The 198,452-nt window shown below is 38.5% G+C and carries 183 protein-coding genes, 1 tRNA gene, 1 pseudogene and 1 riboswitch (1 of these 186 only partly in view); of the genes and pseudogenes, 20 read left to right on the top strand and 165 right to left on the bottom strand.

Translation table 11 applies throughout. The annotated features are described in order from the left end of the window. Positions 1 to 259: 259 nt before the first annotated feature. From AC3E7H_RS01215 to AC3E7H_RS01205, 3 genes are read right to left on the bottom strand one after another with little or no spacing between them, the layout of a single operon-like run. On the bottom strand, positions 260 to 532 hold the full coding sequence (locus tag AC3E7H_RS01215; protein ID WP_049548413.1) for a PspC domain-containing protein: 273 nt from the start codon (positions 530 to 532) through the stop codon (positions 260 to 262). A 60-nt stretch (positions 533 to 592) separates the two neighbouring features. Next, positions 593 to 1,042, bottom strand: a complete 450-nt coding sequence (locus AC3E7H_RS01210) for a SprT family protein (protein WP_049548412.1) — start codon at positions 1,040 to 1,042, stop codon at positions 593 to 595. After that, positions 1,029 to 3,158, bottom strand: a complete 2,130-nt coding sequence (locus AC3E7H_RS01205) for a Tex family protein (protein ID WP_075228576.1) — start codon at positions 3,156 to 3,158, stop codon at positions 1,029 to 1,031. Before AC3E7H_RS01205 ends, AC3E7H_RS01210 begins: the two co-directional genes overlap by 14 nt. Before the next feature lie 155 nt (positions 3,159 to 3,313). Between AC3E7H_RS01205 and AC3E7H_RS01200 the strand changes: the two genes are divergently transcribed. The 3 genes from AC3E7H_RS01200 to AC3E7H_RS01190 are packed head-to-tail and all read left to right on the top strand — an operon-like array spanning position 3,314 to position 5,163. Beyond that, complete coding sequence (locus tag AC3E7H_RS01200) at positions 3,314 to 3,445, top strand: SPJ_0845 family protein (protein ID WP_000268695.1); 132 nt, start codon at positions 3,314 to 3,316, stop codon at positions 3,443 to 3,445. Beyond that, on the top strand, positions 3,446 to 4,351 hold the full coding sequence (locus AC3E7H_RS01195; protein WP_075228575.1) for a permease: 906 nt from the start codon (positions 3,446 to 3,448) through the stop codon (positions 4,349 to 4,351). Then, the gene (locus AC3E7H_RS01190; protein WP_075228574.1) at positions 4,348 to 5,163 is read left to right on the top strand and encodes a TIGR03943 family putative permease subunit; all 816 of its coding nucleotides are present in this window, start codon (positions 4,348 to 4,350) and stop codon (positions 5,161 to 5,163) included. The genes AC3E7H_RS01195 and AC3E7H_RS01190 overlap by 4 nt, the downstream gene beginning before the upstream one ends. A 31-nt stretch (positions 5,164 to 5,194) precedes the next feature. On the opposite strand, the gene aguB is transcribed toward AC3E7H_RS01190, so the two are convergent. The 7 genes from aguB to AC3E7H_RS01155 all read right to left on the bottom strand — a co-directional run bounded on the left by aguB (position 5,195) and on the right by AC3E7H_RS01155 (position 13,476). After that, positions 5,195 to 6,070 carry an N-carbamoylputrescine amidase gene (gene aguB / locus AC3E7H_RS01185; protein WP_001246771.1) on the bottom strand — a complete coding sequence of 292 codons (876 nt, stop codon included), beginning with the start codon at positions 6,068 to 6,070 and terminating at the stop codon, positions 5,195 to 5,197. A gap of 9 nt (positions 6,071 to 6,079) precedes the next feature. Then, positions 6,080 to 7,165 carry an agmatine deiminase gene (gene aguA / locus AC3E7H_RS01180; protein ID WP_000969477.1) on the bottom strand — a complete coding sequence of 362 codons (1,086 nt, stop codon included), beginning with the start codon at positions 7,163 to 7,165 and terminating at the stop codon, positions 6,080 to 6,082. Continuing rightward, positions 7,162 to 8,289: a carboxynorspermidine decarboxylase gene (gene nspC / locus AC3E7H_RS01175; protein WP_000764393.1), complete on the bottom strand. Its 1,128-nt coding sequence runs from the start codon at positions 8,287 to 8,289 to the stop codon at positions 7,162 to 7,164. The genes aguA and nspC overlap by 4 nt, the downstream gene beginning before the upstream one ends. Beyond that, complete coding sequence (locus AC3E7H_RS01170; protein WP_000088788.1) at positions 8,289 to 9,548, bottom strand: saccharopine dehydrogenase family protein; 1,260 nt, start codon at positions 9,546 to 9,548, stop codon at positions 8,289 to 8,291. Before AC3E7H_RS01170 ends, nspC begins: the two co-directional genes overlap by 1 nt. After that, positions 9,545 to 10,405: a polyamine aminopropyltransferase gene (gene speE / locus AC3E7H_RS01165; RefSeq protein WP_000366716.1), complete on the bottom strand. Its 861-nt coding sequence runs from the start codon at positions 10,403 to 10,405 to the stop codon at positions 9,545 to 9,547. Before speE ends, AC3E7H_RS01170 begins: the two co-directional genes overlap by 4 nt. Next, positions 10,406 to 11,860, bottom strand: coding sequence for an aminotransferase class I/II-fold pyridoxal phosphate-dependent enzyme (locus tag AC3E7H_RS01160; RefSeq protein WP_075228572.1), 1,455 nt, complete (start codon positions 11,858 to 11,860; stop codon positions 10,406 to 10,408). A 599-nt stretch (positions 11,861 to 12,459) separates the two neighbouring features. After that, positions 12,460 to 13,476 (bottom strand): hypothetical protein, encoded by a 1,017-nt coding sequence (locus tag AC3E7H_RS01155; protein ID WP_490675964.1) that lies wholly within the window; start codon positions 13,474 to 13,476, stop codon positions 12,460 to 12,462. A gap of 247 nt (positions 13,477 to 13,723) precedes the next feature. Between AC3E7H_RS01155 and AC3E7H_RS01150 the strand changes: the two genes are divergently transcribed. Next, positions 13,724 to 14,743, top strand: a complete 1,020-nt coding sequence (locus tag AC3E7H_RS01150; RefSeq protein ID WP_000495162.1) for a hypothetical protein — start codon at positions 13,724 to 13,726, stop codon at positions 14,741 to 14,743. Between the two features lie 30 nt (positions 14,744 to 14,773). On the opposite strand, the gene AC3E7H_RS01145 is transcribed toward AC3E7H_RS01150, so the two are convergent. The 10 genes from AC3E7H_RS01145 to AC3E7H_RS01100 form a co-directional block, all read right to left on the bottom strand. Continuing rightward, complete coding sequence (locus tag AC3E7H_RS01145; protein WP_000963200.1) at positions 14,774 to 15,580, bottom strand: hypothetical protein; 807 nt, start codon at positions 15,578 to 15,580, stop codon at positions 14,774 to 14,776. 48 nt (positions 15,581 to 15,628) lie between these two features. Then, positions 15,629 to 15,940, bottom strand: coding sequence for a hypothetical protein (locus AC3E7H_RS01140; RefSeq protein WP_000422664.1), 312 nt, complete (start codon positions 15,938 to 15,940; stop codon positions 15,629 to 15,631). 4 nt (positions 15,941 to 15,944) lie between these two features. Next, on the bottom strand, positions 15,945 to 16,127 hold the full coding sequence (locus AC3E7H_RS01135) for a hypothetical protein (protein WP_000454373.1): 183 nt from the start codon (positions 16,125 to 16,127) through the stop codon (positions 15,945 to 15,947). A 14-nt stretch (positions 16,128 to 16,141) separates the two neighbouring features. After that, a complete protein-coding gene (locus AC3E7H_RS01130; protein WP_000868693.1) occupies positions 16,142 to 17,026 on the bottom strand; it encodes a DUF4300 family protein in 885 nt (294 codons plus the stop codon). A gap of 176 nt (positions 17,027 to 17,202) precedes the next feature. After that, positions 17,203 to 17,724, bottom strand: coding sequence for an RDD family protein (locus tag AC3E7H_RS01125; protein ID WP_000161461.1), 522 nt, complete (start codon positions 17,722 to 17,724; stop codon positions 17,203 to 17,205). 41 nt (positions 17,725 to 17,765) lie between these two features. Beyond that, the gene (locus AC3E7H_RS01120; protein WP_001033741.1) at positions 17,766 to 18,647 is read right to left on the bottom strand and encodes a diacylglycerol/lipid kinase family protein; all 882 of its coding nucleotides are present in this window, start codon (positions 18,645 to 18,647) and stop codon (positions 17,766 to 17,768) included. A gap of 45 nt (positions 18,648 to 18,692) precedes the next feature. After that, the gene (locus tag AC3E7H_RS01115) at positions 18,693 to 19,079 is read right to left on the bottom strand and encodes a hypothetical protein (protein WP_000814174.1); all 387 of its coding nucleotides are present in this window, start codon (positions 19,077 to 19,079) and stop codon (positions 18,693 to 18,695) included. Positions 19,080 to 19,344: 265 nt separating this feature from the next. Further along, positions 19,345 to 19,581, bottom strand: coding sequence for a hypothetical protein (locus tag AC3E7H_RS01110; RefSeq protein ID WP_000402376.1), 237 nt, complete (start codon positions 19,579 to 19,581; stop codon positions 19,345 to 19,347). A 59-nt stretch (positions 19,582 to 19,640) separates the two neighbouring features. Further along, positions 19,641 to 20,474 (bottom strand): ADP-ribosylglycohydrolase family protein, encoded by an 834-nt coding sequence (locus AC3E7H_RS01105; protein WP_000900065.1) that lies wholly within the window; start codon positions 20,472 to 20,474, stop codon positions 19,641 to 19,643. Positions 20,475 to 20,495: 21 nt separating this feature from the next. Then, positions 20,496 to 21,281 carry an alpha/beta fold hydrolase gene (locus tag AC3E7H_RS01100; RefSeq protein ID WP_000668472.1) on the bottom strand — a complete coding sequence of 262 codons (786 nt, stop codon included), beginning with the start codon at positions 21,279 to 21,281 and terminating at the stop codon, positions 20,496 to 20,498. A gap of 289 nt (positions 21,282 to 21,570) precedes the next feature. Between AC3E7H_RS01100 and AC3E7H_RS01095 the strand changes: the two genes are divergently transcribed. After that, a complete protein-coding gene (locus AC3E7H_RS01095) occupies positions 21,571 to 22,458 on the top strand; it encodes a helix-turn-helix domain-containing protein (protein ID WP_000141631.1) in 888 nt (295 codons plus the stop codon). Positions 22,459 to 22,462: 4 nt separating this feature from the next. Next, positions 22,463 to 23,254, top strand: coding sequence for a CPBP family intramembrane glutamic endopeptidase (locus AC3E7H_RS01090; RefSeq protein ID WP_001102348.1), 792 nt, complete (start codon positions 22,463 to 22,465; stop codon positions 23,252 to 23,254). 410 nt (positions 23,255 to 23,664) lie between these two features. Here AC3E7H_RS01090 and AC3E7H_RS01085 read toward each other — a convergent pair whose 3' ends face one another. From AC3E7H_RS01085 to AC3E7H_RS01030, 12 genes are all read right to left on the bottom strand, one after another. Beyond that, positions 23,665 to 24,414 (bottom strand): CPBP family intramembrane glutamic endopeptidase, encoded by a 750-nt coding sequence (locus tag AC3E7H_RS01085; protein ID WP_075228571.1) that lies wholly within the window; start codon positions 24,412 to 24,414, stop codon positions 23,665 to 23,667. A gap of 145 nt (positions 24,415 to 24,559) precedes the next feature. Then, a complete protein-coding gene (rlmD, locus tag AC3E7H_RS01080) occupies positions 24,560 to 25,915 on the bottom strand; it encodes a 23S rRNA (uracil(1939)-C(5))-methyltransferase RlmD (RefSeq protein ID WP_000914602.1) in 1,356 nt (451 codons plus the stop codon). Between the two features lie 74 nt (positions 25,916 to 25,989). Beyond that, complete coding sequence (locus AC3E7H_RS01075; RefSeq protein ID WP_001227374.1) at positions 25,990 to 26,964, bottom strand: DUF1002 domain-containing protein; 975 nt, start codon at positions 26,962 to 26,964, stop codon at positions 25,990 to 25,992. Positions 26,965 to 27,046: 82 nt separating this feature from the next. Then, positions 27,047 to 27,649, bottom strand: coding sequence for a lysozyme family protein (locus tag AC3E7H_RS01070; RefSeq protein ID WP_025171262.1), 603 nt, complete (start codon positions 27,647 to 27,649; stop codon positions 27,047 to 27,049). Continuing rightward, positions 27,649 to 28,623, bottom strand: coding sequence for a nucleoid-associated protein (locus AC3E7H_RS01065; protein WP_000356097.1), 975 nt, complete (start codon positions 28,621 to 28,623; stop codon positions 27,649 to 27,651). Before AC3E7H_RS01065 ends, AC3E7H_RS01070 begins: the two co-directional genes overlap by 1 nt. 7 nt (positions 28,624 to 28,630) lie before the next feature. Further along, the gene (gene glyA, locus AC3E7H_RS01060) at positions 28,631 to 29,887 is read right to left on the bottom strand and encodes a serine hydroxymethyltransferase (protein ID WP_000575478.1); all 1,257 of its coding nucleotides are present in this window, start codon (positions 29,885 to 29,887) and stop codon (positions 28,631 to 28,633) included. Then, complete coding sequence (locus AC3E7H_RS01055; RefSeq protein ID WP_000942925.1) at positions 29,884 to 30,330, bottom strand: GNAT family N-acetyltransferase; 447 nt, start codon at positions 30,328 to 30,330, stop codon at positions 29,884 to 29,886. Before AC3E7H_RS01055 ends, glyA begins: the two co-directional genes overlap by 4 nt. 1 nt (position 30,331) lies before the next feature. Then, positions 30,332 to 30,934 carry an L-threonylcarbamoyladenylate synthase gene (locus AC3E7H_RS01050; RefSeq protein ID WP_000970241.1) on the bottom strand — a complete coding sequence of 201 codons (603 nt, stop codon included), beginning with the start codon at positions 30,932 to 30,934 and terminating at the stop codon, positions 30,332 to 30,334. Further along, on the bottom strand, positions 30,918 to 31,760 hold the full coding sequence (gene prmC, locus AC3E7H_RS01045; RefSeq protein ID WP_000761853.1) for a peptide chain release factor N(5)-glutamine methyltransferase: 843 nt from the start codon (positions 31,758 to 31,760) through the stop codon (positions 30,918 to 30,920). Before prmC ends, AC3E7H_RS01050 begins: the two co-directional genes overlap by 17 nt. Further along, positions 31,760 to 32,839 carry a peptide chain release factor 1 gene (prfA, locus tag AC3E7H_RS01040; RefSeq protein ID WP_001028809.1) on the bottom strand — a complete coding sequence of 360 codons (1,080 nt, stop codon included), beginning with the start codon at positions 32,837 to 32,839 and terminating at the stop codon, positions 31,760 to 31,762. The genes prmC and prfA overlap by 1 nt, the downstream gene beginning before the upstream one ends. 9 nt (positions 32,840 to 32,848) lie before the next feature. Continuing rightward, complete coding sequence (locus AC3E7H_RS01035; RefSeq protein ID WP_000151344.1) at positions 32,849 to 33,328, bottom strand: GNAT family N-acetyltransferase; 480 nt, start codon at positions 33,326 to 33,328, stop codon at positions 32,849 to 32,851. Continuing rightward, positions 33,318 to 33,917: a thymidine kinase gene (locus AC3E7H_RS01030; RefSeq protein WP_000068114.1), complete on the bottom strand. Its 600-nt coding sequence runs from the start codon at positions 33,915 to 33,917 to the stop codon at positions 33,318 to 33,320. Before AC3E7H_RS01030 ends, AC3E7H_RS01035 begins: the two co-directional genes overlap by 11 nt. A 123-nt stretch (positions 33,918 to 34,040) precedes the next feature. Here AC3E7H_RS01030 and AC3E7H_RS01025 point away from each other — a divergent pair, with 123 nt between their 5' ends. After that, the gene (locus AC3E7H_RS01025) at positions 34,041 to 34,223 is read left to right on the top strand and encodes a 4-oxalocrotonate tautomerase (protein WP_001117401.1); all 183 of its coding nucleotides are present in this window, start codon (positions 34,041 to 34,043) and stop codon (positions 34,221 to 34,223) included. Between the two features lie 114 nt (positions 34,224 to 34,337). Then, positions 34,338 to 35,711 carry a tRNA uridine-5-carboxymethylaminomethyl(34) synthesis GTPase MnmE gene (gene mnmE / locus AC3E7H_RS01020; RefSeq protein ID WP_075228570.1) on the top strand — a complete coding sequence of 458 codons (1,374 nt, stop codon included), beginning with the start codon at positions 34,338 to 34,340 and terminating at the stop codon, positions 35,709 to 35,711. A gap of 394 nt (positions 35,712 to 36,105) precedes the next feature. Here mnmE and hemH read toward each other — a convergent pair whose 3' ends face one another. Continuing rightward, positions 36,106 to 37,200 (bottom strand): ferrochelatase, encoded by a 1,095-nt coding sequence (hemH, locus tag AC3E7H_RS01015; protein ID WP_490675963.1) that lies wholly within the window; start codon positions 37,198 to 37,200, stop codon positions 36,106 to 36,108. A gap of 154 nt (positions 37,201 to 37,354) precedes the next feature. Between hemH and pepT the strand changes: the two genes are divergently transcribed. Beyond that, positions 37,355 to 38,578 (top strand): peptidase T, encoded by a 1,224-nt coding sequence (gene pepT / locus AC3E7H_RS01010; RefSeq protein WP_490675962.1) that lies wholly within the window; start codon positions 37,355 to 37,357, stop codon positions 38,576 to 38,578. A 77-nt stretch (positions 38,579 to 38,655) separates the two neighbouring features. Here the strand turns inward: pepT and AC3E7H_RS01005 are convergent, their stop codons facing one another. From AC3E7H_RS01005 to eno, 26 genes are all read right to left on the bottom strand, one after another. Continuing rightward, positions 38,656 to 41,955 carry a pneumococcal-type histidine triad protein gene (locus tag AC3E7H_RS01005; RefSeq protein WP_490675961.1) on the bottom strand — a complete coding sequence of 1,100 codons (3,300 nt, stop codon included), beginning with the start codon at positions 41,953 to 41,955 and terminating at the stop codon, positions 38,656 to 38,658. Positions 41,956 to 41,962: 7 nt separating this feature from the next. After that, complete coding sequence (locus AC3E7H_RS01000; protein WP_490675960.1) at positions 41,963 to 42,892, bottom strand: metal ABC transporter substrate-binding protein; 930 nt, start codon at positions 42,890 to 42,892, stop codon at positions 41,963 to 41,965. Positions 42,893 to 43,178: 286 nt separating this feature from the next. Further along, the gene (locus AC3E7H_RS00995; protein WP_490675966.1) at positions 43,179 to 45,698 is read right to left on the bottom strand and encodes a pneumococcal-type histidine triad protein; all 2,520 of its coding nucleotides are present in this window, start codon (positions 45,696 to 45,698) and stop codon (positions 43,179 to 43,181) included. 315 nt (positions 45,699 to 46,013) lie between these two features. Beyond that, positions 46,014 to 46,268, bottom strand: coding sequence for a DUF3884 family protein (locus AC3E7H_RS00990; protein ID WP_490675959.1), 255 nt, complete (start codon positions 46,266 to 46,268; stop codon positions 46,014 to 46,016). 42 nt (positions 46,269 to 46,310) lie between these two features. Beyond that, positions 46,311 to 47,717: a 6-phospho-beta-galactosidase gene (gene lacG / locus AC3E7H_RS00985; protein ID WP_414315949.1), complete on the bottom strand. Its 1,407-nt coding sequence runs from the start codon at positions 47,715 to 47,717 to the stop codon at positions 46,311 to 46,313. Between the two features lie 213 nt (positions 47,718 to 47,930). Next, entirely contained in the window at positions 47,931 to 49,622 is a 1,692-nt protein-coding gene (locus AC3E7H_RS00980) for a lactose-specific PTS transporter subunit EIIC (protein WP_490675958.1), read from the bottom strand. Then, complete coding sequence (locus AC3E7H_RS00975) at positions 49,622 to 49,939, bottom strand: PTS lactose/cellobiose transporter subunit IIA (RefSeq protein WP_045763395.1); 318 nt, start codon at positions 49,937 to 49,939, stop codon at positions 49,622 to 49,624. The genes AC3E7H_RS00980 and AC3E7H_RS00975 overlap by 1 nt, the downstream gene beginning before the upstream one ends. A 34-nt stretch (positions 49,940 to 49,973) precedes the next feature. Beyond that, positions 49,974 to 50,810 (bottom strand): PRD domain-containing protein, encoded by an 837-nt coding sequence (locus AC3E7H_RS00970; RefSeq protein ID WP_490675957.1) that lies wholly within the window; start codon positions 50,808 to 50,810, stop codon positions 49,974 to 49,976. Positions 50,811 to 51,041: 231 nt separating this feature from the next. Next, positions 51,042 to 52,022: a tagatose-bisphosphate aldolase gene (gene lacD, locus AC3E7H_RS00965; RefSeq protein WP_490675956.1), complete on the bottom strand. Its 981-nt coding sequence runs from the start codon at positions 52,020 to 52,022 to the stop codon at positions 51,042 to 51,044. A gap of 1 nt (position 52,023) precedes the next feature. Then, the gene (locus AC3E7H_RS00960) at positions 52,024 to 52,953 is read right to left on the bottom strand and encodes a tagatose-6-phosphate kinase (RefSeq protein ID WP_490675955.1); all 930 of its coding nucleotides are present in this window, start codon (positions 52,951 to 52,953) and stop codon (positions 52,024 to 52,026) included. Between the two features lie 10 nt (positions 52,954 to 52,963). After that, a complete protein-coding gene (gene lacB / locus AC3E7H_RS00955) occupies positions 52,964 to 53,479 on the bottom strand; it encodes a galactose-6-phosphate isomerase subunit LacB (protein ID WP_001216925.1) in 516 nt (171 codons plus the stop codon). A gap of 30 nt (positions 53,480 to 53,509) precedes the next feature. Continuing rightward, positions 53,510 to 53,935, bottom strand: coding sequence for a galactose-6-phosphate isomerase subunit LacA (lacA, locus tag AC3E7H_RS00950; RefSeq protein ID WP_000029280.1), 426 nt, complete (start codon positions 53,933 to 53,935; stop codon positions 53,510 to 53,512). 257 nt (positions 53,936 to 54,192) lie between these two features. Continuing rightward, the gene (locus AC3E7H_RS00945) at positions 54,193 to 55,086 is read right to left on the bottom strand and encodes an aldose 1-epimerase family protein (protein ID WP_490675954.1); all 894 of its coding nucleotides are present in this window, start codon (positions 55,084 to 55,086) and stop codon (positions 54,193 to 54,195) included. 103 nt (positions 55,087 to 55,189) lie between these two features. Next, on the bottom strand, positions 55,190 to 56,665 hold the full coding sequence (locus AC3E7H_RS00940) for a PTS galactitol transporter subunit IIC (protein ID WP_045763399.1): 1,476 nt from the start codon (positions 56,663 to 56,665) through the stop codon (positions 55,190 to 55,192). Between the two features lie 44 nt (positions 56,666 to 56,709). Then, positions 56,710 to 57,015, bottom strand: coding sequence for a PTS sugar transporter subunit IIB (locus tag AC3E7H_RS00935; protein ID WP_000590576.1), 306 nt, complete (start codon positions 57,013 to 57,015; stop codon positions 56,710 to 56,712). Between the two features lie 39 nt (positions 57,016 to 57,054). Then, positions 57,055 to 57,531, bottom strand: coding sequence for a PTS sugar transporter subunit IIA (locus AC3E7H_RS00930; RefSeq protein ID WP_049529554.1), 477 nt, complete (start codon positions 57,529 to 57,531; stop codon positions 57,055 to 57,057). 198 nt (positions 57,532 to 57,729) lie between these two features. Next, positions 57,730 to 58,338, bottom strand: a complete 609-nt coding sequence (locus AC3E7H_RS00925; RefSeq protein WP_490675953.1) for a hypothetical protein — start codon at positions 58,336 to 58,338, stop codon at positions 57,730 to 57,732. A 125-nt stretch (positions 58,339 to 58,463) separates the two neighbouring features. Then, entirely contained in the window at positions 58,464 to 60,287 is a 1,824-nt protein-coding gene (gene lepA / locus AC3E7H_RS00920; protein WP_049510208.1) for a translation elongation factor 4, read from the bottom strand. Between the two features lie 78 nt (positions 60,288 to 60,365). Further along, positions 60,366 to 61,094, bottom strand: a complete 729-nt coding sequence (locus tag AC3E7H_RS00915; RefSeq protein WP_490675952.1) for a metallophosphoesterase family protein — start codon at positions 61,092 to 61,094, stop codon at positions 60,366 to 60,368. Continuing rightward, complete coding sequence (gene recN, locus AC3E7H_RS00910; RefSeq protein WP_490675951.1) at positions 61,095 to 62,762, bottom strand: DNA repair protein RecN; 1,668 nt, start codon at positions 62,760 to 62,762, stop codon at positions 61,095 to 61,097. 6 nt (positions 62,763 to 62,768) lie between these two features. Then, the gene (locus tag AC3E7H_RS00905) at positions 62,769 to 63,200 is read right to left on the bottom strand and encodes an arginine repressor (RefSeq protein ID WP_001034387.1); all 432 of its coding nucleotides are present in this window, start codon (positions 63,198 to 63,200) and stop codon (positions 62,769 to 62,771) included. After that, positions 63,193 to 64,008, bottom strand: coding sequence for a TlyA family RNA methyltransferase (locus AC3E7H_RS00900; protein WP_001041049.1), 816 nt, complete (start codon positions 64,006 to 64,008; stop codon positions 63,193 to 63,195). The genes AC3E7H_RS00905 and AC3E7H_RS00900 overlap by 8 nt, the downstream gene beginning before the upstream one ends. Beyond that, a complete protein-coding gene (locus AC3E7H_RS00895; RefSeq protein ID WP_001041145.1) occupies positions 64,001 to 64,876 on the bottom strand; it encodes a polyprenyl synthetase family protein in 876 nt (291 codons plus the stop codon). The genes AC3E7H_RS00900 and AC3E7H_RS00895 overlap by 8 nt, the downstream gene beginning before the upstream one ends. Further along, the gene (locus tag AC3E7H_RS00890) at positions 64,873 to 65,085 is read right to left on the bottom strand and encodes an exodeoxyribonuclease VII small subunit (protein ID WP_000043228.1); all 213 of its coding nucleotides are present in this window, start codon (positions 65,083 to 65,085) and stop codon (positions 64,873 to 64,875) included. The genes AC3E7H_RS00895 and AC3E7H_RS00890 overlap by 4 nt, the downstream gene beginning before the upstream one ends. Beyond that, positions 65,063 to 66,403, bottom strand: a complete 1,341-nt coding sequence (gene xseA, locus AC3E7H_RS00885) for an exodeoxyribonuclease VII large subunit (protein WP_000417499.1) — start codon at positions 66,401 to 66,403, stop codon at positions 65,063 to 65,065. The genes AC3E7H_RS00890 and xseA overlap by 23 nt, the downstream gene beginning before the upstream one ends. 250 nt (positions 66,404 to 66,653) lie before the next feature. Then, positions 66,654 to 67,958, bottom strand: a complete 1,305-nt coding sequence (gene eno / locus AC3E7H_RS00880; protein ID WP_000022825.1) for a surface-displayed alpha-enolase — start codon at positions 67,956 to 67,958, stop codon at positions 66,654 to 66,656. Positions 67,959 to 68,122: 164 nt separating this feature from the next. Between eno and AC3E7H_RS00875 the strand changes: the two genes are divergently transcribed. Further along, on the top strand, positions 68,123 to 68,569 hold the full coding sequence (locus tag AC3E7H_RS00875; RefSeq protein WP_075228558.1) for a DUF1694 domain-containing protein: 447 nt from the start codon (positions 68,123 to 68,125) through the stop codon (positions 68,567 to 68,569). Here the strand turns inward: AC3E7H_RS00875 and AC3E7H_RS00870 are convergent. The 30 genes from AC3E7H_RS00870 to gyrA form a co-directional block, all read right to left on the bottom strand. Further along, positions 68,566 to 69,681, bottom strand: a complete 1,116-nt coding sequence (locus tag AC3E7H_RS00870; protein WP_075228557.1) for a glycerate kinase — start codon at positions 69,679 to 69,681, stop codon at positions 68,566 to 68,568. The genes AC3E7H_RS00875 and AC3E7H_RS00870 overlap by 4 nt on opposite strands. 16 nt (positions 69,682 to 69,697) lie before the next feature. Then, the gene (gene serB / locus AC3E7H_RS00865; protein WP_075228556.1) at positions 69,698 to 70,339 is read right to left on the bottom strand and encodes a phosphoserine phosphatase SerB; all 642 of its coding nucleotides are present in this window, start codon (positions 70,337 to 70,339) and stop codon (positions 69,698 to 69,700) included. A gap of 62 nt (positions 70,340 to 70,401) precedes the next feature. Further along, the gene (gene glgA / locus AC3E7H_RS00860; protein WP_075228555.1) at positions 70,402 to 71,835 is read right to left on the bottom strand and encodes a glycogen synthase GlgA; all 1,434 of its coding nucleotides are present in this window, start codon (positions 71,833 to 71,835) and stop codon (positions 70,402 to 70,404) included. Beyond that, entirely contained in the window at positions 71,832 to 72,971 is a 1,140-nt protein-coding gene (gene glgD / locus AC3E7H_RS00855) for a glucose-1-phosphate adenylyltransferase subunit GlgD (protein WP_490675950.1), read from the bottom strand. The genes glgA and glgD overlap by 4 nt, the downstream gene beginning before the upstream one ends. Next, on the bottom strand, positions 72,961 to 74,103 hold the full coding sequence (locus AC3E7H_RS00850; RefSeq protein WP_006151163.1) for a glucose-1-phosphate adenylyltransferase: 1,143 nt from the start codon (positions 74,101 to 74,103) through the stop codon (positions 72,961 to 72,963). The genes glgD and AC3E7H_RS00850 overlap by 11 nt, the downstream gene beginning before the upstream one ends. A gap of 1 nt (position 74,104) precedes the next feature. Next, on the bottom strand, positions 74,105 to 76,021 hold the full coding sequence (gene glgB, locus AC3E7H_RS00845) for a 1,4-alpha-glucan branching protein GlgB (RefSeq protein WP_049526669.1): 1,917 nt from the start codon (positions 76,019 to 76,021) through the stop codon (positions 74,105 to 74,107). A gap of 374 nt (positions 76,022 to 76,395) precedes the next feature. Then, on the bottom strand, positions 76,396 to 77,436 hold the full coding sequence (locus AC3E7H_RS00840; RefSeq protein ID WP_049509042.1) for a DMP19 family protein: 1,041 nt from the start codon (positions 77,434 to 77,436) through the stop codon (positions 76,396 to 76,398). 232 nt (positions 77,437 to 77,668) lie between these two features. Further along, positions 77,669 to 79,951, bottom strand: a complete 2,283-nt coding sequence (gene pulA, locus AC3E7H_RS00835) for a type I pullulanase (RefSeq protein WP_490675949.1) — start codon at positions 79,949 to 79,951, stop codon at positions 77,669 to 77,671. A 32-nt stretch (positions 79,952 to 79,983) separates the two neighbouring features. Further along, positions 79,984 to 80,934, bottom strand: coding sequence for a diacylglycerol kinase family lipid kinase (locus tag AC3E7H_RS00830; protein ID WP_490675948.1), 951 nt, complete (start codon positions 80,932 to 80,934; stop codon positions 79,984 to 79,986). Between the two features lie 3 nt (positions 80,935 to 80,937). Further along, on the bottom strand, positions 80,938 to 82,896 hold the full coding sequence (gene ligA / locus AC3E7H_RS00825) for an NAD-dependent DNA ligase LigA (protein WP_490675947.1): 1,959 nt from the start codon (positions 82,894 to 82,896) through the stop codon (positions 80,938 to 80,940). A gap of 93 nt (positions 82,897 to 82,989) precedes the next feature. Then, complete coding sequence (locus AC3E7H_RS00820; RefSeq protein WP_485763820.1) at positions 82,990 to 84,249, bottom strand: nucleobase:cation symporter-2 family protein; 1,260 nt, start codon at positions 84,247 to 84,249, stop codon at positions 82,990 to 82,992. Beyond that, on the bottom strand, positions 84,249 to 84,830 hold the full coding sequence (locus tag AC3E7H_RS00815; RefSeq protein ID WP_248034374.1) for a xanthine phosphoribosyltransferase: 582 nt from the start codon (positions 84,828 to 84,830) through the stop codon (positions 84,249 to 84,251). The genes AC3E7H_RS00820 and AC3E7H_RS00815 overlap by 1 nt, the downstream gene beginning before the upstream one ends. A 76-nt stretch (positions 84,831 to 84,906) precedes the next feature. Beyond that, positions 84,907 to 85,003, bottom strand: a riboswitch (purine riboswitch). After that, entirely contained in the window at positions 84,996 to 85,979 is a 984-nt protein-coding gene (guaC, locus tag AC3E7H_RS00810) for a GMP reductase (protein ID WP_490675946.1), read from the bottom strand. (Overlaps the previous riboswitch by 8 nt.) A 170-nt stretch (positions 85,980 to 86,149) precedes the next feature. Continuing rightward, positions 86,150 to 87,466 carry an McrC family protein gene (locus tag AC3E7H_RS00805; protein WP_490675965.1) on the bottom strand — a complete coding sequence of 439 codons (1,317 nt, stop codon included), beginning with the start codon at positions 87,464 to 87,466 and terminating at the stop codon, positions 86,150 to 86,152. Next, positions 87,453 to 89,459, bottom strand: a complete 2,007-nt coding sequence (locus AC3E7H_RS00800; RefSeq protein ID WP_414257648.1) for an McrB family protein — start codon at positions 89,457 to 89,459, stop codon at positions 87,453 to 87,455. The genes AC3E7H_RS00805 and AC3E7H_RS00800 overlap by 14 nt, the downstream gene beginning before the upstream one ends. A gap of 196 nt (positions 89,460 to 89,655) precedes the next feature. Next, positions 89,656 to 90,435 carry an L-threonylcarbamoyladenylate synthase gene (locus AC3E7H_RS00795; RefSeq protein WP_490675945.1) on the bottom strand — a complete coding sequence of 260 codons (780 nt, stop codon included), beginning with the start codon at positions 90,433 to 90,435 and terminating at the stop codon, positions 89,656 to 89,658. Between the two features lie 27 nt (positions 90,436 to 90,462). Beyond that, positions 90,463 to 91,056, bottom strand: coding sequence for a 3-isopropylmalate dehydratase small subunit (gene leuD / locus AC3E7H_RS00790; protein ID WP_490675944.1), 594 nt, complete (start codon positions 91,054 to 91,056; stop codon positions 90,463 to 90,465). Positions 91,057 to 91,065: 9 nt separating this feature from the next. Beyond that, complete coding sequence (leuC, locus tag AC3E7H_RS00785) at positions 91,066 to 92,448, bottom strand: 3-isopropylmalate dehydratase large subunit (RefSeq protein ID WP_070461073.1); 1,383 nt, start codon at positions 92,446 to 92,448, stop codon at positions 91,066 to 91,068. Between the two features lie 3 nt (positions 92,449 to 92,451). After that, the gene (locus AC3E7H_RS00780; RefSeq protein ID WP_414257651.1) at positions 92,452 to 92,721 is read right to left on the bottom strand and encodes a DUF1294 domain-containing protein; all 270 of its coding nucleotides are present in this window, start codon (positions 92,719 to 92,721) and stop codon (positions 92,452 to 92,454) included. Beyond that, positions 92,718 to 93,755: a 3-isopropylmalate dehydrogenase gene (gene leuB, locus AC3E7H_RS00775; protein WP_414257652.1), complete on the bottom strand. Its 1,038-nt coding sequence runs from the start codon at positions 93,753 to 93,755 to the stop codon at positions 92,718 to 92,720. Before leuB ends, AC3E7H_RS00780 begins: the two co-directional genes overlap by 4 nt. Before the next feature lie 11 nt (positions 93,756 to 93,766). Next, a complete protein-coding gene (locus AC3E7H_RS00770; RefSeq protein WP_490675943.1) occupies positions 93,767 to 95,329 on the bottom strand; it encodes a 2-isopropylmalate synthase in 1,563 nt (520 codons plus the stop codon). 313 nt (positions 95,330 to 95,642) lie between these two features. Beyond that, a complete protein-coding gene (locus tag AC3E7H_RS00765) occupies positions 95,643 to 96,299 on the bottom strand; it encodes an MmcQ/YjbR family DNA-binding protein (RefSeq protein WP_490675942.1) in 657 nt (218 codons plus the stop codon). A 43-nt stretch (positions 96,300 to 96,342) separates the two neighbouring features. After that, positions 96,343 to 96,975, bottom strand: a complete 633-nt coding sequence (locus AC3E7H_RS00760; protein WP_490675941.1) for a copper homeostasis protein CutC — start codon at positions 96,973 to 96,975, stop codon at positions 96,343 to 96,345. Between the two features lie 93 nt (positions 96,976 to 97,068). Beyond that, the gene (locus AC3E7H_RS00755; protein WP_075231616.1) at positions 97,069 to 97,428 is read right to left on the bottom strand and encodes a YbaN family protein; all 360 of its coding nucleotides are present in this window, start codon (positions 97,426 to 97,428) and stop codon (positions 97,069 to 97,071) included. A gap of 212 nt (positions 97,429 to 97,640) precedes the next feature. Further along, positions 97,641 to 99,728: a type I DNA topoisomerase gene (gene topA / locus AC3E7H_RS00750; RefSeq protein ID WP_490675940.1), complete on the bottom strand. Its 2,088-nt coding sequence runs from the start codon at positions 99,726 to 99,728 to the stop codon at positions 97,641 to 97,643. A 118-nt stretch (positions 99,729 to 99,846) separates the two neighbouring features. Beyond that, the gene (gene dprA, locus AC3E7H_RS00745) at positions 99,847 to 100,704 is read right to left on the bottom strand and encodes a DNA-processing protein DprA (protein WP_152904343.1); all 858 of its coding nucleotides are present in this window, start codon (positions 100,702 to 100,704) and stop codon (positions 99,847 to 99,849) included. 112 nt (positions 100,705 to 100,816) lie between these two features. Then, the gene (gene dapA, locus AC3E7H_RS00740) at positions 100,817 to 101,752 is read right to left on the bottom strand and encodes a 4-hydroxy-tetrahydrodipicolinate synthase (protein WP_000121596.1); all 936 of its coding nucleotides are present in this window, start codon (positions 101,750 to 101,752) and stop codon (positions 100,817 to 100,819) included. A 50-nt stretch (positions 101,753 to 101,802) separates the two neighbouring features. Further along, a complete protein-coding gene (locus AC3E7H_RS00735) occupies positions 101,803 to 102,879 on the bottom strand; it encodes an aspartate-semialdehyde dehydrogenase (protein WP_490675939.1) in 1,077 nt (358 codons plus the stop codon). A gap of 287 nt (positions 102,880 to 103,166) precedes the next feature. Next, on the bottom strand, positions 103,167 to 103,916 hold the full coding sequence (locus AC3E7H_RS00730; RefSeq protein WP_490675938.1) for a class A sortase: 750 nt from the start codon (positions 103,914 to 103,916) through the stop codon (positions 103,167 to 103,169). Then, positions 103,916 to 106,384 carry a DNA gyrase subunit A gene (gene gyrA / locus AC3E7H_RS00725; RefSeq protein WP_490675937.1) on the bottom strand — a complete coding sequence of 823 codons (2,469 nt, stop codon included), beginning with the start codon at positions 106,382 to 106,384 and terminating at the stop codon, positions 103,916 to 103,918. Before gyrA ends, AC3E7H_RS00730 begins: the two co-directional genes overlap by 1 nt. 193 nt (positions 106,385 to 106,577) lie before the next feature. Here gyrA and AC3E7H_RS00720 point away from each other — a divergent pair, with 193 nt between their 5' ends. Further along, entirely contained in the window at positions 106,578 to 107,564 is a 987-nt protein-coding gene (locus AC3E7H_RS00720) for an L-lactate dehydrogenase (protein WP_490675936.1), read from the top strand. A 50-nt stretch (positions 107,565 to 107,614) separates the two neighbouring features. On the opposite strand, the gene sdbB is transcribed toward AC3E7H_RS00720, so the two are convergent. From sdbB to AC3E7H_RS00670, 10 genes are all read right to left on the bottom strand, one after another. Continuing rightward, positions 107,615 to 108,175, bottom strand: coding sequence for a thiol-disulfide oxidoreductase-associated lipoprotein SdbB (gene sdbB, locus AC3E7H_RS00715; protein ID WP_490675935.1), 561 nt, complete (start codon positions 108,173 to 108,175; stop codon positions 107,615 to 107,617). A 12-nt stretch (positions 108,176 to 108,187) separates the two neighbouring features. After that, a complete protein-coding gene (gene ccdA2 / locus AC3E7H_RS00710) occupies positions 108,188 to 108,895 on the bottom strand; it encodes a thiol-disulfide oxidoreductase-associated membrane protein CcdA2 (RefSeq protein ID WP_490675934.1) in 708 nt (235 codons plus the stop codon). Positions 108,896 to 109,022: 127 nt separating this feature from the next. Then, positions 109,023 to 109,883, bottom strand: coding sequence for a methionyl aminopeptidase (locus tag AC3E7H_RS00705; protein WP_490675933.1), 861 nt, complete (start codon positions 109,881 to 109,883; stop codon positions 109,023 to 109,025). A 14-nt stretch (positions 109,884 to 109,897) separates the two neighbouring features. Next, positions 109,898 to 111,175: a CBS-HotDog domain-containing transcription factor SpxR gene (gene spxR, locus AC3E7H_RS00700; RefSeq protein ID WP_000033785.1), complete on the bottom strand. Its 1,278-nt coding sequence runs from the start codon at positions 111,173 to 111,175 to the stop codon at positions 109,898 to 109,900. Next, positions 111,168 to 111,719, bottom strand: coding sequence for a GNAT family N-acetyltransferase (locus tag AC3E7H_RS00695; RefSeq protein WP_153224967.1), 552 nt, complete (start codon positions 111,717 to 111,719; stop codon positions 111,168 to 111,170). Before AC3E7H_RS00695 ends, spxR begins: the two co-directional genes overlap by 8 nt. Positions 111,720 to 111,735: 16 nt before the next feature. Continuing rightward, positions 111,736 to 112,995: a UDP-N-acetylglucosamine 1-carboxyvinyltransferase gene (murA, locus tag AC3E7H_RS00690; RefSeq protein ID WP_490675932.1), complete on the bottom strand. Its 1,260-nt coding sequence runs from the start codon at positions 112,993 to 112,995 to the stop codon at positions 111,736 to 111,738. A gap of 578 nt (positions 112,996 to 113,573) precedes the next feature. Continuing rightward, on the bottom strand, positions 113,574 to 113,867 hold the full coding sequence (gene rpmA, locus AC3E7H_RS00685) for a 50S ribosomal protein L27 (RefSeq protein WP_000916509.1): 294 nt from the start codon (positions 113,865 to 113,867) through the stop codon (positions 113,574 to 113,576). Positions 113,868 to 113,883: 16 nt separating this feature from the next. Next, a complete protein-coding gene (locus AC3E7H_RS00680; protein ID WP_000613695.1) occupies positions 113,884 to 114,228 on the bottom strand; it encodes a ribosomal-processing cysteine protease Prp in 345 nt (114 codons plus the stop codon). Between the two features lie 15 nt (positions 114,229 to 114,243). After that, positions 114,244 to 114,558, bottom strand: coding sequence for a 50S ribosomal protein L21 (gene rplU / locus AC3E7H_RS00675; RefSeq protein WP_000109137.1), 315 nt, complete (start codon positions 114,556 to 114,558; stop codon positions 114,244 to 114,246). A 279-nt stretch (positions 114,559 to 114,837) separates the two neighbouring features. Then, complete coding sequence (locus tag AC3E7H_RS00670) at positions 114,838 to 115,524, bottom strand: YoaK family protein (protein WP_001238391.1); 687 nt, start codon at positions 115,522 to 115,524, stop codon at positions 114,838 to 114,840. Between the two features lie 145 nt (positions 115,525 to 115,669). Here AC3E7H_RS00670 and AC3E7H_RS00665 point away from each other — a divergent pair, with 145 nt between their 5' ends. Further along, positions 115,670 to 116,647, top strand: a complete 978-nt coding sequence (locus tag AC3E7H_RS00665; protein ID WP_000915856.1) for a Gfo/Idh/MocA family protein — start codon at positions 115,670 to 115,672, stop codon at positions 116,645 to 116,647. Further along, positions 116,644 to 117,726, top strand: a complete 1,083-nt coding sequence (locus AC3E7H_RS00660; protein WP_248034865.1) for a DEAD/DEAH box helicase — start codon at positions 116,644 to 116,646, stop codon at positions 117,724 to 117,726. Before AC3E7H_RS00665 ends, AC3E7H_RS00660 begins: the two co-directional genes overlap by 4 nt. A 115-nt stretch (positions 117,727 to 117,841) precedes the next feature. Here AC3E7H_RS00660 and AC3E7H_RS00655 read toward each other — a convergent pair whose 3' ends face one another. Then, positions 117,842 to 118,219 (bottom strand): YwiB family protein, encoded by a 378-nt coding sequence (locus AC3E7H_RS00655; RefSeq protein WP_373114269.1) that lies wholly within the window; start codon positions 118,217 to 118,219, stop codon positions 117,842 to 117,844. 71 nt (positions 118,220 to 118,290) lie between these two features. On the opposite strand from AC3E7H_RS00655, the gene AC3E7H_RS00650 reads away from it, so the two are divergent. Then, a complete protein-coding gene (locus AC3E7H_RS00650) occupies positions 118,291 to 119,595 on the top strand; it encodes an HD domain-containing protein (protein WP_490675931.1) in 1,305 nt (434 codons plus the stop codon). Positions 119,596 to 119,607: 12 nt separating this feature from the next. Beyond that, on the top strand, positions 119,608 to 120,414 hold the full coding sequence (yidA, locus tag AC3E7H_RS00645) for a sugar-phosphatase (RefSeq protein ID WP_075228546.1): 807 nt from the start codon (positions 119,608 to 119,610) through the stop codon (positions 120,412 to 120,414). A 59-nt stretch (positions 120,415 to 120,473) separates the two neighbouring features. On the opposite strand, the gene AC3E7H_RS00640 is transcribed toward yidA, so the two are convergent. The 31 genes from AC3E7H_RS00640 to AC3E7H_RS00490 all read right to left on the bottom strand — a co-directional run bounded on the left by AC3E7H_RS00640 (position 120,474) and on the right by AC3E7H_RS00490 (position 156,335). Beyond that, positions 120,474 to 120,545 (bottom strand) — tRNA-Arg (locus tag AC3E7H_RS00640). A 42-nt stretch (positions 120,546 to 120,587) separates the two neighbouring features. Next, entirely contained in the window at positions 120,588 to 120,935 is a 348-nt protein-coding gene (gene rplS / locus AC3E7H_RS00635) for a 50S ribosomal protein L19 (protein ID WP_001068670.1), read from the bottom strand. Positions 120,936 to 121,315: 380 nt separating this feature from the next. After that, positions 121,316 to 122,683, bottom strand: coding sequence for an ISLre2 family transposase (locus AC3E7H_RS00630; protein ID WP_490675930.1), 1,368 nt, complete (start codon positions 122,681 to 122,683; stop codon positions 121,316 to 121,318). A gap of 144 nt (positions 122,684 to 122,827) precedes the next feature. Further along, complete coding sequence (locus AC3E7H_RS00625; RefSeq protein WP_061418962.1) at positions 122,828 to 123,055, bottom strand: hypothetical protein; 228 nt, start codon at positions 123,053 to 123,055, stop codon at positions 122,828 to 122,830. A 52-nt stretch (positions 123,056 to 123,107) separates the two neighbouring features. Further along, positions 123,108 to 123,914: a ParA family protein gene (locus AC3E7H_RS00620; protein ID WP_033680408.1), complete on the bottom strand. Its 807-nt coding sequence runs from the start codon at positions 123,912 to 123,914 to the stop codon at positions 123,108 to 123,110. 90 nt (positions 123,915 to 124,004) lie between these two features. After that, positions 124,005 to 125,681, bottom strand: a complete 1,677-nt coding sequence (locus tag AC3E7H_RS00615; RefSeq protein ID WP_490675929.1) for a helical hairpin domain-containing protein — start codon at positions 125,679 to 125,681, stop codon at positions 124,005 to 124,007. Next, positions 125,672 to 126,013, bottom strand: a complete 342-nt coding sequence (locus AC3E7H_RS00610; RefSeq protein WP_490675928.1) for a plasmid mobilization protein — start codon at positions 126,011 to 126,013, stop codon at positions 125,672 to 125,674. Before AC3E7H_RS00610 ends, AC3E7H_RS00615 begins: the two co-directional genes overlap by 10 nt. 246 nt (positions 126,014 to 126,259) lie before the next feature. Beyond that, complete coding sequence (locus tag AC3E7H_RS00605; RefSeq protein ID WP_061418971.1) at positions 126,260 to 126,568, bottom strand: hypothetical protein; 309 nt, start codon at positions 126,566 to 126,568, stop codon at positions 126,260 to 126,262. Positions 126,569 to 126,616: 48 nt separating this feature from the next. Continuing rightward, positions 126,617 to 131,221 carry a PBECR4 domain-containing protein gene (locus AC3E7H_RS00600; protein WP_490675927.1) on the bottom strand — a complete coding sequence of 1,535 codons (4,605 nt, stop codon included), beginning with the start codon at positions 131,219 to 131,221 and terminating at the stop codon, positions 126,617 to 126,619. 11 nt (positions 131,222 to 131,232) lie between these two features. Continuing rightward, positions 131,233 to 132,582, bottom strand: a complete 1,350-nt coding sequence (locus AC3E7H_RS00595) for a hypothetical protein (RefSeq protein WP_490675926.1) — start codon at positions 132,580 to 132,582, stop codon at positions 131,233 to 131,235. Positions 132,583 to 132,594: 12 nt separating this feature from the next. Next, on the bottom strand, positions 132,595 to 134,430 hold the full coding sequence (locus AC3E7H_RS00590) for a VirD4-like conjugal transfer protein, CD1115 family (RefSeq protein ID WP_490675925.1): 1,836 nt from the start codon (positions 134,428 to 134,430) through the stop codon (positions 132,595 to 132,597). After that, positions 134,427 to 134,975, bottom strand: coding sequence for a DUF3801 domain-containing protein (locus AC3E7H_RS00585; RefSeq protein ID WP_049509430.1), 549 nt, complete (start codon positions 134,973 to 134,975; stop codon positions 134,427 to 134,429). The genes AC3E7H_RS00590 and AC3E7H_RS00585 overlap by 4 nt, the downstream gene beginning before the upstream one ends. A gap of 1 nt (position 134,976) precedes the next feature. Next, a complete protein-coding gene (locus AC3E7H_RS00580) occupies positions 134,977 to 135,885 on the bottom strand; it encodes a hypothetical protein (protein ID WP_490675924.1) in 909 nt (302 codons plus the stop codon). Beyond that, positions 135,878 to 136,117, bottom strand: coding sequence for a hypothetical protein (locus AC3E7H_RS00575; protein WP_490675923.1), 240 nt, complete (start codon positions 136,115 to 136,117; stop codon positions 135,878 to 135,880). The genes AC3E7H_RS00580 and AC3E7H_RS00575 overlap by 8 nt, the downstream gene beginning before the upstream one ends. Before the next feature lie 10 nt (positions 136,118 to 136,127). Beyond that, the gene (locus AC3E7H_RS00570) at positions 136,128 to 136,808 is read right to left on the bottom strand and encodes a hypothetical protein (protein WP_490675922.1); all 681 of its coding nucleotides are present in this window, start codon (positions 136,806 to 136,808) and stop codon (positions 136,128 to 136,130) included. 12 nt (positions 136,809 to 136,820) lie between these two features. Beyond that, a complete protein-coding gene (locus AC3E7H_RS00565; protein WP_490675921.1) occupies positions 136,821 to 139,547 on the bottom strand; it encodes a phage tail tip lysozyme in 2,727 nt (908 codons plus the stop codon). 10 nt (positions 139,548 to 139,557) lie between these two features. Beyond that, a complete protein-coding gene (locus tag AC3E7H_RS00560; RefSeq protein ID WP_490675920.1) occupies positions 139,558 to 141,921 on the bottom strand; it encodes a VirB4-like conjugal transfer ATPase, CD1110 family in 2,364 nt (787 codons plus the stop codon). After that, on the bottom strand, positions 141,863 to 142,237 hold the full coding sequence (locus AC3E7H_RS00555) for a hypothetical protein (RefSeq protein WP_490675919.1): 375 nt from the start codon (positions 142,235 to 142,237) through the stop codon (positions 141,863 to 141,865). The genes AC3E7H_RS00560 and AC3E7H_RS00555 overlap by 59 nt, the downstream gene beginning before the upstream one ends. A 56-nt stretch (positions 142,238 to 142,293) precedes the next feature. Continuing rightward, positions 142,294 to 143,043, bottom strand: coding sequence for a TrbL/VirB6 family protein (locus tag AC3E7H_RS00550; protein ID WP_490675918.1), 750 nt, complete (start codon positions 143,041 to 143,043; stop codon positions 142,294 to 142,296). Between the two features lie 9 nt (positions 143,044 to 143,052). Continuing rightward, positions 143,053 to 143,280, bottom strand: coding sequence for a hypothetical protein (locus AC3E7H_RS00545; RefSeq protein WP_049503652.1), 228 nt, complete (start codon positions 143,278 to 143,280; stop codon positions 143,053 to 143,055). 82 nt (positions 143,281 to 143,362) lie between these two features. After that, on the bottom strand, positions 143,363 to 143,782 hold the full coding sequence (locus tag AC3E7H_RS00540) for a hypothetical protein (RefSeq protein WP_490675917.1): 420 nt from the start codon (positions 143,780 to 143,782) through the stop codon (positions 143,363 to 143,365). Between the two features lie 71 nt (positions 143,783 to 143,853). Continuing rightward, positions 143,854 to 147,861, bottom strand: coding sequence for an SspB-related isopeptide-forming adhesin (locus AC3E7H_RS00535; protein WP_490675916.1), 4,008 nt, complete (start codon positions 147,859 to 147,861; stop codon positions 143,854 to 143,856). 16 nt (positions 147,862 to 147,877) lie between these two features. Beyond that, positions 147,878 to 150,076 carry a MucBP domain-containing protein gene (locus AC3E7H_RS00530; RefSeq protein WP_490675915.1) on the bottom strand — a complete coding sequence of 733 codons (2,199 nt, stop codon included), beginning with the start codon at positions 150,074 to 150,076 and terminating at the stop codon, positions 147,878 to 147,880. Between the two features lie 135 nt (positions 150,077 to 150,211). Then, on the bottom strand, positions 150,212 to 152,797 hold the full coding sequence (locus AC3E7H_RS00525; RefSeq protein ID WP_490675914.1) for an SEC10/PgrA surface exclusion domain-containing protein: 2,586 nt from the start codon (positions 152,795 to 152,797) through the stop codon (positions 150,212 to 150,214). 253 nt (positions 152,798 to 153,050) lie between these two features. After that, on the bottom strand, positions 153,051 to 153,368 hold the full coding sequence (locus tag AC3E7H_RS00520) for a hypothetical protein (protein ID WP_049509453.1): 318 nt from the start codon (positions 153,366 to 153,368) through the stop codon (positions 153,051 to 153,053). A gap of 321 nt (positions 153,369 to 153,689) precedes the next feature. Further along, positions 153,690 to 154,556 carry a replication initiator protein A gene (locus tag AC3E7H_RS00515; protein WP_490675913.1) on the bottom strand — a complete coding sequence of 289 codons (867 nt, stop codon included), beginning with the start codon at positions 154,554 to 154,556 and terminating at the stop codon, positions 153,690 to 153,692. Positions 154,557 to 154,559: 3 nt separating this feature from the next. Beyond that, positions 154,560 to 154,727, bottom strand: coding sequence for a hypothetical protein (locus AC3E7H_RS00510; RefSeq protein ID WP_049509457.1), 168 nt, complete (start codon positions 154,725 to 154,727; stop codon positions 154,560 to 154,562). Positions 154,728 to 154,796: 69 nt separating this feature from the next. Next, on the bottom strand, positions 154,797 to 155,144 hold the full coding sequence (gene crcB, locus AC3E7H_RS00505) for a fluoride efflux transporter CrcB (RefSeq protein ID WP_490675912.1): 348 nt from the start codon (positions 155,142 to 155,144) through the stop codon (positions 154,797 to 154,799). Next, complete coding sequence (crcB, locus tag AC3E7H_RS00500) at positions 155,138 to 155,512, bottom strand: fluoride efflux transporter CrcB (protein WP_000712088.1); 375 nt, start codon at positions 155,510 to 155,512, stop codon at positions 155,138 to 155,140. The genes crcB (AC3E7H_RS00505) and crcB (AC3E7H_RS00500) overlap by 7 nt, the downstream gene beginning before the upstream one ends. Next, positions 155,509 to 155,775: a chorismate mutase gene (locus tag AC3E7H_RS00495; protein WP_000362432.1), complete on the bottom strand. Its 267-nt coding sequence runs from the start codon at positions 155,773 to 155,775 to the stop codon at positions 155,509 to 155,511. The genes crcB (AC3E7H_RS00500) and AC3E7H_RS00495 overlap by 4 nt, the downstream gene beginning before the upstream one ends. Positions 155,776 to 155,891: 116 nt before the next feature. Further along, positions 155,892 to 156,335: a flavodoxin gene (locus AC3E7H_RS00490; RefSeq protein WP_001162134.1), complete on the bottom strand. Its 444-nt coding sequence runs from the start codon at positions 156,333 to 156,335 to the stop codon at positions 155,892 to 155,894. Positions 156,336 to 156,438: 103 nt separating this feature from the next. Here AC3E7H_RS00490 and AC3E7H_RS00485 point away from each other — a divergent pair, with 103 nt between their 5' ends. Together AC3E7H_RS00485 and AC3E7H_RS00480 are read left to right on the top strand one after the other, a co-directional pair. Next, complete coding sequence (locus AC3E7H_RS00485) at positions 156,439 to 157,374, top strand: DHH family phosphoesterase (protein ID WP_000401747.1); 936 nt, start codon at positions 156,439 to 156,441, stop codon at positions 157,372 to 157,374. A 96-nt stretch (positions 157,375 to 157,470) separates the two neighbouring features. Then, positions 157,471 to 157,713, top strand: coding sequence for a type B 50S ribosomal protein L31 (locus AC3E7H_RS00480; protein ID WP_000710764.1), 243 nt, complete (start codon positions 157,471 to 157,473; stop codon positions 157,711 to 157,713). Positions 157,714 to 157,758: 45 nt separating this feature from the next. On the opposite strand, the gene AC3E7H_RS00475 is transcribed toward AC3E7H_RS00480, so the two are convergent. From AC3E7H_RS00475 to AC3E7H_RS00455, 5 genes are all read right to left on the bottom strand, one after another. Next, a complete protein-coding gene (locus tag AC3E7H_RS00475) occupies positions 157,759 to 158,079 on the bottom strand; it encodes a heavy metal-binding domain-containing protein (RefSeq protein WP_075228704.1) in 321 nt (106 codons plus the stop codon). A 342-nt stretch (positions 158,080 to 158,421) separates the two neighbouring features. After that, positions 158,422 to 158,697 carry an HU family DNA-binding protein gene (locus AC3E7H_RS00470; RefSeq protein ID WP_001284633.1) on the bottom strand — a complete coding sequence of 92 codons (276 nt, stop codon included), beginning with the start codon at positions 158,695 to 158,697 and terminating at the stop codon, positions 158,422 to 158,424. A gap of 106 nt (positions 158,698 to 158,803) precedes the next feature. After that, on the bottom strand, positions 158,804 to 159,640 hold the full coding sequence (locus AC3E7H_RS00465) for a DegV family protein (RefSeq protein ID WP_000195454.1): 837 nt from the start codon (positions 159,638 to 159,640) through the stop codon (positions 158,804 to 158,806). A 170-nt stretch (positions 159,641 to 159,810) separates the two neighbouring features. Further along, positions 159,811 to 161,043 (bottom strand): tetratricopeptide repeat protein, encoded by a 1,233-nt coding sequence (locus tag AC3E7H_RS00460; RefSeq protein WP_000071915.1) that lies wholly within the window; start codon positions 161,041 to 161,043, stop codon positions 159,811 to 159,813. Beyond that, a complete protein-coding gene (locus AC3E7H_RS00455) occupies positions 161,033 to 162,196 on the bottom strand; it encodes an AI-2E family transporter (protein WP_000435438.1) in 1,164 nt (387 codons plus the stop codon). The genes AC3E7H_RS00460 and AC3E7H_RS00455 overlap by 11 nt, the downstream gene beginning before the upstream one ends. Positions 162,197 to 162,404: 208 nt before the next feature. On the opposite strand from AC3E7H_RS00455, the gene AC3E7H_RS00450 reads away from it, so the two are divergent. Continuing rightward, positions 162,405 to 163,412, top strand: a complete 1,008-nt coding sequence (locus tag AC3E7H_RS00450) for a lactonase family protein (RefSeq protein ID WP_075228703.1) — start codon at positions 162,405 to 162,407, stop codon at positions 163,410 to 163,412. Between the two features lie 189 nt (positions 163,413 to 163,601). On the opposite strand, the gene AC3E7H_RS00445 is transcribed toward AC3E7H_RS00450, so the two are convergent. The 13 genes from AC3E7H_RS00445 to AC3E7H_RS00385 form a co-directional block, all read right to left on the bottom strand. Next, entirely contained in the window at positions 163,602 to 164,021 is a 420-nt protein-coding gene (locus AC3E7H_RS00445; protein ID WP_049503620.1) for a F0F1 ATP synthase subunit epsilon, read from the bottom strand. A gap of 10 nt (positions 164,022 to 164,031) precedes the next feature. After that, on the bottom strand, positions 164,032 to 165,438 hold the full coding sequence (gene atpD / locus AC3E7H_RS00440; protein ID WP_000094353.1) for a F0F1 ATP synthase subunit beta: 1,407 nt from the start codon (positions 165,436 to 165,438) through the stop codon (positions 164,032 to 164,034). An 81-nt stretch (positions 165,439 to 165,519) separates the two neighbouring features. Then, the gene (locus AC3E7H_RS00435) at positions 165,520 to 166,398 is read right to left on the bottom strand and encodes a F0F1 ATP synthase subunit gamma (protein WP_075228702.1); all 879 of its coding nucleotides are present in this window, start codon (positions 166,396 to 166,398) and stop codon (positions 165,520 to 165,522) included. Between the two features lie 15 nt (positions 166,399 to 166,413). Next, complete coding sequence (atpA, locus tag AC3E7H_RS00430; protein WP_490675911.1) at positions 166,414 to 167,919, bottom strand: F0F1 ATP synthase subunit alpha; 1,506 nt, start codon at positions 167,917 to 167,919, stop codon at positions 166,414 to 166,416. 14 nt (positions 167,920 to 167,933) lie between these two features. Continuing rightward, complete coding sequence (locus tag AC3E7H_RS00425; RefSeq protein WP_490675910.1) at positions 167,934 to 168,470, bottom strand: F0F1 ATP synthase subunit delta; 537 nt, start codon at positions 168,468 to 168,470, stop codon at positions 167,934 to 167,936. Continuing rightward, a complete protein-coding gene (gene atpF, locus AC3E7H_RS00420; protein WP_070461027.1) occupies positions 168,470 to 168,964 on the bottom strand; it encodes a F0F1 ATP synthase subunit B in 495 nt (164 codons plus the stop codon). The genes AC3E7H_RS00425 and atpF overlap by 1 nt, the downstream gene beginning before the upstream one ends. A gap of 18 nt (positions 168,965 to 168,982) precedes the next feature. Then, a complete protein-coding gene (gene atpB, locus AC3E7H_RS00415) occupies positions 168,983 to 169,699 on the bottom strand; it encodes a F0F1 ATP synthase subunit A (protein WP_075228701.1) in 717 nt (238 codons plus the stop codon). 32 nt (positions 169,700 to 169,731) lie between these two features. Then, entirely contained in the window at positions 169,732 to 169,932 is a 201-nt protein-coding gene (locus AC3E7H_RS00410; protein ID WP_001054551.1) for a F0F1 ATP synthase subunit C, read from the bottom strand. Between the two features lie 229 nt (positions 169,933 to 170,161). Continuing rightward, the gene (locus AC3E7H_RS00405; protein ID WP_083280576.1) at positions 170,162 to 170,473 is read right to left on the bottom strand and encodes a CHY zinc finger protein; all 312 of its coding nucleotides are present in this window, start codon (positions 170,471 to 170,473) and stop codon (positions 170,162 to 170,164) included. A gap of 13 nt (positions 170,474 to 170,486) precedes the next feature. After that, entirely contained in the window at positions 170,487 to 171,773 is a 1,287-nt protein-coding gene (locus AC3E7H_RS00400; protein ID WP_075227679.1) for a peptidase U32 family protein, read from the bottom strand. A 125-nt stretch (positions 171,774 to 171,898) separates the two neighbouring features. Further along, positions 171,899 to 174,118 carry a ComEC/Rec2 family competence protein gene (locus tag AC3E7H_RS00395; RefSeq protein ID WP_414269151.1) on the bottom strand — a complete coding sequence of 740 codons (2,220 nt, stop codon included), beginning with the start codon at positions 174,116 to 174,118 and terminating at the stop codon, positions 171,899 to 171,901. Beyond that, on the bottom strand, positions 174,102 to 174,743 hold the full coding sequence (locus tag AC3E7H_RS00390; protein ID WP_075228698.1) for a helix-hairpin-helix domain-containing protein: 642 nt from the start codon (positions 174,741 to 174,743) through the stop codon (positions 174,102 to 174,104). The genes AC3E7H_RS00395 and AC3E7H_RS00390 overlap by 17 nt, the downstream gene beginning before the upstream one ends. Before the next feature lie 65 nt (positions 174,744 to 174,808). Continuing rightward, entirely contained in the window at positions 174,809 to 175,378 is a 570-nt protein-coding gene (locus AC3E7H_RS00385; protein ID WP_049528167.1) for a GNAT family N-acetyltransferase, read from the bottom strand. 168 nt (positions 175,379 to 175,546) lie between these two features. Here AC3E7H_RS00385 and ald point away from each other — a divergent pair, with 168 nt between their 5' ends. Continuing rightward, complete coding sequence (ald, locus tag AC3E7H_RS00380) at positions 175,547 to 176,659, top strand: alanine dehydrogenase (protein ID WP_049528166.1); 1,113 nt, start codon at positions 175,547 to 175,549, stop codon at positions 176,657 to 176,659. Between the two features lie 349 nt (positions 176,660 to 177,008). On the opposite strand, the gene AC3E7H_RS00375 is transcribed toward ald, so the two are convergent. Further along, positions 177,009 to 183,587: a S8 family serine peptidase gene (locus AC3E7H_RS00375; RefSeq protein WP_490675909.1), complete on the bottom strand. Its 6,579-nt coding sequence runs from the start codon at positions 183,585 to 183,587 to the stop codon at positions 177,009 to 177,011. 272 nt (positions 183,588 to 183,859) lie between these two features. Here AC3E7H_RS00375 and AC3E7H_RS00370 point away from each other — a divergent pair. Further along, positions 183,860 to 184,846, top strand: a pseudogene (locus AC3E7H_RS00370) (transposase). Here AC3E7H_RS00370 and AC3E7H_RS00365 read toward each other — a convergent pair. From AC3E7H_RS00365 to AC3E7H_RS00295, 15 genes are all read right to left on the bottom strand, one after another. Further along, the gene (locus AC3E7H_RS00365) at positions 184,812 to 185,798 is read right to left on the bottom strand and encodes a PhoH family protein (protein ID WP_049509524.1); all 987 of its coding nucleotides are present in this window, start codon (positions 185,796 to 185,798) and stop codon (positions 184,812 to 184,814) included. The pseudogene AC3E7H_RS00370 and the gene AC3E7H_RS00365 sit on opposite strands and share 35 nt — an antisense overlap. A gap of 154 nt (positions 185,799 to 185,952) precedes the next feature. Then, complete coding sequence (locus AC3E7H_RS00360) at positions 185,953 to 186,168, bottom strand: YozE family protein (RefSeq protein WP_001232087.1); 216 nt, start codon at positions 186,166 to 186,168, stop codon at positions 185,953 to 185,955. An 8-nt stretch (positions 186,169 to 186,176) separates the two neighbouring features. Further along, on the bottom strand, positions 186,177 to 187,031 hold the full coding sequence (cvfB, locus tag AC3E7H_RS00355) for an RNA-binding virulence regulatory protein CvfB (protein WP_075228693.1): 855 nt from the start codon (positions 187,029 to 187,031) through the stop codon (positions 186,177 to 186,179). A gap of 60 nt (positions 187,032 to 187,091) precedes the next feature. Beyond that, positions 187,092 to 187,649 carry a ribosome recycling factor gene (frr, locus tag AC3E7H_RS00350; protein WP_001262232.1) on the bottom strand — a complete coding sequence of 186 codons (558 nt, stop codon included), beginning with the start codon at positions 187,647 to 187,649 and terminating at the stop codon, positions 187,092 to 187,094. Between the two features lie 9 nt (positions 187,650 to 187,658). Beyond that, positions 187,659 to 188,393 carry a UMP kinase gene (gene pyrH / locus AC3E7H_RS00345; RefSeq protein WP_000433488.1) on the bottom strand — a complete coding sequence of 245 codons (735 nt, stop codon included), beginning with the start codon at positions 188,391 to 188,393 and terminating at the stop codon, positions 187,659 to 187,661. A gap of 86 nt (positions 188,394 to 188,479) precedes the next feature. Then, positions 188,480 to 189,814, bottom strand: a complete 1,335-nt coding sequence (trmFO, locus tag AC3E7H_RS00340; protein WP_075228692.1) for a methylenetetrahydrofolate--tRNA-(uracil(54)-C(5))-methyltransferase (FADH(2)-oxidizing) TrmFO — start codon at positions 189,812 to 189,814, stop codon at positions 188,480 to 188,482. A gap of 284 nt (positions 189,815 to 190,098) precedes the next feature. Next, positions 190,099 to 190,977: a 16S rRNA (cytidine(1402)-2'-O)-methyltransferase gene (rsmI, locus tag AC3E7H_RS00335; RefSeq protein WP_075228691.1), complete on the bottom strand. Its 879-nt coding sequence runs from the start codon at positions 190,975 to 190,977 to the stop codon at positions 190,099 to 190,101. A gap of 2 nt (positions 190,978 to 190,979) precedes the next feature. Next, positions 190,980 to 191,297: a DNA replication initiation control protein YabA gene (yabA, locus tag AC3E7H_RS00330; RefSeq protein ID WP_001034369.1), complete on the bottom strand. Its 318-nt coding sequence runs from the start codon at positions 191,295 to 191,297 to the stop codon at positions 190,980 to 190,982. A gap of 29 nt (positions 191,298 to 191,326) precedes the next feature. Then, positions 191,327 to 192,217 (bottom strand): DNA polymerase III subunit delta', encoded by an 891-nt coding sequence (locus AC3E7H_RS00325; RefSeq protein ID WP_075228690.1) that lies wholly within the window; start codon positions 192,215 to 192,217, stop codon positions 191,327 to 191,329. Then, positions 192,214 to 192,852, bottom strand: a complete 639-nt coding sequence (gene tmk / locus AC3E7H_RS00320) for a dTMP kinase (RefSeq protein ID WP_075228689.1) — start codon at positions 192,850 to 192,852, stop codon at positions 192,214 to 192,216. The genes AC3E7H_RS00325 and tmk overlap by 4 nt, the downstream gene beginning before the upstream one ends. 118 nt (positions 192,853 to 192,970) lie before the next feature. Continuing rightward, complete coding sequence (proC, locus tag AC3E7H_RS00315; protein ID WP_490675908.1) at positions 192,971 to 193,768, bottom strand: pyrroline-5-carboxylate reductase; 798 nt, start codon at positions 193,766 to 193,768, stop codon at positions 192,971 to 192,973. 3 nt (positions 193,769 to 193,771) lie between these two features. Further along, the gene (locus AC3E7H_RS00310; RefSeq protein WP_075228687.1) at positions 193,772 to 195,034 is read right to left on the bottom strand and encodes a glutamate-5-semialdehyde dehydrogenase; all 1,263 of its coding nucleotides are present in this window, start codon (positions 195,032 to 195,034) and stop codon (positions 193,772 to 193,774) included. An 8-nt stretch (positions 195,035 to 195,042) separates the two neighbouring features. Then, on the bottom strand, positions 195,043 to 196,152 hold the full coding sequence (proB, locus tag AC3E7H_RS00305; protein WP_075228686.1) for a glutamate 5-kinase: 1,110 nt from the start codon (positions 196,150 to 196,152) through the stop codon (positions 195,043 to 195,045). A 156-nt stretch (positions 196,153 to 196,308) separates the two neighbouring features. Next, positions 196,309 to 197,505 carry an elongation factor Tu gene (tuf, locus tag AC3E7H_RS00300; protein ID WP_001040718.1) on the bottom strand — a complete coding sequence of 399 codons (1,197 nt, stop codon included), beginning with the start codon at positions 197,503 to 197,505 and terminating at the stop codon, positions 196,309 to 196,311. A 413-nt stretch (positions 197,506 to 197,918) separates the two neighbouring features. Then, positions 197,919 to 198,452, bottom strand: the 3' portion of a protein-coding gene (locus AC3E7H_RS00295; protein WP_075228685.1) for an AI-2E family transporter. 576 nt of this gene lie beyond the right edge of the window; the window shows 534 of its 1,110 coding nt (coding positions 577-1,110); its start codon lies off the right edge, out of view — the gene reads right to left on this strand; it ends in the stop codon at positions 197,919 to 197,921.

Below are 198,452 nucleotides of genomic sequence, written 5' to 3'. Positions count from 1 at the left end.
TGGACTCGGCTTACTTGTTTGTTTCTTTTGTAAAATTGTTTTCATAGTATTGCTACTTTATCTTTCTGATATAAGTGTACTCTAAAAAAAGAGTTGGTTCCATAACATAACCTTACAAAAGAGGTCTGTAATCTTACATTTTTGTAAGATTGGATTATTTTTTTGATATGAACTACTATTAGTTTACCACAAATTTTTAAGCAAAAGAAAAACCCTTGATACTACAAGGGTTTAATACTTCAAATGAATGGTAATATGGTTACCAAAACCAACCTTCATTATCATCGATTGGTTCAGCCTCTTTAATCTTACGTGGTCCTGTTCCGTACATTTCTGCTTCGATATCTTCCTTTGTTGGCAAGATAGAGGCTAAGATGATGTAGATGATGATTCCAAGTCCAAAGTTTGCGATTGTAAAGATAGCAAAAATGAAGCGCACAAGGGTGACATCAAGATCCCATTTATCAGATAGTCCAGCAAGTACTCCTGATATCATACGATTTCGTCTCATTTTATAAAATTTTCTATTCATGATTTGTACCTCTTTCGGTATTCTTGTAATAAGTATAACATGAAATAAAAACTGCTTGCATCAGTCCTTAGGCGGATTTTGTAGGATAAGTTTGCCACGACAAAGACCACAACGATAACGTTTAGTATCAATTCGTCGCTTTCGTTGATAGGTTTGGTGACAAGTCTGACAAGTATAGACTAGAGCTGGTGTTTGATTAACACTTGATAAGGGAGGAACAAAGCGGAGCCCGTCCACTTCTTTTAACAGTTTCTTAAAGGCTACATCTTTATGTTTATACCCCTTGCCCTCATAGTATAGATGATAATGACAGAGTTCGTGACGGACAATTTTCCGAAAAACCTCTAAACCAAGTTCTTGATAGACTTTTGGATTAAAATCCAAATGCCCATCCTTTGGAAAGAATCGCCCACCTGTCGACCGTAGGCGAGTATTCCATTGAGCTTGGTGTTTGAAAGGTTTCCCAAAGTCTTCTAAAGAAACTTGTTTAACGTAATTAGTTAGATTCATCTGGTGCAAGGAGCGACAGATTTACTTTTTCTCGTTGGACATCAATCTTCTTCACCCAAACGGTTACCAAATCACCAACTGAAACGACTTGACTCGGATGCTTGATGAATCTCTTGCTCATGTGAGAGATATGAATCAGGCCATCCTCGTGAATACCAATGTCAACAAAGGCACCGAAGTCAACGACGTTACGAACAACGCCCTCAAGCTTCTGGCCAACTTTTAAGTCCATGATATCCAAAACATCCTGACGTAGGACTGGAGCATCAAAAGAATCACGGAAATCACGTCCTGGTTTGAGAAGGTCAGCGATAATGTCTTTAAGTGTTTCTTGACCGAGTTCTAGCTCTTGAGCCATTTCCTTGATTGAAACGGATTTTAGCTTGGCTTGCGCTTCTTCATTTAGGTCTTTAATATCTAAGCGTTTGAAGAGTTCCTTGACCGCTGCATAGTTTTCTGGGTGAACACCAGTATTGTCAAGGATGTTGCTGCTTTCAGGAATACGAAGGAAACCTGCAGCCTGCTCAAAAGCTTTTGCCCCTAGGCGAGGAACTTTCTTGATTTGGGCGCGTGAAGTGATTTTTCCTTCTTCTTCACGGTACTTAACGATATTTTCAGAGATGGTTTTGTTTAGTCCTGCAACATGTGAAAGCAAGGCTGGACTAGCTGTATTGATATTGACACCGACTTGGTTAACAACTGTATCCACCACGAAATCAAGACTTTCAGACAGTTTCTTCTGACTAACGTCATGCTGATATTGACCGACACCGATGGATTTAGGATCGATTTTAACCAATTCAGCAAGAGGATCTTGCAAACGGCGAGCAATTGAGATAGCAGAACGTTTTTCAACGGTTAGTTCTGGAAACTCCTGGCGGGCAAGTTCACTAGCTGAGTAGACAGACGCACCACTCTCATTGACAATGACATAGCTGACTTCTGGAAAATCCTTCAGTACTTCAGCAACAAAAGCTTCACTTTCACGACTGGCAGTACCATTCCCGATAGCGATGATTTCAACACCGTATTGGCCAATCAAATCTGCCAAATCACGCTTAGCTTCTTCAATCTGACGAGCTGAAGCTGGTTTGACTGGATAAATGACTTGTGTTGTCAGCATCTTACCAGTCGCATCAACGACCGCAAGCTTGGCACCTGTACGAAAGGCAGGGTCAAATCCAAGAACCACGCGCCCTTTTAGCGGTGCTACCAGAAGAAGATTACGGAGGTTTTCTGAGAAGAGTTGAATAGCTCCTTCTTCTGCCTTTTCTGTCAATTCAGTACGAATACGGCGCTCGATAGCTGGTAAGACTTTTTTCTTAACAGACTGCTGAACAACTTCGTCAATATAAGCATTCTTAACCTTAAAACGAGCAGCAAAGAAGGCTTGAATACGATCAGTCGCATGCTCAAAACCAATTTTCAAGACGCCTAACTTCTCACCACGATTAAGGGCAAGAGTACGATATCCCTGCATGTTAGCAACCGTCTCTGAGAAATCATAATAAATCTGAAAGACTTGCTTTTCATCCAAACTTTCGTCCTTGACTTGTGAAGTAATCTTAGAATGTCTAAGGACCTCTTGATAAGTCATCGAACGCAAATTGACATCCTCAGAGAGAGCTTCAACCAAAATATCAACTGCACCTGCTAAAGCATCTTGTGGAGTCTCGAATCCTTCACAGACAAATGCTTCTGCTTCTTTTTCTAGGTCAGAAACATTTTGTAAGATTAAGCGAGCAAGAGGGAAAAGCCCTGCCTCACGCGCAATTGTCGCCTTGGTGCGGCGTTTTTCTTTATAAGGAAGATAAAGTTCTTCAACATCTGCTAGTTTTTCAGCAGCTAAGATGGCTTCTTCCAATTCCTTGGTCAGCTTGCCTTGCTCTTTGATTTTTGCTAAAACTGCTTCTTTTCGATCATTTAGAGCAGTTAGACTTTTATCAAGGTCGATAATAGCTTTAATAGCCACCTCATCCAAACTACCAGTCATGTCTTTCCGATAACGAGCGATAAAGGGAATGGTTGCTCCTTCTGCTGTCAAAGACAAGACCGTATCAATTTGCTTTAAGCTTACACCCAAATCTTGGGAAATTTTTTCATATTTTTTATCCATGAAACTATTATACCATAAGGAAGAAAGCTTGTTTTCATTAATTTGTTGCTTTATTTCAACTTTATAAAGATAAAAAGGAAGTTGATTATAAAATATAACTATTTCCCAGAAATAATAGTATAATAGAGGTAACACAAAGAATCGAGGTATGCCTTATGGCTGTTAAATTTACAAAAACTGATGACTTAGATAAAATGTTCGAAGAGTTTGCCAAACTTCCTGATTTGAAACAAGTAACATTTCCAGACGACAAAGAGAAGAAAGATAAGGCAGAAAAGAAAAAATAGATGACACTCTTTCAAAGTCTACCTTCTAGTGTGTTACAAGCTGGCGCTATTTTTCTATCAATCATCATTGAAGCCCTACCCTTCGTCTTAATTGGTAGCATCATCTCTGGTGCTATTGAAGTCTACGTCACTCCTGAGAAGGTTTATACATTTCTCCCTAAAAATCGTTTGGGGAGAATCTTTTTTGGTACCTTCATTGGTTTTCTCTTTCCCTCTTGTGAGTGTGGGATTGTCCCTATCATCAATCGTTTCTTGGAGAAGAAGGTTCCAAGCTATACAGCTGTTCCCTTTCTAGTAACAGCTCCAATCATTAATCCCATCGTACTCTTTTCGACCTATTCAGCTTTTGGCAATTCCATTCAAATGGTTCTTCTAAGAGCTTTAGGGGCAATACTCATTGCTACGATATTGGGTATTTTCCTCGGATTTTTCTGGGAAGAATCGATTCAAAAAGAAAATAGATTGGCTTGTCATGAGCATGATTTTTCTCACTTGAGTAAAGGTCAAAAAATTCTTCAGGTCTTTATCCAAGCTATCGATGAATTCTTTGATATGGGACGTTATTTGGTTTTCGGTTGTCTGTTTGCTAGCATAGTTCAGGTTTATGTACCAACTAGGATCCTGACTTCTATCAGCGCAACACCACTACTTGCGATTGTTCTTCTGATGGTCTTATCTTTCCTACTATCCCTCTGTAGTGAAGCGGATGCCTTTATTGGATCTTCTCTTCTCTCAAGTTTTGGCTTTGCTCCAGTGCTTGCCTTTCTGGTTATAGGTCCCATGCTTGATGTCAAGAACTTACTCATGATGAAGAACTATCTCAAAACTCGCTTTATTTGGCATTTCATGACAATTGTAACTCTTGTTGTTCTTGTCTATTCTTATCTAGTCGGGGTGATGCTATGATACGATTTCTTATTCTGATGAGTTATTTTTTCTTAACCCTTTATCTAAAGCTATCAGGTAAACTCAATCAGTATCTAAACCTCCACTACTCTTATCTGGCTTATATCACCATGGTTTTGTCATTGTTACTAGCCATCGTTCAAGCCTATATTTGCTTCAAGCGTTTGAAAGAACATAGCCACTTACATAGTATTTCAGCCAAGCTTGCTAGTTTTGTCCTCTTAAGTTTGCCTTTGTTAGTTGGATTCACTTTTTCAACAGTTACTCTGGATTCACAAACAGTATCGGCAAAAGGATATTATTTCCCTTTGTCTGAAGGAACTGACAAGGCAATCCAAGCAAGTGAAGGAACGAGCAGTCAGTATCTCAAACCGGATACCAGTCGCTTTTATTCACAAACAGCTCATGAAAATATTATTCGGAAGAGTGCTGATAAGTACTTAGCTCAATCAAGTATTGTTATCAAGGATGAAAATTACTTAGAAATCATGGAAGCTATCTATGATTATCCAAATGAATTTGAAGGTAAAGAGATCGAGTTTATTGGGTTTGTCTACAACGATCCCAGTCACAGCGATAGTCAATTTGTCTTTCGCTTTGGTATCATGCACTGTATCGCTGATTCAGGAGTTTTTGGCCTATTGACCACTGGAAATACCAATCATTATGACAATAACACATGGGTGAGAGTCAAAGGAAAGATTAGCAATCGCTACCACAAGGAACTTAACCAAGTCCTTCCAACAATCGAAGTCCAGTCTTTCATAAAAGTGGACAAACCAGAGAATCCTTATGTTTACAAAGAATTTTAAAAAAGTAGCCTGAGTGGGCTACTTTTTGTTATCATCTCACAATATCTTTATACATATCTGGTCTTCTATCTCTATACAGACCCCAGTTCAGACGCTCTTTTGCACCTTTGTCAAGGTCATAAGTTGCTAACAGAACAGCGTCTCCTTGTCGTTCGGCTTGAGTTAGAATAGCTCCTGTTTCGTCGGTCATAAAGGATGAACCGTAGAAATTAAGGCTAGAACTTTGCCCTCCATTTTCCTCGCAAGGAGTGACTTCTTCCAAACCATAACGATTGGCTGCGATAACTGGAACGATATTAGCTGCAGCATGCCCTTGCATGGTACGTTGCCAATGTCCACAACTATCTGTATCCAAAATTGGCTCCGAACCAATGGCTGTTGGGTAAAAGAGTAATTCTGCACCATTTATGGCAAGGCAACGGGCTGTTTCAGGGAACCACTGATCCCAACAAATCCCAATACCAATTTTCGCATAGCGAGTATCCCAAACTTTGAAGCCTGTGTTTCCAGGAGTAAAGAAGAACTTTTCTTGATAATAGTGGTCATCTGGTATGTGTGTTTTTCGATAAACGCCTAATACTTCCCCATCAGCATCAATGACAGCAATAGAATTGTATAAGACATTACCATCTTTTTCATAGAAACTGATCGGTAAAACGACCTTTAGTTCCTTGGCAATTACTTTAAAATGCTGGATAGCCGTATTTTCTGACACCGACTGGGCATACTGGTAGTAGTCATACTGACGTTCCTGACAGAAATAGGGACGTTCAAACAACTCGGGCAAGAGAATAATTTGTGCGCCTTGTTCTGCAGCCCGACGTACTAAACGCTCTGCTGTTTGGATATTGGTTTCCACATCCTTAGCGCATTGCATCTGAATGGCTGCAACCGTTACATTTCTCATCTTTTTCTCCTATTCTGGAATTTGTTGGGTAATACAGTGGATATTCCCACCCCCTAAAAGAATATCTCTAGCTAGGATTCCTACGACTTCACGGTCTGGGAAGCACTGACTGAGAATATCTAAGGCCACTTGGTCGTTTTCGTCCTGAAATTGTGGCACCAAGACAGACTTATTGGCAATATAGAAGTTCACATAGGATGCTGCTAAACGTTCTCCTACATAACGCTCTTCTTCACCTTCTTCATATGAATAGCCCGGCAAATCTTCTTCCGTCACTACTTGATGGATAGCTGGAATCGGAAGTTTATGAATAGTGAAACTCCGGCCTTTTGCATCTGTTTCCTTCTCTAAAAGGGCAAGGTCAGCTGCTGACATGTGATACTGGGGATCACCCTGATCATCTGTCCAAGCTAAAACAATCTCCGCTGGACCAATAAAGGCTGCTACATTGTCGACGTGTTCGTTGGTTTCATCCTGATAAATACCATAAGGAAGCCAGATGACTTTTTCAGCACCAAGACTCTCTAGTAAGGTATTTTCAATCTCTTCTTTTGTCATATGAGGATTGCGACCCGGACTGAGAAGGCAACTTTCAGTCACAAGAATCGTTCCTTGACCGTCACTGTGAATAGCTCCGCCTTCCAGTACAAAAGGTTTGGCATCGTAAACAGGTATCTCTAAAACTTCTGCAAAGCGACTAGCGACTTGGTCATCTGCTTCATAGTCTTGGTAGAGACCATCCACAGCACCACCCCAGGCATTGAAAGACCAATCTACCGCCAACTTTTCCTTTTTATCGTTGACGAGAATAGTCGGACCCGTATCACGCGCCCAGGCATCATTGGTAGGAATATCTAGATAAACAACACTATCGCCTAGGTAGGATTGGGCTTCAGATAGATAGTCCTGCTCCACCAAAAGGTAGACTGTTTCCCCTTGGTCAATGGTTTTGATAATCTGGCTAAAAGCTTTTTTAGCAGCCTTGCCTTGAAAAGGCCAAGATCCTGGTCGTGTTGGCCATATCATGAGAGTACCATGATGGGGTTCATACTCTGCTGGCATACGATAGCCTAATTTTTTTGGACTGTCCATCATGATAATCTCTCCTTAAAGTCTTGATAGCCGAAGGCTTTGACTAAACAGCATTCACCCTCTTTATCCATCACATACAAACTTGGAAGCCCAATCCCGTTAAAGGTATTATTTTTGACAAAGGAGTAGATTGCCATATCTTCAAAGTAAAGTCTATCTCCGATCTCAACTGGATTTTCAAAACTATAGTCTCCAATGATATCTCCTGTTAGACAAGTATTGGAAGAAAGTCTATAAGTATAGGATTTTTCTTGCGCTTCAAAACCGTCTCTCAATGGGGGGCGATAAGGCATCTCTAGAACATCTGGCATATGGCAGCTTGCTGAAGCATCTAACACTAAGGTCTCAATCCCATTTTCAACGATGTCTAATACCTCAGTAGCTAAATAACCAGCATTAAGTGCAATGGCTTCTCCTGGTTCGATATAGACTTCAAGATTGTAAGTATTTCGGATACGCTTGATTTCGGAAATCAGCAAGTCCACATCATAGTCATCTCTTGTAATGTGATGTCCACCGCCCATATTGAGCCATTTGACCTCATGCAAATAAGGCCCAAACTGCTCTTCTACTGCTTTCAAGGTTGTCTCTAAATCATCTGCCCCCTGCTCACAAAGAGTATGAAAATGAAGCCCGTCAACCAAGTCCAGCAAATCACTAGGTATCTTGTCTGAAGTCACTCCAAAACGAGATCCTGGTGCACAAGGGTCATAGAGCGCGTGATCTCCCTGAGTAGAACACTGAGGATTGAGGCGTAGACCAACACCGATACCAGCTTCACGACAAGTTTCACCATATTTTCGTAGTTGTCTCTCTGAGTTAAAGACAATATGATTAGATATTTGAAGCAACTCTTCCATATCAGATTCCTTGAAAGCAGGCGCAAATACATGGACTTCCCCCGGAAATTCTTCCCTAGCTAACTTCGCTTCATAAAGTCCACTAGCTGTCGTACCTGACAGATACTGGCTAATCAAGGGATAGGTTTTATAGAGGGAATAAGCCTTTTGAGCTAGCAACACCTTACAACCGGCTTTTTCCTGAATCTCTTGCAGAATGCGGCAATTCTCTTCTAATTTTCCTAAGTCAATGATATAAGAAGGTGTTGGTACTTGTTCTAACTTCATCAGTCCACCATTTGTGGATTTTCAACCACAACCCATGGCAAGCCGTATTTATTTAAATCTTCCATGAATGGGTCTGGATCCAACTCTTCAAGGTTATAAACTCCAGGCTGTTTCCATGTACCATCCATCACTAATTTTGTCCCAATCATGGCTGGAACACCTGTTGTATAAGAAATGGCTTGTGATCCAACTTCTGCGTAGCATTCCTGATGGTCGCAAACATTGTAGATGTAGATAGTCTTTTCAACACCATCTTTAACACCTGTAAAGATACAGCCGATATTAGTTTTACCAACAGTGCGTGGGCCAAGGCTTGCAGGATCTGGAAGCAAGGCTTTCAAGAATTGGATAGGTACGATTTCTTGTCCGTTAAAGTTAATAGCATCTGTACGAAGGAGCCCAACGTTTTCCAAGCATTTCATGTGGGTTAGATAAGATTGACCAAAAGTCATGAAGAAACGAATACGTTTAACTCCTGGGATATTTTTAGCCAGTGATTCAATTTCTTCATGGTGAAGAAGATACATGTCTTTTTGACCAACCTGAGGGAAATCATATTCACGTTTGATAGACATTGCTTCAACTTCTACCCATTTTCCATCTTCCCAGTAAGAACCTGGTGCAGAAACCTCACGGAGGTTGATTTCTGGATTAAAGTTGGTCGCAAATGGATAACCGTGGTCACCACCATTACAGTCTAAAATGTCGATATAGTGGATTTCATCAAAGTAGTGTTTCAAAGCATACGCTGAAAAGACGCTGGTTACCCCTGGGTCAAAACCAGATCCAAGTAGAGCTGTCAAGCCTGCTTCTTTGAATTTTTCTTGGTAAGCCCATTGCCATGAGTAATCAAAATAAGCAGTAAATCCAAGCTCCTTACAACGTTTCTCATAAATCGCACGCCATTCAGGGTCTTCTGTATCCTCTGCCTCATAGTTGGCTGTGTCGATATAGTGAACTCCCGTTGCCAAGCAAGCATCCATAATTGTCAAATCTTGGTACGGTAGAGCTACGTTCAAAACGGCTTCTGGCTTGTAGCTTTCAATCAATGCAATGACTTCTTCGACATTATCAGCATCAAGAGCAGCTGTTTCAATTTTAGTACTTGTTTTGCCCTCTAATTTAGCTTTCAAGTCATCACATTTTGACTTTGTACGGCTAGCAATCATAATTTCTGTAAAAGTTTCGCTGTCTTGGCAAATCTTTGAAATAGCAACTTGGGCAACGCCCCCACATCCGATAACTAATAAACGACTCATTTTTTTCTTTCCTCTTCTTCTAAAATGTCTTCAACGTATTTTGGCAACATAAAGGCACCAACGTGTAAGTTTGCAGTATAGTATTCTGTGAATAGCTGGCGCTTTTTCCAGCCTTCCTTATCAAAATCTTTGACAGGGTGATATTTTTTCGATGCAAATCCAAATAACCAATAGCCAGCCGGACTGGTAGGGATATGTGCCTGATAAACTCGGCTGATTGGAAAGGCTTGATTGACCTTACGATGCATGCTTCGACAAGCCGACTCATCTTCGTCAAAGAAAGGACTACCATGCTGGTAGATCATAATACCGTCTTCTTTCAAGGCTCTGTAACTATTGCCGTAAAATTCCTTTGTAAAAAGACCTTCTGTATGTCCAAATGGATCAGTCGCATCATTGATGATAATGTCGTAATCATCTTCGCAGTTTCGTAAAAAGCGAAGCCCATTTTGGTAGTAAATGGTAACGCGAGGATCATCTAGCCCTGCAGCAAAGTCTGGAAAATACTCTCGACAGACCTCAACCAACATCTCATCCGGTTCCACGATATCGATTTGTTCCAATTCTGGATAGAGGGTTAATACCTGGGCAACACCACCGTCGCCACCCCCAATAACCAAGACTTTCTTAGGATTAGGATGGACAGCCATTGGAACATGAACTGTCATTTCATTGTAGACAAAGTCATCTGCATCTGAAAACAAGACATGCCCATTTAAAATCAATATCTTCCCAAAAGCAGGCGTGTCTAAAACTTCGATATCCTGCCATTCACTTTTACCAGCGTAGAGTTGTTTGGCTGTTCTCAGAGACAATTTCACATCTGGAGTATGAACTTCAGAAAACCATAAATCCATTTAGTTCTCCTTTCTCTCAATAACATTGATGTGATTGACCTCTGGATCTTCCGTTCCTTGGAGGGAACAACCACGTTCTTTGGCAAATTGGATATAATCAACAATTTCTCGTGTAATCCGTTCACCTGGCGCTAGGATTGGAATACCTGGAGGATAGCACATGACGAATTCACCACAGACCTGGCCAACAGACTCGTCCAGGGTTAAACTTCTTCTCTCTGAGTAGAAGGCTTCCTGAGGAGAAAGCACTAACTCAGGCTGGATATATTCTCCAGCAATCAAGTCTTTCCCATCTCTCGAGTAGAGTCTCTTGATATCAGCTAGAGCACCGACCAAGCGTTCAATGTCTTGGATACGGTCACCAATCGAAATGTAGGCCAAGATATTCCCAATATCGCCAAACTCAATCTGAATGTCATATTCATCCCGTAAGAGATCATAAACTTCAATCCCTGTTAGACCAATACCTTGTGTGTAAACTGACAGCTTGGTTACATCAAAATCACAAACTGAGACACCATCTACTAGTTCTTTTGAGTAGGCGTAGTAGCCACCGATGGCATTGATTTCTCGTCTAGCATATTCGGACAACTCAATGACCTTTTCAAAGGACTCTTTACCACGAAGGGCTAAGTTTCGACGTGAAACATCAAGACTCGACATCAGCAAGTAAGATGCTGATGTTGACTGTGACAGATTAATAATCTGACGTACGTACTCAGGATTCATCTGATCGCCAACTAAAAGAAGGGAACTTTGAGTCAAGCTACCACCGGACTTATGCATGGATACAGCTGACATATCTGCTCCTGCATCCATAGCGGATAGAGGAAGTTTATCTGTAAAGTGCAGATGAGCACCGTGCGCCTCGTCAACTAAGACTTTCATTCCTGCAGCGTGAGCCATCTCTGTTAGACCCTTAAGGTCTGAACAAATTCCATAGTAAGTTGGATTGTTGATTAGGATAGCCTTGGCATCTGGATGTTCCTGAATAGCTTGTGCTACACGGTCATTTTCAAGTCCCAGTGCGATACCGATTTTTGGATCCACACTCATCTCGATATAAATGGGAATGGCGCCACATAAAACGAGTGCATTAATAGCTGACTTATGAACGTTTCGGGGAAGGATGATTTTATCTCCTGCTTTACAGGTGGAGAGAATCATGGTCTGCACGGATGAAGTTGTTCCCCCAATCATTAAAAAGGTATGAGCCGCACCAAAAGCTTCTGCTGCTAGCTCTTCAGCTTCTCGAATAATCGAAATGGGATGCCCCAGATTGTCCAAGGGCTTCATAGAGTTAACATCTATACCTACACATTTTTCCCCTAAAAGTTCCACTAATTCTGGGTTACCACGGCCACGCTTATGACCAGGTACGTCAAATGGTACAATTCTTTTCTTTCGTAACTTGACCAACCCCTCATAGATGGGAGCTTGGTTTTGATTTAACATTATAAAGACATACTCCTTTATCATATTTTTTACACCTTAACCATGTAAGGCTCTAAAGGATACTTATGAAAAAAGAGCAGGTTGGCACCTGCTCTACAATCTACTGACGTGTTTATGTTTGTTTCTTTTGAGTATGTCTGTTCCTGATGTTTCCTAACTCTCTAGTAGCAAATATTACGTACTTTATTGATCGTTTCACAAGATGACGTGTGCTTTCACCACACTAACAAATCTATACGAATTAGGACAAGTGTCCTAACATCAACTTATAAAAGTAGGCTTTTAACCCTATCAATAATGTGGCTTTTCAACCACGCTTCGGCATTCAACCCTGCCTGTCCGTAGGCATTTTTTACTCGGGTTTATATTTGCTAGAAAACATCATCTCATTTTCTAAGCTTCATTACTATATCATGTTTTCAGATACTTGTAAAGTATTTTTAGAAACTTTTTTTAATAAATTCATTTTTTTGTTCGTGAAATTGCTTTAACTTAAAAATGGAAATCGTTTTAAATTTAAATCAAAAAACAAAAAAAGAAACTAAATAGATTAGTTTCTTTAATGAATCATAAGCATAATCAACTATTCAAAATCCTATCTAGTCATCTCGTGCTACTTGAACAGCTAGTTCAAAATCAATCATCAAATAATTTTCATCTAGACGGATGAGACTATAATACTCATTCCAAAATAGAGAGTCACTGTTGCTGGACCACTTTAATCCATACCACAATTGAGTAACATCACTTGTATGTGATGGGGGAATTGACCATAGATGCTTTTTAAAAGTTTCTTGAACAAGAGAAACATCCAGTCGAGTAGTCAAGTCAAGTTCATCTAACTTGAAAGTGATAGAATGTTTCTTTGCTTCTTCAATACTTTCCTTGTTAAATCGAACCTGAATAACCTTGGAATCTTCTAAAGCCTCATTCTGGTCCTCAGCACCGTAAAAGGAAATACTGCCCAGTACTATGCCATCTTTTGCCAGGAGATAGGGAGCGTAAGGAACAGCATTGCTATCAAGTCTGAAGCCTTTTTCGATAGTAACTGATTTATCTCCTGAATACTTTTGGAAATTACCATCTGTCAGGAGGTATTCGTAGTCGCTACCACCATCACCTTGTCTTGCATAGATATCAAATCCAGCTTCCATCAGATCACTTGCTTTTGTTTCTGCTAAAGCGATTTTACTTTCATTAATTTGCAAAATCGGTGCTTGAGGTGGCAAACCAATCGTGAGATTAAACATGACTCCTACCAGAAAGACCATAAAGGTTATAAGGAGGGCAAGCATAGACTTCCCAGTTCGTTTTCTTGCATTGAAAAGAGCCATTAGTGCAGGTAAGAGAATCATTTTGGCTAAAATAGAATTCCCAACACCACCTCTATTTAAGGTTTGAAAAGCAAAAATCCCCGCGATGGCAATCAGGGACAGGTAGACCAAAATCTCACCTAGACCCAGCTTTTCAGTTCGAGTTTGTTGGTTTACAGGCGTTTCGTATAATGACTGCCCATTCTCTTTCCTCTTTTTTAGAAAGAGATAAAACCCCAGACCAAGTAGCAGATTAAAGATTGCAAAAACTATTAAAGTATCTATTATCGCCGTTCTAGCCATGGCTCTCTACTCCTTTATGTTCTCTCTCAAATCTTATCTTTCTCTTTAGTACCCAATTCCCAATCAATAAAACCAGCAAGAAGAAGGGGCCGCCTTCTATGACCACAATCGGTAAAGCATGAATGTCAATGATTCCCATCTTTTTATCTTTAAGGATTTTGCTGATATTTTTAGCTCTATTTCTATAGAAAATGCTATAATGGAGCTAAGAAATTGTTTTATTGAATGTTAATAGGGGGAAGTAGTCATGTTCACTAGTATTATTTTAAGTTTTTATGCTCTTTTCTTTCTATCCTTGTCCTTTAGCATCTATCTCTATATTAGACTTGTAGTTGCGGTTAAAAAAGGCAAAGACATTCCCAAATGGATTTATAAACTTGGCCAAGCTGTTCAAGGAAGAATTCACGTCGACTATGAAGAAATCACTGATGCTAATGCCCTTAAAGAGATTCATTGGTTCTTGCTGATCTATTTAATCGTAAATCTACTCGTATTGGCTGGTTTCTACTATCATGGTAATAGCTTTCCTCAAGCCATTTATGAATGTTTGAAAAAACAATTTTTTATCGTACTTGTTAGTATGGTTTTAAAAAGTATTGGTAAATTTGTTGTACTGGCAATAAGCAAAAACTTTCATAACAGTCATGTCTATGCATCAACCAACGCTTTTGTCGGGACAGCTTTTTTAACGAGTTATGTTTTTATGTTTTGCATCATGATGAGTGGCCTTCCAGCTCAACCTGTTCCAGTAACCATTCAAGATACCACTGTCATTATCGGGGAGACCAAGGCTTCCGAACTTTTGGACCAAGGCTTTAACTTTGAAGATAAAAGTCCAGAGACTTCCATCACAAATCCCAAGAACGACCACTTCTACTACGGTCAGCTTCTTGAAGTCAAGCGGGATAATCAGTCCTATGGCTTTATGAGCCTTACTCCCACTGGTAAAGATACTGATCAACTCAAAAACTGCGTCGTCACCTATTACAGAACACCTAAGGATAACAATCAACTAGAAAATATTTCCATCAATCATGTCAAGCTAGCAAACCTCAAACTCCAAGATTTTCAAACACGAAAATTAATCGATATCTTTGAAGTCAATCCAGCTGATTATAATGTATCTGACACCGATGCCAACTTCATTCTGACCATTCAAACAGCAGATTACGACCTCTGGAAAAGGTATCGGATTGAAGCTAAGTTTAATTCAGATGGTTCCCTAGATAGCTATGGTGTTAGAGCCCAGCACAGCATGTGGGAATGATTGACCATTTCCCCCTTTATCACATAAGCATTAAACTGGAAAAATATCTTCGACAAGTTTATAGGTTTCGATGAATCTAAGGCCAGAGGAACCTTTATCTCTAGTGATTTCTTCATAAATATCTTCTAAATTTTGGGCAGGTGCTAGCATCCAAAGACTAAAAGGTCTAAGTTTCACCTGTCCAATTTTTTCAATATTTTCTAATAATTGCCCTAAATCTTTGTGATTGAACCAGCAATCTGTAACTAGAGCAAACTTTGTATTGTCCATCTTACAGGAGATTTGACTGGTCAAAAAATCATCGATGGAGGGCTTTTTTGTTTGTAAGAGGCGCGTGCAAGCTAGATGATACTCAAGCTTTCTAGGACTCTGCTCAACCATAGATACAAAGACAAGACCATACTCATCTTGGAACTTAACAGCAAGGATATCCCCTTCTTCAAAATAAGGTTTGCGTTTAGTTTTGGCTTTAGGGACCTTTAGAGGCCTAGGATTTTTAGTTTGCAGCTGGAGAGCAAGTTTTTCCAAGACCTTTTGCCTTTGCTTCAAAGCCTTTGGTTCTATTTCCAACCAAAATGGATCAGCCCCTTTTTTTATAAGCTCTAAGGTTTTATCTCTGATGTCGTCTGTCAGGTGACCAATCTTCCACAGTGAGTAGGCAAGAGCTGTCCAATAAATTTCTGTAAAAAAGTCTGTTTGACAGTAATCTTTTTCCGCATCGAGAATATCCTTGATGATATTCGCTACATGTTCACCGTCTCTATAGCGACCGACTACTTCATTGTAAATGTCATAACCTTGATCACTGTCAATGATTTTAACGCCATCAATAGCCATTCTCAACTCCTAATGTTCAATCGACATCTTATTTCTAAATCTCAAAACTTATTTAATCTTATGCTTGTTCATTTTTTCTTGGAAAATATCTGTAAGAATTTGTTGCAATTCTTGAGCTTCCTTTTCAGGAAGTTGGCCTTCTTGTTCAGCTACAGCATACAATTCTGGATACTCAAGTGAAATTCTCTTGACTGTACGTGTAATGGCATGTTTTCTAACAAAAAATGGAATTCGTTTAATCATATCTTCAGGAATTAAGGCGATAATCTTATCGGCAGTTTCCTTATCGTTAAGCTTAGAGAATGTTAGTCCCTTTTTAATCATTTCTTGTTCTTTTTCTGTAAAATCTTGTAATTCCATATGTCTACTCCTCATCTTCTGTCACTTCCCAAACCTCTGCTTGGTAAGGATCACCATCTTCATCGTATCGATTGATATACCCAATAAATCGTTCATTTCTTCTTGGTCTCTGCTGGTTTCCCTTGATAACCCAAACAGCCCATACTCCGATTAAGACAAAAATTATGAATGCCAGTACTACTTCCATTTCATTACCATCCTTTAGAATTGAACCCACTTATCATTATCCATAATAAAGGGTTTCGCTAAACCTTCACCTGTATAGTTTTCGTATTTTGTATCTAGATATTTGTAACAATCTTCCTTGGTCGCAAATTTGATGGCTTGATAAGGCTCCTCAAAGGTTAATTTTTCAACAAAGAGATAGCCATCCTCGCTTGGCACAAGGATCCCGACATGGCCAATAAAGAGGGATTGCCCATCCAAGTCATCATGGACGACTACGGACAGCATTCTTGCATTTTCATTAAACTTGAATTGAGAAAGGAATTTTTCCATCTTTGCAGCATGAACTTTGACATCAGTCGTTGCTTCGGTCTTGACTCTTGAGAATAAAATATCAAAAGCATCCTTGTCTTCTGCATCAAAGACCTTACCTTTGTCAATGGCATCATTATCGACAAACAAGAGAGAATCATCTTTCTCTAATTTAGGAATTTCGATAGAATTTTTTAATAAACAATAACTGTTAATACGACAGTTAGTACCGACAAAATCACCCTTTTTAGGCGTCCAAAGATTGCTTATCTTTTCAACATCATAGTCTGTTTTGGTAAATGTAGAAAAATCTCCAGTCAAGCCTACTGAACCGACAGTTGCGTTGTAATCATTTACAAGGTTGAAAAATGCATCGACACTATCTTTATCCAAATGTGCAGCCAAGGCTTTTCGAACTTCTTCTTCGCTTTCCTTGTTATTAAGATTGCTATAGGTTCCTTTGTAGCTTTCTTTACCTGAGCTAGCCACCTTAGTAGTTGAACTATTCTGTTTTTCCGTAGATTGGTTTTGGTTTGTAACACAGGCAGCTAAAGTAAAGATAGCTAAAACACAGCAGCTCATTAATCTGATTTTTTTAGATACTTTCATAAAATGTTTCCTTTTTAACTAAGATTTTTCAGGTCGATAAGCTTCTCTTATATTATAGTTCAAATTTATTTTAAGTCCAAGCATTTTGCTAAGTAAAGTAGATTTTAAATCATTAAAAAGGAAGCTGGCACATGGCACGCTCCCTAATAAGTGAAATATCTATGAAAAATTTAATTTTAGTCACCTTTTAGCTGTACCTGTGTATGAGCTAGCAGGTCACCTAGATGTCGTTTGTCTTTCCTGAAAACCATCATTGCAAGTAGGGCAACTGCGAGGAGAGTAGCTAGAAACGAGAGAATAATAGATAAGGAATCAAACTCACTATAGAAACCATGTATCGTGCCCATATGACCTATTTGCCAAGGAAAAAATTTAATGGTGTTTCTAAGCAAGCTAGCTTGCACTGTTTTTTTCTTGTAAACCAATTGAAGTCCTGCTTTCGCCTTCCCGAAACTCCCATTTTTTGTATAATCAAAGAATGTAAAAAGTAGAATGATTGGCAAAACAGAGGTAAAAAATACAAGACACTGCGACTGAATTTCTGTAAACTCTGGAATACCATTAAAAAAAATAGTGTAAAAAAGCATAGAACCTAAAAACAGAAGTGCTAAATAAGCTAGAATGAAAAGATAATCAAATAGTAATTCAATCATTCTTTTTTTTAACGAAATAGAATTAATTGCTAAAATCTTCGTCATCATCGCCTCCTTTATTATCCACTATTCTTGTCAAAAGTTTATTATTCTTTCGGTTGAGAATAGACCTCGATATGCTGACCTAGGACCTTAATTTCCACTGGTAGGTCATCCGATTTGTCACCATCAACATCCGTTTCTAATGCAATATCTGAAGAAATTTTTATATGACGAGCTTTTATATACTCGATATTCTCATTTACGACAACATCACCTTTTAATAAATCAGGGATAACTGACAATTTAGTAAGGATTGAGGCATCTTTTAGAATCAAAATATTGGCATAGCCATCCTTATTTTCGTTAAAGATTTTTTTGTCAGCGAAATAATTGGTAAGGAGAACCAAGACATGGCTGGCTGGGCCAATATAATTTCCATTTTCTGTCTCAACTCTAATGTTAAATGTTTGATCAGTAACGACAGAGTTCATGGTGTTAATAGCATAGGCTAGCATACCAAACTTTGTTTTATCTTCTATCCCAACGTTATGAATGGCTTCTGGTATTGAACCAATGCTAAAGATATAACCAAAATAATTACCGTTTGATTTGCCAATGTCAATCTTATTCGTAGAACTAAAATCAAGCTCGTCAATGGCACCATCAATATCTTGATTGATTTCTAATAGTTTCGTGATGAGGTTTCCAGTTCCTCCTGGGATAATCGCAAGTTTAGGAATGTAGTCTTTTTCAGCAATACCGGAGATGGCTTCATTGACAGTCCCATCCCCACCAAAAACAAGGACAGCATCATACTTCTCCCTAGAAGCTTCTTCTGAAAAGTTTGTCGCATCAAGAGCTTTCTCAGTGAATCTGGTCTCAACATGCTCAAAATAATCTAAGGCTTTATTCTCGAGTTTGACTTTATAATCCAAGGCTTTTTCGCCACCAGATGTTGGATTAATAATCACCATTATTTTATTCATATATCAATCTCCTGTCATTAGATTTCCGTACTTTAACTAGCCTTGTCAAGTTTCTTCCAGATAAATTTTGACCGCTTGGTATTCCTGTTCTTTAGCATAGGCAAACACCTCTGAAGCTCTAATGTAATCAAAGATATTTTCCTCTAAATCTTCATCCCAAATCGATTCATGAAATATTTCATTCTCTTGACATGCTTCATAGAAAATATCGAGGTGAACTTGATAAAACTCTTCATCTTCATTTGGAGCTTGCCTTACTAAGGATAGTTGAAACAAGGGCTTATCAGATATAGCTGTAAATGTCCCTGTTTCAAATAAAATCATCTCATCCTCAATAGGAACACTACACAAGTCTTCAAAGATGGCTACCATATCCTCTAAGGGCATCTTATCGGTAATTTTTTCTCTTAAAAATTTAAGTGATTGTTTCATGTTTTTTCCTCTTTCTAGATGAATTTTCGTTCTTGGAAAAATCCTATTAAAAAATAGAATCCCTACACCCTATATTATACTACATAAATAGAAAAAAAGACTGAACCAGATGGCTTTCAACCTAGTTTCAGTCTAAGTCTTTTTGATAATCGGAATAGCCTTTGTAAGGACGTCTATCCCAACATGAATTTACTTTCCTTAAATTTGATAGATTAGGTCTAAGTTTAATTAAAAACAAGCTTTTTCAATTTGCAGCTCACCTTCTTTAGAAATTTTCCTGAGTAACTTCTTCAAAATAGTCATCCAGATGATGATAAATATGCATATCTTCTTCTGAACCGTCTTGCAAAACTGCAAATACCTTCACTTTCTCATCATTGACAAATACGAAATTATGTTCACCAAAATAAGCCTGATAACCCTTGTCGACTAAAGTCCAAAGTTCATCTTTTTTAAAACTGAAAATATCTTTTTTTACTAGATAGGTTTTCCCGATTTCCATTTTTTCTCCTTTTAAATCTATCAAAAAATCCCATAGGGAAATCCTTTCTCTATGCACTATTAGTTTACTGAAATGTACTCTTCCCAGCGACTGAGGACCTCTTTTAAGGGCTCATCTAAATAGGTATAGGCCTTTTCCTTAATCCAATCAGGTATACCATAAGCAGCTTCAGCTATACTTCCTGTTATCGCAGCGAGAGTATCACTATCTCCACCGAGAGAAATTGCATTTCTGATAGCATCTTCGAAGTCTGTACTTTCAAGAAAGGCAATGATAGCTTGAGGCACCGTATTCTGGCAAGTTTCATTAAAACGATAAGTAGGACGAATTTCATCTAACGTTTTAGAAAGGTCATATCCATACTCTTTCTCAATATGTTCCTTAACGCGTCTTTTAATATCCGCAGGGTTATCGCTACCATCACCACCGAAGAAATAACGGCACATATAGATTGCATCCGCTGTGGCCATAGCTCCTTTAATTCCTTCTGGATGGTTATGCGTCACCTCTGCAGAAAGTCGTGCGAGAGATCTTCTGGACGGCCAGGCTCCCGTTCGTGCACAGAAACTACAATCCATGGCCCAGGCACATGGAGAAACACGCATTGCTGAGCCATTGCCAAAGCTATTATAAGGTTCTCGATCGTCGCCATCAACCCAATTACCAAATCTTGCACCGTAACCTGCATCGGGATACATTCTGCCGTACTTCTTCATGGCATCGATGAAGTCATCCTTCTGTCCGCCATTTATTATCGCTTCCGCCACAGCACAAGTCATCACCGTATCATCTGTGAAAAAACAATCGTCCCTAAACAAGGGAAAATCCTTCGTTTTAATATTGTTCCATTCATAAATAGAACCTACAATGTCTCCTACTATTGCTCCTAGCATAAGATTCCTCCTTACAGCATATCAGATTTCCAATGGATCACTCTTTAAAAACGGCTCAACCAAATCAATCCATTCTTGAGGTAGGTAAGCTGATAGATAACCATGATTATACCCCTTTGCTTCATACAAAATTGTATTTGGATGTAGCTGCTGAAATAATTTCGCCGAAGCTTTCACACAGTTCAATTCTTTTTCACCATAAATATAAAGAACCTGAGTCTTGCTAGCAGAAATCGTCTCCTTCAGCTTGTAACGTCCCATATAGGTTTTGTAAATGCTCACCAATGTTTTGATAGGTGTCCTTGGCAAATCCTCCAAATAATAAGCTTTTATTTCCTCTGGATAAGCCAGTTTAGGATAAATTTTGTTCATCATTCTTAATTGAAGTTTGCAAGAGAATTTACCGAACAACAGTTTACCAAATAGAGGCACTAGAAAGATGCTGATTTTAGCCAACCTTGGTTGAGGAATACAGAGGCTTCCATCTATGATGGCTTTCTCAGCTATATCTCTGTCTATCGACAAAAGCTCCATAGCAATTTGACCACCAAGTGAAACACCACCGATTGCAAACAATTTCCCACCACAGTTTGCTTTGATATAGTCTAGAATCTCCAAAGCAGAATCTTCAGTAGAAACATAATCAAGTTGATATTCTTCGCCGTGGCCATTCAAGGTGGGTAGAATGACACGATACTCCTCCGACAAGATCCGTGCTTGACGAAGATAATTCCACCAAGAACTGCCACCGCCATGTATCAGCAAGATAGAAGGCAAACTCTTATCACCAAATTCATGGAATTTCATATTTAAACTCCTTACTGTAGGACTTCTAGTAATACTTAGTTGAGTAATAAAACGTTCTCAACGTGTAATTAACGTACTTACTTCATTATATAACAAACAATGATAAAATAACTAGAATAACACTAAAAATCAACATCAAAACAACAAATGCAACGTAAAGTAGCAAAAATAATGAGAATGCAACGTCTAATTGCTTGTGCCTTGATAATCGTTTATACTATACTAAATTCAGTCATATGCAAATATATGACAATTTACATTATAAAATATATAGAGGAGGTCATATAACATGACATTTGCTGAAAAATTAAAAACAATACGGAAACAAATAGGAATGTCTCAGGAACTTTTAGCAGAAAAAATTGGTGTTTCAAGACAAGCCGTAACAAAATGGGAAACAGGTGCTGGAATTCCAGATATAGAAAATATTATAGCAATTGCCAACCTATTTAACATTTCTATCGACGAACTATTCTGCAATGAAAAAAATACTTCCAAAACTAGCGAATATCTTTTCGAAAGTATCACAGAGTACGATATCGATAAAACTAAGAGCTATGATATGAAATTTGGAGGTGCAGAAAAATTTATTCTTTCCGGATATAACGGCGAAAAAATTCGAGTTTGTCTGGTTTCTAACCTTCTTTCTACACTTCAAAATGATTTCAAAGTAAAAATCGATGATAGTAGAAAAAGAATTGACGTAGACGTAAAACGTTATAATGGTGTAACTGAAGCAACAGCTAAAAAAACTGTTAGTATTTTTGTGCAAATCCCAACTTCCTATATTAGCCACATTGAATGTGCGGTTAATGCAGAATCTATAGAGATTCATTCTCTACAATGCGATAATATCGAGCTTGACATTAAGACGCCTCGTATTACTCTGGAAGACATTTCAGGTAAAGTGAAAATCAACTGTAATCTTGATATGGAAGTGTTTTGTAATTATCTAAACGGTGATCTTTCCATTAATCAAATATCAGCCACATCACGAATTTGTATCCCAGAAAATAGTATATTTACCGCTGTTTCGAAAGGTATTGGAACACACATTTATTTTGAAAAAGATGGACAAAACACTGAACGCTTTGATTCATCAGATTCTGATAATTTAATTGAACTAAATGGTATCAATAGTGAACTTGTTGTCTATACAGTTAAAGAAAGAGGGTAACTAAATGAATGTAAATTATTTAAAAAGATACATCCTCAGTTCTTATATCCTTGTTTGGGCCCTCATTATTTTTGTAGCAGCCCCCGCAAGTCTATTGTTTAAAGTCCCACCTGTTGTTATGTGGATAGTACGAAATATCGTCGCATGGTCTCCTTCATACCTCCTTTTATTTGGATGGAAATATTTCCGGACTGATGAAAAAATAACTACTTTTCTTAAGCGGTGTTTCTCTGCTAAAGTTTCGCTACTCCCACTCCTATCTTCATTTGGTATTACATTTGGGCTCAGTATATTATCACTCTTCATTTACTCACTTATGACCCAAAAAACAATGTTCTCCTACATCAATCTAGGAACAGTATCATTGCCACTAAGTATATTCTTATCATTTACATCAGGTCCGACTGGTGAAGAATTAGGTTGGCGTGGTTATATGAGAGAAGAATTTAATAAAAAGTATCATTTTTTAAAATCCTCTATTTACCAAGGCCTAGTCTGGTGTTTCTGGCATACACTTCTGTGGGTTGTAGATTCAAAATTCACGGATTGGCGTGCGATTCCATATATTATTGCTAACATAGTTGTAATTACATCCATTACGATTTTAATGAATATTATTTTGGAGAAATATAACAATTTGATTTATACTATTTTCATGCATTTTGGCTTTAATATTGTTTATGTATTTTTGGATGCTGATATCGGATTTTTTATCATTTTGACCTTGCTATACCTACTCATCACTCCGATTGCAATGCATATACGAAATAGATCTAATTTTAAATACTATCACTAACTATAGTTAAGCTGTTTCTATTTTGAGTACAAAGACAATATCGTTTTACAAACCAGTAATTTGATATACCTCAACACAGCGAATTCCAAGTCACAAAATAAGAGCAGCTAACCAATTGGTTAACTGCTTTAAAAATAGAAAAATAACTTCTAATATGATATCAGTATTAATTTTATTCCTTTGCCATGAGAACCACTAATCTAATCCAATCTAAAAGAACACATAATTCATTCTCATAACTAAAATTTAATGAAAACTCATCGACCTCAAATTCATTTTCCTGACTCAATTCCATAACAAAAAGGACACCAATCTTTATCCATAACCACGTAAGTCCAATTACAATGATTTTGAATTAATACTGTGGAACGGAAAGTCGATCACTTCTTCCAAAAGAAACAACATCCATTCTAAGATTTAAAATCCTTTTCCTTACTAATTCTATTACCCGCTAATATTGTATAAATTAAATAAGTAATAAAAATGATAATAAAAATAAGATTAATTTTTAACACAAAATAGAGATTTAACAAATTTGCGAACGCATGAAATAATATACAGTAACCCACTGATTGGGTTTGACGGTAAAGAAGCCCTAAAACAAAACTTAGAAATAATGTATATATAAAAAATAAAATAAAAGGAAATCCTTGATGACTTTCTCCAACTATAAACCATAAAGGCAGATGCCAAATTCCCCAGATTGAACCTACAATCAAATTAGATTGCCAATAAGTATATTTTTTATCAAGTAATGGTTGTAATATACCTCTCCATCCTAATTCTTCATGTCCGCCACCAAAAAAAATTAATTGTATAAAGAATAATGGCATCAGATAAATTGATACTCCATTTAATTCTAAAGAAGATACAGAAAATAGTATCAAAATTGCTAACAGGTGAATAATGAAATAAATATTACTATTTTTTCTTTTATTAAATACAAAATGTTTAAATTTTATATTATTACTTTTCAAATAAAAGCCACTTGCAATAGCTGGACCAAGTGCACCTACTATATGTAACATTCTCCCTATAAATGTTTCTAATCCAAAAATATGAGATTGAGTAAAGATGGCAAGAAGCCCCCAAGCTATATAAGAAATTCCAAATGTAAAACAAAGATAATTTTTAAAATTCCTTTTATCAATTTCTGTCATTTCATCTCCATATCTTGATTATTTTAAATGTAATATTTGTTACTGCTTATTAGTTGGTCTTGATTATAACTACCTATATTCTATCATAAAAACACAAAAAGCGTTACATTCAAGGCTTTTCAGTATCCCTTTTGTTAGAAGGTTTTTACGCTTTTTCAAGTAATCCAACACACTCAACATGATGCGTCTGCGGGAAAAGATCAACCGGCTGGACTTTCTTCAATTCATAGCCTAGCTCTTGATAGAGTTTGATATCTCGAGCCATGGTTGCTACATTACAAGAGATATAAGCGATGCGATCAGCTTCTGTTTGGGCGCTGGCTTTGATAAAGCTTTCGGTCAACCCCTTGCGTGGTGGGTCGACTAGGATAGCAGTTGGTTGGATGCCTTCCTTGAGCCAATTCTTCATGGCATTTTCAGCTGTATCGCAGACATAGTGGGCATTGGTGATATTGTTTAAGGCAGCATTCTTCTGGCTATTCTCTACTGCTTCTGAGATAACCTCTACGCCATAAACTTCCTTGACATGTTTAGCGACAGATAGTCCAATGGTCCCAATTCCTGAGTAGGCATCAATGACCACATCCTCTGCTCTTAACTCCGCAAAGTCAATGGCTGTTTGATAAAGCTTCTCTGCCATTTCGGTATTGACCTGGTAAAAGGCTGGTCCAGAGATTTGGAAATCATTGCCCAACATTTGGTCGGTAATGTAGTCTTGACCATAAAGTGTACGCCATTCTTTCCCGAAAATCGCATTGGTGTTTTGGTCATTGATATTCTGCATGACTGACACAATTTCTGGAAATTGCTTGATCAGTTGTTCAATCACCTGTTCAACTCTGAAAACTTTAGGACGAGTTGTCACCAAAATAACCATGATTTGTCCTGAATGATATCCACGACGCACAACAAGGTTACGAATCAAGCCTGACTGTTCCTTCTCATCATAAGGCTTTAAGTCATATCGACGGAGCAAATCTCGCAAAGCCACAATAACTTGATCAATGACTGGATCCTGAATGTAAAAATCTTCCAATGGCATAAGGTCATGAGAATTCTTACGGAAGAAACCAGTTTCTAGAACACCATTAACACGACGAACAGGGACTTGAGCCTTGTTACGGTACTTGACCGGATGTTCCATACCAAGAGTATCAGCAACCTCTACATCCCTGATTCCTGCAATTTTATAGAGGCTGTCTTTTACTTGCTTGTTTTTGAACTTGAGTTGCTCTGGATAAGCTAGATGACCTAGGTCGGCAATACCTGAACGTAAGTATGCCAAATCTAAGTCTAGGTTGCGATGTGGTGATTGCGTAAGGTATTCCTCGACTTTACCAAAGCCAATCTTCTTGTTGACTTTAAGGACACGCATAAGGATCTTCTCAGTCGGTAGAGCATTCTCTACAAAAAAGACCAAGCCATCTACCTTGGCAACACCTGCTCCTTCATGTGTCAAATCGACAATCTCTACTTCTACAATATCATTTTTCTTTAACATATGTTTCACTTTCTATCAGCCAACAAAAAAAGACGGCAACTGTTCTGTTACCATCTATTATACCATGAATTAGCCTAAGCACCAAAACTCTTGAAAAAGTTTACAATTGCTTGCCAAATAGCACTGAGGATATTCCCACCGTCTTGAATAGCTTTATTAGCATCAAAGTTAAGGTCGATATTGCTAAAACTATCTCCTGCTTGCGCAACGATACTTTGTTTCAGATCCTTTAGAGTCTTTGTAAAGTCTTCGTTATTCAAAATATCGCTCTTAGAAAGATTAAAGGCAAAGTTGATGATGACATTGATCTGGTTTCCTGTTATAACCTGATCCAGCTTATAATTTTTCAATGTATCTTCAACAATCTTACGAACATCATCTTCAGTAAGCTCACCCTTAGACTCTTTGGCTTTAGCGATAGCAGATTTGATATCGGCAAGGGCTACATTGAGTTTATTGGCATCATAGCCTGATTTGTCCTTGTTTTCATCGTTGATGTCTGACAAAGCTTTTAGTTCTTCCTGAGCTAGGTCTTTATTTTCTTGAGGAAGTTGAACACCATTAGCTTCTAATGAGTAGTAGATACCAGCTAGGGCACTTTCACCTGTTACAGGGATTGGTGCAGCTACGGTGATGCGCGCGTGCTCAACACCCAAGGTAACGGCCGCATTACGGTACATGTCTTGGGTCACTTTAGTGATATTTTCAGGGGTTTCAATCTTCACTTCAAGTGGAGATTTTTCACCTAATTTTTGAATTTTTGCAGACGAATAGAGCTGGAGACTAGAGTCATTGGCGACGTTCATAATCTTTGAGTAGACATCTGGCGTCATAGTCTTCAGTTCTTTGGTATCTGTAGAGGCGTTATAGCCGAGTTTTTTTAATGTTTGATTTTTTTGATCTTCTGTTAACGAAGAACCCAAGACGTACTCAGGTTGAACATAAGTTTCATCAATTACTTTTTGAACATCAGTGGCTGCTTGAGCGCTTTGCAAAGTTGCAACTGCTAAAAGAACTGCAGCACTAGTCAGAAAGAATTTCTTTCGCATGAGACGTTCCTCCTTTTCCTATCTAGGATAGTAAATTAGCCTTAAAGAAAGCTTATAAAAGCACCTAGAATTTTCTAAGTGCTTAAAATAGATTAAAAAATTTAATAATGTAGAGATTTAGTTGAACCTGTCTAGAGTAATAATAGTTCCCTCCATCCACATAGAGTTCTCCCCCTTGAAAGATGGAAATTGGATTGACATATCGATAGGTTTTTCCAGTTGTATTTCCTAGTGTCGGTGCAACGGTATCTCTCGAATATTGCTTGGCTAGGGCAAGGGTATTTTCTTTCCCATTTTGGGCGATAAAATCAATATAAGCAGGCCCAAAGTTATAGGCCTGTACAGCAGTCCAAACATCTACACCCTTTTCTTGAGCTAAATATAGATTCTCTGTCAAGGTTTGAATTCCCTGACGAATACTACTCCTATTGTCAGAAATCGTATTTGTAGTTCCGCTAGCAGACTCGCTTGACTGCATCACGTCGCTTTCTTTACCTTTGGTTTCAGTATAAATCATGGCCAGGACTAGTTCTTCATTTGCTGGCGTATCTTGCTCACTTAAAACCTCTCGTACCAAGGATTGATAGGTCATGACCTGCTTTACATCCCGATACATATGAAAAAGTTTATAACCAGTAAATAAGATAAGAACAAGCACCAAGACCCTTCTTATAATTTTAAACATTATTTGCTTTGTATATCCTCGATGTTTTTGATTAAGATAGAGTAGGTACCATTATCATTTTGGATAAATTCGACCGACTCAGCATCTTGGTAAATATTATTGGGTACGATTAACTCAATCCCATTTGACAGAGAAAGCTTTTGGTTTTCAAATTTCTTTAATTGGCGACTTGCATCGATTTCATCAAACTGAACTGGCTCTGGCACTGCTTCCTTGACTTGGTCAATAAAGCTAAGACGTGCAGTAAGATTGTTGTCAAAAAGGTCATTTGCCAATTTTTCAGGAGACAACTCATTGCTTTCTTCAAGGTTGTTAAAAATAGCAGACTTGACCTTAGATTGAAATTGAAAATCATCTGTATTAAATGTTTCAGCAATTCTCTGAGCTGTTTTTTCCAGTTCCTTGATTGACTTCTTAGGTGAAATTTTGGGCTGAGCCTGTATCAGATTCTCAGAAAAATAGTTCAAAAAAGTCCCGTTATACTTGATTCGTTTCTCAATCAGGTGATATTTTCGGCTTTGAAGATTGACCACCAAGGCCTCGTCAGCCCCTGTACCAAATCCAGGCAGGTTATTCTGAGTCAGCTTGATTGGATTATCAACTTCTCCTCCAAGGTGAGTCAAGGTCTCACGCAGGGCAATGCGTAGGAAGGCAAAATGCTCTACTCCTTCTTTGGAAAATTGCACAAAAATCAAGTCATTGGTCTTGAGATTTTCAGAAATGCTGAATTCCTCTTTCCAGAGATTAGCCAGCGTCACCGATGTCTCCAACAAATCATCTGTAATATGATTGAAGAAGGGATTTTCTGCTTCGAAAATGCCAGTCTTAGCTTCATCCGAATACACACGTTCGATTTTCTTGCGTAGGTATTCCTCGATTTTTGGAGTGATATTGAGAAATTTATCCGCTAGAAACAACTCTGTGTCATCCGGGCTGAACTGATGGATAATAGCTTTCTTAATATAAATGTCCATAAAAATTTTAGTCCTCGTATAATGGGAAGGCATCTGTCAAGACTTTGACTTCGCTTCTTACTTCATCTAAAATAGCTTCATTTTCTGCATTTTTAAGGGCTTTAATGATCAGCTCAGCCACTTTACGACTTTCTTCTTCACCAAAACCACGTGCAGTTGTTGCTGCTGCTCCGATACGAATACCACTTGTCTTAAATGGTGACAAAGTTTCGTAAGGGATTGAGTTTTTATTTAGGGTAATATTGACCTCATCTAGCAAGTTTTGAGCAACTTTTCCGTTTTCTACAACCTTAGTCACGTCAACAAGGAAGAGGTGATTTTCAGTACCGCCAGAGATAATACGGAAATCAGGGTCTTGCAAGAAGACTTCTGCCATAGCCTTGCTGTTCTTAATAACATTTGCTGCATATTCCTTGAAGGCTGGGTCCAATACCTCTTTGAAGGCAACAGCCTTAGCAGCAACAACATGCTCTAAAGGACCACCTTGGATACCCGGGAAAATAGCTGAATTAATTTTCTTAGCCAGCTCTTCGTCGTTAGTCAAAATCAAACCACCACGCGGACCACGAAGGGTTTTGTGGGTCGTTGTTGTAGTGATATGGGCGTATGGTACTGGACTTGGATGAAGACCAGCAGCAACCAAACCAGCAATGTGAGCCATGTCGACCATGAGCTTAGCACCGACAGCATCTGCAATTTCACGGAATTTAGAGAAGTCAATAATGTGAGAATAGGCTGAAGCACCAGCAACAATTAGTTTTGGTTTTACTTCTTGAGCTTGTTTCAAGATGGCATCGAAGTCCAAGAGTTCTGTTTCAGGATCAACGCTGTATGAAACAAAGTTGTAGGTTTGACCTGAGAAGCTAACAGGAGCTCCGTGAGTCAAGTGCCCACCCGCAGCTAAATCCATACCCATAACAGTATCACCTGGTTCGATCAAGGCCATGTATGCTGCACAGTTAGCTTGACTTCCTGAGTGAGGTTGGACATTGGCAAATTTAGCACCAAAGATTTCTTTCGCACGTTCAATAGCAAGAGTTTCGATAACATCTACTACATCTGTACCACCGTAATAACGACGTCCTGGATAACCTTCGGCGTATTTATTAGTCAAGATAGACCCTTGAGCAGCCATAACAGCCTTAGAGACTACGTTCTCTGAAGCGATTAATTCAATATTATTTTGTTGGCGTTCCTCTTCTTTGGCAATGGCATTCCAAAGATCCGCGTCATAGGCTTTAAAATCATCTTTGTCAAAAATCATAGGTCTTCTCCTTTTATTAATTTAATGAACCGTTTCTGCATTTTATCGCAGGTATAACCAAATCTTTCATAAAATGCATGCGCACCTGTACGATGGTCTGCAGAGTTTAAACGTATAAACTTATAGCCACGTTTTTCTGCTTCCTGTTCTAATCCTTCAAGCAACGTTTTACCGATTCCTTTACCTTGTGTTTGAGGTAAAACAGCTAAAGCTAGGATATTAAAACCTGGTTTTGAATAAAGGGATTCATAAACCTCAGCATGCACATAACCAAGTAAGTTATGGCTGATTGAATCCTCAAAACCTAGTAGGAAGTGATGGGAGTCTTGTGACAACTTAGCTAGTTGACTAGCCGTTTCCTCTGGACTAAAAGCATAACCTAGTGCTTCTTTGTTAATGACACAAATTGTTTCGACATCTGTCGCTTTCAAATCACGTAGCATATCATACCTCCTCAAAAGGAATTACTGGTATCTTGGCAAGGATATCTTCTCGAGTAATCGCTCCTTGACGTAGAATTTTCACCTTATCACCAGAAAGGTCTAAAATAGTTGAATCCTGACCTGTTAAAAATGCATCGTCTTCAAGTCCCAGAACCTCTTGTCCGAAGTCTTTTAAAATTTCTTTAAAGCTAACACCACTTGTATGTCCTGAAATATTTGCAGACGGGCCAATTAAGGGACCAAACTCACGAATCAATTCTAGAGTAACAGGATGACTGGGCATGCGAAATCCAACAGTCGTTAAGTCTGAATTGACCCAGCAAGGAACCTTGTCATTAGCTTCTAGGATAATGGTCAATGGACCAGGAAGAAAACTTTCAACAAGTTGTTGTAAACAAGGTGGATGGTTCTTGGAAAAGTTCAAGATATCGTCTAAACTAGCAACATTGAGATTGAGAGCCTTATCTCTAGGGCGACGTTTGAGCTGATAAACATGGTCAACAGCCTTCTCATCCAAAGCTTTCGCAAAAAGGCCATAAACTGTCTCAGTTGGCAAAACTACAGCTCCACCTTTTTCCAACTCTTGCTTAATTTTCTCCATCATCAATGACAACCATCCTATCTTGGCCAAATTGGTCTTTCAGAGTACGAACTCGTTTCTCAGGAAGATTTTCCATAAAGAGAGCGGGTACACTTTGACCTTGTTTGTAGCCAATTTCAAGATAAATCTTACCACCATCATTTAGATAATCCTTGGAGTCTTCCGCAATTCTACGGTAGATAGCTAGGCCATCCTCATCGGCAAAAAGTGCCAAATGTGGTTCTGAATGCAGAACATTCAAACCAACTTCTACCTCATCTGCTCGAGAAATGTATGGTGGATTGGATACAATTATATCATATTTTGAAGAAATTTCGGAGAAACAGTCAGATTTGATAAAAGAGAGATTTAGATTTAGATTTTGAGCGTTAGCATTCTCTGTTGCAAGTTCTAGGGAATCCTGTGAAATATCCGCAGCTGCGACCGACCAATCTGGTCTATTTTTCGCTAAAGCAAGGGCGATGGCTCCGCTTCCTGTTCCGATATCTAGTACCTTGAGATTTTCCTTAGGATTTTCAGCAAGAACGAGCTCCACCAACTCTTCTGTCTCTGGTCGAGGAATCAAAACTCGCTCATCGACTTTTAACTGCATCCCAAAAAATTCAGCATGACCGATAATGTATTGGGCAGGTATGTGATTTGTCAGTTTTTTGTAAATATCCTCTACAATTTTGTAATCTTCATCAGTGACTTCTTGCTGAAGAGCAAAGACGAAGTCTGTAAAAGATAGATTTTTTAGGCTACGATAGACAAAGGAGAGGCTTTCTGCTTCCTCTCCTTGTACTATCAACTTTTCCTCAAAATCTTTAAAAATTTGAGCTAATTTCATTATTTGTTTAGTTCTTCCAATTTTTGTGTTTGGTCGTAAAGGACCAAGGCATCCACTACTTCGTCTAATTTACCAGCAAGAATTGTATCAAGCTTTTGCAAAGTCAAGCCGATACGATGGTCCGTCACACGGTTTTGTGGGAAGTTGTAAGTACGGATACGCTCTGAACGGTCACCAGTACCGATAGTAGACTTACGCTCTGCGTCTTGTTCGTCTTGAGCAATCTGTGCAAAGTGGTCCGCAACACGCGCACGAATAATCTTCATAGCCTTCTCACGGTTTTTCTGCTGTGTACGTTCTTCCTGCATTTCAACCTTGATGTTGGTCGGTAAGTGGACGATACGAACGGCAGTCGCGACCTTGTTTACGTTCTGTCCACCAGCACCAGAAGCGTGGTAGATATCCACACGAAGGTCTTTAGGATCAATGTCATATTCTACTTCTTCAACCTCAGGCATGACGAGAACTGTTGCTGTAGAGGTATGTACACGACCTTGGCTCTCAGTCACAGGGACACGTTGCACACGGTGGGCACCTGATTCGTACTTGAGTTTAGAGTAAACTGACAGACCTGATACCATAGCAACCACTTCTTTAAAGCCGCCGACACCGTTCATAGATGCTTCCATGACTTCAAAGCGCCAACCTTGGGCTTCAGCATACTTTTGGTACATTGTTAGAAGGTCACCAGCAAAAAGTGCCGCTTCATCACCACCAGCTGCTCCACGAATTTCAAGGATGATATTCTTGTCATCGTTTGGATCTTTTGGAAGAAGCAAGATTTTCAGTTTTTCTTCATACTCTTCTTTTTCAGCCTTAGCATCCTTGAGTTCTTGCTTCGCCATTTCTTCCAAGTCCGCATCTCCGCCTGATTCCTTTATCATCTCTTCGGCATCAATAATGTTTTGAAGGACCTGTTTGTATTCACGGTAAGCTGTTACCGTATCACGAGTAGAAGCTTCCTCTTTTGAAAGCTCCATGAAACGCTTGGTATCAGAGACCACATCTGGGTCACTAAGCAATTCTCCCAACTCTTCATAACGGTCTTCTACAGCTTGTAGTTGATCATAGATATTCATTCTTTCTCCTTATTTCTCAATTGTTAAATCACAGATTGCTACTACTTCGTTCTCAAATATTTCCCCAGTTTCTTTAAATCCATAACTGAGGTAACAAGATCTTGCATGTTCATTTTCTGGTTCATAAGACAACCAAAGTTTATTGCCTAAACCTGCTGGCGCTGTCCGAACATAGTCCAGCACTTTATCCATAATTGGTTTAAAATATCCTTGATTTTGAAAATTCTTATCAATCATAAAACGAAATAGTAAATAATTTCCACTACTAATTCCGATCTTTTTATCATAAGCTATCATCACAAAACCTATAATTGCATCATTATCATAAATTGCCAATGGAGCTACAAAATCTCCATTTTTAGTATAGACATATGCTTCAGCTAAACTAATTGCGTTGGTTGCAATGAATTGTTTTTGATATTCCTTGACATCCAAATTCAAAACATCAAAATAATTTCCCATTGTAACATCTCTTAGTTCAATTGTCATAGTTTTGCTCCTTATTAGATGATATCATTGGAGCAAAATAATGCTTACGGCAAACTGAGATATAGGTTTCATTTCCACCAATCTGGATTTGTTCACCATCATAGACTGGCAGTCCGTCCTGCGTACGCAAGACCATAGTCGCTTTTTTCTTACAATACTGACAGATGGTCTTGATTTCATCAATCTTATCTGCTAAGAGCAAGAGGTGTTTAGAACCTTCAAACAGCTCATTGCGAAAGTCATTTTTTAAACCAAATGCCATAACAGGGATGTCTAGCTCATCGACAACACGGGCCAAGTCGTAAACATGGTGACGTTTTAAAAACTGGGCTTCATCGACAAGTACACAGTAAGGTTTTTCAGGTAAATCTCGGATAAATCCAAAGATATCTGTTGTTTCGTCAATAGCAATTGCTGGTCTTTTCATTCCAATGCGACTTGAAACATAGCCAACACCGTCACGTGTATCCAGAGCTGAAGTCATAATCACAACTCCTTTTCCTTGCTCCTCATAGTTATAGGCTACCTTGAGAATCTCGATGGTTTTTCCAGAGTTCATGGTCCCATAACGATAATACAACTGTGCCATGCTTCTATTTCACGTCCATTTCTAAATTTTTGCTACATTCTAGTATACCATAATTTCTCAAAGCTTTAAATGGCAAAATGTGGTAAAATAGAAGAAATCAAATAACTAGTGGAGGACGCAATTATGCCATTTGTACGCATTGATTTATTTGAAGGACGCACGCTAGAGCAAAAGAAAGCCCTAGCTAAGGAAGTTACAGAAGCTGTTGTTCGTAACACAGGAGCACCTCAGTCAGCTGTTCACGTTATTATTAACGATATGCCTGAAGGAACTTATTTCCCACAAGGTGAAATGCGCACTAAATAAAGCTTAAGCAATCTGCTTAGGCTTTTCTTTATAAGTGGCATTCGTTGAATAAATAGCTAGATTTTGTTACAATTTTAAGTGATATTTGTATATAAATTGTAAAAAGGAAATGAAATGATTACACGTGAATTTGATACCATCGCAGCAATCTCGACACCGCTTGGTGAAGGGGCTATTGGGATTGTTCGTTTAAGCGGTACGGATAGTTTTACTATCGCCCAGAAAATCTTTAAAGGTAAGGACTTGACTAAGGTTGCAAGCCATACGCTAAACTACGGCCACATCGTTGACCCACAGACAGGCAAGATTATGGATGAGGTTATGGTTGGAGCTATGAAGTCTCCAAAGACCTTTACTCGTGAGGATATTATCGAGATTAACACTCACGGTGGAATTGCAGTAACTAATGAAATCCTGCAACTTGCTATCCGTGAAGGTGCTCGGTTGGCAGAGCCAGGTGAGTTTACTAAACGTGCTTTCCTCAACGGTCGTGTCGACTTGACTCAGGCTGAAGCTGTCATGGATATTATTCGCGCCAAGACAGACAAAGCCATGAATATTGCGGTCAAGCAACTAGACGGATCCTTGTCTGATCTTATTAACAATACTCGCCAGGAAATCCTCAATACACTAGCACAAGTTGAGGTTAATATCGACTATCCTGAATACGACGATGTGGAAGAAGCCACTACTGCTGTTGTCCGTGAAAAAACTATGGAGTTTGAACAACTCTTAACCAATCTCTTAAAAACGGCACGTCGTGGGAAGATTCTCCGTGAAGGAATTTCAACGGCTATCATTGGTCGTCCCAACGTTGGAAAATCTAGCCTACTCAACAACCTCCTACGTGAAGACAAGGCTATTGTAACTGATATTGCAGGAACTACTCGAGATGTCATCGAAGAATACGTCAACATCAACGGTGTTCCACTGAAGTTGATTGATACTGCAGGTATCCGTGAAACAGATGATATCGTGGAACAAATCGGTGTCGAGCGCTCCAAAAAAGCTCTCAAGGAAGCTGACTTGGTACTGCTTGTCTTAAACGCCAGCGAACCTCTAACTGCCCAAGACCGACAACTTCTTGAAATCAGCCAAGATACCAACCGTATCATCCTACTTAACAAAACTGACCTCCCAGAAGCTATTGAAACTACTGAGATTCCAGAAGATGTCATCCGTATTTCGGTCCTCAAAAACCAAAACATTGATAAGATTGAAGAACGGATTAACAACCTCTTCTTTGAAAATGCAGGCTTGGTCGAACAAGATGCTACCTATCTATCCAACGCCCGTCATATTTCATTAATCGAAAAGGCTGTTGAAAGCTTACAAGCTGTAAACGAAGGCCTCGAACTAGGAATGCCTGTTGATTTGCTTCAAGTTGATTTGACACGTACTTGGGAAATCCTCGGAGAAATCACTGGTGATGCTGCTCCAGATGAACTCATTACACAGTTATTCAGCCAATTTTGTCTGGGTAAATAACATCAAAACTAGGTCAAAAAAATGCTAGTCACCTAAAAAGAGGTTGGGACAAAAAGATCCCGACCTCACTTTTTATTATCAATCATAATTTGACGCGGTAGCTGATTGAACTTTTTGTTCGTCTTTTAGACTCCAAAAAGCTCCTAATCATCCTCGCGAGGCTGGGACTACGAAATCAAGACTTTGTCTATCGATTTCTGTCCCACCGCCTTTTCTTTCACCTTCTAAGTTATAACCTACCTTAGCAGAAATCTGAAACAAACCTTATACTCAATGAAAATCAAAGAGCAAACTAGGAAACTAGCCGCAGGCTGTACTTGAGTACGGCAAGGCGACGTTGACGCAGTTTGAATTTGATTTTCGAAGAGTATTACCAGTTCTTTTCTATTTTCACTTAGTCTTTAGGTAATTTGCCAGCTTTTTCAAGCATTTTTTTGATTAAATAAGGCATCTTGACATTTTCACGACCTTTTTTCTCAATTAATTTTTTAACAAATTCTGGCATTTGTAAGTCTTGTGATTCATCTAAAATATTCTTAGTTTCATCCGAAGGGACTAATTCATCAAAGGTTTCTTCTTCTGGGAGGAATTCTCTAAATTCTTTATGTTCGTTAGCTCGGACAATATTGACCAAGGCATCAATCAAACGAGAATCTGTATTTGGCATTGGTGGACGATGGTAGTTCACCTCCAATTCCTGACACAAGTCTTGACATTCCACATCGTTGTCAAACAAGACTTCAATATGCTCACTGATAAAACTAATAGGCACAAAAATATAATGCTCTGGATGTTCTTCCTGTTCTCTAAGATATTCCAGAACATCTGGTTTAATCCAAGGAATACCAATATCACTTTCACTCTGCCAAGTGTTGGTATATTGCTCTGTTTTCAAACCTAATTTCTCAGCAATTAACTTGCTATTTTCGAAAATCTGGTCGATATAGGGATCACCAAAATCCAAGGCAAAAATGGGCACACTGTGGGCAGAAAAGATGACTTTAAAGCTATCCTGTTTCACCTTTTCTTTTAAAATCTTAGCAATTTCATCTGTCCAATAATTTAATAGTGCTTCTTCTTGATACCAGTCCTTAATAACTAAAAACTGAATTTGTTTGCTTTCCAGAAACTTTTCGTACCCCATGACAGAGTAAAAGGAATAGTGTGGCTCCAAAATCAAGCAAATACACTTTTCAATTCCATCTGCTTCCATTTGCCGAATCACATCTGGAATAAAAGGGGTTGAAAATTTATTTGCAAAATACACACTATATTCATTTCCTAACCTAGCTTCTACTAAGGCAACTTCTTCACGGGTAATTTTTTGAAGTGGAGTTCCTCCAATTCGAACATAATTATTATAAAGGGTTTGAATCTCGTGGTCTTGAGGTCGAACTCCTCGACGAATGTTGGTAAAAAAGTCGGCTACTCCTTCAAAGGTAATCTCTTCTGGTGAGCCAAATGTCATCATTAAAATTGCTTTTTTCATCTCTGCATCCTTGTGATATTTTTATCTTTTTTATTGTATCACTAAAGAAGCCATAAGTAAACGCTAACATAAGGATTTTATCTCCCTTCTGACTTTTGTTTTTCTCTTCTTTCTATGATACAATGGTTTTAAAAGAAGGAAAAAAGGAGTTTTTATGAAATACCAAACATTGTTGGACCGCTTTTTGACTTATGTCAAAGTCAATACACGTTCTGACGAATATTCAACCACTACACCAAGTACCCAAAGTCAAGTAGACTTTGCGACCAATGTCCTCATCCCAGAGATGAAACGTGTTGGTTTGCAAAATGTCTACTATCTACCAAACGGTTTTGCTATCGGTACTCTTCCAGCTAACGATCCTAGTTTGACTCGTAAGATTGGTTTTATCTCCCACATGGATACAGCTGATTTTAATGCTGAAGGTGTTAACCCGCAAGTTATTGAAAATTATGATGGTGGCGTTATTGAGCTTGGGAACTCTGGTTTCAAGCTCGATCCAGCGGATTTCAAGAGCTTAGAGAAATATCCTGGCCAAACCTTAATTACTACAGATGGAACTACCCTTCTCGGGGCTGATGATAAATCTGGTATTGCTGAAATCATGACAGCTATCGAATACTTGACTGCTCATCCTGAAATTAAGCACTGCGAAATTCGTGTCGGCTTTGGACCAGATGAAGAAATCGGTGTCGGTGCCAATAAATTTGATGCAGAGGATTTCAATGTTGACTTTGCTTATACAGTTGACGGTGGACCTCTTGGTGAACTTCAATACGAAACCTTCTCTGCTGCAGGTGCTGAACTTCACTTCCAAGGCCGTAATGTCCACCCAGGAACAGCTAAAGGACAAATGGTTAACGCCCTTCAATTAGCAATTGACTTCCACAACCAACTACCAGCAGGTGACCGACCTGAGTTGACTGAGGGTTACCAAGGATTCTACCATCTCATGGATGTAACAGGAACTGTTGAGGAAGCGCGTGCTAGCTACATCATTCGTGACTTTGAAAAAGAAACCTTTGAAGCGCGTAAAGCTGCTATGCAAGCTATTGCTGATAAGATGAACCAAGAACTTGGTAGTGATCGTGTTACTTTAACTTTGACAGACCAGTACTACAACATGAAAGAAGTCATTGAAAAGGATATGACACCAGTAACCATTGCCAAAGCAGTTATGGAAGACCTTGGTATCACACCAATTATCGAACCGATTCGTGGAGGAACAGACGGTTCTAAAATTTCCTTTATGGGAATTCCAACGCCAAATATCTTCGCTGGTGGCGAGAATATGCACGGACGTTTTGAATACGTTAGTCTACAAACAATGGAACGTGCAGTCGACACCATTATTGGGATTGTAGCTTATAAAGACTAAAGAAATCGGGAAAAAATTCCCGACCTCTTTTTTTATCAGCAGTCTACTTTTGACACGGTAGCTGACTGAACTTTTTGTTATTCTGCTACTTTTTCTCTTGTTTCTGGAGATGTAGTTGCAGCGGTTAAGGTTGACTCAGCTTGTTTATCATTTGTTTCTTTATTGGCTGTTTCGGTGTTAGCTTCAGCTGGCTTGACTTTGGATTGAAAATCTTGGTTTAATGAGACAATTTCTTGAGCAAGTGCTAGAAGAGCTTGCTTGTCTTTGCTAGCTGCTGCTAGTTTATCAAACAGAGCATCGACTTTTTCAAAGTCAGCATCTGAACCATGATTCATCTCTAGATAGCTATGGAGGGCAATAATTCCGTTATAAAGCTGTTGATAAAGAGCCAAAAGTTGTGGATCTTGAGCCTCTTCCTGGCTTTCTTTCTGAATAGTTAATGAAATACGTTTCAGAAGATCTTGTACTTGCGTGTTTAATTCATCTAGGTCAGCATCCTCTTTGTCAAAGGCAGCTTTCAGATTCTTCACTTCATCAACAAGTGAAGCTTTAACACCTTCTTCTTTCACTTGGCTTACCAATTCTACAGCTTTTGTTAAAAGTCCTGCTACCTGACCTTTTAAGACATGGTTACTTTGGTCCTCAGGTTGAATATCATCAAACAATCCTTTCAAGAACTCATAAACTGCAGTTTTAGCACTATGGCCATCAACTTTTTCTCTATCTAAGATTGTTTCAGAAGGCTTACTTGCAACTGGCTCGTTTTTAAGAGCTTCTTCAACTTCTAGTTTTGTTTGATAGATTTCTGGGAAAAGTTTGTTCAAGTCAGTCGCCTTAAGGAAGGATTGTGACTGATAAAGAGTCCAAGTTAAGTTAGCAACTTTATTTCTAAGAGTGTCATTTAAACGACCATCTGACAGATGTTGATAGAAATACTTAATGTATTCGACTGTCGTAACACCAGTACGATCATTAAAATCTTGCAGAGCTTGTAGTTTAGCTTCAACTGCATCTAAACCAGCCTCATCTTGAGCCAATTTATTTTCTTGGAGTTGAGCCAAGAGATCCTTTTTAGGAAGTCCATAAGCATCCGTATCCAAGGTATTAATCTTATCTACTAAAGCTTGATATTTTTTGTCTAATGGACTGATTTCTGTTGGTTTTACACTAGAGTCAACGTGGATATACTGCTTGTCAAACAAATCCAAAGCTGTCAAATATCCTGCAGTTGAGTTGGTTGAGAGCTTCTTCATATTTTCAGAGAATTGTCCCAAGGCAAGCTCAATTTGTCTTTGTAAAATTGGTTTATCCTTGTAAACTTCGCGACTTTCTGCTAGAAGTTGATCAACCTTGTTTTGAACAGTCGTTTCATCAAATGCACCTGGTTGGTAGTTGGATTGCAAGGCAGGAATCTTATGTTTCAAAGCCACTTCATAACCTTTAGTCTGCACTTTAATGTAGTGATTATGATCTCCGTGAGGAATAACGAAGCTACCATTTTCCACCTGCAAACTATATGGAGAGACACCATCACGAAGTGCAGTTGTATAGAGTTCGTTTAGGAAATCAAGTTCTGCATCACCTGTTTGAAGCGGAATACGAACGTGTTCCTTACGAACTGCGTAAGGGTGAATGTGAGTTGGATCATAAGCCTGGTCTGGATTACCAAATACAAAGAATCCATTTGAAATTCGGATTGCTTCAAGCGGAACACCATAGGTTTTAGAGATATACTCCATTTTTTCTTCATCACTAGCATCTCTTGAAAATGCTTCTACATCTTTTGCCAGTGGTTTGACAGGTTCTGCCTGATGATGTTCCTTCAAGTGCTCTTGAGCAGCCTTAATCTGCTCTGCTGATAAATCCTTTTTAAAGAAATAATGATTGTGGTCTCCATGAGAAACGACAAAACCTTCCTCATCTTCACTTATCACTCGGTCAGCATCGAATCCGTGATCGTGGTCTTCACCATGGTGGTGATCATGCCCGTCTTCATCATGGTGCTCATCTGATGGATTAGGTTTAACTTCGGTTTTACCTTTCAAGTGTTCCTGAGCTTCTTTAATCTGTTGAGCCGTCAAATCTTTCTTGTAAAAATAATGATTGTGGTCCCCATGAGAAACGATAAAACCTTGCTCATCTTCACTTATAACACGATTAGTATCGAATCCGTGATCGTGGGGATTGTCATGATTGTGGTCATGGTCATGGCCTTGTCCTTCGCCTTCCTGACCATGATGACCCGGCTCTTCTTGGTCGTGTCCATGGTGGTCATGATCATGATTCTCTCCATCTTCATGGTCATGGTTGTGCTCATGATCTTCACTAGGTTTACTTGGAGTTTCTAAAGGATTTGATGGTGTTACTAGACCTGAAAGTGGTATCAAGCGTGCAATCTTTTGCTCCAAAGCAGATAAACTACTATAAGGGATGAAATGGTAATGATTTCCATGAGGGATAGCAACTCCATTAGGCGTACGACTGGTAATTTTAGCTGGGTCAAATACCAAACCATCAGATTCTTTATAGCGTTGACTAACTGGTAAAGCGTAAAGCTGTTCTAGAAGTTTTTGAAGATTATTTTCTTCTTGTACTGAATTGCTTGTAGCTGGTTTCTCTACTTGATGACTTGATTCAACACTTGGAATCGGTTTGTAGTCTGTTAGACTTTGTTGACTTCCTCTTCCAGCAAGGTAAGCTTGAGCGGCAGCCAATTCACTTGAAGATAGAGCACTCTTAGGAACGTAATGATAATGGCCACCATGAGGAACGATATAAGCGTCACCTGTGTCTTCAATAATATCTGCAGCATTAAAAACGTAACCGTCATCAGTTGTATATCGGCCTTGAGCTCGTGCAGCAAGGACTTCCTTAGTTTCATTTCCTCTATCTGATGTGCCTTCCCGTTTCTGACGCTCAATTTGGTCTTTGCTACGAACATTATCTGCATGGCTAGCATCTTTTAGATAGACATAGTATCTCCCATCAACTTTGATGATATAGCCACCTTTAATCTCATTGACAATATCTTCATCCTTCAGCTGATAGTTTGGATCTTTCATGACCAGTTCTTCACTAAAGATAGCATCATAAGGAACCTTACCATTATAGTAATGGAAATGGTCGCCGTGGGAAGTCACATAACCTTGATCAGTGATTTTGGTAACAATCTGTTCAGCTTCTATGCCTTCCTTCTTGCTAACTTGGTCTGGTGTAAGAGTTTCATTCTTTTTAGCTTCAGACTCTTTACCATCAACGTAGGATACACGGTTGTCATCTTTTTTCTCAGGTGCTTGATGTTGATTTAAAGCATAAGCACAAACACTTAAGGCAAGGACCACTGCAGATCCCGCTAGATATTTTTTATTAATCTTCATAATCTCCTCATTTCAATTCTTCAGCTAAGATAGCCATATTTTCTTCTAGGTTTTCTAAGTAGGACTTGTCATTTTGTGGGTCTGCCTCTAAAGGATTTAGGGTTTTAAGACTCACACCTGTTGATTTGACGAGTGTATCCGCTACCTTAGATGATGCATTGCTCTCTGTAAAGATGGTTTTGACCTTATAAGTCTTTACAAATTCTTGAATTTCGGTTAACTGTCTTGGGCTAGGTTCTTGTTCAGGAGAGATACCTGCAATACCAAGTTGATTAAGTCTAAATCGTTTAGCTAAATATGAAAAGGCTGTATGCTGTGTTACAAAAGTTTTCTGAGTCGCTTTTTCAAATTTTGGCTGGAATTTCTTAGTTAATTCTTGAGCTTTTTTGATAAAGGCTTGCGCATTTTTCTGGTAAGTTTCTTTATGCTCACTATCAACCTCTGAAAGTTTGTCAGCGATAATTTGCGCTTCTTCGCCAGCTTTTTCAGGATCTAACCAAGTATGAGGATCATACAAGGTTTTCTCATCAATCCCATCTCCTGCCTGCATATCTTCTAAGCCAGGCACGCGCTCCAAGGTCATACCTTCTGATGCTTCTAAGACCTTTACCTTGGATTTTTGCAGGCTTGGATCCAAACTTCCCGCCCATGACTCTAGTGTATGAGAATGATAGACAAAAACATCGGCATCGTATATTGCTGCGATATCATTTGCCGAAGGTTCAAAGGAGTGAATTCCGCTACTTGACTGAATCATTCGAACATCATTCAAGTCACCAGATACTTCCTTGACCATGGCATAGATAGGATAAAAACTGGTCACAATTTTCATCCCTTTAGTTTCATCACTCTTGTCTTGACTGGTCTTTTGTCCACATGCTCCTAAGGTAAGAGCAAATAAGGCAATCATGAGCCATAGGATACTTCTTTTTTTCATAACAACTCCTTAACTAGTATTTAACCATTTAATTAACTAGTAAACATTTTACTCCTAAAAATTTAAAATGTCAATATTTTTTCTACATTTTCATGAAAAAAGTGAGAACTAAATTTCATTATCAGTTCTCACTGGTTATTTTTAACATTTGACTTTTAATCGTTTTAGAACTCCTTGATTCATTTTTTTAGACAGCTAATTTCAGCTTTTTAACAAAGAAAAGGACATTATTCAATTAAAAATCGAACAATATCCTTTCGACTAGATTATAATTAATAAAAATATTTTAAAGTTTTATTTGTTTTAGTGTCTTAATGTCATACATCACTAATTCACCATTTTTATTGTAAAACTGAACACCTTCTGGCTGAAAAATTAGAAACTTAGGATCGATTTGTGCAATTTTTGCTAACTTTTCTATATGTTCATTTAAAGTTACTTTATCCAATCCGTAGTCTGGTAAATCATCGTCACTTTCTTCTTTGGAGTTTTCTTTATCTTCAACCTTATTTTCTGAAGTAATTTCGTTGGTTGTACCAGTCTCATTTACACCTATATTATTCTTCGGTTGCTCCTCAGTTTTATCTACAGCAGTATTATTCTTATCACTATTTTCAGTATTGTTTGAATCAGGTTTTAATTCTTTATTAGGATGTGTAGACGTTTCAGTTTTGGATTCTTTTTCTTTTATTCTTTTTGCTATTAAGTCTTGTGCTTCTTTCCATTCTACTTCTGACAAGTCGGATTTAGTGATACTTCTCAATGAACCACCTCCCGCTCTTGGAATACTAAATGATTTGTCTTCCCATACAAAAGTTTCTTTTGCCAATACATCTTTCGGATCAAAAATATAGCCATCTGGAGTTGCAAATCGACCTTCTGCAAGAGCTTTCTGAACTTCTTCAGCAGAATGGATAATTTGCCAATTCTGCATTCCAGCGCGTTTTCCAAGAGGAGTCACATTAGCAATAACAGATCCAGCATCCTCATGACCCGGCTTAGACCAAACTTCAGGACGCACATCAGGATGTTGCATTACATATTTAATAGTCGCAATTTGATCAGGCTCTAACCATGAGTAAGGCACAACGTGAATATGATCAATGTGTGGAATAATGAATGAACTTCCAGTATCATAGGTAGTATTAGCTGCATGCATCGGCAAACTTGAGACATCTACAGCTAATCTTGGTTTAATCCCTGTGTCTACTATATCATAACGATAATGATCTCGATCCTTAAGCATTAGTTCTTGTTCAGAAAAAGCAATTTGAGTAAGATCAAGTTCGTCTCGAGAATAGAAATATTCTTTTCCGTTTTCTTTAAGAACATAACCAACTTTACCATTTTTGATAACTTTACTAGTCACTTTTTTTGAATCAAATTTTGGTTTTTCTTCATTATTCATTTTCTCTGAAGGAATAACACTATCATTAGCTTGACCTTTTTCCTTCATCCACTTGCTAACTTCATCTAATTCAAATTGTTCTAACTCTCCAAATCCCACATAATGGAAATGATTTCCATGTCTCGCTATAATGCCTGATTTATCAACTGAATAGATAGAATCTTTACTGAATACATATCCATCACTAGTATCGTATGGTTTGCCATCCAGACCTTTTCCATAAGCTTTAATTGAATTTCCTAAAAATTTATGTTCAACTTTACTGTTTGTTGACTTTTGGGTATTTACTGGCTTATTGTTTCCATTATTTTGTCCTTTTACCGAAATCATTCTTGCAATCTTCTGCTCTAAATCAGACATTTGAGAATAAGGGATAAAATGATAGTGATCCCCATGAGGTACCGCTACCCCATTCGCAGTTTTTCTTGTAATTTGCGCTGGATCAAAGACAAGCCCATCTGATTCCACATGTCGTTGGCTGAGTGGCAAGACATAAAGTTGTTTCAAAAGACTAGATACGTCTTCACTTGGACTTGCTTGATAACTATTATCCACTTGTGGGCTAACACTTGGGGTCCATCTTCTAGTATTTGCCTCAACATTGCTTTGATTCGTTTGTCTATATGTACTACTATTCGATGCCTCTGATGAGCTGCTAGAAGAATTTGTTGACGGTCGATACCCAACTGAGCTTGTTTGGCCACCTTTACCAGATAAGAAAGCCTGAGCAGCAGCGAGTTCACTAGCCGATAAGTCACTCTTTGGAATATAGTGGAAATGATTGCCATGGGGAACGATATATGCATCACCCGTATCCTCGATAATATCACTTGCATTAAAAACATAGCCATCATCCGTCGTATAACGCCCCTGTGCCCTTGCTAGAGCAACTTCATTACTAACCTTTGTTCCACCATCATGCCCATGTTCTTGCTTCTGACGATTGATCTCATCCTTACTACGAATATTTTCTGCATGGGATGCATCTTTGAGGTATACATAATAGCGACCATCAACCTTAATGACATAACCACCCTTGACTTCGTTGACAATGTCTGAATCCTTCAACTGATAATTCGGATCTTTCATCAGAAGTTCTTCACTAATGATAGCATCATAAGGAACCTTGCCATTAAAGTAATGATAATGGTCTCCATGTGAAGTTACGTAGCCTTGATCGGTAATTTTAACAACAATTTGTTCAGCATTAATCCCCTCTCGCTGACTAACCTCATCTGGTGTCAGATTTTCAGTCTTAGCACTAGCCTGATTTCCTTCTATATAAGACACACGATTAGACTCTTTGCTAGTCTGTACCGCTTGGTAACGCCCCAATTCATAACTTGAAAGGCTTAAAGCCAAAAGAGCTACGGAACCAAGTACATATTTTTTATTGATTTTCATCTTAATACACTTTCTATTTCATTTATTCGTTAAAGAAGAACTATACTTTTCCTAAAGAATATCCTTAACCGGTTAAATATCGATTTAGAAAAATTACTCACTTTTAAAACTCCTCCTTCTGTTTTCTATTTATCAAACAAGATTTGAGCGATTAAACTATTTTCTTTTTATACTTAACCAGTTATTTAACTAGTTAAGATTTTACTCCTATAACATAAATCTGTCAAGAATTTTTTTGACTTTCAGGTAAAATCTAGATAAAAAAGAGGAATATCCCCTAGTATGAGATAGATTCCTCTTTATAATATTTTAGTGTTGAAATGGCATAAAATCCGAAACAAAGGAAATGTTATCCTTATCTTCTGCGTTGACAAAATTTAAGAATAGCTTTTGAAATTCTTCAAATTCATAGTCTGAATGACAAATCCACTCCTTACCTGTCGAGACATACCATTTTCCAAGACTTGCAAGTTGCTCCTTGGTCAAGGATGGTACATGAGAGCAATGTTCAAAGTTAATAATATAAACTTTTTCATAGATTGATTTGAAAAAATCTTTGAGCATAAACTTTCCTCGCTTAAATTCTATACCTAATAACTAGTTGTACTATTCAATCACTTGGGTCTCAGCTAGTTTTTTGTACCAATGTGCAGATTTCTTAGGATAACGTTCTTGTGTATCAAAATCAACATAGAAAAGTCCGTAACGTTTTTCATAACCATTAGACCATGAGAAGACGTCCATCAATGACCATATGAAGTATCCTTTGACGTTTGCACCTTCTGCAATCGCATCAGACAATACTTCCAAGTGTTGTTTCACATAATCAATACGGCCGTCATCGTAAACTGTGTTATCAACGAATTCATCCTTGTATCCAAGTCCGTTTTCAGTGATGTAGATCTTCTTGTAGTTTGGATAATCTTTCTTAACACGCATGATTTGATCATACAAACCTTGAGGGTAGATGATCCAGTCCCAGTCAGTACGAGGTACATAGTCAGGAGCTACACGACGTCCAACACCCTTGATTTGGTATTTAGAGCTTCCTTTTTCTCCTTTACCATTGTGGATGATCTCAGTTTCACCATCAAAGGCTTCCATCCAGTCACTCATGTAATAGTTAATTCCAAGGAAGTCGTTCAAATCTTTAGCTGCTTCAAGTGCTGCAAAGTCTTCGTCACGAAGATCCAACTCACCACCATTTACTGATAAGATGTGGTTTACACCTTCCATTGTTGCATCTGAATAGTGTCCAAGGTATGTAGCATCCAAGATAAATTTGTTGTGGATGATATCTTCCAACTCAGCAGCACGAACGTCTGCAGGATTTTTAGGATCCAATGGATACTTAGTTGGAAGGGCGTGAACAACCCCGATTTCACCTTTGTAACCTTTGTCTTTGTACAATTTCACAGCACGTGCATGAGAAACCATCATATTGTGGTGGGATTGGAAGACTTTGGCAAGGTCATATTGAATACCTGGTGGGAATTTACCGACCAAGTATTGACCATCACCGATTGGACCAATTTCATTAAAGGTTGTCCAGTAGTTTACTTCTGGGAATTCTTCAAAACAGAATGCAGCATAATCTACAAAGTGTTCGATGTTTTCACGATTTAAGAAGTCTCCATTTGAGTGAAGAGCTTCAGGTGTATCAAAGTGATGAAGAGTAACGAACGGTTCTACATGGCGTTTATGACATTCTGCAAATAAGTTATGATAGAATTCTACCCCTTTTGGATTTACTTCACCATAACCAGTTGGGAAAATACGTGACCAAGCAATAGAAATACGAATACCATTTACACCATATTCCTCAGCTAATTTTAAGTCTACTGGATATTTATGATAGAAGTCACTCGCTGGTTCAGCTGTGTACCAATAGTTATCTGCTAGGTATTTGTCCCAGGCAACAGGACCTTTACCATCTGTATGCGTAGCTCCTTCTGCTTGATAAGCTGCTGTTGCGCCACCAAAAATAAAATCTTTAGGAAGTGTTTTTGTCATTTTTTCACCTATTTCTTGATTGGATAAAATGAAAAGTGAGGGGAGAGGAGTTAGTGAGCCATCCATCTCCATCTCACTTCTTGTAGCAAGTCACCGAATTGTGACATAAGGAGGTAAAAACGATATTTTTTTACCGACGAATTAACAAGGCGATTAGGAAATTCGCCATAGCGATTTCCGTAATGATAGGAGACTGTTTTACAGTCCCTATCATTAATCGAATTGCGCTTGAACAAATGCAAGAGCACCTTTACCATCACGAGTCAACTTGATGTATTGAGCTCCTTCAGTCTTAGCCAATTTGATGCAAAGTTTATCTGTTTCAGCCTTCATGTCCTCATAGTTTGAAGCTACTTGAGGAGCAAGGATAACAAGGTCAAATTCTGGCAACATTTCACGGTGAGCACCATAGCCACCAGCTGCAGCTTTAACTGGCACCTTGTACTCAGCTGCTGCTTTATTCAAGGCGTTGGCAAGAAGACCACTTGTTCCACCACCTGCACAGAGAACGAGTACGTTGGTTTCTTCTGTAATTGTATTTTGTGCTGATTCTACTCCAGCTTTTTCAAGGATAGCATCAGCTTTAGCAGTATTAAAGTTTGCTGCTACTTTTTCTTTTAATTCATCGTTGGCTTTACCAGAACGTTCTTCTTCAAGAATTTGTTCGTCATAAACCTTGAGGAATGGATAGTAGATAACAATATCTACTACGATTAATAATGCTGCAAGAGCGAATGATAAGAACTGGAAGTTTGTACCAAGAACAATACCAAGAGGTCCTGGTGTAGTCCATGGAAGGTTGGCAGTAAATGAGTTCATGCCAAGCGTTTCGATAAAGAATTTGAAGATCCATACGTTTGCAATAGGTGCGAAGATAAATGGAATAAAGAAGATTGGATTCAAAACAAGTGGTGCACCAAACAAGATTGGTTCATTTACACCGAAGAAGGTTGGAACTACTGAAGCACGTCCAATGGCACGGTTACGCTTAGACTTACACAACCACATAAACATGAATGGAACTACAAGAGTTGCTCCTGTACCACCCATAGTGACGATAAACATTTGTGTACCAGAAGTAAGAATCTTGTCAGCGTGCATACCTTGTTGAAGAAGGTTCAAGTTGACTTCGGCATTTGCATAGGTAATAGCTGCGATAGCAGGCTCAACGATAGATGGACCATGGATACCAACAAACCAGAAGAAGGCAAAGGCACCAAAGATAATGGTAATACCTAGATAACCATCAGCAGCAGAGAATAATGGTGCAAAGAATTTACCAATTGATTCTGCAACGCTTGCACCAACAAATTGACGAGCGAGCAAGTCAAGAGCATAAAGAGAAACAACTGAAAGCGTAAACGGAATAACGTCTTTAAAGACTTGTGAGATATTCGGTGGAACTTCGTCAGGCATGCGAATAGTAACGTTGTTCTTCACACAAACCTTATAGATAGCTACAGTTACAAAAGCTGCCAGGAAGGCTGAAAGCAACCCTTTTGTTCCAAGGAATCCTGTCGCAAAACCACCCTCGATTGGGTCAGCTGCCAACATCAGCAAACCGACAATAGCTGCTAGGAGCGTTGACATATAGTTGATTTGGTTGGTTTTCTCCATACTACGATTGACGGAGTCTGTTAAAGATTTAGCAGTGGTACCAGCTACCAAGACTGCTAGAATCCCCATAGAGTAGCTGTAAGGTTTCATCAAAAGTGCTACTACTTCATCAGACCATTTAAAGCCCCAAGAGTTTGGTACAAAAGCAATCAAGATAAAAATACTTGAGAATAGAATAACAGGCATTCCAGCGATAAATCCATCACGAATAGCACGAAGATAGATATTTCGAGATAGTTTTTCAAAGAAAGGCTTCCCTTTCTCGATATAGGCAATTAACTTATTCATTATTTAGCTCCTCTTTTATAAAGTTCAATTAAATGATGCATCAAATCTTTTAGCAAGATTGTAGTCATCAGATGATCTTGGCCATGCATCATGGTCACGCTATAAGCCAAATCGTCACCAGCAGCTTCCTTGGTTAAAAGACTCGTTTGCGCGTGGTGAGCTTCTGCAATACAAGAACCAGCTTCCTCTACTAGGCTATCTGCTTTTGCAAAATCACCAGCTTCAGCAGCTTTCAGAGCTTCTAAGAGTTTTGAACGAGCATCGCCAGCATAGGCAACAATCTCAAAACCTAACAATGTTACTTCTTCTCTATTCATGATAGAATTCTCCTTATATAATTTTTAGTAAATGTTATGACAATAAACGTTGAATGTGTAGAACAAGATAAACTCGTTCACTCTTGTAGAGGTCAAGACCAGTTTCCTGTGCAATGACTTCATAAATTTTGCTACCAATCTCGAATGCTTCTGGATAGGTATTCTTTATATGTTCTTCCATATCGAGCAAGGATTGATTATCATCGCGACTACGATCCAGATAATCCAAGAAATAATTGAGATGAATCATAAAGCGATCGTAGAAATTATTATTTTCAGGTGTTCGCTGGATTTTATAACTCTTCAAAACGCTTTCAACTCTCTTTAAAATTTCCTTTCTCTTATCAATCGACTCAACAACTTCGACTTCATTTTCACCTTCTGCATTGATGAAGTGATAAGCGATACGAATGATCTCGTCTTCAGGAAAATTTTCTGTCAGTTTTTGACGATAAATTTCAAAAGCTTCTTGTGCAATTTGAAAAGCGATAGGATACTTGGCAGAAATATCAGGCAAGTTACTATCCTTATAGCGTCCTTGACCAATAGCCTGATAAGAACAATAGATATGGTCTGTCAGAGTGACGTATAGATACTCTTGGACAGGATATTGATATTTTTTAGAAAGATTATCAATTATCTCATAAGTGACTGTAATAAAATCAAGCGGTACATCCTTGAGAAGAGCCATAAAATTTTCTCGCGACTCTTCCGTTTTCATTCGGAAAACTTTTTCAACCTGATTCTCAGAAATCAAATCTCCCTTCTTCTTACCGAACGAAATACCCTTACCAATTACGATCAACTCCTCTCCCTTACTATTACGCACGAGAGAAACATTGTTATTCATTGGATTTAATATCCGATACATGGCAACCTCCTTGCCCTATTATTTAAGTTTTGTGAGCATAAAAAATGACCACAAATGAACTCAGAAAACATACATCTGAGTCATCTGTGATCATGCCTAATATTACTTAGTAACACTCACTTTGTATTAACTTGTGACTTTAGTATATCACAAGAATGATTTTTTGTAAACCTTTACATACAACTTTTTTTAAAATTTTATGCTAGGTTTTAGGACATAAAGGGGGGAAGTTTACACACGTTCAGTCCATGAAGTAGCTGTTGTTTGAAGAACCTTATTAAGTTCATCGATGTTTTCAAAACCAGTTGTACGAAGCCATTCGCGAGCTGCCGCTTCACCATCTTTGATGTAAGCTTCAACTGATCCAGCCCATGTTGCACGTCCACAAAGAACTCCGTTGAAGTTTGCGCCTGATTCGTGGGCAAATACAAGAGTTTCTTGGAAGAGCTTAGCGGATACACCTGCACTCAAGTAGATGTAAGGAAGATTAGTAGCTTCGTCTTGGGCTTTGAAGAATGCTGCTGCTTCTTCACGTGTATGAACAACTTCACCTTCAGCAAAGCCTTCAACGTACTTAACGTTAACTGGAACTTCTACTTTCAAGACATCGATGTTAAAGCGTGGATCTGAGAATACTTTCATCGCACCAATAACCTTGTGTGGTTTCACTTTAGCGTATTCAGCAGAACCTGCGTCAGCAATCTTTTCATCGTAGGCAAGGATTTCAAGGAAGAATGGAATGTCTTCAGCCACACACTCAGAACCGATACGTTCAATGTAGGCTTGTTTTTGTTGGTTGAGTTCGTCAGAGCTATCTACGTCATAGTAAAGCAAGAACTTAACAGCATCTGCACCTTGTTCCTTGATACGTTTTGCAGACCAAACATCCAAGCAGTCTGGCAAACGTTTTGTACTTGTTGTGTCGTATCCAGTTTTCTCATAAGCAAGGAGAAGACCAGCTTTTTCATCAAGAGCTTTTGTAGCTGGAAGTCCATACTCAGGGTCAAGAAGCATAGATGAAGCGTATTTCGTCAATTCATCCGCTACCAAGACTTTAAGTTCTTCCATTTGAGCTACTGTTGGCTCTTCTGTTTGGTATTGAGCCATGAGGCGTTTCAAAGCACCACGTTGGTCAAAAGCAAGAGCTGAGATGATACCATTTTCATCAGAGAGTTTTTCCAAACATGCACGTTTATTTTCTGTTAAAACCATTTTATACCTCTTTCACTACTAGTTGGTCATATAGACCTTGATAGTTAGCCATATTGACATGACCGGTCATTTTTTCTTGAGCATTTAGCATACCAAGGACATTCGCCTTAGTCAGTAATTCTTGATCAGATTCTTTATGGAACAATCCTGATGCAATACCTGCAACGGTTGAATCACCTGACCCAACTGGGTTTACAACTTGGATTTTTGGAATATCTACTTTATAGAAAGTATCCCCGTGTTTTGCAAAAGCACCATTAGCACCTAAGGAAACGATAATCCACTCGATTCCATCAAATAGTGGTTCTTGAAGGACTTCTTTTAATTCATCCAAGTCTTTAGAAATTTCTCTTCCTAAAAGTTGAGATAATTCTTCATTATTTGGTTTGATGACTGTTGGTTTATGTGGAGACTCAAGAACTGCCTGAAGTGCAGCGCCTGAACAGTCCAATACAACAGGTTTCCCAGCATGATTCGCAAGTTCAACTAAACTAGCATAATAGTCAACAGGAAGTCCTGCCGGTAGACTACCTGAAATGGCTACTACCTCTACAGTCTCTAAAAGTTCCTTGAAATGAGCCAAGAAATCTTGACCTTCTTTTTCTTGAACTTCAGGACCTTTTTCTAGGATTTCTGTTTGGTTTTCTCCATGTAGAATTGCGATACAGTTACGAGTTTCCCCTTGGATAGAAAAGAAACGTTTCGAAACTTGATCATCAATATTTTCTACTAAAAAATCACCAAGTTTACCACCAACAAGTCCTGTTGCGACTACAGAATCACCAAATTCTGATAGAACTCGTGTAACATTGAGACCTTTACCACCCGCTGTTTTCGTAACATCAACAACACGGTTGACAGTGTCAATTTTCAATTCATCCAAAGGATAGGAAATATCAATGGATGGGTTCATTGTGACTGTTAAAATCATGAGTCACCTCTTAGTCGTGGTATTCACCGCGATCCCATTTTTCAAGGAACTCTGTAAAGAAGTTGGCATCTGTTTGATGATCGTTATGAGTTTCAACGTGTTGGATTTTAGCGATCAATTTTTTATTTTCTTCAGATGGTTTGTATTCAGCGTTGATGAAAGCTTCAATGATATCGCACATAAGCAATTCACCAGTGATTTTACCACCAAATCCGATAACGTTGGCATTCAATTGTTCTTTAGCGTAAAGAGCTGTTGTCATATCACGAACCAAAGCAGAACGAACACCTGGAACTTTGTTAACAGCGTTATTGATACCTACACCAGTACCACAGATACATACACCAAGATCAGCTTGGCCACTAACTACTGCTTCACCAACTTTTTTACCAAAGATTGGGTAGTGAGTACGAGCGTGGTCATAAGTACCAAAGTCGATGACTTCATGTCCTTTTGATTTCAAAAATTCTGAAACCGCCATTTTTTCATTAGTTACGATGTGGTCACATCCAATTGCAATTCTCATTTTTATCTTACCTTTCTTTCGTTATAAAAATTAGCACATTTTGTTCAACATGTCGACCCTGATTTGGTGACGACCGCCGTCATACTTACCATTTACAAAGCCTTTAGCGATGTTCTTAGCCAATTCGTCACCAACAAGTTGAGCACCCATAGTAATCATACGTGAGTTGTTGTGACCACGAGTCATATAAGCTGAACGTTCGTCAGAGACTTCTGCAGCAACCATTCCCTTGATTTTAGTAGCAACCATAAATGGACCTGCACCATAAGCATCAATGACAATACCAAGGTTTTGTTCTTCTTTTTTAACTTCTTCAGCAACTGCAAGAGTTACATCAACGAAGTCTTGACCTTCAGCTGTAACATCCACAACGTGGAAGTTTTCTTTTTCCAAGAAATCTTTAACGACTTCTTTCAATCTCAAACCTGCAGCATCTGCACCAATAACAATAGACATATTGTATACTCCTTTTTTATATAGACCAGTAAAAATATTTTGGTTATGGAAAGAAAATGACCATCACCAAGTAGTTACTAGTAGTTTTTGTTGACTATTTTAGTTTAAGAATGATTTATCTAATCACTCTTTGTAACTTCTCCTTTGAGAAATTGGAAGAATAACTTGTTAAAACAAACACAAATTGTTCTTTCTAAACATAATATACTACTATTGTTTAAAAAAGTCAACAGTTTGTGTTTGTTTTTGTTTATTTTTTAGAAAATTTCTATATCGAAACCAATTTGATCACTTTGACCTGGATTTAAAATTCGAACATTCTTCTTATCCTCTAGATGATCGCCCTCTTCAAGTGAAGTTGACAAACCAGACCAAGGTTCCAGAGCAAGGAAGGGACCTTTATTAAGCGTTGACCAAACGATTAAGTTTGGAAACTCTTTAAAGTCTAGTTTTAATCCCTTATCATGCCTACGTGATCGTAAGGAAACAGAGCGAGAGGCTAACTCATCTAACGTCACAGCATCATAGCTAAAGAAATCATAGTTTAAATCCAATTCTTTTTGATCTTTTAACCAGCTACTTCTATCTTGAAAATCCAACATCCCTGTTTCTGGGAATGGTTTTGGAACTGTACAAGTTTCTGGCTTTTCAAATTCAAGATAGTAGTCTTCATAAGCTTCATCATCAAATAAAGGACAGTTAAAGCCTGGATGTCCACCAATAAAGTAAGGCATTTTCTTATCTGTTTCCTTATTGGTAACTTGATACTGTGTACAAATAGTCTTTCCAGTAACAGTATAAGTTATTTCTAGACGAAAATGATAGGGATAATTCTCATACATTTCTTGGTCATCTTCGATAGCAAAGGTGACAGAGTTCTCTGTTTGTTCTACTAATTCAAATTCTTTTTTTCGAACCAAACCATGACGTGGAATTTTACCTGCTACTTGACTACCATCTTCATGCTCATACAAGACAGTATCATTTCTAACGGATCCACAGATTGGAAATAAAACAGGTGCTTGTCCACTCCAGTAAGTTGAATCTCCCTGCCACAAATACTCAATTCCATCTTTATCTTTTATTGAAGAAAGTGCACCACCAAAAGTTTGAAACTGTACACTTAGCTGTTCTGTTTTTAATTCAATCATTAGAATTACCTCCATTTATTTAAGACCTAAAAAAACTAGGCTGTCGACTCCAGATTTGGAAACTGACAACCTAGTTTTTACAATTTACATTTTTAGGAGCGAATTATTTTGCATTTGCTGCGTATTCTTCATTACGTTTGATCATTTGTTTTCTGTACCATGCAAAGATACCAACGTAGAATACTAGGAATACTAATGCGCCAAGGATTGCTTTGATATCACCAGTTGTAGCGTTACCAATTGCCCAACCAAATAGTTTTTCGATTGGTCCTTCAAGAGTTGAGTGAGTAATCAATTGAGTTTGGCTTACACCTTCTGGGAAGGCACCTACACCTTTAGCAAGTTCTGTTGCAAATGGTGCGATAAGTGTACCTGAAAGAAGGAAGAGTGGCAACAAGAGTGTTCCGAAGATAATCATACGGAGCAATTTACCACGAGTAACTACCAAGAGAGCTGGAGTTACACCCATTGCGATGATACCAGCAAGTGGCAAGATACCATTTCCGACGTTTGAAAGAAGCACTGCTTCAACCAACATGATTGGTGCAAGTACGTTGGCACAAGCCCAGATTTCAGCACGACCAGCGATAAATGGCCAGTCAAGACCAATGTTGAATTTACGTCCTTGAAGACGTTTAGTAGCAACGTTTGTAATACCTTGTGAAAGTGGTTCTACGGCTGCGATAAACCATGAACCGATCAATGAGAAGAGCTCCAAGCAGACACCGGCAGTCAAACCAAGTGACAACCAACCTTTAATAACAAGTTCCCATTTATCAGCACCTTCAACACCAGGAACTGGATGTGGAGTTCCCATCAAACCGATAACGATACCAAGGATGAAACCGATGAAGAATTTAGATCCCCAGAAACCGATTCGTTTATTCAATTTAGCAGCGTCAAAGTCGTATTTATCAAGACCTGGGAAGAGTTTATCAAAAATCTTATCCAAAACCATGATAACTGGGTTCATCATGTAGTTCATGTGAGTTGAAGTCATTGGTGATGAACTTGGTGCGTTAAGAAGGTCATCAAATGTTGGTTTCATCAAGTCAGAGTTGATGATTTTAAGAACCCCAACAAGAACAACTGCTGCAGTCGCGATGAAGAGTGAAACTCCTTGGCTAACTCCATTGTTGTCAGCGTACCATTTGATCAAAAGACCTGTGATAGACAAGTGCCAGATATCAAAGATATCGACGTCAAGTGTATCAGTTTTCTTCATTGCAAGCATTACAATGTTGACGATCAACATCACAAGCAAGAAGTAAAGTGTCCAAGCTGAACCCCAAGTGATTGTAGCAAGTGGTGCCCAACCAACGTCGGTAATATTCAATTGAATACCAGTGTTTTCAACGAATTTTGCAAGAGACGCTGAGAAAGCACCATTTAACATACCGATGATAGCACCGATACCAGTAAGAGCGATGGCAAGTTTGATACCACCTTCAAGCGCTTTGGAGAATTTCACTCCAAAAAGTAGAGCCAATAATGTCAAAATGATCAGCATGATGATCGGTCCACCCATTTCCAAGATAGGTTTGAACAGCTTATTGGCTAGTTCGATAATGATATCCATAATTTTCCTCCCTTTATTTTTATGGAATATTTACAAATTAATAATTAACTTAGACCATGTTCTTTGATAGCTGCTTCAATATTGTCATAAACTGGAGCGCTCATAGCTGGAATACGGAACAAGATTGGTCCTGCTTCAACGACTGGAATACCTGGTTCAAAACCTAAATCAGTAGCAGCGATTGGTGTGAAGATATCATAACCTTTAATCAAGTCTTCATTGACATCTTTTACCATAACAGCATCACATTGAACATCGTACCCACGGTTAGAAAGTTCTTCTTCAAGAGCACTTTTAATTTGGTGGCTTGAGTTAACACCTGCACCACAAGCAGCAAGAATTTTAATCATTTGGATTTCCTCCGTTTTTATATAAAAATTATTAACAAATTAAGCAGTCGCTTCTGAGATATATTGGAACAAGGCTTCAGGTTCCGTAATCTTAGACAGCGCTTCAAGATGACCATTGCCTGTAAAGAAGTCCATCAACTGTGCAAGAATATTTGTTTGACTTGAACTTGAATTGTTGATGATAAAGAACAATAATGAAACTTCTACTTCCTTATCAGGAGCAATCATATTGTGGAATGTTACTGGTTTTTCCAGACGAACCACGACAACATTTTCAGTTAGATTATGAATTATATCAGTATGAGGGATAGCTACATTTGGCAAATCCTTCCCTAAAAACTCCATATCCAAACCAGTTGGGAACGATTTTTCACGTTCAATCAAGGCCGATCGATAGGTCTCTGTAACAACTTTCTTTTCTTCCAGTAGGGTTGCAACTTGATCGAAAAGTTGCTCTTGATTATCTGCTTCTAAGCAAAAGACTAAGTCTTTGTCAAAGAAATGATCTAATCCCATGACCTTCTCCCTTCATATTTAACTTTTATGGTACAAGTATAACACTATATGAAACCGTTGTCAATGTTTTTTGTTGTATTTTGTTTGATATTTATTTTTTTTGTTTACGTTTTAAACATTTGCTAATTTCAAACATATTTTTTATAAATTTCTTGATAAGTAAAACAAAAAACAGGAATGACTCCTGTTTTTACGATTTTAACTCTTTTTATTGGTCCAACTGTCTTCCACCATTGGAAGGAGATTTTTTAATACCTCTGGAACACCTTCAAGAGAAACATATCTAAACTTACCATCATCGGATTTAAATACCCAGATAATTAAATATTTACCATTCTTAGCAATACAGTTTACTACGTAGGCCTCATAGCCACCGATAGTTGATTTTGACCCCCATACCTTGGAGAAATCTTGACTTTTCTGTTTGGATTCATAAATGCTAGTTGAAATTTGAACAGTTTCTAGCGATGCATATTCGCTTTCACTAATACCAAACTGTTCTGGTTTAAAAGTATTGAGAGTTACAATGTTGACATCTGTTCCATCACAGTACTGAATGTCATCTCCACCTTCAATTTCTTTGAAATGAACCCATGATTTAGGAATTTTCACATATCCATAATCATCAGATCCAACTATTTGCGTTTCTTCCGTCTGTTTTTGCGATGAACTAGACTCTTGACTTGAAACTTCTTGAACACTAGAAGAGGCTTCTGTCTTTACTTCATTTGTCTTTTCTGAATGACTGCAAGCAATTAGACTAAGACTGCAAAGTAAAAGTGTAGATAAAGTTATTATTTTTTTCATGATAACTCTCCTTTCCCTTCTATTTTAAAGCAAGAAGAGAAAAGTGTCAAAAAATTACTGTATTTTGAAAATTTACAAAATACAGTAATTGATTTCTTATACTAGATGCCATTCTCACCTAGCAACTATTCTTCATCCATGCTCAAGACACTGAGGAAAGCTTCCTGAGGCACTTCTACAGAACCGATGGCTTTCATACGTTTCTTACCAGCTTTTTGTTTTTCGAGAAGTTTACGTTTACGTGAAACGTCACCACCATAACACTTGGCAAGAACGTTCTTACGAAGGGCTTTAATATCTGTACGCGCGACAATCTTGTGCCCGATAGCTGCCTGGATTGGAACTTCAAACTGTTGACGAGGAATGATTTTCTTAAGCTTATCAACAATGAGTTTCCCACGTTCGTAGGCAAAGTCTTTGTGAACGATAAAGCTGAGAGCATCCACCTTATCACCATTAAGAAGGATATCCATTTTAACCAACTTAGATGGACGATACTCTGACAATTCATAGTCAAAGCTTGCATAACCTCGCGTTGAAGATTTGAGCTTATCAAAGAAGTCAAAGACAATCTCAGCTAGTGGGATTTGATAGATAACATTGACACGATTGTCATCAATATAATCCATGGTCACAAAGTCACCACGTTTGCGCTGAGCTAGCTCCATAACTGCTCCAACGAATTCCTGCGGTACCATGATTTGCGCCTTGACATAAGGTTCTTCAATGGTCGCAATCTTTGTAGGATCTGGGAACTCAGATGGGTTAGACACATCCATAGACTCCCCATCAGTCTGATTAACCTTGTAGATAACAGACGGTGCAGTCATAATAAGGTCGATGTTGAACTCACGTTCCAAACGTTCCTGAATAACATCCATATGAAGAAGTCCAAGGAAACCACAACGGAAACCGAATCCAAGAGCTTGCGATGTTTCGGGTTCAAACTGAAGACTAGCATCGTTCAACTGCAATTTTTCAAGGGCTTCACGAAGGTCATTGTATTTGTTAGACTCGATTGGATAGAGACCTGCGAAAACCATCGGATTCATCTGCTTGTATCCTGAAAGTGGTTCAGTCGCTGGATTTGTCGCCAAGGTTACTGTATCACCGACACGTGTGTCCTGAACAGTCTTGATAGATGCTGCGATATAACCAACATCACCCGTTGCTAGGAAATCACGTCCAACTGCTTTGGGTGTGAAAATTCCGACCTCAGTCACATCAAAAGTTTTGCCATTACTCATGAGCTGAATCTTATCACCAGGTTTGACTACCCCATCCATGACACGCACTTGGAGGATAACCCCACGGTAAGCATCATAAACTGAGTCGAAAATCAAGGCTTTCAATGGTGCTGACACGTCACCAGTTGGTGCTGGTACTTTTTCGACAATTTGCTCGAGAATTTCTTCGATACCGATGCCCGCTTTGGCTGAAGCCAGTACTGCTTCGCTAGCGTCTAGACCAATGACATCTTCAATTTCTGTACGCACGCGCTCTGGATCTGCTGCTGGTAGGTCAATTTTATTGATAACTGGAAGGATTTCCAAATCATTATCCAAAGCAAGATAGACGTTTGCCAGGGTTTGAGCCTCAATCCCTTGGGCGGCATCAACTACTAAGATAGCACCCTCACAAGCAGCTAGAGAACGTGATACCTCATAAGTGAAATCCACGTGTCCTGGTGTGTCAATCAAGTGAAAGATATAAGTCTCACCATCTTTAGCCGTATAATTAAGCTCGATAGCATTAAGCTTGATCGTAATTCCACGCTCACGCTCTAAATCCATACTATCAAGAAGTTGGGCCTGCATTTCGCGACTAGAAACTGTCTCTGTCTTTTCCAAAATACGGTCTGCTAGTGTTGACTTCCCATGGTCAATATGGGCGATAATAGAGAAGTTACGAATCTTCTCCTGTCGTTTTTTCAATTCTTCTAAGTTCATCATTCTCTTCCTTTCAGGGTATCTATTAATTATAAATTGTTTTTAACATTTTGACAAGACCATACCCTGTTAGGAGTACTAATCTTCAGCAACAAAGCCATCATTTTCAATGAAGTAATGTTCTGTCATACCTTGGTCGGTAAAGACAATCCCATGAAGAACACCGCCGTAGACAGCCCCTCCATCCATTCCAATCTTACCGTCTTCTGTTATCCAGAGTTCAGATGTGCCAGGTTTTTGATCCAACAAACCATAAACAGGAGTATGTCCAAAGACAATGGTTTTTCCAGTGTGATTAGGTGCTTCGTGAAATGGTTTTCTGAGCCAAACTTTCTTGTAATCTGTCGTTTCATGCCAATCATCCAAAGTCAAATCAATACCAGCATGTACAAAGATATACTTATCTGTTTCAATGACAAAAGGCATTTGACGGATAAACTCCACTAAGTCTGCTGCTTCTGTCTCAACTCGTTTAGCATCTGCTACTCCATCTACTGGTGCATCTAGTGGACGGCCTAAAATGGAATTAATGGTTGTATCCCCACCATTACGACGATAGTGGTCATAGCTTTCTTCAGGATTATCCAACCAAGTTAAAAACATATACTCGTGGTTCCCAGATAAGCAGATAGCTTCCTTGTTATCAACCAAATCCTTGACCATTTCAAGAACACGGCGGCTATCTTCTCCTCTATCAATCAAATCTCCAAGAAAGAGTAATTGAGTCTTGCCATCCCATGTTTTAAGTAAGTCTTCTAACATTCCAGCTTTTCCGTGGACATCACCAATTACATAATAGTCTGTCATTTATTTCTCCTTACTTTGTAATAATTCTCTCGCTTGATTCAATGCTGCTTCTGTCACATTCTCCCCAGCCAACATCTTAGCGACTTCTTCAATCCTTTCTTCAACTGTTAACAAGCGAACAGTTGATACCGTTGAATGTTCATTGCTAATCTTTTCAATAAAGAACTGATAATCTGCGATAGCAATAACTTGAGGAAGGTGAGATATGGCCAACACTTGTCCATTTTGTCCAATTTTGTGAATTTTTTGCGCGATGGCTTGAGCTACACGACCTGAAACTCCCGTATCCACCTCATCAAAGACGATACTGGTCTTGCCTTCCTTACGAGAAAAAGCGGACTTGATAGCTAACATGAGACGAGATAACTCTCCACCAGAAGCTACTTTTACTAAAGGTTTAAAATCTTCTCCAGGATTGGTTGAAATGTAAAATTCAACACTCTCATTACCTTCACGACTGAATTTTCCTTGACTAAAACGAACTTGAAATTGTGCTTTCTCCATGTAAAGGTCTTGCAATTCTTGCTTGATTTCAGCTTCTAAGTCCTGCGCTATTTTATGGCGAGCTTGAGCAACTTGACCTGCTAGGTCCACAAGATTTTTTTCAAGTTTCTTGAGTTCAATTTCCATATCTTCAGAAGATAGATTATTTCCTGTTAGAAGATTGTATTCGTCTGTAATCTTGACAAAGTATTCTAGGATATCATCTACACTACCACCATACTTACGGGTAATGGTGTGAATCAAATCTAGTCGGCTTTCAACCTGCATCAGACGATTACCATCAAAATCTAAATCATCAAGGATGGATTCCAAGCGCTTGGTGATATCTTCTAAAACATAATAAGACTCAGAAAGTGTTCCTGAAATCTCACGATACTCTGGATCAAACTCTTCAAGACTTTCCATATCATTCATAGCCGAACGAACATTTGCCAGACTAGAAAACTCTTCATTATCCAACATACTGTAAGCATTAGTCAAAGTATCAGCGATATGTTTATGGTTCAGTAGTCTGTCTCTTTCTTGATTGAGGGTAACATCTTCACCAGCTTTCAAATTAGCTGCTTCAATCTCAGCCATCTGAAATTCCAACATTTCAATTCGAGCCTTGTGTTCCTGCTGATTTTTTTTGATGTCAAGCACTTGCTTGCGCATACGGCGGTAATTATCGAAGCTCGTCTGATAGGCTTCTTTTAATTCAAAGAAAGAGGCATCCCCAAACTCATCCAACATCTGGATATGTCGATGTGGGCGCATTAACTCCTCTTGGTCATGTTGACCATGGATATCAACTAGCTGTTGACCAATCGTCCTTAATACTGAAAGATTAACCATCTGTCCATTGACACGACTGATGCTCCGACCGTTTTGTAAAATTTCGCGACGAATAATGATTTCATCACTCAATTCTAATCCTTGTTCATCAAAAATTTCTTCTAGCGCGCGGTTACTTTCAATTGAAAAAAGACCTTCAATTTCCGCTTTTGGAGCCCCATGACGAATAACTTCTGTTGTAGCTCGAGCTCCTAACATCATATTCATAGCGTCAATAATGATTGATTTACCCGCACCTGTTTCACCGGTTAAAACTGTCATCCCTTGTTCAAAGTTCAAAGAAATTGATTCGATGATAGCAAAATTTTTAATCGAAATTTCCAGTAACATATAATCCTACCAATTTTTAACTTGCTCAAAAATATCCTTGGCTGTTTCTTCACTTCTCAATACCATCAAGATGGAATCATCATCAGCAATACAGCTAAAAATTTGGTCAGAAAAAACAGTCATCAACTGACTCTTGACGAAAATAGTATTTCCTGGAATGACTTGCAAATTAATCATATATCCCATGCGTTCAGCATGAATAATATTATTTTCTGCCAACTGCAAGCTTCTAACGATTGATTTTGGTAATTCATAAATGTAAGTATTGTCTTTCAATGGAATTTTTACAATACCTAATTCTTTAATATCTCGGGAGACTGTTGCTTGAGTAGCAGAGATACCCGCTTCTCTCAAGTGTTCAACGATTTCTTCCTGTGTGCCGATTTGATAATCTGTAACAAATTTTCTAATCTTCTCAAGTCTCTCTTTTTTATTCATCTTTAAATTCCCTATGTGCTTTCTCCACTATTTTTTCTATTTCAGAAGTAACCTGATTGATTGCGTGATTTTCTTTTCGCAAATAGGCTAAAAACTCGATATTCCCATGACCACCTTGAATAGGAGAATAATCCAATCCTAAGACTGAAAATCCTTCATCAACTGCCATTTTAGTAACTGATTCTAAAACATTTTGGTGAACTTTGGCATCTCTGATAATTCCATTTTTACCAATCTGTTCTCGACCAGCCTCAAATTGAGGCTTAACTAGAGCAACAACCTGACCTTGATCAGCTAAAACACGGTGCAAAGCCGGCAAAATAAGGCCTAAGGAAATAAAACTGACATCGATACTTGCGAAACTTGGTTCCTGTTCAAAATCAGTTTTTTCCGCATAACGGAAATTAAACTGCTCCATACTGACAACACGAGGGTCTTGGCGTAATTTCCATGCCAGTTGGTTAGTACCAACATCAACTGCAAAAACTTGTTTAGCACCATTTTGCAACATGACGTCAGTAAAACCACCTGTTGAAGCTCCGATATCAATGGTCGTTTGTCCCTCAACTGATAGACCAAAAATATCTAGCGCCTTCTCAAGTTTCAAGCCACCACGACTGACATACTTAAGTTTCTCACCCTTGAGTTTCAACTCTGTATCATCAGGAATTTTTTCTCCTGGTTTATCAAATCGTTCGCCATTTAAAACAGCGACTACCAAACCTGCCATAACACCTCGTTTGGCTTGTTCTCTCGTTTCAAATAAACCTTGTTTGTAAGCTAGTACATCTACTCTTTCCTTAGCCATTGATTCTCAAACTTTCTACTATTTTCACAATTGGCTCCTTATCAAAACTCACAACTTGACTAATCTCTTCTAGTTTCGCAGTAGCTTGATCCAAAGTTTGATTGCAAAACGCTATCGCCTGATCTAATCCTAACAAGGCAGGATAGGTTGACTTTTCGGCCTGCAAGTCTTTCTGGGGTGTTTTTCCAATTTCCTCAAAGCTAGCGGTAACATCAAGCACATCATCTCTCACTTGGAAAGCAAGCCCAATCAACTCGCCAACTGTTTTAAGCTGTTTCTGAAGATTTTCATCCAATCCAGCAATGATTCCAGCCGCTTGGAAAGGAAAGGCTAAAAGTTTACCTGTCTTATTAGCATGGATAGTCTGAAGTTCCTCTAAATTCAAGTGTTTTCCTTCGCCTTCCATATCTAACACTTGACCAGCTACCATTCCCATACTTCCAGAAGCAAGGGATAAATTAGCTATTAAATCAACCTTGGTTTGACTAGGCAAATCAGTTTGAGCAATTAAAGCATAGGGATCCAAAAAAAGCGCATCCCCTGCTAAAATGGCTAGAGCTTCACCATACACCTTATGGTTGGTCAAACGCCCCCGACGAAAATCATCATTATCCATAGCAGGAAGATCATCATGGATCAAACTTCCTGTATGAATCATTTCTAGTGCCGCTGCAACTTGAGCATGTTCCTGAGTGATAGGCACTTGCAAGGAGTCCAAAACTTCTAAAAGCAAATAAGGACGAATCCTTTTACCACCAGCATGGACGGAATAGAGAACCGCTTCTCTTAAACTGGACGCAAATTGTTGGTTGCCATAAAAGTCTTCAAGAGCTGACTCGACCAAAGCTAGTTTTTCCTGCTTGTTCATACCAGTTCACTTTCTGTTCCATCTTCTTGCATCACCTTGACCAAGGTCTTTTCAGCCTTATCAAGTGTTGCCTGCAATTCTTTTGACAAGAGCATTCCCTTTTGAAAAGCCGAAATAGCATCTTCTAGAGCAATTTCCCCATTTTCCAAACTTTGAACAATCGTTTCAAGTTCTGCTAGATTTTCCTCAAATTTCTTTTGTTTTGACATCTCTTACCTCTAATTCTACTTGACCGTCCCGCATCAACAGTGATACTTGGTCATTTTCTTTCAAAACTTTCGCAGAAGCGACTACGACTTCTCCTTTTTTGACAATTGCATAACCTCTGGCTACAATTCGACTAGTATCTAGCATAAGGAGAGCTTCTGATAGGCGTTTTACTTCTGCTACTTTTGCATCATAGGTCACAGCCATCTGGCTACGCAGAAGTTTCTTTAATTGCTGGATATGATCCTGATAACGCTGGATTTTAATAATTGGTGATAATTGTTCCAAACGGTGGACTTGTTCTTGCACCTTTTGTTGATTACGAACCAATTCAGCATTCAATCCTTGCTTCAGTCGCAGCTGTAACTGATCCAAGCGTTGTAGATAACCGTCATATAAACGCTCTGGTTGTCTGAAGATGACCGATTGACTGAGGATTCTCAATGCTTCTTGTTTCTTTGACAAACTATGCTTAACCGCTGTAGTCATGCGTTTTTCTTGATTCTGAAGATAGGTCAAAAGATCTAACTTAGTTACTGGTGTCGCAAGTTCAGCCGCTGCTGTCGGTGTTGCTGCTCTCTTGTCAGCAACAAAATCAGCCAAGGTGACATCTGTTTCATGACCTACACTCGAAATAATCGGTAAACGAGATTCAAAAATTGCTCGAACTACAATTTCTTCGTTAAAGGCCCAAAGATCTTCAATGGAACCTCCCCCACGACCAATAATCAGAACATCTAAATCCTCACGTTCATTGGCTCGAGTTATATTACGAGCAATCTCCTTTGCAGCACCCTCACCTTGAACTTTAGTAGGATATAAGACAATTTCCACACCAGGGAAGCGTCTGCTTACAGTTGTAATGATATCCTGGATAACAGCTCCACTACGGCTGGTCACCACACCTATTTTTTTTGAAAATTGTGGTAAAGATTGTTTAAATCGCTCTTGAAACAAACCTTCTTCTGCCAGTTTCTTCTTAAGTTGTTCAAATTGGATAGCTAAGGCACCGACACCATCTGGTTCAGCTTTTTCAATGATAATCGAATAACTTCCACTTGGCTCATAGACTTGGACACGACCAACCACATTGATCTTCATCCCTTCTTCCAAGTCAAATCCCAAACGTTGGTAGACCCCCGACCAAATTGTCGCCTGAATAACCGCTCGGTCATCTTTAAGAGAAAAATACTGATGGGTTGGACGCTTACGGAAGTTAGAGACTTGACCAGTTAAATATACCCGTTCCAAGTAGGGGTCTTTATCGAATTTCATTTTTAAATACTTGGTCAAAGTTGTAACCGATAAATACTTTTCCATCTCTACCTCCTTCTTTTCTCTAGTTTTTCCTAGGTATTATTATACCAAAAATATGCTTAAAAATCTTTAATTTCCACCTAGAATAGTGAAAATACAGGGAATTTATGTGCGAAATTATTTCTTAATATTTTTGCCCCTCGAACAGAAAAAAAACCCTTCGGATAAAATCCGAGGGGCTTAAAACGTTGTTAAATCAACGACCGAACTTTTGAGTTTCAAGGTTCGGGATAAAATAGTTCACTGAACTATTTTATTTCTTAAGGTTGTAGAATGATTTCAATCCACGGTATTCAGCTACTTCACCAAGTTGATCTTCGATACGAAGCAATTGGTTGTATTTAGCGATACGGTCTGTACGTGAAAGTGAACCAGTCTTGATTTGTCCTGCGTTAGTTGCAACTGCGATATCAGCGATTGTTGAATCTTCAGTTTCACCTGAACGGTGTGATACAACGGCAGTGTAACCAGCTTCTTTAGCCATTTCGATAGCGTCGAATGTTTCAGTAAGAGTACCGATTTGGTTAACTTTGATAAGGATTGAGTTAGCAGCGCCTTCAGCGATACCTCTTTCAAGGTAAGCAGTGTTTGTTACGAAGAAGTCGTCACCAACCAATTGAACTTTACCACCAAGACGTTCAGTAAGAGCTTTCCATCCATCCCAGTCGTTTTCGTCCATACCATCTTCGATAGTGATGATTGGGTATTTGTTTACCAATTCTTCAAGGTAGTCGATTTGTTCTGCAGAAGTACGAACAGCAGCTCCTTCACCTTCGAATTTAGTGTAGTCGTAAACTTTACGTTCTTTATCGTAGAATTCTGATGATGCACAGTCAAATCCGATAAATACGTCTTTACCTGGAACATAACCAGCAGCTTCGATAGCAGCAAGGATAGTTTCAACACCGTCTTCAGTTCCTTCGAAACGAGGAGCGAATCCACCTTCGTCACCTACGGCTGTTTCAAGACCACGAGATTTAAGGATTTTCTTAAGAGCGTGGAAGATTTCAGCACCCCAACGAAGAGCTTCTTTGAATGTTGGTGCACCAGCAGGTACGATCATGAATTCTTGGAAAGCGATTGGAGCATCTGAGTGAGAACCACCGTTGATGATGTTCATCATTGGAGTTGGAAGAACTTTAGTGTTAAATCCACCAAGGTAGCTGTAAAGTGGGATTTCAAGGTAGTCAGCAGCAGCACGAGCTACAGCGATAGACACACCAAGGATTGCGTTAGCACCCAATTTACCTTTGTTAGGAGTACCGTCAAGTGCGATCATAGCACGGTCGATAGCTTGTTGGTCACGTACATCGTAGCCGATGATTGCTTCAGCGATGATGTTGTTTACGTTGTCAACAGCTTTTTGTGTACCAAGACCACCGTAACGAGATTTGTCACCATCACGAAGTTCAACTGCTTCGTGTTCACCAGTAGAAGCTCCTGATGGAACCATACCACGTCCGAAAGCACCTGATTCAGTGTAAACTTCTACTTCAAGTGTTGGGTTACCGCGTGAGTCTAGGACTTCGCGAGCGTAAACATCAGTAATAATTGACATTTTTTACTCTCCTTATTGAGTTAAATTTTTTACACCTCTATGATACCTTAAAAAGACACCTTTTTCAAGGAAAAACGTTATCTTTGTGCAAATTTTCCTTAAGTTTATAAAGTAATCGCTTTCTTTTATCTGTTTTCTCCTTTATTTTATGATATACTATTTTTATGACTGATGTATCTAAACAAATCCTAGAAAAGGCCAATGGTGGTCTTAAACTAAATCCTGATGAACAAAGACGTTTTCTCGGAACATTTGAGGAACGTGTCCTTGGCTACGCGGACCTTGAAACAGCTGATGATGATAAATTTAAAAATGGATTTTTAACAATTATAGAAACCTTTAAAAAAGAAACTCAACCTCTATTTGTCAAAATTTCTCCTCAGGTAGAGTTTGATAAACAAGTTTTTTATCTAAAACAATCCAAAGATGCTGACTGCCAAGCGACCATCGTTTCTGAAGATCATAACTCTTCTCCTTTTGGCCTAGTTATCCATAGCGATGCCCCTGTTCAAACAAGTGAAAAAGACCTCAGAAGTGCCTTTTCAGACTTATGGCAGGAAAAAGAGATGAAAAAAGCTCCTACTTCTCTTTGGAAAAAGTGGTTTGGTTAATTTTTCTTCAAAGCTAAAATTTGACCAATGTTTGCAGCTGTATCTTCTAAATAGATAGCGGCATTTTTTAGACTGTCTTCCAGTGGTTCACTTTTTTCTAATATAGAAAAAGCAGCGATGACATTCTCAAATGGTAAAGGAGGTAAATCCTCAGCTAAACTACCACAAATAGCAATAACTGGAACACCATTTGGTGTTCTTTTTGCTACCCCGATTGGCGCCTTGCCTGAAAAACTTTGAGCATCCAATCTACCTTCACCAACGATAACTAGATCTGCATCTACAACCTGTTCATCAAAGTTTATTAAATCTAAACAGGTTTGAATACCAGATACAATCTCTGCTCCTGCAAAGGCACACAAACCAGCTGCAATACCACCACCTGCTCCAGCACCATCCAATTTTAACATTTCAGGTGCAACTTTGCGGTAAAAGTTTTCAATAGCAATATCAACATCTTGGAATTTAGCTGGTTCCAACCCTTTTTGCTTCCCAAATGTATAGGTGGCACCGCGAATTCCACAGAGTGGATTGGTAACATCTGCTAAGATTTTGATATGCACATCTGCAGGGATGGTAACGACACTTTTGTCCAAAATCTTACTAATTTCAAATAAGGACTGGCCACAAGCCTCAAGTTCGATCCCGTTTTCATCATAAAACTGATACCCGAGTCCTGAGACAATTCCAATACCACCATCGTTACTGGATGTCCCACCAACTCCTATATAGATCTCTTTCATTCCTTGTTCGATTAAATATAGGATCAGTTGACCAATCCCCTTTGTTTGAATCTTCAGTGGATTTCGTTTTTCAATAGGAATTTTAGCAAGCCCAACTAAATCAGCCACCTCGAAAAGAGCAAGTTCTCCTTTTTGAACATAAGTCATTTGAACCTCATCTCCAAAGGGACCTGTCACTAAAGCAGTTTTTTCTACAAGACCAAGTGAATTTTTAATGGCATCCACTGTTCCTTCCCCTCCATCGCCAACAGGTAAGAGCAAACATTTCGATTCAGGTAGAGCCTTTTTAAGGCCTCGTTTAATAGCTTTAGTTACTTCACTCGCAGGGAGACTCTCCTTAAAAGAGTCAGGCGCGATAACAATTTTCATACACTCATCTTTCTAATCAAAGGAAATCTATCAGATTCAATACTTTTGTTAAATCTCTTTCTTCAATTTGAAGGGGAATTTCCTCTTTCACGATTTCTTTGGCACAGAAGCCAATGCCGATTCCAGCTCTCTTCAACATTGCTAAATCATTAGCTCCATCTCCAATAGCAATGGTCCTTTCGATAGGTACTTTTAATTCATAAGCCCATCTTACTAGAGTTTCTTTTTTAACATCTCTGCTTATAATTGGACCAACAAGATTTCCAGTTAAATGACCATCTCTGATTTCCAGTTGATTAGCAGCAAATAATGAAATCCCTAAATCTTTTGCTCCTCTTTCAACAACAGGTGTAAATCCACCTGAAACTAAACCCACTTCTATCTGATTTTTTTGCAGAGTGTTAATAAATTGCGCAGCATTTTTACTAAGGTGTAGTTCATGATAAATCTTATCAAAAGTATCTATAGAAAGTCCTTTTAGAAGGGAAACACGTTTTCTCAGGCTTTCTTCAAAATCTAGTTCTCCCCTCATAGCTTGGGCCGTCAGCAGAGCTACTTCTTCTTCACATTCTGCTTCTTTCCCCAACAAATCAATAACTTCCTCTTCTATCAGTGTCCCATCAACATCCAGTACACAGAGTCCTTTAATTTTTTTCATATAATTGTCTTACTTTCAGAATCTCAAAAAATCGTATGAAGGTATCATACGATTTTAACTATTTAGTTTGCTAAGCTATGATACAAATCAAGATATGACTTGCAGGCTGTATCCCAAGAGAAATCACATTCCATAGCTTGAACTTGCATGTTCTTCCAAACATCAGGATGGTTGTGATAAACATCCAGAGCTGTTTGCAAAGCCCAGTTGAGCCAGTATGGAGTTAGGTTATTAAAGCTAAAGCCTGTACCTGTTCCATCAATTGGATTAAAGGCTTGAACAGTATCTCTAAGACCACCTACCTCATTTACCAAAGGAAGGGTCCCATATCTCATGGCCATCATTTGTGAAAGTCCACACGGTTCAAAGCGACTTGGCATGAGGAAAATATCACATGCTGCATAAATTTCTTGAGCTAATTTTACATCAAAAGTAATATTTGCAGAAAGTTTTTCTGGGAATACTTGACTAAACCAAGAGAAGGCTTGCTCAAATCCTGGATCTCCAGTTCCCAAGAGAACGATTTGAATATCCTCTTGAAGCATACGATGCAGGCTTTCAACCACCACATCAAAGCCCTTCTGACGAGTCAAACGTGACACGATACCAATCATTGGCACATCAGGACGTACTGGAAGACCAACTCTTTCTTGAAGTTTCGCTTTATTTTGTGCTTTTCCTGACAAATCAGTTTTATTAAAATGATACTCAAGTAAAGCATCCGTCTCTGGGTTGTATAGATCAGTATCAATTCCGTTTACAATACCAGAAACCTTACCAGATTCCATACGAAGAATCTGATCAATACCGCAACCAAACTCCGTAGTCATGATCTCATAAGCATAGCTAGGTGACACGGTTGATACACGGTCTGCATAGAGAATACCAGCCTTCATCCAGTTAAGACAATCATTCCAACGAACTGTTCCATCAGCGTAGCGCTCAAATCCAACCCTGAACAAGTCCCAAAGCATACTTTCAGAGAATTGACCCTGAAATTCCAAGTTATGAATGGTCAAAACAGTCTTGATTCCTTGGTAGGCTTGAATCCATCTGTACTTTTCCTTCAACAAGAAAGGAATCATTGCTGTATGGTAGTCATGAGCGTGGAGGACATCAGGGATAAATCCGATACGCTCCATAGCTTCAAGCGCAGCAAGTTGGAAGAAGGCAAAACGTTCACCATCATCGAAATCTCCATAAACATGTCCACGGAAGAAATAATAATGATTGTCGATGAAGTAGAAAGTAACACCGTTTAAAACAGTTTTCTTAATTCCACAAAATTGTCTGCGCCAACCAACATAGACTTCAAATTGAAGGACATCTTCAATCTGATCACCAAACTTGGCTTCAACCATGTCATAGTAGGGTAAGATAACAGCAACTTCATGCCCAGCTTTTACTAATGATTTTGGAAGTGCTCCGATAACGTCTCCCAATCCACCTGTTTTTGAAAAGGGAGCTCCCTCTGCTGCTACAAATAAAATTTTCATGAAAGGACATCCTCTGTTACTTTTTCGCCTTTTTTGATGATAACAGGTTTTTCTGCTGTACCTCGAACGACAACTCCCTCAGCTATTTCAGCACCCTTATCAACAATTGCATACTCAACTTGTGCACCTTTTCCAACGACAACGCGAGGGAAGATAAGAGATTCTTTAACCAAGCTGTCTTTATTGATACGAACATTACGCGAAATAACAGATTTATCCACTTCACCCTCAATGATACTACCAGAAGCAAATTGAGATGTGTTTACTTTAGAACCAGGTGCATAGTAGGTAGGTTCTTCGTTTTTAACTTTAGTATGAATCTTTTGATTTGGCGAGAACAAAGAGTAGAATTTATGCTGATCAAGCATATCTAAATTAGCTTGGTAATATGTTTCTACTGAATGAATATTGGCTAGGTATCCTGTGTATTCATATGCAAAAGCACCTTCTTTGGCTGCCAAATCGCGAAGAACATACCGTAATTTTTCTGGATATTCTTTTTGGGCTTCTTCTTCCAAACGCTTAATCAACCATTGAGTATCTACAACGAAGATATCTGTTGACATGTTGTAAAAATCTTGGTTTGATTTTTTATCAAAGAGTTTGTGTGAAAGTACGTGGTCAGTTTCATCAATATCAAGGATTGCATTTACTTCTGAAATGACCTTCTTAGGCAATTTCTTATAAACAACTGTAATTGGTGATTTTGTTGTATTATGCAAATGGAAAACCTGAGCAAGATCAATATTTACCAAAACATCACAGTTCAAGGAAACAGTTTGGTTAGATCCAGAACGTTTTAAATAAGTCAAGAGTTGTTGATAATACTCTTTACCGACTGTGCTACTTTCTACACGTGTATTGTAAATACCTAAATAGTAGTGACTAAGTAGTGTATTCAAGCCCCACTCACGACCTGAACGAATGTGGTCGAAAACTGAGCTGATATTATCTTGTTGGAAGATTCCAAAGACACTACGAACACCAGCATTTGCTAAACTTGAGAGTGGGAAGTCAATCAAACGATACTTTCCTCCAAATGGTAAAGTTGCCACTGGACGGTTACTTGTCAAGGTTGACATATCATGGAAACCAACGGTATTTCCTAAAATCGCTGAATATTTATCAATCTTCATCTGTTGCTACCCCCACTACTTCATTATATCCGACTACTTGTACTTCTTCTGTACCATCAATTTCTACACCATCGGCAATGACTGCTCCTTCACCGATGATTGCACGTGTAATTTTAGCTCCTCTACCGATAACTGCTCCACTCATGATGACAGAATCAACAACTTCTGCTCCCTTACGAACTTGAGCAGCTGTAGAAAGGATAGAGTGTTTTACTGTACCATTTACGTAACAGCCATCCACTACAAGAGAGTCTTCTACATGAGCATGTTCTCCAATAAAGTTTGGTGGAGCGATAAGGTTACGAGAATAAATTTTCCATTGACGGTTACGACTATCTAGAGCATTCTCTGGAGAGATGTATTCCATATTTGCTTCCCAAAGAGATTCGATAGTACCAACGTCCTTCCAGTATCCATTGAATTCATAAGCATAGACACTTTCACCAGTTTCAAGATAGTTTGGAATAACATTTTTACCGAAGTCTGACATGTCTAGGTTGGCCTTCTCAGCTGCAACTAGCATATTGCGAAGTCGTTTCCAGTCAAAGATATAAATCCCCATTGATGCCTTAGTTGATTTTGGTTCAGCTGGTTTTTCTTCAAACTCAACAATACGATTATTAGCATCTGTATTCATGATACCAAAACGGCTAGCTTCTTTAAGTGGCACATCTAAGACAGCAACTGTCAAGCTGGCATTGTTATCCTTGTGTGATTGGAGCATATCATCATAGTCCATCTTGTAGATATGGTCACCTGAAAGGATCAAAACATACTCAGGATTGATGCTGTCGATATAGTCGATATTTTGGTAAATGGCATGACTTGTACCTTCAAACCAACGGTTTCCTTCACTTGCAGAGTAGGGTTGAAGAATAGAAACACCTGTGTCAATACCGTCTAGACCCCAACTAGAACCATTACCAATGTGGCTGTTGAGAGCTAGTGGTTGATACTGTGTAATAACCCCAACATTATGGATACCAGAGTTGGCACAGTTAGAAAGAGCAAAGTCAATGATACGGTAGCGCCCACCAAATTGCACGGCAGGTTTAGCAATGCTTTGAGTGAGTTTACCGAGACGAGTTCCTTGCCCACCAGCAAGGATTAAAGCTAGCATTTCATTCTTCATTTTATACTCCTTTTTGAGTTTTATTAGCGACTTTTTTAGTAGGTTTGATGCGACGTTTGATTTTCCAAATACTTGCTCCCATAGCTGGCAATGTAAATGTCAAAGTCTGCTCATAATCCTTCCACAATCCTTCTTGAGTTTGAACTGTTTGGTTATGCTCTTTCCACACACCACCCCATTGTTCTAACTCTGTATTCCAAATTTCTTCATAAATGCCTGCAACTGGAAGACCAATTGTAAAATCAGGACGTTCAACTGGTGCCATATTGAAGACACAGACTAGCATCTCGCCTTTCTTGCCCTTACGGATAAATGAAAGAACACTCTGATCTCTATTATCCGCATCAATGATTTCAATACCATCGTAACTTGTATCAATTTCCCAAAGACAACGGTGGTCTTTATAAAGTTGATTCAACTGTGATGTAAAGTATTTCATCTTGGCATTCATCGGATCTTCTAGGTTAGACCACTCCAATTGCTCTTCTGATTTCCACTCTAAGAATTGACCAAATTCGCTACCCATGAAGAGTAATTTCTTACCAGGGTGACAAATTTGATAGGTGTATAAGTTTCTCAAACCAGCGAACTGATTGTAACGATCACCCCACATCTTATGCATCATACTCTTCTTACCGTGGACAACCTCATCATGTGAGAATGGTAGGAGATAATTTTCATTAAAGACATACATGAAGCTGAAAGTCACAAGATTAAAGTCATACTTACGGTAAATTGGATCTTCTTCGTAGAAACGTAGGATATCATTCATCCAACCCATGTTCCACTTGTAGTCAAATCCAAGTCCACCCATTTCCTTCATGCCAGTAATCTTGGTACCTGAAGAAGACTCCTCTGCAATCATCATAACATCCGGATGAGCTAGTTTAATAACGTCGTTCAAACGTTGTAGGAAATAATAGCCTTCATAGTTGAGATTGCCACCGTCTTTATTTGGTGTCCATGGAGCATTGTCATAATCTAGATAGAGAATATTACTTACAGCATCTACACGAATACCATCTAGGTGATAGAAATCAATCCAGAACTTAATACTAGAAATCAAGAAGGATTGCACTTCGTTTTTCCCTAAGTCAAAGTTGAGTGCTCCCCAACCGTAGTTGTTAGCCTTATTATGATCTTGGTATTCAAAAGTTGGTGTACCGTCGTAGTATGCCAAAGCGTCGTCATTTATTGTAAAGTGTCCAGGTACCCAGTCCACAATTACTCCGATATTGTTGATATGACATTCCTCAACGAAGTCTTGAAACTCTTCAGGACGACCATAGGCATGCTCTAAAGCGAAGTAACCCATGAGCTGATAACCCCAACTCAAACCGAGAGGGTGAGCCATCAAAGGCATAAACTCGATATGAGTATAGTTCATCTCAACGAGATAAGGAATGAGCTCTTCTTTGAGTTGAGCAAAGCTATAAGGTGTTCCATCAGGATTTCTCTTCCAAGATCCTGCATGCGCCTCATAAATGTTGACCGGTCTCTCAAAAAATCCCCAACGTTTTCTACGAGCTAACCAGAGCCCGTCCTTCCATTTTTTTTCAGGAATTTCTGTTAAAACTGCTCCTGTTCCCGGACGTGCTTCATAACGTACTGCCAAGGGATCAATCTTCATAAGCTGATGACCATTAGCACGAGTAATATGATATTTATAAATATGTCCTTCTTGAGCTAAAGTTGTAAAAACTTCCCAAACTCCAGATTCATTACGAACCATGGGGATTTGATTTTCAACCCAGTTAGTAAAATCACCAACTAGATGGACAGCTTGCGCATTTGGCGCCCAGACACGGAATGTATAGCCATACTCACCGTCTCTTTCTTCACGATGCGCTCCTAAATAGTGTTGAAGATGGAAATTTTCGCCACTAGTAAAAGTTCTTAAAGCCTCAAATTTATCCATTGAATCCCCCTTCTAATTGAAAGCGTTTTCTTATTTTTATTATACTACCTTTTAAGAGAAGTTTCAAGTAAATTACTATATTTTTAAAAATTATTTTGAAAATCTGAAAATAATTCTCTGATGCGTCCTGGGAAAATCATTTTAATTTTCCAATTTATCTTCGCCTCTTTTCATTTTCTTACATTTTTATATAATAGTAACAAAATATTCGGATTTAAGCAATTTTTAGCCTTATATTTTTGAAAAATACATTGAAAATCCGTAAATATTGAGTTTATAACATTCAATTTAGATTGCAACTATTCAGAAACAAGGGATTTCTCCCAAAAAATAGAGCAGATCTTCCAATCTGCTCTTTCTTTATTTACTATTCTTTACGATTTATCTGCACTTCCATGAAAAATGAATTTCTCTGGATATTTTTTGATAAAACTTAGCTCATTCTCATTTCCATCATAATCATAGACAAAATTATCTGCTTCATCCAATTTCTCATAAAAATCATCGCCATACTCTTCTTCCATCTGTGCTAGCAGCTCCGATCTTTCTTCTCTAACAAAGGAGATAGTTCCACCAAAGTATGCAAGGAGATTTTTGAAATTAGCAGCATGCTCCTTCATTCCAAATAGTTCGAAGCCCTTTAAAGTATCTTTCCAGACAATCCCTGTCGAATTATCGAAAAATTGATAGTGACCTCCATTGTTTACTTCGATAAAATACCAGATAATTGCCAGAAGGTATCTTTGTTCTAAAGTAAAGATTTTTGCAGAATCGAGATAGTCTTTATAGGTGTTATAGATGTTAACAGTTTCGTATACTGGTTCAATAATATCCCAAGAGTCTTCTGCATTTTGAACATCTTCTATCTTAATATTCTTGTATAATTTCTTATTCTGTGCAGTTTTCATTTCTTGATTAGTTTCATTAGCATCTTCAAAATAGTATTTCTGAAGCAGGGGATATTCTGTTGGCTTGCCTTCAAAAACTTCCTTTAGAGAACCTACTTTAACCAACTCAATACACCATTCAATGACTGGATTTGTTGAGGAATCAGCATTTTTGATAGCATTTTCTAATAAATCTAGAGCCTGATTAGCTTCAGTTTCAAAGTCCTTGTTCGGATCACTAGATAAACGCCAATGGGTAAAACTATTTCGATAATACCAAATAGCATCCCTATCTTCTTCAGAGACCATCTCTAAAACTCTTTTGGCTTCTTCGAATTGACTCCAATTATTATAGACTTTGGCTAGTTCACTAAGGACTAGTCCACTTAAATTTTCTAAGCCAAGCTCTAAAAGAATTTCTATTACTTTCTCGAATTGGAAGTTATGCTTAATGTCTTTAAGACACTGAACTTTCTCCGATTCATTTAATGTGATAAATGTTTCCAGCGTAATTGTATTGATATCCATAGGTATCTCCCACTAAAACTAATGAACTTTTATAATTTTAATTCAATTTGTAATGAAACTTCTGCTTTTTCTATCGTCTCCAAGATAAACTTTCTAGAAGTATAGGCCGAGATAAAAAATCCCGACCTCACATTTTAGTAGAAATGAGTCTTTGAAATACTTTTGTTCATTTATTGGACTCTGCAAAATAGTTTTGCCCTACACTTCATTGTGTCAATCTTCAATCTAAGACTTACGATAAAACATTCATAACTGCCACACTGACATCGTCAATGGCATTTTCTTGGTTAGAACGGCTATTAGTTACCAACATTTCTAGGTTTCCTGCATTTTCATAGTAATATGAAGCCCCTTTAGCATTGAATACAACCAAGAAGTGCTCTTCGCCACCATGAATCTCATAAACAATCCAACCACTATTTTCAATGGCTGTATGAACAAATACATGACGGTAGACTTCTTCATAAGTAGGGTATGAAAAGGCACTGTTTTGTGTTTTAAGTCGGATAATCTGACGAACAAACTCGATGCTATCTTGACGCTCATTGATCAAATCCCAATTGACTTGGTTGACGCTATCAGGAGCATTGTAACTATTCATTGCTCGCTCACGATCTGCGTGAGTCACCTCGCCATTTTCTCCTGTAGCTACAAGCTTGGTACGGCCAAACTCTTGACCCAACTCCATGAAGGCCATCCCTTGCATGAGAAGATTCATGGCTGTCGCTGTTTCTACTTTCTTCATGATGCGACTTTCACTCTCCGTTGGATGAAGGGTTTTAAGCAAATCATGCAAATTGTAGTTATCATGGGCTTCTACATAGTTAAGAACCTGATTGGGGCTGAGATAAGAACCCAGTTCTCGGCTTCCAAGGATAGCCTTTGCGACGATTGGCTCAGTACCTGCACCACTGACAAAACCAGATTTGATAGAACCATAGACTTCACAACCTTTAACCGCATCACGTTGATTATCATTAAAGAATCCAATGTTTGGCAATTGATAGGCATTATCTTTCTTAGCCTTATCATAAGGAGCAAGACCAGTTCCCATATCCCATCCTTCTCCATAAAGGATGATTTTAGGATCGACTTCATCCATAGCCCAACGAATCATCTGCATAGTTTTGATGTCATGAATTCCCATCAAGTCAAAGCGGAAACCGTCAATATTGAATTCTTTTACCCAGTAGAGAAGAGAATCAATCATATATTTACGGAACATTTCATGCTCACTGGCAGTTTCGTTACCGACTCCTGTTCCATTTTGATAGGTTCCGTCATGGTTCATTCGATAATAATAATCGGGAACCGTTGTTTGGAATGGCGCATCCACCGTTGAGAAGGTATGATTGTAAACAACATCCATAATAACACCGATACCAGCGTCGTGATAAGCTTGGACCATGGCTTTCAAATCACGAATAGCTTGACCTGGATCATTTGGATTTGTAGACATGCTAGTTTCTGGAGCATTGTAGTTTTGTGGATCATATCCCCAGTTATAAGTTACATTTCCATCAGCGTCGTATTCTTTATGACGGTCAGCAATTGGTTGCAGCTGAACATAGTTGACACCAAGTTCTTTAATGTAATCAAATGCAGTCGACTGACCATACTGGTTAACTGTTCCAGTTTGCGCTGCACCTAAGAAGGTTCCTCTTAATTCTGACGCAACACCAGATGTTTCAGACTTAGTCAAATCACGGATGTGCATTTCATAAATGACTGCTTGGCAAGGATTTTCCAAACGCCAAGTTGCTTCTGTACCATGCTTGACCTCAAAGCCTTCAACCTGTCGATCTTGATTTGAGACAATGGCTGAACGTTTTCCATCAGGACTTGTCGCTATTGTATATGGATCACGAGTTAATGACTGGTGATGAGGAAAGTCAATTTGGTAGTGGTAAGCACGACCTGCTAAGTTTTCTGGAACTGTTAAACTCCAAACACCAATGGTATTATACTTGTGGCTATAGGAATAACTATTTCCTCGCTCCATTTCAAAGATTTTAAGGATAGGAGCGTCATTGCTCACTGATTCATAGACAACTACTTGGACAGATGTAGCTGTTGGTGCCCATAAGCTAAAACTTGTTTCATTTTCAGAAACTTGACATCCCAACTCTCCTTGATAACCCCAGTGGTGGTCGAAACTGGCACTATTGATTGCCTTGTCAAAGGCAAAAGGATTTTGGTCCTTATAGTGTGGACTGGCAATGGCAGGATTTTCAGAATAATAAACTGTATCGTCTCCATCCAAAATCCAAACCTCTGTCAAAAGTGGATAGTAATTGAAACGAATAGGATATTCTTTGCTGACACCATCTTTTTCAACGCTAAAAGTCATGGTCTCAAGCGCTACTTCACTCGATTGAGTCAGTGAAAATTTAGCTCCAAAATATTCTTCTTCTTTGATAAGCTCTACTGAATCTACTGTTTTTTTACTGAAACTGCAAACCTCGTAGGCTTCATCCTTGCGATGATAATGAATAAGTACAGGATAATTGTACATAGTTCTCCCTAATTTCTAAATTAAATTTGATTTTATATGTTACTAATAATTTCTTGATCAAGTGCCTCAGGATTCACAAAAAACTCAATGTGATTATGACATACTTCCAAATCTACTGGTGTGTCACCACCGTATTCTCCATCAAGATTAAGCATAAACGGCTCCCCCTGATCCAAAGTTTCAATTCGGAGTTTACTAGTTTTCAGATATTCAACATTGACATCTGAAACGTGTTGGCCTCCGTTCATAGCCCGAACTAGCAGACTCAACATATCTAGGATTTTATCCGTCTTTACTAGAATAAGCGTGAAATTGCCATCATCCAGCTTGGTATCAGGTGCGAATTGCTCAAATCCACCGATAGAATTGGTCAAGGCAACAAAGACAAGAGAAACTTCTCCTGTAAAAATGCCCCAATCATGGTAAATACGAACAGGACGGGCTTTGGATTTTGGGAACATCTCGATGCCTTTAGCAACGTAGGCCAGATAACCCAGACGCGTCTTCAGTTCACTCGGAACACTAAAGGTTAACTCTGTAAGAGCTCCTGCCGCAGCAATATTGATGAAATACTTATCGCCAAAGGCACGACCAATATCAATTTGCTTGGTTTCATTTTTAGCAATGATCTTCGCTGCAGCAACTGGATCCCCCATAGGGATTTTCAATGCTCTTGCATAGTCATTGGTAGTCCCAGTAGGAATGATGGCTATCTTTGGACGATGTTCCAGAGGTGCAATTCCATTAACCACTTCATTGATGGTGCCATCGCCACCAGCTACTAAAACCAAATCAAAGCCAGCTTTTGCAGCTCTTTCTGCTTCTTTCTGGGCTGACAGGTGTTCAGGTTTGGTTTGGAAAGCACTGGTTTCATAGCCTATGCTCTCTAACACTTCTAGGACTTCTGCGATATTTTGCTTGATCATTTCCTGGCCTGATGTCGGATTATAAATGAGACGTGCGCGTTTTTTTTCTTCTTTCATAGCTTACAAACTCTCAAGCCAAGCTTCATCACGAATCTCTATTCCCAGTTCTTGTGCTTTTTGGAGCTTGCTTCCTGCATCTGCTCCTGCTACAACAAGGTCTGTTTTTTTCGACACACTACCAGTAACCTTGACTCCTAGACTTTCTAATTTATTTTTAGCTTCTGAGCGATTAAGACGCTCTAGCTTTCCTGTCAATACGACAGTTAGACCAGACAAGGCTGCATTTGCTGCAACTGTCTGTCCTTTGTAGTCTAGATTAACACCTGATTCTTTCAATTCCCTTAAAAGGATTTCAGAACCCTCTGTAGCAAAATAGGTCTGTAAGCTTTGGGCAATGACACTTCCCAAACTTTCGATACTTGCAATTTCTTCAGGATTGGCTTGTGCTAGCGATTCGATTGAGTGGAAGTTTTGTAAAAGCAACTGACTTGCCTTACTTCCTACATGACGAATCCCCAAACCAAACAAGAGTTTTTCAGCAGAATTTTCTTTGGATGCTTGAATAGCCTGATAGAGCTTTTGCGCTGATTTTTCCTTGATACCATCTAATAAAAGGAAATCTTCCACAGTCAAACGATAAATATCTGCAACATCCTTAACCAAATCGGCAGCAAATAATTTCTCCACGATTGATGGGCCAAGGCCAGAGATATTCATAGCATCACGGGATGCGAAGTGCGTCAAGCCTTCCTTGATTTGAGCAGGGCATCGCGGATTGATACAACGAAGGGCCACCTCATCTTCAAAATGCAAAAGCTTACTGTCACAACTTGGACAGTTTGTTGGAATATCTAGTCTTTCCTCTGACACTCGCTTGAATTCTACCACTCGTAGAACAGCAGGAATGATATCCCCTGCCTTATACACAATCACCGTGTCATCCTTACGGATATCCTTTTCAGCGATATAGTCAACATTATGAAGAGTTGCACGACTTACAGTTGTACCTGCAAGTTGCACTGGAGTAAGATTAGCAGTCGGAGTCACAACTCCTGTACGCCCTACTGTCCAGTCAACAGAAAGAAGTTTCGCTTCTTTTTCTTCTGCTGGGAATTTATAAGCGACTGCCCACTTAGGTGCTTTGACTGTAAATCCTAGTTGCTCCTGACCAGCTAGATCATTGACCTTAATCACAACTCCATCGATATCATAAGGCAACTGATCTCTTTCTTGACCAATTTCTTGAATAAACGTCCAAACCTCATCCATACTATGAGCTAATAGACGTCTTTGATTAACCACAAAGCCTAATTGTTCTAAATGTTTCAAAACCTTCTCTTGACTATCCCGAGTTGAAGGACTAGCTTCCTGATAAAGGAAGGTTGCAAGATTACGTTTGGCTACTACTGCTGTATCTAACTGACGAAGTGTTCCTGCAGCCGCATTTCTTGGATTGGCAAATTCTGGCTCCCCATTCTCTTGACGAGATTGATTGACCTGGTCAAAAGAAGCTCTCGGCATATAACATTCACCACGCACTGTTATATCTAATTTTTCTGGTAATGATAAAGGAATGTCTTTCACTCGTTTAAGATTTTCAGTGATGTTTTCACCGATGGAGCCATCACCTCGAGTTGCCCCAGCAACAAAAATTCCCTGCTCATAAGTCAAGGAAATCGATAAACCATCAATCTTCAACTCACAAATATAAGTGACATCATCCAATTCTTTACGAACACGCGCATCAAAGGCATCCAGTTCTTCACGTGAAAAAGCATCCTGCAAACTATAGAGAGGATACTGATGACTATATTTCTCAAACCCATCAAGAATCTTTCCACCAACACGATGTGTCGGACTTTCTGGCAAGACTTGGTCAGGGTGAGCTTTTTCTAACTCTACCAATTCACGATAAAGACGGTCATACTCACTATCAGATACAGATGGATTATCACTTGTATAATACTCTGTCGCATAGCGATTAAGCAGTTCAACGAGCTCTTTCATTCTTTCATTCATAGAACCATTTTACCATAAAAAGGACTCTATAAACAATACTCAAGCTCTAAAAAAGAAAATGAGAAGGATATTTCTATCGCTTCTCATTAATTTTTATTTTTTACGATTCAAAATAGCATTCAAGACGATGGCTACTGTACTTGCAATGACAATACCATTTGAGAAGAACATTTGTAATTCAGTCGGTAGAGTATTGAAGAGATTGCTTCCGTTTAATCCCACCCCAGCAGAGATAGAAACTGCTGCAATGAGGAAGTTGTGTTCATTGTGTTCGAAGTCTACACGCGCCAAGATTTGCATCCCTTGGAGAGACACGAAACCGAACATGACGAGCATAGCTCCACCTAGAACAGGACTAGGAATAATCTGTGCCAAGGCACCGAACTTAGGCAAGAGACCGAGCAAGATAAGGAAACCAGCTGCGTAATAGATTGGCAAACGAGTACGAATACCTGAAAGTTTCACCAAGCCTACGTTTTGTGAAAATCCTGTATAAGGGAAGGTATTGAAAAGTCCACCAAGTAAGACAGCAAGACCTTCAGCGCGATAACCATTACGAAGACGAGTGCTATCGATTGGATCTTTAGTAATATCAGAAAGGGCAAGATACACACCAGTTGATTCTACCATAGATACAGTAGCGATGATACACATCATTACAATAGAAGAAATCTCAAATTGTGGAGCACCGAAGTAGAATGGAGTTGGGATATGAACGAGTGGAGCTTCTGCTACTGGAGAGAAGTCAACCAAGCCCATAGTTGCAGCGATAATCGTACCTGCAATCAAACCGATCAAAATGGAAATAGATTTGATAAATCCTTTTGTAAGAATATTAACCAAAAGAATAATGAGAACAGTAATCATTGCCAAAGCTAAACTTTGTCCAGTAGGTTTTTCAACGTTATTTCCCATATTTCCGATGGCAACTGGAATCAAGGTCAATCCGATAGTTGTGATAACAGACCCAGTTACGATAGCAGGGAAAAGATTGGCAACCTTAGAAAAGATACCTGAAATCAAGATGACATAAATCCCTGATGCAATCAAAGCTCCGAACATAGCACCGCTACCATGACTCTGACCAATCATGATAAGAGGAGCAACAGACTGGAAGGCAACACCAAGTACGATTGGTAATCCAACACCGAAGTGTTTATTGAGTTGCAATTGTAAGAGAGTTGCAACCCCACACATAAAGATATCTGTTGAAATAAGGTAGGTCAACTGTTGAGCTGAATACCCTAAAGCACTTGCAATCATGATTGGTACCAGGATTGAACCTGAGTACATGGCTAGCAAGTGTTGCAAACCAAGAATGGCTGCCTGTGAGTGGTTTTCCTGTTGTTTCATTAGATGTCTGCCTCCTTGAAGATAACTTTTCCATTTTCAAAACGCTCTAATCGCGCGAGTGATACTACTTGATGACCTGATTTTTCTAGCAGTTCACGACCATCTTGGAAAGATTTTTCAATCACAATTCCGATAGCTTCAACTGTAGCACCAGCCTGTTCAATAATCTGAATCAAACCTTTAGCTGCTTGACCATTAGCCAAGAAATCATCAATAATCAATACTTTATCTTGAGGAGATAAGAACTTACCTGCAATAGATACGGTACTAGTTACTTGTTTAGTGAAAGAATAAACTTCAGCAGTTAAAATTCCTTCATTCATAGTGATATTTTTTGCCTTTTTAGCAAAAATCATGGGAACATCTAACTGTTCAGCCACATAAAGGGCTGGGGCGATTCCAGATGCCTCAATGGTTACGACTTTGGTAATACCAGCATTTTTAAAATGCTCCGCAAAAGTACGACCAATCTCGCGCATCAAGGAATAATCAACTTGGTGGGTTAAGAAGGAATCCACCTTAAGAATATTCTCACCAAGAACGTTTCCATCCTTTAAAATTCGTTCTTCTAATAATTTCACAATAACCTCCGAAATAAAAAGAGACTTACCAAGTAAGCCTCTAGGAAATAAAGAAATAGATTTAACACCTATCCTTATATCTCTGTAGCTTACTCATTGTTAGGTATTTACGGTACCTTGTAGAAACGCCACGCCAATTCGCGGCATAAATAAGTAATCATATTTTTAGTGAGCATCACCATTCCAGATAGAGTTCTTCACAATGACATAGTCAACGTGACGAAGATCAGCAACCTTACGACCTCCAGCATAAGAAATCGAACTTTGCAAATCCTGTTCCATCTCAGTTAAGGTATCCTGTAAATGCCCTTTGGCAGGAAGAAGGATTTTTTTACCTTCGACATTCTTATAGGCACCTTTTTGGTATTCTGAAGCCGAACCATAGTATTCTTTGAATTGTTCACCATCAACTTCAACTGTTTTACCAGGACTTTCGATATGCCCTGCAAATAAAGAACCAATCATAACCATACTTGCACCAAAGCGGATTGATTTGGCGATATCACCATGTGTACGGATACCACCATCGGCAATAATCGGTTTACGCGCAGCTTTAGCACACCAGCGAAGGGCCGCTAACTGCCAACCGCCAGTACCAAAACCAGTTTTGACCTTAGTAATACAAACCTTACCTGGACCGATTCCGACCTTAGTAGCATCTGCACCAGCATTTTCAAGTTCACGCACGGCTTCTGGAGTTCCAACGTTTCCAGCGATGACAAAAGTCTCTGGCAATTCTTTCTTAATGTGCTGAATCATTGAAATAACGCTATCAGCATGACCATGAGCAATATCAATGGTAATGTACTCTGGAGCATCTTCCTTTAATTGACTAACAAAGTCATACTCGTAGTCTTTAACACCTACTGAGATTGAAGCAATCAAGCCCTGATCGTGCATACGTTTGACAAAAGGAATACGTCCTTCTTCATCAAAACGATGCATAATATAGAAATATCCACCCTTAGCAAGTTGTTCAGCAACATTTTCATCCAAGATTGTCTGCATATTGGAAGGAACAACTGGTAATTTAAAGGTATGCTTCCCTAAAGTTACCTGCGTGTCAGCCTCTGCACGACTTTTAAGAACGCACTTATTTGGGATTAACTGAATATCTTCATAGTCAAAGATCGGAAATTCGTTTAACATATTTCTCTCATTTCTCTTGTTTAGACTTTCCTAAAGTTAGGAATAGCCTCGTCTTTTCCAGACAATTACTCTAACAAGTTTACAATAATGTCCGTTTTTTGTCAATTATTATGTCCAAAAATAAATAACGTTCGTGTTTTGTATTTTTAACCAAGGAGATAACTAGACATTTACCCTGAATTTGTCTTACCTTTTAAATTTCTACCTAGATTTTCGATAAAAACTTTTTCAAAGGACTCCATTTTCCTAATGAAATCTTGATAGCTTTCAACTTGTTCAGGGACTTGGATAGACCATTTCTTCAACAAGGCTCCATAACCTGCTAGGTTACCTATCTCATTATCAACTACCTTTTCCTTGCTAGGAAAAACAAGCCCAGCCTGTTCAGCTTCTAAAATATAAGAATAGGAAATCAACTGGAACAAGTCCTCACGATTGATTCCCTTTTCAGTCAATTCCAGTTTTTTATATTTAGCATCTAAAACTGTTCTTAGTTCTCTATTATAAAAATCTGGAAATACCTTTCGTTTCCCACCAGAAAATACAGAGATACCACCTTTCTTTTCTTTATTGCGTGGATGTATGAAATCTTTTGGCAACAAGGTATGAACATATTCTTCCCAAAGCCAAGCAACATCAAAGAGAATGCCATGAATTTTTTGCTCTTGATATCCAAAACCGTGCTTTTCTCTGTTTAATATCATCAGACACAGCTCTTGCAACTTTCTGTATTCTCGAAAGTAGGCATGACGAAGGGGTTTGGTTTTATTTATTCTTATAAATTTAGCACGATCGGCTAATTTATAAGAAGGGGTTACACGCGTAACTTCAGCTATAGTTTCACGACTATTATCGAGCATAGCTCTGAAACTTTTTTGAGTCTTTATAAACTCAATCGTATGCCGAATCAGCTGTATGAGTGGATTATCATAGGTAAACTCTCTTGTTGTATAGGCAACATTTCCTATGAAAGGAAGATTTTTCTTGAGATGATTTCCTACATCAATCACCCCCTTAACATGACTGTCGTTATGAGAAAATCTCTGGTATTCCTTGTAAAGACCTTTTCGGAGAGCGACTTGCAAATACTTGGGAAAGAGATACATCAAAAGTTGATAGAGTCTATCTTCACGCGATAAAGCAACATCTAAACTAGTGAGATTGATATGAAGAACCTTTTGCAAAAGATAATGTAAAAAATAGTCATCACTTTCGTTTGAAAAGCGAGAAGAAATGGTTAATCTCTCCTGGCCGTAGCCAAGAAATCCAATGATATTTCCTGTCTTTATTTCCTGATTGACAGTTTCTAAGATTTTTTGATCCTTATCCAAATCTGGAGAATATTGTAGGTCATTTGGAAAAATAAAGATATTATCTTCTTGAGAAAGATTATTTAGTGTTCTATCTAAGAGAAGTTGGCTTATTTTGGGATATTCTGCAACAAAGTCTTCTTTAATAATCTTATGCTGATTATCAGTGATCCGCATTTTCATTTCCATCGCCTTCATTGTTGTCAGTAACTACCTGATTTTTTTGCTCATTGCTTGTCTTGTCAAAGGCCTTTTTCAAATTTTCTAGAATTTCAACTTCCTCGTAAGAACCGCGCAAGTAATCTTCTAAGAGTGGTTTCAGATAATCAGACCAGAGTAATTCATAGTTAAAATCTACATCCTTCAGTTTAAGGAAATAACTTGGACCGATATGATAATGACTATTTAACTCCTGAACTTTTTCAATTTCAGCATTCAAGTTTCTTAGACGAATTTTAGCTTCTTGAGCTTTATTACCAAGCACCTCATCAAGCATACCAAGTTGACTTTCAGCAGTAACTTCAACAAAACGAAAACGACGACGCATAGCAAAATCAAAGGTATCCACTGAGCGATCAATATCATTCATGGTTCCGATGATGTAGACATTTTCTGGGATATAAAATTTATCATCCGTCTTGTGTAAGTTAGCATACTGAGTAGAAATACTTCCCTTTTCGCCACGATAGCCAGGGTCGATAGAGAAAAAGAGTTCGCCAAAAATCTTAGAAATCTCCCCACGATTGATCTCATCGATGATGAAGACAAAATTCTTGTCTGTTTCAACCTCTTCTGGAGAAATATAGTCTTTCAAACCAAATCTTTTCTTTAAAGTTTCAAGGACTTTTTTTCCTTGGTTATGATAATAGGGCTGTTTCAGATAGTTTTCATCTTTATATAGTTCATAAACATAAGATTTTGTTAAGACAGTTCCTTGAGCTTTAGTTTCATAATTGATATTAAAATTATTTCGACTATTTACTGTTAGATAGGAAAATTCTGTCAAATATTCTTTTTCATCTCTGTTATTTACATACTCAAGATAAAGATCCCAAGCTTCATCAAAATTATCTTGACCTCCAATCTTCTTAGAATCTATAGCATTCTGACAAAACTTCTTAAAAATACCTTCTTTTAATTTAAAAAATATACTGCCATCCTCATTTGAATCCGGTCTTAAACCCTCAACAAAATCCGTATAATCATAAGATGGATGAAACTGTACAAAGCCGATTTGATCTTCGTTGCCATCCGTTAATTCTTTAGCAATTTCTTTAGCAAGATAAGTTTTTCCTGTGCCAGGAGCACCGCGGAGAATGAGGTTTTTGGATTGTAATAAGATATTCTTATACTCGTTGATATTTTCTGACATGTTTATCTCTTCCTTTTCTGATTCTCTATAAAAACTAGTGAAATTATCATAAAACTCTTTTAAAATATCGTTAGGTTCAGCAGTTGATTCCAACTCTAAGTCCTTGACAAAGTATTTATAATCTAAATCTTCATCTCGATTATTACTATACCATTTTACTATTTTAAATTCTGTGAGTTTAAATCTCTGAAAACCACACCTTATATTTATCCATGAGTTATCCATGTCACTCAGCCGATATCCAAAGTAAGGTGATTTAATATATCCATTACCACTCTTTGGACCAAAATGACCTGTGTTAAGCATTTCAACTTTGTACGGAATACCCTCAATAGTCAGAGCAGGGTAAATATATTCAGCTCCATCTAATTTTTGAGAACGTTTAATTTCTATATCTTTTGAATTATAGATATTTGCTTGATTCACAAATTTAGACAAAAATTCTTTGAAGACTTTATAACACTCTGATTTAATTCCACTTTTTACAAATTCATAAGATTTGTTTATAAAAGGTAAAATCTCATTTAATGAATTTTCATTCTCAATAAAATACTCAGCATCAAGTGTCCAACCGAATGAATCAGGCTTCTTATTAAACAACAAAATATCTGAATCATGAAGACTCTTAGAGAGAACGGCAATCTTTATTCCTTTATTTTGAAAATTAATCTCTATAAAATTTTGTAACTTCCCTTTCCTATTTTTAACCTGAAAAGAAATATAACTTTTTGTTTGATTTTCAATTGCATCTGGGAATTCTTTTTTTATTCTATCAATAAAAGTTGATTCAGATATCATAATGCTTTACCTCGCTTATTAAATAATTATTAAAGGCTCTAAATATTATTTGTTAGTGTAAATATTTTTAATAACTATCTTAACACACATTTCATATATAGAATATCATATCCTATAAAAAATGAAAAGAATTTCTAAAGAAAAAGCCCAGCGTTAGGAGCTTCAATGTCTCTTAACACTAGACTTCTTTTCTATATTAATAATATTCACCCTGACGGTAGTCCCATGAGTTAAAGGTGTCTGATAGATGCATCATGATTTTATCAATGTCAAGTCCTTTACGGATCACAACTGGTGCTGGTGAAATTGAGCATGCTCCTCCTTGTTCTGGGATAAGCTTGCCGTCTTTATCTACCATGGAGACCATCACACCTTGCTCGTAGCGAGTTTCAATCGTTTTGTCAGGTTGGATTGATGCCACGTAGTCGTCTGCCTCGATAACAAGGTCCACTGCTCCTTCGATACGTTCTCCGATTCCTTCAACCTTACCACGATTTCCTTTTCCAGAAGGATTTGCAGATGAAGCGTAGACCATTTTTCCTTCTTCCCAGAGTTTAGCAGCCAATTGTTCACCAGCTTTACCAAACTTGATAACGAAACAGCTCGTTCCACGCACGTCGGTCATGAGTTCTTCACGGCCATCACCGTATGCTTTCAATTTCTCAAAGGCTTCTGGTTTCCATGGAAGGATACAACCGAGGAGAATATCTTCGTCCCAATGTTTTTGATAGAAGGCTTCAATTTCAGGATTTAGCTGTGCTAAAGCGCGAAGCTCATCCATACTACCACAGAGGACTACGCCTGGTTTGTTACGATTACGTTCTTTGGCTTCAAACTTACGCTCAAGTCCAGCCTTATCGCTAGTCATGATGATGTAACCAACCTTAGTAGGACAAACGATACATCCGCCTTCACCTTTTAAAATGTCATAACCTTCTTGTGAAAGTGTTCCGTTCCATTGAATGTGTTTTGTCATAGTTCTATTTCCTTTTCTATTTTTCTTCTAATCCTGCCAGTAGGCTGGTCGTTGTTTTTCATAAGCAGCAATCAAATCTTCATACTGCAAGGTAATACCGATATCATCCAAACCACTTAAGAGTTTGTGTTTCCGTTCACTATCGATTTCAAAAGTGAATTCTCCAATTGGTGAGATGATTTTTTGTTGTTCCAAGTCAACCGTCACTTGGTCAGTTGGTTGGAGCTGGGCGAGTTTTTCTCTAACTTCCCTAGGTTGAACAATGGGTAACATGCCATTATTGAGTTCATTATTGTAATGAATATCTCCAAAAGATCCTGCAATTACGACCTTAAAACCATAGTCTGCTAGCGCCCAAGCTGCGTGTTCCCTAGAGGAACCAGCCCCAAAGTTATCTCCTGTGATGAGAATACTCGCCCTGCGATATTCTGGTCGGTTAAAGACAAAGTCTGGATCCTCAGTGTACTTATCGTCCAGATAACGCCAAGCATACATGAGATATTTACCAAAACCTTTCTTGTCAATCAATTTCAGAAACTGCTTGGGTAGAATTTGGTCGGTATCAATATTATCATTCATAAGAGGAACAGTCGTTCCTGTATAAACAGTAAATTTTTCCATATCCTCTCCTTACTGGGCTTCTGGCATTTGTCGAACATCTACGAAGCGCCCTGCAATAGCTGCTGCTGCTGCCATGGCTGGACTACAGAGATGGGTCTTAGCGCCAAATCCTTGTCGATCTTCAAAGTTGCGGTTACTGGTTGAGGCACAGTGAACACCATCTGGTACTTTGTCAGGATTCATTCCTAGGCACATGGAGCAACCTGGGTCTCTCCACTCAAAACCAGCATCTTGGAAAACCTTATCCAAGCCCAACTTTTCAGCAGCTCGCTTGACTGGTCGAGAACCAGGTACCACAATAGCTGTTAAGTTAGGGGCAATCTTCTTCCCTTCGACAAATCGAGCAGCCAGTTGCAAGTCACTGAGCCGAGCATTGGTACATGAACCTATAAAGATATAGCCTAATTCAATATCTGCTGGCTTTTGACCAGGCTCCAAATCCATGTAATTGTAGGCTCGTTCATCATTCATATCCTTAATTTCTGGGAAACTACTGTCAAAACCAACCCCCATAGCAGGATTGGTTCCCCAGGTTACCATGGGAGCCAAGTCTGAGACATCCATCCGGATAACCTTATCATAAACGGCATCGTCGTCGCTAACAAGCCTTTTCCAATCAGCTACTGCTGCATCAAAATCTTTGGGTACACACTCTCGTCCCTTTAAATAGTCAAAAGTGGTCTGATCTGGATTCATAATTCCCATCTTAGAGCCAAACTCAATGGACATATTGCAGATGGTCATTCGCTCTTCCATGCTCAGTGCATCAATAGCCTGACCTCGATACTCCACCACGTAGCCAACACCACAAGCAACACCGTACTTGGCAATCAAGGCTAAGATAAAATCCTTGGAATAGACTCCTTTTTTAGGGACACCAGTAAATTCTACCAACATTTTCTTGGGCTTAACTTGCCAAATGGTTTGAGTAGCAAAGACATGTTCGACCTCACTGGTTCCAATACCGAAGGCAATCGCTCCAAAAGCTCCGTGAGTTGCAGTATGGCTATCACCACAGACGATAAATTTTCCTGGTTGTGTTCTTCCTGTTTCTGGACCAACCATGTGAACGATACCTTGTTTTTCTGAACCGTGGGCAGCATGTTCAATTCCGAATTCCTCAACATTTTCTGCCAACTTATCAATTTGAGCCTTGGATATTACATCTCGAATATCATAAATATTAACCGTCGGGACATTATGGTCAAAGGTACCAAATGTTAAATCCGGTCGTCTCAATCTACGTCCTGCATCTCGCAATCCTTGAAAAGCTTGAGGACTGGTCACCTCGTGAATATAGTGCTGATCTACATACATGAGTTGAGGCTGTCCTTCTTCTCCTGTAATCACATGGAGGTCCCATAATTTATCAAAAATCGATTTTCCTGCCATCCATTACCTCCAAATAAAATATAAGGCTACTAGCGTGGTCACCATTCCTAGAAACCAAACTATTTTAAAATACCATTTTCTAGTCTTGTGATGAAAAACGATTCCTGCCAACCAAGCACCAAAGCCACCACATAAGAATGCAAATGATAATAAATATTTTTCAGGTATTCGCCAAGCATCTCTTCTTGCCTTAAATTTGTCAATGCCATATATCAAGAAAATGATGAGATTCCAAATCAGGAGGGTAAAAGTAATTCCTTCGTTTAGTTTCATAGTCTTGCGATAATGGCTTCCGTCATTTCCTTGGTCGAAGCCTGTCCTCCTATATCTCTCGTTAAAATTCCGGCACCTAAAGTTGCTTCAACTGCATCTTCGATACGTTTAGCATCCTCATATCGCCCAAAACTATCTCGCAACATCATAGCAACTGATAAAATCATAGAAATAGGGTTGGCGATTCCTAGGCCTGCTATATCAGGCGCCGAACCATGAATAGGTTCATAGAGACTCGGTCCATTCTCAGAGTGACTGGCTGATGGCATAACCCCGAGTGTACCTGATAGAACACTTGATTCATCAGATAAGATATCTCCGAAAAGATTCTCTGTCACAATAACATCAAATTTGGATGGATCTGTAATCATGAGCATGGCAGCCGAGTCGACCAGCTGGTGCTCCAGGGTTACATCGGGGAAATCTTTCGCGACTTCTTCAGCCACTTTCCGCCAGAGTTTTGATGTTGCCAAAACATTTTGCTTATCAATACTGGTAAGGATTTTTCTCCGACTTCTTGCGATTTCAAAGGCTTTACGAACAATCCGCTCTACCTCCTCATAGCTATAATCGTTGATATCACGCGCTTTTCGCTCCTCAAGTATATGATCCCCAAAGTAAATCCCGCCTGTCAGCTCACGCACCACAACAAAGTCCACACCAGCTATTCGTTCGGGTTTGAGAGGTGACAAATGCTTGAGACTCTCAAAGATTTTAACTGGACGAATATTGGCATAGAGATTAAGTTCCTTGCGGAGAGCCAAAAGCCCTTGTTCAGGTCGAACTGGAGCCCCATCATACTGGGGACTGCCGATAGCTGCTAGCAAAATGGCATCTGCTTCTCTAGCAGCCTTTAAAGTTTCAGCTGGCAATGGATGTCCTACTGCATCAATACCTGCACCTCCAAAAGGTCGTCTGTCTATTTCATAATCAAAGGCTGTTTTTTTAGCTATAGCTTCCAGAACTTCTAAACCGGCCTCCATGATTTCTGGACCGATTCCGTCCCCTGCTAGAGCTACTATTTTCTTTGTCATAGCATTCTCCTTTACACACTAGGCATGTCACGATAGGAAACACTGCGTCCCATCTCACCAGCATTCTCCTTTTGAACAAAGGTATTAGCATTGATGTAGGCAATAGCCGAAGCCTTCAACACATCGAAATCAAGACCTGCTGCGTTAAAGATTGTCTCTGTATCTCTGTTTTCAACAGTGACCAAAACCCGAGCTTGAGCATCGATTCCATCTGTCACTGCGTCAATAGTGTAGGACACCAAGCGAACAGATTGGTTGAAGAACTTGTCGATAGCATTAAAGATAGCCTCAACTGATCCTTGCCCTGTCGCATTAAATTCGACCTTCTCACCCTCCATATTAGCTAGGCTAACGAGCGCTTCAATGTCATTATCAGCATGAGTTTGCAGTTGTAAATCATCAAAGTGGAAGCCTTCTGGATTTTCAACCATAGTTCCAGCTACCAAAGCTCTAATATCTGCATCTGTGATTTCTTGTTTCTTGTCGGCCAGTGCCTTGAACTTAGCGAAGAGTGGTTTGATGTCCTCTTCAGTAAAATCTAGGGCCAATTCTCTTAGTTTCTCAACAAAGGCATGGCGACCGGACAATTTTCCAAGTGGAAGGCTATTACTCTTAACACCGACCAATTCAGGGGTGATAATCTCATAAGTGAGAGGATTTTTAAGAACTCCATCTTGGTGAATACCAGATTCGTGAGAGAAGGCATTGCCTCCAACGACGGCTTTGTTTTTAGGAACTGGGATACCTGAGAAGCGAGAAACCATTTCTGACGTATTGATGGTTTCGTTTAGGACGATACTTGTCTCTGCTTGATAATAATCTTGGCGAATATTGAGGGCTACTGCTATTTCTTCTAAAGCAGCATTCCCAGCTCGTTCTCCAATACCGTTAATGGTTCCTTCAACTCGTCCTGCCCCATTTTTAACAGCAGCAAGGCTATTTGCAACTGCCATTCCAAGGTCATCGTGACAGTGAGGCGAATAGATAATCTGACGGTCTGTTTGTACATTGTCAATCAGATACTTGAAGATATTCCCATATTCCTCTGGTGTGGTAAAACCAACCGTGTCAGGAATATTGATATAGGTTGCCCCTGCATCTACCGCTGTTTGAACGACTTGTAGGAGAAAGTCCAGCTCAGTTCTAGTCGCGTCTTCAGGAGAGAATTCTACCACTTCAAATTTACAACGTGCATAGGAAACATGCTCTTTAATAGCTTCCAAAATTTCCTCTTTGCTTTTATTCAACTTAAATTCACGATGGATAGGACTAGTAGCGATAAAAACATGGATTTGTGGATACTTAGCATCCTTAAGTGCTTCATAACAAGCGTCAATATCTGATTTAACAGAGCGAGCTAAACCAGTCACCGCTGTTTTCTTCAAGACTTTTGCAATTTCCTGAACTGCAGTAAATGAGTCAGGACTAGCTGCTGGAAAACCAGCTTCAATTGCCGAAATTCCCCATTTCTCTAGCTGTTTTGCTATAGCAACCTTTTCCTTTATTGAAAAATTGACACCTGGTGTCTGCTCACCATCTCGAAGGCTAGTATCTAGAAATTCAACTGTTCTCATAAGATTTCCCCTTTTCTAAATTTGGTTTAAAAAAACATCTCGCTCGGAGTTCCAAGCGAGATGTTGATTTACTCCCGCTTGGTAAGCCAAACAGGACTAATGCTTCTGCACTAGCCCGAGTACCTCAACAACAAAGCAAATTGATTAAACTTAGCTGTTTTCATGTTTGACTTTCTCCTTCGTTTGATATCTTGTTTAGTATTTTAGCATAGGAAAAAACACATGTCAAGAAAAAATCCAATATTTTCTGAAAATTTCTTCAGTAAAGAATATTTTGCTAATTGAAAGTATTTGAAAAATCAAGTAAATATAATTACTTTTTCAAGGTCAAGTTCCAGCTTTTTTCGATCAATTCTAGCATCTCTTCATCTGATAAACTATCATCCAGTGGCACACTAATCCAGTAGCGCTTGTTCATATGAAAGGCTGGATAAATCCCTTTTTTTACCAACAAATCAGATACTTGATCATGTTTGAGATTGATTGCTTCCACTAATCCTTCTCTGCCCTTTTCAAGCTTATCCCAAGAAATCTTCATAAGAACCGCATACCACTTTTGATTACCCTCATGGCGCAAAACAGCTGTATCAGGGGATTTCTCCCATAGATATTCTAATTGATTTTCATACTTTTCTTGAACACGAGTCATGATTCTCTTGGTCTGAGGATAGATAAAATCCTGCACATCAAAACAAGACTTTCGGATTTCATAAAGAACTTCTAAGCAGGCTTCACGGACACTTCCTACAAATGTCCCTCTCATACTGGTCATATGAACTTGTGGATAGAGATCACCAGTTTCTTGGTCATAAACTTGAAAACCTAAGACTCCATCCTCAACTGTAACCATCATGAGAAAGTCTCCCTGCAAGATAGTCGAACTATGGGTCCATACGCCTTGATTTTCTACAAATCCATACTCTTTGGCCTTTTTACTATTAAACTGATAAGCTTTAAAAATTTCAAACATAAGCGAAAACTGCTACCAAAAGCTAGCAGTTCCTTTCTATTTTTTAAAAGACAACCTTAGTTCCATGTAATTGTGTCACACCCAGTTGGTCGATAAAGGTTTGACGGTTGTCCATGTCAATCCCTCCACCAGGTAAAATTTCAATTTTTCCTGCAGCGTGTTCTAGGATTCTGTGATAGTTCGCAAAACGTTTCTCCAGAGAATCGCCAGATACACCAGCACGAGTCAGAATGCGTGCCACTCCAGCTTGGCTGAGCCAATCAATAGCTTCCAACTGATCCTGTTCGCTCAATTCATCAAAGGCCATATGGAAAACAATTTCCATACCTTTAGATGCAGCAATCAATTTTTCAAGATTGGCCTTGTCCAACTTCTTATCAGCAGTCAATGCACCAAAGACAACGCCTTGGCTACCTGCTTGAGCAGTCAGAGCAATATCCTCAAGCATGATAGCAACTTCTAAATCATTGTAGACAAAATCACCACCACGCGGGCGAATCATAGTCATAATGGTCGTATCGTAGTCGGCCCCCAGTTCCACAGCTGCCTTTGTCACTCCGTAGCTTGGAGTTGTTCCACCAACTGCTAGATTATCACAGAGCTCGATGCGGCGAGCTCCTGCCTGCATAGCTTTTTCAAGCAAGGTTACATTTTCAGCACAAAATTCGTAAATCATTTGATTCTCCTTGAAGATTAGTTTAAATTTATTATATCATATTATTTTGAATATGTTTTTATTTTTATCAAGGGAAATCGTTACTTATTAAAGCTATTCTTTATCAGGAATCACCTTAAAAAGATAGTAGGTAATAAAGATGGTTAAACATCCCAAACCGATTTTGACTGGTAAAAGAGGCGCAAAATAAATGGAAATTCCCATCAAGATATAAATTGATACAATAATCTTTTTCTTACGTTCACGCGCAATAGACTTGGTCTCACGAAAGTCCGCTACGTAAGTCTGATAAAGTTTGGTATGATAAAGCCAGTCTTCAAAACGCTTGGAACTTTTTGAAAAACAAGCAATAGACAACAGAAGAAAAGGTGTCGTAGGCAACAAGGGCAAGACAACTCCAACAATAGCCAGAGCTAATGACAGAAATCCAATAATCAGATAGATAATACGCATAACTTCTCCTAGTTAATACTCTTTGAAAATCAAATTCAAACCACGTCAGCGTCGCCTTACCGTACTCAAGTACAGCCTGCGGCTAGCTTCCTAGTTTGCTCTTTGATTTTCGTTGAGTATAAAATAATCTTCTTCTAGTTTCGCATACAATGATGAATTTTGTCAAGCTTTTACTAAAAAGAGCCTGAAATTTACTTTCAGGACTCATTTTTTTATTTGATTTTTTCTTCTTCGTAATCACCATTGCTACAAACGATTTGCTTACCGCCACCACGGACTTTTTTCTCCATGAGGAAGTTTCCACATTTTGGACAATCTCGCCCTACAGGCTTGTCCCAAGAAGTGAATTCACACTCTGGATAGCGATTGCAACCATAGAAGATACGATTACGCTTAGTTTTTCGTTCAATAATTTGTCCTTGATGACAGCTTGGACACTCAACACCAATCTCTTTCACGATAGCCTGTGTATGACGGCAATCTGGGAAATTGCTACAAGCGTAGAACTTACCAAAACGACCAAGTTTAATGACCATTGGACTGCCACACACTTCACAATCAAATCCAGCTGGTTCATCCTTGATCTGGATTTTTTCCATTTCCTCTTCGGCTTTGGCAACCTCTTTAGAGAAGGGTTTGTAAAATTCATCAATGACTCGTTGCCATTGTTCTTTACCGACTTCGACATCATCTAGTTTACCTTCCATTTCAGCTGTAAAGGTTACATTGACGATATCTGGGAAGTATTCAACAATCAGTTTGTTGACAATTTCTCCCAACTCTGTCGGTTCAAAACGCTTGGCTGCCAAACGCACATAATAGCGCTTTTGAATAGTTTCAATAGTGGGTGCATAAGTTGATGGACGTCCAACACCATTTTCTTCCAAGGTCTTAATCAGTGTTGCTTCCGAATATCGAGCTGGTGGTTGAGTGAAGTGCTGCTCAGGTTTACTATTGACCTGTTTGACCACATCACCAACTGCCATGTCTGGCAACATCTTATTCTTATCTGAGTCATTGTAAATGGCCAAGTAACCATCAAACTTAACTTGACTACCATTTGCTGCAAATTGAACTCCATTTTGAGAGAGCTTAACAGCCATGGTATCAAAGATGGCACCAGTCATCTGACTCGCTACAAAACGGTTCCAGATAAGGGTATAGAGTTTTAGTTGGTCTTTGTCTAAGTATTTAGCAATTTTTTCTGGCGTGTTAAAGACACTTGATGGGCGAATAGCCTCATGGGCATCTTGAGCACCAGTAGCATTTTTGATTTTGCTACCATGCTTAGAATACTTACTACCAAAACGTTCATTGATGTAGCTTGCAGCTTCATTTTGTGCAACTGGACTGATACGAGTCGAGTCTGTACGCATATAGGTGATCAAACCTTGGACACCCGTACCAATATTAATCCCTTCATAGAGTTGCTGGGCAACCATCATGGTCTTTCGAGTACGGAAATTGATCTTGTTAGCTGCATCCATCTGCATAGTTGAGGTAGTATAAGGTAGTGGAGCGTTACGCTTGCGTTCTTTTTTATCTACCTGATCAACTGTAAAGTCTTTGCTAGATAGGTGAGACAAGACTTCTTTGACCTCTTCATTACTAGTCAATTTCATCTTCTTGCCATTCATTCCATAGAAGGATGCTTGGAATTGCTTAGTCCCCTTTTTGAAGACTCCATCAATAGTCCAATATTCTTCTGGTTGAAAAGCATTGATCTCATTTTCACGGTCAATGATTAACTTGAGCGCAACAGACTGAACACGGCCAGCTGATAAGCCCTTCTTGACCTTTTTCCATAAAATTGGTGAAATAGAATAACCTACCAAGCGGTCCAAGACACGACGGGCTTGTTGGGCATCCACCAAATCCATATCAATTTTACGAGGTTCTTTAAAAGCATTTTTTACTGCATCTTTTGTAATCTCGTTGAAAACAACACGGTTAGCATCATTTTCATCTAGATTCAGAATATGAGCCAAATGCCAAGAAATTGCTTCTCCTTCACGGTCCGGGTCACTTGCGAGAAAGACTTTACTAGCTTTTTTAGCTTCTTTTTTCAAGTCATTGATCAGAGGACCTTTCCCACGAATATTGATATATTGGGGTTCATAATTATTTTCTACATCGACTGACATACTGGATTTTTTCAAATCACGAATATGACCAACACTGGCTAAAACCTTATAATTTCTACCCAGGTATTTCTCAATCGTTTTCGCCTTTGCAGGCGACTCCACGATTACTAGATTTTTTTTAACTGTTGATTTTTTTTTCTTTGTTGCCGTAGCCACAGTATCACACCTTTTCAAAGTAATAAACTTTATAAAGTGTAAACCATTTTTAAAAACCTGTCAAGACTTAACTCTTATATATAGAGGAAAAGTTTAACCGATAAAACCTTGCTAGTTCTTAAAATTCAAATTCTGCTAGCACATCCTGACCACTCGAAACAAGTTTTGCGCCTTCTTGAACCAAGTGATGACAACCATCTGAACGACCGTCTAAAATGCTACCTGGAATAGCAAAAACATCTCTTCCTTCTTCCATAGCTCGCTCACAGGTAATCAAACTACCAGATCTCATCTTTGCCTCAGCAACGATAACACCCATACATAGGCCAGCAATAATCCGATTTCGTGCTGGAAAGTGATATTTTAAGGGTTCTTCACCAGGTCCATATTCACTCAGTAGCAAATGATATTCACCGATGTAGTCCTGCAGTCGTTTATTAGATCGAGGATAATAGACATCCAAGCCAGTCCCTATAACTGCAATTGTTTTTCCACCACCTTGAAGAATAGACATATGCGCTGCCGTATCAATTCCTCTAGCAAGCCCACTCACAATCACCAGCTCATTCTCCAGTTCTTCAATAACCTTACGGACTGATTTTGTCCCTGTTTGACTACAAGAGCGACTGCCTACAACTGCAATCTTAGGCAACTTTAAAAGATTTAAATCTCCCTTATAAAATAATAATACTGGAGCATCATAGATTTCACTGAGAGCAAAGGGATAGACATCGTCTAGGATGGAAAATGAGGGAAATTTTTCAAAGTCACTTCTTAATCTCTCCATACTTTCAAAGGTGAGTTTATGGTAACGTTCCATAAAAACCACTGGATTTCTACACTCTGAAGCTTCTGCGATGGTCTCTAAAGTCAATTCCTGATCATAGATTTCTCCATATTGAAGTACCTTTAGAACTTGTTGATTACTTAGACCTGCTTGTTTCAACTTATAAATCTCAAAATTATCAATCTTAATTTTCATGATAGACTCCTTATTTTTCTCTCTATCTATTTATTCGTAAAAAAAGAAAAAAACTTCCCAACAAATTGACTTGTTTAGAAAGTTTCTATTATTAATTATGAAAATTTTAGTAATCAGGACGAAGAACTCCGGTGACAGTTGCCTTGGTTGCTTCGTAATCCCCATCAATAACAACCTTGATAATGCGTTTAGCATCCTCTTCAGGCGCAGGAACCAAAGGTAGACGAGTTGGCCCTGCTTCGAATCCCATATAGTTGAGTACTGCCTTAACAGGTGCCGGACTCGGGTAAGAGAATAGAGCATTAACTTTAGGAATAAATTTACGTTGAATAGCTGCCGCTTTCTTCATATCACTTTCTTCGATTGCAGTGAACATTTCATGCATCTCATCCCCATTTGTGTGGGAAGCAACAGATATAACTCCGTCTGCACCAAGGTTCATAGCATGGAAGGCATCTCCATCCTCACCAGTGTATACCAAGAATTCTTCTGGCTTATGCTCAATCAAGTAAGCCATATTGGCAAGGCTGGTACATTCCTTAACACCAATGATATTTGGATGTTCCGCCAAACGAAGTAAGGTATCTGGAGTCATTTCTACAACTACACGACCTGGAATGTTATAAATAATAATTGGCAAATCAGAAGCATCTGCAATAGCTTTAAAGTGTTGATACATACCTTCTTGGGATGGTTTGTTATAGTAAGGAACAATCGCAAGACCAGCCGCAAAACCGCCAAACTCTGCTACCTCTTTGACAAACTCAATAGAGTCACGTGTATCATTAGTACCAACACCAGCGATTAAAGGAACTCGTCCGTTGACAACCTTTTGAACAGCCGCAAACAACTGCAACTCCTCATCGTGAGTTAGAGTCGGACTCTCAGCAGTAGTTCCTGCTAGGAGAATTCCGTCTGTATGATGTGCTAATAAATGTTCAATCAATTTTGGAATGGCATCGAAATTGATTGACCCATCTTCATGAAAAGGAGTAATAAAGGCCGTGATAATTTTACAATCTTTTAAATCTTGATAAGACATACAAAACACCTCTCTATTTTAAAGAAGGAGTTCAAATGAACTCCTACACATTATTTCAATTCAAATTTTAATTCAGCTGTTGGGCGTACTAGACCACGTTCGTGAAGTGTTTCTGCGATTTGAACTGAGTTCCAAGCTGCACCTTTAAGAAGATTATCAGATACTACCCACATATGAATACCTTTTTCTGCATCCAAGTCTTTACGGATACGTCCAACGAATGTATCACGTGAACCAACAGCATTTACTGCTTGAGGGTAGATTTGGTGAGCAACATCATCTTCAAGAACTGCACCTGGGAAGGCAGCAATAGCTGCTTTCACTTCTTCGATTGGTGCTACTTCTTTTGTTTCAATATAGACTGACTCAGAGTGAGCTGACAAAACTGGAATACGTACACATGTTGCTGATACGGCAATGCTATCGTCTTCCATGATTTTCTTGGTTTCATTGGTCATCTTCATTTCTTCGTAAGTGTAGTCATTATCAGTGAAGACATCAATTTGTGGAAGAGCATTGAAGGCGATTGGATAGTGTTTCTTATCTCCACCTGAAGGCAAGATTTCCGCATGCACATCACGTGGATTAACACCGTCATTCAAGACTTCACGAAGCTCACGTTGGGTTTCAAGAATTGCTCCCATACCAGCACCTGAAACTGCTTGATAAGTTGATACAATGATACGTTCTAAGCCCCATTTTTGACGAACTGGCTCAAGAGCCACCATCATTTGAATTGTTGAACAGTTAGGACAAGAGATGATTCCGTTGTGAGCATCAAGGGCATGGGCATTCACTTCAGGAACAACCAATGGTACATCTGGATTTTGACGGAAGTAAGAAGTGTTATCTACGACGACTGCTCCTGCTTTTACAGCATAAGGTGCGTATTTTGCAGAAGTTGATCCACCAGCTGAGAAGAGAGCTATATCAACCCCTTCAAAAGCATCTTCTGTTGTTTCTTCGATGGTCACATCTTGACCTTTGAATTGCAAAACCTTTCCTGCAGAACGTGCAGACGCAAGGTAACGAATCTTATCGATAGGAAGAGTTGATTCTTCCAACATTTTGATCATTTGAGCACCAACGGCACCTGTAGCGCCGACAACAGCAACTGTGTATCCCATAACAAACCTCTTTCGGAATTTTCTAAAAATTTCTATAATAGAAACATTATACTACTTTTTACCAAAATTGAAAAGTCTTTTTCCTATCTATTTTCTGAAATTGACAAGAAAAGGCGGTTGGACAGAAATCGATAGACAAAGTCTCGATTTCGTAGTCCCAGCCCCGCGAGGATGATTAGGAGTTTTTTTGAGTCTAAAAGACGAACAAAAAGTTCAATCAGCTACCGCGTCAAAGTTTGATTGCTAATAAAAAATGAGGTCGGGCTCTTTTGTCCCAACCTCTTCTACTATTCATAAAATTGTTTATAGGGTTTATTAAAGGCTTCTAAGATATCTGATGGAGTTTCTGCATAAGATTTTATCTCTGTCAAATTCCCTTTAACGATAATTCTCTCAACTGCATTAGCATCTTCACAGGTTACCAAGGTAATCTCTTTAATCCCATCACGTTCGTCAATTACATCTACGCGATCAGGAGTTACAATTTTAACTTCTTCAATCTCGTATGTATAGACTTTCTCTTTATCAGTGAGATAAATTTTCATCCCTTTCTCAGCGCGAGCAAGAGGAGAGAATAATTTCTTATCTGCATTTTCACCTGCAAAGATACGGTGACTTGCTAGAGAATAATTTCCTTCCCCCATTACCTGATTGGCTTTCATTGTCCCAGCACCATAAAAGAGGTTAACATTATCGAGTCCCTTAAATATTGGTAGGTTCATTTCAAGCTCTGGAATGGCAATCCCTCCGATTACTGGAAGTTGCTGAGAATTCCACTGAGCTGATAGGACTGCCTCCGAGGAAAGTGATTTTACAGAATCAAAATCGAAATTTCCTTCTGTTTCTTTGTTCTCTTCAATCTCTTCCTTAGTTACTTGACTGACCTGATACTTATTAGTGTTCCAAATCATGAACATATCACGAATATTGGCATTGAAGATTAAAGCGATAGATAACAAGATCAGGAATCCTGCCAGTATGTTAATCAGTAGATTCTTACGTTTATTTTTTTTACTTTTATTCTTTTTTTGAGACATTATGCTTCACTTTCTGTTTCCTGTTCTGCCCCAACTTCTTCTTTTTCTGCTGCTGCAACACTTGTAAAAGTCACAATCTTAGCATCTTGATCTAGACGCATCACTTTTACTCCCATAGTTGAACGCCCCGTTTGTGAAATATTAGCTACATTTGTTCGAATCATGACACCTGTGTCAGTGATAATCATCAAGTCTTCGTCACCGTTTACTGTTAAGAGGCCAGCCAGAGGACCATTTTTTTCAGTAACATTGGCTGTTTTCATTCCCTTACCGGCACGACCTTTTGTTGGGTATTCAGTCGCAACTGTGCGCTTACCGTATCCTTTTTCAGTTATGATAAGGACTTCATCTTGGTCAGTGATCACTCTCGCTCCTACTACTGCATCACCTTCACGAAGGTTTACCCCTTTAACACCAGTGGCGATACGACTCATACTACGAACTGAAGACTGATTGAAACGAACTGCATAACCTAATTTGGTTCCGATGATGATATCCGTGTCTTTTTCAGTTAGTAAGACATTAATCAACTCATCCTCATCTTTCAGATTCAAGGCTTTGAGACCATTTTGACGAATGTTTGCGAATTCTTTAACGCTGGTTCTTTTAACAATACCAGCACGAGTTGTAAAGAATAGGTAAGCATCATCACTACGTTCTGATTCAACATTGATAATAGTTTGAATGCTTTCACCTTCGTCTAGTTTCAAAAGATTGACGACTGGCAAGCCCTTAGCAGTGCGACCATACTCTGGAATTTCATACCCCTTAAGACGATAAACCCGTCCTGTATTAGTAAAGAATAGCAAATAATCGTGAGTGCTGGTTGAAACCAATTCACGTACAAAGTCATCGTCCTTAACTCCAGTTCCTTGAACGCCACGTCCACCACGTTTTTGAGCTGTAAATTCGTCTTGGTCCAAACGTTTGATATAACCTTTATTTGATAGAGTGATGAGAACATCAGACTCTTCAATCAAGTCTTCATCTTCAAGCGTCAAGACTTCACCAACCATCAACTCAGTACGACGTGGATCGCCAAACTTACGTTTGACCTCATCCAATTCGTCCTTGATGATTTGCGCTACACGTTCTGGTTTTGCAAGAATGTCTGCCAAGTCAGCAATCAAAGCAATAAGCTCATCATATTCCGACTGAATCTTGTCACGTTCCAAACCGGTCAAACGACGAAGACGCATATCGAGAATTGCTTGACTTTGACGTTCAGATAACTTAAACTTGCACATCAATTCAGTTTGGGCTTCTGCATCCGTTTCACTAGCACGAATGATACGAATGACTTCGTCAATGTGGTCCAGAGCAATTAACAAACCTTCTAAGATGTGTGCACGCGCTTCAGCTTTCTCTTTGTCAAATTGAGTACGACGAGTCACCACTTCTTTTTGGTGCTCAATATAAGCATCCAAGATTTGACGAAGAGAGAGAATCTTTGGTACACCATTCTGGATAGCCAGCATGTTAAATCCAAAGCTAGTTTGCATTTGAGTCATTTTGAACAAGTTGTTCAAGATAACATTGGCAGAGGCATCACGCTTCACTTCGATAACAAAGCGAACACCTTCACGATTAGATTCATCACGAACAGCTGTAATTCCTTCAATACGTTTCTCTTGAACCAGACGCACGATATGTTCATGCACTTTGGTTTTGTTGACCATATATGGGAATTCAGTAACAACGATACGTTCGCGACCTGTTTTAGTTTCTTCAATTTCCGTACGAGAACGAAGAACAATAGATCCCTTACCAGTCTCATACGCCTTATGAATACCTGATTTACCCATAACTAGGGCACCAGTTGGGAAGTCTGGACCAGGTAAAACTTCCATCAAATCTTTGGTTGTAACTTCAGGATTATCCATGACGAGTTTAACAGCATCAATGGTTTCACCCAAATTATGAGGTGGAATATTGGTCGCCATACCAACTGCAATACCAGTGGCACCATTGACCAAAAGATTAGGGAAACGAGCTGGTAAAACAACAGGTTCGCGCTCGTTGGCATCATAGTTATCAACAAAATCAACGGTATTTTTATTGATATCGCGAAGCATTTCAAGAGCAATCTTGCTCATACGTGCTTCGGTATAACGTTGCGCGGCAGCACCATCACCGTCCATAGAACCAAAGTTACCGTGCCCATCTACAAGCATGTAGCGGTAGCTCCACCATTGAGCCATACGAACCATAGCTTCATAGATAGATAAATCCCCGTGTGGGTGGTATTTACCCATTACGTCCCCTGTAATACGGGCAGATTTCTTATGAGGTTTATCAGGCGTAACTCCTAATTCGTTCATTCCGTACAAAATACGACGATGAACAGGTTTCAACCCATCACGAACATCAGGAAGAGCACGCGATACGATTACACTCATGGCATAGTCGATAAAGCTAGTCTTCATCTCCTTAGTCAGATTGACATTCACTAAATTTTTATCTTGCATTAACAAATGCCTCATTTCACTATTAGTAACTAGATATATTATACCATAGTTTGTCTCTTATTTCAGTGTTACAATACGACTAAAACGTTTACATAGTCAAGTGGATGTTATATCCGTGACAAAGCTATTTAAAAGTGATAGAATTGAATTAAACAGGGGAAGCCCTTAAAAAATGAAGGAGATGTTTAGACAAATGACATTAACTAAACAACACAAAAAAGTTATCCTTGTCGGTGACGGTGCCGTAGGATCATCATACGCTTTTGCTCTTGTTAACCAAGGAATTGCACAAGAACTTGGTATCATTGAAATTCCTCAATTGTTTGAAAAAGCTGTTGGTGATGCTGAAGACCTTAGCCACGCGCTTGCTTTTACTTCACCTAAGAAAATTTATGCAGCTAAGTATGAAGACTGTGCGGACGCTGACCTTGTAGTTATCACTGCTGGTGCTCCACAAAAACCAGGTGAAACTCGTCTTGACCTTGTTGGTAAAAACCTTGCTATCAACAAATCAATCGTTGAACAAGTTGTTGCGTCTGGTTTCGACGGTATCTTCCTTGTTGCTGCTAACCCAGTTGACGTTTTGACTTACTCAACTTGGAAATTCTCAGGATTCCCTAAAGAACGTGTTATCGGTTCAGGTACTTCACTTGACTCAGCTCGTTTCCGTCAAGCACTTGCTGAAACTATTGGTGTTGATGCTCGTTCAGTTCACGCCTACATCATGGGTGAGCACGGTGACTCAGAATTTGCCGTTTGGTCACACGCTAACGTTGCCGGTGTTAAATTGGAACAATGGTTGCAAGCTAACCGTGACTTGAATGAAGCAGACCTTGTTGAACTCTTCATCTCAGTTCGTGACGCTGCTTACTCAATCATCAACAAAAAAGGTGCAACATACTACGGTATCGCAGTAGCCCTTGCTCGTATCACAAAAGCTATCCTTGATGATGAAAATGCAGTTCTTCCACTTTCAGTATTCCAAGAAGGTCAATACGGAGTTGAAAACGTCTTTATCGGTCAACCAGCTATCGTTGGTGCACACGGTATCGTTCGTCCAGTAAACATCCCATTGAACGATGCTGAAACTCAAAAAATGCAAGCTTCAGCAAAAGAATTGCAAGCTATTATTGATGAATCTTGGAAAAACCCTGAATTCCAAGCAGCTTCAAAAAACTAATTTAAGTTAGAAAAAATGTCTAGACAGTTTGTCTAGACATTTTTATAACTCTAATTCATTTGAGCAAAAGCTGCTTCAGCATCTGCGTTACTAATTGCCCCTAATTGAATCTTAGCAATTTTACCCTGTGAATCAATTAAATACTCTGTAGGGATACTACGAATTTGATAGGCTTGAAAAACAGATCCTTTTGTATCATATAAAACGGGAATGTCTTTATAGCCTTGGTCCTCAAACCACTTTGGAAATTGATCTACAGTTTTTTCACCTTGAAGGCCTGGTGCAATAACAGATAATATTTCGAAATCACGATCTTCTTTTGCAGCAAGCTCCATCAATTCTGGCATACTCTTCTTGCATGGTCCGCACCAAGATGCCCAAAATTTAAGATAAACTTTTTTACCTTTATAATCAGATAATTTGACTTCTTTTCCATCCATCGATTGGAGGGTGAAATCTGGTGCTTCTGCTCCAATTGCTACTTGCTTCACAGGAGCTTGTTGTGTCTGATTTGATTGATTTTGTGGACTTGATTTTTTCTCTTCCTTGCCACAAGCAATCAGAAGAAAGAGAGACAAGAAACTAAGTCCAAAATAGATAATTTTTTTCATAGATAACTCCTTTTATCCTAATATTCCAGATAAGACATTTAACTGTCCCAACATTAATAAAATTCCCATGAGAATGATCAATAAACCACCAATTTTCTTCAATAAAAGTATGTGAGATTTGATTTTACTAAAATAGGGCATAATAAGACCTGATGCTAAGGCCAATACTAAAAATGGAAGCGCCATTCCGAGAGTATAGATAAGGGTTAATAAGGCCCCCTGAAGAGCTCCATTTCCTCCCGAGGCAGCCAGTGCTAAAACAGAACTTAAAACTGGACCAATACATGGAGTCCAACCAAAGCTGAAGCTGATACCCAGTAAAAAGACCGACAGATATTTACTAGACTGTTTTTGATTAAATGTTACTGTTTTTTGTACCTCTAATTTTTGTAGATGAAGAATTTCCATCTGATGCAATCCCAGTATAATAATCATGATTCCCATGACATAACGGAACCAGTCAGCATAAAGTAAATTCCCAAGGAATCCTGCTCCAAATCCAAGAATAAAGAAAATGAGAGAGATACCCGCAATAAAACAGAGGGTACGAATCAATCCTGACCAGGCAACATCTTTACCCAAAAAACGAAATGTCTTTGACTCCTCTTGATCATCTAGCAGAACACCTGCGTAGACTGGTAACAAGGGAAAGATACAGGGAGAAAAGAATGACAAGACCCCAGCTATAAAGACAGAAATAAAAAATAAAATACTTTCCAATTAAGAACCTTCTTTCATATAGTCATCTTTTATTTTACTATAAAAGAAAACGTTTGTAAGATATCTGCTACGTAAATTTATTTTCAACTTGAGAGAATCAAAAAAAGGAGCTCAGCTCCTTTTTTGATTAATAAGTTCCCTCTTCACCTTGACTTGTCAAAATTACAGGCCCATCTTTTGTAATAACAAACTGATGCTCGTACTGACATGATAGACCACCGTCGATAGTTTTATGTGCCCAGCCTGTTTTCATATCTGTATCGATTTCCCAATCACCTGTATTGATCATAGGCTCAATGGTTAAGACCATGCCTTCACGAAGGCGGAGACCACGACCTGTGATACCATAGTTAGGCACCATTGGTTCTTCATGCATAGTTGGACCAACTCCGTGTCCTACAAGATCACGAACAACTCCGTAACCACGACTTTCAGCATATTCCTGAATAGCAGCTCCAATATCTCCAATACGATTTCCTACAACAGCCTGCTCAATTCCCTTATACATAGCTTCTTTGGTAACATCCATCAAGTTTTTAATTTCTTCTGATGGTTTTCCAACAGCGTAAGCCCAACAAGAATCTGCCAAGCCGCCCGTAAAGTTTTGAGTATATTTTTTCATCTGCTCAACGTTATTAAAGTTGAGTTTAGAAACATTGAGGTCAGACTTAGCGATTGGCCCACCAAGAACCATATCTACCTTCAGCAAATCGCCTTCCTTCAAAATATAGTGGCGTGGAAAAGCATGGGCTACTTCGTCATTAAGCGAACAACAAGTTGCGTATGGATAATCCATCATTGCCCCATCAACACCAATTTGAAGAGGGAGGAAATTTTCTTCTTTACAACGACGACGCACATATTCTTCTACTTCCCACATATCTACACCTGGTTTGATGATGTCACGCAAACCGATGTGAATACTGGCAAGAAAATCGCCAGCCTTATCCATTGCTTCGATTTCTCTAGCTGATTTTAATGTAATCATGTTTTCTCCTAGTTTTAATTAATTTTTACAGTAACATTTGCTTTTGATACGATTTGATGATTGATATAAATATCATAGTCGATAATGGCTGACCTTCTCGTATGGTGAATAATTCTAGCCTGAATCCGCAAGATATCATCGATCTGAACAGCCTGTAAAAAGTAAATCAGCATCTGTTCAATGATGAGATTACGTCCGCTATTCACGACCAGATCCTGCGTCATATGGGTCAAAATTTCTGAAAGAACTCCATTTGCAAGGACTCCATTTTTTTCCAACATAAATGGTTCAACCGTAATGACAACTTCATCATGGTGGTAAGATAACTTCTGACCAACCTGTTCTGAAAATGTTGGTAATGCTGAAACTTGAGAGCGACTCATCTTTTCCATGACATCCCGTCTAGTAATAACACCAAGTAAAGTTTGATTACTTCTCACAACAGGCACCATTTCAAAGTCTTCAGCAATCATTCTCTGGCTAACATTAGCGATATTCGTCGCTAAACCAGTCATGTAGACTGTCCTTGTCATGACCTTATCTATCGTTGTACCAGGTGATTTATCTCCAGCATCACGCATAGTAACTACACCAACAACGACCTGATGCTGATTGATGACAGGGAAACGGCTCGTTCTATTCTTACGAACCAAGTCTAGATAATCTTTGACAGTATCCGTTTCCTGTAGAAATCCATATTCATGACTGGTACGATAGATTTTTTCAACCGTTAAAATATCTGTCTTAATCTGAACGTTGGACAAAGCTCTGTTGATCATAGTCGCAATTGTAAATGTATCATGCTTACTGCGCAATACTGGAATATTTTTTTTATTAGCATGGTTTAAAACATCTTCATGAACTTCAAATCCACCTGTTACCAAGACAGCATTTTCATTTTCAAGTGCTAATAACTGAATACGTGTTCGATCTCCTACGATAAGTAAGCCGCCATCATGAAGATAAGAAAGAATATTCTTTTCAGTCATCGCCCCAATGGAGAATTTACTAAATTCTCTATCCAATCCAGCTTGACCAGCTAAAACTTCTGAGCCTGTAACTTCTGCAATTTCTGCGAACGTTAATTTCTCAATAGCTACTTTTTTTGACTTTACACGTACTGTTCCACTTCGAGGACGTGTTTCAACAAGTCCCCTATTTTCAGCTTCTTTGATAGCCCGATATGCCGTACCATCACTTACTCCTAGTCGATTTGAAATACTACGAACACTGACACGCTTCCCAACTGGTAATTCTTCCAAGTAGGCTAATATTTCTTGGTGTTTACTCATTTAGATTTCCTTTTGTATAACGGAATTCTAGATAATCCCGCATCTTTCGGGTATAACGATCGCTACCTTTAAAATGACGATAAAGAACAAAATTTGATTTTTCTGCTACTTTCTGACTAGCAACATTTTCTAGATGTGTCACAATCGAAAGTTGCTTCAAGGCAAACTCGTTCATGGATAAATCTCGTAATTTGGTAACTGCTTCAGTCATATACCCCTGAGACCAATAGTCTTTCTTTAAAAAATAGCCAATTTCTGCTTCTTTCTTAATTTCATCAAGTTTTTCAAACTTGATAGCTCCAATCATCCGTTGCTCTTTTTTATCACAAATAGCCCAAATCCCCAAAGGTGATTTCATAAAATAATTGGCAAGAGCATACTGACTTTCTTCAATACTTGCTTGTGCAGGAAAGATAAATTGGAGATTTTCAGGATCTGATGCAAGTTGATGAAAATCATCTACATCTGTAAAAAAGAAGGGACGGAAATATAAACGTTCCGTCTCATAGAAAGAAAATTTTGCTAATTTAGTCCAGATATTCATTGCAATCCTCAAAGTGCTAATCTTCGATTAGCTCAATATCTGCTCCAAGATTACGCAATTTTTCGATAATATTCGAGTAGCCTCGAAGGATGAATTCTACATTGGTAATCTCTGTTTTTCCTTCAGCCATCAAGCCAGCAATAACCAAGGCAGCTCCAGCACGTAGGTCTGTCGCCTTAACTTTTGCACCCTGCAAAGGATTTCCACCCTTATAAAGGATGTGGTCGTTTGTTGTTGAAATATCTGCATTCATTTTGGCTAATTCAAAAACATGATTGACACGTTTTTCATAGATTGTATCAATCAATGTGCCACGACCTTCTGCTTTTAATAGCAAAGGAGTAATAGGCTGTTGAAGATCTGTTGCGAAACCTGGATAAGGAGCTGTTTTGATATTAACAGCCTTTAGATTTGTTTGCTCTTCGACGAAAATACTGTCTTCAGAAATAGTCATGTGAACACCCATTTCTTCAAGTTTAGCAATAAATCCTTCTAAATGCTCATAAAGTACATTATTAATTCGAATCCCATGACCTACTGCAGCTGCCATTGAAATATATGTACCTGCTTCAATACGGTCTGGGATGACTTGGTGACGTGTTCCGTGCAAGCTATCCACACCATCGATTGTAATCATATCCGTACCTGCTCCACGAATGTGAGCTCCCATATTGTTTAATAATGTAGCCACATCAATGATTTCAGGTTCGCGAGCAGCATTTTCAATAACTGTTCGACCTTTAGCTTTTACTGCTGCTAGCATCGTATTGATTGTTGCACCAACACTAACAGTATCCATATAGATATGTGCACCATGTAGACTTGATCCTTGGGTTGAGAGATTCATATTATCTCCCTCGTAGGTTGTCTTAGCTCCCATAGCTTCAAATGCTTTTAAATGCAAATCAATCGGACGTGGTCCTAGGTCACACCCTCCAGGCAAACCTACAGTTGCTTCACCAAAACGTCCTAAAAGACTACCATAGAAATAATAAGACGCACGCAAGCTATTAATTTTACCATAAGGCATTGGTTTATTTTGAACACCACGAGGATCAATCTCAAGAACATCGTCATAACGCTTGACACTAGCTCCCATGATTTCCATAATCTCAATAAGACTAGCTACATCAGAGATGTCTGGAACACAATCCAAAATCACAATATCATCTGATAAAATAATGGCAGGAATCAAGGCAACGACACTATTTTTAGCACCACTGATTGTAATTTCACCTTTCAATGGTCTCCCGCCGTTAATGACAATTTTTTTCATTTTATACTCTTTCACTATTTATTAAGAAGGTCTCACCCTATATTATACCATATTTCTTACTAATAGCCAATCCTATAAAAAATTAAGCCCAGAACTATCATGATATTAAAGACGATAACTGTGGTTATATCAGTTAGAATTATCATACTTATCAAATATAGTTAAAAATCTTCCTCACCTGTATTTTTAAAGCTTGCAACAAAATTTTTACTGTACATTTTTAGTTAGTGATTTGTTAAAGAAAGACTTGCTTTATAAGTATATGCGTTAGTATATACACTTTTATAAAATAAGAAATTAATACTCTTCGAAAATCAAATTCAAACCGCGTCAACGTCGCCTTGCCGTACTCAAGTACAGCCTGCGGCTAGTTTCCTAGTTTGCTCTTTGATTTTCATTGAGTATAAACCGATGATATTGTACAAAAATTTTACATAAAAATCATTCTGGATACCAAAATGGGTACCAAAACAAAAAAATAGGCTCTCCGAAAACTCGGAAAGCCTTATTTAATGCTACTTCTAGCTTCCTCGCCTTTTCATTTCAAGGCTCGGGATAAAAAGGTTCACTGGACCTTTTTATTTTGCGATTGGGTAAACAGAAACTTGTTTTTTATCGCGACCTTTACGTTCAAAGCGTACTACGCCTTCAACTTTAGCGAACAAAGTATCGTCTCCACCACGTCCAACGTTTACACCTGGATAGATGTGTGTACCACGTTGACGGTAAAGGATTGATCCACCTGTTACAGTTTGTCCGTCAGCTGCTTTAGCTCCAAGACGTTTTGCTTGTGAATCGCGTCCGTTTGATGTAGAACCTCCACCTTTTTTGTGGGCGAAAAGTTGCAAGTTATTAAGAGTCATTTTTAACATAATGTTTTCCTCCGTGTTAGTTTTCTGTGATAACTCTGGTTTGGACGAACTCAGAAGAGTCCTCCGATAAGGTTGCCATACCTAAGAAAAATGATTCAAAAAATAACTGCGTCATTTCTCTCTGGTGTGAAGGAAGGTCTCTAGGAATTTCAACCATCAGATAGCCACCTTCATCTTCGTTTAATTCTAAGATTGGTTCATAGCCTGCAAATTTCTCAATCGAATTGATAAAGTTAATGGCAAGCGTAGAAACCGATGCACACACGACATCAAAGCCGTATTCGCCACTCTCGGCGTGTCCAGTAATTTCCGCACTCCTCAGCTCGCCATCTTCGGCTCTCTCAAAGACTGCTTGTATCATGTGTTCTCCTTAAAATTAAGCGTTGATTGCGTTGATGACAACTTTTGTATATGGTTGACGGTGACCTTGTTTACGGTGGCTACCTTTTTTAGGTTTGTACTTGTAAGTAACAACTTTCTTTTGTTTTCCTTGTTTTTCAACAGTTCCAACTACAGTAGCTCCAGCAACAAGTGGAGTTCCGACAACAGTGTTTTCACCACCAACAAGAACAACTTCGTTAAAAGTAACTTCTTGACCAGCTTCAACGTTCAATTTTTCAACGTAGATTGCTTGACCAACTTCAACTTTAACTTGTTTTCCGCCAGTTTTGATAATTGCGTATGTGCTCATTATGCACCTCCTATGATTTTTTAGGGTTTCCCCGTATTTTTGTGAAGACTCGCCTAGCATCGTGGGACGAACCACTTAAAAGAAGAGCTCTAAGTATAACAAAGAATAAACTAGGAATTGAGCCGAAGACATAACTTATGTTAGACAAGGCCATAATGACGAAGTTTAAATTTGTTATACGACGAGCAACGATGTTCGTGCGGTTGCACAGGACTGTGCATAGTCAACTCTTCAAGTATAGCATGATTCCTAGTTTTTGACAAGTATTTATTATCGAATTTAAACTTTTTCTCTTATTTTTTTCCTCCAAGATGCAAAAAGCATACTTAGATAAAAAATACTCATCATGATTGGAATCCCTAAAATTGTTTTTTCTTCATAAAAAATACTCAGATAAGCTGATATAACAACCCCAATAACAAAACTCGACAGCAAGCTAACAAAGATGAGTCCTTCTCTTAAAAAAGGTGTATGTTTTGTGCGAACATATTCGCCAAATGCTAACATGGTTCGTTTGATATTTCCGGTCATAAAAGCATTATTGTATGCAATGCCTGAAACTTCTCCGAAAGCTGTTGTTACAAGTCCCATACAAAATGCTAACGGTGGTACTATATATATATTATCAACCGTCAAGGGAACAAATCCTATTATTAAAGATAAAATTGCTAGTGGAATAAGGGATAGAATTGGTTTTCTTACAATCCTCAACTTTTCTTTATAGACTGTCAAAAGGAAGACACCCACCATGAAGGAAATCAAGGTCATTACCTTGGCACTGGCATCTGAAACATTATCTTGAATGAGACCAACGGAAAGGAAAACGACATTCCCTGTTTGACCTGCAACTAGAGTATTCCCACGTATGATAAAGGTATAGGCATCTACATAACCCGCACAAAAAGTCAAAAAAAGCGCCAATCTTTTTGAATGACGAGAAATTTTTCTCATAGGTAATAATCTCATACTACACTCCTATTTTTTCTGAATCTATTGTACCATTTTTTGAGGAAAATTCGAAGTGTCAAATAAAAGAATTGTCTCCCTTTGGCTAGTTTAGTCTATCTGTGATATAATGAAAGCAGTCATTACTTGTAGAAAAGGAGATTTCATGCTTAAACTCGGTATTATCGGTACTGGTGCAATCAGTCACCACTTTATAGAAGCTGCTCATACTAGTCAGGAATTCCAGTTAGTGGCTGTTTATTCAAGAAAGCTCACTACTGCTCAGCAATTTGCTAGTTCCTATACAGATGTTAGTCTATTTGATAATTTAGAGGATTTCTTCCAGTCTGATTTTGATATTGTCTATATCGCAAGTCCCAATTCTCTGCATTATACTCAAGCCAAGCTTGCTCTAGCATCAGCTAAACATGTTATCCTTGAAAAACCAGCGGTGACTCAACCACAAGAATGGCAGGATTTAGTTGAAATAGCTCAAGAAAATCAATGTTTTATCTTTGAAGCAGCAAGAAACTATCATGAGGAAGCCTTCACCGTTATTAAAAACTTCTTAGCAGACAAGCAAGTTTTAGGTGCAGACCTCAACTATGCCAAGTATTCTTCTAAGATGCCAGCCCTTCTTTCCGGAAACACTCCGAATGTATTTTCAGACCGTTTTGCTGGTGGGGCTCTCATGGACTTAGGAATTTATCCGATCTATGCTGCGGTTCGCTTGTTTGGAAAGGCACTTGATGCGACCTATCAAGCTCAGCAACTTGACAACACCGTTGATTTAAATGGAGATGGTATCTTATCTTATCCTGAATATCAAGTTCATATCAAGGCTGGTAAAAATATTACTTCTAATCTGCCTTGTGAAATATATACAACAGATGGAACCTTGACGCTCAACACTATTGAACATGTCCGCTCAGCTATTTTCACAGATCATCAAGGTAATGAAACACATCTACCTATTCAGCAGGCACCTCATACCATGACTGAGGAGATCGCTGCTTTTGCTAACATGATCAAGCAGCCAAACCCAGAAATTTACCAAGCTTGGTTAGAGGATGCATCACACGTCCATAACCTAATTTACACCATGCGCCAGACTGCTGGCATTAGATTTGAGGCAGAAAAATGAAAACCAAACTACCTACAGAATGGCTAGAGCTAACCGAACAACTCGGCTTTCAAGAATTCACACCCATTCAAACTCAGATTTTTGATCCGATTTTAGATGGTCAAACCCTTCTTGGAGTTAGTCCAACTGGTACAGGTAAGACTTTAGCTTATCTCCTACCAAGTCTTCTTCGTCTCCAAAAGAAAAAAGCACAACAACTATTGATTTTAGCACCAAATACTGAACTGGCTGGTCAGATTTTTGAGGTAACTAAAACCTGGGGTGAAGCAATTGGCTTAACTGCTCAGCTATTTCTATCCGGTTCGAGCCAGAAACGCCAAATTGAACGACTTAAAAAAGGACCAGAAATTCTGATTGGAACTCCTGGCCGTATCTTTGAACTGATTAAATTAAAGAAGATCAAGATGATGAACGTGGAAACAATCATTCTTGATGAATTCGACCAGTTGCTAGATGATTCTCAAATCCACTTTGTAGAAAAGATTACCCACTACGCACCTCGTGACCACCAACTCATCTACATGAGTGCCACTACCAAGTTTGACCAAGATAAGATTGCGCCTAACACGCGCACCATCGACCTCTCTGATCAAAAATTGGACAACATTCAACACTTCTACATGCAAGTAGACCAACGTCATCGAGTAGATATGCTTAGAAAACTGGCACATGTCGAAGACTTCCGTGGACTTGTCTTCTTTAATAGCTTGTCAGATCTTGGAAGTGCCGAGGAAAAATTGCAGTATCGTGATGTTTTAGCTGTTTCACTAGCTAGCGATGTCAACGTCAAATTTAGAAAAGTTATCTTAGAAAAATTCAAAGATAATCAGCTAACACTACTTCTTGCGACAGACCTTCTAGCTCGTGGTATCGACATTGATAGCCTGGAATGTGTGCTCAACTTTGACGTCCCTAGAGATATTGAAACCTATACTCACCGTGCTGGACGTACAGGTCGTATGGGTAAAGAGGGATATGTTATTACCCTCGTTACTCATCCAGAAGATCTTAAAAAACTTAAGAAATTTGCAAGTGTACGTGAAATTGTCTTGAAAAATCAAGAACTATATATCAAATAGAGGCTGGGATAAAAATCCCAACCTCATTTTTTATTAGTAAAAATATTTTGCCTGCTAGCTGATTTGGAACTAGGAAATCGAGACTTTGTCTATCGATTTCTCCTCCACCGACTTTCTATTCCCAGGTAATTTCTAAGCGATAGTCCGCAAATGGATTTCCTTCTTTGTTTTGTAGTTGATAGGCTAGTTCAATCATTTGCTGATCAACTTGATAATGGCTTGTTTGGATGATAAACTCCTGTATCCCCATTGGTGTAGGAATATAGGCTAAACTATCAGCTTCCTTCAGAAAACGCATGATGGTCTTAGGGTTGGAAAATCGAGACATCACCAACTCTGTATCATTAAACTTGAGTACCACTTTTTCCTTCTCTTCATTGTAAAAAAGGAGATAGGAAAAATCACCTTTCTCACGTAACTCAACGTCATAAAGTTGGTCAATCACTTCCAATTGTTCATCAAATTGGATGGTATTTCTCATTCGAATCTTCACTTCAAGTCCTCTTTCTTCACTCTTATCCTACTATTTTACCAAAAACTGTAGCTTTTTGCTATAATGGTTTTATGAATGAAAAAGTATTTCGTGACCCTGTTCACAATTATATCCATGTTGATAATCAGATTATCTATGACTTAATCAATACCAAAGAATTTCAACGGCTTCGTCGTATCAAGCAGCTCGGAACATCCAGTTATACCTTTCATGGTGGAGAACATAGTCGTTTCTCTCACTGTCTGGGTGTTTACGAGATTGCACGACGCATCACCGAGATTTTTGAGGAAAAGTATCCTAAAGAATGGGATCCTTCGGAGTCCCTCCTAACCATGACTGCAGCCCTCCTTCATGACCTAGGACATGGTGCCTATTCGCATACTTTTGAAAATCTCTTTGATACCGATCATGAGGCGATTACGCAGGAAATTATCCAAAGCCCTGAGACAGAAATTCATCAGGTTCTCTTACAGGTAGCCCCAGATTTCCCCAAAAAGGTAACTAGTGTTATTGACCATACTTATCCTAACAAGCAGGTGGTACAACTCATTTCCAGTCAGATTGATGCAGATCGCATGGACTATCTCTTACGTGACTCCTATTTTACAGGGGCTTCTTATGGGGAATTTGACCTAACACGTATCTTACGAGTTATTCGCCCTATCGAAAACGGAATTGCCTTTCAACGAAACGGGATGCATGCCATCGAAGACTATGTTCTTAGTCGCTATCAAATGTATATGCAGGTTTATTTCCATCCTGCTACACGTGCTATGGAAGTCCTTCTGCAGAATCTTTTGAAACGTGCTAAAGAACTTTATCCAGATAATAAGGACTTCTTTACACTGACATCCCCGCATCTACTGCCATTTTTCGAAAAGAATGTGACCTTGACTGACTATCTGGCTCTGGATGATGGTGTGATGAATACCTATTTCCAGCTCTGGATGACTAGTCCTGACAAGATACTAGCAGACCTGTCACAACGTTTTGTCAATCGCAAGGTCTTTAAATCCATTACCTTTTCACAAGAAGATCAAGAACAGCTTGCATCTATGAGAAAACTGGTTGAAGATATCGGCTTTGATCCAGACTACTACACAGCTATTCATAAGAACTTTGACCTTCCTTATGATATCTATCGTCCTGAATCTGAAAATCCACGAACGCAGATTGAGATTATACAAAAAAATGGAGAACTAGCAGAACTCTCTAGCCTGTCTCCTATCGTTCAATCCCTTGCTGGCAGTCGCCACGGAGATAATCGTTTTTATTTTCCGAAAGAAATGTTAGACCAAAACAGCATCTTCGCAAGCATTACCCAGCAATTTTTACACTTGATTGAAAATGATCATTTTACACCAAATAAAAGCTAAAAGAGGAAATTTATGAGTATTAAACTAATCGCTGTCGATATCGACGGAACCCTTGTCAACAGTAAGAAGGAAATCACTCCTGAAGTATTTGCCGCTATTCAAGATGCCAAAAAAGCTGGTGTCAAAGTTATGATTGCAACTGGACGTCCTATCGCAGGAGTTGCCAAACTTCTAGATGACTTGAAATTAAGAGATGAAGGTGACTATGTAGTGACCTTCAACGGTGCCCTTGTTCAAGAAACTGCTACAGGACATGAAATTATCAGCGAATCCTTGACTTATGAAGATTATCTAGATATGGAATTTCTCAGTCGCAAGCTCGGTGTCCATATGCACGCTATTACCAAGGACGGCATCTATACTGCTAATCGCAATATCGGAAAATATACCGTTCACGAATCAACCCTTGTCAGCATGCCAATCTTCTATCGTACACCTGAAGAAATGTCTGATAAGGAAATCGTCAAATGTATGTTTATCGATGAGCCTGAAATTCTGGATGCCGCTATTGAAAATATTCCTGCAGAATTTTATGAGCGCTACTCCATCAACAAATCTGCTCCTTTCTACCTTGAGCTCCTTAAAAAGAATGTAGACAAGGGGTCAGCTATTACTCACTTGGCTGAGAAACTAGGATTGACCAAAGATGAAACCATGGCTATCGGAGACGAAGAAAATGACCGTGCCATGCTCGAAGTCGTAGGTAACCCAGTTGTTATGGAAAACGGAAACCCAGAACTCAAAAAAATCGCCAAATACATCACCAAATCTAATGACGAATCTGGCGTTGCTCATGCCATTCGAACTTGGGTGTTGTAGAAAGAATAGACAGAATAGACAAAAACCGCTCTGCTGAGCGGTTTTTGATGTCTGATTACTGCCCCCTGCAGGAATCGAACCTGCAACTACTCCTTAGGAGGGAGTTGTTATATCCATTGAACTAAGGGAGCTAGAGAAAAACTCTGCCGAATGAGCAGAGTTTTTTGGTCGAATTAACGACGGATTTCTTTGATACGAGCTGCTTTACCTTGAAGAGCACGCAAATAGTACAATTTCGCACGACGTACTTTACCGTAACGAACAACTTCGATTTTTTCAACACGTGGAGTGTGGATTGGGAAGATACGTTCAACACCTACACCGTTAGAGATTTTACGAACTGTGTAGTTTTCTGAGATGCCAGCACCTTTACGTGCAATAACGACACCTTCAAAGATCTGAACACGTTCACGGTTACCTTCGACAACTTTCGCGTGTACACGAACAGTGTCACCAGGACGGAATGATGGGATATCAGTACGAAGTTGACCTTCTGTCAAGCTTTGGATTAATGGATTCATTTTATTCTCCTATCTTTGTCAATCTTGAGGAAACTTCCTCAGCGGATAAACTGTATTTTTGTGCGTCCATTACACACAAGATACAGTTTACCAAATTTCCTAGAAAAAGTAAAGAAATTTACAGTAAAAGTTTGTGTCTAGAGTTTTGAGGTAGTAAAAAAATACATCAAAAACGGAAATGTAAAAACAAGGCTAAACAATTTTACTTGCTCAGCCTTGACATCTACTAAAATTTCTGATAGTATTAATCTTACTGATAAACAAGACCCAATTGTTTATCTTTATGAGAGGTACGTTGCTGCGTGCCTCTTTTTTTATTGATAAGATTATTATACAATTTTTATTACTATAAGTCAAGAGTTTACTGAGTTTATGACATTTTATTTATTGATTTTTTTGCCTGCAAATCGTTGTTTATCTCTCTGTTTTCGGCCCTTCCAAGAAGCATTTACAATCGTCCCTAAACTTCTTGGAGCTTGATCGATCTTTTTGCGTACTTTTGCACTACTCATTCCTTCTGAGTGGTATTTTTCATATTCATTTCTCCAATTACCAAAAAATAAATCTCGGAGTTCTTGATTGTAAGACAACAAAATAAGATGGGACATAGCATCTGCATGATTTAATGACCAATACATTCCTCTATTTTTCATCCGATAACTGATTTTACGATGCTGACTTTCCATAATTCCTAAACTTGCTGTATCTAGGTTCCTCTGTTCAGGAGGTTGCGTATATTTAAAATTTCCAAGGATTCTATTCTTAAAAACCTTAAAATTATCAATCTTCTTTTCGTTCTGATTAAGTAGGACGAGTGATTCTAGTGTATCAATAGCTGTGTTCAGTGTCTTCTTGCAATGGCTATCTATGGCTTTCATAAATTGCTCTAGTAGCTCTACAGAATACGGTTTGACCAACTTTTTTATTTCTTTGTTTAGATGGTATCGATCCCAAAAATGTTGATGATGCTTTATCCCTAGATCGTGTGATATTTCCTTAAATAAATGTGTAGTATATCCGTGACCCATATCTGAATTTGTCACAAGTAGAGTATCTGACGTAATTTTAAAATGATTATAAATATAATCTACTACTCTTTTTCTTGCTGTTCGATTACTGGATGACACAATTTCGACCTTATTTTTTAAAATTTTCCTCTTTCCGTACACCTCCGTTCCGGTATGGATGACAAAATGAGATAACTCTTTATTCTGTTGTTCCTTTTCACGTCCACTGACCTTTATCCAGACACCATCTCCTTCAAGATAAATAACAGGAGCCTCAATTTTTTTGACAGGTACTTCATCGCTATAGAATCGATAATCTTCTTTCTCATTTAACAACTGACTTGCTAGCTTTATTGCTTTTAACACCGTGTCTTTAGTGATATAAACCTGGTACATTAGTTCAATGACTTCCACTACTTTCCGATATGGTAACATTGTAGCTAGTTTAGTGATCTGATATAGCAATTCTTTGGAATAGGCAATACGTTTCTCTAGACCTAACTTCTCATCTACTGGAATTCTACATTTTCCATTCTTATACCAGCGCCTTCTTGAAAAAGTTACCTGGCCAAACGTAAAAGTAACGGTTCTCTCAGCATAGTTTACAAATTTGTACCCTCTAGCTCTCATTGTGGGTGCGATATAGTTGTCATAGTCACTTACAAATTTATGAAATTCTTGTAAATTTTTATCTTTAAATTTCTCTACAAATTCTCTTTCATCAATAATTTTTGTATCCAAAATAAAAACACTCCCAACTAAAATCATAATAAAAAAGTATAGAGATTTTAGTTCAGGAGTTCAAATATTTTTTGTCAGCAAAGATAAAAGCCTTCCCTTATTATTGGGAAGGTTTTTTGATCATAACTATAATTATATTTATAATTATATCGATAAACTTTCGATAAGTTTATCAAGGTAATCTGATGCAGATTTTGCGCCGGCTGCTTTAGCAATTTTATCTAATTTTTGGCGATTGCTTGGTTTCAAAGTAAACTGGAATTGCTTTTTGCGTTCAAAGCTTTCAAAGTTGGCTACATCTGAAATCTGCTCAGGTTGATGAGTTGCTTCGATAATCTGTGAAATCTCTTTTTCTTTTGGTGTGAATGCCATAACAATCTCCTTCTAATTATATTTATAATTGTATTTGTGTTTATAAATATAATTATATTGTATCATAAATTTTTGAAAAAGTCTGCTCCAGCTCAGTGAAAAACTTTTTGTGTTTTTGATAAAGCTCTGGATTTTCCTCCATATCTGCAATAGAGATTTTATCAATCGTGGAATGATTGAACAACTCTTTTGCTGGTACAATCCCTAGAAGGTTATCTGTTCCCTTTTCTTTTGCTTCAAGTCCCAAGGCTTCCAGTAATTCTCTTGATGAACCATAGTTTGGTCGGATCATATTTGCTAAGAAATATAACTCAGCAGTAATGTATGATTCTCTGGTACGATAGTCGATCACATCCTTTCTGAATGCTTCTAACCGAGTTGATAAATTGAATTTAGCATTATAACCAAACTCCGAAGGAGTCAAGGGACTAATAATAGCGTGACTGACCGCAACAGCATTTTTAGTAGCTGTCGCAAAATCTGGCCTACAATCAATCAAGATATAGTCGAATTGATCCAACTTCTTCTTTTCGTAGTTATCTTCTAGCCAAAGATAAAGTAACATATTTTTCTTATCGCTGTTCTCCAGATCTCTTTCCACCGTGTCAAGCTGAACTGAACCAGGAATTAGACTAATATTTTCCTTGACTTGCTTAATATCCACATCGCCACCTTTAAAAGCATTAGCAATTGTATTCTTGCTCTCATAAATATTATAACACTGAGTCAAATTACACTGATGGTCTAAGTCTATAAAGAGAACCTTATGACCTTTCTTAGCCAACCATTCCCCATAATTAAAAGTTAAAGTCGTTTTCCCAACACCACCTTTTATAGCGGCAAATGTGATAATCTTCATTCTATTTCTCCATCCATTTTTCTATATTTCTATTATACCATTATAATTATATTTGTCAATATGTTTATAATTATATTTATAATTATTTTTTTACAATGAAGTTTCTCTATCCTTACGCTGCTCCACATTTTTCTCAATGTCTTGATGTAGCTTATAATCTTTTGTAATTGATTCTACCCGTTGATACAAAGCCTGGCGCTCAAAAGTTGCCTCTTTAACAAGTTTATCAATCTCAGCTTTGCGAGTGCTAGGATCTACTCTCAAGTCTTTCATAATAGCAATAGCTAGTTTCACTTCCTGAGGATCGCTTGATTCCAATGCAAGAAATGCAGACTGAATTTTATTAAGCTCACCCAAGCGTTGATCTAGTTTATCAAGCAAGTTATCTACTTCTTCCAGTTCCTCTTCAAAACGATTTAACAATTCATCAAATTGCTGTCCTTCTGTCACTCCATGAGCAGATAGATAATTATATTCACGAACAAGCTGATCCAAACTGGAGATTTTCGGATTTTTCCGGACAATCATTTCTCCGTTATCATACGACAACTGAGAAGCGACTGTTTCTCCCTTCATATACCGATTCTTATCAGCGTGTTCAGGATTAACAAAATAGTAGAAGTCATTCTTTCTGATAAAAATTTCATAAGATCCATCTTCTGATTTTTCAATCTGATGAGCTGGAATAAGAATGGTTCCCTTATTTCTAATCCCAAATTCCATTTCAAGATAGATTCCATTTTTTGTTTCTTCCATCACCTGCCATTCTTCAACTGTGATTCTCATTTCAAAATCATCTTCTCGTTCTGCTACCATTTTTTCATATTCGGATTTAATTTCATCGACAGAAAAAGTCACCTCATTGGCAACCACTTTCTCAGAAATTTTCTCTAAAGAATAATTTCCTTTTTTTGACAAAGTGCGATCCCGAATATTTCTGGTTTGATCTCGATCACTCAGACGATACTTTATTTCCTTCCCTGAAGTATCAACTACAAGATTTAATGCTAGGGCCTTCGTTTTGAAATCTTCTAATGATGTTGAATGTTTTAAAAGGAAATCTAAACGGGATTTGATCTCATAACGAAAAGAATTTTTTTTGCGATAGGCATGATAAGATTTTCTATTAGTCCATAATTGCTCTTTTAGAATTTTTGCTCCAGCCAAATCCGCATACTTATCTGAAATATTCTCTAAACTTTTTTTCGTTCCTTTCTGCCAGCGAAATTTATTTAAGGTTACAGAATTAGTAGAATTGAAAATGATGTGATTATGAATGTGCCCCTTATCCATGTGTGTGGCAATGACAAATTCATGTTGACCACCAGTCAATTCTAAAATCGTTTTGCGACCAATTTCATGAATTTCTTGCGGACTCAAATCGTCTTCAGGAGAAAATGATTGGATGATGTGATGTGCTAAAACTCGATTCGGATTTTGAATATCGGATAATTCTTTTGTTCCTCTTCGCTGAGCCGCATTCTTTTTTGTTAAAAGAAATTCTTCCGTCGCTGTGCTGGCATCTGTGATACCATAAGTAGAAACGAGCTGCTTAACCACTCGGCCATCTTTGACCACTGCTGGAAATTCTAGTTGTTTATCTTTCTCTAGTAAACTTGTTTTTGAGGGATTCTCAATATAACGTAAAGCGTTGGTCAAACTTTTTATATCGGTCAGCTCGACTGTTTTTGCTTCGTCCTCGATGTATTTTGTAGAGCGCCCCAAAGAAGCCACTCCTTTTATCTGCAGGACTTTTGTTACAACCATCTGTCTTGTTCCTTTGTTTGATTTTCTTGTTTTTGAATAAATTGATTGACTGTCTCTTTCAAATCTTTTTGCAACTCAAGAATCTGACTCAACTCATTTAGACTAACCTGGTCATCTTCGTTTACCTTTTTTGCAATCTGGTTGACATTAACTCCTATTCGATGAATGGCCTGACGCAATTCTTTTAATTCATCAAATTTTAAAATTTTGACTTCACCCATAATCAACATGATTCGGGCAAAAGAATTAAAGTTTGCCATTCCAGATTCTGTAACTTTAGTTGAAATGAACCGAGCTTCTTCCTCCGTCAAGCGGATTTTTTTCTGAATCATTCGTTTTCGTTTTTCTATTTTTTCCAAAAATCATCACCTTTATTCTAGTATTTTTTGACTGAGGGGCTAAGCCCCTTTTCTTCTGGCAAGCATAGCACTTGGGTACCCAAACGCTGTTTTTAAAAAGGTCAAAGATAGTCAGGGTACTACACCTGACTATTCTTGACTTTTTAAATTTTTGGGGAAATCCCCAATCCCCTAATCCCTGCAAGCAGGAATTTATTTATTTCGAGGAGAAAAGTTTGATTAAACTTTTAACGTTTCCAACAGAAAATCCATCCCATCAATCAACTTCATTTTTAAGATTTCATCTCTAAGTTGCTCAAATCTTTCGTCATTCATTTCCTCGATTTCTTTCAGTGCAACTGGATACATTTCTACTTCTTCTAGTTCATAGGTTGTTTTAATTCGCATATCTCTACGAAGAATGTAGAGACATTCTTTGCGTGAAATATGCTGGTTAACTTCATTCACTTTTGGCGAATCTGTAGCCTCATCCTCAAAAAATATCTCCATCAAAATATCAAAAGTTTCTTGTCTTAGATTTTCAATCATCTTCTGTTTCTCCTTTTTTGTTTTTCTTCCGACGAGTTAGTACCTCCATTATTGAGGGTTGCTCAGGGACTTTTTTTCTTCCACCTGCATTACAGCCTCCGCCTTTTGACTACCTAACTGCTCAGATTTTTCTTTTGCCTGTTTCAGTTTATCTGCAAACTTATCTTTCGTTACAGTTTTATTTTTCACCAGTTCTAACTTAGCATCCATCCGATCAATCAAACTTTTTGCTTCCTTCTGAACAATCTGCAGTTGTTCAACCATATCTTCAAACCCATTTTTATCCTTCGCCCAGATAGCTAAATATCCAAAACTGTAACTACTAGTATCAAAACCAAAATGATTAGCTACGACATAGGCTACACTTTCAGCTTGTAATTCTTGCTTACGATATTGGTCGTCCCCATATTGTGCATTAGTTCCTCTGTGTAAATCTGAGTGAGCCATTTCATGAAAAATTGTTTTTAGAATATGTTCTTGTCCCTTTAATCCCTTTGAAATGACTATTCGATTTTCATTTGGAGAGTAATAACCATTTGCGCCCTCTCTTTTAATTTCTTCAAAATTGATAGAAACCTGATTATCCATCGAAACTGCTTTAGCTGCTCGATATAAATCTTCATAATCTTTGACAGAACCAGTCAATTCATTAATTGCTTTTGGTAATTCTTTTCCTTCTGTTTGAGAAACATCAAAGACATTCCCTAACTTGAATCGAGTAACTGTGACTTCCTTCTCTTCCATTTCATTCTCTGATGGAGAAAAACTCAACTCGTTTTGATTAGCAGAAATTTTAGTTTTCACTTGATACGGAACCCAAATTTTCAGAGCCTTAGAACCCTTTTTGACTGTTCTATCAAAATCCGTTTTCCATTTATTAAAACTTGCAACATGGGAGACATTGGGATTCTGCATCTTCAGCAAATGAATATTGTTAAGTGAGTAATTGTGAAACTTACTCATCGTATCCAAGAACGATCTAAACTGTTCTGAGTCCAAATAGTTCTTCATTCCCTCTTTCAAGTGTTCAGCTAATGCTTTTGTATCTTTATTTGCGACCAGCTGGGAAATGGTTTGTTCTGAACTTTTAGTAGCAACTGCTTCGGTAATAATAGCCCCTGCAGCCACTTCAACATCTGCCCTTCTTTCTCGATCTTCCTGCTTTTTATGAAGGTTAGAAGCAGCATTGTATGGATCTGTTCCTTGCAACATCTCATCAGAATTGGAAATACCATCACCATCCAAATCACGATCCCTCTCATCTTTTCGGTTATACTGATAAATTTTTTCGTATGGATTATCTAGTGTCTCCTGCAAATTCTTGACTTGTGTTTTTTCAAATTCATCTCGAATGTTTTCGATGGTTTGTTCAACTTTTTCTGATAAATCTTTAATTTCTTTTTGCCATTTTTCTACAAGAGCTACTTGTTCTTGAGGCGAATCTCTAACTCCCAACTTCTCAAACCAAGCAGATAAATTTTCGACCTCAACACTATCCATTCCATCAAAAGAAATAAATCCTAGACGACTATCATGACTACTATCCGAAAAACCAATCGGGCTGTTTTCTAACACTCCATAAGGTACTTGGGATAAAAGTTGATCGGCATAAGGAGTATCTTCCAAAGCGTAACTGAACTGAGAAATATCTAGTTCACTCGCTAATCTCTCCAGATGATACTGATTAAATAATGTCCCATCTATCTTCATCAGCTCTGGATGCTCTCTCATTTCTCGTGTACCAAGTCTTTCTTTATGAGCGATTGGATTAATCTCCTCACCAATATTGTAACGGATGCTATCCTGAATCAGTTCACCGTCAGGACTGTATAAAGCAAATTGAACCTTTGTAATAGGTGTATAGGAAGCACCTTCTACCTGGTTAATTTGATCACTTACACTCGTATGATGTTTGTCGTAATAGATATTATTTTGCTTATATAACTCTTTTGCAAAAGACTGATAATCAATCAACGCTGTTTCGCTAAAAGGTAAAATTGGCCCACCATCATGCTTTTCTGCCCATTGGAGGCGAACATTGTAGGTAGTCCTTTCTTTTGAGAGTTCTTCATACTGCTTATTTTTTAAGACAGATAATATTTTTTTGCCACCATCTTGAATATATTCCTCATTGATTGAAAGTTGCTCAATGTGTCCTTCTCTTTCTCTATAAACACCTAGAATGATCTTTTCATCCAACGATTTAACATTAGTTGCAAGCTCTCCCTTGAGTTTCATAAGAGATGCTGGAATTTTTTCATCTCCAATATCTTTAAACAGTAGTAAGAAATCTTCATCTTTTGCCTTAATAGCTTCACTCATATTGAGATTGTGAAGTTTTTCAACACTTCTCAAATCATCTAAAACAAAAGATTGTGGATCTAAAATATCCCGTAACATAGGAAGAACCTGCAATTTATTCTTAATTGCGTCACTAATCAATATACCGTCATAATGTCCCTGACCATTTGCAATATCATCTAGGAAATCTGCCGCTCCCTTTCCCTCTTCAAAAGGTCTGATCCCTGAAAGATGGATAAAATTATCCTTTTGAAAATTCACCTGAAGTACATTCTCCTCTCCATGATCCGTATAAACGAAGCTGATCTTACTATCAGCCACTTCATTTAAATACCAGAACGCTGTACTTTGGATAGACGGCGCATATTGATTTAAGCGTCTTAAATCCGCTGGTGTAATCGGATGATAATTCGCTATTCTCCGTTGCACTTTATCATAATTTGTGCTAAACTGTAAGTAAGGATAGGATGATGTCGGGTGACTGGTAACAGTTTGCTCAAAGGTACTTGTTTCAAGTACAGGTGAGGTACTGCCTTCAGCTTTAGGCTGTAAAGAACCCGTGCCGCCACTGGTCCTATCATTCATTTGCTCCTGAGAACTCTCAGGAGCTTTTTCTGTGCTCTGATTTTCTTCCAGCGCTCCATAAGCATCTCCACCAGGAGCGGAAGGCTTTTTAAAAATTACCGTTTTATCTCCATCAATGACCATCTGTTTTTTAGGTTCCACTGAAAAGCTAATATTATGCCAGTTCTTCTTCAGCCATTCTGCATCTTCTGGGGATAAATTACTAGTATCTATGTTCAATTCAGAACTCTGATCATCTTCTAGGACTAGTTCACCTTGATCTTTTTGTTTAGACAGTAACTTGTTTACCACCTCTTTTTCCTCCTCCGTTTTAGGGAGATATTGAGATGATTGTTCAAATTTTCCTTCTTCTGTCAGTTCTAGAGCTACAAAACGTAGCCCTTTTACAAAGTAGATATTTGGATGTTTAGCCCATTGTTTGACCTCTCCAGAATCAATTATAGTTTGTGTTTCCGGTTGAATAAGGACTCTATCAGCTTGTTTATGACTGTTTACTAAATCATCTTCATGATCACTACTATTCCCATACAATTCTGACATAGTATTTTCTCTTCCTCTCTCTTGATTAATAATTGTTTGATATTCTTGACGGACTTCTTCCCTTGTCAATTGCCTATCTGACACAAAAGCTTTTACATCATCTGCAGTTAGCTCTTGCGCTTTTGTAAGAGCTATTTCCTTCTCAAAAAAGCCCTGGTAATGCCAGGACTTTTCATCTGCTGTGTAAACGTGCGCCAGCTCCGTAGGAGCTTCATTCCCCCTCTTCAGGAAATCATTCCAATCTTCCTTTTCCTGGTTAAGCTGAACGATAGGCGGAATCGCAATCTGGACTGGAATCCCCTTCTCCTGCAATCGAGTGATAAAATTCTGCCCTGCAGCATCATTATCTACAGCCAAGGTAATCATATCTTGATTCTGACCATCTTTAAAATAATTCGTTGTTCTAGCGACAGTTTCAAGGGCTTTTCCAGCATTTTGATCCACTTGATAGGATCTACCGTTCATCTCGGCATATAATTCCATAAATCTTCGACTAATGATACCATCTTTGATCCCATCCATAGCTACTAAGCGGACATCCTGAAGCGTATCCTTATGAAGCTCATAGTAGCTCATGAGATCGATTGGAGCTTCTGCAAATACCAAACGTTTAGGGGTGCCAATATCAATTAAAAATCCTAATTGTCCGTCTGAATTTCTCATAATTTGTTTTAAGCGACCACGTTCTGGATAGTGCACTCGATTCTCTACTATCCCCTGGAGACTAGCGCCAGCTAAAAAGCCCGTGTTGTCTTTATATTTAAAGACAATCACAGGCTCAAAATAGTCTCCTTTTTTTCGGGTTGCCTCAGCCATACTCCCCTGGCTAATAAAGAAATTAATCGTATCATCTGAAAGGCCTCTCTGTGCCTTTAAATAGCTTCTAGAGGCGCTAAAATCCTTATTCTCATATCTTTCCAAATTATAGTGAAATGGCTCTTTTAGAGCCATCTGAGCTTCTGAATTAACTTGTTTAAATTCTCCAGTTTCTAAAAAATGCATCGCCTCCTTGTAAGAAACACCTCGTATAGTTTGAACTAACTGAATGACATCTCCAAATTCAGTTCTTGAATTCCAGTGAAATTCATTTTTTCTTGCATCGATTACAAATGAATCGTGCTCTGTCCAGGTATAACTATAGCTTCCTGTACGCTTTAACTCTATGCCTAGTTGCTCTGCAACAGAAATAATAGATAATCTTTTGGCTTCCTCTTTGCTTAATGCCATCTGTTACCTCCCTACAATGAAAATTCTGGCACTTCTTTTTCTGCTACTATATCTTGTGTATGTTCTTTCTCAAGTTCTTCGGCTACTACAAAACGGTTTAAATCAGGAAAATAGAGTTGGGCTTGTTCTAGCTTATCATGAACTAACCAGTTCTCGTCGATATGATAGACGGCTTCCTGATGACCATTAAATCCTTTCTCTAGATCAATATCATCAAATCGGATAACAGCCAACTCTGTCAAACTTCCCTTATACCAAGCTCCAATCTCACTTTCAAGATAGAACCGAACGGATTCTCTATCTTCCGTCTTTGTATCCCGTAAATAAGCTAGTTCCCAGCTTTCACCCTGAGAATATCCAGTGACCTCTTGAATGATTAACTCCTGATTGTTAGTGCTTATAATCTGATTAATATCGTCTAAACGAGGGACTAAGATTTCCTGAGCTAGAGAGACCGCTACTGTACGATAGTCAAAAAATTCATATTGTTCTCTATCTTCTACATAGTTCCTAACGAAATCTGAATACTGAGAGAATTGTTCTTGAAAGCTAGGTGAAATCATCCCATAAATATAGGCTTGTCTTAATGATTCAAACCTCGCTATTTGGTAATATGAAGGGTCTAGCTTAGCTTCTTGATTCAACAATTCCTTGATGCTTTCTGGAAGTTGTATTGGCTCCGAATCTGGCCAAGTTCTCTTAGAATAGTTGATTACTTCTTCGAAAAGAATGGTATCAACCTTTGGATCTTTCATTTCAAACAAAGAATCCACAATTTGAGCTGATTCTGAAAGATTAGAACGATAATCAGTAATTAAGCCATCTTTACGAACCTCCCACTCCTCAATCTGAGCATTTTCTGGAGTTCGTAGTAACAATACCTCCTCAGCTTCCAGATCAACTCCAATGACCTGATCGCCATTTGGTAGCTGATCCATCTCCAATTCCTGGATCTTAGCATCTAATTGATTATTAACCTGAAGCAAGTCTTGTTTCAAGTGAAATAATTCTTCTGCATTGGCCTTTAATTCCTCAAAGTACTCTCTGGAAATCTTCACTGGTCGAACCAATATATCTTTCTCTCGTTGCTCTCGAGGATATGAAAATAAGTAGGGGGCAACTTCTTTGAAATCTTGATAATTCATCCATTTTATAGATTCAGTAACAATCATATTCTGGACATCGATGACATCTGTATGAGGAGTAATCCAGCCAGCTAAAGCTAACTCTTTTACTGCTTCAGACAGAGGGTAAGAAGGGATATGTTCTAAAATCCCTTCAAAATAACCAATCCCTCGAGCAGTTTCTTCCTCAACTTCACGCTTCATTCGTTTAAATTGTTTTTGTGGTAATGTATTCATTCTTTATCCTTTCTAACTCACTCTGAGAGGAACTTCCTCAACTTCCTTAATCCCAATATGAATAACATTTTCTTCCCCAACCTGGTCTTTCCACTCATCAATATCACTCAGATAGCGCTTATACCGATACCAATTGTCATCGTTTGGGCCATTACTTAGGAGATTGGCTCTTGGATGCGTATCCAGGTTAAATTTATGATCTCGAAAGACATTTTGTTTGGATAGGAAGAGTAGGGCTTCTGTTGTTCCAATCGTGGCCACCTCATGCGGTGTCAACAGTTCTCGTCCAATTTTAGAGTTCTGCTTAGAGCTGCTGGCATTTCTTCCTCTGCTCTCACTATAATTCTGATCATTCAAAGTTTGCTTCCCTGATCGCTCAGATAGGTACTTAAGCGTGTCTAAGTCATTGGATCCTAAATAAAGAATAGCACCACAGTTATTGATAATCGTCTTCGTATTTTCTTTACCATATAACACTTCAATCTGACTTTGAGATTGTACCATCATCTTGATAGAAATCTCTCGAGAACGAATAACTGAGATAATTGGTGGTAAATTAGGAATCTTCCCAATCTGACCAAACTCATCCGCCCACACCTGTAGATGCAATAAGTCTTCCTTGGTCTTTGTTGGATGCTCACCTAATATAACTGCATCGGCAGTTTTTATTAGCACATCAAAAATGGTACTAAAAAGAAGGGCAGATAAGAACTGGTAAGCTGGATCCACTTCTGGAATATGAATAAAAACTGCTGTTTTCTCAATATTCCATTTTTCAATCTCGAGTGTATCCTTTTCAATAATCTTTCTTAGTTGCTCATGATCAAATACTGAGAATGTAGTCGCAAAAATAGCGTAGACAGAAGCACGTGTTTGTCCATCAAAGTTTTTATTGAATAAATCCCACTGTCTACTAGCATAATTCCCTGGGCTTCTTCTTTCCAGGTCTTCAAACATCAATTCAACCGGACTCTCCGCTTCTGGATGATTCCGTCTCAATTCTCGAATCATATCTGTAACCTGCCCTAAATTAGGCAGATAGTGATCAAGCTGGCCATCAAAATAGAGATACCCAATTAGAGAACGCATCAGGAGTTTATTGGCTGCCGGCCAAAAAGGATCACCCTCATGACCATTTTTATTTAGAGATTCCGTGATTGCTTCAGCTACCCGGTCTATATCCATTTCATTATGAATATATTTAAAAACGTTGAAGCCATCTGAATTCAAAAATGTAATCAGATCAAAAATCTTCATCTTATAGCCTTTTTCTACAAGTGACTTCCCTGTTTCATGAATCAAAATCCCTTTGGTATCTGTGGTCACAAAACTAGAATTGCCTTGTAAAATATTTGGTTTTACAGCACTACGAGTCTTTGAATCTCCTGTACCACCATACACCAAAATATTCTTATTGATCTGATTTTCAAAGCTCAATCGGTTATTAAATAGCCCCATCTGGCTATTTTGAGTGAAAATCATATTCTTTTCAGGTTCTTCATCTCTGAATCTCATCAACTCTTCTTTAGTTGCAAAGCGAGCTGATCCGTGTTCCTCCCCATACCTGTACGTACCTGTATCCGTCACTCTCAAATACAGCAAAAAAGCAATCAGAAATCCACTCATACCAATCAATAAAGAAGTTGGTGTGAATTGAAAATCAAACCAAGATTTATCGCCCAGATGGTCGCTCATCCAGTTAAGCTTTTCAAGACCAAATACATCCGTTACTGAATCGGTATCTGGTGCTAACAGCCACAGTTTAAAAAGCCAATGAAAGAGATAAAATAGGCCTAATCCTAACAACAAATATGGTCTAAGTCTCCGTTTCTTCTTTTCTGTAATCACTTCATTTTCCCTCCAATCTGTGGTTCGATATTTTCCGGAAGAACAAACTCCTTCGTATGAATGTTTACCTGGAGAGAGTTAATTTTCTCTTGTTCCACAGCTTTGAAATGTTGCAATTTCTCCTCAAAAGAAGTTGTTTTTCCATTTTTAAGGTTTCGCTCATTGAATCCTTTAGGATCTCTTGTGATGCCTTCTAGGACATCCTTAAAGGCTTGTTCAACAACACCTTTATCTTTTGCATTAAAAGCAAGGGTTGTCTTTCCATCTGGATGAGTATAAAAAGAAAAGCCAATCCCGTATTGGCCCAGTTCTTTTCGAACTGCCTCGAGATTGACTTCATTATGTAGTAATTGCTGGACTTCTTTTGCATCTGCTGTTGCCATGAATTTATTCCAGTCTGTATCACCAGTAAAGACTACATTCTCTCCTCTGGCTTGATACATTTCAACTGCTTTAGAGCTCACCAGGAAGAGTCCTTTTAAGATTACTTCTCCTGTCACAAGAGTTGCCCGTCCTAACTGGGCTACAACTTGTTCTTGTTCCATTTTAGCTCACCTCTTCAATTTTGAAATAAAGATCCTTCAATTGAGTAGCTTGAGAGTCTTTCGCAAGAATCTGTTGTTGCAACTCATCGATCCTATTTTGGCACTGAGCAATTTCCGCATTTGCTTCCTTGATAAAATCTTCGTTAGATTTGATTTTATTTTTAATAGATTGCTTATAAGTAACCGTCTGAGCCTCAAAGCTATCAATAACCTCTGAAGGCACATTTACTATAGCTGCATGAGAAAGAGAGACGGAAGATTCAGCCTTTTGATTAGGAAGCGTTTTATTCTCTTTCTGACTAAATGTAGCAACAACTGGTGCTACTTCTTCTGTAGCTGCATCCTGTGTATTTTCATCTTGTGAAGGTTCTACTCGTTCTTCCTCATTTTCATCTAATCTACTGAAATGATCTGTAGTCCATGCACTAGAAGAATAGGTAATTTTATCTTCCAAAGGCACTTCCTCTCTAACCTCATCTTTAGGCTTCTGAGAAACTAGCTCAGCAATTCTTTGACGAGCCATATTCGCCTCTGTCTTTACCGTTAGATCTTCTAGTTCAGGATCTGGTTCTGGTTCTGGTTGGAACTCGGGTTGGGGTTGGGGCTCTGGTATGCCTTGTGAGGACTTCTTTTCTTTATGTTTTGCTAAAAAATGAAGAAAACCTTTCTTTTTCTTCCCAACACTCGTACCAAAATTCTCCAGCAACTGATCAATGATTCCAACAAAAGGTATTTCAAGCCTCTCTTCTTGTAGGATTTCACCTTCAGAAGTGAGTGAATAAAGTCGATAGATTCCGTTTACTTTATTACTCTTCATTCGCTCATTGATGATTTCTAGCCTTGATAACAACTCATCTCGGTGCTCAAATGTTTCCTCTTGATTAGTCAGTTGATTGATAATTTTATACATGGTTCACTCCTTGGTTACTTGATTGTGCTGGAAGAATGAGTTCCTTCATTTCCTGGTAGGATAAGCCACTTTCTTCTGATAGTGCCACAAAAAGCTGCGCTTCCAAATCTTTTTCTTGATTTATGTAATTCTTGATTTTTTCATCTGCTGCTTCTTTTTGTTGTTGCGCCTTTTCCTTCTCTTTCCTGACTTTCTCAAGCTTACCTTCAAGTTGTACTATTTTTTTATTCATTCAATTCTCCTTATTGGTTACTACTGGTTGCGATTGTTTGTTCAGAGGATGTAGGTGTGGTGGTTGATGAAGAGGAAACTGGAGTCGAGCTTGAACTGATAGTATCTGAATAGGTGCCTATACTTTGACCCTTTGCTTCAGTCAAGACGATAGGTTCAATTTTATTGATTAATAGTTTCCCTGATTGTTCTACATAGGTCAATCGAATTGTAGCCTTAGTAATACCTGTAAGCCCCTTAGAATCTCGATTATCTTTTTCTGCTAAGGTTGTGCTAGAATATTGAATCTGAGCCAACGCAACTTTATGTGTTTTATCAATGTAGATAGAGCCTGATTCATAAGATTGGTCAACCACATACCCCTTATAGGTCTGGTTAACTGGCTTTTGTTCTTCTTGAATGGTTTCCTGATACATAGAATCAGTCATAAAAGGCTTATAGCGTGGACGATTCTCTTCTAAATCCTTTTTGGTATAGTAAGCAATTAGAAAGTCCTCGACTTGCTGTTCAGTAAGAGATAGTTGTTCCTGTTGTTTCTCTTCTGGTTTCTGTTTTGCCTCTTCCTGAACTTGACTATTCTGTCTCAAATTCTGTTGTACTTGAGCAATAGAATAGCCCAGGATAATACATAAAACGGCAGCGACTCCGATAAGGAGTCCCTTTACCATTTTGATTAACTTTTGATTATACATTCTTTTCCTTTCTTATTTAGGGGTAACAAAATAGATGCCTGATTGTGGTGTCAAGGTTCGCCAGGTCGTTAGGTATAAACCAGCAAAGTTCATTTCTGACATTAAGAAGCTACCATCACTATTGACGTACTCACAGAATCCAACGTGACCATAGATTGGTGATGCTCCAGCTACACCATTCATGAATACAACTGCAGAACCTGGTTTAGGAGTTGTTGAAATTTCATATCCTTGAGCTTGACCACTATCAACCCATTGATTGGCATTTCCTAAATACGGATAAATTCCTGTTCCAATCTGAGCAAAACGGTTATAGACATACCAGGTGCAATTTCCTAGTGCATAGGCATTACCTGGATAACCTTGACCCTCTAGAATTGCTTGATCGGTAGGGAGTCCATACGGAAGTTTGTCTTTATACTCCGCTGGAACTTGTTGGCTCGAAACTCCTGTCGAACCTCCTCCTTTATTTTTTAAGAAATTTAGCCATTGACGAGCTGCAGTTTGTCGCTCTAGAAGCTTATTACCTGGTACTCCCAACCAAGAATTCAAGAAGTCCTCCGCAAGAGCCTCTACGGAACCTGTTGAGGTTACAATTCTTTTAAAAGCTTCTCGTCTAAGTGGATCATCTGCTTCTAATAGGAATTTAGTTTGAACTTCCGCAGACCAAATATCTCCATTCATATCTTTTGCAAAATTCCACAATGCAAGAGCACGGGGGCCAGTAAATTGACCAATCCCAATTCCGATATAGTGTAAACCATTGACCATGTATCCTCCTTTATTTAAACGTAGATTCGGATACATAGCCTGGAAAGCATCCCAGTTACCAACTAGATTTTCTGCAGTTGGCTCTTTAGCAACTTTATCAAACTGATTATTGGTTAGAAAGTCTGTCTCATAACGTTTAAAAGTGATGGAACTCTCAATATCAAATCCACCCAAAACGGCTGCAATGCCTTCATCTGTTGCTTCTGGTATATTTTTTTTGATTGCATCTGCAAAAGCTCTCGCACGTTTTCCTTTCTCTCCAGATGTTTCAATACTGCTCACAACCGACGTTGCTTGTGTGTACTCTACACGCTGGAAGTAAAAACCGACATTGACATAAGTCCAACTCTTTTCAATATTCCCATCTTTGTCTTTCTTATTTGAGCGATCAGGTTCTAGTTTTTGATAATAGACCGTTTGATTTCCTTCAGATGCCACCTTTCCAATGATATCTCCAGATTTGACATGATCTCCTGTTTTGTAACGAATCGTATCTACGTTCTTATACAGAAACTTGGAATTCTCATCACTGATTTCTAGATCATTACCATTTACTTCAACTTTCCCATCTAGAACTGCTAATAGAGTTTGCCCACCTGTGGCTTGCAAAACAGAACCATTAAAGATTTCCTTCGTAGTTTTATAACCAAAACGCTCAATAATCTGAAGGGGAGCTTCTGATTCAGGCTGATCTTCCGTATAAAATGGATTATCTAGCTCTTGTAGCAACATATATTTTCCGCTATCTCGAGCAATTTCTAAGAGTTCTTTATACTCTTCTAACTCATCCTCACTCAACTTGTAGAGATCATTTTTAGTATAAAGATCTTCCATTGTTTTAAGATTATCTTTATCCCCATTCAAATTCTTCCATAAGGTATCTAAGTATAGCTTCCCTCGATTATTTTGCGAAAAATATTTGTTCCCGTCTATACGAAGTTTATCTGAAATATCATCATACTTATAATTCAAGTACAAAATCGGATCATCAATTTTTGTCCAATAATCTACCTTATCATTAGATTTTTCACGATCCAATTTTGAAAGATACAACCAGGTATCATTCATATCAAACTCATCTTGACGGGTAATTCCTGAACTACCAATACCAAGTATTGCCAGAAACAAAAGCAGACCAAAAGCAATCAGATAAGCCTTAAAACCCAACGGATTTTTGATAATAGCTTTAATCGGTTTAGATCCAAAACGATAGACCTTTCTAGCCTTCTTAGCAGCCTTCCCTGTCTTAGATGCAGCTAAGCGTTTTCTATAAGCCTGTATCTGTCGAGATAACTTCCCTTCCCAAGAAAATTCTCTTGGGGTTCGAGTGAAGCCTCTCCCTTTAGCCTTATTGTAGAATCTATTTCCTAGACCATAGCTTGATTTAACTACTCCTTGGCCAAGCTTACCGCTATACTTCCCAATCGTTTTAATACGTCTTCCTTGAATCTGTATATCTTGATACTGATTCTTAGTTCGTGCTATATCTGAAAGGGTATCATCCTGATGAGCCGTAGAACTAGCCTGTTGATTAGCAACTCGTTCTACAGATTGTTTGGCCGCACGAAGAAACTTCTTCTTCCGTGATCCACCGTTAGCCTCTTGAGCAACTTTATAGGTTTTTTTAGAAACTTTTTTCTCTAGCTTTGCTTTATCCAATTCCTGTTTAAGAAAAGCCTGCTTCTTGATATCTTCTGGACGAAGGGCCTTCCCTTCTTTCCGAAGCTCTCTTCCCTGTTTCTGGATATTCTTATACTCTTTTTGGATTTTTTTGACCTTGGCTCTTGAAGCTCTAAATTGTTTATGACTATTCTTAACTATGCGATTCGTAGAACGTGATTGTGACTTTAGCTCTTTCATTCGCAGAGCACTATCTTGTTGAACAGTGCGGTAATTCTTCCGGACTGTTTCCAGCTTCTGATCTATCTTATGACCGATTGTTTTTGGTCTGCCTTTCTCCTGATCCATAGTGAGACTCCTAAGCGTCTGTTGCGACTAAGTTATATAACTTAGTATTCTTAGGTATTGGATTTTCAAATGGCACTACAACTGGCCCTGCTACAATTAAGCCAGTACCTTTAGCTTTTGGTCGAGCCAAGTAGCGAATCTGTTTGTCAGTCAAATTAACAATATCTTTTAAGATAGCCAAATCCTGGGGTTTTTGTTTGAGCAAAATCATGAACTCACTGTTTGAGAGCAACTTCCGACCTTCTTCAACAGCAGCTAGAGTTTCTACGTTCTGGGTAATTCCTGTTGGAATCGCACCGTATTTCCGAATCCGTGAATACAACGTAGTAAAGAATTCTGCTTGCGCCTTATTTTTAAATAGAATCTGCATCTCATCAAAGTAAACCCATGTAGTACATTTTCCTTGATTCTCTACAATTTGATTCCAGATATAATCCTGAATAACCATCAATGCAAACGGCTTCAACTTGTGCGACAACTTCTTCAGATTAAAGATTACAAATCGATGATTGAGATCCACGTTAGTGTTGTGAGCAAAAATATCTTGAGAACCCGTTGTATAGGTTTCTACCGCCAAAGCTAAATCTTGAGCTTCTGGCTCTGGTTGTTCCTTCAATACCTGGTGCCACTCTTTTAACGTTGGAGTGAAATTATCTGTCAAATAACGCTCATAAGTCATTCCTGTTACACGGTCAATAATCCCAATCTGGGCATCTGTTACCTCTGACAGAATTGATTCAAATAATCCCATCAACAAGTTTGCCTTATCTCCAATCGGATCATCATCCTCATCGTCCAAACGATCTAGATCCGGTAGATCTAAGAGATTGATATGTGTTTTAGATCCAATCGAAATATCCACCATCTGAGCACCGAAAGCACGGCCAATATCAGAATATTCATCATCGGGATCCACAATGATAACTCGATCTTCTGGATATTTCAGCAAAGTTGGAATAACCTCTCCACCCTTAATCGTAGTAGATTTACCAGATCCAGAGGAACCGAGCACAACACCTGAACCCGTATTCAGATCACGTTTTCGATCCAGTGTAATGATATTATTCGATAACTGATTTTGTCCATAGTAGCGAGCAAGTGAGCTGTCAGACTTCAAATCCACGTTAGTAAAAGGGACTTGTGTAGCTATATTAGCTGTAGTCATCTTTCTCATGAAATTCTTCTTCACATTTACGAAGCACTCACCGATAGGTAGAATCGTATTTAAAGCCTCTTCCTGGTAATAATAGAGGTCTTCAAATTCTACCCCTAGCTTCCGTCCAGCACGCTTAATCTTCTGCTCATTACGTTGTAGTTCTTCCTGGCTATCTGCCTTAAAATACACTGCAATTAAGCCAGAAAAGATTTTCTGATCATACTCAGTAATCTCATCTCGCCACTTCTTGGTAGCTTCTGAGATTTCTTGGTCACGACCAGCAACCACCGCATCATCGAAGATTCCAGATTGAGCAGCCTTACGTTTAGAACGTAGCTTCCCAATTTCAGCATCTGTTTCTGCATCGTCAATCTTCTCTAAGATTTCAACATTCTCATAGGGTTCTGCATGGATAGTAATGGCTAGTTCAAATCCCAGTGTCGTTAAATCACGAATGAGACGATCAGACATCCAGTTAGGATATCGGTGGGCATAGAGTACCTTGGCCCAACTATCATCAATAATCATCCGTTTTTCTTGAAACTCAATTCGGTTCGGAGCGATAAATGATTTCGTTGATAACCCAGATAGAGCAATTTCTCGATAATCAAAATTGACATACGGGTTTCCTCGTAATAGTTCTGAGAAGACCTTCAGACGATCCAGACCATTCATTTCCTTAAATGTAATATCGGATTCCTGAAATTGTGTTCCTAGGGAAACTCCAATATCTTGTAGTAACAACTGAGCCTGTTTTCGATCATCAGCGTTCGTTGAAATGGTCACATACTTATGTACCTCGAAGTTGTTAGCGTGTGTCGTAAATCGCTCCTTGATCATCTCATTTAGCTCTTCACGATAGTCATCGTAGCCATCGTTTGTTTCTTCAAACAAGATATTCTGTAAGGAGTTATCCGATACTCTGCGGTTAATTACTAAGAGTTGATAGTTACTGCCCTCATCCAGTGAATTAAGAGCATCCATCGTTGTATCAATGATGCTCTCTTTCTCATCTTGTTGAGCTGTAGAATAAGAAGCATCCCCCAGCATAAAGCTACGAGAATACTTCTCACGTGCAATGTGCATTAATCCATCTTCATGGAGCAGCGTATAATTGATGGTGTTTTGTGTCGTAGGTTTCATCTGACGACGCAAGCGCTCAATTCTTTTCTTTTCTGCGTTTTCTAGTTTTTCTCTTTTGCTTTTGAATAAACTCATCTTTCGTATACATTCCTACCTTTCCAAATTCTGTCTCATAGGTTCTTTGTTGGATTCGGAAAAAGAAATTGATTTTTTCCTTAATCCGCATTCGCTTAGTCATGCCTGTACCGTACATTGCACCAGGAACTACAAATATAGCATCCCAAAGATAAATGTACCAATCAGGTAAACCAAAGAAATATATCGTAATTGTCCCTGAAACAGCTATTAGCAAACATACGTAGAGAACAATCATTCTACCTGTTAATCCAAATAAAATCGGTCTGTCCTCTGTTTCAAATTCTCTTAAAAATTCTGATCCAATTTTTTTCAATTATTTTCCTTTCATATAAAATAAGATCGTTCAATTCTAATTATTCTAGACATGGATTACACTCCTAAAAGTTGCTTAGCTTTTCGACCAGAGCCAACCATGACAAAGATATAGATAACCCCCTTAGCAATTGAAGCAAAGGCTGTTCCCCAAGAATCACTGGAACCAGTCGTAACCTTTAGGAGATCTGTTGCCACAATCGAATCATATACAACAGAAACAATAATTAGGATGACACCAATAAGGGCGGATGCCGCAAAGTATTTCAGGAAGTTAATCGTAACAGAGCGTAATGAGTCCATCATAAAGAACGCTACTAACAATGGAGCTATAGCTTTAAGCATATACAAATCTAAGTAACGTAAGAAAACAATAATCCCTAGAATAATGTTAGAAACTTTACTGACAATAAAGCCAACAAATCCAATAATTTGTTTTTCAAACCAACCTTTTCCACCAGAAATATTTGAATCAATGGTCGTTGTGACTGTTGGTGCCACATGGGCAATAACCTTTACAACAATATTAAGCAATTCAAGAATAGCATCACAAATTTGGGATGAAGCAGAGATCATAATGAAAGCAAATAAGTATTTCATTAAAGCCTCTAGCCAAATCTTCTGTGTTAATGCACCTCCCCTCGACTTGACCATTTGTGACCATGATGCCATTTCAAACCAGAAAAAAAGACCTAAAAGGATATACCCAATAGGTCTGACTGCATCAGCCATCATATTTACAGCTTGATTTGTAGCAGAGCTATAACTAGAAAGAGAGCTTGTTAGCTCTCTAATATCTAAATTCATAGGCTACTCCTAAAATTTTAGTTGGGATAGTGATGCAACGACTGCTGCGGCAATTCCTGCAGAAGCCACGGCCAAAAATGCACCATTAATCATAGAATCAGAACCATCATCTTGTCTTTGCTTATCTTTATTCTTCCTTCCTTGGATATAGTCAACTGAACCATTCCAGATCCAAATAAGACCTGTAATTGTTCCAACTACGCCTAGACCAGTAATAATTTTTGTAATGATTTCCATTTTGTTTTACCTCTTTTAATTTCATTTTTTTATAACAAAAGGCACTGCAGAGATTTCTACAGTGCCAAACACAATACTATTTTTATAATTCATCAAATTCTTCACGATAAATCGTCCGAACAGTAGCTACTAGAAGAGTAAGTACAATCATAATCGTAGCTTCAATATGTGGATATGGGAAAAAACTAACTGCCCCTTTGGGAGCTTCAAATATTTGACCAGAAGTCATCCATGGTTCAGTGGTCCAACCCATAATATTAGCATAGTACCATCCAAGAATAGCTGATAAAAATTTTTCACTGGATTCTTTAAAAAGATAGTGTATGCCAGCTAACAATGCAAGTAACACAAGTGTCAGGCATATCTTTCCTATAATCCAGAATAAAAACATACCGACAGCAGATTTTACAACATTAATACACCAAAGAACGATATAGAAGGGAGCTGTAAAAATTCTAATGATAGCTACCCATAACCAGGAAAAATCATTCCCAAATTTCATAATCCTACTCCTCTACAATTTACCGTTATTATACCATAAAAATAGCTTATTTCAAAGGTTCCTAGAGTATTCTAAGCCTCTTTTTTCTTACGCTTGCTGTAAAGCAAGCCTGTAGCAACACTTCCCATTGCTAGAGCAGCCAATAGTAAATCTGCAGAATCCTTCTCCCCTGTTGAAGGCAAGCTTCGTTCTGGTTGAGTTACTGGTTGTTGCGGATGTTCTTCAGGAGTTTTTGGCTCTGGTTTTGGTTCCGGTTTTGGCTCTGGCTTTGGTTCTGGTTTTGGTTTTGGTTCTTCATTTTTCGGTTGTTCTGGTTTTGGTTCTTCTGGAGTATGAGTCACAACCGTATTGGAAACAACTTCCACACCATTAACCGTATGATAGTAAGTATTTTCTACTGTTCCTGACTGAATACGTGTCATTTGTAGATATACTTCCGCTTGAAACTCTGATGTCTCTAAAATTGACTTCAAGAAAGTATCATCAAAGCTAATATCTACTTTACCTTTAGCCTTGTCTACTACTTGACTTGTGAACTTAGTTAATTCATCACCAGCTTTGAATTTTTGGCCATCACTTGTTTCAAAATCTACAGCCGCAAACACTTGATAAACACTCTGATAATCATCATGTGTTTCATCGTAGTCATCGCTAAATTTATACTCAAACAACTGTTCTGAGCGATCTTTTGGAATCAAGGAACCAACTAGTTTATAATTAAATGTTTGATTCATCTTGACCTCTTTTCCATCTAAACTTTCCTTGCTTAAATGGTCGATCACTACATCTTTCTTCGGTTCAATCTTTGGAACATTATTGACTACTGTTTCAGTTACATAGGCCATACCAAAATCAATTTGGTAGGCTGTATTTTCATACTTACCACCTGTTTGACCCAATTCCTTCTTAACAGTCATTGGATTAGTAATCGTCAAAACTTCACCAGTTTGAACGTAGGTCTTGTAGAATTCCTCTGGATTCTCTGCCTCAAATACTTGAATCGCTCCTTTCGGAGTGAAATTGCTAGACTTCAAAGCTTCTTGTACACCTGATGGAGCTTTTTCTAGACTTTCATAAAGAGCCATTTTCAAACCTTTAACCACTTGACCTTTAGAATCAGTTACTTGAACACCATCTTGATTGATCGTAACAGCTCCTTCTGGATAATCATCAACGATGTAGAAGCCTTTACCAATACGATCTTTATCTACTTCAATACCCTTGTATTGGCTATAATCTGCAGTTACCTTGTAGTAGTTTACAGATCCTGCCAAGACTTGTTTCCCATCGATGTCGACACCCGCCTTGTTCAGATTCTTCTTGGTTGGTTTAACAGTAGGAACATTATTGACAACTGTATCAGTTTGATATCCGTTACCGAAATCAACTTGGTAAGCCGTATTCTCAAATGATTTTCCTGTATTTCGCAGTTCTTCCTTAGTTACCATTGGATCAATAATTGTAACGGATTTTCCTGTTTTGATATATTGGTTAAAATAGGCTTCTGGATCATCCACTAAAAATACTTGGAAAGCTCCCTTAGGCTTAATTTCAGAACTATCTAGAAAGGCTTTAACCTTATCATTATCAACAGATTCAATAGAATCGTACTGATACACTGAAATACCAGAAACTTCTTTTCCTTCACTATCAATATAACGAATATCTGATTGATTAATAGTCACTGCTTCTTCTGGATAATCATCAATTGCACCAAAGCCTTTTAGAATAGCAGATGGATCTGCCTTTATTCCCTTATACTGATCATAATCCAAGGTTATATGATAGTAATTTGTTGAACCAGCTAGAACTGTTTTACCATCAATGATAACACCATCCTTATTATGATTGTGTTTGAGAGGCTTGATTAAGTTGTTATTTGGATTGTCAGGATCATTCGGTTTACCAGGTGTTGAAACCTGAACAATATTTGAATAACTTTCGTACTTATTGTTGATCTTCAATTGGAAGTTATTCTTATAAGTTGCACCATCATTCGTAACCTTACCTACTAAAAATGGAGTTGGAACTAGCACTTCTTTACTTAAATCTTGATTAAGCTTAGATTTCAAACTTTCTAAGCCTTTCATCCGAACAACATGACTCGATTCGTCATAAGTTAATTCAAAATCTGAGCTAGCCTTTTTTGAAGCTTCTACATCTAGTACAAAACCTGAAGGCAATGCATCTACAATTTCAAAGTCTGTAATAGCTTCACGATTAGCTGGAAGAGGCTTAGTTGTTAATTCCCACTGAACTGTTGAAAGCTTAGGTACATAGCTTTTATCGATAGATTCTCCTGCAGAATTCTTTACAAACTTTTCTAGGTTAGGTACTGCCTGTAAACGAGCATATCTAACTCTAACAGTTGGAGCTGGCAACGAGGACGGGAGCTCTTTTTCCTTTGGCTCCTCCGGTTTTGGTGGGAGTGCTTCCTCTACTTTCCCTTTCGGGGAACTTGGTAGAGGAGTTTCCTTCTCGTATGTTACGGCAGCAGGTTTTGGTAATAGAGAAATCTTTTTCAACTCTGTTCCTTCTCCCAGAATAGTAAAAACAACACTCTGATTATTTCCACTTGCATTCACCTGATCCCATTCGTATGGTGTTCTTCCCTCTGTTGAGCCCGGAGAAGAAGTATGGAGGTAGGTCATACTAGAGCCATATCCTACTGAAGCAAAAGATCCTCTTGGAATATCTGACGAAGCATCAACTGCATCTTCTACTCCTTTCATAACTCGACCATCAAAATTAAGCCCAGAATCTCTTGAATTAATGACTACCCCTCGACCAGATGAACCATAACTCAGATTTGAACCTTGTCCCCAATCGACATCTGTAATCACAGTTCCGATTAAGAGAGAAATCGGAGTTGATGTTCCCTCTACATAAAAATCATAAGTCAACCCCAGACGGGTATGATTGTTATATTTTACATAAAAACTGCCACCATCTCCACTCTTAAGGTAGATATTTGGATCTGTTACAGGAATACCATTTCGCACCTCACCTTGGTAATCGCCTAAATCAGAAACCCTAACTTTGGCCATAATTTTTCTACCATCTGTGAGTGTGCCGATATTATGAATATAAAATGTAGCTCCAACAGTAGGATTTTGGATCACATCAAACTCTCCTGCACCATCTTTAGTAACTCGAGTTCCAGTATCTCCTGTTACATAAGTATCTGCATGATATCCTAAAAATCCTTCCATATTTTCTACCCTGAGATCATCATCTGGTACTACTGTAAAGTCATTATAATATGCCAAGCTACCACGACCAGATGGGTTAAAGCCTCCATAGACTTTAAAACCTGTATCAGAACCGAATAAAGGTTTGCTTGATTGAATTGCCTCTTTCTCAGCTTTAACAGTTGCTAGCTTATTTTTATACTCTGTCAAAGAAGTTTCATAAGCTTCTTTCTTAGCTGTGTTTCGTTTTCGGATTTCTGCATTTTCTTTACTGATACGATCAATTTCTGCCTGATTAGCCTGCTGATTTTTTTCATTCTCTTCACGTATTTTCGAATTATTCTGATTGATACGCTCAACTTCAGATTGATAAGAAGCTAAATCCTTTTGATATTGATCTTTCTTTGCAGCATTTTCTTCTTGGATTTTCTTACGTTCCGCTTGATTCTGTTTTTTATCTTCGAGATATTTTTTAGTAGTTTCCGCAATACTATCCGCTTGTGTTCGATAATCGCTTTCGACTTCCTTTTGCTTTTGATCCAACTCAGAAGCCGAACTCGCTGTACCTTTATCTACTACAGAATCAAATTCTACATTCACCCCAGCTTCCTGTGCCTTTTTAACAGTTTCATCTAAACCTGAATGTGAAATAGAAACTTCTAATGAACCTGTTTTTTCTTCACTCTTTCCTTGGTTATCTGTAGAAATACTACTTGGATTCGTCTGCGCATAGGGAGCATTTGTGGCTGGATTTTCAGTTCGTTCATCTGCTCTAACCGGACTAGTCATCAAGCCCAAGGCAGCTAGACCAAGAATTACTCCACACGTTCCCCATCGTCTTGTTTTTCGGATTGAACCGATTGCTTGTGTCTCGTTATTAAATTTCATTCATTCTCCTTTTTTATTATCCATTCAATACATCCTTTACAGCACTAGTTTTAGGAAGTTTTTTAGGTTCTTCCTTCTTTGGTTCAGCAGTTTTTTCTTCCGTTTTCTTTGGCTCAGCCGGTTTCTCTTTTTCTTTATAAACAAACTTAAGTGTCTGTTTATCCGAAGAAACCTTCCCTTCCAACTCTTCTGGAACTGCCTTCAAAACATAAGTTGTATCTTTAACTGTAATTTCTGTTTCAACATCACGATCAAATTTCCAGTCTTTACCTACAAGCTCTCCAGCTTTGGAAATAACTTCAGAATTCTTGATTTCCTCGCCCTTTTCGTTGACAAAGATAGCTTTAACTTCCTCGCCTTTTTCATGTGCCAAGTAAGTCAGCAAAAGGTCATTTTCAGCAAACTTCCCTTTCTCTTCGCCTTCTTTAAGGGTAACTTCAAATCCATCAACAGTCGGAGCTTTGATATCATAATCATCCCCAGAGAATCCCTTAGCTACAAGAATATCCTGATCAATCTGCTCATTCGTTAAAGCATTCAGAACCTTGACTGTTAAAGAATAAACCTTTTTATCTGCTGGTTTCTTTTCATACAGATAATGTAGTTTAACAGTATCCTTAGTAACTTTTCCAGAAGATTCTTTAGGCTCACCAGTCAATACATAGGTTTCACCATCAACGGTCAATTCCTTCTTAACTTCAGTTGCCTTCCATTCACTACCAATCTCCTTACCAGCTTCGATAATTGTGATATCGCTTTGCCCAGGAATTTCTTTTCCGTCCGCTGTTCGGAAATCAGCAGTAACAGCTCCACCTTCGTTTTTGATAGAATCAGATTTCTTAGCCACTTCTTTTCCATCTAGTGACACTGTACCTGTTGCAGTACCTTCTCCAGTAAAGCTATAAACGATTGAGTAATCACCATCAGGTAGTTTTTCTGAAAAATCAACCTTCCCATCTTTGACCGGTAATTCTTTATTGACTTTACCACCTTTTAACAAAGCCTTAGTGATTTTTATTCCATCTCCACCGATGGCAACTTGAGCTGTTTGATCTGCGCCCTTAGAGGTTTGTACTTTAATAGTTGCAGTTTCCATGAACTGTTTAATCACTTCAGCATCTACAATTGACTTGTCTTTACCAGTCATATCGTAGATATTAGGATGACCCAATTCTTTCATTTGCTCAATTGAACGCATAGAGTTAGTGTCGTTGTCTGTAACCTGATTACGGTTTACAACTGACATAAAGGTCTTAGCCCGTCGTTTTGCCCACTCTGCGAAAGATTTGTCCATTTCTTCTGGTTTACCTTTATCCATCCAACCATCAGTGTATTGGATAACTGAGACTGTATCAGAAGATTTAGTGATTTTCTCTACAATTTCTTCAAAAGGAACAACCACATCTACAGATTCATCAATGTAACGATGTGCACCCATTGCATTTGCCAAGCCTTGGAAGTATTGACCATAGTTTTGGTAAGTAGGATCTTTTTCTGATGGTGCGTTAATTTTCAACAAGTTATCAATAATTTCAAGTGCTTCTTGTTTTGTTAGAAGAGTTGAAGAAATTCCTTTAGTGTCGTTCATAACCTTTTTAGTACTGGCATGATACGAACTTTGTCCGTAATTGTCAGGATATAATTGGATGATATGACGACTATCTGGGTTCTTATTGGCTTCGATAATCTTCTTACTCAAACGAAGTGAATCTTTTACTTTACCGGCATACGAACTAGAGTAGTCATATACATGGACAGTCGTAAGAGGAGCAATTTCATTTGTTGTGCTCGTATTTGTAGGAGCTTTTGTCTTAAACTGAAGCTCATTAGATCCTGCTTTATCTTCACCAGTTACTACTGTATTTTCAGTAGTTTTTTGTTCTGGAGAAAAATCAGGTTGTTTAGGATCAACTGGTTCTGGATTAGGATTTTTAACCTTAGGCGCATCTTTCTTGACCTTTTCAATTTCAATTTTGGTCTTTTCCAAATCCTTGAATTTGTCGTATTTATTATTGCTAACCTTTTTTTCGTCACCCCCAGAGGATTCTGTATCCTTCTGCTCTGTTTTTTCAGTCGTAGCTGATTTTACTGAAGATTCACTTTTGGATTCATCTGCTTGAGCTATTGCCGAACCGACAAGCCCAACTGCAACGAGTCCTAGTGCTACAGAACATAGACGTTTTCCATATTTTCTATAGCTAAATGTTTTTTTCATAGTATCGCCTTTCTAAATGTTCATTGAAATATTTTCTAACGGATATAATTGATGGATCTCTTGCTCTAAAATATACAATTATCATTTTCCCTCCAACCAAAAAGTCACCAAGAAACCTTGATGACTTTAATAAATTTAATTTTCCTTAGATTCTCGTTTGATTTTCAACAGACTTAAAAGTGAAACAGTTACCATTCCCAATAACCAGAGACTAGAAGATTTTTCTCCCGTCTTAGGTAATTCGTATGTTGCAGCTGGTGCTTGATAGACTGGATCTTTAACTTTTGCCACTTGTTCATGTACATACTTCGCAGTCTTACCATTTTGAACTACTGGAGTAGAATGAGTTCCTTCTTGTTCAATACTTGCTTTTTGAACAGTCAACTCTTTTTGATGCTCAATTTCTTGCTGTGCTTCCAGATAATCACGATAAGCAGACAACAACTCTTCATGAGCCTCTAATACCTTTCTTTGCTCTGCTTTTGCAGTTTCTAGTTTTGCTAGTGCTAACTCAAGAACGGATTTCTTTTCTTTCAAAACTTCTTGAGCAGCTTCAAGATTAACTTTTGCCTTTTCTAAGAGTTGTGGGGCATTCTTCAAAACTTCCACTCGCTCTTTTGATGCTTTCAAGGCTTCAGTTGATTCTGAAAGTAAAGCTTGACGATTGAGAACAAGTTCTTTAATTCGAGTAAGTTCACCTTGTTTAGCTAATAATGCCTCTTTCTCAGCAGTCAAAGCTTCATTCAGTGATTTCCATTCAGTTTGTTTTTCAGCTAGTTTATCTTTAGCTAACGCAAGTACTTCACGTTTATTTTGTACGTCCGCATTCAACTGTTCCAAAGCCTCTTGCGCTTGTTTGTTTTCTAAACTAGCTTTCTTAAGGTTTGCTTCCGCCTGCTTTAACTTAGCTTCTGCTTCAGGAGTTTTTAAAGCAATATTCTGAATATCTTTACGATTTGTCACTGCATTTTGCGCAGTAACTTCTGCTTGAGTATATTCTGTCTGTGCTTGTTCTTTTCTAGCTTGTGCATCCTTACGATTCGTTTCAGCAGTATCATAAGTATCCTGAGCCTGTGCCACAGAATTTCTAGCTACTTGAATTCTTTCCTGAAGACTAGCTAGATTGTTCTTAGTATCAATTTTAACTTTTTGATGGAAACCATTTTTCAGCAAATCAATTGTTTTAGAATCTGTTCCAACATAGTGCATCGCAACCAAACCAAGATCTGTCTTTCGGGTTGCTACACCGATATACTGAAGCGCGACTGACTTACGATCAAGTCCTGCAAAGTTTAAAGCATGGCCCCAATCAGCGTGCTTATCATAAAACAGCATCATAATCATGTTGTTGTAAGCCTGTTGTTTCAGATCCGCTAATGTTATTACATTATCTGCATTTTGGAAGCCTATGTTTTCAGCAAGCAGACCTTGATTCCCCTGATTCAAACCAACTTCTTTCGCAACAGTGTTCAAAGCATCTAGGTCATGCCCGTACTGATTAGTTGATAGCTGAGTTACCTTCTGTGCCACTTTCTGCATATCTCGATTCACTAAAACTGGAATATCATCTGTTCCCATCAATTGACGGAAATCATTAATCAAATGTGCATTGAAAATGGCAAGTTCATCTTGAACTTCAGCAGATAAATGATTGACATCAGCAATAACCGTCTTTTTATCGGTCTCACTCTGCTTAAATGGAGAAGTTGGATTACTGTAATAAGTCTCACCACCATCTGAAGAACTAAATCCAGCAGCAGTCATACCTCTCTTGGCAATTTCTTGTAACTTATTTGAATTTTCTTCAGTGGGATTATTGAAGTAAGCCTTTAATGCTTCTACATAGCCAGCAGGATAAGTGATCGAAGTCGTTGTCAAACTGTCCAGGACACTTTGAGCCTTAGATAGATTCTCTTTAGCTACTTGATACTGATTTTCAGCGTTAGTAGCTTGAGTGGTTGCTTGATCTAGTTCCTGAGCTTTCACCAACCTAGTTGCTTCTGTACTCGTTACCTCTTCTTCTGCCTGTTTCAACTTAGAATCACGTTGTTCATCTGCTTTTTTAGCAAGTTCCAACTCTTGTCGAGCTTGTGATTCAGCTTTTTCACTCATTTCCAAGTTTCGCCCAGCAGCTTCAGCATTAGCAACAATACCTGCAACTCCAGTTCCGTCTAAAATAGCTTGTTTTTCAGCTACAATTTGTTCTGCATCTGTAACTTCTTTTGTTTTGTCATCAAGCTTTCTCGTAGCTTCTTTGACATTTGCTTCCTGATCAGTAACATTCTTTTCAGATAGCTTTTGTTCCTTTTCAGCAGAGGTCAGTTCTTCTTTAGCCTTCTTCTCAGCAATTTCTTTTGTAGAGACATCTTCTTTTGCATCCTGGATATTTTTTGGAGTAGCTTCCTTGACTACTTTCTCCGCTTGAGTAACAGTTTCTGTAGCTTCATCAACTGCTTTCTTAGCATTGTTCACCTCATTTTGAGCTGTGTTTACAATCTCCTCATGTTTTTTTACAACTGTGTTTGCCTGAACCACATCTGCTTGGGAGATAGCAACATCAGTTTCTGTAACTGTTTTTTTAGTTGCTGTCTTCTGTTGGCTCCCTGAAATTGGCTCTGTAGGTTTTAATTCTTCTGCGGAAGCTTGAGTCGTTGCTCCAACCGCTGCAGTTGCGATTGCGCCAGCCAATAAAACTTTCTTAACTTCATTCATCATTTCCATTTGATTTCTCCTTTTTGATATTACTTAAAACAATGCTTATTTGAATAATCTTTTAGTTCTCGTGAGATTTTATCAGACAATTTATTTGGGATAAAAGTCATATATACTAGAATCCCAGAGGCTAAAAGAATAACTGTAAATATTATCTGTATAATACTCATTTCTTCACCTTTTCATAACATCACCTATCTGCTTTCAGCAACAAAGAAACAATTCCTTGCTCCCCAAAACAGATAGATGAGGACTCTATCTGTTAAATTTTACCACTAGGTCGGTGATAACCTTTACCAGTTAGCTGTAAGATAGTTTTATTACCTTGCTTAATTCGTCTGGCAACTAAAATATCTCCACGTTTAATGGTGCGTATATCTCTATAGATTTTAGAGTATTCTGCAATCATTTCAACGGTTTGAAGTTTTCCTGCCACATACCCTTTTTTGGGAATAAGACCATACTTACTAGTTAATTTCATTTCTTCACCACTTGCAAGCCGTGCGGTTGCATCACCTTGCAAACCTAGTCGTCTTAAATCAGTGAGCGTAACCTCACTAGTTGATTTTATTTGATTCATATTGTCCTCCTTTTTGAATCAAAGGCTGATTTACAGCCATGCCGAGTTGATGCCGTACATCTCTACTGTGTTTTTTTCGCACGATTTATAGTTTAGAAATCGCAAACTCTTTCGTCTTACGGGACAAGTCAACCGTGACTTTACATAATGCAGTCAGCACTAGATATACTTTCTAGATACACACCGCCCCTATTCTTCTTTTTATGCCTAGACTGCGCTAATCGGGACAGTGGGGATATTCAATTTTCAAAGAACAAGAGTAGTTTTAGGACTTGCTCAGGTCAGATATCACATATAAAAATTACTTTCTGAATAATTTTTTTAATGATTTTCAATACACTTTCGAGCGTTACTATTGTAAATCGCAAGCAACCCATTAAAAACATATTCAGCAATTACTTCTGATGAACGGGCAAATCGCATATTTTCTAAAGCATATCGATAGCGTTCTTCAAATGGCATCATGATATAGGCTGCCATCGTATCTGAGTAATTTTCTTCTAAAAGTTGAGAATAAACTAAATCATAAATATAATCCTTATCATACTTGCTAGCTTTATCAACTTTTCTGGAAAGTCTGTCTTGTTTATTATTTGGGGAATTTCTAGGGAACCTCTCCTCGTCCTCATCAGAAATAACTAATTCAGTGTCTTTATTATTAGTCTCACTATATTCAGTATCGTTAGGGTCTAAATTTGACACCAGGCCCGTATAAATCTGACACCCCCCTGGTGTTTTTTTGACACCCCCCTGGTCTAAATCTGACACCCCCCTAGTATCAGATTTGGAATCACCTGATTTATCAACCATTCTAGCAACTGTGTCATCTTGCAAGAGACCAAGGTAAATTCGGTTAGCTAGATTTCCTGATTTACTTGTAGATTGTTGAACTTCATGAATTAATCCATACTCTGTGAGTTGCTTCTTAATTCTTAATAGGGTAGATTTCGAGCAACTTAGTATCTTCATCAAATTAGAGTTGGAATAAACCAGATAAATATTTCCATTCTCATCAATCCAATTATTCTTGAAAGAAAGCTCTAGTCTATCTTTAAGCATGGCATAAGCGACTTTTGCATCTAATCTCATATCCTCATAAATAGGATTTTCAAACAAAACCTTTGGTAAGGCATAAAAGCGATCAGATGTCTGATAATGGCTAGCACTAATAAACTGAATTTGTTTCATAAATTACACCTCTTTCAGTCTAAAGTCACCATTCATGGTAAATCCTATCAACCCAAAGGCCTCAAGTTCTCCTATACTTGCTATTATTTCTTTTCGTGTGGAACCTGTTTCCTTCATCAAAAACTGGATTATCATCTCTCTTGAAATTCTCTCCTTACTTTTTCGTCTCATAATTTTTCCTCCCAAAATACAAAAAAGAACTAACGGATTTTTCCGTTAGTTCAATATTTTCTATTTATCTCAAAACACTAGACACTTACACAGTAAAATTCCTAAAAAAATAGCAAGCAAACCACCTAAGTAGGTCAAGAGAAAATAACTGTAAAAGACCTTCTTATCAGCCAAGAGTTTTTGGAGTTCATCATTCAAGGTTGAAAAAGTGGTTAGACCTCCACAAAATCCTGTGGCAAGGATAAGATAGACTTCTTTAGACTCCACATGATTGTAAAATAAGCCAATCAAAAAACAGCCTAGTAGATTAGCTATGAGAGTTCCTAGTGGCAGTACTGAACCCTGATTATAACGTGAAAGGAAATAACGAACAAGCGCTCCAACGCCACAAGCAAGTGCTAAATACATGATTACCATTTCTTCCTCCCTAAACAATAAGCCAATAAAAGCCCTCCACCAATGCTCAGAACTAGATAAATTATCAGACTTGGATAAGAACCTGTATCCAGCAATTTTACGGCATCTAACACGAGGCTAGAAAAAGTGGTCAAACCGCCACAAAAGCCAGTACCAAGTGCTAAAATCAGACCCTTACTGCTCCCCTTATAAACCAAATAACCTTTGACTAGATAGACTAAACAGAAAATTCCTAGATAGTTGACGACTAGTGTTCCCCATGGAAAAGCTGGACTGGTTGGCAACCATTTGGAAATCAAATAACGGACAAGACCTCCTAGCATGGCAGCTAGAAAGATTCCTAGTGGGTAAAATTGTTCTTTTTTCATTTGATGTTTTTATCCTGATAATCGCGCGAACGTTTGAGAATGTCTGAAAAAGTCTCAACGATTGTCTCTTCGTATTTTTTATTGCTTACGTGATTTCTGACTTTTTCAAAGATAACTTCTTCTCTTTTAATATCTAGAATAGCTTTTCCTGAAGCTTTTTTATAAGCCACTACACCCTCAACTAGATGCATTCTTTCTTCTAAGAGTTTTACAATTTGGTCATCAATTTGATCGATTTCTTGTCTAATAATATCTAAATCCATAGAGTCTCCTTTTATATTTGAATGATTTTAGCAAAAATCTTCTAGATGGAATGGTACATTTTTAGGAACAACTAACAAAAACTGCACTGACAACTTTCATCAGTGCAACTTCATGCTTATCCTACTTTAGCAGCCAATTCTTCTGCAAATTGTTCCAAGCGTTCGATATCTTCTTCTTCTGCAGAGAGATCCACTTTGACGCACTCTGATCCCTTTTCAGCTCCTGTTGCCACAAATACACGATCAAAGTCATCAACAGCTTTACAGAACTCATCGTAGAAAGTATCGCCTGATCCTACCACACCGTAGATCTTGCCACTCAAATTAAGATCTGCTAGGTCTTCGTAGAAGTCCATCATCTCATCTGGTAACTCTCCATCACCATATGTGTAGGTCGCAACGATTGCGATATCTGCTTCAAGAAAGTCAGATGCGTCAACAGTTGTACATTCATCAACATCTACCTCTAAGCCCAACTCACGCAATTTATCTGCTACAATATCTGCAATTTCTTCGGTATTACCGGTCATACTGGCAAATACAATTTTTGCTAATGCCATATCGTCCTCCTCAATTTATCTTCCTCCATTATATCACATCTTTTTCATTTTAAAAATAAAAACTCTTGTGCTACAATGAAATAAGAAAGAATTGAGGTTACTTATGGAAATTTGCCATCAAATTTTAGAAAAAATTAAAGCATACGATACCATTATCATTCACCGTCATATGAAACCAGACCCTGATGCCTTGGGAAGTCAGGTCGGACTAAAGGCTCTCTTGGAACATCACTTCCCAGAAAAGACCATCAAAGTAGTTGGCTATGATGAACCAACACTAACATGGCTTGCAAAGATGGATCAGGTTGCAGATAGTGACTACCACGGTGCTCTTGCAATTATCTGTGATACAGCCAATACAGCTCGTATTGATGATAAGCGTTACCAACAGGCTGAAACTGTTATCAAGATTGATCACCATCCAAATGATGAAGTTTATGGGGACTTGGTCTGGGTAGACACCAACTCTAGTAGTGCTAGTGAGATGATTGCCCTCTTTGCAGAAGAAACAAAGCTTGAGCTTTCGGATTATGCTGCTAAACTATTGTGTGCGGGTATTATTGGTGATACAGGTCGCTTCTTATATCCTTCTACTTCTAGTCGTACTCTTCGTATCGCAAGCCATCTACGCGAACATAATTTTGACTATACAGAATTAACTCGTAAGATGGACACGATTAGTTTCAAAATTGCCAAACTCCAAGGTTATGTCTATGATCACCTAGAAGTTGATGAAAACGGTGTTGCGCGTGTCATTCTGACTCAAGAAATTCTAAAAACATATCAAGTAACAGACGCAGAAACAGCAGCCATTGTTGGTGCTCCAGGTCGTATTGATACTGTTAACCTTTGGGGAATATTTGTGGAACAAGCAGATGGCCACTATCGCGTTCGACTTCGCAGTAAATTCGTTCCAATCAATGGTGTTGCAAAAGAACATGATGGTGGAGGTCACCCACTTGCAAGTGGTGCTAACTCCTATAGCCTAGAGGAAAATGAAGTCATCTACCAAAAATTAAAAAACTTACTGAAAAAATAGATAAAAAGCTTGCCAAACTTAGCATAATCTGTTAGACTAGTATGGTAACAATCTATGGCTCGCAAAGAGACCATGGCAGAAAGGAAATATTGCAAAATGAAAAAAGATATCCATCCAGAATATCGCCCAGTTGTCTTCATGGACACAACTACTGGTTACCAATTCCTTAGCGGTTCAACAAAACGCTCTAACGAAACTGTTGAGTTCGAAGGCGAAACTTACCCATTGATCCGTGTGGAAATTTCATCAGACTCACACCCATTCTACACTGGACGTCAAAAGTTCACTCAAGCAGATGGACGCGTGGATCGTTTCAACAAAAAGTACGGTCTCAAATAATCATAAAAAGAACAGCTCTAGCTGTTCTTTTTTTGTTTCTTCAAATCAGGAGTCAACGATTACTGCTGTTCCACTACAAGTGACCATCAGCATACCATTTTCAGCACCTAAAGTTTCATAGTCCATTTTTATACCTATAATAGCATTTGCTCCACGTTCACTTGCACGCTCCATCATTTCTGCTATAGCTTCTTCTCTTGCTTGAGTCAATTCACCTTCATAACTACTCGCTCGACCTCCAAAAACATTACGGAAGCCAGCAGCCATATCTTTGAACATATTAACTCCAGCAACTACTTCACCAAAGACAATTCCTTTGTAGGCTAGGATTTTTTTCCCTTCAATTCCCGTAGTTGAAATAATCATCTTCCTTTCCTCCTAACTTCTTTTATATAATTGTAAACCCTTTCACTAACTCTGTCAAGAAATACTATAAGGGGCTCAATACTTGAAAGGAAACTCTTCTCACCATCCTTGTTTGCTATCCATTTAGTGCCAATTGTACTGATAAATGTTTGAATGTATCCTTTGCGAACCCTAGCTTGGGATATATTTTTCAACCTCACCTATTTTACCAACTTGTTGAATTTTCCTCCAAAATGACAAATAGAGGCTGTTGTACCCTGCCCAAAAAATGCCCCCTATACACAAAAAAAAGCCTATCGACCAAGCTAAAAAGCTTGATACAATAGGCTTTTTCTAAATTCATTATTTAACAGCGTCTTTAAGAGCTTTACCAGCTTTGAATGCTGGAACTTTTGATGCTGCGATAGTGATTTCTTTACCAGTTTGTGGGTTACGACCTTTACGTGCTGCACGCTCACGAACTTCGAAATTACCAAAACCGATCAATTGAACTTTTTCACCAGCTGCAAGGTAATCAGCTACTGCTGCAAATACAGCATCAACTGCTGCTGCTGAGTCTTTCTTTGTCAATTCTGTAGCTTCTGCTACTTTAGCGATCAAATCTTGTTTGTTTGCCATGTTAATAATTCCTCCAAATAATTTCTAATTAACAATTACAATCATATCCTAAATTCTCTTGTAGGTCAAGTCAAAAACGCTATTTCTTGCTATTTTCTTTATTTTTTTAGAGCTCATATCTGATCAAAATAGCCCAAGCATTTTCACCTGTATGGGTCTGAATAATCGACCCTGTTTCTAAGACAGAGATTGGTTTTTCTACGAATGGTTGTAGGATTTCTTTCATCTCTTCTGCCCAATCTCTAGTTCCAGAATAGGAAATACCAATTTCGGCAACAGAACGTTCTGACAATTTTGAAACTAGTTCATCCAACCATTTCTTAAAGGTCTTAGCTCCACGTCCTTTAACAATTGGTTGCAATTCGTCATCCTTCATCTCCATAACTACACGGATATTTAATAGAGAGCTTAGAAGACCTGTCACACGGCCAATACGTCCACCTTTAACAAGATTTTCCAAGGTAGAAACACCGATGTAGAGTTCTGTGTTCTTCTTCACCTCTTCAACATGAGCCACAATTGTTTCTATGTCTTGCCCTTCTTGAGCCAATTTAGCTGCTTCAACCACTTGAAATTTCAGGGCTTGGTCTGTAAAAGAACTATCTACTACAGTTACTTTAGCAGTCGATAGGCTGGCACCCTGACGAGCTGCTTCGACAGTTCCTGATAAGGCATGAGACATATGAATAGCTAAAATTTGACTACCGTCTTTACTCAACTCATCAAAGATTTCAGCAAAGAGTCCAACAGGAGGTTGACTTGTTTTAGGCAGATTTTTACTCCCTTGCATCAAGCGAAGAAATTCCCCTTCTTCAAGATCAGCATCCGAATAAAGAACACTATCAATCATTACAGAGAGCGGAACGACGGTAATATTTAATTCTTTGACCACTTCTGGTTCAATGGTAACAGAAGAATCTGTTACGATTTTTACTTGTGTCATAATTCAAATCTTTCTATGTTTCACTTTTTAAGTGAATTTTTCAATTTAACTATAACAATTATATCAAAAAATAACTAAAAATTCATACTGTATCTATTCATTTTTATGTTGGAATTTATAAATTTTTAATTATATAAAAATAGTCGCCTGCTAAGACGACTATTTTAGTATCATAATAAACGTTCATACAAATCTTGCATCTGTATGTCATCGGGAACCAACTTGAGATAGTGTTGAATCTGCTCTTTTGCTTCTTCAAATTTTCCAAGCTCGCGTAGTAGATGAATGTATTGTTCTAAAAACTCTGGGTTTTCCTTGAGTTCTGGAACCAACACCTGATAAGATTCATAGGCAGAATCCAAATCTTCAGTTTCTTGGTAACTCCGTGCAATCATCCACTTAGTTAAGAGATTTTCTGGCTCATAAACTTCTAGGTCTAAAATATCCTCATACCGTTCTTGCTCCTGATACAGGGTTGCTAGTCGCAAGAGGATTTCCTCTTGGTCCTCTGCATCTTCTTGAGCTTGAAGAAGATAAGATTCCGCCTGCTCAGGTTGATGCAATTCGTAAGATAATTGTGAAGCCAGGAGTAGCAAACGTGTTTCGAAAGGATTTTTTTCCAAACCTTGTTGAGCTATCTGTAAAGCTTGCTCAGTTTGATGTTCCTTATGTAGAGCCTGGCTATAGCCATATTCATAACCTTCAAAATCTGGAGAAATAGTATCTAACTGTTTAAAATATAAAACTGCCTTTTGATATTCCTCTTGGTCAAAGTAGAGACTCGCTAATTCAAAAGCAGTTTGATCTTCATACTCTAACTCTAAAGCTTTTTCTAAAAACTCTATGGCTGATTCAAACTTTCCAAGTCGAGCATAGGCAGTTCCAATCCGCTGATAAGTCGAAATCCCTGTCTGCTCATATATGTCACGGTTATCCAGTTGAGCATAGCCTTTAATCGCTTCTAAATCGTTTCCTAGTTCACTATCTAGCTCTGCTAACCCGAACGTCAGTAGCGGATCATCAGAGTAATGAAGAGCTTCTAAGAGCTTCTCTCGAGCGACATCCGTCAAGCCTTCCATTTGATAGAAATCAGCCTTTAAAACAAGCGCAGATACATAAGAATCGCTATTGGGTTGAATTTCTTCTAGATAGGCAAACGCTTCTTCAATTTGTCCGTCTTCGCTTGCGATACTAGCTAGATTGAGATTTACTTCTGGAAATATTGGAGCTAGTTTTTCATAGATTTGACGAGCTTGTGGATAAAAACCAATACCTTCTAGATAATAAGCCAGTTCCAGAAGAAGATCATCCGAGTCTTCTACCAATGCTTTTTGAAAATAATGATCAGCTCTTATTAAATCTTGCTGATCCAAAGCTTCAAGCATTTCTTGACTATTGCTCACCTTCGACCTCCTCTTCTAACTCATACAGACCACTAACTTTTTTATACCATTCAAAAATCGCTGAAATAACAACTTTTGCTGAAGCATAAACAGGAATTCCTAATAGGACTCCCCAAACACCAAACATAGAACCAGAAGTCAACAGAACAAATAGAATCGTGATTGGATGAATATTGAGTTGACTACCTAAAATCAATGGAGATACAAATCGACCTTCAATTGTCTGCTCTACGATAAAAACAATAATAACTTTCAAGAGCATAACTGGTCCAGCAATTAAGCCTAGTACCAGAGCTGGTATCATGGCAAGGAAACTTCCAAGATAAGGGATAAGATTTAAAACCCCAGCAGTAATACCAAGGGTCACCGCATATCTCAAACCAATAATTTTAAAGAAGATGATAAACATAATCGCCACGATAACAGCAACAGTAATTTGTCCTCTAACGTAGTTAGCTAGTTGTTGGTTTACTTCTGATAGAACCTTACCTACTGGTTCTCTCAATTTATTTGGTAAGAATTGAGTGACATGATCTCTTAAACCTTTTCCGTCTCTAAGGAGATAAAAGAGCATAAACGGCATAATAATTAGAGCGACAATGACTTGTGACGTTCCACTAATAAGAGCACTAACCCAGTTCACAGCTTTTGAAGAAATATTACTTGCCCAAGCAGTTGCTTGTGTTGAGAATTGAGCTAGAACCTGTTCCAGTTGAGGTCTAAAGTCATCTGGTAGACGTTTGGTTACAAGATCATCAATAACTCTGTCAGCATCTTCGAGATAATTTGGTACATTTTGCGCAAAAATAACCACTTGACGTTGAAGATTTGGAATCGCAACGGCCAGACCAATAATCAAGAGTATGCCAATAATGACAAAGATAATACTAATGGATAAGACACGATTTATCTTGTACTTCTCCATCAAATCTACCAGTGGATTTAACAAATAAAAAAGCAATCCTGATAAAATAACAGGCAACATGACCACTGATAAAAAATCAACGACAGGGATAAATAAAAAACTAATCTTACTTAAAATAAAAATATTCAGACCTAGTAATAAGGTTACCAAAAAAACTGTAACAGCCTTATTATCTAAAAACCATTTAAAAAACCAGGATAAATTAAAATGTTTCTCTTTTTGTTCCATATCTACTTCCTTTCCTTTGTCTTTTCATTATACCATTTTTACAAGGAATAAACTGTTTTAAAAGTGTGGAGTAACGATTGAAAACTATAAAAAATCCATCTTGTATTTTACTGATTTCATACTTAGAAGTTTCATACTTTTTTATCTATTTTCTTCAGGTCTCCTAATTTATGATATAATAGAAACATCTTTATTTAGAGGTATAGATATGATTGAAACAATTTATTTTGGAACCTACACACGTCGTTTATCCCAAGGGATTTATCAAGCTGATTTTGATACAGAAACTGGGCAATTATCCAATCTTAAACTCTTTGCTGCTGAACCAAGTCCTACCTATCTTGCATTTGATCAAGAAAATCACCTCTACACTGTCGGTAGCAAAGAGGGACAAGGGGGAATTGCTGCCTATCAAACTGATGGTACTTTACTAAACCATGTTGTAGCTGAAGGTGCACCTCACTGTTATGTGGCTGTCGATGAGAAACGTGGTCTAGTATATGGTGCTAACTATCACAAGGGACAAGTTCTGGTTTATAAACGTAAAGAAGATGGCAGTCTTGAATTAACTGACGTTGTTCAACATAGCGGTCATGGTCCTCATGAAAATCAAGCTTCTCCACATGTACACTTTACAGATTTAACCCCAGACCAATATTTAGTCACATGTGACTTAGGTACTGATGAAGTTACTACCTATGATGTTAATCCAGAAGGTAAGCTAAATAAGCTAGCTACCTACAACTGCAGTCCTGGTGCAGGGGCACGTCACCTTGTTTTTCATAATCACTACAAAATTGCTTATCTCATCTGTGAGCTCAATAGTACGATTGAAGTATTGATTTATGATGGCGTCGGTGCATTTGAAAAAATGCAAGTTGTTTCCACACTCCCAGATGGATTTAATGACTTTAATGGAACTGCAGCTATTCGTCTTTCAAAAGACGGAAAATATCTGTATGCATCAAACCGTGGTCATGATTCTATTGTAGTTTACACTATTCTAGCTGATGGTAGTTTAGAGTTGTTAGAATTCGTTCCTACAAACGGGAAAACTCCTCGAGACTTTATTCTCTCACCAGATCAAGAATTTCTCATCGCCGTTCATCAGGATTCTGATAATGCAACAGTCTTTAAACGCAATCCAGAAACTGGTCGTCTTGCAGAACTTTCCAATGACTTTCACGTACCTGAAGCGGTTTGCGTCACTTTTTAAACATAGAAAAATGGCGGTGGGACAGAAATCGATAGACAAAATCTCGATTTCGTAGTCCCAGCCCCGCGAGGATGATTAGGAGCTTTTTGGAGTCTAAAAGACGAACAAAAAGTTCAATCAGCTACCGCGTCAAAGTTTGGTTGCTAATAAAAAGTGAGGTCGGGATCTTTTTGTCCCAACCTCATTTTTTTATAGTTTATTTCCGACATTGATTCGGTTAATAGCACGTTGTAATGCAATTTTAGCACGACGCTCTTGGTCAATCAAGTGTTTGTCTTGTGCTTCTTCAATTTCACGTTCTGCACGAAGTTTGGCACGTTCTGCACGGCTAATATCGATATCACGAGCACGCTCAGCTGAGTCTGCAATGATAGTAATCACATCATTTGCAATCTCGATGATTCCTCCATTTACTGCTATCCAGTTGACATGAGAATCATCATCAATACGTTTGACTTTAACTTCATCAACTGCTAATACCGCAATCATATTTTGATGTCGTGGCAAGATCCCCATCTCACCATCCAGAGTTCGAACTGATACAAAGCTGGCATGGTGATCATAGACGAGGCCATCTGGTGTCACGATCTGGACAGTTAACTGAGCCATAGATCACCTCTTAAAATCCCATTTTTTCAGCCTTAGCAATAACATCTTCGATTGAACCTACTCCACGGAAGGCATCTTCTGGGAGATGATCGTGTTTTCCATCAAGAATTTCCTTAAACCCACGAACTGTTTCCGCTACTGGAACATAAGAACCTGGTTGACCAGTGAATTGTTCCGCAACGTTGAAGTTTTGTGAAAGGAAGAACTGAATACGACGGGCACGAGCAACCAAAGTTTTTTCTTCATCAGAAAGTTCATCCATACCAAGGATCGCAATGATATCTTGCAACTCATGGTAACGTTGAAGAACACGTTTAACTTCAGCAGCAACTGCGTAGTGTTCTTCTCCAACGATTTCAGGCGCTAAAGCACGAGAGCTCGAAGCAAGTGGATCAACGGCTGGGTAGATACCCAATTGAACCAATTTACGTTCCAAGTTGGTTGTAGAATCCAAGTGAGCGAAGGCTGTTGCTGGCGCTGGGTCAGTATAGTCATCCGCTGGCACGTAGATAGCCTGGATAGAGGTTACAGAACCTTTCTTAGTTGAAGTGATACGTTCTTGCAATTGACCCATTTCTGTTGCGAGGGTTGGTTGGTAACCAACGGCTGATGGCATACGACCCAAAAGGGCAGATACTTCTGAACCAGCCTGAGTGAAACGGAAAATGTTGTCAATGAAGAGAAGAACGTCTTGACCTTCTACATCACGGAAGTATTCAGCGATTGTCAAACCAGTAAGGGCAACACGCATACGTGCTCCTGGTGGCTCATTCATCTGACCAAATACCATGGCTGTTTTCTCGATAACGCCTGATTCCTTCATTTCCCAATATAAGTCGTTCCCTTCACGAGTACGTTCCCCAACACCAGTAAATACTGAAATACCACCGTGTTCTTGGGCAATGTTGTGAATCAACTCTTGAATCAAGACAGTCTTACCAACTCCGGCACCACCGAAGAGCCCGACCTTACCACCTTTAAGATATGGGGCAAGAAGGTCGATAACCTTAATCCCTGTTTCTAAAATTTCTGAAGAGGTAGACAACTCATCAAAAGTAGGTGCTTTTTTATGAATTGGCTGACGCTCTGCATCTTCTCCAAAAGGAGCTTCCAAGTCAATAGTGTCTCCCAAAACGTTGAAGACACGTCCCAAGGTTTCTTTACCTACTGGTACAGAGATCGGACGACCTGTGTCCAATACTTCCATTCCACGAGTCAAACCATCTGTTGATTCCATGGCGATAGTACGAATCATACCATCCCCCAACTCTAAGGCTACTTCAAGGACGATTTTTGTTTTCTTTTCGTCATTTTTGTAGACGACAAGTGCATTGTTAATCTCAGGTAGTTTTTCTCCAGCTGCAAACAAAACGTCTACAACGGGTCCGATAACCTGAGCAATTTTACCTGAACTCATCTCCTTCTCCTATTCTATATAAGATACTATCGGTTCCTAGAATGACTAGGTCCTAAGTTCATTGATGTGAGCAGGATGGCTTTATTCTAAAGCACTAGCTCCTGCCACAATTTCTGTGATTTCTTGTGTAATCGCCGCCTGTCTGGCACGGTTATACTGAATTGTCAAATCATTAATCACTTTTTTGGCATTATCTGTCGCTGTTTGCATGGCTGTCATACCAGCAGCATTTTCAGCTGTCTTGGCATCAATAATAGCACCATAAATCATACTTTCTGCAAACTGTGGCAGCAATTGATCCAAGATTTCTTCACGACTTGTTTCAAGGTCAAAAGTCAAGCTATAGTTATCATCTGCTTCATTTGGATCCAAGTCCACGATTGGAAGCATCTGTTCTACACGCATTTGACTTGTCAATGTATTCACGTGGTGGTTATAGCAAACGTAGAGCTCATCAAAAAGTTCATTTTGATACATTTCAATCGTTTTAGAGATAATCTTATGAACTTCATCAAAGCTTGGTTGACTTGCAAGTCCACGCAATTCATAGATTGGTTGAATACCGCGTGATTTGAAGAAATCTGCTCCCATACCACCGATACAGATAACTTCAAAATCATCACCTGATGGATGGTATTCCTTCTGAATTTCCATGACGGCCTTCAAGATTGAAGAGTTATAGCCACCGACTAGACCTCGGTCAGAAGTAATGACGATATAGCCTGTTTTTTTGACCGGGCGGCTAATCAACATTGGATTTGTTGATCCGCCAGCACCATCTCCGTGAAGGATATCTGTAACCAACTTACGCACTTTTTGTGCATAAACTTGGAAGTTACGAGCTGCTTCTTCAGAACGACCTAACTTAGCTGCAGAAACCATCTGCATCGCGTTAGTGATTTGACTAGTATTTTTTGTTGAGGCGATTTTTGTTTTAATATCATTTAGAGATACTGCCATCTGACACCTCTATTCTTATTGGAAGCTTGATTGATTGAGAAACTCAGTAATCGCAGCATCCAAGACTGCTTCATCTGGCAAGTCTTTTGTTTCACGAATGGTTTCCAAAATCTCAGGATGTTGAGCATCAAAGAACATATGGAACTCTTCTTCGAAACGAACGATATCGTCTACAGGAATTGTATCCAAGAAACCATGGGTCAAAGCATAGAGAATAGTAACTTGTTTCTCAACAGGTAATGGTTTGTGAACTGGTTGTTTCAATACTTCTACAGTACGACGACCACGGTTCAATTTAGCCTGAGTAGCTGCATCCAAGTCAGAACCAAATTTAGTGAAGGCTTCCAACTCACGGTATGAAGCAAGATCGATACGAAGGGTACCAGCAACTTTCTTCATGGCCTTAATCTGAGCAGAACCACCAACACGAGATACAGAAGAACCCGCATCAATAGCCGGACGGATACCAGCATTAAAGAGTCCATCGCCAAGGAAGATTTGTCCATCCGTAATAGAGATTACGTTTGTAGCGATATAGGCTGAGATATCTCCTGCTTGTGTCTCGATAAATGGAAGAGCTGTAATAGAGCCACCACCTAGTTCATCAGAAACTTTAGCAGAACGCTCAAGTAGACGACTGTGAAGGTAGAAGACATCCCCTGGGAAGGCTTCACGACCTGGTGGACGACGGAGCAAGAGAGAAAGTTCACGATAAGCTACCGCTTGTTTAGATAAGTCATCATAAACGATCAACACATGCTTCCCTTGGTACATAAATTCTTCCGCCATGGCAACCCCAGCATAAGGAGCTAGGAAGAGCAATGGAGATGGTTGTGAAGCTGAAGCTGTCACAACGATTGTGTAATCCAAAGCTCCGTACTGACGAAGTGTTTCTACTTGTGTACGAACTGTTGATTCTTTTTGACCAATCGCTACATATATACAAATCATATCTTGACCTTTTTGGTTCAAGATAGCATCAATAGCGATGGTTGTTTTCCCTGTTTGACGGTCACCGATAATCAACTCACGTTGACCACGTCCGATTGGAACAAGGGCATCAATAGCTTTCAAACCAGTTTGCAATGGTTCTGATACTGATTTACGTTGCATTACCCCAGGTGCTGGTGCTTCAACTGGACGAGTCTTGTTTGTGTCGATTGGACCAAGCCCGTCTACTGGACGACCAAGTGGATCCACGACACGTCCAATTAAGCCATCACCAACTGGAACTTCCATGATTTTCCCTGTACGACGAATGGTATCGCCTTCGCGGATATCTGTAAAGTCTCCAAGGATGATAATACCAACATCTGTTGATTCTAAGTTTTGCGCCATACCATAAGAGCCGTTTTCAAAGATCAACAACTCTCCACTCATGGCATTTTCAAGGCCATGAGCACGCGCAATTCCGTCACCGATGTAGGTTACAACACCAGTTTCAGTCACATCAAAATTGGGTTTGAAATTTTCAATTTGTTGCTTAATTAAAGCGCTGATTTCTTGTGCGTTAATTGCCAAAAGAACACCACTTTCTATTTCAAATTTTCCTTAACAACTTTAAGTTGTTGTTTAATACTAACATCAATTGTCTTGTGATTGGCGATAATGACAAAACCACCGATTAAACTATCGTCGATTTCTTCTTTAATGCTACGCACTTTTAAAGACATCTTTTTCTCTACAATAGGAAGTAGACGTTCTTTCTGTTCATCGGTTAGAGGATGAGCAGACATAATCGTTACTTCAAAACGATTCGTTTCTTTCTCAAGACGGTTTAAACAATCTACAATCACATCATAAAAAAGATTTGATCGATGGTTGTACAACAGAACTTGAATAAAGTTTTGTAATAATGGCGATGCAGAGTCTTGGAAATAACTGACTGTTTTTTCCTTGTCAGACTCATCAACATCTACCTGAGTCAAAAAAGAAGGCAAGTCTGTTTCTTCAGCGACTTGCTTAATTTGAGTCAAGTCTGAAAAGATACGGTCTTCTTCTCCTTTTTCAATCACCAATTGGACAAAAGGCATGCTGTATTTTTCAATTACCTTTACTGTCTTTTTGTCCATTAAGCTTCTCCTAGCTGATCGATATACTGATCAATGAGTTCTTTATGGGCATGACCGTCAAGGTTTTGTGAGATGATTTTTCCAGCTAAACTAACTGTCAAATCTGCTACCTCACCTTTAACGCTTTGTAAAGCCTCAGCTTTGTTTTGCGCAATTTCTTGGTTGGCTTTTTCTTTTAAGCGGCCTGCTTCAAGTTTAGCTTCGGCTAAAATATCGGCTCTACTTTTCTCTGCAGTTTCCTTTGCATTCTCGATAATCGTTTTAGCTTCGGTACGGCTACCCGCTAACTCAGCTTCACGTTTGTTAGCCAGTTCCTCAGCCTTTTTACGGGCTTCCTCGGCACCATCAATATCTGAAGAAATCTTTTCAGCACGTTCATCTAAGATGCTGGAAATATTTCCCCAAGCATATTTCTTCACTAAAAAGATCAATAAAAGGAAGGAACCAGCGATCAGAATAAAGTCACCAATAATAGTACTAATAGTTAAATCCATCTTCTAATCCTCCTCTACTTACTCTTCCCCTTCATTTATTTTTTTACCAATGTACATAGATGACAACATGGTAAATACATAAGCTTGAATACATGAAATGAAAATCGAAAAGGCTGTCCATAACATGTTTGCGATAAAGGCAAAAGGATACCAATACAAAGCATTTTGTGACAAGGCTAATAGCAATCCAGCTAAGACCTCACCGGCAAAAATATTTCCGTAGATCCGAATCGCCAAGGAAGCAAAATTGGTGAACTCTTCTAAAATGTTCATCGGAGTCATGAAGCCAGGTGTAACAAATGCACTCAAATATTCTTTAACACCTCTACGACGAACTCCTTCTACATGGGCGATCAAAGTGATCAATAATGAGAGGGATAAATCGTATCCAAGGTTGGCTGTTGGGGAAGTCCACAAGTTATAACCGTTTGTTGTTTGTACTTTTGCCATTAAGCCGATATTATTGGCAACTAAGATAAACAGAAATAGAGAAAACAGAAACAAGGAATAATCCTTGATGTATGATTCTCCAATGTTTGGTTTGGTAAAACCAATCACAAAGTCATAAATCATCTCAAGAGCATTTTGTTTACCCTTTGGACGGATGGTCATTTTACGACTTGCCCAGTAGACAAAGGCAAAAACCATCAAAACAGTTACAAGAGACATGGCAAGCAGGGTCAAATCAAAGGATATTGGTCCAATATTAACGGTTGGATTCAAACTTTCTTCCATGGTTTGACACCTCCATTTCTAAATAGAGTTGTCTATTTAATGACAAATGACATCGCCAAGGTTACAAAGAATGTTCCTTCGATAAAGGCAATCCCCATGATCATCAAACTACGCAATTGTGGGATGATATCTGGTTGGCGTGCTGCAGATTTGAACAAACCGTTCATCAAAAATCCTTCTGCAAGAGATACACCCATACAGGCAAGACATAGACCGAAAAATGTTAAATTCATGACGAATTCTCCTTTTTTAAATTAAATTTACTTCCCTAGTTTAGTCCTAAAATTTGCTTTTGTCAACTTTTTACTAGCATTGAAAGCGTTTCTAATCATTTATTTCTATTTTTACGATTTTCAAGACAATTATATAGAAAATTTTAATGTCTTTTCAGATTATTTTCCTTATCTTTCCTATTTTTCTGAAAAGAAAAATCCAAGTTTCAAAACCTGGATTGACAATTGCTTATTTGAAATAATACGAGTGATGACTCTGGCAAGCTGGATTAAAGAGTGCTACACAATAAGGACAGCTCCCCTTTTCTCGATACTCCTCATAAGTTAGGGTGTTCTTACAGGAACCACATAAGATAGGTTTATCCTGTCTTAGATTCAAAGGGTAAGGAGAAAATGTGTGCGACTCTAGTTTATTGTGACACTGATAACAGGCATAGTATTTCTTACACTGATAACACTGGAGCGCTACGATATCTTTATCACTATGGTAATGAACACATCTGCTTTCATCATCTACTAGTAAGCCCTGAGCTTGAACCATGATTTTTCCTTATCTAGGCACGAACTGTGACGCTTGTTCCATCTTCTTTGTAAAGATTGATCAGGCCTTCTTTCAAAGCACGTACCATGTCACCAGCTTCTACTGGTTGAGGAACCTTGATGGTTAAAAGTTCCATTGGATTTGGTGCACGGTCAATTTTATTACCTTTAGCATCATGAAGGTCTTCGATATAAGTTTCAAAATGGCGGAAACCTGGGCCATAAAACTCAACTTGGTCACCTTCGTTGATAACGTTACGTTGGCGGATGGTTGCTGTTTGAGTTACAGCGTCATAAGCTACTACTTCAGCAACAAACTTGTATTCTGGAATCTTACGACGAGCTCCGAAAAGTTGCTCATTTTCAGATGGTGTTCCGTAGTAGAAACCTGTAGCCAACTCACGTTGGGCAACCTTCCACATTTCATCAATCAAGTCTTGCTTAATAGCTTCAAACTTTTCAGGGCTCTCAAGATAGGCATCAACAGCAGCCTTGTAGCAGTTTGTTACTGTTGAAACATAGTGGATAGACTTCATACGGCCCTCAATCTTAAGACTGTCCACTCCATTTTCAATCATATCTGGGATATGGTCAATCATAGACATATCAACAGCTGACATGGAGAATTCTTCAGGAATTTCTCCCTTAAGACTCTTACGCTCTTTCCCAAAAGGCATATCGTAAAGGTCATATTTCCAACGGCAAGATTGTGAACATCCACCACGGTTGGCGTCACGCATACTCATATGGTTAGAAAGAGTACAACGACCAGAGTACGAGATACACATAGCTCCATGAACGAAGGCTTCAATCTCAACATCTGTACGTTTGCGAATCTCTGCCAATTCTTCCATAGAAACCTCACGCGCCAAAACGACACGAGTCAATCCAAGTTCTTTCCAGAATTCTAGGGTTTCGTAGTTAGTCGCACTAGCCTGGGTTGAAAGGTGGATTTCAAGTCCTGGTGCTTCTGTCGCCGCAATCATGATCAAGGCTGGATCTGATACGATAACCGCTGCAATACCAATGTCACGTAGCTTACGGAACCATTCTCCGGCACCTTCTTCGTTTCCTTCGTGCATAACCATGTTGGCAGCTACATAGACCTTAGCACCGTACTTGGCCGCAAACTGGACTCCTTCTTCCATCTGTTCGAAAGTGAAGTTACCTGCACGGCTACGTAGACCATAGGCCTGACCACCGATAAAGACTGCATCTGCTCCATATTGAACAGCTACTTTAAGTTTTTCTAGTGTTCCTGCAGGTGATAGAACCTCAGGACGTTTCAAAGTTTTTGTCATTTTTTCTCCTATTTGCAATATAAAAGTTTGACACCAATCTTAACTATTTTATAGTAAACAGGATTCAAAATCAAGCCTTGAATGATTGTTTAGACAATTTTAATTTTTAGATTTCTCTAAAAACGTTATTGAACAGTTTCAACATTCCAAGTAGTCCATCCCTTGAAACGAATGGCGCCCTTTTTGTCAGTTTTTAATACCAAATTCTCAAGTTCTTTATCTTCTTGCTTATTCTCCCCATTTTTAACTTTAAATGATTTTTTCTTGTCTATTGAAATAACCGTGATTTTAGGGTGTACAGTTTTGAAGATTTCGATATCTGTTTTTTTATTTGATACTTGCTGATGAGTTATCACTACATCTGCTTGGAGTTTTGGATAATAGCTCGTTAAAAACTTCTCCTCGATATTTCCAGTAACTAGAAAGGTTTGGTTTAGTAACTTTCCATACATTGTAATTGAATCATTTTTATCCTTATTTTGTGTTGCGATTACTTCTAAACTACTTCCAAAAATAGGTAACTGCTGTCCAGTTTTGATGGCAACTACCTTGACTTTGCTTTCCTTCAGCTTATCCATAAATTCTCTCTTAGATAAAGTTTCTTCAGTTACTAGAATCTCTCCAAGCTCGAAGGCTTTACTGATTTCTAACACATGATCTAACTGCTTAGTATCACTAGTCGTTAGAACCAGCTGATCAATCTTTGCGGCTCCTCTACTTTTTAGATAAGGGATTAAGCTACGTTTGGCATTGCTCGTGGTGACTTTCTCCTGCCATGCTTCTTTCTTTTCAACTTCAGACTTCTCTCCGACATCCAGTAGAATGGTCTTGCCTGTCAGGTCTCTTAGGAAAATGCTTCGCCCCCGCTCCATATCTAAGACCGTTAGTTCATTTTCCAGTGGATGTTTGGTAACTAAAAAGAACGAGATGGCAACTATGCCAAGCATAGATATTTTTTTCAAATTCTTTCTATAATCATAAATCAGCGCCAAAGAAATTAAAAGAAATACCAGAACCCAAAGACTCGGTTGACCAAAGACGATCGGACGACTTGATAGATGAGAAACAAAGCGTATGATACTTTCTAACCATTCAAAGAGAAAGTTAAACTGGGTAATAGGATAGATGCATGACAGACAGAAGAACATTGATAAAAGTGGCAAGAAAACTATATCAAATAAGAAAGAAAAGGCAAAAGTAAGGACAATTGACCACGGTTGAAATTCAGAAAAGTAAAACGATAAAATTGGCAAGATTCCCAAGGAAATAATAAAACTCTCTCTGACAACAGCTTTTATGCCTTGACCTTCTTTACTAGTCATAGTTAGGATAAAGGCATAGGCGCAGGAAAGAACTCCTCCAGCGGTTAGGAAAAAGTTTGGCATGATAAGAAATAGAATAAGAATCGTCAAAGCAAAATTATCCAAGCCCTTAAAATCATGCTGAGCCAAAAGTTTTTGTAACAGGCTTCTAATAACAGAAGCTGAAAACCCTGTCAAACCTGCATAGACCAAAGAAAAGGGATAGGCAAACCATTTGAACTTCTCTTGCGTCAAACCCAATCGTAAGAGTGACTTTTTAAAAGCATTCATGAAGAAACCAACCTGCATCCCTGACAAAGCAAATAGGTGAATAATTCCGAGGCTAGAATAGAGTTCATTCATTTCCTCAAAGTCTGTGTCCAAGTGCCCTAATAACAGACCTGTCATGTAATTGCGCATGGGGTCGGGAAAGTTCCTTTTTATCCATACAACTGCTTTTCTTCGCAAACTAGATAAATTTTCTCCAATATCCCAACTGCTCGTGGCTGTCTTATCTGAAATTTTCGAAATAGTCAAGGTTTGGTAAATCCCTTGACTTTTTAGATAATTACGATAGTCAAAGCCAGCAAAATTACTGGCTCCTTGAGGGCTAGCTAATTTCCCTTCTAAAGTAATTTCATAAATATCAGTTAGTTGTTGAAAGTCTTCTTTTTCTGCTTCTGATTGAAGTTTATAATAGACCTGAAAGAGTCTACCGTCAGCCTTTCCACGAAAAGAAAGACTATCCCCGTTTACCTTGATGGTATCAGGTAAGATTCGGACCGTATCAACCGAGTCAACGAGATGTTTACTAGCTTCTTCTTGCTGCCATTTTTGAAATGCAAACCAACTCCCGAAAAGTCCACAAATCAAGAGGACCTTGGTCACAGTTTTCCACGGAAATTGGAAAAAGAGGCAGACCAGTAAAAAAACAAAGCCCAAAAGTGCTAATACACTTGCGGAAAAGATTGCATAGTAGAGCCATAGCAAAAGAAAACTGAGATAGATTTTGGGGATGGGAAAGCGACTAATCCACTGTGACATACTCTTTTAACTTTTCTATCGTTTTTGTACCAATACCAGAAACCTTTTTGAGATCATCAACTGACTTAAATTTACCGTTGGACTCACGATGGTCAATAATATCTTGCGCACGTTTAGCACCTAAGCCTTTAACTTGTTTCAGTTCCTCTAAACTAGCTTTATTGAGATTGACTTTCTTATTTTCCTTGCTGTTGGAAGCATTTAAATATGCCTCTTGGCTTGTAGCTTCTTCCTTATTCGGAACATAGACAAGTGCTTCATCACTAATTCTTTGGGCAAGATTGATAGACTTGCTATCAGCATTATCTGTCAATCCACCAGCTTTTTGGACAGCATCGTTGATACGACTTCCAACTGGCAAATCATAGATTCCAGGTGATTTGACCGCACCTTTGACATCGACAGTAATTAGATCTTGCTTCACCACTTCTTCCTTCTGATTTTTATCTTCCTTTTCATCCGTCGAATCCTTTGGAACAGCTGCAACTTCAGTCTGCACCTTTGTTTCCTTAGCAGGTGTTTGCCTAGCTGGGTTAAGCAGGAAAAATCCACCCAAGACCAAACCCAAACCAGCACAGATAACAATGATTTTATATTCTTTGATTTTCTCAATAAGTTCTTCCATATTTTCTCCTCTCTTATCTTATTCGTAAGGCAAAGAAAAAACAGCTGAAAAATCTTTTCAACTGCTTACTTATTTGAAAAATAATCTTCCTTGGTCAAGATATAATGCACTCTTGTCACGATACGACCTTTTTCATGCTGGTCCATACGAGCATAAGGTTCTTCGTGAGAGAAGCGCATGCCTGATTTCTCCATGACCTTTCCTGAAGCAGGATTATCCTTATCGTAAAGGGCTGTCAACTTATTCATTCCAATTTCTTCAAAGGCCAGTTTAATGACGGCACGATTGGCTTCAGTTGTCAAACCTTGATTCCAATATTTTTGATGGATAATATAACCAATGGCTGCCTTCTTAAGAACAGTATCGATCTTGTGCAAGTCAATAGTTCCGATAAACTCTCCACTATTTTTTAGTTCAATACCCCATCGGCCCAAGGGATTGGCTAGATAAAACTGAGCAATATTATTCTTAGTTTCCTCTAAACTTTGATTGGTTGGAAAAGTATAGCGCGTAGTTTCTTTATCTGAAGCATACTCGAACATAGCTTCTGCATCGTCAAGTGTTACAGGCCTAAGTACTAAGCGCTCTGTTTCGATAATGGGATGCTTCGCTAGTTTGATAAATAGTGATTCCATGATTGCACCTCCCAAAATAGGTTGCTAAAAGAATAACATAAAAGAAATAGGTTTACAAGTTTTTCTTGCAATTTAAAACGGTTTCATATACAATAAAGTCATCACAAAAACTCTAAAGAATGATGTGATACATAAATTAAAATAGCTTAATAGAAAGTGAGTTATCCTATGTTAATTGGAATTCCAAAGGAAATTAAAAATAATGAAAATCGTGTTGCTTTGACACCTGCTGGTGTACAGAGTCTTGTTGGTCGTGGTCACCGAGTCCTCATCGAAACAAATGCTGGACTTGGTTCTGGTTTTGCTGATGCTGACTATGAAAAGCAAGGAGCTGAAATTGTCGCTACTGCTGCTGAAGCCTGGTCAGCAGAATTAGTTGTTAAAGTGAAGGAACCCCTTGCTAGTGAGTACCAGTTCTTGCGTGAGGATTTACTTCTTTTCACCTACTTACACATGGCGGCTGCTCCAGAATTGGCAGATGCAATGCTTGCAGCTAAAGCAACGGGTGTTGCTTATGAGACAGTCCGTGATACTCAAGGACAACTTCCGCTTCTCGTTCCAATGAGTGAGGTAGCTGGTCGTATGGCAGTCCAAATCGGTGCTCATTTCTTGACTAAACAAGCTGGTGGTTCAGGAGTTCTACTCGGTGGTGTCCCTGGTGTTCCAAAAGGAAAAGTATCCATCATCGGTGGTGGTGTTGTTGGTACACACGCAGCCCGCATTGCGCTAGGTTTGGGAGCTCAAGTAACCATTCTTGATATCAGCGCTAAACGCCTCTCTGTCCTAGAAGATGTCTTTGGTCACCAAATCCAAACTTTGATGTCTAACCCATTTAATATTGAAGCAAGTGTGCGTGAAGCAGACGTTGTTATCGGTGCAGTTTTGATTCCTGGTGCCAAAGCTCCAAAATTGGTGACAGATGAAATGGTACAACAAATGCGTCCTGGTTCTGTCATTGTTGACGTTGCTGTTGACCAAGGTGGTGTTATAGCGACAGCTGACCGTGTGACAACTCACGATGAACCAGTCTATGAAAAACACGGTGTTCTTCACTATGCCGTTGCTAACATTCCTGGAGCAGTTGCTCGCACTTCTACTATCGCCCTTACAAATGTGACTCTCCCATATATCGAAGCCTTGGCAGGAAAAGGATTTAAGAAAGCTATCCTAGAAGACGCAGGCTTGCTTGAAGGTGTGACAACCTATCAAGGATACCTCACCAGCCAACCAGTTGCAGAAGGCTTGGAACGTGACTTCACTTCAATCAGTAAACTTGTCTAAAATGATTTACAAATTAAAACTACAAAAATAAGAAGCTACATAAAAACTAGCTTCTAAATCTCAAAAACGAGCATTTCCGTTCTTGGAGATGCTCGTTTTCTCATGTCATGTTTTATAATTTAAATTTTGATAGACTCTAGTTTCTAATCAATGTGATCACTATTTGTCAATATTAACCCTTTCAATCAATTCATTAGTTATCTAAGCTAAGTCCATTAATAAATCCAAAAAGAGTATCACTATCAAAGCAAACTAAATAATTGAGTTATAAATGGCTATTTTCACAAAATTGTCTCATCATCACACTATCTAATCTCAGTACACAAACCATTTTTCTATAGCTTTTGTCTTAATCTTGATCTTTTTTCTTTAATCCAAGAAATGCACCTAAGGTAAACATTATTCCGGCAACCAATGACGTGAAGACTTCGCTAACTGTTCCGGTTTTTGGTAATCTATCAGTATTATTAGTAGTTGACTTACTATCAATATTAGTATGTTTATTAGCTATGTTCTCTGGTTCATTAAGATAAACTTCTTTCTTATTTTCAAAGTTTTTATCATTTTTATCAGGAACTGGAGCTGTAACATCCTTAGTTGAATCAGATCTTTGACTTTCATCTAATTGACTATAATTTACTTGTACAGGAACTGTAGTTTTGACATCCTTAGTTGAATCAGATTTGTGTGAATGATTTTCTCTTTGTAAATCCTCTTTTCTGTGACTTTCATCTAATTGATTATGATTTGCTTGCACCTTATCTTTCTTTTTCGATACATCAAAAGTAGGTTTATTTTCCTCCTCCTTTTTCTCCTCTATTTTCTTGAATACAGGTTTTATAAGGGTATCTTTTGATAGATTAATAACATAACCAGCATCTTTTTTCCCTTCGACACCAGAAATTTCCCAGCCATCAAATTGATAGCCTTTTTCTAATTCACCCTCATAGACAGGTAAAATGAAATCTTCTTCCGACACTATCTTAGAACTCATTTCTTTTCCATTTTGAATGGTCACAGTTACCATCTGAGGTTTTAGTTCGCTCACCTCTCCCGTATCCTTGTTTAAAATGAATTCTTTTACGGTCGTATTTCTTGCGAAATCTTTTGCAACAATCTTAATGTTTAGTGTCTTATCTGTTAGTTGTTTAATATCATCAAATGATTTGTATTCTTTTCCATTTACATAAATATGTTTGTCTTGAATCTCACCATCGAATCCATTATTTCTTTTATCATTGATATTAAAGACTACAGATTTTCCGTCAGCATATTCAATACTAGTATTTCCCTTAGGGTCAATGTTTACTTCTGGTTTAACATTATCATATAAAAATTGATAGTGTACTCCAACCGCTTTCGCATTCAAATCGCTATAGCCAGTTTGAAGATAAACATTTCCATCCATATCTGTTACCTTATCTGGGAATCCATTTGCTTTATAGTCTTTCATTCCCCAGTCCATGATGTCACCGTCTTTAACATTAAGCTTAATGTTAAAATCTCTAGTGTTATCAATGTGTAAATCTCCGTAGATTAAATAATTATCTACAACCGATTCATTAACTCTCAACTCCCAGTTAAAACCACCCTTATCAGAAATCTTACCTCTTAAATAAAATTCTGGATTTCGTACATAAATTTTATTAGATTTAGATGGATTAAAGTAGTTCTTGTCCATTGAAAGATTTACTGGTTTTGCATCAATAAATAACGTAGAGCCATCTTCTTTTATAGCTTCTACATTGGACTTATCCTCTCCAGTGTACTCTTTACCATCCTTACCAAATAATACCAGTTTAGAAGGATCTGTCACCAGATTTCCATCTTTATCGATTGCCTCCCCTTTATCGTTCATTTTAAAGGTAAACACTTGATATTTTACAATGTTAAAGCCGTCCAAAGCCGACATTAATACGGATTGAGTACTTCTTCCATCTTCAACATTTCTACTATCAGCATAAATTATTTTTTCTGAAAGGACTCTTAGATTAGGATTGGTCTTTTGGATTTTTGCTATATCTTCCTTTTTATAGACTCCATTTCCTTCTAACATATCCGTTTTTCCAGGATTATAGGTAGTCACTTTTAGTGCATAGCCTTTTCTTAGAATAATGTTATCTTTTAACAGATATTGTTGTTTTTCTGAATCAGAATAGATTTTACCAGATTCCATTTCCGTTAAATTGTTTGGTTTGTTCTTTGAAAGATCTCCTTCTCCTAATTCTATTACATTCCCATAACTTGATGCATAGGGATATTCTGTTTTAGTTTCCTTATTTTTTTCAGGCATTCTAATTTTAGTTTCAGCTTTTATCTGATCATCATCTTTAACAAAGAATCTCATATCTCCTGAAAAAGCTAATCCATCCACAATATCATTAATATTAGCGTATAAATCAAATGTCATCGTTTTTGAGTGGGAATCATACTTGGTCGTTTTGATTTCTATCGATTTATAGTTATTTCCATAGTATACCTTGGCATTTTTAGAAACATTACTTATCTTTCCAAGAATTTCAAAGTGTCCATCTTTAGACGGGCTTAGAACACCATAAATTTTTGATTTGATTTCGTCAAGTTTTTCAGTTTCATATTCTAAGGCACTACCATCGTCATAAGCAATGATATTTCCCTTATCATCGTATTTATAATCGTATTCTTCTGTTCTCTTACCAGTTTCACTTGTAAAGTCATCAACTTCTCTAAATTTCTTTTTAATGAGTTTCTTAAAGTCTTTACTTTCAAACTCTCTAATTGTTGAAATAGTTTTATGAATAGTCAAGCTAGATTTTTCTTCGATAGACTCTTCATTGTCTTGATGATGTTCTACTTCAGTTGTATCTTTTTTAAGACTATCCTCTTTTCTATTTTCTAAATTTTTAAATTTAGATTCGGAAATCTCGCCAAGCTTTTGGTATTTAGATGAATCCTGATCAGGATCTACTAGATAATAGGAAATCATCCCCTTTTCATCAGCATGATCAGCAAATTTAATTCTATGAATCTTTGTGAAATTACTAGAGCCATCTAGTGCAATGACTTCAATGATTTTTCCTCTTAAATCTCCTGCACCATTAATTTCATAAATGGTATTTCCATCTTTGTCAAGCTTTCTATTTCTTCCTTGACCCTCACCTGCGTAAGTTACTTCAAGATTTTTCTCAACCTCTCCATCTTCATTAACCAGAGCGGCGCCAGCATACCAAACTTCGTTGGCAATCTCGTCAAATTTTTCAGGATGTTCTTTTTGATCTCTCGCAAATAGAGTTTCATTCTTGTATTGATCTTTTACCTTGTGATAAGTATCCTTTGTAATCAGCTTAATTTTTTCAGGATTTGAAAAATCAACCGAAACAATCTTAGGGGCTGTGTTATCAATTTTTACAGGAATATAGGAAACCTGCCATGGATAATCTTTAGTTAATCTATATTTAAATTTATAGAAATATTGACCTTCTGCAATTGGTTCAAATTGACCTCTTATCCTAGTAGCTGGATCTTTGGTATCCTTGCTTTCTGGTGCATTTTCTTCTTTCCCTCTAGGATTATAGATGAGTCCATCCCATTTCAAGTCACCCCAAACCTTTAGTTTAGAAGATTTGATTCCCTTTGCATCATTTCTCTTAGAGTTTAAAATTCCTTTAACAAAGTGTTCTCTCGAAATGACTTTTAAGTCTCTTTGATTTTCTCCCTCTTTATTTGTATTTACTATTGAAATCATTCCTTCTTCTGCACTTCTTAATACAAGTGGAGAAGGTGTTAATCCTCTCTCAAGTTGAGCATCTTGAGGATTTCCATTTGAATCTAAAGGATAAATTTTAGCAATATTAGAACCACTTGATGATGGTGCGTTGATCCCTTCGTTATTGAAAGCAAATAATTCTGGATTTTGATCTAGGGATGTTGTATTTTTATCTTTTCTATTTTGTATAACTCCTGCTGGATTAAATTTATCTATACCATGTTCTCCACCAATTCCCTTATTTAAGGTTCCTGGAATTTTTGGTTTACCATCATCATCATAACCTTCCATTGTTTTTGATTTTGAACCTTCTTCCCAGGCCCATTTATCAAGGATTGGTTCGTGGTTCCAATTCCCAGCAAATCCCATTAAAGGCATCGATAAAGAAGGTTGGAAATTTGTTTTCTTCCCATTGGAGTTTAGAGCTTCCATTTCTTCCACAGACTCAAAATGAATAAATGATTCTACAAATTTATTTTTGTTTTTAGCCTCTCCAACATTTATAACCGCATTTAAATCAAAGCTAGAATTTGGGCCTATAGTGAAAGTGTCATGCTCAAATGTAATATTTGCATCTTTTACTTTCTCTGGGTGAATTTCTGGAACAATTTGCTTCCCATCTGGAGATTTTTCGTCTTTATATGTTTCATCCAGTTTGAGTCTGTCAGTTAGAGCATCTGTAGTTACTGCTGATGCTGAAACTTTAAAGGTCAAAGGTCTGTTTGATGTATTGTGAAGCTTAATTGTAAAATATTTTTTATCTCCTTTTATTTCTTTAAGAGAAATAGAACCATAAGAGTTTACCAAACCTTTAGAATCTGTGTTTTTGAAAGTCGCTACAACCTCATTTCTCAAAGCATTGGCAACATTAATTAGACCTGCTCCCTGTTGTCTAGGTGATGCAAAGTATTGACTTTTTTCTTTCCAAGAAGTCGCATCCATCATGGGCCGTGCAGTATTTTGTAGGGCTATTTTTGTAAGACTTGTAAGATCTATTTTGTCATCTCCCTTAAGATTTTTCAACACAGGTCTTTCAAGCATTTCCTTTAACTTGGGCCTAATCAAAACAGTAGAAGCTGCAACGATTGGAGTTGCCATACTAGTCCCTGACATATAACCATAAGTTGATTTCCCATTAATGACATTAAGCGTGGATTTAATATTTTTACCTGGTGCTGAAACATCAGGTTTTAAAAGTAAATCTATTCTTGGTCCCCAAGATGTGGATCCTGCTGGAACTATGATATCTTCTTTATAGAGTTCTTTGTCTGTGTCAGATGCAAACTTAAAGTCAATCTCTTTTTCGTCACCTACATTCGGTTTATTGGAATTATAGCTTTCCATATCAATTGGATAGTATTGCTCCAATTTATCTTTAAAATCTTCCTTATTATTTCTTTTGACTTCAGTTTTTTTATCAGGATTAATCATGTTCCATAGCTTTACACCATCATCTCCTGAAATTGAAAATACTTGACTAGTAGTTCCTTCATCCGCTTCATATCCCATAGCTGGAAGCTCTGCCCAATTATCTCTATTGTAGTAATTGACAGTATTTACAACCATAATGGCGCGTGCGCCCTTATCCGTAGCTCTTTTAAAAGCATTTTTCAAATCCTTGGTATAAATTCGATCCATTACTGCAATTTTGCCCTTAAGATCCAATCCTATCAAATCTTGGTCTTGACCTTTGCCTATATATACAAATTTCAATTTACTAGGAGCTTTTGAACCATCTTCATTTGTTATGATTTTATTCTTATCGAAAAAGGCCCCTATATTTCTGTATTTAAAATTTTCTCCACCTATGTTAACTTTATCAAACTCAACTGTTTGATTTTTAGCAGAAGCGACCGCTATCGCATCTTCATGTGCTGCAGTTCGTGTTACATTTCCAGTGTCGGTCATTTTCAGATTATTATTTGCTACTAAATCCCAAGACGAACTTGAAGCAGAAGTCGCATAGTTACCCGTAGCTACAACCATTGGAATGCCTGCTTTTCTTAACGCTCTAATAGCTTCCCAATATTTCTCACCTACAAGACCTGTTCCTGTAAAGCCAGATGATACCGAAACAACATCGACATTGTGTTTGATGGAATCTTCAATAGCATGAAACATTGTTTCATCTCCTGCGAAGCCAGATCCTGCGTCAGAGTACATTTTATAAGAGAATATCTGTGCATTAGGAGCAATTCCATCTATTCCGTTAAAGTTTTTGATATCTTTTTCAGTATCATTTCCCGCAAGAATCCCGGCAATATGCATCCCATGTGGATCAAAATAATCGCTTCCATCATCAGCTTTTTCTACAGTGATTTTACCACCATTATAATAATTGAAAGCATGAGGGATTTTATCACTCAACCAGAATTTTTTATCAGTACCTTTTAAGTCTTCTTTTTTAAATCTCATTGAGCCTTTAGCATCATCATCAATCCTCATGGCCTTATGCCTATAATCTGTCCCGGTATCGATATTTGAAATGACCATACCTCTACCATCAAAATTTTTACCAAATGGAGCATTGATAGACTTTAGGTAATCCATTGCCTCTTCAACTCCAATTTCCTTTCTAGCATGATTCATCATTGGCTGGACTTTTTGTGATCGTTCAACCGATGAGATACCTTCTATTAGTTTAATTTTGTCCAGATTAGATTTGATTGTTTCAATAGCACTACCGTTAAAAACGGTATCATAAGTATATAAAACTTTTGTATCCTTAAGATTGGCTAATTCCTTGATTGCTTTTTCACCAGATTCTTTATCTTTAAATTCGGCAATATATACAACTTTATCTTCTTTATTGAGATTTTCTGTGTTTTTATTTACAAATGAGTCCGCATGATCTCCTTGGGATTGATTGGAATTTTCTTCTTTGATTTTTGCTTCTTCATTGCTAGTGTTATTGTCTATCACAGGATTTTTACTAACAACTTCTTTTTCCTCAATAATTGTTGTTTTCTTCTCTTCAGTATGCTTTAAAGTTTCTATAGCATTATGAATATCTTCATGTTTCTCTTTATTTTCTGTTTCCTTATCTACTGCTACTTTTTCTTTATCAGAGATAGTTACAGCATCTTCAGAACTAGATGTTTCTGCTAAGACTACCTCGTTAGGGACATATGCTGCTAAAATAACTGCAGCTGTGGTTAATGACAATACTGTACTTTTTTTCATTTTAATTCCTTACATATTTATTTAACTTCCTAAAGATAGAAAACTTTAACTTTGCTAGCCTTTGTTATAAAAAGTTTTATGAAGTATTATCTAGGAAATAGAGTAGTACATTTATATATAATTGTTAGCTCTCTGAAAAATAGTATATCAATTAAAAAAATTTAAGTCAAGAAAAAATTAACACACATTAATTTGTTTTTTAACCTGTGTTAATTTTATGAAATCCAAAGCTTTCGTGGTTAACTGGAATACATTATAAGCACATTCACACCATCAAGAATAGTAGGAATCAAGTTGAACCACTACTAAAACCACCAAAAACTCAGTTAAGTTTGGAAGTGAATCTTGCCTACGATATTCCACTAATTCACGAACGAGAATGATTAGCCTCTATGTGGACAGTATTCCTAGTCAAGTTCTATTGGAAGAGACCTCCTACACTGGCCGACCTGCCTTTCATCCAGCCATGCTCATGAAGATGACCCTGTTAGCTTATGCTCGTCAAGTGTTCTCTGGACGTAAAATCGTTCAAATGAACGAAGAAGTCATTCCTATGAAATGGTTGAGGCAAGATACCTATGTTAGCTATAAAACGATTAATAACTTCCACTCCAGTAAACATGCCAACAACCTAATCAAAATTGACTAAAAAGTACTAAACGAGCACAGATAACCCAATGAACTGGGAATATCTTGAGGACACGGACCAGTTTATAAAGCCCGATGGCATAGTTTATTCCTTTAAGAACTACTCTAGTCAAACCGATAAGTATGATTTTCAACGTGATTTCAAGATTTATGAGGCGGATAAAGTTCAAGATACTCCTGAGTTAGAACAGTTGGCTAAAACAGATAGTGGGAATCAGAAACAAATCCATTATAATCCAACTTGGAATTACTTTAAGGAACTCCTTAAGCAAACATTACATAGTGAAGAAGGCTCTCGAATCTATGCCAAACGGAAAATTGATGTTGAACCCGTTTTGGTAGATTGAAGAGTGTTTTTGGCGTGCGCAGAGTGCATGTCAGAGGTAAACAAGCTGTCGAAACAGAAATAGGATTTCATCTTTATGTTCACGTATCTCACCAAATTGGCCAAGAATCTAGCCTCTAAAACATCCACTATTCAAAAACCACACAGTGTTTCTTTCAGCTTGATTTGATTCAAGACTGGAATCACTGTGTGGTTTTATTGGAAAGCTAGTTTTTGCCCAACCTTTTTCTTTATTCTGTTTCTTCTTCACTTTCTTCAGCTTTGACAGGTAGAGGTTCATAGGCTCTGATAATTTGAGCTACAACTGGGTGGCGAACCACATCCTTGGCTGAGAAATGAACAAAGTCAATTTGATGAATATTCTTGAGTTTTTCTTGAGCATCAATCAAACCTGACTTGACATTACGAGGTAGGTCAATCTGGCTAATATCCCCATTGACAATCATTTTCGAGTTAAATCCAAGACGGGTCAAGAACATCTTCATCTGCATGATGGTCGTATTTTGCGCCTCATCGAGAATGACAAAGGCATCATCCAAGGTACGCCCACGCATATAGGCCAGAGGAGCAATTTCAATAATTTCACGTTCCATAAGACGGGTTGTTTGATCTTTCCCAAGAATCTGGTACAAGGCGTCATAAACTGGTCGTAAATAAGGATCGACCTTTTCCTTGAGATCACCTGGAAGAAATCCTAAGCTCTCTCCTGCTTCTACTGCTGGACGTGTCAATATGATTCGCTTGACTTGTCCACGCTTGAGGGCTGTTACGGCCAAAGTCACTGCTAAGAAGGTCTTACCTGTTCCTGCCGGCCCAATCCCAAAGGTCACATCGTGTTGCTTGACACTATCCACATAAAGCTTTTGACCCAAAGTTTTAACACGGATGGGCTTACCTGTATTATCCTTGATAATCTCTTCTTCATAGAGGGCGACAAACTTATCGATTTCATTATTCTTAACCATGGTAATGGCTGTCACCACATCCGGAGTTCCAACAGTCATTCCACGATTGACCAAGACCATCAAGGCTTGAATTACTTGGCGGGCTTCCTCACAAGCATTCTCTGCTCCCAAGACTTGTACAATCTCTGTACGAGCATGGATGATGACATCTAACTCATCCTCCATCAAACGAAGATGGCGCTCATTAGAACCAAAAAGATGAAATAAATCATCTGGATGACTAAGCTGAATGTCTATTGAATGTTCCTTCAAATAAAGAACCTCTCTAACTCTTTTAATTTTATATAATGTTTCGTTTGCTTTTAGTAGTTAAAAAGTCGATTAGGACCTAGTAAAAGTTAAACTGAATGACTATATTATAGCAAAGAGGCTGAGAAATTACTATCCCAAACCTCATCTAGTAGACTTAATGTTCTAAATATTCCTGCCAGATACGATCGAAGTCTCCCATATTAAAGGAAAAGCTAGCATGTTCTTCTAAAAATCGACTCACTTGATCGAAATCATCTGTATGTTTCGGAAAAGCGGATTCCTCAAAGGCAAGATCCGCTAAAATTGCTTTGGGACTATTGCTTTTAGGGTTGCGCTCGGTCATGAGCCAAGTATAAAATGATTTTCTCATAAGCCTCCCTAAATTAATTCAGTACCAAACTGGTCTTGTTTAATTTTGCCAGCTTTCATTAAACCACCAAGCGCTTTTTTAAACTGACCTTTCGAGATACCAAAAGTCGCTTTAATGTCATCTGGTGAAGATTTGTCATTTAAGGTCATAAATCCACCATTACTTTCCAAGTAAGTCAAGATCATCTGCGCATCGTTCTCCAACATCTCAAAAGAGCGAGGTTTAAGTGAAAGATTAAGTGTGCGATCCACCTCACGGAAGCCAATAACACGTACATCTAACACTTGCCCCAAACGAGGTTCTGCATAACGCTCACTTGGATGGATGAAGCCCAGCATATTATTTTCCGGTAAATAGACAAAGGTTCCCGATAACTTAAGACGGTAAACAATGGCTGGCCAATTTTGATTCTGCATGTTATTGTAGGCAGGACGAGCCAATCGTTGGAAGTCTTCCTGATAAGCTAAGATGCCCCAGATACGGTCTTTCTTGTCTACTTCAAGACGGATGTAGAGTTTGTCGCCCTTCTTTGGCCAGAGTTCTTTCAGTTCAGGGAGAATATCTAGTGACACAACGATTTCCTTGTCTGGTAATCCTGTATCAACAAAAACCCCAAGGTCCTTACGAACCTCTGTTACGGTTCCCCAACCAAATTGTTCCTGAGTTGCAGTCACTTCTGTAGTAGTGAGGCGCAATTTTTGCTTCATATCTGTGTAAGCAAAACCTTTGACCGTATCACCAACTGTATGCTGACCTTCTTCTTTAGCTAGGGCATATGTTTGACCATCCTTTTGAACAAAGTAAAAACGGTCATTTTCATCGATGATGAGTCCAACGATAAAACTTGCAAGATTTGTATTCATGTTTCCTTCTTTCGAATAAAACTCAGCCAGCAATGCCAACTGAGTTTTTCTGTTTATTTCTTAGACTTCCAAGATTTCTTTTTCTTTGTTGGCAGTCATTTCGTCGATGTGTTTTACAGCATCGTCTGTTGCTTTTTGAATATCTTTTTCAAGAGTCTTCAATTCGTCTTCAGTAATTTCTTTAGCTTTTTCTTGTTTCTTAGCCTCGTCCATAGCATCACGACGGATATTACGGATAGCAACTTTAGCATTCTCACCGACTTTTTTCACTTCTTTAGCGAGGTCGCGACGAGTTTCTTCTGTGAGAGCTGGGATTACCAAACGAATAACAGAACCATCGTTAGCTGGTGTGATACCTAGGTCTGAAGCATTCAAAGCACGTTCGATATCTTTCAAAGATGATTTGTCAAATGGTGTTACCAACAAAACACGCGCTTCTGGGATTGTGATAGAAGCAATTTGGTTAAGTGGTGTTTCAACACCATAGTACTCAACGTGGATGCGGTCAAGCAAGCTAGCATTAGCACGGCCAGCACGAATACTTCCAAACTCACGAGCAAGTGAGTGGTGAGATTGGGTCATTCTCTCTTTTGCTTTTTCTACGATTGCGTTTGCCATAATGATTTCTTATTCCTTTTCTTCGATATTATTTGAAACTGTAGTTCCGATATTTTCACCAAATACAACACGTTTAATATTTCCTGGTTGGTTCATGTTGAAAACTACCAAGTCAATATCATTATCCATTGAAAGTGTAGAAGCTGTTGAGTCCATGATACGAAGCCCTTTGTTAATGACATCACGGTGAGTCAATTCTTCAAATTTAACGGCTGTCTTATCTTTTTTAGGATCAGCATTGTAGACACCATCAACCCCATTCTTAGCCATCAAGATAGCGTCCGCTTCAATTTCAGCTGCACGAAGGGCTGCTGTTGTATCTGTTGAGAAGTATGGTGAACCAATTCCCGCACCAAAGATAACAATGCGTCCTTTTTCAAGATGACGAAGGGCACGACCACGAACGTAAGGTTCTGCTACTTGTTGCATAGCAATGGCTGTTTGAACACGTGTATCCACACCAACTTGTTGCAATGAATCTGCCATCACAAGAGCATTCATAACGGTTCCAAGCATTCCTGTATAGTCTGCTTGTACACGATCCATTCCAGCTTCTGCAGCAGGTTCTCCACGCCAGAGATTTCCTCCTCCGATTACGAGAGCAATCTCAATTCCTAAGTTATGTACTTCTTGAATTTCTTGAGCCATTGCTTGAACAGTTTTGATATCAATTCCGACACCACGCTCGCCAGCAAGGGCCTCACCTGATAACTTAATCAAAATACGTTTATATTTGGGTTCCACCTGACTTCGCTCCTTTATTTTATTCAAACTATTTTATCACATTTTTTGAGAATTTTATAGTCTCATGAGTTATTCTTTTGAAAATTTTAAACGGATAAAAAGTTTTCCAAATCAGCCAAGGCACGCTCTGCAATTTTTTCATAACGAGCCTTCTTATCACGAATGCGGTCGCCTTCCAATTCCTTGATAATTCCGAAATTGACGTTCATTGGTTGGAAATGTTTGCTGTCAGCATGTGTGATGTAATGAGCTAGACTTCCAATTGCCGTTGTCTCTGGGAAAATAGCCTCGCTTTCGCCCTTGAAAAGACGAGCTGCGTTAATACCAGCTACTAGACCTGATGCCGCTGACTCAACATAGCCTTCCACACCCGTCATCTGACCAGCAAAGAATAGATTTGGCTGTTTCTTAGAACGGTATGTCTGTTCAAGAAGATTTGGTGAATCCATGTAAGAATTGCGGTGCATGACTCCATAGCGAACGAACTCTGCATTTTCAAGACCTGGAATCATTTGGAAGACACGTTTTTGTTCGCCCCATTTAAGGTGAGTTTGAAAACCAACGATATTGTAAAGACTACCTGCCGCATTATCCTGACGAAGCTGAACTACAGCGTATGGTGTCTTAAATTCTCCGTCACGAGGACCTGTGTAATCGTCTGGATACTCCAAACCAACTGGTTTCATAGGACCATAGAGCATGGTTTTGATACCCCGTTTAGCCATGACTTCGATTGGCATGCATCCTTCAAAATACTTTTCTTTTTCAAAAGAATTTAACGGAGCTTCTTCCGCATTGACCAAGGCTTCATGGAAATCCATAAACTCTTGTTTGGTCATAGGAGCATTGAGATAGGCTGCTTCTCCCTTATCATAACGAGATTTGAGATAAACCTTGTTCATATCAATCGTATTAACATCCACAATAGGCGCTGCAGCATCGTAGAAATAAAAACCGTCACCGCCATTAAGAGCGTGAATTTTCTCAGCAAGGGCATCACTAGTCAAAGGTCCAGTCGCTACAACTGTAATAGCATCCGTTGGCAATTCTGTAATTTCGTCACGAACGACCTCAATCAAGGGATGGTTGGCAATCTTTTCAGTAACCATTTGAGAAAAACCGTCACGGTCAACCGCTAGAGCACCACCAGCAGGAACACGTGTTGCTTCTGCCGATTCCAAGATAAGAGAACCTAGGCGACGCATTTCCTCCTTGAGGAGACCTACGGCATTTGTAAGAGCATCCCCACGCAGTGAGTTCGAACAAACTAACTCGGCAAAATTGTCAGTTTTATGCTGAGGTGTTGACTTGACACCACGCATTTCATAAAGTTTAACTGGAATACCACGCTCCGCGATTTGGTAGGCTGCTTCAGAACCTGCCAATCCCGCACCGATAACATTGATATAAGATTGAGACATGACACTAATACCTCTTTGGGAGTGAGAAGATAAAATTCACATTGAAAAAGTCCACAGACTTACTTCACTTTCGAATTTCTTGGCTCAGGCTGAAAAAGTCCACAGGACTTACTTCGCTTTCGAATTTCTTGGCTCAGGCTGAAAAAGTCCACAGGACTTACTTCGCTTTCGAATTTCTTGGCTCAGGCTGAAAAAGTCCACAGGACTTTTTCACTCCCACAAATCTTTCTATTTTTTTCTTCTTCTAGTATAACAAAAAAAGGGAAGAAGGCAAACTTCCCTGTCTAGTTGTTTTCCTGATGTTCTTCCCATTCGTGGTAGGCAGCATAGAGCTGGCTTTTGTTCCATTGGTAAATCTTCGCAACTTCCTTAATGGCTTGATTTTTTTTAATACCTCGCTGGATACGCTCTTGAATTTCAGAAAATAAATCCTCTTCATCCTTATCCTCAACATCTTGACTAGCACCTTCTACGATTATAAGGCACTCGCCTTTGAGAGGTGTTTCAGCGATGCTTTCCAGTAATTCTGAAATTTTTCCACGTTGGTATTCTTCAAAGATTTTAGTCAATTCTCTAACCAAGACCACCGAGCGATCACCATAGACTTCTAGCATATTTTCTAGCGTATCTGCCACACGGTGAGGTGACTCATAGAAAATCTGAGTCTCTGGATAAGCTTTTTTCGCTTCGAAAAATTGCTTTTGCTGACCAGATTTTCGTGGTAGAAAACCATAAAAGATGTGGGGTTGTGGTGCCAAGCCGCTGGCAATCAAGGCAGAAATTCCTGCACTAGCTCCTGGAACCGTGACAACTGCGATATCTTCTTCAATGGCAGCCTTGACCAAATCATGCCCCGGGTCAGAAATACTAGGCATCCCTGCATCAGATACTTGGGCAAGATTTTGACCTTGCTTCAACAACTCAATCAAATCAGGAATTTTTTCCTTGGCATTATGCTCATGAAAACTGATTTGCTTGGTTGAGATTTCAAAATGCTTGAGTAAAAGTCCAGTATTACGAGTATCTTCTGCCGCGATCCAGTCGACCTCCTTCAAGGTCTGAATAGCGCGAAAAGTCATGTCATCTAGATTACCGATTGGCGTTGCTACTAGATAAAGCTTGCCATAGGGAGATTGTCCCTTAAAACTCTTTTGAATCTGCATACTTACTCCCTAAATAACAACTCATCACAAAACATACATTCTGCATCTTGCTCTCGACGTTGACCATAAAAGTCACGGCAAACATGAAAACCGTCCTCATAAATGCGACGGACATTTTCCCTTACATGTTTCGTTTTGGCTGGAGCAGTCTCCTCAACCTCTCCCAAACGTTCTCTCAGTTTATCATTTTCTAAACGAAGAGCTGTATTTTCCTCTACCAAACTCTTGAGATTTTTCTTGATAGCTTCGACGTCTGCCAAGGTTACCAACAATTGCTGTGAAAAGTCATCTAAAGCATCAAATAATTCTTTTTTATTCATTACAGCCCTTTCTATAATCTATCTTCACTTTAATTTTTTTGTAAAACCAGGTATTCCAAAGCGTTTTGAAAGCTAACATTGGCCCGCCACATTTTTCGAGTTTGAACGAGATTTTTCAAGATGTTCCGCGCAGAAACATTGAGAACCTCCTGGCCAGCTAATACCTCTAAAATCCTGAGCACTTGATCTTGCTTTTCTTTATCATCAGCCAAACTCGTTAATTTTGCAACTTGCAAGTAAGATTCCTTTTTTGAGGCTAAAAGCCAAGAAAAGAGGCGTTCACTTTCATCTACTAGTGTCCAAAATCCTGCTTGATGGACAAGCTTATCAGCCTCGGTCTGAGACTGACTGAATTGAGCCAATAGTTTAGCTTTATTTTTTACTAAACCAGCCTCTTCAAGCTGTGACATTAAAGTAGAGACATGCTTCTTAAATTGGAAAATCTGTGTCCGACTTCGAATCGTTGGTAACATCTGTTCCTCATCGTCAGTCAAAAAGAATATGTAGATTTCGCTCTGTGGTTCTTCAATAACCTTCAAGAGTGAATTTGCAGCATTCACATGCATTTTTTCCGCTTGTTCGATAATAAAAACCTGACGTTGATTTTCAATACCAGACTGTGAAAATTGACCGACTAATTCCCGAATACGCTCCGTCTTAATAACTTGATTCTGAGGTTTGATCATGGTCACATCAGGAAATTCTTCTTGTTCAATCAATTTACAATTCCGACATTTTTCACAAGGAAAAATACCAGTTTTCTCACTACAAAAGAGACTTTTAGACAAGAAAAGAGCCATCTCTAAACTTCCAAAATTACCTGAAAAGAGATAGGCATGATTAAGTTGCCCTTGCTCCAAAATATGAACAAAACGTTCAAATTGTAAAGGTTGACAAGCTCTTAATTGATCTTGTTTCATCTCCTTAATCCCATCCTATCAAAAAGTAGTTGCTGCGTGTTCGCAATCACTTGATCAAGTGGTAGACTAGCATCAATTTTTACAATGCGGTCTGCTTCCTTTTCCAAAAGAGATAGATAACCCTGACGAACTTTTCGATGTAGATCCAGACCTTCCATGTCCAAACGATTGATCTCCCGATTACTGTTGGCAGCAATACGTGCCAGTCCCTCTTCGACCTCAATATCAAAATAAAGAGTCAAATCAGGTTTCAGTCCATCTGTCGCAAACTCATTAAGCCAATCAATCGCTTCTATATCTAAACCACGCCCAAATCCCTGATAGGCAACTGAACTGTCAATAAAGCGGTCCATAATAACCAGTTTTCCAGCTGCAAGTGCTGGTAAGACCTTTTCCACCAAGTGTTGTCGACGACTGGCAATATAGAGGAGAAGCTCCGTCTTAGGATCCATTTCAGTATGACTAGGATCTAGAATCACTTCACGAATCTTCTCTCCAATCAAAACCCCGCCTGGTTCACGGGTGCTTAAAACTTCTATTCCCTTATCCTCTAATATAGGGATTATGGCTTCAAGAACGCTTGTTTTCCCCGCTCCCTCTGGTCCTTCAAGAGAGACTAAAAATCCTTTTGACATGTCTGACTCATTTCTATTTTTCTCTCTTCTATTCTATCAAAAAAATAGGGATTTGTGAAAAGCTTTTTTCATTTCGCTCTTTGTAATAAAAAAGAGGTTGAGTTTTAACTCTCACCTCTTATTTGCCTAATTCTTGAGTTCTTTTGTAGGCTTGGTTGACAGCGTCCATAACGGTTCCCCTAAAAGCATGTTCTTCTAGACTTGCTACACCAGCAATGGTCGAACCACCTGGGCTACAAACTTGATCTTTCAAGACTCCAGGATGTTGCTGACTTTCTAGTACCATTTGACCTGCACCAACTACTGTTTGAGCCGCCATTTTCAGAGCCATTTCTCTTGGCAATCCTGTCTGAACTCCTGCATCCGCCAATGCTTCGATAAAAAGATAGACAAAGGCAGGCCCACAACCTGCAAGCCCTGTCGCAGCATCTATTAAACCATCACTTATTTCAACTAACTGGCCAGCCTTGGATAAAAGTTGACAAAAAAGTTCATTGTCTTCTGGATTACAATTTGCAGACAAGGCATAGCTAATCACTCCTTGCCCAATAGCAACAGGAGTATTAGGCATGATGCGAATAATCCGGTGCTGACTTGGAAGAAGACTAGCGAGTTTTTCCAAGGTCAAACCAGCGGCCATGGAAATCAAAAGAAGACTTTCTCTTTTTTCAAGGATGGTCTGATATTGAGTAAGCAGTTCAGAGAATTGAGCTGGCTTTACTCCTAGAAAAATCACATCTGCTTCTGTAAAGATTTCGTCATTGCTAGAAGTCAGACCACCATAATTAGCAATAAAAGCCTCCACCTTGGCTTGACTACGATTAGCAAGGAGAATCTGATGACCAGTTTTTGCTTGCAAGACAGCTTTAGCCAAGCTGGAACCCATATTCCCCAAGCCGATAAATCCAATCTTCATCTCTTACTCCCTTATCTGTCCATCACCAGTAACTACATATTTGTAGCTGGTCAATTCCTTCAAGCCCATTGGACCACGCGCATGCAACTTCTGAGTAGAAATCCCCATTTCACAGCCAAGACCAAATTGGCCTCCATCTGTGAAACGTGTTGAGGCATTGACATAAACCGCCGCCGAGTCCACTTGATCTGTAAAGTAAGTTGCAGCCTCAGCATTTTCAGTCACAACGGCATCCGAATGATGGGTACTGTGGGCTTCAATATGGGCAACCGCTTCTTCTAAACTGCTCACAACCTTAACAGCAAGGACATAGTCTAAAAACTCCGTGTCAAAGTCTTGGGCCTCAGCTGCTTGACCTGAAACAAACTGGCTTGCTTTGCTATCCAAGCGGAATTGAATTGGTTCCAACCCAGCTTCTTTTCGATCAGCAACCAGAACTTGCTCCAAGCGAGGAAGGAAGTTTGCTGCCTTGTCTTCATGAACAAGTAGAACCTCCATGGCATTGCAAACAGAGGGACGACTAGTTTTAGCATTGTTGATGATAGACAGAGCCTTGTCTTCGTCTGCATCCTTATCCACATAGACATGGACAATCCCAGTCCCTGTCTCGATAACAGGTACAATAGCATTTTCAACCACGGCATTGATCAAACCAGCACCCCCACGAGGAATAAGGAGGTCTAGATAGCCCTTGGCCTTCATCATGGCATAACTACTTTCACGGCTAGTATCTTCTACTAATTGAATGACATCTGGATGAATAGTCGTTGTCTCCAAGCCCTTTTTCAAGGCTATGACAATAGCATGAGCTGTTTGATAGGCATCCTTACCACTACGAAGAACAACCGCATTTCCACTCTTAAGAGCCAAAGCAGCTGCATCAGACGTCACATTTGGACGGCTTTCATAGATAATACCGATAACCCCCATGGCTACACGTTTCTTGGTGATGGCCAGGCCGTTTTCAAGCTGACTAGTTTCTAAAACTTCACCGATTGGATCTGGTAAAGCAACTACTTCACGAATCCCAGTTGCCATAGCTTCTATACGCCCTGCATCCAAATAAAGACGATCCAGCATAACATCTGAGATTTTACCTTTGGCCGCTTCCATATCGTTAGCATTAGCTGTTAAAATCTCTTCAGTAGCTGCTAATAAGTGATCAGCCATGGCTAGCAAGGCTTGGTTTTTCACCTCTTCACTAGCTGTATTGATCGATTTTTTAACAGCCTGTACCTGTTCAAATTGTTCTTGTGTACTTACCATAGTTTACCTCAAAATTCTGTAAAGAGTAGTTGGATTTCAGGAGTAATGGAAATCCAGTCATCACGGTGGATCAAGACCCCCTTGGCTTTTTGAGATCGAAGGACATCTTTCAGCCCCGATGCACCTAGTTGTACTCTACCTTTTCCGAGTGATTTTCCAGTCTCCTTATCAAAAACCGTAACAATATCGCCATAAGAAAAGTTGCTCTCAACATCTACAACACCTGATAAAAGTAGACTTTTACCATGTTGAGAGAGAGCTTCTGCAGCTCCTTTATCAACCCAAATTGCTCCCTGACTTTTGGCATAAAAGGCTAGCCATTGTTTCTGGGTACGGAGCCCCTTCTCCTGTGCAATAAAGTAAGAACCGTCCTTGGTCTCCTCAGCCGCCTCAATCATGGCATCAGCTTTCAAGGATGAGCAGATATAAACAGGAACTCCTGACTCTGTCGCAATGGTCGCTGCCTTTATCTTAGTCAGCATACCTCCAGTTCCATTAGATGAACCTGCTCCGCCAGCCATATCGATAATTTCACGATTGATGGTCTCGATTCGCTCCAAGCGTTTAGCTCTTGGATCCGAGTTAGGATTACCAGTATAAAGACCGTCTACATCTGTTAAGAGAACCAAAAGATCTGCCTGCACCATTGCAGCTACCTGAGCACTGAGCGTATCATTATCCCCGACCTTGAGCTCATCAATAACGACACTGTCATTTTCATTGATAATAGGAATTGCACCACGATTAAGAAGGACTGATAAAGCTTGATGGGCATTTTTATAACGTCGCTTATCGACAAAATCATCCTGAGTTAGCAAGATTTGCGCTGAAACAATCTGTCTTAAGAGCAAATTTGTTGTATATTCTTCCAGAAGCAATCCTTGACCAACCGCCGCTGAAGCCTGCTTATCCGCAATCTTTGTCGGTCGTTTCTTAAATCCCAAGGCTCCAAAACCTGCCGCAACAGCCCCCGAAGATACTAAAATCAGCTCATGACCAGCTTCATGTAGCATTGCAAGCTGCTGTGTAATTGCTTTTACTTTACTGCGAGATAAACTTCCATCTTTATGAGTCAAAGATGAAGTCCCCACTTTAAATACGATACGCTTGTACTTCATATTTTTCTCCAAATTTAATATTTAACCATTTTACCATGATTTTATGAAATTGTAAAAAAGGAACTCTCTCACTCTGACCGCAAAAAAAGAACCTTGCAAAGCAAGATTCTTTTAGTGTCTGACTTAAATAATTGTTCTTCTGGGAACTAAATCGAATTAAGCTTCGATTTCTGTAACCATACCTGAACCAACAGTACGTCCACCCTCACGGATAGAGAATGTAGTACCTTGTTCTACGGCGATTGGGTGGATCAACTCAACGTCGATTGTCACGTTATCACCTGGCATTACCATTTCAGTACCTGCTGGAAGTTCGATTGAACCTGTAACGTCAGTAGTACGGAAGTAGAATTGTGGACGGTAGTTGTTGAAGAATGGAGTGTGACGTCCACCTTCTTCTTTAGTAAGGATGTAAACTTCACCTTTGAATTTAGTGTGTGGGTTGATTGAACCTGGTTTAGCGATAACTTGTCCACGTTCGATTTCGTCACGTTGAACACCACGAAGAAGGACACCTACGTTGTCTCCTGCAAGACCTTCGTCAAGTTGTTTACGGAACATTTCAACACCAGTAACAACAGCTTTTTTAGTTTCTTCTTTGATACCAACGATTTCGATTTCGTCGTTGACACGAACAGTACCACGGTCGATACGTCCTGAAGCAACTGTACCACGTCCAGTGATTGAGAATACGTCTTCGACTGGAAGAAGCAATGGTTTGTCAGTGTCACGTTCTGGTTCTGGAATGTACTCATCAACAGTGTTCATCAATTCCATGATGATGTCTTCGTATTTAGAGTCACCTTCAAGAGCTTTAAGAGCTGAACCTTGGATAACTGGAAGATCATCACCTGGGAAGTCGTATTCTGAAAGAAGGTCACGGATTTCCATTTCAACCAATTCAAGCAATTCTTCGTCGTCAACCAAGTCGATCTTGTTCATGAAGACGATAAGGTGTTTAACACCAACCTGACGTGAAAGAAGGATGTGCTCACGAGTTTGTGGCATTGGTCCGTCAGTTGAAGCTACTACAAGGATAGCTCCGTCCATTTGAGCGGCACCAGTGATCATGTTTTTAACGTAGTCCGCGTGTCCTGGAGCGTCGATGTGAGCGTAGTGACGTTTTTCAGTTTCGTACTCAACGTGCGCAGTGTTGATTGTGATACCGCGTTCGCGTTCTTCTGGAGCAGCATCGATAGACGCATAGTCTTTAGGTTGGTTAACTGCTGAAGGCAAGCGACGTGCCAAAACAGTTGTGATAGCTGCAGTTAGGGTAGTTTTACCGTGGTCAACGTGTCCGATAGTACCAATGTTAACGTGTGGTTTACTACGATCGTATTTTTCTTTTGCCATTTGAGTAAAAGCCTCCAATAAAATATATTTTATAGATAGACAGTAGGCAATACAGTCTAACTTTCCTTACTATTTTATCAAATTTCAGCTAAATTGCAAGTGTTTTACAAAGTTTTTGTGAATTATTCTTATTCTTGCTCTACTTCCTCTACCAATTTATTTAAAATATCTATAAATAGGCTTATTTTAGCAAAAGGCGATAGACCATAAATTGATAACCCAAGTCTGAATCTCCTATTTCCAGCCCCGAAAGACTTCAATCATTCAGTTGTTTGTAAAAAATTTATGTATAGAAAAATTAAAGTTTCATTATAAGAGATTTGAGAGTTTGAAAACCAATAAAAAGGTTGATCAACTACAGCGCCAAAGATACAATGATCAAAAAAAGGTCGGGATTTTTTATCCCGACATCTTTATTCTGATAAGTGCTTTTCAACTTCTTGTGCTTCCTTATGATTTTCATACAATCTGGCTAAGAATTTAGCAATCTCTTTTAAAATTGAGTAGGTTGGAACAGCAACAATCATCCCAATCACACCATAAATATTACTTGATAATAAAAGTAAGACTAAAATAGTAATTGGGTGAACCTTCATAACCCCACCCACGATACGTGGATATAAAATATTTCCATCAACTTGCTGAATAATCAACATATAAATGACAGCAATAATCATTTTATGGGGATCTGTAAAGAGATTTGAGATAATCATTGGGATCAAACCAATACTTGGTCCAACATATGGAATCAAATTAGCCAAACCAGAAAAAATAGCGAACACCAAGGCATACTTCAATCCAATCACACTATAGCCAATAAAAGCCAAACATCCAATAATGACTGCATCGATTGAAACACCGCTAATATAACGAGAAATAGTTGTATTCAAATTTGTTAATAAACCAGATATATGCAGTTTATCTCGTTTTAGGACAGTCCTCTCTAG

This window comes from Streptococcus sp. SCPM-O-B-15304 (M98) (assembly GCF_058200215.1).
Note: the sequence above shows the minus strand (reverse complement) of the source record. Positions and strands in the feature narration are given on the sequence as shown.

Excerpts from the sequence above, each read along its gene's own strand:
- AC3E7H_RS01215 (WP_049548413.1), bottom strand. The coding sequence starts at position 532 with ATGAATAGAAAATTTTATAAAATGAGACGAAATCGTATGATATCAGGA.
- AC3E7H_RS01210 (WP_049548412.1), bottom strand. The coding sequence starts at position 1,042 with ATGAATCTAACTAATTACGTTAAACAAGTTTCTTTAGAAGACTTTGGG.
- AC3E7H_RS01205 (WP_075228576.1), bottom strand. The coding sequence starts at position 3,158 with ATGGATAAAAAATATGAAAAAATTTCCCAAGATTTGGGTGTAAGCTTA.
- AC3E7H_RS01200 (WP_000268695.1), top strand. The coding sequence starts at position 3,314 with ATGGCTGTTAAATTTACAAAAACTGATGACTTAGATAAAATGTTCGAA.
- AC3E7H_RS01195 (WP_075228575.1), top strand. The coding sequence starts at position 3,446 with ATGACACTCTTTCAAAGTCTACCTTCTAGTGTGTTACAAGCTGGCGCT.
- AC3E7H_RS01190 (WP_075228574.1), top strand. The coding sequence starts at position 4,348 with ATGATACGATTTCTTATTCTGATGAGTTATTTTTTCTTAACCCTTTAT.
- aguB (WP_001246771.1), bottom strand. The coding sequence starts at position 6,070 with ATGAGAAATGTAACGGTTGCAGCCATTCAGATGCAATGCGCTAAGGAT.
- aguA (WP_000969477.1), bottom strand. The coding sequence starts at position 7,165 with ATGATGGACAGTCCAAAAAAATTAGGCTATCGTATGCCAGCAGAGTAT.
- nspC (WP_000764393.1), bottom strand. The coding sequence starts at position 8,289 with ATGAAGTTAGAACAAGTACCAACACCTTCTTATATCATTGACTTAGGA.
- AC3E7H_RS01170 (WP_000088788.1), bottom strand. The coding sequence starts at position 9,548 with ATGAGTCGTTTATTAGTTATCGGATGTGGGGGCGTTGCCCAAGTTGCT.
- speE (WP_000366716.1), bottom strand. The coding sequence starts at position 10,405 with ATGGATTTATGGTTTTCTGAAGTTCATACTCCAGATGTGAAATTGTCT.
- AC3E7H_RS01160 (WP_075228572.1), bottom strand. The coding sequence starts at position 11,860 with ATGTTAAATCAAAACCAAGCTCCCATCTATGAGGGGTTGGTCAAGTTA.
- AC3E7H_RS01155 (WP_490675964.1), bottom strand. The coding sequence starts at position 13,476 with ATGGCTAGAACGGCGATAATAGATACTTTAATAGTTTTTGCAATCTTT.
- AC3E7H_RS01150 (WP_000495162.1), top strand. The coding sequence starts at position 13,724 with ATGTTCACTAGTATTATTTTAAGTTTTTATGCTCTTTTCTTTCTATCC.
- AC3E7H_RS01145 (WP_000963200.1), bottom strand. The coding sequence starts at position 15,580 with ATGGCTATTGATGGCGTTAAAATCATTGACAGTGATCAAGGTTATGAC.
- AC3E7H_RS01140 (WP_000422664.1), bottom strand. The coding sequence starts at position 15,940 with ATGGAATTACAAGATTTTACAGAAAAAGAACAAGAAATGATTAAAAAG.
- AC3E7H_RS01135 (WP_000454373.1), bottom strand. The coding sequence starts at position 16,127 with ATGGAAGTAGTACTGGCATTCATAATTTTTGTCTTAATCGGAGTATGG.
- AC3E7H_RS01130 (WP_000868693.1), bottom strand. The coding sequence starts at position 17,026 with ATGAAAGTATCTAAAAAAATCAGATTAATGAGCTGCTGTGTTTTAGCT.
- AC3E7H_RS01125 (WP_000161461.1), bottom strand. The coding sequence starts at position 17,724 with ATGACGAAGATTTTAGCAATTAATTCTATTTCGTTAAAAAAAAGAATG.
- AC3E7H_RS01120 (WP_001033741.1), bottom strand. The coding sequence starts at position 18,647 with ATGAATAAAATAATGGTGATTATTAATCCAACATCTGGTGGCGAAAAA.
- AC3E7H_RS01115 (WP_000814174.1), bottom strand. The coding sequence starts at position 19,079 with ATGAAACAATCACTTAAATTTTTAAGAGAAAAAATTACCGATAAGATG.
- AC3E7H_RS01110 (WP_000402376.1), bottom strand. The coding sequence starts at position 19,581 with ATGGAAATCGGGAAAACCTATCTAGTAAAAAAAGATATTTTCAGTTTT.
- AC3E7H_RS01105 (WP_000900065.1), bottom strand. The coding sequence starts at position 20,474 with ATGCTAGGAGCAATAGTAGGAGACATTGTAGGTTCTATTTATGAATGG.
- AC3E7H_RS01100 (WP_000668472.1), bottom strand. The coding sequence starts at position 21,281 with ATGAAATTCCATGAATTTGGTGATAAGAGTTTGCCTTCTATCTTGCTG.
- AC3E7H_RS01095 (WP_000141631.1), top strand. The coding sequence starts at position 21,571 with ATGACATTTGCTGAAAAATTAAAAACAATACGGAAACAAATAGGAATG.
- AC3E7H_RS01090 (WP_001102348.1), top strand. The coding sequence starts at position 22,463 with ATGAATGTAAATTATTTAAAAAGATACATCCTCAGTTCTTATATCCTT.
- AC3E7H_RS01085 (WP_075228571.1), bottom strand. The coding sequence starts at position 24,414 with ATGACAGAAATTGATAAAAGGAATTTTAAAAATTATCTTTGTTTTACA.
- rlmD (WP_000914602.1), bottom strand. The coding sequence starts at position 25,915 with ATGTTAAAGAAAAATGATATTGTAGAAGTAGAGATTGTCGATTTGACA.
- AC3E7H_RS01075 (WP_001227374.1), bottom strand. The coding sequence starts at position 26,964 with ATGCGAAAGAAATTCTTTCTGACTAGTGCTGCAGTTCTTTTAGCAGTT.
- AC3E7H_RS01070 (WP_025171262.1), bottom strand. The coding sequence starts at position 27,649 with ATGTTTAAAATTATAAGAAGGGTCTTGGTGCTTGTTCTTATCTTATTT.
- AC3E7H_RS01065 (WP_000356097.1), bottom strand. The coding sequence starts at position 28,623 with ATGGACATTTATATTAAGAAAGCTATTATCCATCAGTTCAGCCCGGAT.
- glyA (WP_000575478.1), bottom strand. The coding sequence starts at position 29,887 with ATGATTTTTGACAAAGATGATTTTAAAGCCTATGACGCGGATCTTTGG.
- AC3E7H_RS01055 (WP_000942925.1), bottom strand. The coding sequence starts at position 30,330 with ATGCTACGTGATTTGAAAGCGACAGATGTCGAAACAATTTGTGTCATT.
- AC3E7H_RS01050 (WP_000970241.1), bottom strand. The coding sequence starts at position 30,934 with ATGATGGAGAAAATTAAGCAAGAGTTGGAAAAAGGTGGAGCTGTAGTT.
- prmC (WP_000761853.1), bottom strand. The coding sequence starts at position 31,760 with ATGAAATTAGCTCAAATTTTTAAAGATTTTGAGGAAAAGTTGATAGTA.
- prfA (WP_001028809.1), bottom strand. The coding sequence starts at position 32,839 with ATGAATATCTATGATCAACTACAAGCTGTAGAAGACCGTTATGAAGAG.
- AC3E7H_RS01035 (WP_000151344.1), bottom strand. The coding sequence starts at position 33,328 with ATGACAATTGAACTAAGAGATGTTACAATGGGAAATTATTTTGATGTT.
- AC3E7H_RS01030 (WP_000068114.1), bottom strand. The coding sequence starts at position 33,917 with ATGGCACAGTTGTATTATCGTTATGGGACCATGAACTCTGGAAAAACC.
- AC3E7H_RS01025 (WP_001117401.1), top strand. The coding sequence starts at position 34,041 with ATGCCATTTGTACGCATTGATTTATTTGAAGGACGCACGCTAGAGCAA.
- mnmE (WP_075228570.1), top strand. The coding sequence starts at position 34,338 with ATGATTACACGTGAATTTGATACCATCGCAGCAATCTCGACACCGCTT.
- hemH (WP_490675963.1), bottom strand. The coding sequence starts at position 37,200 with ATGAAAAAAGCAATTTTAATGATGACATTTGGCTCACCAGAAGAGATT.
- pepT (WP_490675962.1), top strand. The coding sequence starts at position 37,355 with ATGAAATACCAAACATTGTTGGACCGCTTTTTGACTTATGTCAAAGTC.
- AC3E7H_RS01005 (WP_490675961.1), bottom strand. The coding sequence starts at position 41,955 with ATGAAGATTAATAAAAAATATCTAGCGGGATCTGCAGTGGTCCTTGCC.
- AC3E7H_RS01000 (WP_490675960.1), bottom strand. The coding sequence starts at position 42,892 with ATGAAAAAAAGAAGTATCCTATGGCTCATGATTGCCTTATTTGCTCTT.
- AC3E7H_RS00990 (WP_490675959.1), bottom strand. The coding sequence starts at position 46,268 with ATGCTCAAAGATTTTTTCAAATCAATCTATGAAAAAGTTTATATTATT.
- lacG (WP_414315949.1), bottom strand. The coding sequence starts at position 47,717 with ATGACAAAAACACTTCCTAAAGATTTTATTTTTGGTGGCGCAACAGCA.
- AC3E7H_RS00980 (WP_490675958.1), bottom strand. The coding sequence starts at position 49,622 with ATGAATAAGTTAATTGCCTATATCGAGAAAGGGAAGCCTTTCTTTGAA.
- AC3E7H_RS00975 (WP_045763395.1), bottom strand. The coding sequence starts at position 49,939 with ATGAATAGAGAAGAAGTAACATTGTTAGGTTTTGAGATTGTTGCCTAT.
- AC3E7H_RS00970 (WP_490675957.1), bottom strand. The coding sequence starts at position 50,810 with ATGTATCGGATATTAAATCCAATGAATAACAATGTTTCTCTCGTGCGT.
- lacD (WP_490675956.1), bottom strand. The coding sequence starts at position 52,022 with ATGGTTTTAACAGAAAATAAACGTGCATGTTTGGAAAAACTCTCTGAT.
- AC3E7H_RS00960 (WP_490675955.1), bottom strand. The coding sequence starts at position 52,953 with ATGATTTTAACAGTCACAATGAACCCATCCATTGATATTTCCTATCCT.
- lacB (WP_001216925.1), bottom strand. The coding sequence starts at position 53,479 with ATGAGAATTGCAATTGGATGTGACCACATCGTAACTAATGAAAAAATG.
- lacA (WP_000029280.1), bottom strand. The coding sequence starts at position 53,935 with ATGTCTATTGTTATTGGTGCAGATGCTGCAGGTTTGAGATTGAAAGAA.
- AC3E7H_RS00945 (WP_490675954.1), bottom strand. The coding sequence starts at position 55,086 with ATGATTGAATTAAAAACAGAACAGCTAAGTGTACAGTTTCAAACTTTT.
- AC3E7H_RS00940 (WP_045763399.1), bottom strand. The coding sequence starts at position 56,665 with ATGGATATCATTATCGAACTAGCCAATAAGCTGTTCAAACCTATCTTG.
- AC3E7H_RS00935 (WP_000590576.1), bottom strand. The coding sequence starts at position 57,015 with ATGATTAAAATTCTTGCTGCTTGTGGTGCAGGTGTTAACTCAAGCCAC.
- AC3E7H_RS00930 (WP_049529554.1), bottom strand. The coding sequence starts at position 57,531 with ATGGGATTAGATCATTTCTTTGACAAAGACTTAGTCTTTTGCTTAGAA.
- AC3E7H_RS00925 (WP_490675953.1), bottom strand. The coding sequence starts at position 58,338 with ATGAAAAAAATAATAACTTTATCTACACTTTTACTTTGCAGTCTTAGT.
- lepA (WP_049510208.1), bottom strand. The coding sequence starts at position 60,287 with ATGAACTTAGAAGAATTGAAAAAACGACAGGAGAAGATTCGTAACTTC.
- AC3E7H_RS00915 (WP_490675952.1), bottom strand. The coding sequence starts at position 61,094 with ATGACAGACTATTATGTAATTGGTGATGTCCACGGAAAAGCTGGAATG.
- recN (WP_490675951.1), bottom strand. The coding sequence starts at position 62,762 with ATGTTACTGGAAATTTCGATTAAAAATTTTGCTATCATCGAATCAATT.
- AC3E7H_RS00905 (WP_001034387.1), bottom strand. The coding sequence starts at position 63,200 with ATGAATAAAAAAGAGAGACTTGAGAAGATTAGAAAATTTGTTACAGAT.
- AC3E7H_RS00900 (WP_001041049.1), bottom strand. The coding sequence starts at position 64,008 with ATGGCTAAGGAAAGAGTAGATGTACTAGCTTACAAACAAGGTTTATTT.
- AC3E7H_RS00895 (WP_001041145.1), bottom strand. The coding sequence starts at position 64,876 with ATGAACAAGCAGGAAAAACTAGCTTTGGTCGAGTCAGCTCTTGAAGAC.
- AC3E7H_RS00890 (WP_000043228.1), bottom strand. The coding sequence starts at position 65,085 with ATGTCAAAACAAAAGAAATTTGAGGAAAATCTAGCAGAACTTGAAACG.
- xseA (WP_000417499.1), bottom strand. The coding sequence starts at position 66,403 with ATGGAAAAGTATTTATCGGTTACAACTTTGACCAAGTATTTAAAAATG.
- eno (WP_000022825.1), bottom strand. The coding sequence starts at position 67,958 with ATGTCAATTATTACTGATGTTTACGCTCGCGAAGTCCTAGACTCACGC.
- AC3E7H_RS00875 (WP_075228558.1), top strand. The coding sequence starts at position 68,123 with ATGACTGATGTATCTAAACAAATCCTAGAAAAGGCCAATGGTGGTCTT.
- AC3E7H_RS00870 (WP_075228557.1), bottom strand. The coding sequence starts at position 69,681 with ATGAAAATTGTTATCGCGCCTGACTCTTTTAAGGAGAGTCTCCCTGCG.
- serB (WP_075228556.1), bottom strand. The coding sequence starts at position 70,339 with ATGAAAAAAATTAAAGGACTCTGTGTACTGGATGTTGATGGGACACTG.
- glgA (WP_075228555.1), bottom strand. The coding sequence starts at position 71,835 with ATGAAAATTTTATTTGTAGCAGCAGAGGGAGCTCCCTTTTCAAAAACA.
- glgD (WP_490675950.1), bottom strand. The coding sequence starts at position 72,971 with ATGAAGATTGATAAATATTCAGCGATTTTAGGAAATACCGTTGGTTTC.
- AC3E7H_RS00850 (WP_006151163.1), bottom strand. The coding sequence starts at position 74,103 with ATGAAGAATGAAATGCTAGCTTTAATCCTTGCTGGTGGGCAAGGAACT.
- glgB (WP_049526669.1), bottom strand. The coding sequence starts at position 76,021 with ATGGATAAATTTGAGGCTTTAAGAACTTTTACTAGTGGCGAAAATTTC.
- AC3E7H_RS00840 (WP_049509042.1), bottom strand. The coding sequence starts at position 77,436 with ATGGATATCAATACAATTACGCTGGAAACATTTATCACATTAAATGAA.
- pulA (WP_490675949.1), bottom strand. The coding sequence starts at position 79,951 with ATGTACAATTATCCTGTACTTATTCATTATCATCGCAAGGATGAAGCC.
- AC3E7H_RS00830 (WP_490675948.1), bottom strand. The coding sequence starts at position 80,934 with ATGAAAGAAGAAAAAAAACGCGCACGTCTCATTTATAATCCGACATCA.
- ligA (WP_490675947.1), bottom strand. The coding sequence starts at position 82,896 with ATGAATGAAAGAATGAAAGAGCTCGTTGAACTGCTTAATCGCTATGCG.
- AC3E7H_RS00820 (WP_485763820.1), bottom strand. The coding sequence starts at position 84,249 with ATGAAACAACAGGAAAACCACTCACAGGCAGCCATTCTTGGTTTGCAA.
- guaC (WP_490675946.1), bottom strand. The coding sequence starts at position 85,979 with ATGTTAAACGAATTTCCGATCTTTGACTATGAAGATATTCAGTTAATC.
- AC3E7H_RS00805 (WP_490675965.1), bottom strand. The coding sequence starts at position 87,466 with ATGCGGATCACTGATAATCAGCATAAGATTATTAAAGAAGACTTTGTT.
- AC3E7H_RS00800 (WP_414257648.1), bottom strand. The coding sequence starts at position 89,459 with ATGATATCTGAATCAACTTTTATTGATAGAATAAAAAAAGAATTCCCA.
- AC3E7H_RS00795 (WP_490675945.1), bottom strand. The coding sequence starts at position 90,435 with ATGACAAAACACATTCAATGGAACGGAACACTTTCACAAGAAGGTTAT.
- leuD (WP_490675944.1), bottom strand. The coding sequence starts at position 91,056 with ATGGAAAAATTTACTGTTTATACAGGAACGACTGTTCCTCTTATGAAT.
- leuC (WP_070461073.1), bottom strand. The coding sequence starts at position 92,448 with ATGGCAGGAAAATCGATTTTTGATAAATTATGGGACCTCCATGTGATT.
- AC3E7H_RS00780 (WP_414257651.1), bottom strand. The coding sequence starts at position 92,721 with ATGAAACTAAACGAAGGAATTACTTTTACCCTCCTGATTTGGAATCTC.
- leuB (WP_414257652.1), bottom strand. The coding sequence starts at position 93,755 with ATGACAAAGAAAATAGTAGCTCTAGCAGGGGACGGAATCGGTCCAGAA.
- AC3E7H_RS00770 (WP_490675943.1), bottom strand. The coding sequence starts at position 95,329 with ATGAGAACAGTTGAATTTCTAGATACTAGCCTTCGAGATGGTGAGCAG.
- AC3E7H_RS00765 (WP_490675942.1), bottom strand. The coding sequence starts at position 96,299 with ATGTTTGAAATTTTTAAAGCTTATCAGTTTAATAGTAAAAAGGCCAAA.
- AC3E7H_RS00760 (WP_490675941.1), bottom strand. The coding sequence starts at position 96,975 with ATGATTTACGAATTTTGTGCTGAAAATGTAACCTTGCTTGAAAAAGCT.
- AC3E7H_RS00755 (WP_075231616.1), bottom strand. The coding sequence starts at position 97,428 with ATGCGTATTATCTATCTGATTATTGGATTTCTGTCATTAGCTCTGGCT.
- dapA (WP_000121596.1), bottom strand. The coding sequence starts at position 101,752 with ATGTCTTATCAAGATTTAAAAGATTGTAAAATTATCACGGCCTTTATT.
- AC3E7H_RS00735 (WP_490675939.1), bottom strand. The coding sequence starts at position 102,879 with ATGGGATACACAGTTGCTGTTGTCGGCGCTACAGGTGCCGTTGGTGCT.
- AC3E7H_RS00730 (WP_490675938.1), bottom strand. The coding sequence starts at position 103,916 with ATGTCTCAAAAAAAGAATAAAAGTAAAAAAAATAAACGTAAGAATCTA.
- gyrA (WP_490675937.1), bottom strand. The coding sequence starts at position 106,384 with ATGCAAGATAAAAATTTAGTGAATGTCAATCTGACTAAGGAGATGAAG.
- AC3E7H_RS00720 (WP_490675936.1), top strand. The coding sequence starts at position 106,578 with ATGACATTAACTAAACAACACAAAAAAGTTATCCTTGTCGGTGACGGT.
- sdbB (WP_490675935.1), bottom strand. The coding sequence starts at position 108,175 with ATGAAAAAAATTATCTATTTTGGACTTAGTTTCTTGTCTCTCTTTCTT.
- AC3E7H_RS00705 (WP_490675933.1), bottom strand. The coding sequence starts at position 109,883 with ATGATTACATTAAAATCAGCTAGAGAAATCGAAGCAATGGATAAGGCT.
- spxR (WP_000033785.1), bottom strand. The coding sequence starts at position 111,175 with ATGAGTAAACACCAAGAAATATTAGCCTACTTGGAAGAATTACCAGTT.
- AC3E7H_RS00695 (WP_153224967.1), bottom strand. The coding sequence starts at position 111,719 with ATGAATATCTGGACTAAATTAGCAAAATTTTCTTTCTATGAGACGGAA.
- murA (WP_490675932.1), bottom strand. The coding sequence starts at position 112,995 with ATGAAAAAAATTGTCATTAACGGCGGGAGACCATTGAAAGGTGAAATT.
- rpmA (WP_000916509.1), bottom strand. The coding sequence starts at position 113,867 with ATGTTAAAAATGACTCTTAATAACTTGCAACTTTTCGCCCACAAAAAA.
- AC3E7H_RS00680 (WP_000613695.1), bottom strand. The coding sequence starts at position 114,228 with ATGATACAAGCAGTCTTTGAGAGAGCCGAAGATGGCGAGCTGAGGAGT.
- rplU (WP_000109137.1), bottom strand. The coding sequence starts at position 114,558 with ATGAGCACATACGCAATTATCAAAACTGGCGGAAAACAAGTTAAAGTT.
- AC3E7H_RS00670 (WP_001238391.1), bottom strand. The coding sequence starts at position 115,524 with ATGAGATTATTACCTATGAGAAAAATTTCTCGTCATTCAAAAAGATTG.
- AC3E7H_RS00665 (WP_000915856.1), top strand. The coding sequence starts at position 115,670 with ATGCTTAAACTCGGTATTATCGGTACTGGTGCAATCAGTCACCACTTT.
- AC3E7H_RS00660 (WP_248034865.1), top strand. The coding sequence starts at position 116,644 with ATGAAAACCAAACTACCTACAGAATGGCTAGAGCTAACCGAACAACTC.
- AC3E7H_RS00650 (WP_490675931.1), top strand. The coding sequence starts at position 118,291 with ATGAATGAAAAAGTATTTCGTGACCCTGTTCACAATTATATCCATGTT.
- yidA (WP_075228546.1), top strand. The coding sequence starts at position 119,608 with ATGAGTATTAAACTAATCGCTGTCGATATCGACGGAACCCTTGTCAAC.
- rplS (WP_001068670.1), bottom strand. The coding sequence starts at position 120,935 with ATGAATCCATTAATCCAAAGCTTGACAGAAGGTCAACTTCGTACTGAT.
- AC3E7H_RS00625 (WP_061418962.1), bottom strand. The coding sequence starts at position 123,055 with ATGGCATTCACACCAAAAGAAAAAGAGATTTCACAGATTATCGAAGCA.
- AC3E7H_RS00620 (WP_033680408.1), bottom strand. The coding sequence starts at position 123,914 with ATGAAGATTATCACATTTGCCGCTATAAAAGGTGGTGTTGGGAAAACG.
- AC3E7H_RS00615 (WP_490675929.1), bottom strand. The coding sequence starts at position 125,681 with ATGGTTGTAACAAAAGTCCTGCAGATAAAAGGAGTGGCTTCTTTGGGG.
- AC3E7H_RS00610 (WP_490675928.1), bottom strand. The coding sequence starts at position 126,013 with ATGATTCAGAAAAAAATCCGCTTGACGGAGGAAGAAGCTCGGTTCATT.
- AC3E7H_RS00605 (WP_061418971.1), bottom strand. The coding sequence starts at position 126,568 with ATGATTGAAAATCTAAGACAAGAAACTTTTGATATTTTGATGGAGATA.
- AC3E7H_RS00600 (WP_490675927.1), bottom strand. The coding sequence starts at position 131,221 with ATGGCATTAAGCAAAGAGGAAGCCAAAAGATTATCTATTATTTCTGTT.
- AC3E7H_RS00595 (WP_490675926.1), bottom strand. The coding sequence starts at position 132,582 with ATGAATACATTACCACAAAAACAATTTAAACGAATGAAGCGTGAAGTT.
- AC3E7H_RS00585 (WP_049509430.1), bottom strand. The coding sequence starts at position 134,975 with ATGGAACAAGAACAAGTTGTAGCCCAGTTAGGACGGGCAACTCTTGTG.
- AC3E7H_RS00580 (WP_490675924.1), bottom strand. The coding sequence starts at position 135,885 with ATGTATAAAATTATCAATCAACTGACTAATCAAGAGGAAACATTTGAG.
- AC3E7H_RS00575 (WP_490675923.1), bottom strand. The coding sequence starts at position 136,117 with ATGAATAAAAAAATAGTACAACTTGAAGGTAAGCTTGAGAAAGTCAGG.
- AC3E7H_RS00570 (WP_490675922.1), bottom strand. The coding sequence starts at position 136,808 with ATGTATAATCAAAAGTTAATCAAAATGGTAAAGGGACTCCTTATCGGA.
- AC3E7H_RS00565 (WP_490675921.1), bottom strand. The coding sequence starts at position 139,547 with ATGGATCAGGAGAAAGGCAGACCAAAAACAATCGGTCATAAGATAGAT.
- AC3E7H_RS00560 (WP_490675920.1), bottom strand. The coding sequence starts at position 141,921 with ATGAGTTTATTCAAAAGCAAAAGAGAAAAACTAGAAAACGCAGAAAAG.
- AC3E7H_RS00550 (WP_490675918.1), bottom strand. The coding sequence starts at position 143,043 with ATGAATTTAGATATTAGAGAGCTAACAAGCTCTCTTTCTAGTTATAGC.
- AC3E7H_RS00545 (WP_049503652.1), bottom strand. The coding sequence starts at position 143,280 with ATGGAAATCATTACAAAAATTATTACTGGTCTAGGCGTAGTTGGAACA.
- AC3E7H_RS00540 (WP_490675917.1), bottom strand. The coding sequence starts at position 143,782 with ATGAAATTTGGGAATGATTTTTCCTGGTTATGGGTAGCTATCATTAGA.
- AC3E7H_RS00535 (WP_490675916.1), bottom strand. The coding sequence starts at position 147,861 with ATGAAATTTAATAACGAGACACAAGCAATCGGTTCAATCCGAAAAACA.
- AC3E7H_RS00530 (WP_490675915.1), bottom strand. The coding sequence starts at position 150,076 with ATGAAAAAAACATTTAGCTATAGAAAATATGGAAAACGTCTATGTTCT.
- AC3E7H_RS00525 (WP_490675914.1), bottom strand. The coding sequence starts at position 152,797 with ATGGAAATGATGAATGAAGTTAAGAAAGTTTTATTGGCTGGCGCAATC.
- AC3E7H_RS00520 (WP_049509453.1), bottom strand. The coding sequence starts at position 153,368 with ATGAATCAAATAAAATCAACTAGTGAGGTTACGCTCACTGATTTAAGA.
- AC3E7H_RS00515 (WP_490675913.1), bottom strand. The coding sequence starts at position 154,556 with ATGAAACAAATTCAGTTTATTAGTGCTAGCCATTATCAGACATCTGAT.
- AC3E7H_RS00510 (WP_049509457.1), bottom strand. The coding sequence starts at position 154,727 with ATGAGACGAAAAAGTAAGGAGAGAATTTCAAGAGAGATGATAATCCAG.
- crcB (WP_490675912.1), bottom strand. The coding sequence starts at position 155,144 with ATGGTAATCATGTATTTAGCACTTGCTTGTGGCGTTGGAGCGCTTGTT.
- crcB (WP_000712088.1), bottom strand. The coding sequence starts at position 155,512 with ATGAAAAAAGAACAATTTTACCCACTAGGAATCTTTCTAGCTGCCATG.
- AC3E7H_RS00495 (WP_000362432.1), bottom strand. The coding sequence starts at position 155,775 with ATGGATTTAGATATTATTAGACAAGAAATCGATCAAATTGATGACCAA.
- AC3E7H_RS00490 (WP_001162134.1), bottom strand. The coding sequence starts at position 156,335 with ATGGCATTAGCAAAAATTGTATTTGCCAGTATGACCGGTAATACCGAA.
- AC3E7H_RS00485 (WP_000401747.1), top strand. The coding sequence starts at position 156,439 with ATGGAAATTTGCCATCAAATTTTAGAAAAAATTAAAGCATACGATACC.
- AC3E7H_RS00480 (WP_000710764.1), top strand. The coding sequence starts at position 157,471 with ATGAAAAAAGATATCCATCCAGAATATCGCCCAGTTGTCTTCATGGAC.
- AC3E7H_RS00475 (WP_075228704.1), bottom strand. The coding sequence starts at position 158,079 with ATGATTATTTCAACTACGGGAATTGAAGGGAAAAAAATCCTAGCCTAC.
- AC3E7H_RS00470 (WP_001284633.1), bottom strand. The coding sequence starts at position 158,697 with ATGGCAAACAAACAAGATTTGATCGCTAAAGTAGCAGAAGCTACAGAA.
- AC3E7H_RS00465 (WP_000195454.1), bottom strand. The coding sequence starts at position 159,640 with ATGACACAAGTAAAAATCGTAACAGATTCTTCTGTTACCATTGAACCA.
- AC3E7H_RS00455 (WP_000435438.1), bottom strand. The coding sequence starts at position 162,196 with ATGGAACAAAAAGAGAAACATTTTAATTTATCCTGGTTTTTTAAATGG.
- AC3E7H_RS00450 (WP_075228703.1), top strand. The coding sequence starts at position 162,405 with ATGATTGAAACAATTTATTTTGGAACCTACACACGTCGTTTATCCCAA.
- AC3E7H_RS00445 (WP_049503620.1), bottom strand. The coding sequence starts at position 164,021 with ATGGCTCAGTTAACTGTCCAGATCGTGACACCAGATGGCCTCGTCTAT.
- atpD (WP_000094353.1), bottom strand. The coding sequence starts at position 165,438 with ATGAGTTCAGGTAAAATTGCTCAGGTTATCGGACCCGTTGTAGACGTT.
- AC3E7H_RS00435 (WP_075228702.1), bottom strand. The coding sequence starts at position 166,398 with ATGGCAGTATCTCTAAATGATATTAAAACAAAAATCGCCTCAACAAAA.
- AC3E7H_RS00425 (WP_490675910.1), bottom strand. The coding sequence starts at position 168,470 with ATGGACAAAAAGACAGTAAAGGTAATTGAAAAATACAGCATGCCTTTT.
- atpF (WP_070461027.1), bottom strand. The coding sequence starts at position 168,964 with ATGGATTTAACTATTAGTACTATTATTGGTGACTTTATTCTGATCGCT.
- atpB (WP_075228701.1), bottom strand. The coding sequence starts at position 169,699 with ATGGAAGAAAGTTTGAATCCAACCGTTAATATTGGACCAATATCCTTT.
- AC3E7H_RS00410 (WP_001054551.1), bottom strand. The coding sequence starts at position 169,932 with ATGAATTTAACATTTTTCGGTCTATGTCTTGCCTGTATGGGTGTATCT.
- AC3E7H_RS00405 (WP_083280576.1), bottom strand. The coding sequence starts at position 170,473 with ATGGTTCAAGCTCAGGGCTTACTAGTAGATGATGAAAGCAGATGTGTT.
- AC3E7H_RS00400 (WP_075227679.1), bottom strand. The coding sequence starts at position 171,773 with ATGACAAAAACTTTGAAACGTCCTGAGGTTCTATCACCTGCAGGAACA.
- AC3E7H_RS00395 (WP_414269151.1), bottom strand. The coding sequence starts at position 174,118 with ATGTCACAGTGGATTAGTCGCTTTCCCATCCCCAAAATCTATCTCAGT.
- AC3E7H_RS00390 (WP_075228698.1), bottom strand. The coding sequence starts at position 174,743 with ATGGAAGAACTTATTGAGAAAATCAAAGAATATAAAATCATTGTTATC.
- AC3E7H_RS00385 (WP_049528167.1), bottom strand. The coding sequence starts at position 175,378 with ATGGAATCACTATTTATCAAACTAGCGAAGCATCCCATTATCGAAACA.
- ald (WP_049528166.1), top strand. The coding sequence starts at position 175,547 with ATGTTAATTGGAATTCCAAAGGAAATTAAAAATAATGAAAATCGTGTT.
- AC3E7H_RS00375 (WP_490675909.1), bottom strand. The coding sequence starts at position 183,587 with ATGAAAAAAAGTACAGTATTGTCATTAACCACAGCTGCAGTTATTTTA.
- AC3E7H_RS00360 (WP_001232087.1), bottom strand. The coding sequence starts at position 186,168 with ATGAGAAAATCATTTTATACTTGGCTCATGACCGAGCGCAACCCTAAA.
- cvfB (WP_075228693.1), bottom strand. The coding sequence starts at position 187,031 with ATGAATACAAATCTTGCAAGTTTTATCGTTGGACTCATCATCGATGAA.
- frr (WP_001262232.1), bottom strand. The coding sequence starts at position 187,649 with ATGGCAAACGCAATCGTAGAAAAAGCAAAAGAGAGAATGACCCAATCT.
- trmFO (WP_075228692.1), bottom strand. The coding sequence starts at position 189,814 with ATGTCTCAATCTTATATCAATGTTATCGGTGCGGGATTGGCAGGTTCT.
- rsmI (WP_075228691.1), bottom strand. The coding sequence starts at position 190,977 with ATGCAGATTCAAAAGAGTTTTAAGGGACAATCTCCCTATGGCAAGCTT.
- yabA (WP_001034369.1), bottom strand. The coding sequence starts at position 191,297 with ATGAATAAAAAAGAATTATTTGATGCTTTAGATGACTTTTCACAGCAA.
- AC3E7H_RS00325 (WP_075228690.1), bottom strand. The coding sequence starts at position 192,217 with ATGAAACAAGATCAATTAAGAGCTTGTCAACCTTTACAATTTGAACGT.
- tmk (WP_075228689.1), bottom strand. The coding sequence starts at position 192,852 with ATGTCAAAAGGATTTTTAGTCTCTCTTGAAGGACCAGAGGGAGCGGGG.
- proC (WP_490675908.1), bottom strand. The coding sequence starts at position 193,768 with ATGAAGATTGGATTTATCGGCTTGGGGAATATGGGTTCCAGCTTGGCT.
- AC3E7H_RS00310 (WP_075228687.1), bottom strand. The coding sequence starts at position 195,034 with ATGGTAAGTACACAAGAACAATTTGAACAGGTACAGGCTGTTAAAAAA.
- proB (WP_075228686.1), bottom strand. The coding sequence starts at position 196,152 with ATGAAGTACAAGCGTATCGTATTTAAAGTGGGGACTTCATCTTTGACT.
- tuf (WP_001040718.1), bottom strand. The coding sequence starts at position 197,505 with ATGGCAAAAGAAAAATACGATCGTAGTAAACCACACGTTAACATTGGT.